The sequence below is a fragment of the Photobacterium angustum genome, from assembly GCF_003026365.1.
Lineage (GTDB): Bacteria > Pseudomonadota > Gammaproteobacteria > Enterobacterales > Vibrionaceae > Photobacterium > Photobacterium angustum.
In genome coordinates, this window is record NZ_PYOM01000001.1 from 115,343 (window position 1) to 346,028 (window position 230,686).

At 40.3% G+C, this 230,686-nt stretch carries 221 protein-coding genes, 2 tRNA genes, 1 other RNA gene and 1 pseudogene (2 of these 225 cut by a window edge); 145 read left to right on the plus strand and 80 right to left on the minus strand.

Features of this window, described 5'->3' with window-relative positions; translation table 11 throughout:
• The 3 genes from cadA to CTN01_RS00640 all read right to left on the minus strand — a co-directional run.
• A protein-coding gene (cadA, locus tag CTN01_RS00630) for a lysine decarboxylase (protein ID WP_045147986.1) crosses the window boundary here: on the minus strand, positions 1 to 138 show its beginning. It extends 1,995 nt beyond the left edge of the window; the window shows 138 of its 2,133 coding nt (coding positions 1–138); it begins with the start codon at positions 136 to 138; its stop codon lies beyond the left edge, outside the window.
• A gap of 99 nt (positions 139 to 237) precedes the next feature.
• On the minus strand, positions 238 to 1,569 hold the full coding sequence (cadB, locus tag CTN01_RS00635) for a cadaverine/lysine antiporter (RefSeq protein WP_045147987.1): 1,332 nt from the start codon (positions 1,567 to 1,569) through the stop codon (positions 238 to 240).
• Positions 1,570 to 2,072: 503 nt separating this feature from the next.
• Positions 2,073 to 3,518 (minus strand): winged helix-turn-helix domain-containing protein, encoded by a 1,446-nt coding sequence (locus CTN01_RS00640; RefSeq protein WP_045147989.1) that lies wholly within the window; start codon positions 3,516 to 3,518, stop codon positions 2,073 to 2,075.
• A 278-nt stretch (positions 3,519 to 3,796) separates the two neighbouring features.
• On the opposite strand from CTN01_RS00640, the gene lysS reads away from it, so the two are divergent.
• Positions 3,797 to 5,302, plus strand: coding sequence for a lysine--tRNA ligase (gene lysS, locus CTN01_RS00645; protein ID WP_045147990.1), 1,506 nt, complete (start codon positions 3,797 to 3,799; stop codon positions 5,300 to 5,302).
• Positions 5,303 to 5,523: 221 nt separating this feature from the next.
• Positions 5,524 to 7,617 (plus strand): hypothetical protein, encoded by a 2,094-nt coding sequence (locus CTN01_RS00650; RefSeq protein WP_045147991.1) that lies wholly within the window; start codon positions 5,524 to 5,526, stop codon positions 7,615 to 7,617.
• 87 nt (positions 7,618 to 7,704) lie between these two features.
• On the opposite strand, the gene dxs is transcribed toward CTN01_RS00650, so the two are convergent.
• The 3 genes from dxs to xseB are packed head-to-tail and all read right to left on the minus strand — an operon-like array spanning position 7,705 to position 10,732.
• Positions 7,705 to 9,570, minus strand: a complete 1,866-nt coding sequence (dxs, locus tag CTN01_RS00655; RefSeq protein WP_045147992.1) for a 1-deoxy-D-xylulose-5-phosphate synthase — start codon at positions 9,568 to 9,570, stop codon at positions 7,705 to 7,707.
• Between the two features lie 24 nt (positions 9,571 to 9,594).
• Positions 9,595 to 10,497 (minus strand): (2E,6E)-farnesyl diphosphate synthase, encoded by a 903-nt coding sequence (gene ispA / locus CTN01_RS00660; RefSeq protein WP_045147993.1) that lies wholly within the window; start codon positions 10,495 to 10,497, stop codon positions 9,595 to 9,597.
• Positions 10,487 to 10,732 (minus strand): exodeoxyribonuclease VII small subunit, encoded by a 246-nt coding sequence (gene xseB, locus CTN01_RS00665; RefSeq protein ID WP_005370105.1) that lies wholly within the window; start codon positions 10,730 to 10,732, stop codon positions 10,487 to 10,489. Before xseB ends, ispA begins: the two co-directional genes overlap by 11 nt.
• A gap of 347 nt (positions 10,733 to 11,079) precedes the next feature.
• Between xseB and pomA the strand changes: the two genes are divergently transcribed.
• From pomA to thiI, 3 genes are all read left to right on the plus strand, one after another.
• Positions 11,080 to 11,841: a flagellar motor protein PomA gene (gene pomA, locus CTN01_RS00670; RefSeq protein WP_005370107.1), complete on the plus strand. Its 762-nt coding sequence runs from the start codon at positions 11,080 to 11,082 to the stop codon at positions 11,839 to 11,841.
• Positions 11,842 to 11,852: 11 nt separating this feature from the next.
• Positions 11,853 to 12,776, plus strand: coding sequence for a flagellar motor protein MotB (locus CTN01_RS00675; RefSeq protein ID WP_045127335.1), 924 nt, complete (start codon positions 11,853 to 11,855; stop codon positions 12,774 to 12,776).
• A gap of 365 nt (positions 12,777 to 13,141) precedes the next feature.
• Entirely contained in the window at positions 13,142 to 14,593 is a 1,452-nt protein-coding gene (thiI, locus tag CTN01_RS00680) for a tRNA uracil 4-sulfurtransferase ThiI (protein WP_005370109.1), read from the plus strand.
• A gap of 88 nt (positions 14,594 to 14,681) precedes the next feature.
• Here the strand turns inward: thiI and CTN01_RS00685 are convergent, their stop codons facing one another.
• The 8 genes from CTN01_RS00685 to CTN01_RS00720 form a co-directional block, all read right to left on the minus strand.
• A complete protein-coding gene (locus tag CTN01_RS00685) occupies positions 14,682 to 15,299 on the minus strand; it encodes a DJ-1 family glyoxalase III (RefSeq protein ID WP_045147995.1) in 618 nt (205 codons plus the stop codon).
• Complete coding sequence (gene panE / locus CTN01_RS00690; protein ID WP_045148198.1) at positions 15,292 to 16,188, minus strand: 2-dehydropantoate 2-reductase; 897 nt, start codon at positions 16,186 to 16,188, stop codon at positions 15,292 to 15,294. Before panE ends, CTN01_RS00685 begins: the two co-directional genes overlap by 8 nt.
• Positions 16,189 to 16,296: 108 nt before the next feature.
• Entirely contained in the window at positions 16,297 to 17,103 is an 807-nt protein-coding gene (locus tag CTN01_RS00695) for a nucleoside-specific channel-forming Tsx family protein (protein ID WP_045147996.1), read from the minus strand.
• Between the two features lie 319 nt (positions 17,104 to 17,422).
• Positions 17,423 to 18,817, minus strand: a complete 1,395-nt coding sequence (locus CTN01_RS00700; RefSeq protein WP_045147997.1) for an AmpG family muropeptide MFS transporter — start codon at positions 18,815 to 18,817, stop codon at positions 17,423 to 17,425.
• A gap of 184 nt (positions 18,818 to 19,001) precedes the next feature.
• The gene (locus CTN01_RS00705) at positions 19,002 to 19,370 is read right to left on the minus strand and encodes a hypothetical protein (protein WP_045147999.1); all 369 of its coding nucleotides are present in this window, start codon (positions 19,368 to 19,370) and stop codon (positions 19,002 to 19,004) included.
• Between the two features lie 43 nt (positions 19,371 to 19,413).
• A complete protein-coding gene (locus CTN01_RS00710) occupies positions 19,414 to 19,965 on the minus strand; it encodes a peptidylprolyl isomerase (protein ID WP_005370115.1) in 552 nt (183 codons plus the stop codon).
• Positions 19,965 to 20,534, minus strand: a complete 570-nt coding sequence (locus tag CTN01_RS00715; RefSeq protein WP_045148000.1) for a YajG family lipoprotein — start codon at positions 20,532 to 20,534, stop codon at positions 19,965 to 19,967. Before CTN01_RS00715 ends, CTN01_RS00710 begins: the two co-directional genes overlap by 1 nt.
• Before the next feature lie 98 nt (positions 20,535 to 20,632).
• Positions 20,633 to 21,757: a methyltransferase gene (locus CTN01_RS00720; RefSeq protein ID WP_045148001.1), complete on the minus strand. Its 1,125-nt coding sequence runs from the start codon at positions 21,755 to 21,757 to the stop codon at positions 20,633 to 20,635.
• 143 nt (positions 21,758 to 21,900) lie between these two features.
• Between CTN01_RS00720 and bolA the strand changes: the two genes are divergently transcribed.
• The 9 genes from bolA (at position 21,901) to nqrM (ending at position 30,038) form a co-directional block, all read left to right on the plus strand.
• The gene (bolA, locus tag CTN01_RS00725; protein ID WP_045082803.1) at positions 21,901 to 22,212 is read left to right on the plus strand and encodes a transcriptional regulator BolA; all 312 of its coding nucleotides are present in this window, start codon (positions 21,901 to 21,903) and stop codon (positions 22,210 to 22,212) included.
• A gap of 573 nt (positions 22,213 to 22,785) precedes the next feature.
• The gene (locus CTN01_RS00730) at positions 22,786 to 24,126 is read left to right on the plus strand and encodes a Na(+)-translocating NADH-quinone reductase subunit A (RefSeq protein ID WP_045082851.1); all 1,341 of its coding nucleotides are present in this window, start codon (positions 22,786 to 22,788) and stop codon (positions 24,124 to 24,126) included.
• Between the two features lie 3 nt (positions 24,127 to 24,129).
• Complete coding sequence (locus CTN01_RS00735) at positions 24,130 to 25,374, plus strand: NADH:ubiquinone reductase (Na(+)-transporting) subunit B (protein ID WP_045082802.1); 1,245 nt, start codon at positions 24,130 to 24,132, stop codon at positions 25,372 to 25,374.
• Positions 25,364 to 26,155: a Na(+)-translocating NADH-quinone reductase subunit C gene (locus CTN01_RS00740; RefSeq protein WP_045082801.1), complete on the plus strand. Its 792-nt coding sequence runs from the start codon at positions 25,364 to 25,366 to the stop codon at positions 26,153 to 26,155. The genes CTN01_RS00735 and CTN01_RS00740 overlap by 11 nt, the downstream gene beginning before the upstream one ends.
• Positions 26,148 to 26,780, plus strand: coding sequence for an NADH:ubiquinone reductase (Na(+)-transporting) subunit D (locus CTN01_RS00745; protein WP_045082800.1), 633 nt, complete (start codon positions 26,148 to 26,150; stop codon positions 26,778 to 26,780). The genes CTN01_RS00740 and CTN01_RS00745 overlap by 8 nt, the downstream gene beginning before the upstream one ends.
• 7 nt (positions 26,781 to 26,787) lie before the next feature.
• Complete coding sequence (gene nqrE, locus CTN01_RS00750) at positions 26,788 to 27,384, plus strand: NADH:ubiquinone reductase (Na(+)-transporting) subunit E (protein ID WP_005370126.1); 597 nt, start codon at positions 26,788 to 26,790, stop codon at positions 27,382 to 27,384.
• Between the two features lie 22 nt (positions 27,385 to 27,406).
• The gene (nqrF, locus tag CTN01_RS00755) at positions 27,407 to 28,633 is read left to right on the plus strand and encodes an NADH:ubiquinone reductase (Na(+)-transporting) subunit F (protein ID WP_045148003.1); all 1,227 of its coding nucleotides are present in this window, start codon (positions 27,407 to 27,409) and stop codon (positions 28,631 to 28,633) included.
• Between the two features lie 146 nt (positions 28,634 to 28,779).
• Complete coding sequence (locus CTN01_RS00760; protein ID WP_181318095.1) at positions 28,780 to 29,805, plus strand: FAD:protein FMN transferase; 1,026 nt, start codon at positions 28,780 to 28,782, stop codon at positions 29,803 to 29,805.
• An 11-nt stretch (positions 29,806 to 29,816) separates the two neighbouring features.
• Positions 29,817 to 30,038, plus strand: a complete 222-nt coding sequence (gene nqrM / locus CTN01_RS00765) for a (Na+)-NQR maturation NqrM (protein ID WP_005370133.1) — start codon at positions 29,817 to 29,819, stop codon at positions 30,036 to 30,038.
• A gap of 56 nt (positions 30,039 to 30,094) precedes the next feature.
• On the opposite strand, the gene CTN01_RS00770 is transcribed toward nqrM, so the two are convergent.
• Positions 30,095 to 31,315 carry a response regulator gene (locus tag CTN01_RS00770; RefSeq protein WP_045148005.1) on the minus strand — a complete coding sequence of 407 codons (1,221 nt, stop codon included), beginning with the start codon at positions 31,313 to 31,315 and terminating at the stop codon, positions 30,095 to 30,097.
• 235 nt (positions 31,316 to 31,550) lie between these two features.
• On the opposite strand from CTN01_RS00770, the gene dinB reads away from it, so the two are divergent.
• Complete coding sequence (gene dinB, locus CTN01_RS00775) at positions 31,551 to 32,630, plus strand: DNA polymerase IV (protein ID WP_444860414.1); 1,080 nt, start codon at positions 31,551 to 31,553, stop codon at positions 32,628 to 32,630.
• A 104-nt stretch (positions 32,631 to 32,734) separates the two neighbouring features.
• On the opposite strand, the gene CTN01_RS00780 is transcribed toward dinB, so the two are convergent.
• Positions 32,735 to 34,195, minus strand: coding sequence for an aminoacyl-histidine dipeptidase (locus CTN01_RS00780; protein ID WP_045148008.1), 1,461 nt, complete (start codon positions 34,193 to 34,195; stop codon positions 32,735 to 32,737).
• A gap of 1,084 nt (positions 34,196 to 35,279) precedes the next feature.
• Between CTN01_RS00780 and CTN01_RS00785 the strand changes: the two genes are divergently transcribed.
• From CTN01_RS00785 to CTN01_RS00810, 6 genes are all read left to right on the plus strand, one after another.
• Positions 35,280 to 36,569, plus strand: a complete 1,290-nt coding sequence (locus tag CTN01_RS00785) for an NCS2 family permease (protein ID WP_045148009.1) — start codon at positions 35,280 to 35,282, stop codon at positions 36,567 to 36,569.
• 69 nt (positions 36,570 to 36,638) lie between these two features.
• Positions 36,639 to 37,097 (plus strand): xanthine phosphoribosyltransferase, encoded by a 459-nt coding sequence (gene gpt, locus CTN01_RS00790; RefSeq protein WP_045148010.1) that lies wholly within the window; start codon positions 36,639 to 36,641, stop codon positions 37,095 to 37,097.
• Between the two features lie 164 nt (positions 37,098 to 37,261).
• Positions 37,262 to 38,521 carry an esterase FrsA gene (frsA, locus tag CTN01_RS00795; protein WP_045148012.1) on the plus strand — a complete coding sequence of 420 codons (1,260 nt, stop codon included), beginning with the start codon at positions 37,262 to 37,264 and terminating at the stop codon, positions 38,519 to 38,521.
• Positions 38,522 to 38,793: 272 nt separating this feature from the next.
• A complete protein-coding gene (gene crl / locus CTN01_RS00800) occupies positions 38,794 to 39,198 on the plus strand; it encodes a sigma factor-binding protein Crl (RefSeq protein ID WP_045148013.1) in 405 nt (134 codons plus the stop codon).
• Between the two features lie 254 nt (positions 39,199 to 39,452).
• Positions 39,453 to 40,607, plus strand: a complete 1,155-nt coding sequence (gene proB, locus CTN01_RS00805; RefSeq protein WP_045148015.1) for a glutamate 5-kinase — start codon at positions 39,453 to 39,455, stop codon at positions 40,605 to 40,607.
• Positions 40,608 to 40,689: 82 nt separating this feature from the next.
• Complete coding sequence (locus CTN01_RS00810) at positions 40,690 to 41,931, plus strand: glutamate-5-semialdehyde dehydrogenase (RefSeq protein ID WP_045148016.1); 1,242 nt, start codon at positions 40,690 to 40,692, stop codon at positions 41,929 to 41,931.
• A gap of 62 nt (positions 41,932 to 41,993) precedes the next feature.
• Here CTN01_RS00810 and CTN01_RS00815 read toward each other — a convergent pair whose 3' ends face one another.
• The 3 genes from CTN01_RS00815 to CTN01_RS00825 form a co-directional block, all read right to left on the minus strand.
• The gene (locus CTN01_RS00815; RefSeq protein ID WP_005370160.1) at positions 41,994 to 42,188 is read right to left on the minus strand and encodes a DUF2897 family protein; all 195 of its coding nucleotides are present in this window, start codon (positions 42,186 to 42,188) and stop codon (positions 41,994 to 41,996) included.
• 159 nt (positions 42,189 to 42,347) lie between these two features.
• Entirely contained in the window at positions 42,348 to 43,478 is a 1,131-nt protein-coding gene (gene dapE / locus CTN01_RS00820) for a succinyl-diaminopimelate desuccinylase (protein WP_005370162.1), read from the minus strand.
• 13 nt (positions 43,479 to 43,491) lie between these two features.
• Positions 43,492 to 43,845, minus strand: a complete 354-nt coding sequence (locus tag CTN01_RS00825; RefSeq protein ID WP_045148018.1) for an ArsC family reductase — start codon at positions 43,843 to 43,845, stop codon at positions 43,492 to 43,494.
• A gap of 239 nt (positions 43,846 to 44,084) precedes the next feature.
• On the opposite strand from CTN01_RS00825, the gene CTN01_RS00830 reads away from it, so the two are divergent.
• Positions 44,085 to 44,363 carry a winged helix-turn-helix domain-containing protein gene (locus tag CTN01_RS00830; protein WP_005370166.1) on the plus strand — a complete coding sequence of 93 codons (279 nt, stop codon included), beginning with the start codon at positions 44,085 to 44,087 and terminating at the stop codon, positions 44,361 to 44,363.
• A 50-nt stretch (positions 44,364 to 44,413) separates the two neighbouring features.
• On the opposite strand, the pseudogene CTN01_RS00835 reads toward CTN01_RS00830, so the two are convergent.
• The 4 genes and pseudogenes from CTN01_RS00835 to CTN01_RS22900 all read right to left on the minus strand — a co-directional run.
• Positions 44,414 to 44,539: pseudogene (locus CTN01_RS00835) on the minus strand (LuxR C-terminal-related transcriptional regulator); the annotation flags it as partial.
• A 103-nt stretch (positions 44,540 to 44,642) separates the two neighbouring features.
• Positions 44,643 to 44,873 (minus strand): hypothetical protein, encoded by a 231-nt coding sequence (locus CTN01_RS00840; protein ID WP_045148019.1) that lies wholly within the window; start codon positions 44,871 to 44,873, stop codon positions 44,643 to 44,645.
• Between the two features lie 69 nt (positions 44,874 to 44,942).
• Entirely contained in the window at positions 44,943 to 45,380 is a 438-nt protein-coding gene (locus CTN01_RS22895) for a DUF1499 domain-containing protein (RefSeq protein WP_045148021.1), read from the minus strand.
• 15 nt (positions 45,381 to 45,395) lie between these two features.
• A complete protein-coding gene (locus CTN01_RS22900; RefSeq protein WP_045184057.1) occupies positions 45,396 to 45,743 on the minus strand; it encodes a DUF2956 domain-containing protein in 348 nt (115 codons plus the stop codon).
• Between the two features lie 425 nt (positions 45,744 to 46,168).
• On the opposite strand from CTN01_RS22900, the gene CTN01_RS00850 reads away from it, so the two are divergent.
• From CTN01_RS00850 to CTN01_RS00860, 3 genes are all read left to right on the plus strand, one after another.
• Positions 46,169 to 46,615 carry a DUF2919 domain-containing protein gene (locus CTN01_RS00850; protein ID WP_045148022.1) on the plus strand — a complete coding sequence of 149 codons (447 nt, stop codon included), beginning with the start codon at positions 46,169 to 46,171 and terminating at the stop codon, positions 46,613 to 46,615.
• Positions 46,616 to 46,634: 19 nt separating this feature from the next.
• Positions 46,635 to 47,048, plus strand: coding sequence for a hypothetical protein (locus tag CTN01_RS00855; protein ID WP_045148023.1), 414 nt, complete (start codon positions 46,635 to 46,637; stop codon positions 47,046 to 47,048).
• Between the two features lie 211 nt (positions 47,049 to 47,259).
• Positions 47,260 to 48,156, plus strand: coding sequence for a Dyp-type peroxidase (locus tag CTN01_RS00860; protein ID WP_045127321.1), 897 nt, complete (start codon positions 47,260 to 47,262; stop codon positions 48,154 to 48,156).
• A 119-nt stretch (positions 48,157 to 48,275) separates the two neighbouring features.
• Here the strand turns inward: CTN01_RS00860 and crr are convergent, their stop codons facing one another.
• The 5 genes from crr to cysZ form a co-directional block, all read right to left on the minus strand.
• Positions 48,276 to 48,785, minus strand: a complete 510-nt coding sequence (crr, locus tag CTN01_RS00865; protein WP_005370195.1) for a PTS glucose transporter subunit IIA — start codon at positions 48,783 to 48,785, stop codon at positions 48,276 to 48,278.
• A gap of 40 nt (positions 48,786 to 48,825) precedes the next feature.
• Complete coding sequence (gene ptsI / locus CTN01_RS00870) at positions 48,826 to 50,550, minus strand: phosphoenolpyruvate-protein phosphotransferase PtsI (protein WP_045148025.1); 1,725 nt, start codon at positions 50,548 to 50,550, stop codon at positions 48,826 to 48,828.
• Positions 50,551 to 50,605: 55 nt separating this feature from the next.
• The gene (locus tag CTN01_RS00875) at positions 50,606 to 50,893 is read right to left on the minus strand and encodes an HPr family phosphocarrier protein (protein WP_005370199.1); all 288 of its coding nucleotides are present in this window, start codon (positions 50,891 to 50,893) and stop codon (positions 50,606 to 50,608) included.
• Positions 50,894 to 51,201: 308 nt separating this feature from the next.
• Entirely contained in the window at positions 51,202 to 52,170 is a 969-nt protein-coding gene (cysK, locus tag CTN01_RS00880; RefSeq protein WP_045148026.1) for a cysteine synthase A, read from the minus strand.
• A gap of 270 nt (positions 52,171 to 52,440) precedes the next feature.
• Positions 52,441 to 53,202, minus strand: a complete 762-nt coding sequence (cysZ, locus tag CTN01_RS00885) for a sulfate transporter CysZ (RefSeq protein WP_045148028.1) — start codon at positions 53,200 to 53,202, stop codon at positions 52,441 to 52,443.
• Between the two features lie 355 nt (positions 53,203 to 53,557).
• Between cysZ and zipA the strand changes: the two genes are divergently transcribed.
• From zipA to gltX, 5 genes are all read left to right on the plus strand, one after another.
• Positions 53,558 to 54,904 (plus strand): cell division protein ZipA, encoded by a 1,347-nt coding sequence (zipA, locus tag CTN01_RS00890; protein ID WP_045148030.1) that lies wholly within the window; start codon positions 53,558 to 53,560, stop codon positions 54,902 to 54,904.
• A 144-nt stretch (positions 54,905 to 55,048) separates the two neighbouring features.
• Positions 55,049 to 57,061 carry an NAD-dependent DNA ligase LigA gene (gene ligA / locus CTN01_RS00895; RefSeq protein ID WP_045148031.1) on the plus strand — a complete coding sequence of 671 codons (2,013 nt, stop codon included), beginning with the start codon at positions 55,049 to 55,051 and terminating at the stop codon, positions 57,059 to 57,061.
• Between the two features lie 528 nt (positions 57,062 to 57,589).
• Positions 57,590 to 58,999: an OprD family porin gene (locus CTN01_RS00900; RefSeq protein WP_045148033.1), complete on the plus strand. Its 1,410-nt coding sequence runs from the start codon at positions 57,590 to 57,592 to the stop codon at positions 58,997 to 58,999.
• A gap of 131 nt (positions 59,000 to 59,130) precedes the next feature.
• Positions 59,131 to 59,337, plus strand: coding sequence for a hypothetical protein (locus CTN01_RS00905; RefSeq protein WP_045148034.1), 207 nt, complete (start codon positions 59,131 to 59,133; stop codon positions 59,335 to 59,337).
• Positions 59,338 to 59,502: 165 nt separating this feature from the next.
• The gene (gltX, locus tag CTN01_RS00910) at positions 59,503 to 60,927 is read left to right on the plus strand and encodes a glutamate--tRNA ligase (protein ID WP_107188420.1); all 1,425 of its coding nucleotides are present in this window, start codon (positions 59,503 to 59,505) and stop codon (positions 60,925 to 60,927) included.
• Between the two features lie 59 nt (positions 60,928 to 60,986).
• Here gltX and CTN01_RS00915 read toward each other — a convergent pair whose 3' ends face one another.
• Entirely contained in the window at positions 60,987 to 61,523 is a 537-nt protein-coding gene (locus CTN01_RS00915) for an LA_2272 family surface repeat-containing protein (protein ID WP_045082781.1), read from the minus strand.
• 201 nt (positions 61,524 to 61,724) lie between these two features.
• On the opposite strand from CTN01_RS00915, the gene CTN01_RS00920 reads away from it, so the two are divergent.
• Positions 61,725 to 61,800 (plus strand) — tRNA-Ala (locus CTN01_RS00920).
• 103 nt (positions 61,801 to 61,903) lie between these two features.
• On the opposite strand, the gene CTN01_RS00925 is transcribed toward CTN01_RS00920, so the two are convergent.
• The 3 genes from CTN01_RS00925 to CTN01_RS00935 all read right to left on the minus strand — a co-directional run bounded on the left by CTN01_RS00925 (position 61,904) and on the right by CTN01_RS00935 (position 64,070).
• A complete protein-coding gene (locus CTN01_RS00925; protein WP_045148035.1) occupies positions 61,904 to 62,443 on the minus strand; it encodes a hypothetical protein in 540 nt (179 codons plus the stop codon).
• 367 nt (positions 62,444 to 62,810) lie between these two features.
• Positions 62,811 to 62,887 (minus strand) — tRNA-Arg (locus CTN01_RS00930).
• Between the two features lie 46 nt (positions 62,888 to 62,933).
• Positions 62,934 to 64,070 (minus strand): flagellar assembly protein FlgT, encoded by a 1,137-nt coding sequence (locus tag CTN01_RS00935; protein WP_045148037.1) that lies wholly within the window; start codon positions 64,068 to 64,070, stop codon positions 62,934 to 62,936.
• 144 nt (positions 64,071 to 64,214) lie between these two features.
• Here CTN01_RS00935 and CTN01_RS00940 point away from each other — a divergent pair, with 144 nt between their 5' ends.
• Both CTN01_RS00940 and CTN01_RS00945 read left to right on the plus strand, forming a co-directional pair.
• On the plus strand, positions 64,215 to 64,850 hold the full coding sequence (locus tag CTN01_RS00940) for a FlgO family outer membrane protein (RefSeq protein ID WP_045148038.1): 636 nt from the start codon (positions 64,215 to 64,217) through the stop codon (positions 64,848 to 64,850).
• Positions 64,851 to 64,860: 10 nt separating this feature from the next.
• A complete protein-coding gene (locus tag CTN01_RS00945; protein ID WP_045148040.1) occupies positions 64,861 to 65,322 on the plus strand; it encodes an LPP20 family lipoprotein in 462 nt (153 codons plus the stop codon).
• A 3-nt stretch (positions 65,323 to 65,325) separates the two neighbouring features.
• Here CTN01_RS00945 and CTN01_RS00950 read toward each other — a convergent pair whose 3' ends face one another.
• The 3 genes from CTN01_RS00950 to flgA form a co-directional block, all read right to left on the minus strand.
• Positions 65,326 to 65,754, minus strand: coding sequence for a flagella synthesis protein FlgN (locus CTN01_RS00950; RefSeq protein WP_045127310.1), 429 nt, complete (start codon positions 65,752 to 65,754; stop codon positions 65,326 to 65,328).
• A gap of 35 nt (positions 65,755 to 65,789) precedes the next feature.
• Positions 65,790 to 66,101, minus strand: coding sequence for a flagellar biosynthesis anti-sigma factor FlgM (flgM, locus tag CTN01_RS00955; protein WP_005370231.1), 312 nt, complete (start codon positions 66,099 to 66,101; stop codon positions 65,790 to 65,792).
• 119 nt (positions 66,102 to 66,220) lie between these two features.
• A complete protein-coding gene (gene flgA, locus CTN01_RS00960; protein ID WP_045127309.1) occupies positions 66,221 to 66,928 on the minus strand; it encodes a flagellar basal body P-ring formation chaperone FlgA in 708 nt (235 codons plus the stop codon).
• Positions 66,929 to 67,078: 150 nt separating this feature from the next.
• Here flgA and CTN01_RS00965 point away from each other — a divergent pair, with 150 nt between their 5' ends.
• The 11 genes from CTN01_RS00965 (at position 67,079) to flgJ (ending at position 76,741) form a co-directional block, all read left to right on the plus strand.
• Positions 67,079 to 68,014 (plus strand): chemotaxis protein CheV, encoded by a 936-nt coding sequence (locus tag CTN01_RS00965; protein WP_045148041.1) that lies wholly within the window; start codon positions 67,079 to 67,081, stop codon positions 68,012 to 68,014.
• 56 nt (positions 68,015 to 68,070) lie between these two features.
• Positions 68,071 to 68,898, plus strand: coding sequence for a CheR family methyltransferase (locus CTN01_RS00970; RefSeq protein ID WP_045148043.1), 828 nt, complete (start codon positions 68,071 to 68,073; stop codon positions 68,896 to 68,898).
• Positions 68,899 to 69,050: 152 nt separating this feature from the next.
• Complete coding sequence (gene flgB / locus CTN01_RS00975; RefSeq protein ID WP_005370239.1) at positions 69,051 to 69,446, plus strand: flagellar basal body rod protein FlgB; 396 nt, start codon at positions 69,051 to 69,053, stop codon at positions 69,444 to 69,446.
• A gap of 2 nt (positions 69,447 to 69,448) precedes the next feature.
• Positions 69,449 to 69,865 carry a flagellar basal body rod protein FlgC gene (gene flgC, locus CTN01_RS00980; RefSeq protein WP_045082774.1) on the plus strand — a complete coding sequence of 139 codons (417 nt, stop codon included), beginning with the start codon at positions 69,449 to 69,451 and terminating at the stop codon, positions 69,863 to 69,865.
• Between the two features lie 17 nt (positions 69,866 to 69,882).
• Positions 69,883 to 70,608: a flagellar hook assembly protein FlgD gene (flgD, locus tag CTN01_RS00985; protein ID WP_006646758.1), complete on the plus strand. Its 726-nt coding sequence runs from the start codon at positions 69,883 to 69,885 to the stop codon at positions 70,606 to 70,608.
• 6 nt (positions 70,609 to 70,614) lie between these two features.
• Positions 70,615 to 72,018 carry a flagellar hook protein FlgE gene (flgE, locus tag CTN01_RS00990; RefSeq protein WP_045148044.1) on the plus strand — a complete coding sequence of 468 codons (1,404 nt, stop codon included), beginning with the start codon at positions 70,615 to 70,617 and terminating at the stop codon, positions 72,016 to 72,018.
• Between the two features lie 175 nt (positions 72,019 to 72,193).
• Complete coding sequence (gene flgF / locus CTN01_RS00995) at positions 72,194 to 72,943, plus strand: flagellar basal-body rod protein FlgF (protein ID WP_005370247.1); 750 nt, start codon at positions 72,194 to 72,196, stop codon at positions 72,941 to 72,943.
• 16 nt (positions 72,944 to 72,959) lie between these two features.
• Positions 72,960 to 73,748, plus strand: coding sequence for a flagellar basal-body rod protein FlgG (gene flgG, locus CTN01_RS01000; protein ID WP_006646761.1), 789 nt, complete (start codon positions 72,960 to 72,962; stop codon positions 73,746 to 73,748).
• A gap of 55 nt (positions 73,749 to 73,803) precedes the next feature.
• Positions 73,804 to 74,574: a flagellar basal body L-ring protein FlgH gene (gene flgH / locus CTN01_RS01005; RefSeq protein WP_045148199.1), complete on the plus strand. Its 771-nt coding sequence runs from the start codon at positions 73,804 to 73,806 to the stop codon at positions 74,572 to 74,574.
• A gap of 46 nt (positions 74,575 to 74,620) precedes the next feature.
• Positions 74,621 to 75,712, plus strand: coding sequence for a flagellar basal body P-ring protein FlgI (locus tag CTN01_RS01010; protein ID WP_045148046.1), 1,092 nt, complete (start codon positions 74,621 to 74,623; stop codon positions 75,710 to 75,712).
• A 42-nt stretch (positions 75,713 to 75,754) separates the two neighbouring features.
• Positions 75,755 to 76,741 (plus strand): flagellar assembly peptidoglycan hydrolase FlgJ, encoded by a 987-nt coding sequence (flgJ, locus tag CTN01_RS01015; RefSeq protein WP_045148047.1) that lies wholly within the window; start codon positions 75,755 to 75,757, stop codon positions 76,739 to 76,741.
• 97 nt (positions 76,742 to 76,838) lie between these two features.
• On the opposite strand, the gene CTN01_RS01020 is transcribed toward flgJ, so the two are convergent.
• Positions 76,839 to 77,027 carry a hypothetical protein gene (locus CTN01_RS01020; RefSeq protein ID WP_005370259.1) on the minus strand — a complete coding sequence of 63 codons (189 nt, stop codon included), beginning with the start codon at positions 77,025 to 77,027 and terminating at the stop codon, positions 76,839 to 76,841.
• A 234-nt stretch (positions 77,028 to 77,261) separates the two neighbouring features.
• On the opposite strand from CTN01_RS01020, the gene flgK reads away from it, so the two are divergent.
• The 37 genes from flgK (at position 77,262) to CTN01_RS01205 (ending at position 116,113) form a co-directional block, all read left to right on the plus strand.
• Positions 77,262 to 79,598, plus strand: a complete 2,337-nt coding sequence (gene flgK / locus CTN01_RS01025) for a flagellar hook-associated protein FlgK (RefSeq protein ID WP_045148049.1) — start codon at positions 77,262 to 77,264, stop codon at positions 79,596 to 79,598.
• Between the two features lie 13 nt (positions 79,599 to 79,611).
• A complete protein-coding gene (flgL, locus tag CTN01_RS01030) occupies positions 79,612 to 80,847 on the plus strand; it encodes a flagellar hook-associated protein FlgL (RefSeq protein WP_045148050.1) in 1,236 nt (411 codons plus the stop codon).
• Between the two features lie 277 nt (positions 80,848 to 81,124).
• The gene (locus CTN01_RS01035) at positions 81,125 to 82,684 is read left to right on the plus strand and encodes a flagellin (RefSeq protein ID WP_045148051.1); all 1,560 of its coding nucleotides are present in this window, start codon (positions 81,125 to 81,127) and stop codon (positions 82,682 to 82,684) included.
• 75 nt (positions 82,685 to 82,759) lie between these two features.
• Positions 82,760 to 83,191 carry a flagellar protein FlaG gene (locus tag CTN01_RS01040; RefSeq protein ID WP_045148053.1) on the plus strand — a complete coding sequence of 144 codons (432 nt, stop codon included), beginning with the start codon at positions 82,760 to 82,762 and terminating at the stop codon, positions 83,189 to 83,191.
• Positions 83,192 to 83,203: 12 nt separating this feature from the next.
• On the plus strand, positions 83,204 to 84,646 hold the full coding sequence (fliD, locus tag CTN01_RS01045; RefSeq protein ID WP_045148054.1) for a flagellar filament capping protein FliD: 1,443 nt from the start codon (positions 83,204 to 83,206) through the stop codon (positions 84,644 to 84,646).
• Positions 84,647 to 84,654: 8 nt separating this feature from the next.
• Positions 84,655 to 84,954 (plus strand): hypothetical protein, encoded by a 300-nt coding sequence (locus CTN01_RS01050; protein ID WP_045148056.1) that lies wholly within the window; start codon positions 84,655 to 84,657, stop codon positions 84,952 to 84,954.
• A gap of 52 nt (positions 84,955 to 85,006) precedes the next feature.
• Complete coding sequence (fliS, locus tag CTN01_RS01055; protein WP_045127301.1) at positions 85,007 to 85,408, plus strand: flagellar export chaperone FliS; 402 nt, start codon at positions 85,007 to 85,009, stop codon at positions 85,406 to 85,408.
• A gap of 272 nt (positions 85,409 to 85,680) precedes the next feature.
• On the plus strand, positions 85,681 to 87,126 hold the full coding sequence (locus CTN01_RS01060) for a sigma-54 dependent transcriptional regulator (protein ID WP_045148057.1): 1,446 nt from the start codon (positions 85,681 to 85,683) through the stop codon (positions 87,124 to 87,126).
• 342 nt (positions 87,127 to 87,468) lie between these two features.
• Positions 87,469 to 88,509 (plus strand): sensor histidine kinase, encoded by a 1,041-nt coding sequence (locus CTN01_RS01065; RefSeq protein ID WP_045148059.1) that lies wholly within the window; start codon positions 87,469 to 87,471, stop codon positions 88,507 to 88,509.
• A gap of 37 nt (positions 88,510 to 88,546) precedes the next feature.
• The gene (locus CTN01_RS01070) at positions 88,547 to 89,926 is read left to right on the plus strand and encodes a sigma-54-dependent transcriptional regulator (RefSeq protein ID WP_005370294.1); all 1,380 of its coding nucleotides are present in this window, start codon (positions 88,547 to 88,549) and stop codon (positions 89,924 to 89,926) included.
• Between the two features lie 41 nt (positions 89,927 to 89,967).
• Positions 89,968 to 90,279 carry a flagellar hook-basal body complex protein FliE gene (gene fliE / locus CTN01_RS01075; RefSeq protein ID WP_005370295.1) on the plus strand — a complete coding sequence of 104 codons (312 nt, stop codon included), beginning with the start codon at positions 89,968 to 89,970 and terminating at the stop codon, positions 90,277 to 90,279.
• Positions 90,280 to 90,340: 61 nt separating this feature from the next.
• Positions 90,341 to 92,089 (plus strand): flagellar basal-body MS-ring/collar protein FliF, encoded by a 1,749-nt coding sequence (gene fliF, locus CTN01_RS01080; protein WP_045148061.1) that lies wholly within the window; start codon positions 90,341 to 90,343, stop codon positions 92,087 to 92,089.
• Positions 92,082 to 93,125: a flagellar motor switch protein FliG gene (gene fliG, locus CTN01_RS01085; protein ID WP_005370297.1), complete on the plus strand. Its 1,044-nt coding sequence runs from the start codon at positions 92,082 to 92,084 to the stop codon at positions 93,123 to 93,125. The genes fliF and fliG overlap by 8 nt, the downstream gene beginning before the upstream one ends.
• 35 nt (positions 93,126 to 93,160) lie before the next feature.
• The gene (gene fliH, locus CTN01_RS01090; protein WP_045127296.1) at positions 93,161 to 93,964 is read left to right on the plus strand and encodes a flagellar assembly protein FliH; all 804 of its coding nucleotides are present in this window, start codon (positions 93,161 to 93,163) and stop codon (positions 93,962 to 93,964) included.
• A complete protein-coding gene (gene fliI / locus CTN01_RS01095; RefSeq protein ID WP_005370306.1) occupies positions 93,961 to 95,283 on the plus strand; it encodes a flagellar protein export ATPase FliI in 1,323 nt (440 codons plus the stop codon). Before fliH ends, fliI begins: the two co-directional genes overlap by 4 nt.
• 31 nt (positions 95,284 to 95,314) lie before the next feature.
• Entirely contained in the window at positions 95,315 to 95,755 is a 441-nt protein-coding gene (fliJ, locus tag CTN01_RS01100; RefSeq protein WP_045148062.1) for a flagellar export protein FliJ, read from the plus strand.
• Positions 95,756 to 95,875: 120 nt separating this feature from the next.
• Positions 95,876 to 97,351: a flagellar hook-length control protein FliK gene (locus tag CTN01_RS01105; RefSeq protein WP_045148064.1), complete on the plus strand. Its 1,476-nt coding sequence runs from the start codon at positions 95,876 to 95,878 to the stop codon at positions 97,349 to 97,351.
• Positions 97,352 to 97,404: 53 nt separating this feature from the next.
• Complete coding sequence (fliL, locus tag CTN01_RS01110) at positions 97,405 to 97,887, plus strand: flagellar basal body-associated protein FliL (RefSeq protein WP_045148065.1); 483 nt, start codon at positions 97,405 to 97,407, stop codon at positions 97,885 to 97,887.
• Positions 97,888 to 97,894: 7 nt separating this feature from the next.
• Positions 97,895 to 98,944: a flagellar motor switch protein FliM gene (gene fliM, locus CTN01_RS01115; protein WP_045148067.1), complete on the plus strand. Its 1,050-nt coding sequence runs from the start codon at positions 97,895 to 97,897 to the stop codon at positions 98,942 to 98,944.
• 15 nt (positions 98,945 to 98,959) lie between these two features.
• Complete coding sequence (gene fliN / locus CTN01_RS01120) at positions 98,960 to 99,349, plus strand: flagellar motor switch protein FliN (protein ID WP_045127293.1); 390 nt, start codon at positions 98,960 to 98,962, stop codon at positions 99,347 to 99,349.
• An 8-nt stretch (positions 99,350 to 99,357) separates the two neighbouring features.
• Positions 99,358 to 99,810 carry a flagellar biosynthetic protein FliO gene (gene fliO / locus CTN01_RS01125; protein ID WP_080896167.1) on the plus strand — a complete coding sequence of 151 codons (453 nt, stop codon included), beginning with the start codon at positions 99,358 to 99,360 and terminating at the stop codon, positions 99,808 to 99,810.
• On the plus strand, positions 99,797 to 100,645 hold the full coding sequence (gene fliP / locus CTN01_RS01130; RefSeq protein ID WP_045148068.1) for a flagellar type III secretion system pore protein FliP: 849 nt from the start codon (positions 99,797 to 99,799) through the stop codon (positions 100,643 to 100,645). Before fliO ends, fliP begins: the two co-directional genes overlap by 14 nt.
• A gap of 33 nt (positions 100,646 to 100,678) precedes the next feature.
• Positions 100,679 to 100,948: a flagellar biosynthesis protein FliQ gene (fliQ, locus tag CTN01_RS01135; protein ID WP_005370314.1), complete on the plus strand. Its 270-nt coding sequence runs from the start codon at positions 100,679 to 100,681 to the stop codon at positions 100,946 to 100,948.
• A gap of 20 nt (positions 100,949 to 100,968) precedes the next feature.
• Complete coding sequence (gene fliR, locus CTN01_RS01140) at positions 100,969 to 101,751, plus strand: flagellar biosynthetic protein FliR (protein ID WP_005370316.1); 783 nt, start codon at positions 100,969 to 100,971, stop codon at positions 101,749 to 101,751.
• A 23-nt stretch (positions 101,752 to 101,774) separates the two neighbouring features.
• Complete coding sequence (gene flhB / locus CTN01_RS01145) at positions 101,775 to 102,905, plus strand: flagellar biosynthesis protein FlhB (protein ID WP_045148070.1); 1,131 nt, start codon at positions 101,775 to 101,777, stop codon at positions 102,903 to 102,905.
• A 363-nt stretch (positions 102,906 to 103,268) separates the two neighbouring features.
• Entirely contained in the window at positions 103,269 to 105,365 is a 2,097-nt protein-coding gene (gene flhA, locus CTN01_RS01150) for a flagellar biosynthesis protein FlhA (protein WP_045148071.1), read from the plus strand.
• Between the two features lie 51 nt (positions 105,366 to 105,416).
• Positions 105,417 to 107,129 (plus strand): flagellar biosynthesis GTPase FlhF, encoded by a 1,713-nt coding sequence (gene flhF / locus CTN01_RS01155; RefSeq protein WP_045148072.1) that lies wholly within the window; start codon positions 105,417 to 105,419, stop codon positions 107,127 to 107,129.
• Positions 107,122 to 108,012, plus strand: a complete 891-nt coding sequence (locus CTN01_RS01160; RefSeq protein ID WP_045127289.1) for a MinD/ParA family protein — start codon at positions 107,122 to 107,124, stop codon at positions 108,010 to 108,012. Before flhF ends, CTN01_RS01160 begins: the two co-directional genes overlap by 8 nt.
• Entirely contained in the window at positions 108,005 to 108,727 is a 723-nt protein-coding gene (locus tag CTN01_RS01165; RefSeq protein ID WP_045082753.1) for an RNA polymerase sigma factor FliA, read from the plus strand. The genes CTN01_RS01160 and CTN01_RS01165 overlap by 8 nt, the downstream gene beginning before the upstream one ends.
• 64 nt (positions 108,728 to 108,791) lie before the next feature.
• Entirely contained in the window at positions 108,792 to 109,163 is a 372-nt protein-coding gene (gene cheY / locus CTN01_RS01170) for a chemotaxis response regulator CheY (RefSeq protein WP_005370326.1), read from the plus strand.
• A 48-nt stretch (positions 109,164 to 109,211) separates the two neighbouring features.
• A complete protein-coding gene (locus tag CTN01_RS01175) occupies positions 109,212 to 109,931 on the plus strand; it encodes a protein phosphatase CheZ (RefSeq protein ID WP_005370327.1) in 720 nt (239 codons plus the stop codon).
• A gap of 9 nt (positions 109,932 to 109,940) precedes the next feature.
• A complete protein-coding gene (locus CTN01_RS01180; RefSeq protein WP_045148074.1) occupies positions 109,941 to 112,187 on the plus strand; it encodes a chemotaxis protein CheA in 2,247 nt (748 codons plus the stop codon).
• Positions 112,188 to 112,263: 76 nt separating this feature from the next.
• Positions 112,264 to 113,430, plus strand: a complete 1,167-nt coding sequence (locus CTN01_RS01185; RefSeq protein ID WP_045148075.1) for a protein-glutamate methylesterase/protein-glutamine glutaminase — start codon at positions 112,264 to 112,266, stop codon at positions 113,428 to 113,430.
• Between the two features lie 10 nt (positions 113,431 to 113,440).
• A complete protein-coding gene (locus CTN01_RS01190; RefSeq protein WP_045082750.1) occupies positions 113,441 to 114,217 on the plus strand; it encodes a ParA family protein in 777 nt (258 codons plus the stop codon).
• Positions 114,210 to 115,160 carry a chemotaxis protein CheW gene (locus CTN01_RS01195; protein ID WP_045148077.1) on the plus strand — a complete coding sequence of 317 codons (951 nt, stop codon included), beginning with the start codon at positions 114,210 to 114,212 and terminating at the stop codon, positions 115,158 to 115,160. Before CTN01_RS01190 ends, CTN01_RS01195 begins: the two co-directional genes overlap by 8 nt.
• A 24-nt stretch (positions 115,161 to 115,184) precedes the next feature.
• A complete protein-coding gene (locus tag CTN01_RS01200) occupies positions 115,185 to 115,679 on the plus strand; it encodes a chemotaxis protein CheW (RefSeq protein WP_005370336.1) in 495 nt (164 codons plus the stop codon).
• On the plus strand, positions 115,679 to 116,113 hold the full coding sequence (locus CTN01_RS01205; RefSeq protein WP_005370338.1) for a DUF2802 domain-containing protein: 435 nt from the start codon (positions 115,679 to 115,681) through the stop codon (positions 116,111 to 116,113). Before CTN01_RS01200 ends, CTN01_RS01205 begins: the two co-directional genes overlap by 1 nt.
• Positions 116,114 to 116,116: 3 nt before the next feature.
• On the opposite strand, the gene CTN01_RS01210 is transcribed toward CTN01_RS01205, so the two are convergent.
• A complete protein-coding gene (locus CTN01_RS01210; RefSeq protein WP_045127285.1) occupies positions 116,117 to 116,425 on the minus strand; it encodes an EscU/YscU/HrcU family type III secretion system export apparatus switch protein in 309 nt (102 codons plus the stop codon).
• Between the two features lie 3 nt (positions 116,426 to 116,428).
• On the minus strand, positions 116,429 to 117,289 hold the full coding sequence (locus CTN01_RS01215) for a hypothetical protein (protein ID WP_045148078.1): 861 nt from the start codon (positions 117,287 to 117,289) through the stop codon (positions 116,429 to 116,431).
• A 115-nt stretch (positions 117,290 to 117,404) separates the two neighbouring features.
• On the opposite strand from CTN01_RS01215, the gene ccmA reads away from it, so the two are divergent.
• The 10 genes from ccmA (at position 117,405) to CTN01_RS01265 (ending at position 125,497) form a co-directional block, all read left to right on the plus strand.
• On the plus strand, positions 117,405 to 118,055 hold the full coding sequence (ccmA, locus tag CTN01_RS01220) for a cytochrome c biogenesis heme-transporting ATPase CcmA (protein ID WP_045148080.1): 651 nt from the start codon (positions 117,405 to 117,407) through the stop codon (positions 118,053 to 118,055).
• A 5-nt stretch (positions 118,056 to 118,060) separates the two neighbouring features.
• Positions 118,061 to 118,729, plus strand: coding sequence for a heme exporter protein CcmB (ccmB, locus tag CTN01_RS01225; protein WP_005370346.1), 669 nt, complete (start codon positions 118,061 to 118,063; stop codon positions 118,727 to 118,729).
• Between the two features lie 153 nt (positions 118,730 to 118,882).
• Positions 118,883 to 119,614, plus strand: coding sequence for a heme ABC transporter permease (locus tag CTN01_RS01230; RefSeq protein WP_005370349.1), 732 nt, complete (start codon positions 118,883 to 118,885; stop codon positions 119,612 to 119,614).
• A 7-nt stretch (positions 119,615 to 119,621) separates the two neighbouring features.
• Positions 119,622 to 119,828, plus strand: coding sequence for a heme exporter protein CcmD (gene ccmD / locus CTN01_RS01235; RefSeq protein WP_045082746.1), 207 nt, complete (start codon positions 119,622 to 119,624; stop codon positions 119,826 to 119,828).
• Positions 119,825 to 120,310 (plus strand): cytochrome c maturation protein CcmE, encoded by a 486-nt coding sequence (ccmE, locus tag CTN01_RS01240; RefSeq protein WP_005370352.1) that lies wholly within the window; start codon positions 119,825 to 119,827, stop codon positions 120,308 to 120,310. The genes ccmD and ccmE overlap by 4 nt, the downstream gene beginning before the upstream one ends.
• Positions 120,307 to 122,289 carry a heme lyase CcmF/NrfE family subunit gene (locus CTN01_RS01245; protein WP_045148081.1) on the plus strand — a complete coding sequence of 661 codons (1,983 nt, stop codon included), beginning with the start codon at positions 120,307 to 120,309 and terminating at the stop codon, positions 122,287 to 122,289. The genes ccmE and CTN01_RS01245 overlap by 4 nt, the downstream gene beginning before the upstream one ends.
• Entirely contained in the window at positions 122,282 to 122,836 is a 555-nt protein-coding gene (locus CTN01_RS01250) for a DsbE family thiol:disulfide interchange protein (protein WP_005370356.1), read from the plus strand. Before CTN01_RS01245 ends, CTN01_RS01250 begins: the two co-directional genes overlap by 8 nt.
• Positions 122,836 to 123,351 carry a cytochrome c-type biogenesis protein gene (locus CTN01_RS01255; RefSeq protein ID WP_005370358.1) on the plus strand — a complete coding sequence of 172 codons (516 nt, stop codon included), beginning with the start codon at positions 122,836 to 122,838 and terminating at the stop codon, positions 123,349 to 123,351. The genes CTN01_RS01250 and CTN01_RS01255 overlap by 1 nt, the downstream gene beginning before the upstream one ends.
• Positions 123,348 to 124,628, plus strand: coding sequence for a c-type cytochrome biogenesis protein CcmI (ccmI, locus tag CTN01_RS01260; protein ID WP_045148082.1), 1,281 nt, complete (start codon positions 123,348 to 123,350; stop codon positions 124,626 to 124,628). Before CTN01_RS01255 ends, ccmI begins: the two co-directional genes overlap by 4 nt.
• Positions 124,629 to 124,696: 68 nt before the next feature.
• Positions 124,697 to 125,497 carry an MlaA family lipoprotein gene (locus CTN01_RS01265; protein ID WP_045148084.1) on the plus strand — a complete coding sequence of 267 codons (801 nt, stop codon included), beginning with the start codon at positions 124,697 to 124,699 and terminating at the stop codon, positions 125,495 to 125,497.
• Positions 125,498 to 125,591: 94 nt separating this feature from the next.
• Here CTN01_RS01265 and CTN01_RS01270 read toward each other — a convergent pair whose 3' ends face one another.
• From CTN01_RS01270 to CTN01_RS01285, 4 genes are all read right to left on the minus strand, one after another.
• On the minus strand, positions 125,592 to 126,869 hold the full coding sequence (locus CTN01_RS01270) for an outer membrane protein transport protein (protein ID WP_045148086.1): 1,278 nt from the start codon (positions 126,867 to 126,869) through the stop codon (positions 125,592 to 125,594).
• 353 nt (positions 126,870 to 127,222) lie between these two features.
• Positions 127,223 to 128,437: an outer membrane protein transport protein gene (locus CTN01_RS01275; protein WP_045148087.1), complete on the minus strand. Its 1,215-nt coding sequence runs from the start codon at positions 128,435 to 128,437 to the stop codon at positions 127,223 to 127,225.
• Between the two features lie 264 nt (positions 128,438 to 128,701).
• Positions 128,702 to 129,418, minus strand: a complete 717-nt coding sequence (locus CTN01_RS01280; RefSeq protein WP_045148089.1) for a DUF3379 family protein — start codon at positions 129,416 to 129,418, stop codon at positions 128,702 to 128,704.
• Entirely contained in the window at positions 129,411 to 129,974 is a 564-nt protein-coding gene (locus CTN01_RS01285; RefSeq protein WP_045148090.1) for a sigma-70 family RNA polymerase sigma factor, read from the minus strand. The genes CTN01_RS01280 and CTN01_RS01285 overlap by 8 nt, the downstream gene beginning before the upstream one ends.
• A gap of 607 nt (positions 129,975 to 130,581) precedes the next feature.
• Here CTN01_RS01285 and fadI point away from each other — a divergent pair.
• On the plus strand, positions 130,582 to 131,892 hold the full coding sequence (fadI, locus tag CTN01_RS01295; RefSeq protein ID WP_045148093.1) for an acetyl-CoA C-acyltransferase FadI: 1,311 nt from the start codon (positions 130,582 to 130,584) through the stop codon (positions 131,890 to 131,892).
• The gene (gene fadJ, locus CTN01_RS01300; protein ID WP_045148095.1) at positions 131,892 to 134,012 is read left to right on the plus strand and encodes a fatty acid oxidation complex subunit alpha FadJ; all 2,121 of its coding nucleotides are present in this window, start codon (positions 131,892 to 131,894) and stop codon (positions 134,010 to 134,012) included. Before fadI ends, fadJ begins: the two co-directional genes overlap by 1 nt.
• Before the next feature lie 262 nt (positions 134,013 to 134,274).
• Here the strand turns inward: fadJ and CTN01_RS01305 are convergent, their stop codons facing one another.
• Positions 134,275 to 137,040: an insulinase family protein gene (locus tag CTN01_RS01305; RefSeq protein ID WP_045148096.1), complete on the minus strand. Its 2,766-nt coding sequence runs from the start codon at positions 137,038 to 137,040 to the stop codon at positions 134,275 to 134,277.
• Between the two features lie 339 nt (positions 137,041 to 137,379).
• Here CTN01_RS01305 and sixA point away from each other — a divergent pair, with 339 nt between their 5' ends.
• Together sixA and CTN01_RS01315 are read left to right on the plus strand one after the other, a co-directional pair.
• Positions 137,380 to 137,850, plus strand: coding sequence for a phosphohistidine phosphatase SixA (gene sixA, locus CTN01_RS01310; RefSeq protein WP_045148097.1), 471 nt, complete (start codon positions 137,380 to 137,382; stop codon positions 137,848 to 137,850).
• A 37-nt stretch (positions 137,851 to 137,887) separates the two neighbouring features.
• Positions 137,888 to 138,250 carry a hypothetical protein gene (locus CTN01_RS01315; RefSeq protein ID WP_230626854.1) on the plus strand — a complete coding sequence of 121 codons (363 nt, stop codon included), beginning with the start codon at positions 137,888 to 137,890 and terminating at the stop codon, positions 138,248 to 138,250.
• A 57-nt stretch (positions 138,251 to 138,307) separates the two neighbouring features.
• Here the strand turns inward: CTN01_RS01315 and smrB are convergent, their stop codons facing one another.
• Positions 138,308 to 138,838 (minus strand): endonuclease SmrB, encoded by a 531-nt coding sequence (smrB, locus tag CTN01_RS01320; RefSeq protein ID WP_045148099.1) that lies wholly within the window; start codon positions 138,836 to 138,838, stop codon positions 138,308 to 138,310.
• Positions 138,839 to 138,891: 53 nt separating this feature from the next.
• Here smrB and prmB point away from each other — a divergent pair, with 53 nt between their 5' ends.
• Positions 138,892 to 139,824: a 50S ribosomal protein L3 N(5)-glutamine methyltransferase gene (gene prmB / locus CTN01_RS01325; RefSeq protein WP_005370403.1), complete on the plus strand. Its 933-nt coding sequence runs from the start codon at positions 138,892 to 138,894 to the stop codon at positions 139,822 to 139,824.
• Positions 139,825 to 139,915: 91 nt separating this feature from the next.
• On the opposite strand, the gene queC is transcribed toward prmB, so the two are convergent.
• Together queC and CTN01_RS01335 are read right to left on the minus strand one after the other, a co-directional pair.
• Positions 139,916 to 140,611, minus strand: a complete 696-nt coding sequence (gene queC, locus CTN01_RS01330; protein WP_045148100.1) for a 7-cyano-7-deazaguanine synthase QueC — start codon at positions 140,609 to 140,611, stop codon at positions 139,916 to 139,918.
• Between the two features lie 290 nt (positions 140,612 to 140,901).
• Positions 140,902 to 141,972 carry a PLP-dependent cysteine synthase family protein gene (locus CTN01_RS01335; protein ID WP_045148102.1) on the minus strand — a complete coding sequence of 357 codons (1,071 nt, stop codon included), beginning with the start codon at positions 141,970 to 141,972 and terminating at the stop codon, positions 140,902 to 140,904.
• Positions 141,973 to 142,133: 161 nt separating this feature from the next.
• On the opposite strand from CTN01_RS01335, the gene CTN01_RS01340 reads away from it, so the two are divergent.
• Positions 142,134 to 142,595 carry an Lrp/AsnC family transcriptional regulator gene (locus CTN01_RS01340; RefSeq protein ID WP_045082735.1) on the plus strand — a complete coding sequence of 154 codons (462 nt, stop codon included), beginning with the start codon at positions 142,134 to 142,136 and terminating at the stop codon, positions 142,593 to 142,595.
• Positions 142,596 to 142,667: 72 nt separating this feature from the next.
• On the opposite strand, the gene tesB is transcribed toward CTN01_RS01340, so the two are convergent.
• Positions 142,668 to 143,525, minus strand: a complete 858-nt coding sequence (gene tesB, locus CTN01_RS01345) for an acyl-CoA thioesterase II (RefSeq protein ID WP_045082734.1) — start codon at positions 143,523 to 143,525, stop codon at positions 142,668 to 142,670.
• 125 nt (positions 143,526 to 143,650) lie between these two features.
• Here tesB and CTN01_RS01350 point away from each other — a divergent pair, with 125 nt between their 5' ends.
• The gene (locus tag CTN01_RS01350; protein WP_045148103.1) at positions 143,651 to 144,073 is read left to right on the plus strand and encodes a YbaY family lipoprotein; all 423 of its coding nucleotides are present in this window, start codon (positions 143,651 to 143,653) and stop codon (positions 144,071 to 144,073) included.
• Between the two features lie 79 nt (positions 144,074 to 144,152).
• Here the strand turns inward: CTN01_RS01350 and CTN01_RS01355 are convergent, their stop codons facing one another.
• Positions 144,153 to 144,464: an MGMT family protein gene (locus CTN01_RS01355; RefSeq protein WP_045148105.1), complete on the minus strand. Its 312-nt coding sequence runs from the start codon at positions 144,462 to 144,464 to the stop codon at positions 144,153 to 144,155.
• A 65-nt stretch (positions 144,465 to 144,529) separates the two neighbouring features.
• Between CTN01_RS01355 and CTN01_RS01360 the strand changes: the two genes are divergently transcribed.
• Together CTN01_RS01360 and ffs are read left to right on the plus strand one after the other, a co-directional pair.
• On the plus strand, positions 144,530 to 145,264 hold the full coding sequence (locus tag CTN01_RS01360) for a VP0952 family biofilm-associated protein (RefSeq protein WP_045148106.1): 735 nt from the start codon (positions 144,530 to 144,532) through the stop codon (positions 145,262 to 145,264).
• 161 nt (positions 145,265 to 145,425) lie between these two features.
• Positions 145,426 to 145,522: signal recognition particle sRNA small type (gene ffs, locus CTN01_RS01365), an RNA gene on the plus strand.
• A 340-nt stretch (positions 145,523 to 145,862) separates the two neighbouring features.
• Here ffs and CTN01_RS01370 read toward each other — a convergent pair.
• Together CTN01_RS01370 and CTN01_RS01375 are read right to left on the minus strand one after the other, a co-directional pair.
• Positions 145,863 to 146,219 (minus strand): hypothetical protein, encoded by a 357-nt coding sequence (locus CTN01_RS01370; protein ID WP_045148107.1) that lies wholly within the window; start codon positions 146,217 to 146,219, stop codon positions 145,863 to 145,865.
• A 105-nt stretch (positions 146,220 to 146,324) separates the two neighbouring features.
• Positions 146,325 to 147,707, minus strand: a complete 1,383-nt coding sequence (locus CTN01_RS01375; RefSeq protein ID WP_045148109.1) for a trypsin-like serine protease — start codon at positions 147,705 to 147,707, stop codon at positions 146,325 to 146,327.
• A gap of 191 nt (positions 147,708 to 147,898) precedes the next feature.
• Between CTN01_RS01375 and CTN01_RS01380 the strand changes: the two genes are divergently transcribed.
• From CTN01_RS01380 to CTN01_RS01390, 3 genes are all read left to right on the plus strand, one after another.
• Positions 147,899 to 149,215, plus strand: a complete 1,317-nt coding sequence (locus CTN01_RS01380; protein ID WP_107188418.1) for a sphingomyelin phosphodiesterase — start codon at positions 147,899 to 147,901, stop codon at positions 149,213 to 149,215.
• Entirely contained in the window at positions 149,212 to 150,177 is a 966-nt protein-coding gene (locus tag CTN01_RS01385) for a hypothetical protein (protein ID WP_045148110.1), read from the plus strand. The genes CTN01_RS01380 and CTN01_RS01385 overlap by 4 nt, the downstream gene beginning before the upstream one ends.
• Positions 150,178 to 150,538: 361 nt before the next feature.
• Positions 150,539 to 151,027, plus strand: a complete 489-nt coding sequence (locus tag CTN01_RS01390) for a hypothetical protein (protein WP_005370451.1) — start codon at positions 150,539 to 150,541, stop codon at positions 151,025 to 151,027.
• Positions 151,028 to 151,508: 481 nt separating this feature from the next.
• Here CTN01_RS01390 and CTN01_RS01395 read toward each other — a convergent pair whose 3' ends face one another.
• The 6 genes from CTN01_RS01395 to dinG all read right to left on the minus strand — a co-directional run bounded on the left by CTN01_RS01395 (position 151,509) and on the right by dinG (position 157,278).
• Entirely contained in the window at positions 151,509 to 152,549 is a 1,041-nt protein-coding gene (locus CTN01_RS01395) for an EAL domain-containing protein (RefSeq protein WP_244155993.1), read from the minus strand.
• 190 nt (positions 152,550 to 152,739) lie between these two features.
• Positions 152,740 to 152,901, minus strand: coding sequence for a pleiotropic regulatory protein RsmS (gene rsmS, locus CTN01_RS01400; RefSeq protein WP_080896169.1), 162 nt, complete (start codon positions 152,899 to 152,901; stop codon positions 152,740 to 152,742).
• Between the two features lie 15 nt (positions 152,902 to 152,916).
• Complete coding sequence (locus tag CTN01_RS01405) at positions 152,917 to 153,825, minus strand: histone deacetylase family protein (RefSeq protein WP_107188417.1); 909 nt, start codon at positions 153,823 to 153,825, stop codon at positions 152,917 to 152,919.
• Positions 153,826 to 153,827: 2 nt separating this feature from the next.
• Entirely contained in the window at positions 153,828 to 154,379 is a 552-nt protein-coding gene (gene priC, locus CTN01_RS01410; RefSeq protein ID WP_005370456.1) for a primosomal replication protein PriC, read from the minus strand.
• Positions 154,380 to 154,405: 26 nt separating this feature from the next.
• Positions 154,406 to 155,179: a sulfite exporter TauE/SafE family protein gene (locus tag CTN01_RS01415; RefSeq protein WP_045127275.1), complete on the minus strand. Its 774-nt coding sequence runs from the start codon at positions 155,177 to 155,179 to the stop codon at positions 154,406 to 154,408.
• Between the two features lie 20 nt (positions 155,180 to 155,199).
• Positions 155,200 to 157,278 carry an ATP-dependent DNA helicase DinG gene (dinG, locus tag CTN01_RS01420; RefSeq protein WP_045148113.1) on the minus strand — a complete coding sequence of 693 codons (2,079 nt, stop codon included), beginning with the start codon at positions 157,276 to 157,278 and terminating at the stop codon, positions 155,200 to 155,202.
• A 694-nt stretch (positions 157,279 to 157,972) separates the two neighbouring features.
• On the opposite strand from dinG, the gene CTN01_RS01425 reads away from it, so the two are divergent.
• Both CTN01_RS01425 and CTN01_RS01430 read left to right on the plus strand, forming a co-directional pair.
• A complete protein-coding gene (locus CTN01_RS01425; protein WP_045148115.1) occupies positions 157,973 to 158,929 on the plus strand; it encodes a porin in 957 nt (318 codons plus the stop codon).
• Positions 158,930 to 159,062: 133 nt separating this feature from the next.
• Positions 159,063 to 159,698: a YccT family protein gene (locus CTN01_RS01430; protein ID WP_045148116.1), complete on the plus strand. Its 636-nt coding sequence runs from the start codon at positions 159,063 to 159,065 to the stop codon at positions 159,696 to 159,698.
• Between the two features lie 78 nt (positions 159,699 to 159,776).
• Here CTN01_RS01430 and CTN01_RS01435 read toward each other — a convergent pair whose 3' ends face one another.
• A complete protein-coding gene (locus tag CTN01_RS01435) occupies positions 159,777 to 160,124 on the minus strand; it encodes a hypothetical protein (protein WP_005370461.1) in 348 nt (115 codons plus the stop codon).
• Positions 160,125 to 160,705: 581 nt separating this feature from the next.
• Here CTN01_RS01435 and CTN01_RS01440 point away from each other — a divergent pair.
• The 5 genes from CTN01_RS01440 (at position 160,706) to recR (ending at position 165,288) form a co-directional block, all read left to right on the plus strand.
• Positions 160,706 to 161,140, plus strand: a complete 435-nt coding sequence (locus tag CTN01_RS01440) for a YbaN family protein (RefSeq protein WP_107188416.1) — start codon at positions 160,706 to 160,708, stop codon at positions 161,138 to 161,140.
• Positions 161,141 to 161,270: 130 nt separating this feature from the next.
• A complete protein-coding gene (gene apt / locus CTN01_RS01445) occupies positions 161,271 to 161,816 on the plus strand; it encodes an adenine phosphoribosyltransferase (protein ID WP_045148118.1) in 546 nt (181 codons plus the stop codon).
• Between the two features lie 276 nt (positions 161,817 to 162,092).
• On the plus strand, positions 162,093 to 164,318 hold the full coding sequence (dnaX, locus tag CTN01_RS01450; RefSeq protein ID WP_045148119.1) for a DNA polymerase III subunit gamma/tau: 2,226 nt from the start codon (positions 162,093 to 162,095) through the stop codon (positions 164,316 to 164,318).
• A 37-nt stretch (positions 164,319 to 164,355) separates the two neighbouring features.
• Entirely contained in the window at positions 164,356 to 164,685 is a 330-nt protein-coding gene (locus CTN01_RS01455) for a YbaB/EbfC family nucleoid-associated protein (protein WP_005370465.1), read from the plus strand.
• A 3-nt stretch (positions 164,686 to 164,688) separates the two neighbouring features.
• Positions 164,689 to 165,288 carry a recombination mediator RecR gene (gene recR, locus CTN01_RS01460; RefSeq protein ID WP_045148121.1) on the plus strand — a complete coding sequence of 200 codons (600 nt, stop codon included), beginning with the start codon at positions 164,689 to 164,691 and terminating at the stop codon, positions 165,286 to 165,288.
• A gap of 70 nt (positions 165,289 to 165,358) precedes the next feature.
• Here the strand turns inward: recR and CTN01_RS01465 are convergent, their stop codons facing one another.
• Entirely contained in the window at positions 165,359 to 165,904 is a 546-nt protein-coding gene (locus tag CTN01_RS01465; protein WP_045148123.1) for a regulatory protein ToxS, read from the minus strand.
• The gene (locus CTN01_RS01470) at positions 165,895 to 166,764 is read right to left on the minus strand and encodes a winged helix-turn-helix domain-containing protein (RefSeq protein ID WP_005370469.1); all 870 of its coding nucleotides are present in this window, start codon (positions 166,762 to 166,764) and stop codon (positions 165,895 to 165,897) included. Before CTN01_RS01470 ends, CTN01_RS01465 begins: the two co-directional genes overlap by 10 nt.
• 194 nt (positions 166,765 to 166,958) lie before the next feature.
• Here CTN01_RS01470 and htpG point away from each other — a divergent pair, with 194 nt between their 5' ends.
• The 4 genes from htpG to CTN01_RS01490 all read left to right on the plus strand — a co-directional run bounded on the left by htpG (position 166,959) and on the right by CTN01_RS01490 (position 172,301).
• Positions 166,959 to 168,860 (plus strand): molecular chaperone HtpG, encoded by a 1,902-nt coding sequence (htpG, locus tag CTN01_RS01475; RefSeq protein WP_045148124.1) that lies wholly within the window; start codon positions 166,959 to 166,961, stop codon positions 168,858 to 168,860.
• Between the two features lie 141 nt (positions 168,861 to 169,001).
• Positions 169,002 to 169,646, plus strand: a complete 645-nt coding sequence (adk, locus tag CTN01_RS01480) for an adenylate kinase (protein ID WP_005370480.1) — start codon at positions 169,002 to 169,004, stop codon at positions 169,644 to 169,646.
• 225 nt (positions 169,647 to 169,871) lie between these two features.
• Positions 169,872 to 170,849, plus strand: coding sequence for a ferrochelatase (gene hemH, locus CTN01_RS01485; protein ID WP_045148125.1), 978 nt, complete (start codon positions 169,872 to 169,874; stop codon positions 170,847 to 170,849).
• Positions 170,850 to 170,996: 147 nt separating this feature from the next.
• Positions 170,997 to 172,301, plus strand: coding sequence for an inosine/guanosine kinase (locus CTN01_RS01490; protein ID WP_005370491.1), 1,305 nt, complete (start codon positions 170,997 to 170,999; stop codon positions 172,299 to 172,301).
• Positions 172,302 to 172,379: 78 nt separating this feature from the next.
• Here the strand turns inward: CTN01_RS01490 and asnB are convergent, their stop codons facing one another.
• The 5 genes from asnB to nagB form a co-directional block, all read right to left on the minus strand.
• Positions 172,380 to 174,050 (minus strand): asparagine synthase B, encoded by a 1,671-nt coding sequence (asnB, locus tag CTN01_RS01495; RefSeq protein WP_005370494.1) that lies wholly within the window; start codon positions 174,048 to 174,050, stop codon positions 172,380 to 172,382.
• Positions 174,051 to 174,370: 320 nt separating this feature from the next.
• Positions 174,371 to 175,963: a cation:proton antiporter family protein gene (locus CTN01_RS01500; RefSeq protein ID WP_045148127.1), complete on the minus strand. Its 1,593-nt coding sequence runs from the start codon at positions 175,961 to 175,963 to the stop codon at positions 174,371 to 174,373.
• A gap of 115 nt (positions 175,964 to 176,078) precedes the next feature.
• A complete protein-coding gene (gene nagC / locus CTN01_RS01505; protein WP_045148128.1) occupies positions 176,079 to 177,293 on the minus strand; it encodes a DNA-binding transcriptional regulator NagC in 1,215 nt (404 codons plus the stop codon).
• A 2-nt stretch (positions 177,294 to 177,295) separates the two neighbouring features.
• Complete coding sequence (gene nagA / locus CTN01_RS01510; RefSeq protein ID WP_045148129.1) at positions 177,296 to 178,432, minus strand: N-acetylglucosamine-6-phosphate deacetylase; 1,137 nt, start codon at positions 178,430 to 178,432, stop codon at positions 177,296 to 177,298.
• Between the two features lie 18 nt (positions 178,433 to 178,450).
• Positions 178,451 to 179,251 carry a glucosamine-6-phosphate deaminase gene (gene nagB / locus CTN01_RS01515; protein WP_045082717.1) on the minus strand — a complete coding sequence of 267 codons (801 nt, stop codon included), beginning with the start codon at positions 179,249 to 179,251 and terminating at the stop codon, positions 178,451 to 178,453.
• A 256-nt stretch (positions 179,252 to 179,507) separates the two neighbouring features.
• Here nagB and nagE point away from each other — a divergent pair, with 256 nt between their 5' ends.
• From nagE to glnS, 3 genes are all read left to right on the plus strand, one after another.
• Positions 179,508 to 180,998, plus strand: coding sequence for an N-acetylglucosamine-specific PTS transporter subunit IIBC (gene nagE / locus CTN01_RS01520; protein WP_005370505.1), 1,491 nt, complete (start codon positions 179,508 to 179,510; stop codon positions 180,996 to 180,998).
• A gap of 171 nt (positions 180,999 to 181,169) precedes the next feature.
• Positions 181,170 to 183,833, plus strand: a complete 2,664-nt coding sequence (locus CTN01_RS01525; RefSeq protein WP_045148130.1) for a beta-N-acetylhexosaminidase — start codon at positions 181,170 to 181,172, stop codon at positions 183,831 to 183,833.
• A gap of 284 nt (positions 183,834 to 184,117) precedes the next feature.
• On the plus strand, positions 184,118 to 185,782 hold the full coding sequence (gene glnS / locus CTN01_RS01530) for a glutamine--tRNA ligase (protein WP_045148132.1): 1,665 nt from the start codon (positions 184,118 to 184,120) through the stop codon (positions 185,780 to 185,782).
• 92 nt (positions 185,783 to 185,874) lie between these two features.
• On the opposite strand, the gene CTN01_RS01535 is transcribed toward glnS, so the two are convergent.
• A complete protein-coding gene (locus tag CTN01_RS01535; protein WP_045148133.1) occupies positions 185,875 to 186,915 on the minus strand; it encodes a linear amide C-N hydrolase in 1,041 nt (346 codons plus the stop codon).
• Positions 186,916 to 187,059: 144 nt separating this feature from the next.
• On the minus strand, positions 187,060 to 187,506 hold the full coding sequence (gene fur / locus CTN01_RS01540) for a ferric iron uptake transcriptional regulator (protein ID WP_045082713.1): 447 nt from the start codon (positions 187,504 to 187,506) through the stop codon (positions 187,060 to 187,062).
• A 190-nt stretch (positions 187,507 to 187,696) separates the two neighbouring features.
• On the opposite strand from fur, the gene CTN01_RS01545 reads away from it, so the two are divergent.
• Positions 187,697 to 188,182: a DUF4442 domain-containing protein gene (locus tag CTN01_RS01545; protein ID WP_045148135.1), complete on the plus strand. Its 486-nt coding sequence runs from the start codon at positions 187,697 to 187,699 to the stop codon at positions 188,180 to 188,182.
• A gap of 72 nt (positions 188,183 to 188,254) precedes the next feature.
• On the opposite strand, the gene fldA is transcribed toward CTN01_RS01545, so the two are convergent.
• The 3 genes from fldA to CTN01_RS01560 form a co-directional block, all read right to left on the minus strand.
• Positions 188,255 to 188,782, minus strand: coding sequence for a flavodoxin FldA (fldA, locus tag CTN01_RS01550; protein ID WP_005370519.1), 528 nt, complete (start codon positions 188,780 to 188,782; stop codon positions 188,255 to 188,257).
• Positions 188,783 to 188,975: 193 nt separating this feature from the next.
• Complete coding sequence (locus CTN01_RS23220) at positions 188,976 to 189,116, minus strand: DUF2788 domain-containing protein (RefSeq protein ID WP_373455572.1); 141 nt, start codon at positions 189,114 to 189,116, stop codon at positions 188,976 to 188,978.
• A 248-nt stretch (positions 189,117 to 189,364) separates the two neighbouring features.
• Complete coding sequence (locus CTN01_RS01560; RefSeq protein WP_005370522.1) at positions 189,365 to 190,129, minus strand: alpha/beta fold hydrolase; 765 nt, start codon at positions 190,127 to 190,129, stop codon at positions 189,365 to 189,367.
• Between the two features lie 104 nt (positions 190,130 to 190,233).
• Between CTN01_RS01560 and seqA the strand changes: the two genes are divergently transcribed.
• Positions 190,234 to 190,779, plus strand: coding sequence for a replication initiation negative regulator SeqA (gene seqA, locus CTN01_RS01565; protein WP_005370523.1), 546 nt, complete (start codon positions 190,234 to 190,236; stop codon positions 190,777 to 190,779).
• A gap of 37 nt (positions 190,780 to 190,816) precedes the next feature.
• On the plus strand, positions 190,817 to 192,463 hold the full coding sequence (gene pgm, locus CTN01_RS01570; protein WP_045148137.1) for a phosphoglucomutase (alpha-D-glucose-1,6-bisphosphate-dependent): 1,647 nt from the start codon (positions 190,817 to 190,819) through the stop codon (positions 192,461 to 192,463).
• 55 nt (positions 192,464 to 192,518) lie between these two features.
• On the opposite strand, the gene CTN01_RS01575 is transcribed toward pgm, so the two are convergent.
• Positions 192,519 to 193,307: a DUF1853 family protein gene (locus CTN01_RS01575; protein WP_045131879.1), complete on the minus strand. Its 789-nt coding sequence runs from the start codon at positions 193,305 to 193,307 to the stop codon at positions 192,519 to 192,521.
• Between the two features lie 127 nt (positions 193,308 to 193,434).
• Between CTN01_RS01575 and CTN01_RS01580 the strand changes: the two genes are divergently transcribed.
• Together CTN01_RS01580 and CTN01_RS01585 are read left to right on the plus strand one after the other, a co-directional pair.
• Positions 193,435 to 193,632 (plus strand): DUF2517 family protein, encoded by a 198-nt coding sequence (locus CTN01_RS01580; RefSeq protein ID WP_045127261.1) that lies wholly within the window; start codon positions 193,435 to 193,437, stop codon positions 193,630 to 193,632.
• Positions 193,633 to 193,787: 155 nt separating this feature from the next.
• Positions 193,788 to 194,546 (plus strand): Nif3-like dinuclear metal center hexameric protein, encoded by a 759-nt coding sequence (locus tag CTN01_RS01585; protein WP_045131878.1) that lies wholly within the window; start codon positions 193,788 to 193,790, stop codon positions 194,544 to 194,546.
• 83 nt (positions 194,547 to 194,629) lie between these two features.
• Here CTN01_RS01585 and CTN01_RS01590 read toward each other — a convergent pair whose 3' ends face one another.
• Complete coding sequence (locus CTN01_RS01590; protein ID WP_045082710.1) at positions 194,630 to 195,919, minus strand: citrate synthase; 1,290 nt, start codon at positions 195,917 to 195,919, stop codon at positions 194,630 to 194,632.
• Positions 195,920 to 196,309: 390 nt separating this feature from the next.
• Here CTN01_RS01590 and sdhC point away from each other — a divergent pair, with 390 nt between their 5' ends.
• From sdhC to sucD, 8 genes are all read left to right on the plus strand, one after another.
• Positions 196,310 to 196,711: a succinate dehydrogenase cytochrome b556 subunit gene (gene sdhC / locus CTN01_RS01595; RefSeq protein ID WP_045129482.1), complete on the plus strand. Its 402-nt coding sequence runs from the start codon at positions 196,310 to 196,312 to the stop codon at positions 196,709 to 196,711.
• Positions 196,705 to 197,052 (plus strand): succinate dehydrogenase, hydrophobic membrane anchor protein, encoded by a 348-nt coding sequence (gene sdhD, locus CTN01_RS01600; protein WP_045148138.1) that lies wholly within the window; start codon positions 196,705 to 196,707, stop codon positions 197,050 to 197,052. Before sdhC ends, sdhD begins: the two co-directional genes overlap by 7 nt.
• Positions 197,053 to 198,819: a succinate dehydrogenase flavoprotein subunit gene (gene sdhA, locus CTN01_RS01605; RefSeq protein WP_005370540.1), complete on the plus strand. Its 1,767-nt coding sequence runs from the start codon at positions 197,053 to 197,055 to the stop codon at positions 198,817 to 198,819.
• A gap of 15 nt (positions 198,820 to 198,834) precedes the next feature.
• Positions 198,835 to 199,548: a succinate dehydrogenase iron-sulfur subunit gene (locus tag CTN01_RS01610; RefSeq protein ID WP_005370542.1), complete on the plus strand. Its 714-nt coding sequence runs from the start codon at positions 198,835 to 198,837 to the stop codon at positions 199,546 to 199,548.
• Between the two features lie 117 nt (positions 199,549 to 199,665).
• Positions 199,666 to 202,497: a 2-oxoglutarate dehydrogenase E1 component gene (sucA, locus tag CTN01_RS01615; protein WP_045148139.1), complete on the plus strand. Its 2,832-nt coding sequence runs from the start codon at positions 199,666 to 199,668 to the stop codon at positions 202,495 to 202,497.
• A 27-nt stretch (positions 202,498 to 202,524) separates the two neighbouring features.
• Positions 202,525 to 203,730: a 2-oxoglutarate dehydrogenase complex dihydrolipoyllysine-residue succinyltransferase gene (gene odhB / locus CTN01_RS01620; protein WP_045148141.1), complete on the plus strand. Its 1,206-nt coding sequence runs from the start codon at positions 202,525 to 202,527 to the stop codon at positions 203,728 to 203,730.
• A gap of 147 nt (positions 203,731 to 203,877) precedes the next feature.
• Positions 203,878 to 205,044: an ADP-forming succinate--CoA ligase subunit beta gene (gene sucC / locus CTN01_RS01625; protein ID WP_005370549.1), complete on the plus strand. Its 1,167-nt coding sequence runs from the start codon at positions 203,878 to 203,880 to the stop codon at positions 205,042 to 205,044.
• On the plus strand, positions 205,044 to 205,916 hold the full coding sequence (gene sucD, locus CTN01_RS01630; protein ID WP_005370551.1) for a succinate--CoA ligase subunit alpha: 873 nt from the start codon (positions 205,044 to 205,046) through the stop codon (positions 205,914 to 205,916). The genes sucC and sucD overlap by 1 nt, the downstream gene beginning before the upstream one ends.
• Before the next feature lie 70 nt (positions 205,917 to 205,986).
• Here the strand turns inward: sucD and CTN01_RS01635 are convergent, their stop codons facing one another.
• The 3 genes from CTN01_RS01635 to znuC form a co-directional block, all read right to left on the minus strand.
• On the minus strand, positions 205,987 to 208,044 hold the full coding sequence (locus CTN01_RS01635; RefSeq protein WP_045129484.1) for a PhoX family protein: 2,058 nt from the start codon (positions 208,042 to 208,044) through the stop codon (positions 205,987 to 205,989).
• A gap of 141 nt (positions 208,045 to 208,185) precedes the next feature.
• The gene (gene znuB / locus CTN01_RS01640) at positions 208,186 to 208,971 is read right to left on the minus strand and encodes a zinc ABC transporter permease subunit ZnuB (protein WP_045148142.1); all 786 of its coding nucleotides are present in this window, start codon (positions 208,969 to 208,971) and stop codon (positions 208,186 to 208,188) included.
• Positions 208,968 to 209,732: a zinc ABC transporter ATP-binding protein ZnuC gene (znuC, locus tag CTN01_RS01645; protein WP_045082705.1), complete on the minus strand. Its 765-nt coding sequence runs from the start codon at positions 209,730 to 209,732 to the stop codon at positions 208,968 to 208,970. The genes znuB and znuC overlap by 4 nt, the downstream gene beginning before the upstream one ends.
• 169 nt (positions 209,733 to 209,901) lie before the next feature.
• Here znuC and znuA point away from each other — a divergent pair, with 169 nt between their 5' ends.
• The 5 genes from znuA (at position 209,902) to CTN01_RS01670 (ending at position 215,409) form a co-directional block, all read left to right on the plus strand.
• Positions 209,902 to 210,996: a zinc ABC transporter substrate-binding protein ZnuA gene (znuA, locus tag CTN01_RS01650; RefSeq protein WP_107188415.1), complete on the plus strand. Its 1,095-nt coding sequence runs from the start codon at positions 209,902 to 209,904 to the stop codon at positions 210,994 to 210,996.
• Between the two features lie 3 nt (positions 210,997 to 210,999).
• On the plus strand, positions 211,000 to 212,361 hold the full coding sequence (gene mepM, locus CTN01_RS01655) for a murein DD-endopeptidase MepM (RefSeq protein WP_045148143.1): 1,362 nt from the start codon (positions 211,000 to 211,002) through the stop codon (positions 212,359 to 212,361).
• Positions 212,362 to 212,651: 290 nt separating this feature from the next.
• Positions 212,652 to 212,879 carry a FeoA family protein gene (locus CTN01_RS01660; protein ID WP_045082703.1) on the plus strand — a complete coding sequence of 76 codons (228 nt, stop codon included), beginning with the start codon at positions 212,652 to 212,654 and terminating at the stop codon, positions 212,877 to 212,879.
• Entirely contained in the window at positions 212,879 to 215,170 is a 2,292-nt protein-coding gene (gene feoB / locus CTN01_RS01665; RefSeq protein WP_045127256.1) for a Fe(2+) transporter permease subunit FeoB, read from the plus strand. Before CTN01_RS01660 ends, feoB begins: the two co-directional genes overlap by 1 nt.
• Positions 215,167 to 215,409, plus strand: a complete 243-nt coding sequence (locus CTN01_RS01670; RefSeq protein ID WP_005370560.1) for a FeoC-like transcriptional regulator — start codon at positions 215,167 to 215,169, stop codon at positions 215,407 to 215,409. Before feoB ends, CTN01_RS01670 begins: the two co-directional genes overlap by 4 nt.
• Before the next feature lie 48 nt (positions 215,410 to 215,457).
• Here CTN01_RS01670 and CTN01_RS01675 read toward each other — a convergent pair whose 3' ends face one another.
• The gene (locus tag CTN01_RS01675; protein WP_045148144.1) at positions 215,458 to 215,892 is read right to left on the minus strand and encodes an HIT domain-containing protein; all 435 of its coding nucleotides are present in this window, start codon (positions 215,890 to 215,892) and stop codon (positions 215,458 to 215,460) included.
• A gap of 141 nt (positions 215,893 to 216,033) precedes the next feature.
• Here CTN01_RS01675 and CTN01_RS01680 point away from each other — a divergent pair, with 141 nt between their 5' ends.
• Positions 216,034 to 216,639, plus strand: a complete 606-nt coding sequence (locus CTN01_RS01680; RefSeq protein ID WP_045148145.1) for a DUF924 family protein — start codon at positions 216,034 to 216,036, stop codon at positions 216,637 to 216,639.
• Positions 216,640 to 216,775: 136 nt separating this feature from the next.
• Here the strand turns inward: CTN01_RS01680 and argS are convergent, their stop codons facing one another.
• Positions 216,776 to 218,506 (minus strand): arginine--tRNA ligase, encoded by a 1,731-nt coding sequence (argS, locus tag CTN01_RS01685; protein ID WP_045183997.1) that lies wholly within the window; start codon positions 218,504 to 218,506, stop codon positions 216,776 to 216,778.
• Between the two features lie 418 nt (positions 218,507 to 218,924).
• Between argS and CTN01_RS01690 the strand changes: the two genes are divergently transcribed.
• Complete coding sequence (locus tag CTN01_RS01690) at positions 218,925 to 219,509, plus strand: VOC family protein (protein ID WP_045148147.1); 585 nt, start codon at positions 218,925 to 218,927, stop codon at positions 219,507 to 219,509.
• A 78-nt stretch (positions 219,510 to 219,587) separates the two neighbouring features.
• Here CTN01_RS01690 and purU read toward each other — a convergent pair whose 3' ends face one another.
• A complete protein-coding gene (gene purU / locus CTN01_RS01695) occupies positions 219,588 to 220,421 on the minus strand; it encodes a formyltetrahydrofolate deformylase (RefSeq protein WP_045082698.1) in 834 nt (277 codons plus the stop codon).
• 227 nt (positions 220,422 to 220,648) lie between these two features.
• Between purU and yoaA the strand changes: the two genes are divergently transcribed.
• The 7 genes from yoaA (at position 220,649) to rnd (ending at position 228,390) form a co-directional block, all read left to right on the plus strand.
• On the plus strand, positions 220,649 to 222,604 hold the full coding sequence (gene yoaA, locus CTN01_RS01700; RefSeq protein ID WP_045148148.1) for a DNA repair helicase YoaA: 1,956 nt from the start codon (positions 220,649 to 220,651) through the stop codon (positions 222,602 to 222,604).
• Complete coding sequence (gene tsaB / locus CTN01_RS01705; protein ID WP_045148150.1) at positions 222,605 to 223,306, plus strand: tRNA (adenosine(37)-N6)-threonylcarbamoyltransferase complex dimerization subunit type 1 TsaB; 702 nt, start codon at positions 222,605 to 222,607, stop codon at positions 223,304 to 223,306.
• Positions 223,307 to 223,381: 75 nt separating this feature from the next.
• Complete coding sequence (locus tag CTN01_RS01710; protein WP_045148152.1) at positions 223,382 to 223,675, plus strand: hypothetical protein; 294 nt, start codon at positions 223,382 to 223,384, stop codon at positions 223,673 to 223,675.
• 118 nt (positions 223,676 to 223,793) lie between these two features.
• Positions 223,794 to 224,360 carry a Slp family lipoprotein gene (locus CTN01_RS01715; protein WP_045148153.1) on the plus strand — a complete coding sequence of 189 codons (567 nt, stop codon included), beginning with the start codon at positions 223,794 to 223,796 and terminating at the stop codon, positions 224,358 to 224,360.
• A gap of 3 nt (positions 224,361 to 224,363) precedes the next feature.
• A complete protein-coding gene (locus CTN01_RS01720; RefSeq protein ID WP_107188414.1) occupies positions 224,364 to 225,242 on the plus strand; it encodes an alpha/beta fold hydrolase in 879 nt (292 codons plus the stop codon).
• A gap of 174 nt (positions 225,243 to 225,416) precedes the next feature.
• Positions 225,417 to 227,099: a long-chain-fatty-acid--CoA ligase FadD gene (gene fadD / locus CTN01_RS01725; protein ID WP_045148155.1), complete on the plus strand. Its 1,683-nt coding sequence runs from the start codon at positions 225,417 to 225,419 to the stop codon at positions 227,097 to 227,099.
• Positions 227,100 to 227,262: 163 nt separating this feature from the next.
• Complete coding sequence (gene rnd, locus CTN01_RS01730; RefSeq protein ID WP_045148156.1) at positions 227,263 to 228,390, plus strand: ribonuclease D; 1,128 nt, start codon at positions 227,263 to 227,265, stop codon at positions 228,388 to 228,390.
• 57 nt (positions 228,391 to 228,447) lie between these two features.
• On the opposite strand, the gene minE is transcribed toward rnd, so the two are convergent.
• From minE to minC, 3 genes are read right to left on the minus strand one after another with little or no spacing between them, the layout of a single operon-like run.
• Positions 228,448 to 228,711, minus strand: coding sequence for a cell division topological specificity factor MinE (minE, locus tag CTN01_RS01735; protein ID WP_005370595.1), 264 nt, complete (start codon positions 228,709 to 228,711; stop codon positions 228,448 to 228,450).
• A gap of 6 nt (positions 228,712 to 228,717) precedes the next feature.
• Positions 228,718 to 229,530: a septum site-determining protein MinD gene (minD, locus tag CTN01_RS01740; protein ID WP_005370597.1), complete on the minus strand. Its 813-nt coding sequence runs from the start codon at positions 229,528 to 229,530 to the stop codon at positions 228,718 to 228,720.
• A gap of 24 nt (positions 229,531 to 229,554) precedes the next feature.
• Positions 229,555 to 230,259: a septum site-determining protein MinC gene (gene minC / locus CTN01_RS01745; RefSeq protein ID WP_173425462.1), complete on the minus strand. Its 705-nt coding sequence runs from the start codon at positions 230,257 to 230,259 to the stop codon at positions 229,555 to 229,557.
• 220 nt (positions 230,260 to 230,479) lie between these two features.
• Here minC and CTN01_RS01750 point away from each other — a divergent pair, with 220 nt between their 5' ends.
• Positions 230,480 to 230,686 carry the 5' portion of a YcgL domain-containing protein gene (locus tag CTN01_RS01750; protein ID WP_005370601.1) on the plus strand. It continues 72 nt past the right edge of the window, so 207 of the gene's 279 nt are visible here — the first part of the coding sequence; its start codon is at positions 230,480 to 230,482; its stop codon lies off the right edge, out of view.

Sequence of the window (230,686 nt, forward strand, 5' to 3'; positions counted from 1 at the left end):
CAGTAACTTCAGTAAATCCTTTTCATCAACAGGGTAGACTGTCTTGTAACCTAAAGCCGCCAGTGATTGTTCTAGTTCTTGTACAGGATATTTTTTAAAGAAAACGCCCAGGTTATTTAATATTGCAATCGTATTCATTTTTGAATTTCTCCAAAGTGAGAGAGGGCGCATCATGCCCATATGGGTGATGTATTGATGCGCCTTAAATTAATTTAAAAAGTGAGTAACAGAGCGAGATTACGCTTTTTGCTGTTGCTCTAGTTGTAAGTGCTGACGGAAGCCAAGCTTGCGAGCATAGAAAATAAAGATAGCGAGAGAGACCACGAAGGTTGCTGCTAATGCTGATGGGTCGGCACCAATCAGTGCGATGAAGCAGAAGATACAAGCTACACCAGAGAACAACATCACAAATACATTACGGGTTGTCATACCTTCGTAACGGATTAAGTTCACTGCAGAGTAGAAGTAAGGCAGCATTGTTAGCAATACAGCATCTGATGTTAAGATATCGAATAAATTAGAAGCGTGGCTGTCACTTGAGCTGAACACCGTAATAGCGATCATTAAGATAGTCATCATAACTGAAGCTAAAACAAGACCTTTCTTCGCCACACCATTTTTATCTGTTTCGCCAAATACTGCTGGGAAGTTACCATCATTAGCTGCACGTTTACCCGCCTCACCAACTAACATCATCCATGAACCTAATGATGTAAAGCATGCTAAAGCAGTAAAGGCTGCAACAAATGGAGCACTCCATTTACCAAAGATTGCTGTTGTTGCAAGTGCAAATGGTGCACCTGATGCTGCAACTTCAGAAGCTGGGAACATACCAGCGATAACTTGAGTAGAAAGGATGTAAATAACACCCGCAATGACAGTACCTAACAGTGTTGCAAGTGGAACTGTTTTCTTCGGATTTTTTACCATCCCCGATGATACTGCTGCTGATTCAACACCTACGAATGACCAAAGAGTGATCAGTACTGCACTTACAATTGCGTGTGAATTAGAGCCATGAGATGTGTTCCAGTTTTGCATGTACATCGCAGAGTCGAAATGACCCCAGCCAATGACAGCTGTACCAACAATTGGAATGAGGATTAGAACAAGACCTAATGTACATAAGCGGCTTACCCAAGAACCACCAAGTAAGTTAATTACAGTGAAAATCCAAACCGATGCAATCGTAGCAATCGCTGCTGGGATCGTATTGTTTAAAATGGGGAAGAAAACAGAAAGGTAAGATACCCCTGTAATCGCAATGGCGAGATTACCAATCCAGTTTGCGTGGTAGTAAAGAACACCTGTTTGGAAACCAAAAGCAGGAGACACCTCACCAGCATAGGCAATTGGGCCACCTTCTTGAGGGTTGCTAGTTGCTAGACGTGCATAAAAAAATGCCAATGACAGAGCACCAATTAAGCAGATAATCCAACTAAAGATAGAAATGGAACCTACCTTTGCTAGTGTTGAAGGAAGTAGTGCAATACCACTTCCCATCATGTTACCAGCTACAACACCAGTACAGGCTATTAAACCTATTTTTTTAGATGTATCAGACGACATGTAACAATCTCCAAAATGTCGTGATATTTGAGAATACTCAAATATGTTTTATTTCAAGATATAAACAAAAACACTTCTTCTTAATCTGAGTAAGAGGAATTGATTTTTAAATTACAGGAGTTTTTTTTAAGTTTTTAATCATTTTCTAGTCAAGAATTGAAACATGATATATTTATCTTTTTTTATATGTGAATAACCACAAGTTACTGAAAGATTGATGTTTTATTTAAGTGTGAAAAAATAATTTATTTATAATGTTGTTCATTACATTTAATAAACCTCTATTGTTATCGATATAAATTAAAATTTTCGTATCACTAGACTTAAAAACCAATACTCTTTTCTAGTATCAACAATAATATGATTGATACATTGAAAACATCGTTTACCATTTTTATTCTTATATTTTGATTAATTATGTTTTTAATGATTATTAGATAGAAAGAAAAAAGTTGCTGATATGAACCAGCAACTTTTAATGTTTATTTAAATTGAAATTAAGGTTAAATAGAATGGAACACTAAGTTTTTACAAAGGACTTCCGTTTCATAGGATGGTGCTAAATATTTAGCAATACTATAGTTTTCATTTGCTTGTTTATGTTGATTTTTAATATCCAAAATTTTGCCCTGGAGAATATAATAAAGGGCAGAGCTCTGTTTTGATTGTTGCCTTGATAGCGATAAGTAGTGTTGTGATAAATCTATATTACCTTGATAGAGCTGATTCAAAGCAAGTGCATTGAGTGTTTGACTCGGTAGTGATAACAAGGAATTTTGTAGAGAAATATTTTTCACTAAATCACGTGCATAATTCATCAAGTTTGGCATTGATGTTTCTTTGTTATCTAGTGTAAGAATAATTGCGTAGCCAATGTATCGTTTTGCGAGTAAATAACTGTTTTTTGGTGATTTTAATATAAGTTTATTTATATCAGTAAGGTAGCTTTTATTTACTTGCCCTTCATCATCAATGAGGTCTGGTAATGAGAGGTATTTATAAAGCAGGGTTGAGTCTGTAATTACAGGTGCATTAGTAACGGTTACTTGATGATCATGGGTCAAGGTTTGAATAAGTTCATTCAGTAATTGATTGAGGGATGTGTAGAGTTTATCACTTTGTAAAAGCAGGCTTTTTTTAAAATCAGAACGATGAGAGATATTGTTATAAAGGTCTATATGTAACTGATTATTATCGCTAATGTATAATGACAGGGTTTTTCCTGCTTCTGAATTTGGATGTAAGCTACTGGTGTAGTCAGTGTAACTAAATAGCGTACTTTCTATCATTTTTGCTATGGAATATAGCTGATTAGATGAAGAGGTTATTTCTATATTTATTTGCCGTGGGTTTTTTAAGTCTTTGATCGGTGCATTATTATTGTTTGCCCAACTGGCGAAGACAAGGGTAAGCACTAACATAGATAAGATTCCCACATCAAAAAGCCAATGGTTAAGCATTAAGTTGCTGATTTTATTGCTTACTGAGGCTGGTGGAATATCGTTATCTGGTTTGCTAAATGCACGTGTCATCGGCCCCGCTGGAAATGCGGTTCCGAGATTACTATTGTCATTAGTATGTTCGTTAGATGAATGAAACTCTTCTAATTTGAAGCCAGTATTAGGGTCAATGTAGATTTGTTGTACATCAGCGTCTAACTTATAGCCTCGTTTGGGAATAGTAATAATCCAATGATCTTCATCTAACTTTTTTAAAATTTTTCTTAATTCAAAAATGGATTGAGTGACAACTTGATCGCTAACAACAGCACCATCCCAAACCTCATCAATTAACTCATCTCGCGTAAATACAATCCCTTGATTTTGAGCCAAAAAAGATAAAAGCTTCGTAATTCTTGGTTCAAGAATATATGTTTTCCCTGATTTCTTCAGGCTATTTTCTGTTGTTATTAATAAACAGTCATTTATTTTGAAATTTCTCCAAGCCATAATTAAATTTCTTTGATTTAGATTTTAGATAAAATTATTCATATATTATTTACTTTAATCCAATTAGTGAATGAATAATCGGAGTTATTAAATGTAATTTCATTTTTCATTTTCAATGCAATTAAATAAACATTCACTTTCTTTATTTCTTGTCTTAGATCACGTTTTTTATTTTTGGAATATTTATTTTAGATTAAATGGTAAAGGCAAAAATAAAAGTAAAGTTGCATTTTATTGTTGAGTGTTTCTTATATGTAATTAAGTGATAAGGAAATGTTATGTTGGATAATAATGAAGTAGATGAAAATAGATTAATCGCTGAACGTAGAGCGAAGCTTGAGCATATAAGAAAAGAGAGTAAAGCGAATGGTCACCCTAATACCTTTCGTCGTCTAAAGTTAGCTAAAGAATTAATTAAAGATTTTGAAAATAAATCAAAAGACGATTTGATATGTAATACTTATACAACATCTGTAGCGGGGAGAGTTATGGCTAAGCGCGGCCCTTTTATGGTGCTGCAAGATGTTTCTGGTCGTATTCAAGTATATGCAAATAAACAAGTACAAGAAGAGTTAAAAGAAAAATATCATGGTTTAGATATTGGCGACATTATAGGTGTTAAAGGACAAGTACATCGTTCTGATCGTGGTGAACTTTACGTTAATATGGATGAATATGAATTACAAACAAAGGCGTTACGTCCGTTACCTGAAAAATTTCATGGTCTAACAGATCAAGAACAACGTTATCGCCAGCGTTATGTTGATTTGATCATTAATGAAGAATCTCGCAATACAATGATTATGCGTTCTAAAGTCGTTGCAGCGATTCGTCAATTCATGCTTAAACATCAATTCATGGAAGTAGAAACACCGATGATGCACCCGATAGCAGGTGGTGCGTCTGCGCGTCCTTTTATCACTCACCATAATGCGTTAGATATTGATATGTATCTTCGTATTGCGCCTGAGTTGTATCTAAAACGCCTTGTTGTCGGTGGTTTTGAGCGAGTATTTGAAATTAACCGAAACTTCCGAAATGAAGGTATTTCACCACGCCATAATCCTGAATTCACTATGATGGAATTCTATATGGCATATGCTGATTACAACGATTTAATCGATTTTACTGAGGATCTGTTAAGTTCTGTTGCGAAAGAGTTATGCGGCACAACGGCCTTGCCATATGGCGAGCATGTCATCGAGTTTTCTGGTCCATATACTCGGATGACGATGTTAGAAGCAATCCAGTATTACAACCCTGACAATCGTCGTATTCAAGATTTAAGCTACGAACAAATTAAAAATAAAGAGTTGATGGTTGATATTGCCACTGAAGTAGGCGTTGAGGTTGAGTCATTCTGGACATGCGGTCAATTGCTTGAAGAAATCTTTGGTGAGACAGCAGAGCCTAAGTTATTGCAACCTACATTCATAACTGGTTATCCCGCCGATATTTCACCTTTAGCGCGTCGAAGTGATGAAGATCCATTTATTACCGATCGCTTTGAGTTCTTTGTTGGTGGCAGAGAAGTGGCGAATGGTTTTTCTGAACTTAATGATGCTCAAGATCAAGACAGCCGTTTTAAAGCGCAGATGGCAGCGAAAGATGCGGGTGATGACGAAGCAATGCAATATGATGAAGATTATATTCGTGCTTTAGAATTTGGCTTACCGCCAACAGCAGGTCAAGGTATTGGTATTGATAGGTTAGTGATGTTATTTACTAATTCTCATACTATTCGTGATGTGATTCTGTTCCCATCCCTACGACCAAATAACTAATTTACAATTAGCGCAATAGAGGATTATTGTGCTGTGGCATTATAACGGTAGTTGGAACTCCAGCTACCGTTTTTTAATGCCATATATTTACTTAATACAAACATCTTCTTTGGCGACACGTATTCATGTGTCGCATTCCTAATAAAATCATTTATTTTTCATCATAAATCTGACGGTTTAACTAGTCTCAAATTATGTAGATAGAGAGAAGGGATTGCTCTATGAGTACCTATCTGAAAATAATCAGTGCTGGTTTATTAACCGTTGCTTCGATGGCTGATGGACAAGTTTATCCATCAACGGAAACGGCTTGGGTGTTAACGGGAAACTGGCAACAGCCAACTGCAATATCGGAATTAAATACGATTAAAGAAGTTAGGCGCTGGGAAGCGGATCATGCTGATGTTGTATTTGGTAGCTTACAAGATGTCGATTTAAATCAAAAGACCATTGCGATGGGTTATATCTACGTACACAAACTTGATTGTCGACCGGATGAGCAACAAGGCTGGCTTCACCGCCATGCTTACCTGAATGGGCACGATCCTGAAAAGGGTTACATGCATTATAAAAACGATACTCAACTTACCGTTCCTGACCAAAGCCAAGGGTTAGATTACCTATTAAATGGCGAATCGATGTTAAGTATTCTTATTCGAAACAATGACTTCTTGACTGCGCGTTTTCCTTTAACCGTTAATGATAATGAACAAATTATTTTTCATGCTGCTTACCCATTTGAAAATATCGTCATTGATAGTAATCAGCATCCTGAATTACGGATCACGAGAGTAAATGATGATGGTGATATTGGTGGTTTAGAAAAAGCAGATGTACATTGGATTCAACGAGAAGGTAAATGGTTTGGTCATATTAACCAGCGTTGGTTACCGACAAACGCCAAGTTCCAAGGACGTGAGCTGAATACTGGAAATAAGGCATTAAAGGCGGGGTATCGTAGTTGGGTCGTTGTTTTAAACTGGAAGAGCAAGGCGGAAGTGAAAGGCGTTAATATTGAGCCTTGGTTATCCGTTGTGAATACATCCGGTCAGCAATCCACAGCGACGATGTTGTTTCCTGGTTGGGATCCTAAAAATGATCCTAATAGTGATGGTTATGTTGATGATGATGAGTTTTTAGTAAGAGCTAATCAAGCGGCAAGTGCGAGATTTAAACATCAAGCTAGAGTGATCCCTACTGGAAAAATGTGGGCGGGCAGTTGCTGGTATCGGACTAATTTTAATGATGATTCTTTTAATCAAAATCATGCGAATTGGTATAAATATGATTGGAAGCGTCAAGGTTTAACCGGTGCTTACAATGATGATATGGCCAAATTGTTCAGTACCAACCAATTTAATGTTCAATTTGGCGGACAAATATTAGAAGCGCCGATTCGAGCAGGCACCTCAAAAGCGGCGGGATATTATGCAGCGAAAATGTCTGATTTTCTTGATTTAGTTAAATCGACTACGGGCAGTCAGTGGCTCTCTGCTAATATTTCTGAACTTAATTTGTGGGAATACCCTGATTGGCCAAAACAATTAAGGGGGGTGGTGGATGTTTGGTTACGAGAGCATTATTTAAGCCCTGCAATTGGTTTAGAGCGATTACAATCCTATTGGGACAGCTATGCGTTAGCTGCTCTGGGAGATAAAAGCTTAATAATGACCACAACTCGAGGTGGCAAAAGCCAACAAACGCCATTAATTCAGCAAGCATGGGAAGACGATATCTATACTGGATTAGCCCTGTACTATCTGTTTAATATTCCCAATAAGACCTACTACCACAGCTGGAATCAAACCTTTATCTATGGCAGTAATAACACCCATGCCGATCCGAAACAGCTAAATAAAACCATTTGGTATCGTACTGGAGAGCCTAAGAATTGGGCGTATCAGCCCCAAAAGTTATTATCGGTTGATATTGGTAAACCAACAACCATACCTAACGGCTTTGAAGCGGTAAAATGGTTATCTAAAACAGGAAAAGCAGCAACGGATGATACTAAGTTTGGAGATATTGCATTAGAACCTGCGAACTGGTTTTGGTTATATCGAACAGGGTTGTTTGACGATGTCCCTAAAGATGGGGTTATCGCGCGGCAATATACGCAAGGGTTAGTGCTATATCGCGGTTCTAAATACCGTAATCACGCTGAATTTTATCAAGTGGATTCAATACGTGTACCATTATCTGGCCTATATCAAAAAGTAAATTATGATGGTTCACTTGGAGAGCCGACACAGTATTTTGAAGTCAATGGCTATGAGGGTGTGATTTTAAAGAAGGTTGAGAAAGGGCAGAGATGAACAAAAACGTAAGGCTAATAAAGAAAAAGGTTTTCCTGCCTAATAGCAGTGAAAACCTTTTTCATAGCGCTTAATTAAACTGTGAGATTATTTAGCTAAATAAGTGCGAATTTGCTTTTCGATACCCGCACCATCAATTTCTAACATTTCATGCAGTTCAGCTTGTGTTCCTTGTTCAATGAATCGATCAGGCAAACCAATATTCAGTACTGGCTTAAGTGTCTTCTCTTTCATTAAAAATTCAATAACGCCGCTACCCGCACCGCCAGCAATCGCATTTTCTTCAACAGTAACAAGAACATCGTGAGTTTTTGCTAATTCAAGTACCAAGGCTTCATCAAGCGGTTTCACAAAGCGCATGTCAGCAACAGTCGCATTTAAGTTTTCTGCCGCTTCTAATGCATAGCCGAGCATGCTGCCAAAGTTTAAAATCGCGATCTTTTCACCTTGACGGCGAATGATACCTTTACCGATTTCAAGCTCTGTCATCTTAGGATCGACATCGACTTCCATACCACAACCGCGAGGGTAACGGACCGCACTTGGTCCTTGGTATTGGTGACCAGTATAGAGCATTTGACGACATTCATTTTCGTCACTCGGTGCCATAATCACCATATTGGGGATACAGCGCATAAAGCTAATATCAAATGCACCTTGGTGGGTTTGTCCATCAGCACCGACTAAGCCTGCACGATCAATGGCAAACATCACAGGTAAATCCATGATAGCAACATCATGAATTAATTGATCATATCCACGTTGAAGGAAAGTTGAGTAGATAGCGACAATAGGATGATAACCACCAATTGCCATGCCCGTTGCTAGTGTCACTGCATGTTGCTCAGCAATGGCAACATCGAAGTATTGATCTGGGAACTCTTTAGAAAAGCGCACCATACCAGAGCCTTCACGCATAGCGGGTGTGATAGCCATCAACTTGTCATCTACAGCTGCCATATCGCATAGCCAATCACCGAAAATCTTAGAAAACGTTGGACTTGCATCCTTCGCTTTTGGTAATGGCTTCTGGCTTAAATCAAATTTAGGAACGGCGTGGTAATTAATTGGATCCGCTTCAGCTGGCGCATAACCTTTGCCTTTTTTCGTCATAATATGAAGAAATTGTGGCCCTTTAAGATTACGCATGTTTTTCAGTGTCTTAACAAGCTCATGTACATCGTGGCCATCAACAGGGCCAATGTAATTAAAGCCTAACTCTTCAAACATAGTACTTGGCACAACCATGCCTTTGATATGCTCTTCTGCGCGTTTTACCATTTCTTTGATAGGAGGCGCATTGGATAGAACTTTCTTACCACCTTCACGAATAGAGGTATAGAAATTACCCGATAGTAAATGGGCTAAATGATTATTTAACGCGCCGACATTTTCAGAAATCGACATTTCATTGTCATTTAAGATAACTAGCATATCGCTGTGAACATCACCAGCATGGTTCATCGCTTCAAACGCCATGCCAGCGGTGATAGCGCCATCGCCAATAATGCTAACAACTTTGCGATTTAGGCCTTCTTTTTCTGCCGCAATTGCGAGACCTAGACCTGCACTAATTGAAGTTGATGAGTGACCAACAGAAAGTGTGTCGTACTCACTTTCACCGCGCCATGGGAATGGGTGCAAACCGCCTTTTTGGCGAATAGTTGCCATATCATCACGACGTCCCGTTAAAATTTTATGTGGGTAGGCTTGGTGACCAACATCCCAAATAACTTTATCAAAAGGCGTATTGTAGACGTAGTGAAGCGCAACGGTAAGCTCGACAGTACCGAGTCCGGAGGCAAAGTGGCCGCTGGTCTGACTCACAGACTTCAACAAATAGGTGCGAAGTTCATCGCATACTTGTGGAAGGCTTTCAGCTGGCAATAATCGTAATTCATCGGGCGTGTTTGCGAGGGCCAGATGAGGGTATTTTGAGATATCCAAAGTCATAACAGTGTCGGCGCTTATACAGATTTAGTTATTGCGTTCGATAATATATCGGGCAAAAACTTCTAATTGGGATGTATTGTAGGGTATAGCCGCTAATGCTTGTAGTGCTTCTTGATAAAGCAGTTGTGCTTTTTCTTGTGCACCATCTAAGCCAAGCAATGCAGGATAAGTACTTTTATCCAAGGCAAGATCAGAACCTTGTGGTTTACCTAAGGTTTCGGTATCACTGATCACATCTAAAATGTCATCTTGCACTTGGAATGCAAGGCCAATAGCTTCTGCATACTTATCAAGTTGCGGCAAAATTGCTACGCCTTTATCACCAGCAGCTAATGCTCCTAAGCGGACGGCACAGCGAATTAAAGCCCCAGTTTTGTGTCGGTGGATTAATTCTAGTTGTTCTAATCCAACATGTTTACCTTCAGCATCAAGATCTAAGGCTTGCCCTAGACACATTCCGGCAGCTCCTGATGCTTTTGCAAGCTCACTTACCATGACAATACGTTGGGTATTGCCATCTTGGCTCAATTGTCCATTCGCTAAAATATCAAAAGCCAGTGTTTGTAGCGCGTCACCCGCAAGAATGGCAATGGCTTCATCAAACGCAATATGACAGGTGGGTTGACCACGACGTAATGCGTCATCATCCATCGCAGGTAAATCATCATGGATTAATGAGTACGCATGAATACACTCAACCGCAGCGGCAGGAGTGTCAAGATCGTCCTGAGTTACCCCTAGTATCTCACCTGTTACATAGGTTAGAAAAGGACGCGCACGTTTGCCACCCAGCAGTGTTCCGTACTGCATGGCTTTAAGTAGGGCTTTATCTGCAAATGGTTGAGTTGATAACCAGTTTGCCAATACGTCATTACTACGTTGTTGATAGCACTTAAGGGATAGCGATAAAGAAGAACTATTGGTCATGGCTTGGTTCAAAATCAGTCAGTGGAGCTTCATCATCTGCCTGAAGCAAAATTTCTACACGTTGCTCTGCTTGTGTCAGTTTTTGTTGACTGCTGCGAGCAAGAGAAATGCCTCTTTCGAATTTTTTTAGCGCATCTTCCAGTGGGATATCGCCAGATTCTAGTTCATTGACAATGGCATCTAGCTCATCAAGGGCGGCTTCGAATGCCATATTTTCTGGTTTTTTTGCTGCCATATCATTTTCACTCTTATCTAAGTGCACGAAAAATAACGTAGAGAATCACTGGGGTCAAATTATGTCACAGTAATCTGTGTTGCTGACAGTAATTTTCATAAATAGTCTTAATTAATTGGTTAATAAAAAGCTAAATGAAAATATGAATTGGTCGATAAAGAGTTACTTTGCTGATGACATTCATCATTTGATGCTAAAAAATGCTTTAGCTAAATAGTGAATATGGCGGTGGCTTTAAAGTTTTGGCTGTCTTTAGAGCGTATTATCTCAGTGATAGATTCAGATGTGTTAATTGATGTTCAATCAACGCAAGCCATTATTTTTACCTAGCAAAAGAGGATCAGGCTTTGGATTTGGCGACGCTTATAGGATTGCTTGGTGCATTCGCATTCATTGTTATGGCTATGCTGCTCGGCGGCGATCTGGTGATGTTTTACGATACATCATCAATTTTGATTGTATTAGGCGGTAGTACTTTTGTTGTGTTAATGAAATACAACATAGGGCAATTTTTTGGTGCTGCAAAAATCGCCATTAAAGCCTTTATGTTTAAGACAGATAATCCAGAAGAGTTGATTGCGAAAATTGTAGAAATGGCTGATGCAGCGCGTAAAGGTGGATTTTTAGCATTAGAAGAGATGGAAATTACTAATCCTTTTATGCGTAAAGGCATTGATATGCTGGTGGATGGTCATGATGCTGATGTGGTACGTGGCACTTTACAAAAAGACATTTCATTAACCAATGAACGTCATGAACAAGGGGTAGGGATCTTCTCCTCCTTTGGCGATGTTGCGCCTGCAATGGGAATGATAGGTACGCTTATTGGCTTGGTTGCGATGCTTTCTAACATGGATGATCCGAAGGCCATAGGTCCCGCAATGGCCGTTGCCTTATTAACGACGCTATATGGCTCTATGTTGGCAAACATGGTAGCGATACCCATAGCGGATAAATTAACCTTGCGTAAAGAGCAAGAGCGTTTAAATAAGCGTTTAATCTTAGATGGCGTACTGGCAATTCAGGATGGGCAGAATCCACGAGTGATTGATGGTTATTTGAAAAACTACCTTCATGAGAAGAAACGTAGTGTGATCCTTGACGAGTAAGGGACAGTTTTATGGAAGAGCAATCTTGTAAATGTAAAAAAGGTGCGCCTCCATGGATGGCGACTTTTGCTGATCTTGCCACACTATTAATGTGTTTCTTTGTGTTACTACTTTCTTTTTCTGAAATGGATGTACTGAAATTTAAGCAAATTGCAGGGTCAATGAAATACGCTTTCGGGGTGCAAAATATGCTTGAAGTTAATGATATCCCTAAAGGTACGAGTGTTATTGCGCAAGAGTTTAGACCGGGACGCCCTGAGCCAACGCCAATAGAAGTGATTATGCAACAAACGATTGATATGACGCAGCGTTCATTAGATTTTCATGAAGGCGAGTCTGATCGAGCCGGTGGCACACAACGTGATGCGGGTAAACTAACGGGTGGGCAAAGTAAAAAAACGGCGACACAAAATAATGAAAATGACGAATCTGAAGCCGATCAAATGCAAGAGAAGCTTAAAGAAGTACTGACTAAAGCATTAGAGCGTGAGATCAGCGATAAAATTATAGAAATTGAAAATCTTGGGCAACAGTTGGTTATTCGAATTCGTGAAAAAGGTTCGTTTCCAGAAGGTTCTGCGTTTTTACAACCTAAATTTAAGCCGTTAGTGCGCCAAGTTGCGATGCTAGTTAAAGATGTGCCGGGCATTATTCGAGTTACGGGACATACCGCGAGTGATAAATTGGATTCAGAGTTATATCGTTCTAACTGGGATTTATCAGCGCAGCGGGCAGTATCTGTGGCGCAAGAAATGGAAAAAGTAGAAGGGTTTGATCATACAAAAATGCGTGTGGTTGGATTGGCAGATACTCAGCCAATCGCTGATAATAAAACTCAAGAAGGGAAAGCGAAAAATCGCCGAGTGGAAATCTCTATAATGCAAGGTAAACCACATTTCAGTGATGAGATCAGCAGTAACTTTAATGCTCAATAGATTGTAGCACTTAAGGTTATTCCCATAATGGCAGCGATAACGCTGCCATTTTTATTGGGACAAATAGAGTTGCTACTTATCAATAAGTTAAGATATTTACGCTGAATTTCGTCGATGAGAGTTGCTGGCTGAGATGATCATGACTAAGGTAAATATAATTGAAAGCCAATAACATGCGGTAAGTCTAATCGAAGATAACGTCGTGAGTTTTCATATCTTTGTTTCAGTGGTCGGTAGCTTGCTGTATAATTCGCGCCTTTAATTCCGTTTGGTACTCTCTGTCAATTTTCACGACATGATCTGTTAAAAAATCATCCGTTAATGAATTGATTCTGTACTGTAAGCCCAGTGAAGCGAAGCGTGTTATGAAATTTATTGTTAAGCCACATCCAGAGATTTTTGTTAAAAGTGATTCAGTGCGTAAGCGTTTTATCAAAATTCTTGAGTCTAATGTACGCATCATCTTAAAGCGTAAGTCTAACTCTGTTAGCGTTTTTAACCGCCGTTTTTCATTGGAAATTAATGAACCTGATGAGTCAAAGCGCGATATGATTTTAGCGACTCTGACGCAGACGCCTGGTATTCACCATACCCTTGAAGTACAGCAAACGGAATTTACTGATCTTCATGATGTTTATGAACAAACATTAGCACTTGTTGGCCCAGAGCTGGAAGGTAAAACGTTCTGTGTCCGTGCTAAGCGAGTTGGTAAGCACGATTTTACTTCAATTGAAGCTGAGCGCTATGTCGGTGGTGGTCTTAATCAAGCTATCGAGTCTGCAAAAGTAAGACTGAAAAAGCCTGAAGTGACAGTTAATATTGAAATTGAACATAATCTATTGAATCTTGTACTATTCCGCCATAAAGGTTTAGGCGGTTTCCCGCTAGGAACACAAGAAGATGTATTAAGTTTAATTTCTGGTGGTTTTGATTCTGGTGTATCAAGCTACTTGCATATTAAACGTGGTAGTAAAGTCCATTACTGTTTCTTTAATTTAGGTGGTCCTGCACACGAGATCGGTGTTAAGCAGGTTGCGCATTATATTTGGAACAAGTTTGGTTCTTCAGCAAAAGTTAAATTTATCGCGATTGATTTTGAACCTGTTGTTGGTGAGATTTTAGAGAAAGTCGACGATGGTCAGATGGGCGTTATCCTTAAGCGTATGTTTATGCGTGCTGCGGGTAAAGTTGCTGATAAATTCGGTATCGAAGCATTGGTAACGGGTGAAGCGCTAGGTCAGGTTTCAAGCCAAACATTAACTAACCTTCGTCATATTGACGGCGTAACAGATAGCCTAATTCTTCGTCCACTGATTAACTGGGATAAAGAAGACATCATCAATGTTGCACGTGAAATCGGTACTGAAGACTTTGCGAAAACTATGCCTGAGTTCTGTGGCGTGATTTCTAAGAGCCCAACAGTGAAAGCGGTCAAAGCAAAGCTTGAAATTGAAGAAGATAAATTTGATTTCTCTATTCTTGATCGTGTTGTTGATGAGGCGCGTGTGATGGATATTCGTGACATCGAAAAACAAAGCCAAGAACAAGCCCCTGAAGTTGAATTAGTTGAGCAGGTGGCAGGTGATGCCATTGTACTTGATATTCGTAGCCCAGATGAAGAAGATGAAAGTCCACTAGAGCTTGAAGGTATCGAAGTTAAGCACTTACCTTTCTATAAGCTAGCAACGCAGTTTGGTGACTTACCGCAGGATAAGACATACCTTCTGTACTGTGATCGTGGTGTGATGAGCCGCCTACAAGCGCTGTACCTAAAAGAGAATGGTTTCGAGAACGTAAAAGTTTACCGTCCTTTATAATCGCTATCGCTTTGTCTAAATAAAAGAAGCCTCGCAATTGCGAGGCTTTTTGTTATCTGGCGAGTTTACATTACGAAACCTTAACAGATTAAGTACGTGGTAGTACGTCGTAATGCATATTCGGCCATACAACCATAGGCTCTGCAACTTCCGCCGCTTTGGCTTTATTTTCCAGTTGCGTCACTATCTCTAGCGCAAATTCTTGTGCAGTTCCGGGGCCTTGACTGGTTAATAGACGTGTATTTTTATCATACACCACACGCTTTACGCGTAATTGGTGTGTGGGGATCTGATGTTGAAAAGCTGGATGACACGTCATGATTGAATGTGTGAACAATTGATGTGGAATAAACATTACCGCAGGTGTTGCACAAATCGCGGCGATCAGTTTACCGTCATAATGATGCTGCTTTACAAATTCAACGACCAATGGACTATCACGAAAATGTTCCGCGCCTTGTAAACCGCCGGGTAACACCACGCAATCAAATGGCTCATCGGCAACATTGATCAAAGGCACGTCTGCTACCAACTTGATCCCGCGAGATCCTTCTAAAATTAGTGCGCCATCTTCTGCGGTACTTGCAATCGTTACTTTAAATCCAGCCCGCTTTAAAATCGCAATTGTATTAATTGCTTCCATTTCTTCGCTGCCAGGAGCAAGACAAACAGCAACGCGAGGAGCAGTCTTTATTGGTTCAAGCATGATATGAGGACTCCATAGATGTAATGGTTTGCCATAACTGGGTATTCACAGGCACAGCAATATCGAATTTTTTCGCTCGGTGAATAAGATAGCCAGTAATATAGTCGATTTCTGTTTGGCGCTGATAAAAAACATCTCTATTCATGGAGGAATAATTATCAGCGGTTGCATTTATTACCGTCAGTGCTTGTTGATAAAGCTCACCATTCTTTACTTTGTAGCCTTCTGCTCGCATAACGAGCGTAACTTCATTACAAATTTGGATTAATTGGGCTTGATAGTCTTCATTAGCAAGCTCACCATTAGTACATTGATGAATGGCTGTTAATGGATTAATTGCACAATTAATGGCGAGTTTCTTCCATAATGGCTCCATTATGTCATCTTGCCAATAGCACGGTGATAACGCTTGATTAAACACTTCGCTAAGAACGTTATAGCCAGACTGAGTAGATGATAATGATCCAATAAATGTTTGCCCATTGCCTGTGTGTTGTAATTTTTCGTCAGCTTTTAAGGCCGCCTGTGATGTCGTAGCATAAAAAACACAGTGATTAGGAAAGAGGGTTTTAACTGCTTCATGACTACCTATGCCGTTGTGCATGATCACGATAAGGCAAGAGTCAGGGATCTGTTTAATGATTGGTGCTAATGCGACTTCCACCTGAAAGGATTTAACAGTAACAAGCAGTAAGTCACTTTGCGATAGATGATTAACGCTATTAGCAGTGAAGAGAAGAGGGTGGGTATTACCATTTAGATCTTGGTAATTAACCGAATATTCTGAGTCAGGAGAGCGAGTCCAAACTTGGACATTATGTTGTTGCTGTTTTAATGCAACAGCCCAAAGAGAACCTATGGCTCCTGCACCTAATACTGTGATTTTCAAGTTTAAATCCATTATTCGCTATCTTTTGATAGATAGTAACATTGTTGGCAAATCACAGGATCAAAAAAGGCGCTACGAAAGCGCCTTTTATACCTTTTACAAGTAAGATTAGAACTTGTATGAAAGACTAACGTATTGAGCAACACCTGATGATTTAAATCCATCTGAATCTTTGATGCCATACACATTATGGTAAGCTTTAAGGCCGTAACCAACAGCAAAGCGCTCTGAGTGCCAGTAAAGACCGTTAAACATAGCACCGCCATTACTTGCAGTTGCGCCATATTTTTCTTTCATACCAAATTGGTAATCAATGTAACCTTGGTAAGACAGGAAGCTACCATTTTCAAATGTGTAGAAAGGTTTAAACCAGTTAGTCGACACTTGGTAACCGTTCCAGTCTTTATTATTCATGTCGTATAGAGAGTATACGTTGAAGCCTACTTTACCAAACCATGGAACATTAACATCTGAACCAAGACCAACGAAGTAGTTATTTACACCACCATTGTCGCCGCCCCAGTTCATCAGAGTAGCAAGATAAACTTCCTGAACAGGACCAAATGAAAGATCTTTGCCTGTTAGAGCATCTAGAGAGATACGCGGAGCAAATTTCATGAACATTTTGTCTTTTGAACCAGACTTATCTTGGCTATCAGAGTTAGTTAAGTTGAATACATCAACATAGCCATACAAATCGAAAATTCCCGAGCGACCACCAAATTCCATCTCAAGATAGTCATGACCAGTATGTGCATCATTTGAGCGAGGTAACTCTTTGTACGCGTACATTAGATTAAATTGCATCCACTTGTAATCGTTTTTGTGGATGTCATCAGAGTAGTCAGCTGCATTTGCTAATGAAGGTAAAGCTGTTGCTGCTAAAACGCTTAATGCTACTAGTGATTTGCGCATGTTTTTATCTCGCTATGATGGTCAATAGATCGGGATTTTGGCCGCCCCGTTTTTCTGGCGCTGATTCTAGTGCTTTACTTCGCGTTTGGGAATGTAACGTTTGCGCAAACCTTTGCTTTTTGTGATCTAGATCGGGTGAAATCGATTACATTTGCATTGAAAACGTGATTAATCTGAATTTATTTTGCGATTTAAATGAACTTTTTTTGACTTTAATACTCTGGGGTGATTTTTTTGATGGCGAAAATTTGCATTTTACATAATAAAGGTAAGTTAAGGCTTCCGTTTTCAACAGAAACCTTACTTATTATCGGCGAAGTTATTTCTCTTCCAACGCATCCGTTGTTGCTGGGAGGGTTAAGGCATCATTTTTAGCTACGAGTTTGATTAAAAATAATACTGGAATACCTATCAATGCGGTGGTGAGGAAAAAGATGTTATAGCCGAAATGGTCGACATAAACGCCAGAGAACCCCGCAATAAATTTAGGGAAAAGTAGCATGATAGAGCTAAATAATGCGTACTGAGTTGCAGAGAAAGCCACATTGGTTAGGCTAGACATAAAGGTGATGAAAGCTGCGGTTGCAATACCTGCACCTAAATTATCAGCTGAAATAACTAAAGTTAACATCTCGAGATTATTACCAACATAGGTAAATACCATAAACAACAGATTGGTAATTGCGGATAATAAAGCGCCTAAGGCAAGAATACGTAAGGTGCCAAATTTACTGACAAGAATGCCGCCTACACCAGCTCCTACTAAGGTCATGATCACACCAAAGACTTTTGATATTGATGCTACTTCACTCTTGGTAAACCCCATATCAACGTAGAATGCATTCGACATAACCCCCATCACCACATCAGAAATGCGATAACAACTAATGAGTAATAAGATCAGTAGTGCGTTTTTACCATAGCGCTGAAAGAAGTCTTGGAAAGGCATAACGACAGCGGTATAAAACCACGCTGCGAGTCTTGCTTGTTTTTTACCTATCCCTTTTTGCTGTAATTTTTGTTGGTAGTCATGTTCGATCTTTTGAATCGATGAGCTGTCGATCTTTGGCTCTTTAACAAAGAGGGTGGTAATCACGCCAATTGACATCATACCAGCCATGATAAAGTAAGCCGCTCTCCAGCCTGCAGGATCATAACCACTATCAGAGCCAAACCACGCAGCAAAAGCCAGTGCTCCTGCACCTGCCATGATCATCGCTAATCGGTAGCCTGCCATATAGGTTGCTGATAATGCTGCCTGTAAACGCACAGTGGCAAGTTCAATACGAAATGCATCAATGACGATATCTTGTGTTGCAGAAGCAAAGGCGACAACAATTGCAAATAAAGCAAATTGAACAAGATCTGTTTGTGGGTTGCTGGTCGCCATGCCGCAGAGCGATAAAATAATGATCAGCTGAGAAAATAGCATCCAGCCACGACGTCGACCAAATAACCGAGAAAAAATGGGCAAAGGAAAACGGTCAACAAGCGGTGACCACGCCCATTTGAAGCCATAAGCAAGGGCTACCCAACTGAAAAAACCGATACTGGTTCGGCTAACATCAGCTTCTCGTAACCAAAATGAAAGGGTGCCAAAGACTAATAAAATAGGTAAGCCGGAAGAGAACCCTAACGCGAACATGATCAGTGCTTTGGGGTTTAAATACACACGCCAACCGGTGGTATTATTTTGTTGTATGGCTTTGTCCATATTTTCCTCGTAACACAAGTATCGACACTTGATACTTAGCAAAGTATAAAACTGTTATTTTTCTTTATAAATCAGATCTTAGCAGCAATAAGCTCAGTGTGCATTGCTTCATTATCAATTCGACAACAACTTGTGCTGTTAATTCATAAACCGTAAAAGTTGGTTGATATTTGAGGGTAATTATTTAAGGACGCTGTATCTGTGTTAGTTCAGGGCAAGGGGCAAGATTGAGCAAGTAATAAGCGTGATTGGTGATTTTTTGTTGAATATAAATGTTGCCTAGCAATTGGTAATCTTCGAGTTGTACAACGTATTGAAGTAATAACCAAAAAGCGGCTTCATAATCATCGATTGGATTTTTATCCGCGATATTCATGTCCCACCACTGAGCAAGACATTCATGTGCATCATTTTTTAGATGATAAAAAGGAACATCACCCTCAATAGTTGCAATAGTAGACACCGCAAAAGAAGGGGCTTGATCAAAAATAAACTGTTTAATTCGTTTATTTTGACGATGAGAAACAGACGGTTGATAGATAGGAGTGATCATGTACGTCACCTGTACTTGATTGCGTACAGGTGACGTAATCAATTTATTTAATAACTTTCATTGATTCAATGATTATAGGCTGCTGAGGTACATCTTGCATACCTGTTGCACGATTAGAACCCGTTGGGATTTTAGCCATATCTTGTACAACAGAAAAACCTTTAACCACTTTACCAAATACTGCATAACCAGGGTTATTACCTGCAGCATTTAAAAATGCATTGTCTTTATAGTTAATAAAGAATTGGTTAGTCGCAGAATTTGGATTTTGCGTACGTGCCATAGCAACAGTTGCGGTATCGTTTTTTAATCCATTACTTGCTTCGTTTTTAATCGGAGCATGCGTTGGACGTTTAACCATGTCCTTATCAAAACCGCCGCCTTGAGCCATAAAGCCTGGGATAACACGATGGAAAATAGTCCCGTTGTAGTTGCCTTCTTCAACATAGCGTAAGAAGTTTTTACTACTAATTGGGGCTTTTTCTTCATTTAGTTGGATCGTAAAATCCCCTAAATTTGTTGTCACTAAGACCTGTGTTGCAGCACTGACAGGTAAGGCGATAATTAAGCATAGCGCAAGTAAAAAACGCGACATTAAACATTCTCCGTTAAGTATTGATGCAATTTGCCATCTTTGGCGATCTCTTTAAGCACTGAATTCATCATTTTCTCTAAACTTTGTGCTATTTCTTCACGTGTCACTTTAAAAGGTTCTTGCTTGGTAGAGCGAGCAGAATATTTTTTGCTAAAAGTACCTTTTGGTGTCGTTACAACGAGTTCAATTTGAAGTTGGCTATCAATATCATGTTTAACTAAGCCTTGGGTTACCTTGACTAAGGCTTGCTGAATATTTATAGCAATATTTGACGTTGAAGCAGTGTTAACAGTAATCCCTTCGCTGGCAAATTGTTTTGTTAATGCTGCTTGAAAGGTTGATGCAATATTACCTTCGGGTTGAAACTCTTCAACATTGGTCGCACCACTATCAATGATGGCGATATAGTTATGATTACGCTCATCTTTACTCGATAGTTGTACTGCAAGCTGTGATGTGGCTTGCTGTGCTAAAACTGGTGTTAATGTTAAAGCGAGTGGTGGCTGCGCAGGACGGCTTGCACATGCGCTTAGTAATAATGCTGCAGCAATCACAATATATTTTTTCATGCTCTCCATTTCCTTGTATTCGTTGTTTAAATATAAACGAAAAATCAATGTCGTATTAAATATCACAAGCAATAAATTAACGTCATAAACACGTTAGATTATTTTGACGATTGTAAAACCACAAATTTATTACTTTGGCCGATAAGTTTTACATTTCCAAAGACACGTTTTAGTTTTTCATGGTAACCCAATTGCCTATTCCCGATCACGATCAGATCGCCACCTTGACGTAATACTCGCTGTGCATCGCAGAACATTTGCCAAGCAATATGATCAGTAACGGTATTTTGCTGGTGGAAAGGAGGGTTGCATAAGACTAAGTCAGCACTATCAAGTGGGAAATCATCTAAACAATTAGCTATTACTACTTGTAATTGTTGAGGGTTTTCTAAGTTTAAATCAGCATTTTCACGGCATGATGCTGTTGCCATGAAGCTTTCATCTACACAAACAATATTAGCTTGTGGATTTAATCGTGCAGCTTTAATACCTATCACGCCATTACCACAACCAAGATCGATAATATCTTTATACTTTTGGTCTTGTGGAATGAAATCTAGCAATAAACGTCCACCAATATCTAAGCTATCACTAGAAAATACGTTGGCATGGTTAGTGATTGTTAACTTATGCTCAGGCACATCCCATTGTGTAGGGAGGGGTAGGGGCTTTGCTAAGTTAGGATTGGTTTTACAAAATATTAATCGCGCTTTTTTAACGGCTAGTGATGTTTTGGTCTCACCTAAAAACTTTTCAAATAGCTTTAAGGTTGAAGAGTGAATCTCTTTTACTTTACCAGCCGCAATAATGGTGCTTTCAGCAGGAAGTAAGTGACACAATTGTTGTAATTGCCAGCTTAATAAACGGTTATTTTTAGGTTGCTTTAGCAAAACTAATTGAGGGTTCTTAGGCAATTTTGAAAGACAATCAACAATATTAATCATTGGTAATTGGTTGTTTTCCAAGTTAGCAATAAATGCCTGTTTAGAGACAAAAGAATCCGACACACTGGTAACAGGTGCTTGATTTGAAAACCAGCAACTCAATGCGCCAAAGCTATCGTTCATGATAAGGATTGGACGTTCAGGATCGAGTTCCAGATCGTTGCAATAATTGATCAGGTACTCATCGCCAGCATCCCATGCTTGCAGAGTTTCATTTTTCCTTACAGGAAAACGAGTTAGCGATAGAGTGCGTTGGTGTAAGGTTAGCTCTGGTTTCATTGCGGATAACTTTCAGGTATGTTTACAAAATAGTCGGCTATTTTCGCAGAACACTACGCGAGTGCAAAGGAAATACGACATTAAAATAACAATAAAGTGAGAAGGTTTTGCAATATGTCGCGATATTGCGAGCGGAGGTAAATATGATTCAACAACGTATCGAACATAAACTGCATGATGCGTTTGCACCTAAGCATTTAGAAGTGCTTAATGAAAGTCACATGCATAATGTGCCCCCAGGCTCTGAGAGTCACTTTAAAGTTGTCGTTGTGAGTGAGCAATTTAATGACCAACGTTTAATTGCAAGACACCGTGCTATCAATAGCGTATTGGCCGATGAATTGGCAAATCATATTCATGCTCTAGCGATTCACACTTATACTGAAGCGGAGTGGTCTGAGTTAATGGCTGCACCTGCATCACCATCTTGTCGTGGTGGCTCACAAATTGGATAAATAGTGAAATATATTAAATAAAAGGTCGTTGTTATAACGGCCTTTTTTATTATTTGTCGGTAATATAAAACGAAGTGCAAATCCATAAACAGCATATATATTTGTTAAAAATTAGCGTTACGGTCAGTGTTTAATCGTATTAATGGCTGATGATTTAAATAACACTCATTTGTTAACTTTATGTATTGATTTGATTATCTCAATAAAAGTGATAATGACATTTTTGTTAAAAACTGACCTTAAAAAAAATGCAAGGTTGAATGGTGTTATTTTTAATAAATGTGCGCTTTGTCAAACTTATTAAGTTGTTGAACTATTGCACTCCAATTTTTGCTTGGTTTTCAGTCGGAATCGCGTGTATTGGCATAGAAAAAACATCGCGGTTAATGGTAGAATCGCCGCCTTGAAAAACTACTCGCCGATAATGATTGTGGTGATGTGGTTAACCAGATGTTGCGGTATTGGTTTTTTGCGAGTGAAATTCACTTGTAGACCGATTTCGAACTATGAAAAGTCGTGTCTTAATTGCGCAATAGAAAATTCTTTTTTCCCTTTAATGTAGTGCAAGTGCGTATGATTACAATAAAAAAGGGTTTGGATATCCCAATTTCAGGGACTCCTACCCAGGCGATACATGATGGTAATGCCATCTCTAAAGTCGCCTTGCTTGGCGAAGAATATGTTGGTATGCGTCCTACAATGCATGCTCGCGTAGGGGATGTAGTGAAAAAAGGTCAGATTCTTTTTGAAGATAAAAAGAATCCTGGCGTTAAGTTCACTGCTCCAGCTAGTGGCAAGGTAGCGGAAATTAACCGTGGTGCTAAGCGCGTTCTTCAATCTGTAGTAATTGATGTCGAAGGCGATGAGCAAATCACATTTAACAAGTATGAGTCAGCTCAACTAGCTCAACTAGATCGTGCAGTTGTTGTCGATCAATTGGTTGAGTCAGGTATGTGGACTGCGCTTCGTACGCGTCCATTTAGCAAAGTTCCAGCTGTTGGTTCTGAGTCTCAAGCTATTTTTGTGACGGCTATGGATACCAATCCATTGGCTGCGAATCCAGAAGTTATCATCAATGAACAAAGTGATGCTTTCATTGCAGGTTTGACGGTTCTTTCTCGTCTTACTAGCGGTAAAGTTTTCGTTTGTAAATCTGGTGCTAGCCTTCCGCGTTCATCTGAAGCAAATGTTGAAGAGCACGTATTTAACGGTCCGCACCCTGCGGGTCTTGTTGGTACGCACATTCACATGCTTTATGGTGCAGATGCAAATCACATTGCTTGGGGTATTAATTACCAAGACGTTATTGCGTTCGGTAAGTTATTCCTAACAGGTGAGCTATACACAGATCGCGTTGTTTCTCTTGCTGGTCCTGTTGTTAATAAGCCGCGTTTAGTGCGTACTCGCATTGGTGCTTCTCTTGAGCAACTGACTGATTCAGAAATGATGCCGGGTCAACTACGTGTTCTTTCTGGTTCTGTGCTTAACGGCTTGAAAGCTGAAGGTCCACATGCATACCTAGGTCGCTATCACCTACAAGTGTCGGCGTTACGTGAAGGCTATGAAAAAGAATTCATGGGCTGGATTGTACCTGGTAAAAACAAATTTTCTGTAACTCGCACATTCTTAAGCCAGTTCTTCCCTGGTCAGTTGTTCAATATGACAACAACAACGAATGGTTCTGAGCGTTCAATGGTACCTATCGGTAATTACGAAAAAGTAATGCCATTAGATATCGAGCCGACATTACTTCTTCGTGATCTATGTGCTGGTGATTCAGACAGCGCGCAACAACTTGGTGCATTAGAACTAGATGAAGAAGATCTAGCACTATGTACATTTGTTTGCCCTGGTAAGTATGAGTTTGGTCCATTGCTACGCGAGTGCTTGGACAAAATTGAGAAGGAAGGGTAATTCATGGGTCTCAAGAATTTCCTCGAAGATATTGAACATCACTTTGAACCAGGTGGTAAGCATGAACGTTGGTTTGCGCTATATGAAGCGTTTGCAACTATCATGTACACACCAGGTCAAGTAACGCGTACTTCTGCGCACGTTCGTGACAGTATTGACCTTAAGCGCCTGATGATCATGGTTTGGCTTGCGGTCTTCCCAGCAATGTTCTGGGGTATGTACAACGTCGGTGATCAAGCTATTGCTGGTCTTAACCACCTATACACAGCAGACAAGCTAACAGCAATTATTGCTGCAGATTGGCATTACTGGTTCACTCAAATGCTAGGCGGAACATTATCCGTTGACGCAGGTTGGGGCAGTAAGATGCTGCTTGGTGCAACCTATTTCCTACCTATCTATGCAGTAGTATTTGCTGTTGGTGGTTTCTGGGAAGTGTTGTTCTGTATGGTGCGTAAGCACGAAGTTAACGAAGGTTTCTTTGTAACTTCTATTCTGTTCGCATTGATCGTTCCACCTACATTACCGCTTTGGCAAGCAGCACTAGGTATTACCTTTGGTGTTGTAGTCGCAAAAGAAATTTTTGGTGGCACTGGTCGTAACTTCCTTAACCCTGCACTTGCAGGTCGTGCGTTCCTATTCTTCGCATACCCAGCTCAGATCTCTGGTGATCTAGTTTGGACTGCGGCGGATGGTTTCTCTGGTGCGACTCCGCTAAGTCAGTGGGCTCAAGGTGGTGAAGCAGGTGTTGTTAACACTATCACTGGTCAAACAATTACTTGGATGGACGCGTTCATCGGTCACATCCCAGGTTCTATTGGTGAAGTATCAACATTAGCTATCCTGATCGGCGGTGCATTCATCGTTGTTATGGGTATTGCTTCATGGCGTATTATTGCCGGTACAATGATCGGTATGATTGCAGCAGCAACGCTATTTAATATCATTGGTTCTGATACGAACCCAATGTTCAGCATGCCTTGGCAGTGGCACCTAGTATTAGGTGGTTTTGCATTCGGTATGATGTTCATGGCAACTGATCCTGTTTCTGCAGCGTTTACCAACAAAGCAAAATGGTGGTATGGCGCATTGATCGGTGCAATGGCTGTAATGGTTCGTGTTGTTAACCCAGCGTACCCAGAAGGCATGATGCTAGCGATCCTATTCGCTAACTTATTTGCACCTCTATTTGACAACCTAGTTGTTCAAGGCAATATCAAACGGAGACTGGCTCGCCATGGCAAGTAATAAAGATAGCATGAAAAGAACGCTGCTTTTTGTTGTTGTATTGAGCCTAGTGTGTTCAATCATCGTATCAGTAGCAGCTGTTTCATTACGCCCTAAGCAAGAAGAAAATGCGGTACTTGACGTACAGCGTAATATTCTTTCTGTTGCAGGTTTGCTAACACCAACAACAAACGTTAAAGAAACATACGCTAAGTTTATCGAGCCTAAGCTTGTTAACATTAAAACTGGTACTTATGTTTCTGAAGTTGATGGTCAAACTGCGGCACAATACGACCAGCGTGCGGCTGCGAAAGATAAAACTGAATCTACTAAGCTACCAGCTAACGAAGATTTAGCGAAGATCATTCGTCGTGCTAACGTTGCGACTGTATATCTTGTAAAAGATGCTGCTGATCAAACAACTAAAGTAATCTTACCTATCCACGGTAACGGTCTATGGTCAATGATGTACGCATTTGTTGCTGTTGGTATGGACGGTAACACTGTTGACGGCATCACTTACTACGAGCAAGGTGAAACTCCTGGATTGGGTGGTGAAGTTGAAAACCCAACATGGCGTGAGCAATTTGTTGGTAAGAAGTTGTACGACATGAACTTCAAGCCTGCAATTAAGATTGTTAAAGGTGGCGCGCCAGCGGGTAGCGAACACAGTGTTGATGGTCTTTCTGGTGCAACATTAACAAGTAATGGTGTACAGCATACCTTCGACTTCTGGTTTGGTGCTCAAGGCTTCGGTCCTTACCTTGCTAAGCTACGTGCAGGAGATCTGAATAATGGCTGATGCTAAAGAAATGAAAAAGATCCTGTTTGGACCTTTTATTAGTAATAACCCAATCGCCCTTCAGATTCTTGGTGTATGTTCGGCGTTAGCGGTAACAACTAAGCTAGAAACAGCGTTTGTTATGACAATCGCAGTAACTGCGGTAACTGCTTTTTCTAACCTATTTGTTTCACTTGTTCGAAATCAAATCCCGAACAGCGTGCGTATCATTGCTCAGATGGCAATTATCGCATCACTAGTAATCGTGGTAGATCAGGTACTAAAAGCGTACCTATACGATATCTCTAAGCAGCTATCTGTATTCGTTGGTCTTATCATTACTAACTGTATCGTAATGGGTCGTGCAGAAGCATACGCAATGAAATCAGCACCACTTCCATCTTTCTTAGATGGTATTGGTAACGGTTTGGGTTATGGTTTCGTACTGATTACAGTTGCTTTCTTCCGTGAACTACTAGGTTCTGGCAAGCTATTCGGTATGCAGGTATTACCACTAACGTCTGACGGTGGTTGGTACCAGCCTAACGGTCTAATGCTGTTAGCGCCGTCTGCTTTCTTCCTAATTGGTTTCATGATCTGGATTATTCGTACTTTCCGTCCAGAACAAGTAGAAGCGAAGGAGTAAGGGGAACATGGAACATTATCTTAGCCTATTAGTTCGTTCGATTTTTATCGAGAACATGGCGTTATCTTTCTTCTTAGGTATGTGTACATTTCTTGCGGTATCTAAGAAAGTTAAGACCTCGTTTGGTCTGGGTGTTGCAGTAATCGTAGTACTTACGATTGCAGTACCTGTAAACAACCTTGTTTACACTTACTTATTGAAAGATGGCGCATTAGTTCAAGGTGTTGACCTTAGCTTCCTGAACTTTATTACTTTCATCGGTGTTATCGCAGCGTTAGTACAGATCCTAGAAATGATTCTAGATCGCTTCTTCCCGCCGCTATATAACGCACTAGGTATTTTCCTTCCGTTGATCACAGTTAACTGTGCAATCTTCGGTGGTGTATCGTTCATGGTACAGCGTGATTACAACTTTGTAGAATCTATCGTATACGGCTTCGGCTCTGGTACGGGGTGGATGCTAGCAATTGTTGCACTTGCAGGTATTCGTGAAAAGATGAAATATTCAGATGTACCGGCAGGTCTTCGTGGTTTAGGTATTACCTTTATCACCGTAGGTTTGATGGCGTTAGGCTTCATGTCTTTCTCTGGCGTACAGCTGTAATCAGGATAAGTAAGGAATATCAATGGATATTATTCTTCTTGGCGTAGTCATGTTCACCTTGATTATCCTGGCTCTAGTTTTAGTAATTCTATTTGCTAAATCTAAGCTAGTACCAACAGGTGACATCACTATTTCAGTAAACGGCGATCCAGAGAAAGCGATCACTACAGGTGCAGGTGGCAAGCTACTAAGTGCTCTAGCGGGTAACGGTATCTTCGTATCATCAGCATGTGGTGGCGGTGGCTCTTGTGGTCAGTGTCGTGTAAAAGTTAAATCTGGCGGCGGCGACATTCTGCCAACAGAATTAGATCACATCACCAAAGGTGAAGCACGTGAAGGCGAGCGTCTTGCGTGTCAGGTTAACGTTAAGTCTAATATGGACATCGAACTACCTGAAGAAATCTTTGGTGTGAAGAAGTGGGAATGTTCTGTTATCTCTAACGATAACAAAGCTACCTTCATCAAAGAGCTTAAGCTACAAATTCCAGATGGCGAATCAGTACCTTTCCGTGCTGGTGGTTACATCCAGATTGAAGCACCTGCTCACCACATTAAGTACTCTGACTTTGATGTTCCAGAAGAGTACCGTGAAGACTGGGATAAGTTTAACCTATTCCGTTTCGAGTCTAAGGTTGATGAAGATATCATCCGTGCTTACTCAATGGCGAACTACCCTGAAGAGTTCGGTATTATTATGCTAAACGTGCGTATCGCTACGCCGCCGCCTAATAATCCAGACGTACCACCAGGTCAAATGTCATCATTCATCTGGTCACTGAAAGAAGGTGACAAGTGTACTATCTCTGGTCCATTCGGTGAATTCTTCGCGAAAGACACTGATGCAGAAATGGTATTCGTAGGTGGTGGTGCAGGTATGGCGCCAATGCGTTCTCATATCTTCGACCAACTTAAGCGTCTACACTCTAAGCGTAAGATGTCTTACTGGTACGGTGCACGTTCTAAGCGTGAAATGTTCTACGTTGAAGATTTCGATATGCTTGCTGCTGAAAACGATAACTTCGTATGGCATTGTGCACTGTCTGATCCACAACCAGAAGATAACTGGGATGGTTACACTGGCTTCATTCATAACGTGCTTTACGAAAACTACTTACGTGATCACGAAGCACCTGAAGACTGTGAATACTACATGTGTGGTCCACCAATGATGAACGCGGCTGTTATCAGCATGCTTAAAGATCTTGGTGTAGAAGATGAAAACATCCTACTTGATGATTTCGGTGGCTAATCAATAGCCCTTCTATCACAATTAAATTGGCTGACCAGTTAATGGTCAGCCTTTTTTCTTATTAATCTTTTATAAACCTATTTTTTATTGTGGTTATTTATCAATAGTGATCAGACTAAAAAACAACATGAACGATGGAGTATGAAGTGAAGCGTTTCCTGCTGTGTAGTACGTTGGTGTTATCAACGTTAATGCTGCTGACTGGCTGTGGTGATAGTCGTCAACAGATTGATATTAATGGGCAAACAATGGGGACTTACTATTCAGTAAAACTCATTAAGCAAGAAGGATTACCAAGCGCAGAAGTTATCCAAAAAGAAATTGATAAGCGCTTAGAGATTGTGAATGATCAAATGTCGACTTATCGTCCTGACTCTGAGTTAAGCCAATTTAACCAGCAACAATCTACACAACCTTTTGAGGTTTCTGCGGCTACAGCAAAAGTGATCAGTGAAGCGCTACGAATTTCTAAGCTTAGCAATGGGGCTTATGATGTTACTGTTGGCCCATTAGTTAACTTATGGAGTTTTGGTCCTGAAGCCCGCCCAGAATCTACCCCTACAGATAAAGAGATTGCGACTCGAAAAGCCGAGATCGGTTATCAGCATCTCAGCGTTATTGATGGTAATAAGTTAGTGAAAGATCTGCCTGATTTGTATGTGGATCTTTCATCTATTGCAAAGGGCTATGGTGTTGATGTCGTTGCAGATTATTTAAAAGATGATCTTCATGTTAAAGATTTCATGGTCGATGTTGGGGGGGAAGTTCGCCTACAAGGTAAGAACCGTTCTGATGTACCATGGCGTATTGCAATTGAAAAACCTGTTGCAAGTGAGCGTGCGGTACAAGATATTATTCAAGCTGGCGATATGGCAATAGCAACATCGGGCGATTACCGTAATTACTTTGAAGAAAATGGGGTGCGTTATTCTCATCTAATAAATCCTCAAACCGGTAAACCAATTGCTAACCATGTTGTGTCGGTTACGGTTATTGCGCCGTCTTGCATGACGGCAGATGCATATGCGACCACTTTTTCTGTTATGGGAGAAGAAGAGTCAATTGCATTAGCCAATAAAGAAAAGTTACCTGTAATGTTGATTGTAAAAACCAAAGATGGCTTCGTTGAATATAAGTCAGATACGTTTGAGCAATACGTTGTTAAAAAATAAATGAGGTAGTCATGGTTATTTACTTAGTCACATTTTCTGTTTTCTTATTAGTGATTGTCGCAATGGCAGTTGGCTACATCTTCCAACGTAAAACCGTGAGTGGTAGTTGTGGTGGTTTAGACGGTATTGGTATTGTAAAAGAGTGTGATTGTCCTGAGCCGTGTGATGCACGTAAAAAGCGTGAAGCCCGTGCTGCTCGTCAAGCTGAATGGAAAAAGAATCAAATTATCTAACGGTATTTTGATTAATGAAAAAAGAAAAGCCTGAGTTATCTCAGGCTTTTTTAGTTTTAATCACTAACTAACTGATTTCGGCCATTTTCTTTTGCGGTGTAAAGATTATCATCCGCTTGTTTTATTAACTTCTCTAATGACTCTAAACCTGTTGTTGCGCCAATGCTAATGGTAATGCTTATTTGCTGATCTAGGTAGGGGATAGTAATTGATTCAATGCGCTGGCGAATAAGCTCTAAGGTTGATAAGAGGCTGTGGAAATGGCCGCAATGCTGAATACAGAATTCCTCTCCGCCAAAGCGAGCAACAATCGATTCTGGAAAATGAGCATCAATAATTTTACTGATGCTGATGAGCACGGCATCGCCACCATCATGACCATATGTATCATTTACTTTTTTGAAAAAATCGATATCAATCATCGCTATATTCAACGATTCATTTTCAGTTTGACAGCAGTTATGAGTGAAGAAGTAACGACGATTCCAAAGCCCTGTTAATGCATCTTGGTTTGCCATACGAAACAGCTTATCTGAGGTATCTTTCATATTTAAAATATGATGAATACGGCAGTTAAACTCTTCTTGGTTAAAGGGTTTATAGAGAAAATCGTTAGCACCTGCTTTTAGAAACTGTGCCGTCATCGTACTGTCGTCACTACCAGATAAACCCAATACTGCCATTTTATTTCGACTGTGATCACGTCTAATTTCACGGGTCATAGTAATGCCGTCTTTCTCAGGCATATCGTTATCGGTAATAACTAAGCTTATATCTGGATTATCTTCAATGATTTGTAGCGCTTCATTACCGTCAGAGGCTTTATATACAGTGAGATTCTGTTTTTCTAGTAAATGACTGACATGATTTCGTACCATGTCAGAGTCATCAACAACTAGCGCTTTATGCTTTAAGTTAGCTTCTAGACGAAGTAATAGTGGTACAAGATAGGCAACGGAAGCTGCACTGTCTTTGAGCAAATAATCTAATACTCCTTTTGCCAAGACTTTTTCACGGATTGTGTCACTAAATTGGGCGGTCAAAACGATTGATTTGATTTTGTGGTTCAATACCAGATCGATGATTTCACCATCTTGACCATCCGGAAGGCAATAATCGAGTACAGCGCAAAGATAACGTTGTGGTTCAGCTAATAATTTTTTAGCTTGTGATAAGTTTTCGGCAAAAATAGCCTTGAAGCCAGCCTGTGTCAGTTGGTCATCAAGATAGTGACGAAATGCGCGGCTATCTTCGACAACAAGTACCTGATGTTGCAAAGTAAACTCCTTTTAGCAGTACGCATAATACATTTGGTTTTATATTGATATATATAACATTAGATGTAATGGGTTTATTATCAATTATTTTATTAGGTTGTTTTTTTGTGATCTTGTAGGTGAAATATAAAACTTAATTTGTATTTCTTATTAGATGAAAATTTTTAATTTTCCAACTTTAGTAATTCATCGTTATAATGGCTGTATGTATAAACAGTAAATGTTGAGTGTGAATTTGGCAGAAGTAGCAGAGCAAAAAGCTGTACAGCGAAAGATCATCCACGTTGATATGGATTGCTTTTATGCTGCCGTCGAGATGAGAGACGATCCAGCTTTGCGCGCTGTCCCTATAGCGATCAGTGGGCGCTCGACGCGAGGCGTCGTCAGTACTTGTAATTACTTAGCTCGTAAATATGGTATTCATTCTGCAATGCCAACGGCTCATGCTTTAAAATTATGTCCACACTTAACCTTAGTGCCTAGCAGAATGCAGGTTTATCGTGAAATATCCCAACAAATACGGGCTATTTTCTTAAGGTACACCGATAAAATCGAGCCATTATCCTTAGATGAAGCATATTTAGATGTGTCTGATTGCGAAATGCTTCATGGCTCTGCGACTTTAATAGCTCAGGATATTCGCCGTGCAATTGAAGATGAGTTACAGCTTACCGCTTCTGCGGGTGTTGCTCCGGTGAAGTTTATTGCCAAAGTTGCTTCAGATCTGAATAAGCCTAATGGTCAATATGTGGTTACACCTGAAGATGTGGGTAGTTTTGTTGCTGAACTAAAACTAGAAAAAATACCTGGGGTAGGAAAGGTGACTATCCAAAAACTCCATGAGAAAGGCTTGTATGTTGGTCGTGATGTACAAAATTATGACCGTCATTTACTGCTACAGCAATTTGGCAAATTTGGGCAATCATTATGGTCTCGAGCACACGGTATTGACGAGCGTGAAGTGATTGTTGAACGACAACGAAAGTCGGTTGGGGTAGAGCGTACTTTTAGTCAAAATATTTCAAGTTTTGACCAGTGTTGGCAAGTGGTTGATCAGTTATATCCTGAGCTTGAGCAACGATTACGTAAAGTACGGCCTGAGTTAGATATTGCCAAGCAAGGTATAAAGTTAAAATTTGCAGATTTTCAACAAACTACGGTTGAGCATATTTATCCTAAATTAGATAAAGCGCAATTTATCGATTTATTAAAAGAAGCGATGACCCGACAAAATTCTCGTGAGATACGCTTAATAGGCTTGAGTGTTGGGTTAGAGATTGGTTTAAAAGCGCAACAGCTTTCTTTTGGTTTTTGATTAAATGAAAACTGAACCTACTATGTTAACACATTTATTACAGTACATATAAAAACGGGCTTAACATGAGATCACGTTAAGCCCGTTTTTGTTATTCCGTTAGTTTATTTTTTAACAGGAATATTTTTAAGTACTGCAATCATTTGATCCCAGAACATTTGAACTGTATCAATTTTCACTTTCTCATCAGGTGAGTGTGGGAATTTGATGGTAGGGCCAAATGATAACATGTCCATTTCAGGGTACGGTTCTTTAAATAAGCCGCACTCAAGACCTGCGTGGATCACCATGATGTTGGGTTTATTACCATACATCTCTTGGTACATGTCACGGAATACGTGCATGATTTCAGAATCAGCGTCTGGCTTCCAACCCGGATATGTACCAGAGAATTCACATTGTGCGCTTGCTAAGGTTGTTAATGATTGAAGCATGCTTTCTACATAGCTACGACCAGAGTCCGTTAAAGAACGGACTAAGCAAAGTACGATAACTTTATCGCTTTCAGTCTTAATAACACCCATATTGAGAGAGGTTTCAACAACACCCTCAATGTCATCACTCATTCGGATAACGCCGTTAGGGCAGACGTTTAGTACATTGATGAAACGTGTTTGATCTGCCATTACCATCACATCTGCTGGCAGTTCAGTTGTCTCTATAAATAAATTAATATTAGTTTCAACATGACCAAGCTCAGCACTTAGTAGCGCTTGGTATTGAGCAAATAATGAATTTAGTTGATCAACATGTTTAGCCGGTAGGGTAACAATCGCAGATGCTTCACGTGGAATTGCATTACGTAGGCTACCACCTGTGAAATTGTTAATACGTAAGCCAAGCTCGTCTGCGTGACCGACTAAAAAGCGAGCCAGTAATTTGTTTGCATTGCCACGGCCAGTATGAATATCACAACCAGAGTGACCGCCTTTTAAGCCTTTTAGGACTAGTTTAATTGCTTGGTGATCAGCAGGTGTTGCTTCACGCTTTATATCCAGTGTGATTGCGCCGTCTACACCGCCAGCACAACCCATGTAAACTTCGCCCTCTTGCTCAGAGTCAGTGTTTAGTAGGATGTCACCTTCTAACCATCCTTCTTTAAGACCAAAAGCACCTGTCATGCCTGCTTCTTCATCAATAGTAAGTAGTACTTCTAATGGGCCATGTTCGATATCTTTAGCAGCAAGTACCGCAAGACAGCTTGCCATACCCATACCGTTATCAGCACCTAATGTTGTACCTTTTGCCGTTACCCATTCACCGTCAATGAAAGGTTGAATAGGATCTGTTGTGAAGTCATGTACTGTTTCTTCATTTTTTTGTGGAACCATGTCGATGTGCGCTTGAAGCACTACCCCTTTACGGTTTTCCATGCCTGCTGTTGCTGGCTTTTTAATGATCACGTTACCGATTTCATCACGGCAAACGTCTAAGCCTTCATTTTGTGCAAATTCAATAATGAATTGTGCTAATTGTTCTTCATATTTAGAAGGGTGAGGGATCGAACAAATTTGATCGAAAAATTGCCATACAGCTTTAGGAGATAGTTGACTGATTTCAGACACGGAAGCCTACCTTTATAGAATATTGGTCCAGTGGCATTTGTCAGGCTATTAGCCGCCAAATGACATATATAAGTAGCGATTTACTCTATCGCATTTTTTTTAGCATATCATTCAGACTTCGGTGGAGGTAGAGAAAAAAGTAAAATCTTAAACCACGAATACGATAATGAATAAGTATTTAACGGTGCTTTACTTTTATATATTGAGTTTATTATTTCTTATATTTATTTTTTTAATCATAAATACACATTTAACTGTTCAAAACTGAAAGAAAATTACACAAAAAGTTGTTAAACAATATTTTTTTGTAGAAAGTGTGACGAGCTTAAAGAAAATGCTTGAAATTAAATTACAGGGTGGTTATGATTTAGACAGTCTCATAAAGGTATGAGATAACACTGTACACGTTCAGGATGAACCCGAGATATCGCCTCCATGGAACCGAGATAAGTGCGACCACGATGGTCTTTACCCTCCAAGGATTAAGCGCATAATATTTATGTGGTTAATTTGGATTACTTATTTATAAGGTGATTTAAAATGAAAATTTTTGATTCAATTACACACTTTTGGAATAACCGCTCTGTATATACAGGTAACTTTACTTACCCTAACTACTTTGGTTACTAAGAATTTTGTTATCTAGTTGCTGACTAGCTAATTGAACAGCTTGTTCACCCCCTAACTTGAGAATACTAAATAATCGTGATCGATTATTTGCAACATTCGCCGCCGCTTCGCTTTGAAGCGGCGTTTTTTTTACCTTTGAATTGTCATAACGAGTTACTCACACATCGTGATGTGATCTTTATAAATGTTTTATTGCTGTAGATCTCATAAATATAAAATAGATGAAATATCTTAATTTGGCATATTTTTGCTAATATATTGATTTTATATTACTAATTATCTGTTCTTAAAAGTCAAAAAAACAAAATTAAATTTATTAGTCTTAGTTTTGTGCATTTACTCGATATTTTCTGGAAATTGATAGATCTGATGTTTATAATCGCGCTCGAATTGAAGACGCAAACGTTTTCTTTTGCTTACTACTAACGTGTCAATCTCCAAGGAACTGAGAAACATGCTTGAGAAGTTATTTAAACTAAAGGAACACGGCACGAATGTGCGAACGGAGTTGCTTGCTGGCTTAACGACATTCCTGACCATGGCTTACATCATTTTTGTAAACCCTACTATGCTAGCCAATACGGGAATGGATAAAGGTGCAGTATTTGTTGCGACCTGTTTAGCAGCAATGATCGGTTGTTTTGTGATGGGATTTTTTGCTAACTATCCTGTCGCACAAGCCCCTGGCATGGGGTTGAATGCCTTCTTTACTTATACCGTTGTACTAGGCATGGGGTATACATGGCAAGTCGCTTTAGCCGCTGTTTTCTTATCAGGCTTGTGCTTTATTGTATTAAGTTTATTAAAAGTACGGGAATGGATCATTAACTCCATACCGTTGGCGCTTCGAACCGGGATTTCTGCAGGTATTGGTTTATTCCTTGCTTTCATTGCATTACAGAGCTCAGGCATTGTAGTGGATAATCCTGCAACGTTAGTACAAGTAGGAGATCTAACCAGTTTCCCTGTTGTAATGGCTGCACTCGGTTTCTTTCTAACAATAGCGCTTGTTCACCGTGGCTTTAAAGCCGCAGTATTAATTGCAATCTTAATTGTTACAGGGGTGAGTATTGCATTTGGTGAAGTGACTTATGGCGGCATTATGTCAATGCCACCAAGCATTGCACCAACTTTCATGCAATTAGATTTTTCGGGTGCAATGGAAGTTGGCCTGATTTCAATTGTGTTTGCTTTCTTATTTGTCGATTTATTTGATACCGCAGGTACGCTTGTCGGTGTTGCTACAAAAGCAAACTTAATTGGTGAGGATGGCAAGTTGCCCCGCCTAAATCGCGCGTTACTTGCAGATAGTACAGCAACCTCTGTTGGTGCCTTATTGGGTACATCGAATACTACTTCTTTTGTCGAGAGTGTGTCCGGTGTCGCAGTCGGAGGTCGTACAGGTCTTACTGCGGTAACTGTTGGTGTATTATTCCTACTCGCTCTATTTTTTGCTCCATTAGCTGGCATGGTACCTGCCTACGCAACAGCAGGTGCATTATTCTACGTCGCGATTTTAATGATGTCAGGGCTGGTGGCAATTGATTGGCGCGATCTAACAGAAGCTGCGCCTGTTGTTGTAGTTTGTTTGTTGATGCCTTTAACTTATTCTATAGCTGAAGGTATCGGCCTTGGTTTTATCACTTATGCTGCGGTTAAAGCTATGAGTGGTAAGGGACGTGATGTAAATATCAGTGTTTGGGTTATTTCAGCATTGTTCCTTGCAAAAATAATTTTCCTTTAAGTTTTAGATTTCATAAAGCTTTATTTATTTATGGCGATTTAACATCGTTGATCCAGAGGTTCTTTATCTATGAGTAATAAATTCATCATCACTTGGGATAACATGCAAACTTACACCCGTCAGCTAGCTGAAAAGTTGCTACCTGCTGAGCAGTGGACCGGTATTATTGCTGTTAGCCGTGGCGGTCTTGTTCCTGCTGCTATTTTGGCGCGTGAACTGGGTATTCGTCATGTAGATACCGTATGTATCTCAAGCTACGATCATGATCACCAGCGCGATATGCGTGTGATCAAGAAAGCAGAAGGTGATGGTGAAGGCTTTATTATTGTTGATGATTTAGTTGACACGGGCGGTACTGCTGAAAAAATTCGTGAAATGTACCCACGTGGTAAATTTGTAACAGTATGCGCAAAGCCTGCTGGTCAACATTTAGTTGATGATTATGTTGTTGATATTCCACAAGAAACGTGGATTGAGCAACCATGGGATATGGCGGTTACTTTTGTCGATCCTATCGCTAAAAAATAAGCAGCTTAATCTCTTACAGTATAGAGTAGTGCTACTCGCTACTGTAAACTAAGATTGTTTTTAAAGACGCCATAAAGGCGTCTTTTTTTTGCGTTAAATCGACATCTACAACCCGTTTTGGGTATATCATCTTAACAATTATCACGCCTACGTTGGAGAGTGCTGTGTCAGAGCCATCCCCTGAGAATTTATCAGAAAAGCTATTTGCCCCGAGACCGACGTCAAAAGAAACCTCGAATTTAGTTAAAATTGCCCATGTGCGAAGTGGAAAAGTAAATAATGCACTTGATGGCGAAAGTGAAACTGGTTGGTACCGCGTTTTACGCCGTCCACAATGGATTTGGCAGGGCGTCGATCCAATAGAGCTTGAAGCGATACTTGCTCGTATTGCGAGTGCGAAAGCTCCACGTACAAGTGAAAATTTACTTGATACGGTGATTGGCTATAAGCCAGGTAACTGGACATACGAATGGTCGCAGTTGGGTGCAAACTATCAGAAGCAAGCACGTCTTTTATTAAATGAAGGTGAGAAACTTAAAGCTTCTGAGTTGTTATTAAAAGCCAGCACTCATTACAGTATTGCCGCGTATCCATATATCAAAGGCGATCAATTAGCTGATCAAGCAGAATTGCAAGCCAATCAAAGTTATCGTGAAGCGATAGAATTACGCCCGCATGATATGCGAACGATTAATGTTAAGTATGAAGGTAAAACTTTTGAAGCTTTTATTCATTTGCCTCGTACCGATAAGCTATTACCCACAGTCATCGTTAGCGGTGGATTAGATACATTGCAATGCGATTTGTGGCGCTTATATGAAGATTATTTAGGACCGGCAGGTTATGCGATGGTAACACTGGATATGCCATCTGTGGGTCATTGTGATCGTTGGAATTTAACTGAAGATACCAGTCGACTTCATCAAGCGCTATTACAGCAGATCCGTGATGTACCTTGGGTCGATCACCATAAAGTTGCGATGCTAGGATTACGAATGGGCGGTAATGCTGCCATTCGTTTAGGCTTTATGGAGCCAACACGTTTAAAAACTTGTATTAGTTTGGGCGGCGCGATTCATAGCGTGTTGACTCAACCTAAGCTTATTGAGCAGATACCCCGGATGTATCTTGATGTTTTAGCATCTCGAATGGGAAAAAATGGTCAATCAGAAACCAGCATCATTTCTCATCTTCCTGCATGGTCGTTAAAGCACCAAGGGATTTTAGGTCGCCGTCGTATTGATATGCCAATGCTGGGGATAAGTTTAAAAAATGATCCTGTATGCCCTGAAAGTGATAATCAGTTAATAGCGTTATCCAGTTATGGTGGCAAAGCGATAACATTACCAGAAAAACCGATTCATGATGGCTACCACCGTTCATTAACGACTGTCGTTGAATGGTTAAATGAGCAGTTAGGGTAGTAAAGTAGACAATTATTTGGCTCTGGTGGTTAAATAGAGACAAAATCTTGACGGAATACCGTGAGGATATCGCATTTTATTTTATACCACTATGATATTGTTAATAAAATGACGTATCTTCATTGGCATTTTATCCATATTCAACCATAATATATAAAGACTGATAGCTATCTTGTTGCACATAAACAACATGATTAAAAAACGTTATTAGAAGTATATTATTTTGAGTATTAGCATACTCATCACTGCAGTTGACTATGGATGGATTTGCAATGACTTCGACAACTCTTTTTCCGCCTCATGGGCGTTTAATGACAAAATTAACTGCGCTTGGTCCTTACTTACGTGAGAAAAAATCAAAAGAAGGTCAGTTCTTTTTTGATTGTTTAGCCAGTTGTGTTAATGCTGATAAAGAGCCAGAACAACGTGAATTTTGGGGCTGGTGGTTAATTTTAACGGCAACCGGTAATGGTTATGAATATTGCTATGATTTTGGCCGTTTTGATTTAAATGGTGAGTGGAACAGTGGAAAGTTACCCGCGAAGCATAAAGATGCGGTAATGAAAACATTATCAGATTTTCACGTTAAGTTGACGCCATTTATTGTTGATGAATGCCAATTAACGTTATCTTCATCTTCAGAACTCACGCAAACACCGCTTACTGAGCTAGCATAAATAATTTGCTCAAAATTTATAAAACCCATCCAATGAAGTGATGGGTTTTTTTGTATCTTTTTTTATATATTGCTGTCTGAGACAACCGAATTTAGCGGCTTCATGATGATTTTGTGTGATTTGTAAGCGTTTCAGTTGTTTAACTAAATATTTGCGTACTTATATCTATTTAGTCACTGTTTTTCTCTTGTGCTTTATTAGCAGTATTGATAAAACAAAGTACATATTATTTCTTTATATTTTGTTTGATCCCCATGGCAGATACCAAAAATACTAATGCTCGAGAGCAAGACCTTGCAGCATCTGCTGCATCACAAACAATTGTTGTTAAGTTGGGTACCAGTGTTCTTACTGGCGGTACGCTGAAGTTAGATCGCGCCCATATGGTTGAGCTTGTCCGTCAATGTGCGATGCTTCGTCGTCAAGGACATAAAATTATTATTGTCACATCTGGTGCAATTGCAGCAGGACGTGAGCATTTAGGTTACCCCGAACTGCCCAAAACAATGGCGAGTAAGCAATTACTGGCTGCGGTTGGTCAAGGTCGCTTAATTCAAGAGTGGGAAACCTTATTTGGTATCTATGGGATCAATATTGGTCAAATGCTATTAACGCGTGCAGATTTAAACGATCGTGAACGTTATTTAAATGCGCGTGATATGTTAGTCGCCTTACTGGATAACGGCATTGTTCCTGTTGTAAATGAAAATGATGCGGTAGCGACAACAGAAATTAAAGTGGGTGATAACGATAATTTATCCGCACTTGTCGGTATTTTAGGCGGCGCAGATAAATTATTACTGATGACCGATCAGCCTGGTTTATTCACTGCCGATCCACGTAATAATCCTGACGCAGAGCTCATCCGCGAAGTACATACTATTGATGAAACATTGCGTAAATTAGCGGGGGGGACTGTTGGTGGTCTAGGTACTGGCGGTATGGCAACAAAACTACAGGCCGCAGATGTGGCTCGTCGAGCTGGTATAGAAGTGATCATTGCTGCTGGTCGTCGCCCTGATGTAATTATTGATTTAGCGAAAGGTAAATCTGTAGGTACGCGTTTCTTACCACTGGAATCACCATTAGAAAGCCGTAAGCGTTGGATTTTAGCTGGGCCACCTCCTGCGGGTGACATTGTTATTGATGATGGCGCTGTCATTGCTGTGCAACAACGTGGGAGTAGTTTACTTGCGAAAGGGATCACCACGGTAAAAGGTGATTTTGAACGCGGTGAAGTTGTGCGTATTTTTGATAAACAAAATAACCTATTAGCACGTGGTATTTGCCGCTACTCGAGTGTAGATATGGCAAAAATTGCAGGAAAGCATAGCCAAGAAATCCACCTTGTGTTGGGTTACGAACATGGTCACGTGGCTATCCATCGTGATGATATGGTAGTTATTTAAAAACGACATGTATGTATAAATACAGATAAGTATTGGCATCACGACAAGGATTAATAGAGGAATTATTGTGAATCTGGAATTAATGGGACAAGCGGCACAACAGGCTGCTTTCGAGTTAGCAACAACGGCAACTGCTATTAAAAATAATGCCTTAGCGATTATTGCTGATGAATTAGAAAGTAATAAAGACATTATCTTAGCAGCGAACAAACAAGATATTGATGCCGCACTTGAATCAGGTATGTCTGATGCATTAGTTGATCGCCTATTACTAAATGAATCACGTTTAGCGGGTATCGCAAATGATGTGCGTAATGTGATTAATCTTAATGATCCTGTTGGTGCAGAGCTTGATAGCCGCGTACTTGAAAATGGCATGCGTTTAAGCCGTCGTCGTGTTCCATTAGGTGTTGTTGGTGTAATTTATGAAGCGCGTCCGAATGTTACGATTGATATTGCTGCACTATGCCTAAAAACAGGTAACGCCAGCATTCTTCGTGGTGGTCGTGAGACATTCCATTCCAATATGGCACTGGTAAAAGTGATTCAAGTGGCATTGGAAAAAGCAGGACTACCAGCCGCTTCTGTACAGTACATAGAGCAACCCGAACGTGAACTTGTTTCACAATTGCTCAAGCTTGATCAATACGTGGATATGATCATTCCTCGTGGTGGTGCGGGTTTACATAAAATGTGTAAAGAAAACAGCACTATTCCTGTGATAATCGGCGGTTTTGGTATTAGCCATATTTATGTTGATGAAAGTGCTGATCTTACTCGTTCTTTAGATGTGGTTGAAAATGCCAAAGTACAGCGTCCATCAGCCTGTAATGCGTTAGATACCTTATTGGTAAATGAGAAAGTAGCAGAAGCTTTCTTATCACGTTTAGTTGAGCGTATGAATAAAGCCAAGGTCGAGTTGGTTGCTGATGAAGCAGCCTATAATTTACTTGAAGGTAAAGCGGCTTCACTGCGTAAGATAGTAGAAGGTGACTTTGATACTGAATGGTTAAGTTACACCTTAGGTATTAAGGTAGTAAACGATGTGGATGAAGCAATTTTCCATATGCGTAAGCACAATGCGAGCCATTCAGATTCAATCTTAACCAATAACCTGCAGTCGGCAGAACGTTTTGTTAATGCGGCAGGCTCTGCTGCTGTTTATGTGAATGCGTCTACGCGTTTTACTGACGGTGCACAATTTGGTTTAGGTGCTGAAGTTGCTGTATCTACTCAGAAACTGCATGCTCGTGGTCCAATGGGTTTAGAAGAGCTGACGAGTTATAAGTGGGTTGGTGTTGCTGATTACTTAAGTCGTGCTTAATCGTTAAATAAAATGTAAAAAGCTGCCAGCGAGTAATCACTAATTGGCAGCTTTTTTTTGTCTTATTCTTTGTTGTCTTCTTTATCTTGAGATACAGGATCTTCTTTCTTACTGAGAGGGTGTTTGTCGTCAAACAGTTTGTTCTTTTTCTGCATCCCAATCTTCATATAAGCTGTATATTTTAGCGCTGCAATGTTGCTAGCTATGACGGCAACAATAATAAAAGAGATCACCCAGGGGTTAAAAAGCCATTCCATATTAGCCTCACTTTAGTGATAAAGAGTATTTTCAGGATAACACTTTTATCTAACACTTAGCTCATATATTCGTCATTCATGGTAATAAAAAAGCAGCCACATATTTCACTTTTTAAGTAAAAATATGTTAGCTGCTTTGAGTATTGAATGTGTTTGTGATTACAGTGCTTTTTCTAATACTTTTTGGTACATGTCGGTTAGCTTTTCAAGATCAGCGACTTTTACACACTCATTCACTTTGTGAATGGTGGCATTTACAGGGCCTAACTCAACCACTTGCGCACCGGTACGAGCGATAAATCGACCATCCGATGTACCACCGGTAGTAAGAAGTTCAGGTTGCTGGTGGTTAACTTCTTCAATCGCGGCAACAACCGCTTCGACTAGCGTACCTTTATCGGTAAGGAATGGATGACCACTTAATGTCCATTTTAAGTCGTAATCTAAACCATGGGCATCTAATACTGAATGTACACGGCGCTTTATTTCTACATCCGTTAATTCGGTACTAAAGCGGAAGTTAAATTGTACTTCAAACTCTCCAGGGATCACATTTGATGCGCCCGTGCCTGCTGCAACATTCGGGATCTGGAAACTGGTTGGTGGAAAATATGCATTGCCGTTATCCCATGTGGTGGCTGCAAGCTCAGCGAGAGCTGGTAATGCTTTATGAATGGGATTATTGGCCAGGTGTGGATAGGCAACGTGTCCTTGAATACCTTTTACGGTTAAATCACCGGTAATTGAGCCACGACGTCCGTTTTTTACAACGTCTCCAACGTGGTGAGTACTTGAAGGTTCACCGACAATACACATATCGATTTTTTCGTTACGGGCTTCAAGGGTATCAACTACACGGGTTGTACCATTGATAAATGGCCCTTCTTCATCCGAGGTAATGAGCAGGGCAATAGAGCCTTTGTGATCAGGGTTTTCTGCGATGAAACGCTCAATGGCAACAACCATACATGCTAGAGAGCCTTTCATATCAGCGGCACCACGGCCGTGAAGGTAGCCATCGATAATCGTAGGTTCAAACGGTGGCGTGTGCCATTGCTCTACTGGACCAGAAGGCACCACATCGGTGTGACCGGCGAAAACAAACAATGGAGCTTGAGTACCACGACGAGCCCAAAGATTAGTGGTATCTTCAAATACCATGGTTTCGATAATAAAGCCTAATTGCTCAAGACGAGCGATCATTACATCTTGGCAGCCTGCATCTTCAGGGGTAACCGATGGGCGACTCATTAAATCTTTAGCAAGCGCAATAACTGGGCTATCAGACATCCTTGTATCCTTGTTATTGTTGATGGAAAATTTCTTGGTATTGAGCAGGTTTAAAACCTAAGTAGTACGCATCATTGTGTACTAATAGCGGACGCTTGATCATTGCTGGTTGCTCTAACATTAGGGCTAAGGCATTGTCGCGATTTAAGCTATTTTTTTGCTCATCAGTCAGTTGACGATAAGTCGTTCCACGTTTATTAAGCATGGCTTCCCAGCCTAGTGCTTTTTCAAACGTTTCGAGTTGAGCGCGATCTAAGCCATCAACACGGTAATCATGGAAAGTGTATTCAATATTTTCTGCTTCTAACCACTTTTTCATTTTCTTGATAGTGTCGCAGTTTTTGATGCCGTAGGCTGTAGTACTCATAAAAGATCTGACTTGATTATATTTTAATGGATAGTCTTTTATAACGAGATTACACAATGACCGCAAGTGTTGTTGTTTATGAGGTGTTGTAAGAGGTTGCAAACGGTATTGTTAACAAAAACAATAATACTTTTTTATTTTTTATATTTAATAGAAGTAAAGATAAAGCTGGCTTGATCAAACTCAACATAAATATTTTCCACTGCTTAATAATAGTGGAATACTTTATGGAGGCCTCAATGGAACTGAATCCGGTTTTTGCCCGTCGACTTTATTTAGCGTTGTTAGTAGAACATACAGAGAGACCTAATGTCCCTCGTTTGGTTGAGCAAACAGGCTGGCCGCGTCGAACTATTCAAGATGTATTAAAAGCGCTACCTAGCATTGGTATTGAGCTTGCTTTTATTCAAGATGGACGTCGTCATAATGATGGTTATTATACGCTGAGTGATTGGGGACCCTTTGATTTGGAATGGGTCAAAGAAAAAGAACCCTACTTATTAGCGGCGTTATCCTAAAAATTAAAACGCATAAGACGTCAGGTGTTATGCGTTTTTTAATCGGACATTTATTGGCCTTGGGCTTCAAGGTATAAAATAGTGGCGGCCGAACGGGATTTTACTTGTAGCTTTTTGAGTAAACTTTTCATATGTACTTTAACCGTCGCTTCTGAGATAAAGAGTTGTTCGGCTATTACGGTTGTAAGCATATGGTTGCTGTCATTAGGTAAAGATAAGAAAATTAGCGAATAGGCCAATATTCGGTATAAAGAAATAATAAGCCGTCCTTTTAGTACGCTAGTGCGTTATAGAAAGGCTTTTGTTGTTTTTTCGTGGGGTATTACGCTTCCATTGGCAGTATCCAATCGCAAACAACACCCCCCAAGCAAGGTAAAGCGGCAGCCATTCAAACATAAAATAAGCGATAGAGAAGGACTGACTTTCGTTTGTGGTGATTTCAAAAAAATGCAAACCAAGAATAACGCTCAGTCCTAATAGCGTGAAGAGCTTAAACGTTTTCTTATCCATGATAGTTAATCCTGTTTCGAATGATATTAGAAATATACATGCAAATGAGAATTATTATCAAATTATTTTTTATTGTTTAATCAGTTCTTGTTTTATTAGTTGGTTACGGAATGCTTCAACTCGCTTCCTATTCACACCAAAATCAGAATATCCAACCCGTGATGCAGAGCGTACTTGTAACTGCTCTGCTTTTTTTTCGACTTCAAAGTCATCAATAAACCGAAAAACTTTGCTGGTGGCTTCGATATGAAGATAGTGATCAGATTGATCTGCTATTTTTGCACCAGGTAACTGGAGTGCCACCTGTTTTATTTCTTCCCAACTATGCTCACCTTTCGCCGTTAAAAGAAAAGGCTTAACGCTAAATTGTTCACGCTTTTCAATTGTTGAGACACAATTGGGCTTATTTTCACAAAGCTGATTTATCGAACGCGTCCATGATGTTGTCTTTGTATCGCTACAGCCTGTGAGGAAGAGTAACAGCAATAGCGTAAAGCGAAGTAACACGATGTATATCCTTTTTTATAATCGCGGAAGGAGTAGATAAGTGATAAACCCTAACCATGAGGCAATTAAAAGCCCCCAAGCGAGCTTGCTCTGCTGGTAGATGACAGTTGTATCCGTTATGACTTCTGAAGCGTTGTTAGCATCGTTAGAGGCCTTATTACGTGAAACCTTTTTTTTCAGTTTGTCTTGCTCACGAGCCTTGGCTTTTTGCTGCTTTTTATATTGCTCTATACCTTTTTGGATTCCTTGTGCAATCAGTCGAGTTTGCTCTTTTGTTTGCCCTGCTTTTTGTGTGGCTTTTGCGACGCGTATAGCTTCAGCTTGTATTTCTGGTGAAGGGGCAGATTGTTTTCTACTCGCCATGGTGCAGCTCCCTGAAAATAACATTTAAGCGTAGATTATATCCCATAAATAAGAGAGTTGATGTCCTAGCAATAAAATAGAAAGAAAAGCTGATGAACTATCTTACTGATTGTGTAGGAAATTTTCAGAAATGGGTAAAAGGTTTGTTAATGGTGTTTTTAATGTGTAACTTTATGTTTTTTAAGTATTTAACTATACCTTTTTCTGTCTGTGATCTATGTTTAAAAAACAGTGTTTTTGTTTTTTTTAGATCAAAAAGTGTGACGATAGCGGCAATATAAAAAATGGAAAAGTGCGGTTCAGCACAAAACTTTATCCTTATTGTTCAAAATTTAAATGAATAGATTAGAGTCGTTTGTGAACCATAGAGATGTTTATTAAGCTCTGATCTGAATTTCATTGGATACCTATTTGAGGGAAACGGCTTGTTATATCCGATAGATGCTTATGATCAGCATGGACAATTAAAAATTAATACCATGTTGTGGTTCGTCTTGTTATTTAACGCCAAAGCTTGGCTAGTGTTTATTATGGCGGGGGTTAGCCGTACTCAAGGCGGTGAATTACTTGAGCTTATTTACCCAATAAGAGATGTTTTATACATAGGTATGGCAATAGGTAGTCCCGCAATATTATTGATGTGGCTATCAGGTCAGCGAAATAAGAATAATAAATTAATACATTTTCTGTGGCGGCAAGGGAAAAGAGTGTTACTTGCTGCGTATAGTTTTGATTTTCTAATGCAAATATATCATTTGGTTATCAGTCATGGTGAGTTTAGCTGGATACGGGCAACTACATTACTGTTAACTGCATGGCTTGGGTTGTACCTTCTAAGAAGCTCTCGAGTTAAAGATATATTTGCAGACTAGCCTGTAAAGGGGAACTGTAATGAATGATTTAAGTCGAGGACAATTGCTGTTAAGCATGTTACTGAGCCCATTAGCGATGGCTGATTGGTTGCTTGATGTTAGCTTTGAATTGAGTAGTTACTGTCATTCGAAGCATACAGTGAATACCTCATTATCATTACTGCCAGGTGAAGAAACGATATTTTTTAATGGCTTAAGTCAAAGCCAACATAACTTGTGCCGTGAAGTGGTGGGTCGTGCTCAACTACTTGACGTTTCGCCAGATGAAGTAAAAATTGCTTTTCAGATCCAAGAACGATTAGATGATGGTGGTTGGCGTACTATTTTAGCTAAAACCTTGTCTACTGGACTTAATATGCCAATATTATTTGAAAGTGAAAATACTGACTTAGAAGAGCGCGTTAAACTCCAAATTGAAATAATGACGGCATAATGTATTAATATCGCTAATTGATCTTTTTCTTCTTCAATAACGCCTTCTTTTTAGAAGGCGTTTTTGTATAAAGTAGGTATCAAAATGCCCAATTTCGTAGGGAAAAGAGTAAAACCTTCTACTAATGCATTAAGATCAAGTGATTTACGACTTTATATAGTTATAATTACTTTTCATTTTTGACTAAACATCCTGTTAGGAGAAGACACCTATGAGTATTGCCCAACCAGCAATCGTTCCAGATCGTGGCGCCTTTGCCCTTTATGTGGTGATGAATGTTGTTGGTAATAAGCAAAATGTTATTGCTCAATGCCAGTCAATTCATCAGTTACTTGCGGATCTTAATACTGATCAGCAAGACGCAAAGTTACATGCAAGTGTTGCCTTCGGTAAGGCATTTTGGGAGTCTTTAGGTCAACAAAGCCCTGCTGAATTAACAGAGTTCCGTCAGTTAGGTGAAGGTGAGACTATTGCACCAGCAACAGGTGGTGATGTCTTACTGCATATCCATTCTAATCGTCATGATCTTAACTTTTACGCATTTCGCGTTTTCTTAGAAAAACTGTCTCAAGACGTCGAAGTGTTAGATGAAACGTATGGTTTCCAATACCTTGATCACCGTGACATGACAGATTTCATTGACGGCACAGAGAATCCACAAACAGCGGAAGATCGTGCTAACGTGGGTGTAATTGCTGAAGGTGAGTTTGCTGGTGGTAGTTATGTAATGTTGCAGCGTTATATTCATAACCTACCAGCATGGCATCGTCTAAACGTAAAAGCACAAGAAAAAGTGATTGGTAGAACGAAACCAGATTCTATTGAACTAGAAGATGTGCCAGCTGCGTCACACGTTGGTCGCGTTGATATTAAGGAAGATGGTAAAGGCTTAAAGATTCTGCGTCACAGCTTACCATATGGCTCTGTAACATCAGATCATGGCTTACTATTCATTGCTTACTGTCATCGTCAGCATCACTTTGATGCACAGCTTGAAAGTATGTTTGGTGAAACAGATGGTAAAACAGACCAAATGTTACGTTTCTCAAAACCTGTTACTGGAGCTTATTTCTTTGCTCCATCGATGGCGATGTTAAACAGCCTTTAATCTCTAAAAAAAGTTGATATAAGCATGCGATGAACAATGTTTTAGCATGCTTTTTTAATGTTCAGATAAACAAAAAGCGCTACCGAAGTAGCGCTTTTTTATCAGCTATAGAACTTAGCTTATTTCTTAACGCGTAGTACTGGTGTTTCACCAACGTTTACAGCGCCAGAAAGCTTAGTTAGCTCTTTGATCTCGTCCATGTTAGAGATAACAACTGGAGTCAGAGTTGACTTCGCTTTCTCTTCTAGTAGTGCAAGATCGAATTCGATGATAGTGTCGCCAACTTTAACAGTTTGGCCTTCTTCAGCGATGCGAGTAAAACCTTCGCCTTTAAGTTCAACAGTATCAATACCGAAGTGAACGAAAAGTTCGATGCCATCGTCAGACTCAATAGAGAAAGCGTGGTTCGTTTCAAAGATCTTACCAATAGTACCGTTTACTGGTGCAACCATTTTGTTGCCAGCTGGTTTGATAGCAATACCGTCACCAACAATTTTCTCAGCAAATACTACATCTGGCACATCTTCGATGTTAACGATTTCGCCAGAAAGTGGTGCGATGATTTCAATTGCACCAGCTTCACTGCTGTCGTCAGAAACCAGTTTCTTCAATTTGTCAAACAGACCCATATCGATGCTCCTAAGCGTTGTTATATTATCTGCAGCTATATTAGCAGATGGTCTTTTCTGCGATGAATTTTTCTACGTGCTCTTCGATTTCAGCAGCCGTTGGTAGAGTTAATGCATACTCTGCCATTGCTTTTACATCAGCAAAGTTAGCGTTACGGATAACTTTCTTGATGCGAGGGATAGAAATCGCACTCATACTGAATTCGTCAAGACCCATACCTAAAAGAAGTAGGGTAGCACGTTCGTCGCCGGCAAGCTCACCACACATACCTGTCCACTTACCTTCAACGTGAGAAGCATCAATAACTTGCTTGATCACAGTAAGTACAGCAGGCGATAGTGGGTTGTAAAGGTGAGAGATTAGCTCATTACCACGGTCAACTGCTAGAGTATACTGGGTTAAGTCGTTGGTACCAATACTAAAGAAAGAAACTTCTTTCGCTAAGTGGTGTGCAATTGCTGCAGCAGCTGGTGTTTCAACCATCACACCGATCTCGATGTCAGCGTCAAAAGCTAAACCTTCAGCTGTTAATTCAACTTTAAACTCTTCAATTGCAGCTTTAAGTGTGCGTACTTCTTCAACCGAAATAATCATCGGGAACATGATACGGATCTTACCGTGTGCAGATGCACGAAGAATAGCACGGAACTGATCACGTAAAATTTCACGACGGTCAAGGCTGATACGGATTGCACGCCAACCCAAGAATGGGTTCATTTCTTTTGGTAGATCTAGGTATGGAAGATCTTTATCACCACCGATATCCATAGTACGGATAATCACTGGTTCACCGTGCATTGCTTCTGCAACTTCTTTGTACGCTTGGTATTGCTCTTCTTCTGTCGGTAGAGAATCGCGATCCATGAACAAGAATTCAGTACGGTATAAACCTACACCTTCACCACCATTACGGTTTACGCCGTCACAGTCTTTTACTGTACCTACGTTACCGCAAACTTCTACCTGTTTACCATCAAGCGTGATTGCAGGAAGATCTTTTAGCTTCGCTAGTTCTTCTTGCTCTGCTTTGTGCGCGTCGCTGATAGCTTTAAATTTGTTTAATTCATCATCCGTTGGATTGATTACAACCTGATTATTGATTGCATCAAGTACTAGCATATCGCCAGATTTAACTTTTGATGTGATATCGTTTGTACCAACAATCGCTGGAATCTCAAGAGAGCGTGCCATGATTGAAGTGTGTGATGTGCGACCACCGATATCAGTGATAAAACCACGAACATAATCAAGGTTAATCTGTGCTGTTTCAGACGGTGTAAGATCGTTAGCAACAAGGATAACTTCTTCGCTGATAGCACTTAGGTTGATTACGTTAATGCCTAATGCGTTCTTAACAAAACGGCTACCGATATCGCGGATATCACTTGCACGTTCTTTTAAGTACTCGTCATCTAAAGACTCAAGTGTTTGTGCTTGCTCTTCGATAACAGAGTGGATTGCAAAGTCAGCAGATATTTTGTCTTTAATAAGGGCTATGATTTCTTCTTCAAGCTCCTCATCTTCAAGCAACATGATGTGACCTTCAAAGATCGCTTCCTTTTCTTCACCAAAAGTGACACGTGCTTTTTCTTTGATTACTTCTAGCTGCTCAGACGATTTCTTTCGTGCGTCGAAGAAACGTTGAATTTCGTTATCGATTTGGTCTGCAGAGATTGGTGCTTTGTTTAGAACAATCTCTTCTTCTTGCAGGAGTAGTGCTTTAGCAAAAGCAATACCTGGAGATGCCAAGATACCTGAAATCATAGCCTTACCTTAAATTAACTAAAAAACTGAAAACCCGTTTGTATATAAACGTAGCTTAGATTTCGCGGAACATTGCAACTGGTGAACCGTCGTGATCTTCTTTCAGTTGAATTAGAGCATCAACAGCTTCTTGAGCTTGAGCGCCTTCACCAGCGATAGTGATTTGTGCACCTTTAATTAAGCCAAGAGTTTGAAGCTTGAATAGGCTTTTTGCACTAGCGCTTTTGCCATTAGCAGTTACAGTCACATCTGCATCAAATGATTTTGCTTCTTTAACGAACTGAGCCGCTGGACGAGTGTGTAGACCATTTGGTGCTGTGATTTCAACTTGCTTCTGATACATAATTCACCCCGATAGATATAGTATTTTATTTAATAATTACTTAATTTATGACAAGCATAATATAGATATCTTGCTCGTGCTGCTGCAGTATAAACTACCTAATAGCATAATGTCTTAGCTTTAATCCAAGTCAAAGTTTTATCAGAAACTTGCTTGCTAGCGATTAAAGTGCATTTTAGCTCCTTTATTTCGGAGCTAAAAATAAAGCGTGCGAGATTTATATTAAAGCTCAGTTCAAAATGCAACAAAAAAGCCCACAAAGGGGCTTTTTTCATAGCGATATACCTATTAAAAATTATAAAGTGTGATCACTGTTGTGTTTCTTTTTCTGTGAAAATGCCTGCAAATAGTGCAGTCGATAGGTAACGTTCACCTGAGCTAGGCAGTATTACTACAATGTTTTTATCTGAAAATTCTGGGCGAGCTGCAATGTTATTTGCAGCAACAACTGCAGCTCCTGATGAAATACCAGCAAGAATACCTTCTTCATCCATTAGGCGACGCGCCATTTCAATTGCGTCATCTGAGCTTACTTTTTGAACTTCATCAATTAATGATAAATCTAAGTTACCAGGAATAAAGCCAGCACCAATACCTTGAATTTTGTGTGGAGCGGGTTGAACCGTGTCACCATTTAATGTTTGGGTAATTACTGGTGATTCTAGTGGCTCAACTGCAATTGTAGTAATTGCTTTGCCTTTTTGCTGTTTAATAAAACGGCTAACACCTGTAAGTGTACCACCTGTACCAACGCCTGAGACAAATACATCAACTTCACCATCTGTTGCATCCCAAATTTCAGGACCTGTGGTTTTTTCATGGATCTCAGGGTTTGCTGGGTTATTAAACTGCTGTAGCAGTAGGTATTTACTTGGATCTGAATTTACAATTTCTTCTGCTTTATCAATTGCGCCCTTCATGCCTTTAGGCGCTTCAGTTAGTACAAGATTTGCACCTAACGCTTTTAATAGCTTACGACGTTCAAGGCTCATGCTCTCAGGCATAGTTAATGTTAGTTTATAACCACGTGCAGCAGCAACAAAAGCAAGTGCAACACCAGTATTACCACTTGTTGGCTCTACAAGTTCCACACCTTCTTTTAAAAGGCCTTTTTTCTCAGCATCCCAAATCATGTTAGCGCCAATACGACATTTAACACTAAAGCTTGGGTTACGAGCTTCTACTTTAGCTAACACTTTACCGTTACTTACACGGTTAAGACGTACTAGTGGAGTATTACCAATAGTTAGTGAGTTATCTTCATAAATCTTGCTCATGCTTCGTTCCTTCGTGACACGTTAAAAGTAATATAAATTAAGAATATACTGGATAAGTTATTTGAAAAGTAATTAATGGTTATATCTTATTGTTATCAACGTGTGAATTATATTGAACTAAAGATATATAGTGGGATGAAAAGCGTCAAGTGACTAATTTACAAATATGTTTTACTCAAATAGCTATAAACAATGGTGTTTGCAGCAAGTTTGGTGGAAAAGAAAAGAGCACTAGAATAAGTGCTCTTTGATGAATATTTATTGTTGATTCTAATAGCGTTTGAATTGTTCGCGGTAATGATCAACCCACATTGCTGTCGCGCCACAAACGGCTACAGGCATGACAAGTAAGTTAATAATTGGGGTCATAGTGAAAAACATGACAACAGCACCAAAGCTTAACGCTTGCCCACGATGTTCTTTAAGTGCATCTCGCATATCAATAAATGGCACTTTGTGGTTATCAAATGGGTAATCAACATATTGAATTGTCATCATCCAAGCACTAAATAAAAACCATAAAATAGGACCAAGCGTTTGCCCGATGGCAGGGATCCACATAAGGATCAATAAGCCGACCGCTTTGGGTAAGTAATACTTCAATTTGGTCCACTCTCTGCCCATGGTACGAGGTAGATCTTTAATTAGCGCTTTAAAACTATCATCAGGTGGATTTTTACCTGTGAGTTTAGCTTCTAAATATTCAGCTAGTAGTCCATTAAATGGTGCTGCAATCCAGTTAGCAATGGTACTGAAGAAATAAGAAAACGTGACTAATGCAGCAATAGCAAGTAACGGCCATAACACATAAGATAGCCATTCAAGCCAGCTAGGCAGGTAACTTAACCAACCATCAATCCAGCCATTCAACTGAGTAAGTAAGGTTGCAAATGCGCCACCTAATAATAGGATATTGATAAGTAATGGGATGATTACAAAACGACGCGTTCCTGGTTGAGTGACCAGTTGTAACCCTTTAAAAAAGTATCCAGCGCCGCTGGTTGTTGATTTTATGGCATGCAGTTGCGACATGTGGTTTCCTTAATCGGATCTCTCAAATTTATTTTGATGAGGGATGATAGAGAGACTATATAAGAGTATGTTAACGGGCTATATAGGATGGAATCAAATGAAAATATGGTTGTCACAGTTTTGACAAACCATTAAATCTCATCATTCATAATGAAAAATGATGTAAAAGTGTACAAAACTCACGTTGTAAAGACTATCTTGACTGAATAGCGATATTCAACTTCTCATTATCATTTGAGTTTTGGTACAGTAAGTCATCGGCAAGAAATTCTAGCTAGAGATTTTGTCTGCCTAGTTGATTTTTTACTATTATTAACCCCGTCTAGGGATAACGAGTTAATTTCAGAGTATTCGTATGCAGGAATTGCGTCTAGTTCTTATTATTGTTGGTGCGCTTGCGATCACAGCGCTTCTTTTTCATGGTCTATGGACAAGTCGAAAAGAAAAACCGGCCAAGTTTGGTGAAAAGCCAGTAAGTAAAATCGATGAAACGGCACTTGATGTTCAAGGTGACGTTGAAGAGAGTGTCAGTGAAGCGCGTGTTATAAGTAAGCCACAGGAAGTGGTTGAAAAGACAAAACCAACAAAGCGCAAAGAGCCAGGTTTTAGTTTTGGTGAACGCCCACAACAAGATCCATTATTAGGTAATGTCTCGGCTGATGATGGTGATGATGATCTCCCTAAAATGTCAGCAACAGATAATGATGATGTACTAGCTAAAGTAACAACTGTTCAACCACAAGCTACGACAGTTGAACAACCTCAGCAAGTATCACCACAAACATCTGCGCAGCCAGCACAACCTGTAAATGTTCAACAATCGGCTGTTCAACCTAATAGCGCTCCTGTTGAGCCTGCTATACAGCCTCAGGTTGCGGCAACTATTAATTCAGCAACTGTAGCACCTGTTGTGGAAACGCAAACGCTAGTGACTGAATCTATAGTAGAGCCTGAAATCATTCAGCAACCACAGCAGCCAGTATATACTCCAGTTCAAGAAACTGTTCAGCAAGCTGTAGCGGCCGAGCCTGTCGTTCAGCAAACACAGTCGGCTGTTGTCGAAACTCCTGTGATTGAGCCTGAAATTATTGAAAAACCGATTGAAAAATCTACTGTTGAGCCTCAAGCACAATTTGTTCCTGCTGAAGAGCTAGCACAAGTTGAAGTAGCAACGCCTGTTGTTGAAGAAGAGGTTGTACAAGCTACTGAGCCTTCTGTTCAAACCAAGCAAGAACCAAGTGTAACTTTCATGCCAGAGCCAGAGCCAGAGCCAGAGCCAGAGCCATTACCACCAACTTATATATCGCTATGTGTTCATGCGCGCAGCGGTAAGATTTTACGTGGACCGTCACTGTTTGCATGTTTAGAGCGTCATGGTTTAATTTTTGGTGAGAATTCAGTGTTCCATCGTCATGCTGATTTAGCTGGCACGGAACCCGTTATTTTCTCAGTAACTAACTTGCTCAATCCAGGATCTTTCCCTGAAACTAACTACCAACATTTTGAAACACCAGGTATCGGCTTTTTCTTAATGTTGCCTTGTTACGGTAAAGCAGCAAGTAACTTTAACTTAATGCTACAAACAGCACAGCAAATTGCTGATGAGTTAAATGCAGATGTTCTCGATCAAGATCGTGTAATGATCACGCCAAATCGTATTACGCAATATCGAGAAAAATCAGTGAAATATAATAATGCTTAATCTTTGAAAAGATGAAGTCATTAATGAGCAGGCTCCTATAAGGGGCCTGTTTTTTTATTTAAATTTAGGCAACCGTCTCAATCGTTGTATTATCGATAGGCGTTGTTTTGGCAGAAATTATCAAGATTTGTCAGGTAGAAAAAAATGAGTATTGACCTTCAGCAACAATTATTAACGCTACGACAGCAACTCGATTACCACGGTCATCGTTATTACGTTGAAGATAATCCAGAAATCCCTGATGCTGAATATGATCGTATGATGCAGCAACTACTAAAGATCGAAGCTGATCATCCTGAATGGGTAACGGTTGATTCTCCAAGCCAGCGTGTTGGTGGTGCTGCGTTAGAGGGGTTTACTCAAGTTAAACATGAGATCGCGATGCTTTCGTTAGACAATGCGTTTAATGATGATGATTTACGTGCATTTCAAAAACGTTTACAAGATCGCTTGCGTTCAGGAGCAACACTTAGTTACTGCTGTGAGCCTAAATTAGACGGTCTTGCTGTGAGCTTAATGTATGAAAATGGGGTGTTAGTGCAGGCTGCAACCCGTGGTGATGGCGCAACAGGTGAAAATATCATTCATAATGTGCGTACTATTCGCGCTATTCCCTTAAAGCTTCAAGGTGACGATTGGCCTGAACGATTAGAAGTTCGCGGTGAAGTCTTTATGCCTAAAAAAGGGTTTGAAGCATTAAATGCCAAAGCGCTTAAAAAAGGTGATAAGGCATTTGCAAACCCACGAAATGCAGCTGCTGGCAGCTTACGTCAGCTAGATCCTAAAATTACCGCAACGCGCCCATTAAGCTTTTATGCCTATGCTGTCGGTGTTGTCGATGGACGTGAACTTGCCAATACGCAATATGAACGCCTGTGTCAGTTAAAAGCATGGGGGCTTCCAATGTGCCCAGAAATTCGCAAAGTTGACAGTATTGAAGATGTGATTAGTTACCATCAAAGCATCGGTGAAAAACGCCAATCACTAGGCTATGAAATTGATGGTGTGGTGATTAAGGTTGATGATGTTGATACACAGCAGCAACTTGGCTTTGTTGCTCGAGCACCTCGTTGGGCAATTGCTTATAAATTCCCAGCCCAAGAAGAGATGACAATTCTAAACAATGTCGAGTTTCAGGTTGGGCGTACTGGTGCAATTACACCTGTTGCTAAGCTTGAGCCTGTTTTTGTAGGCGGTGTAACAGTCAGTAACGCGACACTACATAATGCCGATGAAGTGGCGCGTTTAGGCGTAATGATTGGCGATACCGTTATTATTCGTCGTGCTGGTGATGTCATTCCACAAATCGCTTCAGTGGTTGAGTCTCGTCGACCTGAAAATGCACAAGCGATTGTATTTCCAACAGAGTGCCCGGTTTGTCAGTCAAAGGTTGAACGTATTGAAGGCGAAGCCGTCGCACGTTGTACTGGCGGACTCTTCTGTCAAGCACAGCGAAAAGAAGCTTTAAAACACTTCGTATCACGTAAAGCATTAGATGTTGATGGTTGTGGCGAAAAGGTGATTGAGCAACTGGTTGATCGTGAAATGGTAACTACACCTGCTGATTTGTTTAAATTTAGTGCAGGAGAGGTGACGGTACTTGAGCGAATGGGACCTAAATCAGCTCAAAAATTGGTTGATGCGCTGAATGCTTCAAAACTGACAACATTACCTCGTTTTATTTATTCATTAGGTATTCGTGAAGTAGGTGAAGCTACTGCCGCTAATCTAGCGAATTATTTTGAGACATTAGAATCAATTGGCCAAGCAACGAAAGAGCAGTTAATTGAAGTGCCGGATGTGGGCGATATTGTTGCTGCGCATATCTTTAATTTCTTTCGTGAAGAGCACAACATGGTCGTTGTGAAAGAGTTACAAGAAGTTGGGATACATTGGCCTGAAATTGAAAAACGTGATGAGGATGTCGAATTACCGCTTGATGGAAAAGTGGTTGTACTAACAGGATCTTTATCTCAATTAACTCGCTCTGATGCGAAAGCTGCGTTACAAAAATTAGGTGCAAAAGTCACAGGCAGTGTTTCGAAGAAAACTGATTTATTAGTGGCAGGTGAAGCAGCGGGTTCTAAATTAACGAAAGCACAAGAGCTAGGTATTGAGATCTGGGATGAACAAAAGCTCGTTGATCTGATGGCTTAATACCTTTTTATCGGTTTGATAAATCTTGTTACAAAAAAAGTCGCTCCATTTTGGGCGGCTTTTTTTTATGAATTAAATGAAATAGTGTATATAACTGTGTGATCAATACAGGTAATCACTGTTATTTTATTAACAGTAAATAATAATGTTAATTATTTGTTTCTAAAAAAATACAGGTATATCAATAATAAAAAAAACTCGATCAGGGTCACAGATATCTGCTAGGTTAATCATAACTGTTTGTTTTTATTGTATTTTATTTTGTTGTCGGAAACATTTGAACTGGATCACTATAGGCCGGAAACTTTGCACTGAATCAAATTTTTAACACAAGAAAGTAAGTTCTTATTGATGTTTTGCGCTGCGAAAGTAGTCTTAATAGCGAAGTTACATAAAGTTCAATTTCGAACGAAAAAATATGAATTGGTCGAATTGATTCGGCTAACATATGGGAGATTTACTTGTAGCCTTCGGCGGCCAACCTTTCAGGTTACAGGTAAACAGCTTATATCTTTTAGGAGTTATTCCATGGAATCAAAGTTTTTTAAAGTTTCTGCTTTAACAGCAGCAATGTTAGGCGCAGTAGCAACGCCAGCAATGGCAACGGAAGACAGTGCAGCTGGCCCTGGGTATGTAGAACAAGTTAATGAGTTCCTTGAAGGTTCAACACTAGCTGGTGTTGCTGTTGTTGATACACGTTCACGTACTCGTTCAACTGGTGCTCCTGGCGGTAAAGATGGTGATGTGTGGAGCCGTCTAAACTACTCTTCTTACAACCTTATTTTAGATTTCACTTCTGGCTACCACAATGGTTGGTTAGGTGCTGATGTTGCTGGTTACCTCTCTGGTGATCTATACAACGATAGCCAAATGAACGGTGATACTGGTGAGTACCTTTGTAACGAAATTTCTGCTTGTAATAACTTAGACTGGGGTGCTGGTGAAGGCGGTCCTGTTAAAATTACCAAAGCAGCACTTAAATTTAAAGCTGGCGAAAACGTAGACGGTCGTTTCGGTTTTACTCAAGCGAATGGTAACGGTGTTTTAGGTAACGTTTGGTCTTTCGTACCAGGTACATATCGTGGTGCTGAACTTAACGCAAACATTGGTAACTTCAAAGCAACGTACTTCATTGCAGATCAGTTTACAGCTCCATGGCTATTAAGCGAGAACGATTACGCTCCTGCTCTTTGGGCTGATACTACTTGGGGAATTGCACACTCTCTAGGTTTACAAGGTAATGCAACTGATGATTTATTCCTTCAGTTTGGTATTGGTCAGGTAACTGATGTTCAATATGTTGATACTGTTGACTGGGGTGCAGGTAAAGTAACTGGTTATCAAAATAAAGTTGATACAACAGGTTATAAAGTTTACGCGAAATACAATATTAACGACACAATGTCTGTTGCATACGACTTCTACGGCGTAAATGATGATGCTCAGTATGATGGTCTTGGTTACACCACTGGTTTAGCATTTAACGCAAGCTTTGGTCAGTTCTCATGGATGACTAATCTTAACTACGCTAAGAGTGATAACGATCGTGATGTTAACCCACGTATGATTTACACATACGGTATGACTAACGGTACTTACTCACTATGGTGGGATGCACTATCTGATTGGAACAAATCTGGTGAAGTTTCTATCTACAACCGTCTATCATTTGACCAAGGTAATGGTTGGAACTACTACCTAGGCTTTGGTTACGGTTCTGGCGGTAAGTCAGCGGCTGAAGGTGCTAAAGGCGATTGGGATTACAAGAGCGAGTACGCTGTTAACGGTACAGTATCTTACTCTGTTCAAAGTGGCGCACTTAAAGGTTCAACAGTACGTCTACACGGTACAGTGCTAGAGCGTGACGAGTTTGAAGGTGCAGCATCTGCTGATGAAACAGATCTACGTTTCCAAGTTATCATTCCTTACACTTTCTAATGTAACTGAAAGTTAAAGAATAGTTTAAAGACCCACTTTTTAGTGGGTCTTTTGGTTTGTATTAAAAATAAGATAGATATAGTTTTTCATTTTCCTATATTTAATAAGTCGTAGGTAACTGAGAGGCTGTAATGAAAAAATTGTTAATTACATGTGGGCTGACTATTTTATTGGGACTTGCATCATCGACTGTTTATGCTGACGGGACAAATGGATATAACGGAATGGGTGGAGCGGGTGGTTATGGTCAAACCGCTTGTGTTTTACCAAATAGTGATCTCGTTTTTGTACCTTGGTTTGTTTGTAAGGCCAAAAATGGTAAAACAAATGATTTTTAATTAAAAAAGAGAATGGATTCTCTTAACTCTTATTAACAATTACTTATTCTAAATAATCATTGTCTACAGATTATTGTAGATTTACCCCACAGTGCTAAAATACTCCTCATTAGATAAGACACAGTAGTCCTTACTGTGTGGTCCTTCATTCATAAGGTAATTTCAATGACGGTTAAAACTCGTTTTGCACCAAGTCCAACTGGCTTTTTGCACGTAGGCGGTGCTCGTACTGCACTTTACTCATGGTTATACGCTAAACATATGGGCGGCGAGTTTGTACTTCGTATTGAAGATACGGATCTAGAGCGTTCAACTCAAGAAGCTATCGACGCGATTATGGAAGGTATGGAGTGGTTAGAGCTTAACTGGGATGAAGGTCCTTACTACCAAACTAAGCGTTTTGATCGTTACAACGAAGTGGTTGATCAACTGTTAGCAGAAGACAAAGCGTACAAGTGTTACTGCCCGAAAGAGCTTCTTGACGAAATTCGTGAAGAGCAAATGGCGGCTGGCATTAAACCTCGCTACGATGCAAACAACCCTAAAATTGTTGCAGCTAATGCCGCAGCAACAGAAGATTCACCATTCTGTATTCGCTTCCGTAACCCTAAAGAAGGAACGGTAGTTTTTGATGATAAAATCCGTGGTCACATCGAAATTGCGAACAGTGAGCTTGATGATCTTATCATTCGTCGTACAGATGGTAGCCCAACGTATAATTTCTGTGTGGTTATCGATGACTGGGATATGGGAATTACTCAAGTTGTTCGCGGTGAAGACCACATTAACAATACGCCTCGTCAAATTAATATCTATAAAGCACTAGGTGCACCAGTACCTGAGTTTGCACATTGTGCAATGATTCTAGGTGATGATGGCGCGAAATTATCTAAGCGTCATGGCGCTGTAGGTGTAATGCAATACCGTGATGATGGTTACCTGCCACAAGCACTACTGAACTACTTAGTTCGTCTAGGTTGGTCTCATGGTGATCAAGAGATTTTCTCACTACAAGAGATGATTGATCTATTTAGCCTAGAGTCAGTAAGTAAGTCAGCATCTGCATTTAATACTGACAAGCTATTATGGCTAAACAACCATTACATCAAAACAGCTGAGCCTGAATATGTTGCTAAGTACCTACAATGGCACTTAGATCAGAAAGAAATTTCTATTGAAAATGGTCCAGCTATTACAGATGTGATCACGCTAGTGGGTGAGCGTTGTAATACATTGATCGAACTTGCAGAACAATCTCGTTACTTCTACCAAGACTTTAGCGAATTTGAAGCTAGTGCGGCGAAAAAACACTTACGTCCTGTTGCTAAAGAAGCGTTAGCGCTTGCACTTGCTAAAGTTGAAGCACTTGATGAATGGACAACAGAAAATCTTCATGCCGTTATTGCACAAGTGTGTGAAGAACTTGAGCTAGGTATGGGTAAAGTGGGTATGCCTCTACGTGTAGCTGTTACAGGTCAAGGTCAGTCACCTTCTGTTGATGCTGTTATGCAGCTTATTGGTAAAGAGCGTGTTGTAGCTCGTATCAAAATGGCATTAGCATTTATTGCAGAGCGTGAAGCAAACGCATAAGCTTGTTAAACATTAAATAAAGAACGGAGCATTAATGCTCCGTTTTTTATATCTGATAATTAGAATCTTGCGTTCACAATTGGGAAAACAGGAAGATCTTTACTGACGAAAGTACCCGAACGGTCGAAGTTGATTAAACCTATTTGAATTCCTTTATTGATATGATTTGTTGCGTTCATAAAGCCTAATTGAAGTCCATTTAAACTACCTGCATAATTAAAGAGTCCCAATTGCGCTCCTGTAAAATTACTTGCTGTGTAGTTTACTAGGCCGACATCAGCCCCTTTTGCTGTTCCGCCATTAAAGTTTGCTAAACCTAATTCAAATCCTTTCATACTTGTACGGGTGCGGTTTGCACCATAGAACAAACCAAGGTTAATACCTGTAAAGTTGTCAATATCAGAAAGACCAAGAACGGAAAAATTTAACCCTTTCACATTGTGGCTTCGACCATAAAGTGCACTTACTCGAACACCTGATACATCACCAGCTGGCAAGTTAATTGTTGGAATAGAAAGTTGTACTGGAGTATCAGCGTAAACGGATGGAGCACAAATTGCTGTTGCGAGTAAAAGAGAGGTCAGTTTAAGCTTCATGAAAATAATCCTTAAGGTTAGTCGTTACCATTAAAGATATTTAAGCGCACTTTATTACAAGAGGTGTCAATGATAAGTAAATGATATAGGACGTGATTCTTTATGGTTGTTAGGTTATATTTGAGTTAATTCACAAATATAATTATATCTTTGTAGTTATGTTGACACTGATGTAGTGAGATTTTATTGTATTCTTGCCTTGGGGCTATAGCTCAGCTGGGAGAGCGCTTCGCTGGCAGCGAAGAGGTCAGCGGTTCGATCCCGCTTAGCTCCACCAAATTTTAAACCTCGCCTTGTGCGAGGTTTTTTTATAGCTAAATTTATTCATTTAAAAGAAAGCCTCGCACAATGGCGAGGCTCTTTATAGTTTTAGCGAAATCTTAGAATCGCGCATTTACAATAGGGAATACAGGTAGGCTCTTACTGACGAAAGTACCAGACTTATCATAGTTAATAAGGCCGATCTGAATACCTTTATTAATATGATCGGTTGCGTTAACTAAGCCAAACTGTAGACCATTTAGTGTTCCTGCGTAGTTAAACGTACCGAACTGTGCACCTGTAAAGTTGCCTGCAGTATAGTTTACAGCACCAAAATCAGCACCTTTAGCATTACCGTCATTCCAGTTCGCAAGACCAAATTCAAGACCCGTCATCATCGAACGAGTACGGTTCACACCAAATGCTAGGCCAAAGTTTAGACCTTTGAATGTATCAATATCTGAAAGACCTAATAATGAGAAGTTTACACCTGTTACGGAAGCGGTATGCCCATATAAAGCATTTAAGCGAACACCTGTAACGTTACCTGCTGGTAGGTTTACGGCAGGTACTGAAAGCTGAACCGGTGTATTAGCCATAGCTGCTGCAGGGGCAAGAAGAGCGGCAGATACAATAAGAGATGCTAATTTCATTTTCATAATAATGTCCTAAACAAACACATAACATGAGAGTTATGAAGTGCAGGCAGTATAAACACAAAGCAATAAAAAACAATGTTCAAATATTGTAACGTTATGTTTCAAATATTAAGTTAAATAAATCTATTTTATTGATTTAAAACAGTAAAATTACTTTTGTGTGATGATTTTTGTGGCTGCTTATTAGCTAGAGAAATAAGGTTAATAACAACTGATAAAGCACATTAATTAAAGAATAGCTGTTAATAATATTAAATTATGCGATATGAAGTTATCAATACAGAATCTATATTGTATTGTTACGACACTAAATTGTGTGGAAATGAAAAAGCTTAGCAATAAAAAACTGCTAAGCCTTTGAAAAATATGGCGCTCCCTACTGGAGTCGAACCAGTGGCCTTCCCCTTAGGAGGGGGACGCTCTATCCATCTGAGCTAAGGAAGCATTTGAGTATTATACGGTATATTTTTAAAAATATAAGGGAATACTCTTAACGTCGTGTCTGCTTGGTTAGTAAATCACCAGGTTGAATGCTTGCTGCTAATTCTGGTTGATTAACAATAAGTTCTGCTGACTTTTCATAAACGCGATCAACGGTTAAGCTAATTTTTGTATTAACCATTCGATTCCGCGGTATACCTTTTTGATCAATAAACCCTGCGCTATGCCAAAGTTTTAATTTATCACCTTGTTTCACACCATGAACACGACCAACGTTCATTTGCGCGACATTATTATGGATGTTGATGACTTCTGGGAGGCTTGCTCGGCAAGAGAGCGCACTTTCAATATCGAGCATCATATTTTGACTGATCCGTTGAATGCTCTGTCCATAAGGTGAAACCCAAAAACGTGCTGATTTGGTATCTACATGGCTTGAGCGAGAGAAAGGCCATAAACCAATTTCACGGTAGCTATTTTGGTAGATGATCTCGCCTGTTTTACCGTCCATTATTTCCAGTGAAACCGCAAACTGGCGATTGACTTGATCTTTTTTTCTCGATTTTTCATCAAGTGTGGCGGTCAGATCTGTTATTTCACCACCAATTAAATATTGCGCATCGTGATCCTCAGCCAGCATAGTCATTGCTGATGCTTGGGTTGCACTGAAAGGGACGGTTGTTTTACCAGTAACAATAAAGCTTTGTGAACGTTTTTGAATTTGCTTTCCGAGCATTGAAGCGAAATCAGTGCCTATTTTATAAACGCTACCCATGGCAGCTTGTTGTGGCTCAGCAATTGAAAAACTGCCTAATAGAATGCCTTTTTTATACTGGGTCTTGTGGCAACTTTTTGCCGATGGGTAAATATCGACACGGCTGGTGACATACATTTTGCCGCCTGCTTTTTTTTGTTCAAGAACCGTTACGTTACGGATTTCATTACCACTAAAACGGTATTGCTGTTTAGGCTCTGCAAAATAAGGTTTTAATGACGGCAGTGTTGCGATTTCACCGCCCGCATGCTTCATCGCTTGATATACCGCATCTTCTAGTGCATTAACACGTGCTGTTTCTTCACTTTCTAAAATGACCGCTTCACCTGTTACCTCAACCCATTGGGCTGAGCTATAACATGAAAAAAACAAACAAAGTGCACTTAAGCTGCGTAAAAAATTTTTATTCATAAAAGCCCATTTAGGTATGTTTTTTGCTTTTTAATTGTTCGATGAAAAAGTGAATGCAAAGAGTGTTCCCAATTAGGCTCTTGTATTAAAGAATTTAAATGTTCATACGATATAAAGAAAACAATATTTGAGGGCGGGTAAGTAATGAATAAGTGGATTGTAATTGTGTTGTCGTTAGCGATGACTGCTTGTGCCTCACCTCCTGTTTATAACGGTAAAGAGAAATACTCATCAGGCGCCTATTCTTTATCAGACACGCCAAGGCATACCGTTGATTATTTTATTGAAGGATTAGCGAATCAATTGGTAACGTCGAACCAATATTTAACGGCGAGTACGCCATTAGCAGTCACCTCGTTTGTTGATTTACAAGATATGACAGAAACCAACTGGCTAGGTAATGTGGTGAGTGAAAACTTCATGTACCAAATGCAGCAACGTGGTTTTACGGTGGTTGATTACAAGTCAACAGGGGTCATTAAAGTGACCCGTAGTGGCGATTTTAGTATTAGTCGCAACTGGAAAGAATTAGCGTCACAGCAGCCTGTTGATTACGTGCTAACAGGTACCATGTTGCGCCAAAGTGGTGGGGTTCTCATTAACGCACGAATTATTGGTATGCGTTCAAATGTCGTTATAGCTACCGCACAGGGTTTTCTTCCCGCTGAGCGTATTGGTCGAGATTTGGATTTTATGAATAAAATTCAGTTACGAAATGGGGTCATTATGCGTACAGATGTGCGTAACCGTCCCGATAATAATGTAATTTTAAAGCCTTAAGGAAGTAACAATGAAATATTATGTGGCTTTAGCTACTGCGATGTTATTACTGTCAGGTTGTACTAATACAACATCAAGCAGTTCAACGGTTCCGGGCCCAGACTTAACCAAAAGTAAAGATGTGATCCAAGCCGTAGGGTATGCTTCAATTAGTGAGCAAAAAGGGCAAACAAAAGAAGAAAAAAGTATTCGTGCAATGCGCGCTTCTAAGTTAGATGCTTACCGCGAATTATCAGAGCAAATTTATGGTTTGCGTATTAGTGCTACAACATCGCTTGATGATCAGCAATTAGGATATGAAAGTACGGATGGCGCAGTAGATGGTGTTATCCGTGGGGCAAAAGTTATTCGCAGTTATCCTGTCGGTGACAGTTATGTCACGGAAATGGAGCTAAATATTGGTTTGATGGAACGAATGAAGCAACACGGTGAAGTGTTTCATGTACCAAATAAACAAGAAGTTATGTTTTAACGGTTACGCTTTTAGGTTGGTGCCTAATGAACGAACATTTTGTGCGATACCATCACAATTGTAGGTCATTTGGTGCCGTCCACGACTTTGCTGGAATAAATTATTTAGCTTATGAAAGCTGAGGTGAGCGCGCTGTAATACTTCGCCATTGATATCATTATACTGTTGGCATTCTTTAACTAGTTCTTGAATCGAATTCACTTGTGTTTGGTATTCGTCGATCTGTGTTAACTGGTCGCGCTCTTCATGGGAAGACAATAAATAGTCGTGTTGCTGGACTTTGTAGATCAGATCTAACTTCTCTTTGGCAATCTGTTCAATTTCTAATGCCTTACGGCGAGTAATTGCCACTCTTTCTTGTTTGAGAAGATCGATTAAAGACAATAAGGTGGTTTGTTGAATTTCAAGCAGTTGACCAAGTGTCTGTTTCATTTCGCTGATCTCAATTCTAGTATGCAGATGTTATCTTAAAGCCCATTAAGCTCGTCTTCGAACTTTAACATATTTGATGCAAGTTTATCGGCATCAATAGTATATGAGCCATTTGCAATCGCTTGTTTGATCTCTGCCACTTTTCCAGCATCAAAGCTTGGCTCTGTTGCCAATTGTTGATGAATTTGGCCCACAGCTTTACCTTGAGAGCTTAAAGATACTTCGTCATGCTGATCTTTAGCAATGTTTGACGTGGTAGTTTGCTCTTCCGTTGTGGTTGTTTTTTGTTGGCCAACACGTGTGGTATTTACAGGTTGTCCACCACGTAGGTGATCAATACTTGCCATAATGTTTACCTTGATAATTAACTGTGATAACTAGTTATCGGCAAAGTGTGAACAGACTTTAGTAAATATTATGCAGATAAAATGATTTCTTTATCGTCATGCGAAATCGACTTTTCTGACTAATACTTTACGGTTACTTCACCAACTGCGGTAATAATAGCATCAATCATGCGTCTTGATGTTTTATTCTGAACTCGGATCTCTTCACCGATAGCCCCATCAGACAGTGCTTTACCTTCAGTTACTATATTTAGCCCGCCTGTTCCTGCACGGATAATAACTGTGTCGTTACGGCATACTAAACAAATATCACGGGCTTGGATCATTTCTCCTAATTTCACTGAACGCTTAACTTTTGATCCTATGATTTCATTAGGATCTTCAAAGCTATTGCCTCGTTGAAACCGACTTTCAACCATTTTAACGGAAAGTTTATCTCGAGTAATAACCATGCCTCGACCAAGAGCCACGCTAGCAACAACTTTAGGCAGTGTTAATTGTACATTTACAGGGACATAAAGCTGCCAGTTTTCGGTAGGACATTTAACAAGCACAGTAACATTACCACTTAAGTTTTGTTTGCCGGGTAGGCTGGCTTCTAGTGGTGCCGAACAAGTAGAAAAGCGAAGACGGTTATCAAGCTCTGCTGCTGTAACTTTTAATTCCCCTTTTTCTGGCAAGGTAACTTGCTGTTTTATTAGGTTTTCAGCGGCTATTTCCACGGAATCTAGCACGTTATAATCGGAAGCGAAGATATTTGTACTAAAGAAAAATAGCAAAAGGCCGATAAAAATTGGCAAGAGTTTTTGATCTCTGTGGCTTGTCACGGTAAATGCTCTTTGGTCATGATTAGAATTACTATAACATTCGCAGTTATAGCTAGATATTCTAATATCTTGATTATTTATCAGATGTGATCGTGAGTGGATAAAGTGTGTTCGCGAGCGCGATTTATAACACGACAGGGAGTTTATCCAATGACAGGTATTTTAGATTCAGTTAACCAGCGGACACAATTAGTTGGGCAAAACCGATTAGAGCTGCTGACATTTCGTCTTAATCGACGTCAACGTTATGGTATTAACGTTTTTAAAGTTAAAGAAGTTCTGCAATGTCCACAATTAACATCAATGCCGAATTTACATCCATTGATTAAAGGTGTTGCTCATATTCGAGGACAAACCATTTCTGTTATTGATATGAGCTTAGCGACCGGCGGACGTCCAATCACCGATTTAACCAATTGCTTTATTATCATTTCGGAATTTAATCGCTCTATTCAAGGCTTCCTTGTGTCTTCTGTTGAACGCATTATTAACATGAATTGGGAATCGATCCTTCCGCCTCCTCAAGGTGCTGGTCGAAGTAATTATTTGACTGCTGTGACAGAAATAGACGGTGAATTAGTTGAAATTTTAGATGTTGAAAAAATTCTCGATGAGATCTCACCAGTTAATACCAACATCACAGGAACCGTACTTGAAGAGTTAGTTGAAAATGGCCCTGCAGTGCGTCGCGTTCTTGTTGCTGATGATTCAACCGTTGCACGTAAGCAGGTACAACGAGCGATAGAATCGATTGGTTGTGAATGTGTACTCGTAAAAGATGGTAAAGAGGCCATTATTAAATTGCGTGAAATGGCCGCTCAAGGCTCTATTTATGAGCAACTGTCGTTGATTATTTCTGATATTGAAATGCCAGAGATGGACGGGTACACATTAACTGCTGAAATAAGAAATGATCCTAAATTAAAAGACTTACATGTTATTTTACATACATCATTAAGTGGTGTGTTTAACCAAGCCATGGTTGAACGTGTAGGAGCAAATGCTTTTATTCCTAAATTTAACCCAGACGAATTGGGTCGAGCTGTAAAAGGGGCAATGCCTGATAGCTCAATTGAATCGGCGTAACCGTTAAAAATTATTAAGCATTTAATGCCGAACGTACTGACAAAGAAGAGTTGTAAATGACAGCAGTAACTGTAAATGACCAAGAATATCGTGAATTTTGCCGATTTCTTGAGTCTCAATGTGGCATCGTATTGGGCGATAGCAAGCAATATTTAGTGCGCAGTCGTTTAAGCCCGTTAGTGAATCGTTTTTCTTTATCGTCGCTTTCAGACTTGTTGCAGAATGTATTATCAGGTCGTAATCGTGAATTACGTATTGCCGCCGTTGACGCGATGACTACCAATGAAACATTGTGGTTTCGTGATGGTTATCCTTTTACCGTTTTATCAGACAAAATTTTGCCTGAACTTGCAGCAAACAAAAAACCGATCAAAATTTGGTCTGCGGCGAGTTCATCAGGTCAAGAACCGTATTCGATGGCGATGACTGTTTTAGAAACCCAAGCTAAGCGCCCTGGTTTACTGCCATCTATTCAAATTACAGCCACTGATATCTCACAGACGATGTTGGAAACATGCCGAGCTGGTGTGTATGACAATCTTGCTTTAAGTCGAGGGCTATCGCCGGAGCGTCGCCGTATGTTTTTTGAAGACAATGGTGATGGCCGTATGCGGGTTAACAATAAAGTTAAACAAATGGTTAATTTTAGGCCGCAAAATCTTAAAGATAGTTATGCATTGCTGGGGAAGTTTGACATTATTTTCTGTCGTAATGTCTTGATTTATTTCTCACCAGAAATGAAATCGAAAGTATTAAATCAGTTAGCGGCAAGCTTAAACCCTGGCGGCTATTTGTTCTTAGGGGCATCAGAGTCGCTAACAGGGTTAACGGAAAAATTTGAAATGATCCGTTGTAACCCAGGCATCATTTATAAACTCCGTTAATTGAAGAAGCGCTACCGCTTGTTAATATTGCGTGTAGCGCTTTTTAGTTAATTATTATCCTCTCTAGTAACCAACCATCTTCTTAATTTCTCAATTCTTAAAATTGGCACTGTCTTTGCTTTATTACTGCTAAGTAATTGTGGAGGCAAGATATGTCCATTTCGTTCGATAAAGCATTAGGGGTTCATCAGTATACTGTTGGTGTACGTGAAAAACGTGCAGAAACCCTTGCGAGTAATATCTCCAATGCCAATACTCCGGGCTATAAAGCAAAAGATTTAGACTTCAGTCGAGCGCTTAAAGCGGCAACATCTGGGGCAGATATTGGCCTAAGCCGAACAAATGGGCGGCACATTAATGCCTCTACACAAGTCAGTGGCGAGCAAAAATATCGCGTGCCAACACAGCCGGATACAGGGGATGGCAACACGGTGGATGCACAACTAGAGCAAAACTTGTTTATGCAAAATAGTATTGAATATCAAGCATCGCTGGATTTTTTAGGTTCGAAATTTAAGAACCTGAGCAAGGCATTGAAAGGGGAATAATAATGAGTTTATTTAATGTTTTTAATGTAACGGGATCGGCAATGAGTGCTGAATCCGTACGTTTAAATACCACATCAAGTAACCTTGCTAACGCCAATAGTGTCAGTAGCTCAGCAGAAGAAACCTATAAAGCCCGCCATCCTATTTTTGCCGCTGCATTAAATTCTGCGTCTTATCACCAAAGTAGCAGCGTGCCTGTGCAAGTTAAAGGCATTGTTGAAAGTGATAAGCCGTTATCAGCTGAATACAATCCTGAGCATCCGATGGCAAATGCTGAAGGCTTTATTTATAAGCCCAACGTTAATGTGATGGAAGAAATGGCGAATATGATTTCGGCATCTCGCTCATATCAAAATAATGTTCAGGTAGCTGATGCGAGTAAGCAGATGCTAATGAAAACCTTGCAGATGGGTAAATAAGGTAAGGAGTTGTCATTATGAGCACAATTAATGGTGCAGGAAACAGCAATCTTTCTTACCTTGACCAGCTAAAAAGCATGCAAGATAAGAAAGTTGAACAAGAGCAAGAAGTCACAGGAAAAAATCAGCTGAAGCAAGATGATTTCTTATCATTGCTAACCAAACAATTAGCACAGCAAGATCCGTTTAAACCTGTGAGTAATGATCAAATGATCGCGCAAATGGCATCATTCGCCACCGTTGATGGCATTAACAAAATGAATGAGCAGTTTGGCTCATTAAATAGTGCAATGACATCAAATCAAGCACTACAAGCTTCTTCTCTTGTTGGACAAGATGTACTTATTCCTAATTCAACCGCAATGCGCAGTAGTGAAGGCGAAATGTCTGGCATGACGCGTTTAACGCAAAGCGTTGATAACGCTATGTTGCGCGTTGAAAATGAACAAGGTGAATTGGTCAAAACCATGAGTCTTGGTGCTAAATCAGCCGGTGAACATCCATTTACATGGGATGGCAAAGATGATGATGGCAACATTATGCCGCAAGGAATGTATAAGTTTTCTGTGTCAGGCAATGTAAAAGGCGAAAGCCAGAATTTTGAAGTGCTTACACACGCAAACGTGAATAGCGTTTTATTAGGGAATAACGACGGTCAGGTGATGTTAAATCTTGCTGGCTTCGATAAGCCAGTTCAGTTGGCTGATGTTCTACAAATTGGCAAAGCAACACAAAAAGGATAATCGAATATGAGTATGAACATTGCGTTGAGCGGTTTAGGTGCAGCTCAAAAAGATCTAAATACCACCAGTAATAACATAGCCAATGCCAACACCTTTGGTTTTAAAGAATCACGTGCTGAATTTGGTGATGTTTATTCTAATTCGATTTTCTCTAATGCAAAAACCACAACGGGTGGGGGCGTACAAACCTCAACCGTTGCTCAGCAGTTCCACGAAGGTTCCAGTATTTACACCAATAACCCGTTAGATTTACGTGTCTCTGGTTCGGGTTTTTTTGCTGTGGCAGATAATAAAAATGAACCTGCGAATAACAACCTTACCCGTAATGGTGCATTTCATTTAAATAATGAAAATGAGTTAGTTAACTCTGAAGGTAAGTTCTTATTAGGTTACCCTGTCAATAAAGATTCAAATACCGTGGCTTCTTATGAAGCAAAATCGATGAAAATTGATGATGTATTTGGTCAGCCAACAAAATCAGGCACGATCAAAGTGTCTTTGAATTTACCTAATAAAGAAACAACGCCTAAAAATAGTCCATTTGATTTTAAAGATCCTGACTCTTTTAATAAATCCACGTCATCAACGATTTATGATTCATTAGGTAAGCCGTATAAAATGACGACTTATTATGTTGCTAAATATAATCCTAATGCCGTTCCAACTAATGCTAATACATGGGAAGTGCACCAAACTGTTACTAATAATAGTGGTGAAGAGCGATTATTAAAACCAGATCCGACAAAAATACCTCCTGCTTATCAAGTGATTGATAATACAAATCCTACTGCTCCAGTGGTGACAGGTTATCGTATGCGATTTGATCAAAATGGTCAGCCTTATCCTGGGGATGCTGGTAATCCAACAGCAACACCTCCAATACCACCAACACCAGCAAGCCCATTAAATATTCAAATGGAGACATTTGCCTCTGCTGGTATTGATGTCGGTGGTGCTGATCCTACACAATCGTTAACCATGAACTATGATGATCCGACTCAATATGCTTCGGCGTTTGAAGTGCGTAAATTCCAAGATGTAGACGGCGCGACAACAGGCTATTTATCGAAAGTTGATATCGATCCTGAAGGCAATATTTTGGCGTCTTATTCAAATGGTAAAGATATCGTTGTAGGACGTGTTGCTTTAGCACGTGTTTCTAATGAGCAAGGGTTAGCACAGTTAGGTGGTACGCTTTGGAATACCACTCAAGAATCAGGTCAGGCGATTTGGGGTGATGCATCTCAAGGCTCATTTGGCTCTGTTAAAAGCGGAACGCTTGAACAATCAAATATTGATATGACCCAAGAGCTGGTGGATTTGATCACCGCGCAACGTAACTTCCAAGCTAGCTCTCGTGCACTAGATGTGAATAACCAGCTACAACAGAATATTCTACAAATTCGTTAAGGTTTATCCTTTACAGTCCTATTGCCGTTTTACCTTTTCGTTGAAGCGGCAATTTTTTTCCCTCCAGTATTATCTTCCTTCTCTTTTTCTCTCAATACACTGTTATTAAACAATAAATATAATTGGCTTAGTTTTTGCTTTATTGATGCTGTTAGATAATAGGAGTGTCAAAAAAATGGATCGTGCTCTGTATCTTGCCATGAGTGGCGCAAAACAAGATATGTATGGTATGCAAGTACATGCCAATAACTTGGCGAATGTCAGTACAACAGGCTTTCGTGCAGACTTACAACAGGCGCGTAGTATGCAAGCCTATGGTGAAGGTCTACCTAGCCGTGTGTTTTCAATGGCAGAACGCCCAGGTAATGATTTTGCACAAGGCTCAGTGATCAATACAGGGCGGGATTTAGACGTTGCAGTAGAAGGCGACGGTTGGCTTGCCGTAATGGATGTAAAAGGCCAAGAAGCTTACACCCGTGCTGGACATTTGAAAATTGATCAAACAGGCATGTTACAAAACAGTAATGGTCAATTGGTGTTAGGCCAAAACGACAGTCCTATTTTTATCCCACTTCCGATCAGTAAAATTGAAATTGGTAAAGACGGTACGGTGTCGGTTTTACCACAAGGTGCGCCGCCTGATGCAATGGCAGTTGTTGATCGTATTAAATTGGTTAAACCTGATAACCAAGCGTTGTTTAAAGATACTGATGGTTTATTTAAATCCATCGGCGAACGTATTCCGCTTGATGCAGATGCCAGTGTAACACTGGCGAAAGGTATGCTTGAAGGCAGTAACGTGAATGCGGTTTCTGAAATGACCAGCATGATTGATCTTCAGCGCCACTTTGAAATGCAAGTAAAACTGATGAAAACCGCAGAAGAAATGGATAAAGCCTCTTCTTCTCTTATGCGTATTGGCTAATTAAAAGGACAGAACAATGCATCCAGCACTATGGGTAAGTAAAACCGGTCTTGACGCGCAGCAGACAAATATCTCGACTATTTCTAACAACTTGGCTAACGCCTCAACCGTTGGCTTTAAAAAAGGTCGTGCGGTTTTTGAAGATCTCTTCTATCAAAATATTAATCAACCGGGCGGTCAGTCAACTCAAGATACCACGTTACCAACAGGTTTGATGTTGGGGGCGGGCTCAAAAGTGGTTGCGACACAAAAAGTCTTTACCCAAGGTAATACTCAAACCACCAATAACGCCATGGACATGATGATCGAAGGTGATGGCTTTTTCCAAGTGCTATTACCTGATGGCAATATAGGCTATACCCGTAATGGTCAGTTTACGATTAACTCTGAAGGTCAATTAGTTACCAGTGGTAGTGGCTATCCTGTACAGCCTGAGATTGTGGTACCTGAAGATGCGGTAGGCATTACCGTCGGTACTGATGGTGAAGTTTCTGCCCGTATTCGTGGTGAGCAAGAAAACCAAGTCTTGGGGCAAATTACCACCGTCGACTTTATTAACCCAGGTGGTATGGAGCCTATCGGTCAGAATTTATTCTTACCAACAGGTGCGAGCGGCGATCCTCAAGAAGGGACACCGGGCTTGGAAGGATATGGCTCTATCCGCCAATCTATGCTTGAAACGTCCAACGTAAACGTGACGGAAGAGCTTGTGAATATGATTGAAGCACAACGCGTTTATGAGATGAACTCGAAAGTGATTTCAACTGTTGATCAGATGTTGAGTTACGTTAACCAGCAATTGTAATGATTGGTGGTAATGAATGAATTGCGCTCAGGTAAATAAAATGAATCGTCAGTGGATGAAAAGATCATTACTTCTATTAAGTTTGGCATTAACAGGCTGTGTATCTACACCACCTGATGTTGCTGGTAGTGATATTGAAAAAGCCACCACCAATGTTGATGCGGTAGAAGGTAAAGAGAAAGAGTCGAAAGGGCTTATTGATCGGATCCGTAAACGCGTAGATCCAGAAGCGGGCGATCCTGCTTGGAATCCTGTTCGTCCACAAGATAAACCTGAGCATTACGCAACAGCAACAGGCTCTTTGTTTAATCAATCACAAGTGCAAGATCTGTATGACGACACCAAGCCCCGTGGTATTGGTGATATCGTCACAATTTTATTAGAAGAAAAAACCGCAGCGAAAAAGAGTGCAAGCTCAGATTTAGATAAATCTACCGATTTAAATATGAAGCCAATAGAGCTAGGGGGTAAACCCGTCACCATTCGTGATTACAGCTTGTCTTATGGCATGTCGAACAACAACACATTTGCAGGTTCTACTTCTGCCGATCAAAGTAACAGTATTAAAGGTTCTATTTCAGTTGAAGTGGTTGAGGTTTTAAATAACGGTAACTTGGCTGTGCGTGGTGAAAAATGGCTAATGCTTAACACTGGCGAAGAATATATTCGGGTAAGCGGACATATTCGACCTGACGATATTAGCCAAGATAACACCATTGCATCAACACGTATTTCTAATGCGCGGATCCAATACTCAGGTACCGGTGATCGCCAAGATATTCAAGAGCAAAATTGGTTATCACGTTTCTTTAACGTTGCTTTCTAATCAGCCAATTTTTGTCAAAACATAGCGTCAGGGAAAGGAGAATCCATTGAATTTTCGCGCAATTATTATTACTGGATTAATTTTATTATCTGGTACTGTGGATGCGGCACGTATCAAAGATGTCGCTTCCGTTGCAGGAGTTCGTAGTAACCAACTTGTCGGTTATGGTCTAGTTGTTGGTTTGCCCGGTACTGGCGAGACAACGCCTTTCACCGATCAAAGCTTTAATGCCATGCTGCAAAATTTCGGCATTCAATTGCCGGTAGGTACAAAGCCAAAAATCAAAAACGTTGCCGCTGTTGCTGTTAATGCCACTTTGCCCCCTTTTACAAAACAAGGTCAAAGCATTGATGTTACCGTTTCTTCTATCGGTTCAGCCAAGAGTTTACGAGGTGGTACGTTATTGCAAACTTTTTTAAAAGGTTTAGATGGCAAGGTTTATGCAATAGCTCAAGGTACATTGGTAGTTGGTGGCTTTAGTGCAGAAGGGGCTGATGGCTCTAAAGTTATCGGTAATACGCCAACGGTAGGTCGAATCTCTAACGGTGCAATGGTTGAACAAGAAGTACCGAACCCATTTGGACGCGGTGATTACTTAACCTTTAATTTGTATGATTCAGATTTTACCACGGCACAACGTATGGCAGATTCTATTAATCAGTTTTTAGGGCCTCAAATGGCATCAGCTGTCGATGCAACATCAATAAAAGTGCGAGCACCACGCGATGTGAGTCAGCGAGTTGCGTTTCTATCAACAGTTGAAAACCTAGAGTTTGATCCGGCAGAAGGTTCAGCCAAAATTATTGTTAACTCACGTACTGGTACCATTGTTATTGGACAGCATGTGAAGTTAAAACCTGCGGCAATCACCCATGGTGGTATGACAGTATCCATTAAAGAAAACCCACAGGTGAGTCAACCCAACGCCTTTGCTGGTGGTGAAACGACCGTGGTTGAGAACAGTAATATCAACGTACAACAATCTGATGCACGCATGTTTAAGTTTGAGCCGGGCGTGTCGTTAGATGAGCTTGTTCGAGCGGTGAACCAAGTGGGGGCCGCACCATCAGATCTAATGGCAATTTTACAAGCGCTAAAACAAGCGGGCGCCATTGAAGGGCAGTTGATCATCATTTAACCCTGATGATTTAAGTAAAAAGTAATTAACAAGGATTGTAATATGAAGCAATTTGATCCCGGTTTTGTCCATGATATTAGTAACCTAGACCGTCTACGTGCGGGTATTGGCGAAGATTCAAAGGGATCATTGCGTCAGGCGGCTAATCAGTTTGAGTCTATCTTTACTCAGATGTTATTTAAGTCAATGCGCGAAGCGAACGAAGCGTTTGAATCTGATTTAATGAGCAGCAATAACAGCAAGTTTTATCAGCAAATGCATGATGAGCAGATGTCATCTCAGCTAAGTACCACTGGAAGTTTGGGCTTGGCTGATATGATTGTTAAGCAATTAGGTGGCGAAGATAACGAGCAAAAGCCGCATACTCCAACGACAGATTTATTCCCGAAAAAAGACAATACGGATCCATTGCAGATTCGCCCAATCGATAATAAATCCCAGCCATTAAAACTACCGCAACGAGAAGATCACAACAGTGTTGCGGCACAACAGGTATTAGAAAAATATAAGCAGCGATTACAAACCGCTGATGCTCAGCCACCATTACGACAACCTGAACCTGATCGTTTTGAAACGCCACAAGCATTTGTTGATCATATGGCACCGTATGCGACTAAAGCGGCACGCGCTTTGGGAACCGATCCCGCAATGTTGATAGCGCAAGCGGCGTTAGAAACAGGCTGGGGTAAAAAAGTGATCAAAAATGCGGCAGGAACAAGTAACAACCTATTTAATATCAAAGCCGATCCACGTTGGAGTGGGCAAAAGGTTGCCACGCGAACATTGGAATATCATAACGGTGTTGCTGTACAAGAAAATGCGGCGTTTCGATCTTATGGTTCTTATCAAGATAGCTTTCAAGATTTTGTGAAGTTCTTACAACAGAACCCACGTTATTCAACGGCGTTAAAACACAGTGGTGAGCCGAATCAATTTATTCGTGAAATACATAAAGCAGGATATGCCACCGATCCTAATTACAGTAATAAAGTATTAGCAGTAATGAAAAAGGTGAAAACATTAATGTAAAAAGAAGGGATATATAAATAAAAGCGAATTAAAATAAAACATTTATATTCTATCAAATAATATTTGATGGAAGTTTTTTAGTATTTTAAATATAGAGTCATACAACAATATCAATAATGTTTGATACCATTTTAATTAGGTCGTTACTTTCAAATAAAGCATTTTCTACTTCTTTTTCAGGTACTTGCTTTTCTTCTGTTTTTTTATCGTCAAAATGATCACTCACTAGTGGTACAACAACTTCTTTTAATGCGTAACCAATTAATCCTGATACTAATAAGTTCATAATCACTATCCTTAATGTTTTATTTTAATTTGGGTTGAGCTTTTAAATTATAAACAAATAGCGATTTATTACCATCATTAAATACTCAAAAATAATCGTTTAATTAAAAATACCATTATTATTTTTAATTGGTTCGATTTTTGCAAAGAAGCTATCGTAATGTGCGCTTTATATGAATAAGCGTCATTAAGATTGATATAAAACATCACGTTGTTAATGAGTTAGGGAATCAATATGGCGTCGGATTTAATGCAGCTTGGTATCAGTGGTTTGCGTACATCGCAAAAGCAACTTGATGTAACCAGCCATAATATTAGTAACGTGCATACCGCAGGTTATAGCCGTCAGGTTGTCGATCAAAAAGCGGCCGATGCACAATGGAGCGGCGGTAACTATTACGGCAGCGGTGCCTATATTGATAGCGTTAATCGTGCTTACGATCAGTTTGCTGCCCGTGAATTAACACTCTCTACCACCCAGCTTGAAGCTTCAGATGTTCGTCAACAACATATGATGATGTTGGATGACTTCACCTCAAAAAGTGCTGTTAACACCGTTAATAGCATGAATGATTTTTATAACTCGGTACGTTCATTGTCAGATCACCCTAACGATCTTGGCTCTCGTCAAACCGTGTTAGACCATGCCGATCAAGCGGCAAAAAGTTTTAATAGCTCCCATGAAATGTTGACCAATATTCGCCGTGATGTGAATGAGCAATTGGGTGTGACACTTGATCGTGTAAATGCATTAGGGCAAGAAATTGCCGCTATCAATACCAGTTTGCAAGAAATGCCTGATGGCGATCAAAACCATGACTTGTTGGATAAACAGCGTGGCCTAATCAATGAATTAGCCAAATATACCAAAGTGACAGTACTGGCGGATAAAGGCAGCCTTGCAGATAAAGTCATTATTGGTAGTGGTGATACCTTGGTCTCTGGCGTCGAATCGTCACAATTAAAAATGGTCAATGGCGATCCTGATTTAGAAGATAAACAAATAGCCTTAATCAATGGTAACCAAGCTAAGCCAATTAAAAGTGATGATATTGGTGGTGGGTTAGGTGCCATGCTATCTATTCGTGATGATGTAATAGATAAAAGCCTAGATGAAATGGGGCGGATGGCGATTGGCTTCTCAAAGCAAATAAATGATTTACAGCAATCTGGTACAGATTTAACAGGTGCAATAGGCAGTGCTTTATTTAGTGATGTTAATAGCCCTACTTTCGTCAAAGAGCGAGTATTAAAGCCGTTAGGTAGTCAAACTGACATTGATGTAAAAATAGATGATGTAAATGCGCTGAAAACTGGTGATTATGAATTAACCACAGAATTTGATGGAACTGATTACAGCTTTACATTGTTTGATCCTGCAGGCAATGAAATGAAAAAGCCTGATGGTAGCGCACTTATTTCTTCAACAGATACATTACCCGTTGAAGTGAATGTCGATGGTTTAACGTTAACCATGAACACTGTTATGGGCAATCCTCCAGCTACAGGGCAAAGCGAAACCGTCATTATTCAACCTATGCGTCGCGGCGCGGCTAACATCAGTGTTGAAATGTCAGATCCTCGTGGCCTAGCAGGACACCGTCAAACCGCACTGATAGAGGCTAACCCAAATAATGCGGGTACAGCGGCATTAACTACCGTCACAGATAACACACCAGATGCTGTCGCGGGTAATTATCAAATAGATATTATCAATAGTGCAGATTTAACAGCAACAGATGGCACAGGCAATACTGGTGCTGCACAATTTGATGCGATCAAAAGTGCAGCGGCGGAAGCTGCCCAAGGCGTATATACCCTTAGTTTAAATGCCATTGGAGATAAAATCAGCATGGTTGATGCTGCAAGTAATCCGATCAATTTAATTGATGCAACGGGAACGCCTGTAACTGAGCTTGATTACCCATTAACAACAACAGGCAATACTTTAACTATGGTTGCCAGTGATGGTAGCCAAGTGAGTGTCGCAACGCTTGGAGCAGGAGCTGCGGTTGGTGATTCTTTTACGCTAAATATTACTACGTCGGATAAATTAACAGTTAAAAACACCCAAACGAACACCTTAGTTGATCTTGATGATGGCAGCGGCAATTCTGTACAAGCGTTAGCTTACCCACTAACGAATGCTAATAAAGAAATTACCTTTGCAGGTCAAGCAACCCCGACATTCTCACTCACCGATAATGGTCTGGCCGGTGATAACTTTACAGTGAGTTTAGGAAGAAGCAGTGCGGTAGGCGGCAACAGTAACTTTTTAGCGATGCAGCAAATTCAGCATGAAAAAACCATGAACGAGGGTAAATCAAGTGTGATTGATTTATTCGAAGGCTTGGCAACCGACATCGGTATGATGAAAAGTAATGCGGATAAAACAGCCGAAGTGAATCAATTAGATTTTGATGCCGCCTCTGAGCGTGTTTCTAATCTATCAGGGGTTAACCTTGACGAAGAAGCGGCAAACTTGATGAAGTTTCAACAGTCATACATGGCATCATCACGCATCATGTCGGTAGCAAAAGAAACCTTTGATACCTTAATGCGCGCAGTATAAGTAGGAGTAAATAATGATTAATCGTGTTTCTACTGCCAGTCAGTATCAAAGTTTGACCTCAAACCTAATGCGTAAGCAAGGTGAAGTAAACGAGAGCAATAACCAATTATCGACAGGTAAACGGGTTGAAACCGCAGGTGATGATCCAGTGTCTTCGGTGACGATTCAAAACTATCGCCAACAGTTAACTCAAATAGATCAATATAAAAGCGCGATCACCATGGCGAATAATCGCTTAGGGGTGATGGAAAGCTCTATTGCTGGCGTGGAAGATAACCTTGATGCTACAAAGCAAAAAGTACTTCGGATGATCAACGGTGCGATGGCATCAAATGATCGTACTGCTTTTAAAGATGAATTAACCAGTTTGCGTGATGGTTTGTTAGAGCTCGCCAATAGCCGTGACGAATCAGGAAACTATGTATTTGCGGGTAATCAAATGGATACCCAACCGTTTGTAAAAGGCACTGACGGTAAAATGAATTATCAAGGTGATAGCCAATCGCGCTATGCCCAAATAGATAAGTCAGTTGAAGTGAAAACCAGTTTACCGGGCGATCAACTCTTTACATCAATACCTAATCCGTATGGCGACTTTCGCCCCGGCTTTAGTGATTTAAGTAGTGGGTCAAAATTACATGTACTCAGTGCAACAACCTCTGATTTTACGAAAGCTCAACCGATTGACATTGCTTTTAGTGAGGCGGTAGTTACGCAGCCTGATGGCAGTGAAAAAACAGTCATGCAATACAATTTAAGTCTTGATGGAAAAGAAGTGGTTGCAGATCAGGATTACGATCCAGAAAAAGGGATCCAGTACACGGCAGCGGATGGTAGTAGCGTATCGATTACCCTTGATGATGTTGAAGTCGGCGATAAATTAACCCTTAACCCTGCGCAGAAAATCAATATTTTTGATTCATTACAAGATGCGATAGATAACGCTGAAAAACCAACCTCGTCAGCGGCGGCTGAAGCGACGTTACAGCGGGTAATTGATGATATTGATAGTAGTTTCTTGCATGTTAGTCAGCGCCGTTCAGAAGTGGGCACTATTATGCAGCAAGTGGAAAGACAGCAAGAACAGCATCTCGATTTTGAACTGACCTTAAATAGCGCACAAAGTGGTTTAGAAGATTTGGATTACAGTAAAGCGATAATGGAAATGAACCAACAAATGATGGCATTGCAAGCATCACAATCGGCGTTCAGCAAAACTAAGCAATTATCGTTATTTAACTACTTATAAATGATTGCTAATAACATGCGTGATATTGAAAACGGCAACTATTTGCCGTTTTTTTTGTGATCTAAATAACGTGGTTAAAGAGATGGGTTATTAATGTTGAATGTTTTTAATTTTTTGATAATTAATGATTTTGTGTTTTTTTTGCTTTTAATTGAAGTTTTTTTAAAAAAAATCTAAAGCTTCGAAAAAACGTGCCGTTAACCTTAGCACAAGTTAGAAAAACCTCTTTTAACCCGGCAACACGTCTGGGAAAGATCATACCAAGGAGTGTCACCTTATGGCTATTACAATTAATACCAACGTAACAGCAATGACTGCCCAGCGTAACCTAAACAGTGCTAGCAGTAGCGTTGCCGACAGCATGCAAAAACTTTCATCTGGTCTTCGTATTAACTCTGCGAAAGATGATGCAGCAGGTCTTCAAATCTCTAACCGTTTAACAAACCAAACTAACGGTTTGAACGTGGCAATGCGTAACGCCAACGACGGTGTTTCAATGGCACAGACTGCTGAAGGTGCAATGCAAGAGTCAACCACAATCATGGAGCGTATGCGTGAGCTTGCGCTACAGTCTGCGAACGGTTCAAACTCAGATAAAGACCGTGAAGCAATGCAGAAAGAAATGGGTCAGCTACAAAGCGAAATGAACCGTATTGCTGATACCACAAGCTTTGGTGGCCAGAACCTGCTTGATGGTTCATTTGGTGAGAAGTCATTCCAAATTGGTGCTAACTCAAATGAAACGCAAAGTTTAGAGTTGATGGACGTGTCTTCTCACTCTCTTGGTCGTTCATATTCAGGTGTTGCGGATGTAACAAAGGCGCTTGCAGATGAATTTGAAGCTGGTACATCAACAGGTGATAAAACCTTTAGCCTTAAGCTTGGTGATACTGAGCATAAGATTGAAGTCACTAAAGATATGACTGCAGAAGACTTTGAAAATAAGCTAAATAACATCGAAGGTATCAGTAATATTAAAGTCACCAATGGTGATGTTGAAGGTAAAGCTGCAATTGAAGCAAAACAAGCAACGCAAACATTATCAGGTATTAGCACTACTGGTAATGGTGACATGACACTAGCAATTAGTGGAATAGCTGATGTTACTGTCGCTCAAGGTGATACTAATGCGGATATTAGGGATGCTATTAATGCAGAAATTGCTACTAAAGAAGCTGCAACCCCTGGTTCTACGACAGGAATGAAAGCTGAACTGGATAAAGATGGAAATATCACAATTGCAGGTAAAGATGATGGTACTCAGCTAACTGTTACAGCAGCATATGCTACTGATGCTGCTGGTAGCACTATAAATATTGGTGGAACTGATGTAGTTGGTCTTTCTGGTAGTGCAGTAACAGCTGCTGGACCGGGCGCAACAACCAATGGTGTCACAGCTGCAGCTGAAGTGGCTGGTACTTTTGATATCGACTTATCAAAGGCTAAATTTGATGTAGGTATCGAAACTTATGATCTAAATGGTGCTGGTGATGAAGCGGTTAATACAGGCACAGTTACAACAGAATCAGTAGCAAGCCTAGATTTATCAACGGCAGAAGGCGCACAAAACGCGATTGACGTGCTTGATGCTGCAATGGAACAAGTAGATGATAAGCGTGCGGAAATTGGTGCATTCCAAAACCGTATGAACCACACCATGAGCAACCTTGCTAACATCAACGAAAACGTTAATGCGTCTAACAGCCGTATCAAAGATGTAGATTTCGCCTCTGAAACTGTCAACATGACGAAAGGTCAGATCCTACAGCAAGCAGGTACTTCAATTCTTGCTCAAGCTAAGCAAATCCCACAAGCAGCACTTAGCCTACTAGGTTAATCTGTCTTATTGATGCCCCGTTAGTTTTAGCGGGGCATTATTGTATTTTGGCTATATCGCTAGAGGAAAATGACTATGGCGATCAATCCTACTTCAATACCTCACAACACACTTTCTCACTCATTAGTAAAAGAGAACAGTGGAAAATCGACCACTCAAGCAACACCTTCAAACGCCGCTTCAGAGTCTCAAACATCGCTTGGCAATGATTTGCCGCCCACAGAACACGTAAATGCTGTTAACCGAACAGACGTTGACGATCCTCTTAATTCATCTTTGCAAGATAGCCGTTCCGATCAAGAGAGAATTAAGCAGATCGAGATGGTTTTACAACAATTTAACCGCAGCTTACGCTTCTACCAAGATGAAGAAACCGGTGAGCAAATTGCCACTATTGTAGATAAAGCCAGTGGTGAAATTATTCGTCAAGTTCCGGCACAGGAATTGCTAGAGTTAAACAAAAATTTAGCCAAGCATGCACTGAGCTCGCTGAGCAAAATAGTCTAAGAGGTATTTACGATGGGGTTAAGTGCTGCGGGTATGGCATCTGGTTTAGATGTCGCAGGCATGACGCAACAATTAGTAGCGGCGGAACGAAAGCCTAAAGCGGATCGTATTACTGACCAACAAAAAAAGGTTGATGTCTCGCTTAGTGCTTATGGGCAAGTCAAATCGTCTATGAGCGGCATTCAAACCATGCTAGAAAAGTTTGGTAAAGACGATGCTTTCTCTAGCCAAAAAGCAACCTCCGATAATAGTGATTACGTATCGGTTAAAGCGGATGCGAAAGCGAAAAACGGTACTTATACCATTAACGTAGAGCAAATGGCGCAGTCTCATAAGTTAATGGGGCAAGAGTTATTTAGCGGCGATCCTGAAGCCTCACTCGGTAGTGGTGAAATGGTGATTAAGGTTGGCGATAAGTCGATGACCTTAAATATTACTGAAGACAACGATGATTTATCGTCGATTGTGGATGCGATTAACAATGCAGAAGATAACCCAGGTTTAACGGCGACGGTGATCAACACTGGTGAAGAGGGCGGCTCTAAAATCGTTTTCTCATCTAAAGATACTGGTGTTGAAAATAAAATTGAAATTGATACGTCTGGTATGACGGGGCAATTATCATCACTGGCCTACAAAGAAGGGATGACAGACAGTAAAGTTGATCAAATGCAAGAAGCGCAAGATGCACGCATTAAGATTGATAACTTTACTACCGTGACCAGTAGTAATAATACCTTTGAAGATGTGATTGAAGGTGTGACGTTAGATCTGAAAAAGCTGACGGGAACGTCAGGTTCAGGTAACGCTGAAACCGATGATGTTGATGTTAAGTCTGTAAAAATCACCATCGAAAATAATGAAAAGAGTACCAAAGACTCACTAAAATCTTTTGTTGATGCCTACAACGGTTTAATTTCAACGACCGATCGTTTAACGGGATTTGATCCAGATAAAGAGCCAGATGATCCAAACCGAGCTGGCGCACTGAATGGCGATAGTTTAACCCGTTCAGTACTTAGCCAAATGCGCGGCTTGATGAACGAGCCGATTGAAGTGAATGGCAAATTGTATCAGTTATCTGATTTTGGTATTTCCGTACAACGTGATGGCACGTTAGAGCTGGAAGATGATAGCGATAAACTTGATGACATTATTAGCGAAAATTTTAATGTTATTGGGCAGTTTTTCGGCCAAGAAGACACGGGATTTTTAGCCAAAGCCGATAAGTTATTAGACACTTTTACCGATAAAACCGACGGTGCTTTATCGGTAAAAGAAGACACATTAAAAGAGCGTCAGAAGTCATTAGATGATGACATGATGCAACTTGATAAACGTATGAAAGCTTACGAAGATCGCACTTACAAACAGTTTTTAGCGATGGATGAAGCGATAGGCCAAATGAATAATCAGCTTAATAGTATGTTGAGTTTATTGGTGTCATTTGATTAAGGATAAATATGGAACAGTTAACGCAACTAGAGCAGCAAATAGAGCAACTATTAACTGCTGATGAATATAACGATGACTTTCCGCAACAGTTAGAAAACTTAGTGTCATTACGTCATCAAGAAGTCGAGCAGATCTTAGGCCAACCTAACTTAACTCGCCCCGTTTTTGATGATGTAGTAACACGAACTAAAGCATTAAAAAGCTTAATTCAGAAACACAAAGATATTATTGGTGAGCGATTAGTTCGTTCTAAAAAGAGCAAACAATCGTTATCACTGTACAGCAATATTCAACAAAACGGTTCGTAGTCTTCTTGGTTTTGTTGATTTTGATTTCACTTATTAAATAAGGGATTACATCATGCGTGGCTCTCTTCAGGCATATAAAAAAGTTTCAGTAAACGCACAATTAGCCAGTGCTTCTCCTCACCGTGTTATTCAAATGCTGTATGCAGGGGCGATTGAGCGTTTAATTCAAGGAAAAGCAGCAATGGAGCAAGGTAATGTTGCGGTGAAATGTGAGCGTTTAAGCAAAGCATTAGATATCGTATTAAGCCTGCGTGACTGCTTATCAATGGAAGAAGGTGGTGATATTGCTAAGAACCTTGATGCGCTATATGAATTTATGGCAACTGAGATCAGCCGAGCGAATGCCGAAAACCAAACTAAGCCAATTGATGATGTGATTGGTATGCTACGTGAAATTAAATCAGCATGGGATCAAATCCCAACTGAGTATCATCATTTAAGTGAAGCGAGTTAATTATAAAGTTAAGTGTTAAAATGCATATAAGCAGGACAACACTATAAAAATGGTAATAACTTTTCAAATATAGGATGAATAGCTGTAAATGAGCAATATTCGTCCTATTATTTTATATATCCTTGTATTGGTATCACACCTTTCCGTTATCAAATATTGCCTTATCCTATGGTTTAATTACAATAGATGCCAATAATATTGGTAGTGGTTCGCATTTCCATCAAATAAGCCAATAATTACATCATTTTATGAAGGCAGGCTATATCCATTCTATGCAAGGTTTAGCAAAGACACTCGTTATTGAAGACGATCAACAGCAACGTCATGATCTCAGTGTAATTCTGGGATTTGTTGGTGAACAGTGTGAAATTATCTCGTCACAAGATATTGATGCTTCATTATTGCAGCAGTCATGGGGTGCATGTTTACTGGGTAATATTGAAATAAATAAAAATTTATCTCATATCGTAGATACATTAAAAATTCATGCCCATATTCCTGTTGTATCGCTTGGAAATCACCGTGCTCATCTTTCTGGTTTAGCGAATTATGTTGGCGATCTAGAATTACCTTTGCATTATAATCAACTCGTTGATGCTTTCCGTCATTGCCAAGAATACATGGGTAAACGCGCTTACCAAGTTCCTCAGCTAGGGCGTAAAAATACGTTATTCCGTAGCATGGTTGGTAGTAGTTCTGCAATTAGTCAGATCCGTCACCTTATGGAGCAAGTGGCTGCCTGTGATGCAAGTGTGCTGATATTAGGTGAATCTGGTACAGGTAAAGAAGTTGTCGCGCGTAATGTTCATTATCACTCTTCGCGCGGTAAAGGCCCGTTTGTTCCTGTTAACTGTGGTGCTATCCCGCCAGATTTACTCGAAAGTGAATTGTTTGGTCATGAAAAAGGGGCATTTACAGGTGCGATTTCTGCACGTAAAGGCCGTTTTGAACTAGCTGAAGGTGGTACGTTATTTCTTGATGAAATCGGTGATATGCCGATGTCGATGCAAGTTAAGCTACTACGCGTTTTGCAAGAGCGCAGTTTTGAACGTGTTGGTGGTAGTCAAACCATTAAAACCAATGTACGTATCGTTGCAGCAACACACCGCGATTTAGACAAAATGATCCATGAGAATTTATTCCGTGAAGATTTGTACTATCGCCTTAATGTTTTTCCTATTGATATGCCCGCATTGCGTGAACGTATCGAAGATTTGCCTTTATTACTTCAAGAGTTGCTTACGCGTATGGAAGCTGAAGGTGCGAAACGCATTCACTTCACACCGCGTGCTATTAACTCATTAATGGAGCATAACTGGCCGGGTAACGTACGTGAGCTTGCAAACCTTGTTGAGCGTTTGTGTATCTTGTATCCAGGAGAAATGGTGGATACTAATCATCTGCCGATTAAGTATCGCTACAGCCAGCTTCCTGACTTTACGCCAGAAAGTTCTCAACCAAGTGTTGAGGAGTTAGAGCAAGAAGCGTTAGCAAGTATGTTTTCATCGTATGAAGATGAGCAAGCAGGTGTAAATAGTGAGCTTCCTCCTGAAGGATTGAACCTAAAAGAAATGCTGGCTGATCTTGAAGTTGATATGATTAAGCAAGCGTTAGATGCTCAGTCAGGTGTTGTTGCAAGGGCTGCTGATATGCTCGGTATGCGACGTACCACGTTAGTAGAAAAAATGCGTAAATATGGTCTGAATAAAGAAGGCTAATAGAGCGTCATTAATTTATATAAAGCCGATGCCATTAATTTGACGTCGGCTTTTTTATTCCTCATAGCAATCTTAATAGCAGGTTGTTAATTCATCACTTTCAATAGAACTGGCTAGTCATACCTTTCTTTTAATTTATTTTTAGCAACAACCTCTCAAAAAACTGCTGCCAATCTGTATCTTTTTAGTCAATTCCATAAAACTCTAATGCGATGTCATTTTTTTGACACTCTTTTTTTGTCATAATTAATTTGTAATTACATGATTTAAAAGAATAATATATGGCATGTAAATTGCTTTTTTATAAATTACATTGGATTTTTTTGTTATTAGGTTTCATGCATGGATGATAAAGCGGTTGTGATTGGGGCATTAGAACAACAAGTTGAACGTTATCAACAAGTGCTGGAAGTGATGCCTGTCGGTGTCATTTTACTCGATCCTAAAGGCATTATTTGTGAAACCAATAATGAAGCATTACGTTTACTAGGCGAGCCCCTTGAAGGCGAACGTTGGGTAGATGTTATCCAGCGTTGTTTTCAGCCTCAGGAAGATGATGGACACGAAATTTCACTGCGCTCTGGAGCTAAGGTGAAATTAGCTATTTCAGCCTCTTCTGCTGGGCAGTTAATTGTAGTTACAGACATGACAGAAACGCGCCAATTGCAATCACGATTAAGTGAAATGCAGCGACTGTCGTCCTTAGGGAAAATGGTTGCATCCTTAGCGCATCAAGTCAGAACGCCATTATCGAGTGCGATGCTATACGCTGCTAATTTATCGGCCCCTAACTTGCCAGTAACAACCCGTGAACGCTTCCAAGGTAAACTTGTTGATCGCCTTCAAGATCTTGAAAAACAAGTTAATGATATGCTGCTGTTTGCCAAAGGTGGTGATAATAAAGTAGTTAATTGTTTTTCATTAGAAAGTTTACTTAATAGCATGGAAAACATGGTTGAAGCGTTGGTGATGAGCCAAAATGTTGATTTTAGTATTGACTGCGATGATGAATCATTGGCTATTTTGGGCAATGAAAATGCATTGGCGAGCGCTATCAGTAACCTAATTACCAACGCTATCCAAATGTCAGGTAAAGGCTGTACAGTTGCAGTGTCTTGTTATGTCGTAGGTGACGAAATTTTGTTATCTGTAACTGATAATGGACCCGGTATTGCGACAGAGCTCCAAACTAAAGTCTTAGAGCCTTTCTTTACCACTCGAAAACAAGGTACAGGGTTGGGATTAGCCGTTGTTCAAATGGTGGCACTCGCACATCGAGGCAAGTTGTCTTTAACATCAGAGTTAGGTAAAGGGACATGCTTTACTTTAACCCTTCCTACTGCCTCACAGCAGAATATGCAATCACAGTTAGCTGCATCGTGAGCATTAAAGTGCCAGAGCTTACTCATGGAGAGAAGAGATGAATCAAACGAGAGTCCTAGTAGTCGAAGATGATGAAGGATTACGTGAAGCATTGGTTGATACGTTAGCGTTAGCTGGCTATCAATGGATTGAAGCGGAAAGCGCTGAGCATGCTTTAGTGATCATGAAGTCGGAAACGGTTGATATCGTTGTCTCTGATGTACAAATGGCAGGGATGGATGGATTAGCATTACTTCGCAGTATTAAATTAAATTGGCCTAAAATCCCAGTACTATTGATGACGGCTTACGCCAATATTGAAGATGCAGTCGCGGCGATGCGTGAAGGTGCGATTGATTATATGGCAAAACCCTTTGCGCCCGAAGTGCTGTTAAACATGGTCGGGCGTTATGCACCGATAAAAAAACAAAGCAGTAAAACCGTTGTTGCTGATCCGAAAAGTATCAAGTTGTTAGCACTTGCTGATAAGGTCGCAAAAACGGAGGCGAATGTGATGGTACTAGGGCCGAGTGGCTCAGGAAAAGAAGTACTGTCTCGTTATATCCACGATAACTCCGAACGTAAAGATGGCCCCTTTATTGCCATTAACTGCGCTGCCATTCCTGAAAACATGCTTGAAGCAACCTTATTTGGCTATGAAAAAGGCGCATTTACAGGGGCGATTCAAGCCTGTCCGGGTAAATTTGAGCAAGCGCAAGGTGGCACCTTATTGCTTGATGAAATCAGTGAAATGGATTTAGGCCTACAGGCAAAATTATTGCGTGTATTACAAGAACGTGAGGTTGAGCGCCTAGGTGGCCGCAAAAGTATTAAGTTAGATGTACGTATTCTTGCGACCAGTAACCGTGAACTTAAAACTTATGTGGCTGAAGGGCATTTTCGTGAGGATTTGTACTACCGACTTAATGTCTTCCCAATTGCTTGGCCTGCTTTAGCTGAACGTCAGGGAGATATTCTACCTTTAGCGACATTATTTGCAGAGCGACACAGTATCAAGCAAGGAAATGTGGTACCAAGTATAAGCCAAGCGGCACAAGATAAATTAGTACAATACCCGTGGCCTGGGAATGTGCGAGAATTGGATAACGTTATTCAACGCGCGTTAATTCTTTGCGATAACAACCACATTCAACAGCAAGATATTTTATTAGAACATTTTGATTGGCTAGATACGGAAATGCCTCAAAGTGTGCCAGAGCCTGAACCTTGCGTAGTGGCAGTTCGTCCTAAACCGACGGCAACGGGGGAAGGGCTGGGTAGCGAGTTACGTGAACAAGAATTTAGCATTATTTTAGATACTTTAATCGCCTGTGAAGGCAGCCGTAAAGATGTGGCAGAGCAGTTAGGGATCAGCCCTCGAACTTTACGTTATAAATTGGCGAAAATGCGTGATGCAGGTATTGAAATTCCTGCGTAGTGAGCGGTTAAAATAAATACATCGATAGAGAGAATCACGGAATGAAAGTAAACGGATTACAAGCAGAAATGCAAGCAATGAGACTGGATGCTCAAAACACCACTTCCCCTGCAACCGCCCAACAGGTGAGCTCTGATTTCGGCAACCTTTTGAGTGATGCATTGCAATCAGTGAACCAGCTTCAAGGGCAATCAAGTGAGTTAGCAACGCGTTTCGATCAAGGCGATCGTAGCGTTTCATTAGCAGATGTCATGATTGCAAGAAATAAGTCGAGTGTGGCGTTTGAAGCAACCGTACAAGTTCGCAATAAAATGGTACAAGCGTACAAAGAATTAATGAATATGCCGGTATAAGCCTGACTTTTTAAAGTATGGAAAGTAACACCGTTATTCTTGCAGTTTATGGGTAAAAGTCGTGGCAGAAGAAAACATTAATCAACCTTTAGCGGTATCGGGCAATGGCTCCGCACCTGTATTACATGATGATGTGGGGGCGGGTCAAGGTGCTGATATTTCAGAGAAGAAAGCCTCTTCGACTGATAGTCTTTTGGGTAACTTGGATTTATTACGTCAAGTTATTCTAGTACTATCGGTGGCAATTTGTGTCGCGCTAATCGTGTTGGTAACAATGTGGATCAAAGAGCCTGAGATGCGCCCATTAGGCACTTATGAAACCGAAGAATTAATTCCAATCCTCGATCACTTTGATCAAAAGAAAATTGAATATCAATTAGATGGCAATACGATCCGTGTTCCTGCTGATAAATACAGCGCAATCAAGTTAGATTTAACCCGTACTGGATTAAATGCCCAGACGGCAGAAGGCGACGATATTTTACTGCAAGACATGGGATTTGGTGTATCACAACGAATGGAAAGTGAGCGTTTAAAGCTCAGTCGTGAACGTCAATTAGCCCGTGCCATCGAACAAATTAGTCAAGTACGTAAAGCACAAGTCTTACTGGCGACACCAAAACAAAGTGTGTTTGTTCGTCACAACCAAGAAGCGACGGCAACAGTATTTTTAACCTTATCTTCTGGTGGTTCACTAGGACAACAAGAAGTGGATTCCATTGTTGATATGGTGGCAACAGCGGTACCTGGGCTTCGTCCAACGCGAGTGACGGTAACCGATCAACATGGTCGATTATTGAGCTCTGGTACTGAAGATCCTAGTACAACAGCAAAACGAAAAGAATACGAATTAGAGCGTAAACAGGAACAAGCCTTACGCGAAAAAATTGATGCTATCTTAATGCCTGTTTTAGGGCTGGGTAATTATACTTCGCAAGTTGATGTTGCAATGGACTTCTCGGCGTTAGAAGAAACCCGTAAGCGCTATGATCCATCAACGGCAGCAACGCGCAGTGAATTTACACTTGAAGATATTAATGGTGGTAACCAAGTTGCAGGTATTCCTGGTGCATTAAGTAATCAGCCGCCTGTTGAATCGGCAATCCCTCAAAATGTGAAAGACATGCAGTCGGGTACAAACGGTAGTGATGGCTCGGTACATAGAGAATCTACCCGTAACTATGAATTAGATACCACGATTAGTCATAAGCGTGCACAAACAGGGGTTATTGACCGTCAAACTGTATCTGTTGCAGTAGATTATAAGACCATCACGGATCCTAAAACGGGGGACGTGACTCGCGTACCTGTTTCAGAAGCGGAAATTGCTAAAATTCGTCGTTTGCTAATGGGCGGTATTGGTTTTTCAGAAGCGCGAGGGGATTTACTTGAAGTGCTTTCCGTTCCTTTTGCGTTACCAGAATCTCAATTAGCAGCCGATCTTCCTATCTGGGAAAATCCGAACTTTAGTAGCTGGGTACGTTGGATTGCAGCGGCGCTCGTTATTATTGTGGTGATCATGGTATTAGTACGCCCAGCAATGCGTAAGCTGTTGTATCCAAACCAAGCACCTGATGGTACGCCATTAGACGAAAATGGTATGCCAGTTATGGCAAACTCAGCGGATTCTGTTGGGCTTATTGGCGCAGAATTGGATGGCGGTGAAGGATTTGAATTGAGCTCTAGTAGCTTAGATTTACCAAATTTACATAAAGATGAAGACTTACTGAAAGCCGTCCGAGCATTGGTGGATAATGAACCTGATCTCGCAGCACAAGTGGTTAAAAGTTGGGTGAATGAAGATGGCTAATGATGTTGCTATAAGTGAAAATAAATTTGATCCAAGTACGCTAAGCGGGACAGAAAAAGCTGCAATTTTACTGCTTAGCCTTAGTGAGCAAGATGCCGCCAGTATTATTCGTCACCTTGAACCTAAACAGGTGCAGCGTGTAGGTGGTGCGATGGCGAGTATGACAGATCTTAGCCAAGAGAAAGTTTCTGGTGTACACCGATTGTTTCTCGAAGATATTCAGAAATACACCAGCATTGGCATGGGCAGCGAAGATTTCGTACGTAACACATTAGTTGCAGCGTTAGGTGAAGACAAAGCGAATAATCTTGTTGATCAAATCCTGATGGGCAGTGGTTCTCGTGGCTTAGATTCGCTGAAATGGATGGATCCTCGTCAAGTAGCGAGCATTATTCTCAATGAGCATCCGCAGATCCAAACCATTGTTTTATCGTACTTAGAGCCGGAACAATCTGCGGAAATATTAGCGCAATTTCCTGAGCGTGTACGTTTAGATCTGATGATGCGTATTGCTAACTTAGAAGAAGTACAACCAGCAGCATTGCATGAATTGAACGATATCATGGAGAAACAGTTTGCCGGTCAAGCAGGTGCGCAAGCGGCTAAAATTGGCGGCTTGAAAGCCGCAGCTGAGATCATGAACTACCTCGATAATAATGTTGAAGGCTTGTTGATGGATCAGATCCGTGAAACGGATGAAGATACGGCGACTCAGATCCAAGACTTAATGTTCGTATTTGATAACTTAACAGAAGTCGATGATCGCGGTATTCAAACCTTGCTCCGTGATGTACCACAAGATCTCTTACAAAAAGCACTAAAAGGTGCTGATGATATGCTACGTGATAAGTTCTTCGCCAATATGTCCAAGCGTGCTTCAGAAATGCTACGTGAAGAATTAGAAGCAATGGGGCCGATTCGTGTTGCTGATGTAGAAGCGGCGCAAAAAGAAATTCTAACCATTGCTCGTCGTCTGTCTGATACAGGTGAAATTATGCTTGGTGGCGGCGGTGGCGGTGCAGATGAGTACCTATAAAATTATCCCAATTGTTGAACTAGCAGGTGGTCGTCATGAGTGATGAACGTCGACGCGGCTTTTATCGAGTTTCAGATCATCAAGCACAAGAATTAGAACGTTGGGCATACCCTGATTATTCAGAAGAGCGTCCAGAGCAAAGTGACAACGCTTTTAATTACCAGCCTCGTCCTGTTATTGAAGAATTCGAGCCTGAAGAAGAAGCGGGGCCTCCGCCATTAACGGCTGCTGATTTAGAAGCGATGCAGCAATCTGCGTATGACGAAGGAATAGAACAAGGACGACAAGCTGGACACAGTGAAGGGTTTAAAACCGGTCACGCTGAAGGGCTTGAATCTGGTCTTGTTGAAGGCAAAGAGCAAGGTTTACAACAGGGGCTAGAGCAAGCCCAACAACAAATAACAGAACAAGTGAATCATTTGGCGTCAGTGGCAGAAAAGCTATTGGCGCCAATTACACAAGTTGATCGTGACGTTGAAGAACAGGTGATGCAACTTGCTTTAGGTTTAGCGAAAGAGTTGATCCGAGTGGAAGTGAAAACGAACCCACAAGTGATTTTAAATACGATTCGTGAAGTGGTGGCGACGTTACCGGTTGCCAATCGTGATATTACGATGAATCTGCATCCTGAAGATGTAGCCTTAGTAAAACAAAATTTTAGTGACGATGACTTGTTAGAGCGTAAATGGAAACTTATCGCTGAACCAAGTTTAAATCGAGGTGATCTTCAATTGAGTAGCCATGATACTTCGGTTGATTACTTTATCGAAGATCGTATTCGTCACTCTTTAACCAGCTTTGAAGCGGTTAATAGCAGCGTTCGAGATCAATCTAAATGACAGCCTCATTAGCTGAACGGTTAAGTCAATATAAAACGGAAGGGACGGGATGTAAGCCTGTTGCTTCTGGACGGTTAGTGCGAGTTGTTGGTTTAACACTTGAAGCAATAGGTTGCCGCGCTCCTGTTGGTAGCTTATGTAAAGTAGAAACATTAAATGGTGAACTTGAAGCTGAAGTGGTTGGCTTTTCAGGTGAAACCTTGTTTCTCATGCCAAGTGAGCAACTGCTTGGGGTGATGCCTGGCGCTAAAGTCACGCCTATTCTGCACAATAGTGGTCTACCTGTTGGCCCAGAATTATTAGGTCGGGTTATTGATGGGGTTGGTAATCCGCTCGATGGCTTAGGGCCTATTTTTACCGAGCATCGGGCTTCATTTAATGCGACTCCTATCAATCCTCTCGCCCGTAAACCAATCAAAGAGCCGCTTGATGTGGGTATAAAAGCGATCAATGGCTGTTTGACTGTAGGTAAAGGCCAGCGTATTGGTCTGTTTGCAGGTTCGGGTGTTGGTAAGTCTGTGACTTTAGGCATGATGACTCGTGGCACCAGTGCCCAGATCGTTGTGGTTGGCCTTATTGGTGAACGTGGTCGTGAAGTTAAAGAATTTATTGAAGAAAGCCTAGGGCCTGAAGGTCGTGCGCGATCTGTAGTGGTGGCGGCACCTGCAGATGCTTCACCATTAATGCGCTTAAAAGGTTGTCAAACATCACTGACGATTGCTGAGTATTTCCGCGATCAGGGCTTTGATGTATTACTTTTGATGGACTCGCTTACCCGTTTTGCACAAGCACAACGTGAAATAGCATTGTCTGTTGGTGAGCCGCCAGCAACTAAAGGTTATCCACCTTCGGTATTTGCAAAGTTACCTGCGCTGGTGGAACGTGCGGGTAATGGCAATGAAAATCAAGGCTCTATAACTGCTTTCTTTACCGTTCTGAGTGAAGGTGATGACTTGCAAGATCCTATTGCAGATGCCTCTCGTGCGATTTTAGATGGTCACATAGTGTTATCTCGTGAAATGGCAGACGCTGGGCATTATCCTGCGATCGATGTTGAACGCTCGGTGAGTCGTGTTATGCCTGCGATTGTGAGCGAAGAGCATATGTTGATGTCTAAAGCGGTACGTCAAATTCTTTCTATATGCCGTAAAAATCAAGATTTAGTCTCCATTGGTGCTTATAAACCTGGTACCGATAATACGATTGATCAAGCTTTTAGTTTTAAACCGAAATTAGACGCTTATCTGCAACAAGAAATGAAAGAGTCAGTGCCCTATGAGATGTGCGTCAATATGCTGCGCTCGACATTAGGTGGTTAATTGCAGGTGATCATGGATAAGGAAATTAAGTATGTCTAACGCGCTAGGATTAATCATCGAGCAAGCGAAAGAGCAAGAGCATCAAGCAAGTTTAGCGTTAAACCAAGCCCGTATTGAGCAACAAAACTACTTACAACAGTTAGCGCAGATTGAAAAATATCGATTGGATTATCTCAATCAGTTATCTGTCAGAGGTCAACAAGGTTTAACGGCAAGCCAATATAGTCATTTACAGAAATTTTTAACGCAACTGGATCAAACATTAGAAAAGCAAAAGCAAGCTGGAGGGTACTTTGAAGAACAAATTCAAAAGTGCTCTCAGCACTGGCAAGAAATGCAGCAAAAAAGACGCTCGGTTGAATGGCTAGTGGAAAAACGCGAACGCGAGCATAAACAGTGGCTTGATAAGCAAGAGCAAAAAATGATGGATGAATTTGTTACGTTGCAGTTTGCGCGAAGGTTACAACAATAACCTTATTGATGAGTAACTGGTTTAGTTTTTGCATTACTCCTACTTATCTCTTTTTGTCGTCGGAAGATCAAATGGTTACGTTTTGTTTTCTCCACGCTCAGTACTAGGTTTGAATTGGCTATGAATCTATTAAATCCCTTATCAACACCGCACGTAAAAGCCACACCTGCGGGAGCTTCAAATACTAAAACAGTAGAAAAAAACGAAGGTGATAAAGATGCTTCGTTTGATTCTCAGTTACAAGCCGCATCAACAGAGAAAACATCGGTAAGCGATTTAAAAATAGAACAAAAAACAAAAAAATCGACAGATGTTGAAACTAGAGATGAAGCGAGCATTGTTTCTGATGATTTAGTTATCGATGCTGAATCTAACGCTGAGTTAGTCTCTGATGACGCTGTTTCAGGTGACGCTGTTTCAGGTGACGCTGTTTCAGGTGACGCTGTTTCAGGTGAGGTTGTTTCAGATGAAGTTGTATCTGTTGCTGATAGTGAGGATATCGCCAGTGTTGATAATGTTGACGATGGTGAAAATATTGATGATGTCGAAAAAATGATGTTTGAAGGCGCGGACTTTCTTCAACGTTTGAATCAATCAAATCAGCAATTTAGTCAACAATCTCCAGAAGGGGGCAAAGCTTTGCCGCCACAGTCAGAGCAAATGACATCATCTGATGAATCTTTAGGTGTGAAATCGGAACTTTCAGGTGACAAATTTGTATTAGATAGCTCTGAAATCGCATCAATCAAGCAAAATGAGCTAACTGAAAAAGAGAAAGTACTACAAGCGGATGTGAAACCGAGTGAGCTAAAAATGGGCTGGCACGCTGCAACCGCTGGAGTGAAAGCGGAAACAAGCGATGAGGCGACGCTGCTTTCCCAGTCCACTACCGATCCAGAATTAAAATCAACGTTATCTGGTGTAAAAGCTGAAAATAGTGTGGTGAATGGGGTTCTTTCTGGTGAAAAAAATTCTGAATTGATCGCAACTAATGGAATGATGGAAGCGGTTAGAAAAACACTGGTTGATGGTCAGGAAAAAGAGCAAGACAGTATGTCTTCACAACCATTATCGGTACTCATGGGTAACCGGCAAGCCAATGCGATGAAAATGGACTTACAACATGCGAATACGCAGGTTCAGTCGCCTTTACTGCTGACAAAAGAGCAGGCGGGAGAACAAGTTTCTGAGCGTATTAATATGATGATGGCAAAAAATTTAAAGCAAATTGATATCCGATTAGATCCGCCAGAGCTCGGTAAAATTCAAATCAAATTAGCCTTGAATCAAGATCAAGCTTCTGTCCAATTTACCGTTAATAACAGCCAAACACGCGATATGGTTGAACAAGCAATGCCAAGGCTACGTGAGATGATGCAGCAACAAGGCTTGCAGTTAGCACAAGGCTCTGTCCAGCAAGACAGTTCAAGTCAATTTGCGCAGCAGTTCTCGCAGCAGCATTCTGGAGGGCAATCATCAGGCACTGCCCATGATGAATCTTTTGCAGGCACTAATGAGACAAATTCAGATAAACATCTTGATACGATTGAGATGTTTGTAACAAAAAATAAAGATCGGGTTGATTACTATGCGTAATTAACAATTTCTAATAATTTAATTAATGAAAATAAAGACAAAAAGGAATAAAAATGGCGATGGGCAAGAAAAAGCTGATGTTAATAAGTGCAGTAGCCGTCATTGTAATATTGGCGGCAGGCATTGGCTTTTGGTTGCTAAATGGTGATGACACTAAAGAGTCGCCGAAAGTGGCTGCAACGGTTCAAGAAAGTACAGCGTCACCAGCACCTGTAATGTCAGCTTACTATGTTGTATTACCTCAGCCTTTTACTTTCAATGTTACGGGTGATACACGAGACAGAGTGGTTCAAATTAAAGTGCAATTAATGGTACGTGGCGATAAAAATGAAGCCTTGGCGAAACAGCACATACCGTTAATTGAAAGTACTCTTCTTCAAGCATTCGGGGTCGCAACCGTCGAGCAATTACGTAGCCCTAATGGCCGTGATCAGTTACGCCAACAAGCGCTTGAAGCTGTGAAAGCAACAATGGTTAAAGTGGCTGGAACACCTGCAGTTGAGCGGGTTCTTTTTACTGGTTTTGTAATGCAGTAGGTTTACAGTGAGTGATTTATTAACCCAAGATGAAATTGATGCGCTACTTCATGGTGTCGATGAGCCAGAAGATGAACTTCATGATAACGATGTAGCAAATGATGTTGCTACCTTTGATTTTTCATCACAAGACCGCATTGTTCGTGGTCGGATGCCAACACTTGAGCTTATCAATGAGCGTTTTGCGCGCCATATGCGTATCAGCCTGTTTAATATGCTAAGTAAAACGGCGGAAGTGTCGATCAACGGCGTACAGATGATTAAATTTGGTGAGTACCAAAATACACTGTATGTACCAACAAGCTTAAATATGGTGCGCTTTCGCCCATTAAAAGGCACCGCGCTTATTACAATGGAAGCGCGCCTCGTCTTTATTCTGGTAGAAAACTTTTTTGGTGGCGATGGTCGCTTTCACGCCAAAATTGAAGGTCGTGAATTTACCCCAACTGAACGTCGCATTGTACAAATGCTGCTTAAGCTAGTGTTTGAAGATTACCGTGAAGCATGGTCTCCGGTGATGGGGGTTGAGTTTGAATATTTAGATTCAGAAGTAAACCCGACCATGGCTAATATTGTGAGCCCAACAGAAGTGATAGTTGTGAGCTCATTTCATATTGAAGTTGATGGTGGCGGCGGTGATTTTCATGTCGTCATGCCATATTCGATGGTTGAACCAATCCGTGAGTTACTCGATGCGGGTGTACAAAGTGACAAGATGGACACTGACGTGCGTTGGAGTAAAGCATTGCGTGATGAAATCATGGATGTGCCAGTTAATCTTCGCGCCAAATTACTGGATGTGGATTTATCGTTACGTGATTTGATGGAGCTTCAAGTTGGCGATGTGATACCTATTGATATGCCTGAGCAAGCGACAATTTTTGTTGAAGATTTACCGACTTACCACGCCAAAATGGGGCGCTCTGGTGACAATGTAGCATTGAAAATTAGTGAGAAACTCCAACGTCCCGATATGGTTAAAACTGATTTGGCGTTTCTCGACCGTGATGAGCTAGGCACGGCATTACTTAATATTAATAGCGATAGTAACGAATAAAAAAGGACGATGACAATGTCAAATAATAATGATCAACAAATGGCAGATGATTGGGCTGCAGCATTAGCAGAGCAAGCGGATGATGTGCAACCAGCACCACTAGAAGAGTTGACTGATGAAACGGTAGCGATCACCGATGATGAACGTCGTAAGCTTGATACTATTATGGATATTCCGGTTACCATTTCGATGGAAGTCGGACGTACGCAAATCAGTATTCGTAACCTACTGCAATTAAACCAAGGTTCAGTGGTTGAGCTTGATCGTATTGCGGGTGAATCATTAGATGTGATGGTTAATGGAACCCTTATCGCACATGGTGAAGTGGTTGTGGTCAATGACAAATTTGGTATTCGTTTGACTGATGTGATCAGCCAAACTGAGCGTATTAAAAAGTTACGTTAAGGCTGGTCATGAAAAGGATTGTAGGCCAGATAGTTACAGCATTATCGCTATTATTTTTCACGTTATCCTGTTTTGCACAAACAGCCGTTGTTGAGAAAACGATTGAAAAATCGCCGCCGCCATTAAGACAAGCACCTGACTTAAATATCGCGACCACTCTAGCTTCTTTACTGCTTGTAATTGCGATTATTGTTTTCTTAGCTTGGTTATTAAAACGAATGCGAGTGGCTGGGATCAGTGGTAATGACTCGGGTTTAAAAGTCATTACACAGCTGGCTGTCGGGCAACGAGAAAGAGTCGTGCTATTGCAAGTAGGTGAAGAGCAGATGTTGGTGGGTATTACTCAACATAATATTTCTTTACTAAGTAAATTGGATAAGCCTTTAAACATGGACGAATCGCCAAGCAGAGATTTTGCTTCTCAGCTTAGCAAGCTAATGAAAAATAATGTTAAAAAATAAATTCACCCTTGTCACTTGGATGGCTTTTCTTGCTATCTCTGTGTTGTTATCGTCAATCAATATAGCGCATGCGGTTGAAGCGAATGTGGCTAATAGTACGACGGCGACAGCAATGAGTGCAGAAACGACATCCGGTCATTTACAAGCAGCCCGTAATGGTGGGGGAATACCTGCATTATCGGTGACAGTAAACCCTGATGGTAGTGAAGATTATTCCGTCACCCTGCAAATTTTAGCGTTAATGACCGCGTTAGGCTTTTTGCCTGCGATGGTTATTTTAATGACCTCTTTCACCCGTATCGTGGTGGTAATGTCTATTCTGCGTCAAGCCATGGGTTTACAGCAAACACCTTCTAACCAAGTGATCATCGGCATAGCGCTGTTCTTAACGTTTTTTGTGATGTCTCCGGTGATTGATAAGATCAATACTGATGCTGTTCAGCCTTATATTAATGAGCAAATAACGGCGAAAGAAGCGTTGGCAAAAGCTGAAGATCCGATGCGCCAATTTATGCTTAAACAAACCCGTGTAAAAGATTTAGAAACCTTTGTGAATATGTCTGGCTCAACAGCTGATGATCCGCAGACGGTACCGTTAACGGTATTGATCCCTGCGTTTATTACTTCAGAGCTTAAAACGGCGTTTCAAATCGGCTTTATGCTGTTTTTACCATTTTTAATTATTGATTTGGTTGTTGCATCTATCTTAATGGCGATGGGTATGATGATGCTTTCACCTATGATTGTATCGTTACCGTTTAAGTTAATGTTGTTTGTTTTAGTTGATGGATGGAACCTGATCTTATCCACACTGGCAGGTAGTTTTGGCACCTAATGTGAATAAACATCGGATAAAAAGGATGCTTTTATGACGCCAGAAGCTTTTGTTGAGATATTTCAAGAAGCGTTATACATGGTACTTATCATGGTATGCGCAATTGTTATTCCAGGACTGTTAATTGGTTTAGTTGTGGCGGTATTTCAAGCGGCAACCTCAATCAATGAACAAACATTGAGTTTCTTACCCCGTTTAGTGGTGACGTTACTCGCGCTGATGTTTTTTGGTCACATGATGACACAAATGCTGATGGATTATTTCTATCGCATTATTGATCAAATCCCACAGTTGCTTTATTAGCAAACGAGCAGCCGTCGATTATGCATTACACCGCAAATCTTTTACTTGATTGGATAGCGAATTATTTTTGGCCTTTTACACGTATCTCATCAATGATGATGGCGATGACGTTTTTTGGGGCACGCTTTGTATCACCTAAAATTCGCTTATATTTAGCCTTAGCGATTACATTTGCGGTCTTGCCTGTTTTACCTAAAGTCCCACAAGATATTGAGTTACTTTCTTTAGCTGGATTTATTGTTACTACTCAGCAATTAATCATTGGTGTAGCAATGGGATTAGTAACACAGTTTATTACTCAAATATTTGTCTTACTTGGTCAAATATTAGGTATGCAATCGAGCTTAGGCTTTGCTTCAATGGTTGATCCTGCGAATGGTCAAAATACGCCCGTATTGGGACAGTTTTATATGTTTTTGGCCATTTTATTGTTCTTAGCAACAGATGGGCATTTAGAGATGTTAAATGCTGTTGTTTTGAGCTTTAAAACCTTGCCGATAGGTGAGGCTATGCTGCAGCCAAAAGATTATTATCAGCTTGCAGGTTGGTTTGGACATATGTTCAAAGCAGGCGTGAATATGGCGTTAGCGGGGGTGATTGCTCTGCTAACGGTGAACTTGTCTTTCGGCGTAATGACTCGAGCAGCACCACAGCTAAATATTTTCTCGTTAGGCTTCTCATTTGCGTTATTACTCGGTCTTGCTATTAGCTGGTTTATTGTACTCGGCATTGTGCCGCAATATGAAGCGATATGGCAAGTTGGCTTAGATCAAGTGTGTAGTTTGATCCGAATTGATTGTTAAGTTAAGGCTAGGAGTAAATCAGTATGTCTGATTCTGATGGTCAAGAACGTACCGAAGACGCCACGCCCAGACGGCTTGAGCAGGCGCGAGAGAAAGGTCAAGTTCCGCGCTCAAGAGAATTAGCGTCAGTTGCGGTATTAGTGTCTGGTGCTGTTGGGTTAATGTGGTTTGGAGAAGGGTTAAGTAAAGCACTGAGTCATATCATGACGGCAATGTTTAGCCTAACGCGCGATGATATATTCGATCTTGATCGTTTATTCGTCATTATTTTAGATGCGATTGTTTATATTCTAGCGCCTTTATTTTTAGTCCTCATTTTTTTGTTTGTTGCCGCTTTTATTGGGGCTGCTGGTGTAGGTGGCGTTCGCTTTTCCACTCAAGCCGCAATGCCGAAATTATCAAAAATGAATCCGCTCAGTGGAATAAAGCGGATGTTTGGTATGCAAAGTTGGGTTGAATTAATTAAGTCTATTTTGAAAGTTGGGCTGGTGGGGAGTATTGCTTGCTACTTAATATTTTCGAGTTTAGAAGATTTTTTCCAACTCAGTAATGAGGTTTTTCCTGCCAATTACTTTCATGCTATCGATATATTACTAAACTTTGTTCTTTTAATTTGTTGCTCACTGCTTATTGTTGTTGCCATTGATGTGCCATTTCAAATTTGGAATTTTAATCAGCAATTAAAAATGACCAAACAAGAAATTAAAGATGAATACAAAGATTCGGAAGGTAAGCCTGAAGTAAAAGGGCGTATTAGAATGCTACAACGTGAAATGGCTCAGCGACGTATGATGGCAGATGTACCGCAGGCTGACGTGGTAATTACCAACCCTGAGCACTTCTCTGTCGCACTTCGCTACGATCCTAAGTTGGACTCTGCGCCCGTTGTTATTGCAAAAGGAGGCGATCATTTAGCGCTTAAGATCAGGGAGATAGCCAATAAACATAATATTGATATTGTTCCAGCGGCGCCATTAGCTCGTGCTATTTATTATACGACTGAATTAGAACAGCAAATTCCAGATGGTTTATTTGTTGCCGTTGCTCAAATATTAGCCTATGTATTTCAGTTAAAAGAATATCGCAAAGGTAAAGGCAAAAAACCAACACTATCTAAAGCTGCAATGGATATACCTGAAGAATTACGCCATTAATTTTTAGGTGAATTATTATTGGAATGATAATTAAGTATATTATGGCTAAAACTGTGTTGTATGTATATTAATCGTTAATTCCTTAATGGAATTAATTGTATTAAGGCTCGTTATTTAATTAAATGTTTATATTAGACAGGAAGTCACAAATATAGCGTTTGCTTTTATCTTTCTGTTATAAATTTGGTAGTCTTTTGGTACTGTCAAAAAAATGACTTATATGTAAGGCATGATAATTGCTTTACCTTATTTTATGCATTCATGGTTCATCGTCTTTATTAAATAACGGACTATTTAATTATCTTCTTTTGTTTATAAAACGAACATTGATACCAATAATAAAAGAATAGATCACTAGACAGAATGAAGCTTTCAATTCCCTTTGCAGATAGATTGCCGTTAGCCAGTATCAAGTCTATGCCATCAATAGGTGCGCCTATAATGGTATTGGCAACGTTAGCGATGATCATTTTACCAATGCCACCGTTGCTATTGGATATGACGTTTACCTTTAATATCGCTCTTTCATTGGTGGTGCTGTTGGTAACGGTGTATACCCGTCGTCCGCTTGATTTTGCTGCTTTTCCTACCGTATTACTTATTGCCACGCTATTACGTTTAGCACTAAACGTTGCTTCTACACGTGTGGTTTTATTGCACGGCCATGAAGGTCCTGATGCCGCTGGACAAGTTATTGATGCATTTGGTTCGGTTGTTATTGGTGGCAACTATGCCGTGGGTTTAGTGGTCTTCCTTATTTTGATGATCATTAACTTTATGGTTGTAACCAAAGGTGCGGGTCGTATTTCAGAAGTTAGTGCTCGCTTTACCCTTGATGCCTTACCGGGTAAGCAAATGGCAATTGATGCCGACTTAAATGCTGGACTTATCGATCAAGAGCAAGCACGTACTCGTCGTTTTGAAGTGACAAAAGAAGCCGACTTCTATGGCTCTATGGATGGTGCCTCTAAGTTTGTTAAAGGTGATGCCATTGCTGGTATCTTGATCCTCTTTATCAATATCATTGGTGGTTTAATCATTGGTATGGGTCAGCATGGTCTGACATTTGGTCAAGCCCTAGAAATTTATAGCTTATTGACCATTGGTGATGGTCTTGTTGCTCAAATCCCATCGTTACTCTTATCCATCGGCGCAGCAATGATGGTAACTCGTCAAAATACTGACGAGGACATGGGGCAGCAAATGTATTTTCAGATGTTTAACAATCCTCAAGCGTTGACCATCACCGGTGTGATTTTATTTGTTATGGGTATTGTTCCTGGTATGCCTCATATTCCTTTCTTATTGCTTGCCGCCATTATTGGTGGTGCCGCTTATTGGCGAATAAAGAAAGAGAAAGCAGAAGCACTTGTAGAAAAACAAGCGCCGCCGACAGAGTTAGCGCCGACTCAACCACTAAAAGAACTATCATGGGATGATGTTCAGCCTGTTGATACTATTGGTTTAGAAGTGGGTTACCGTTTAATTTCAATGGTCGATAAAGATCAAGGCGGTGAGTTGTTAGAACGCGTGAAAGGTGTTCGTAAAAAGTTATCGCAAGACTTTGGTTTCCTCATCCCGCCGGTTCATATTCGCGACAACTTAGAGCTCCCACCTAACAGTTACCGCATTAGTTTAATGGGCGTTGCTTGTGGTGAAGCAAATATTCACCCAAAAATGGATTTGGCGATTAACCCTGGTCAAGTCTTCGGCTCTATTGATGGTGAAATGACAACCGATCCTGCGTTTGGTCTTGAAGCTGTATGGGTACAAGACTCACAACGTGAACATGCGCAAGCATTAGGTTATACCGTTGTTGATTCAGCAACAGTATTGGCTACCCATTTAAGCCAATTACTGACAAATCATGCATCACAGTTACTGGGTCATGAAGAGGTACAAAACCTATTAGAAATGTTAGGTCAAACGACACCTAAATTGGTTGATGGTTTTGTTCCTGATCAATTACCTCTTGGGGTTGTGGTGAAAGTGATGCAGAACTTATTAAATGAAGGTATTCCACTACGTGATATTCGAACCATTGTCCAAACTTTGTCGGAGTATTCAAGTAAGAGTCAAGATCCTGACATATTAACAGCTGCTGTTCGTATTGGTCTGAAACGATTAATTTGCCAAGAAATCAATGGAATAGAAGTTGAGCTACCAGTGATTACCTTAGTCCCTGAATTGGAACAAATATTGCATCAAACCATGCAATCTGCTGGTGGCGAATCTTCAGGTATTGAGCCTGGATTAGCGGAACGCTTACAACGTTCATTAACAGAAGCGACTCAGCAACAAGAATTGAAAGGTGAGCCTGCGGTATTGTTGACCTCAGGTGTGTTGCGTTCAACATTAGCTAAATTTGTTAAAAATACGATCCCAAGTTTACGGGTATTGTCATATCAGGAAGTGCCTGATGAAAAACAAATTCGAATTGTGAACGCGGTAGGTAATTAATGTTAGTGGTTGTAGATGCGGCCTAAGCCCTTTCTGAGATAGGACGATATTTTGAAAATTAAACGATTTTTTGCCAAGGATATGAGAACGGCACTTAGCGAAGTCAAAGAAGAGCTTGGGCCAGATGCCGTCATTATGTCGAATAAGAAAGTTTCAGGTGGTGTTGAGATTGTGGCAGCGGTGGATGTTGATACAAGGCCTCCAGCAGCGCAAAGCACTCAGCATCGTTCTCGTGACGAAGTTTCTCAAGGGTTAAGTCAAGCAAGACGTAAACTTGCTGATGACAAGGTACAGTTGAACCAATCAACGGCGCAGAAATTTGCTAGCGTTTTACAAAACTATGCCTCAACCCAAGAGCAGAATGAGCAACCTAATGAGGTTGATTCTCTTAGTGCATTACTTGATCGCCAATCTAAATTGCGCGAGCAAGGGGATATCCACAGCTTATATTCAGAAGCGAATGCATTTCGACATGAGCATAAGCCAGCATACAGCCCGCAAAATGAACGATCATCGCAACAAAAGGCAGGTGGCTACTCTCGTTATTCTGATCAACAGTATGCAGATGCTCCTTCATCACGTGATAATCGTTCACCATCAACGTCACCATTATTTCAGCGTAGTCAGCCTGAAGCGAATAAGCATGATTTAGATATCGGCGATTACCGTCGCCCATCATCAAAGCAATATGAACGCGATTTATCAGTTGGTCGCGGGTTATTTGATAGCCCTCAGCATGATCATGGTATGAATGGACGTGAACAGTCACCGCAAAAGCCACGATTAGATCCTTCTCGTTACGAGCCCAAAGCACAACCGAGTAAAGATGAACTGGATCAAGTGCGATCTGAAATGCTCTCGATACGTCGCTTATTAGAACATCAGCTATCAGGCTTAATGTGGCAGGAAGTTGAACGCCGCGAACCCATGCGCGCCATGATGATTAAGCGTCTTGAAAAAATGGGACTATCAGAGCAATTAGCCGATCAATTAGCGTGCTATATCCCTGAAGATATTCAACCTAATGAAGCATGGCCAGCATTACTTGATTTGTTATCAGATCAAATTATTACTACAGATGATTGTATTTTAGATACTGGCGGTGTGGTGGCTTTATTAGGCCCAACAGGAGTAGGTAAAACTACGACAATTGCCAAGTTGGCTGCACGTGCGGCAATGGAGTTTGGTCCAGATCAAATTGCTCTAGTGACGACAGATACATATCGTATTGGTGCTCATGAGCAATTAGCGACTTATGGTCGAATTATGGGCTGTCCGGTAAGAGTTGCTAAAGATGCTGAAGAGCTTGCCGATATCTTACATCAGTTGCGACATCGTCGATTGGTATTGCTTGATACCGCAGGGATGGGGCAGCGTGATATTCGGTTATCTGAACAGCTAGACACATTGATGAAAAACAGCGGAGCACATATTCGTAGCTACTTAGTGATGCCAGCGACATCACAGCGTCGAGTGTTGCAGGAAACGATTGAACATTTTCGTCGTATTCCGCTTTCTGGTTGCGTATTAACAAAGCTTGATGAGTCATTAAGTTTAGGAGAGATCATCTGCGTGGCGATTCAAAATGCATTACCAATCGCTTATTTAGCAGATGGTCAGCGTGTACCAGAAGATATCAAAATAGCATCGGGGAACTACCTAGTGTCACGTGCTAATGAATTATTGGAGATAGAGATAAGCCAGCAATCACATTTCTGGTCTAGTGATAGTTCAGATAATAAGGCGGCAGATTATTATGATTGAGAGCAGAATGTACGATCAAGCAAGCGGTTTACGTCGAATGACTCAGTTAACCTCAACCAAAGTGATTACTGTAACCGGTGGTAAAGGTGGTGTCGGTAAAACTAATGTTACGCTAAATATGGCGATGTCGATGGCACGTCAAGGTAAGCGCGTTATGGTATTAGATGCTGATCTTGGCCTTGCGAACGTTGATGTGATGCTAGGACTTCGTGCAGGGCGTAACTTATCTCACGTTTTGGCGGGTATCTGTGAGCTGGAAGATATCATTATTGAAGGCCCATACGGGTTAAAAATTATTCCTGCTGCCTCGGGTACTCAAAATATGGCAGAGTTAACACCAGCACAGCATGCTGGGTTAATTCGAGCTTTTGGTAATTTACAAGACGATCTTGATTTTCTACTGGTAGATACCGCTGCAGGTATTTCAGACATGGTACTTAGTTTTGCTCGCGCTGCGCAAGATGTGCTGGTTGTTGTCTGTGATGAACCCACATCAATTACGGATGCTTATGCATTGATTAAAATTTTAAGCCGTGAATATGATGTTCAACGCTTTAAAATTGTTGCCAATATGGTGCGTAGTTACCGTGAAGGACGCGATCTGTTTACCAAATTGACGCGTGTTACTGAACGATTCTTAGATGCTAATTTAGAGCTCGTGGCATGTATTCCGCTTGATGATAATGTTCGACAAGCCGTTAAACGTCAGAAGATAGTGGTAGAAGCTTTTCCTCGTAGCCCTGCTGCATTGGCGTTGAATTCACTATCAACCAAAGCGATGACGTGGCCTATCCCGCATAACCCAGGTGGACATCTGGAGTTTTTTGTTGAGCGTTTATTAATAAAACGTTCTCATGCCATGGAGGTGCCATACAGTGAATAAAGCGATGGCTTATGGTCAATATCAGCAGAGTCCACAAGCATTTATCGAACGTTACTCATCGTTAGTTAAACGCATTGCTCATCACTTAATGGTTCGTTTACCGCCGAGTGTTTTAGTGGAAGATTTAATTCAAGCAGGCATGATAGGTTTACTTGAAGCGCAACAAAATTATGATCCTACGAAAGGGGCAAGCTTTGAAACCTTTGCTGGAATTCGCATTCGTGGGGCAATGCTTGATGATATTCGTCGTGGTGATTGGGTTCCTCGCTCGGTATATAAAAATAGCCGAAAGATAAGTGAAGCGATATCTCACCTTGAAAATGAATTAGGACGCGATCCTAATGACCAAGAAATTGCGCAATATCTCGATATGCCGTTAGAACAGTACCATCAAGCACTAAATGATGTTAATTGTGGACGCTTAGTCGGTATTAGTGATCTTGGGGTGGCAGAAGATACCGTTGCTAATGAAGAAAGTATCGGTGAAAACACACCCTTTCAAGGTGTTGTTGATGATAACTTTCGTGCGTCATTGGCTGAAGCGATAAAAACCCTCCCTGAACGAGAGGCGTTAGTTTTATCACTTTATTACGACGAAGAGCTTAATTTAAAAGAAATTGGTGCGGTAATCGGTGTTAGTGAATCACGAATTTGTCAGATACACAGCCAAGCAATGCAGCGATTACGTGCAAAATTAACAGCATGGACTGCTTAATAATTATTTATTTTTAGAACTAGAAGAACACTGGCTCTCAGTGGAGGCAAACTTGAATAAAAACATGAAAATTCTCATTGTTGATGACTTCTCAACAATGCGCCGTATTGTTAAAAACCTGCTTCGTGATTTAGGTTTTAACAACACCTTAGAAGCTGATGATGGATTAACCGCTTTACCAATGCTTAAAAAGGGTGATTTCGACTTCGTTGTAACGGATTGGAATATGCCAGGGATGCAAGGTATTGATTTACTTCGTCATATTCGTTCTGATGATCAATTGAAGCACTTGCCGGTATTGATGATTACTGCTGAAGCAAAGCGTGAGCAGATCATTGAAGCCGCACAAGCAGGTGTTAATGGTTATATTGTTAAACCATTTACCGCAGCAACGTTGAAAGAAAAATTGGATAAAATTTTCGAACGTTTGCAGTAACGATTGCTAACAATAACCATCAGTAGTGCATAAGGACGATAAAGAAGCATGATTTCACTTGAACAGGCAAAACAGCTTGTCAGCTTGCTAGAAAATGGACAACAAGCTGAAGCCAATTCGCTTGTACAAACATTAGTTGCCGATAGCCATGAACCAATGTTTGCAGAGGTGGGTAAAATTACTCGCCAGTTGCATGATTCTTTACTTAATTTTCGCCTTGACCCTAGGGTTAACGATTTAGCGAAAACTGATATTCCTGATGCTCGTGAACGATTGCTTTATGTTATCGATAAAACGGAGCAAGCCGCCAATAAAACGATGGACGCAGTTGAAAGCACGCTACCTATTGCTGATAAACTTCATAATACGTTATTGCAAGTGCATCCTCAGTGGCAGCGTTTAATGGCAGGTAAGATTGGTCTTACTGAATTTAAAACATTGTGTCACGATATTGATTTATTGCTTGTTCAAATTGAAGGTGATAGCAGCACACTGCGTACCCACCTTACCGATATCCTTATGGCTCAGGACTACCAAGATCTCACTGGGCAAATCATTCGACGTGTCATTGAGTTAGTTCATGAAGTTGAAGATAGGTTAGTTGAAATTCTTAAAGCTTTTGGCATGGAACAAGACGCGAATACTGTGATTGATGATAAAAAAGACGCCTTAAAGCCTGAAGGGCCAATTATTAATCCAGAGCAACGTAATGATGTTGTTGAATCACAAGATGATGTTGATGATTTACTTTCGAGTCTTGGCTTTTAGGGGAAATTTATGAGCTTTGATTTAGACGAAGATATCCTGCAGGACTTTTTAATAGAAGCAGGCGAAATTCTTGAATTGCTTTCTGAACAATTGGTAGAGCTTGAACGAAGCCCCGATGATTCTGAGTTATTAAATGCTATTTTCCGTGGTTTTCATACGGTAAAAGGTGGCGCAGGATTTCTTTCTTTAACCGAACTGGTTGATGCTTGTCACGGCGCTGAAAACGTTTTTGACTTGCTGCGAACAGGCAAGCGTAGCGTAACATCTGAGTTAATGGATGTTATTTTAGAAGCGCTTGACTGTATCAATGTGATGTTTGAACAAGTGAAAGAGCATCAGCCTCTTGATCGTGCCGAGCAACGTTTATTAGATGCCTTACATTATTACAGCCAGCCCGCAACAGCAGATGAAATCGCTCCTATTTCTAAGCCAGTTGAAGCGCCACCAGTTGATGTTATTGCAGAGGTGACGTCAGAACCTGCGATCACGTCAAATAATGAGAATGTTACCACTGGTGACAGTGTTGATGACATGACTCAAGATGAGTTTGATCGCTTACTTGATGAACTTCATGGTGCTGGCCAAAGCCCATCCAAGCCAACGACACCAGAACTAACTGCGCAAAATAATGTAGAAACACAATTAAATTTTGATAGCGGTGATATTACTGATGATGAATTCGAACGTTTGTTAGACGAATTACACGGTTCTGGCAAAGGGCCGGGAAATAGTGATACGTCAGCGGCAGGTGTTACAACACCATCATCGCCAACAGCATCGCCAGTAACACCATCATCTACCGTGCCGGAAGATACAGGTGCCGGTGATAGTGATGATTTAATGACAGATGATGAATTTGAACGTCTGCTTGATGAATTACATGGCGCAGGTAAAAGCCCGTCTCTAGAAGAACAAGCGTCTGCTGCTCAATCTACAGCGAATGATTTAACCGAGGTTGAAGCTGCTGTTTCTTCGGCTCAATCAACGCCGATGGTCACTCCGCCGGCTCCAGTTTCTGCGACACATCAACCGCCAGCAGAGCGCTCAGCGAAACCTGTCGCGGTGAAAGAGAAGTCAAAACCACAAGCGGATGCGACAGTTCGTGTTGATACTTCAACGCTTGATACCATTATGAATATGGTCGGTGAGTTGGTTTTAGTTCGAAATCGTTTAGTCAGTCTTGGTTTAAACACCAATGATGAAGAAATGTCGAAAGCGGTATCAAACCTTGATGTTGTAACGGCAGATCTTCAAGGTGCTGTGATGAAAACTCGCATGCAGCCAATCAAGAAAGTATTTGGTCGTTTTCCTCGTGTTGTACGTGATTTAGCGCGTAGCTTAAAGAAAGAAATCGTACTGGAAATGCGCGGTGAGGAAACAGATTTAGATAAAAACTTGGTGGAGGCGCTTGCTGATCCTCTGGTTCACTTAGTACGAAATTCTGTAGATCATGGTATTGAAATGCCGGATGTTCGTGAGCAGGTAGGCAAGCCTCGTACCGGAACTGTATTATTATCAGCATCACAAGAAGGCGATCATATTCTACTTACCATCGAAGATGATGGTGGCGGTATGGATGCAGAAAAGCTCCGCAGTATTGCCGTTGAACGCGGTGTGATGGATGCAGATGCCGCTTCTCGTATTACTGACAATGAAGCGTATAATCTCATTTTTGCCCCTGGCTTCTCGACCAAAAAAGAAATCTCTGATATTTCTGGTCGTGGTGTGGGAATGGATGTTGTAAAAACAGGGATTAATCAGCTTAATGGTTCAATTCATATTGATTCAGTGCTAGGCAAAGGCACTCGAATTGACATTAAAGTACCGTTAACGTTAGCTATTTTACCGACATTAATGGTAGGTGTCGGTGAACAACCATTTGCATTGCCACTGGCAAGTGTGAATGAAATATTCCACCTTGATTTGAATAAAACCAATACTGTTGATGGTCAGTTAACAATAATTGTTCGTGATAAAGCGATCCCACTGTTTTATCTACAAGATTGGTTGTCAAATATGACAGGCCGTACGAATAAAGATCGTGGGCATGGTCATGTCGTTATTGTTCAAATTGGCCATCAGCGAATTGGTTTTGTGGTTGATACCTTAATTGGTCAAGAAGAAGTCGTGATAAAACCACTAGATAGCTTACTTCAAGGTACGCCTGGTATGGCTGGTGCAACAATTACCAGTGATGGTCATATTGCATTAATTCTTGATGTGCCAAGCTTACTAAAACATTACGCTGGTCATTAATTAGCACGACAAATAATAATAAAAGAGGGGGGCGATGACCCCCTTTGTTTAAGCGTTTCAACGGGATGAAAGTAACATGGCAGTTAAAGTATTAGTAGTTGATGACTCAAGTTTTTTCCGTCGAAGAGTAAGTGAAATAATCAATGCTGATAGTCGGTTGGAAGTTGTTGGCAATGCCATTAATGGTAAAGAAGCGGTAGAGTTAACTCAAAAACTGCAACCTGATGTGATCACAATGGACATCGAAATGCCCGTGATGGATGGTATTACAGCCGTTCGCGAGATCATGAAAGTTTCACCGACTCCAATTTTAATGTTCTCTTCGTTAACTCACGATGGTGCCAAAGCGACGCTTGATGCCCTTGATGCTGGTGCGTTAGATTTCTTGCCAAAGAAATTTGAAGATATTGCGCGTAATCGTGATGAAGCCGTGGAACTGCTTCAAAAACGTGTTGCAGAGCTTGCACGTAAACGTATTTTTATGCGTCGAAGTGCTACTACGCGCTCAATATCTATTCCATTATCGCCATTAACAAGCACTCATACATCGACGACGAAACCAACGCTAACGTCACGCTTGCAGGCTGAACCTTCATCTGTTTCATCTTCAAGAAGTGCCCGTGCATCTGTTGTCAAACCCGCATTACGTTTTAAAGCGTCAGGAAAAAAATACCAGATTGTTGCAATTGGTACATCTACGGGGGGCCCTGTAGCATTACAAAAAATATTGACTCAGCTACCTGCTAATTTTCCATATCCGATAGTGCTTATTCAGCACATGCCTGCGACATTTACCGCAGCTTTTGCAGCACGATTAGATCAGCTGTGCAAAATTGGAGTGAAAGAAGCGGAAAATGGGGATATGTTGAAACCTGGTATGGCGTATCTCGCTCCAGGCGGTAAACAAATGATGCTTGATGGTCGACCTGGCGCATCAAGGTTACGTATTATTGATAGCGGTGAGCGCATGAATTATAAACCATGCGTTGATGTTACATTTGGTTCTGCGTCTAAAGTCTATCAAGACAAAGTCCTATCAATGGTATTAACCGGTATGGGCGCTGATGGTCGAGATGGCGCAAGAATGCTAAAAAATAGTGGTTCAACTATTTGGGCGCAGGATGAAGACAGTTGTGTGGTATACGGTATGCCTCAAGCTGTTGCTAAAGCGGGTATATCAAGCCATGACTTACCTTTAGATCGTATTGCTGAATGTATTTTAATAGAACTAGGTTTACAGTGAGGATCAAGGGGTGATTGTTTGGAGTATTGCTAATCAAAAAGGTGGAGTAGGTAAAACCACAACCACAATTACATTAGCTGGATTGCTGAGTGAGCAAAATAAACGTGTTTTATTAGTCGATACCGACCCACACGCATCGTTAACAACGTATTTAAATTTTGATTCAGAGCAAGTACCCGCTAGTTTATTTGATTTGTTTCAATTACCCGTAGTGAATAAAGCCAGCGTAAAACCACTTATCCTTAAAACTGCATTTGATAATATTGATATTATTCCTGCCCATATGTCACTGGCAACACTTGATCGTGTGATGGGAAATCGCAGTGGTATGGGGTTAGTGTTAAAAAAAGCCCTACATAGTTTGGTTGATGACTATGATTACGTACTGATAGATTGCCCACCCATTTTGGGGGTGATGATGGTCAACGCATTGGCGGCGAGCGATCGTATTCTTATTCCAGTACAAACAGAGTTTTTAGCCATGAAAGGCTTAGAAAGAATGATGAGGACGTTACAAATTATGCAGCGTTCTAAGCCGTCTGGTTTTAATGTCACGATTGTTCCAACCATGTACGATAAACGAACACGAGCATCACTCCAAACGTTGCAAGAACTCAAGGTTCGTTTCCCTGAACAAGTTTGGGCGTCCGCGGTACCTATTGATACAAAGTTCCGTGATGCCAGCATTAAACATATGCCACCATCATTATATGCCCGAAACTGTCGTGGTGTGTTTGCTTACAAAACGTTATTAAAATATGTAGAACGGTTAGACAATCATGCATAGTAAGCCACTTTCAAGTGATCAAGCCCTAGATGATTATTTTTTTGATTTATTAGAAGAATCAAATGAAGTTGCTGTATCTGCGGAGATTCAAGATCCTGTTTTAGACGTCGATAAACCAAGTATTGAAAATGTTGAAGTAGCGCCTACGTTATTTCAACCCAAGTTAAATGAATTTAAGCCAGAGCCTAATGTTGCTGTTGATTATGCAGAGCCGTCAAATCGACAAGATATTGAACGACTATTGAGTAAAGTTGATGAAAATTATGTTGATGATATTCAAGAAAATGTCGTACAAACTGCAAATCCACAACAAATTGTTTCAGAAACAGAACAAGTAATACCAGAGCAACTAACTTCTATTAAAGAAGTAGAACCTACGTGTGCTAGTGCTGAAAATATAGCGGAAGATACCGTTGTAACAGAGGTTATTGAAACCGCTACAATTGCTGAAGATGCCGGGTTAATTCCACCAGAACAGTGGGCACATCATGGAATGGAGCAAGCGTTTCAAGCGCTATTTTTTGAAGTTAATGGTGTGACATTTGCTGTTGCACTCACGGAGTTGGGTGGTATTCATCAACTTGGCGATCTTAACCGTTTACTTGGGCGCCCTAATTGGTATTTGGGTCTACAGTCAACACGCGAGCAAAAGTTAGATGTGGTTGATACTGCACGTTGGGTGATGCCAGAGAAGCTAGTTGGTGATGAGTATCGTGATAATTATCGTTATATTGTGATGCTTGGCGATAGCCAATGGGGGCTGGCTAGCGATAAACTGCATGGCACCAAGGTGCTTAATGGAAATGATATTCGCTGGCGAGAGAAGGCAGGAAAACGCCCTTGGCTTGCGGGTATGGTAAAAGATAAAATGTGTGCACTTATCCATGTTAATGCGTTGATCGCAATGCTAAATAATGGATTGGATGTAAATAGTATTGAGTAATACAGGACCTTAAGAGGGAATAGCATGTCACAGGTAAATATCGCTGAGATCCAAAAAGACGGAGCGAATGATCAGGTTCTGCAATGGGTGACATTTCAGCTAGAAGATGAGACTTACGGTATTAATGTTATGCAAGTCCGTGAGGTTTTGCGTTATTCAGAAATCGCGCCAGTTCCAGGTGCACCTGATTATGTGCTCGGTATTATTAATCTTCGCGGCAATGTCGTTACAGTTATCGATACTCGCTCTCGTTTTGGATTAGCTCCGGGTGAGATCTCTGATAATACACGTATTGTTATTATTGAAGCAGAAAAACAAGTGATTGGTATTCTTGTCGATAGTGTCGCTGAAGTGGTTTATTTACGTAGTTCTGAAATTGATAGCACGCCAAGTGTGGGTACTGAAGAGAGTGCGAAGTTTATTCAAGGTGTAAGTAACCGCGAAGGACAATTACTTATCTTAGTTGATCTTAATAAGCTGCTATCTGATGAAGAATGGGATGAGATGGCGTACTTGTAATGAATACTGTTCTGCTACAGTGGATACCAACTGTTATTAGTGTATTGGCGGTTATAATCTTTACTGTGTTATTGCTTCGCGAGCGTAAAGCGCGACGGAGTTTAGAAACAAAATTTGCTGCCATTGAAACTGTATTGAAAAATGCCCGTTTACAAAATGAACGCTTGAATAAAGAGTTCAATGAATTGCGTGCAGGTACAATGGGTATGAGCCACAAACTGGCTGATATGTCACATCAGTTAGAAGTAGTTGAAGATCGTCAAACAGAGATCATGATGAACGATCCCGAAGGACGTTTATATAGTCGTGCCAGTAAAATGGTAGAGTTGGGCGCTGATGTACATGAATTGATGAACGAGTGTGATTTACCTAAAGCAGAAGCTGAACTTTTGCTTCGCTTACAACAGACGATGCAAAAACACCGTCGACGTTAATCGTTATACTGATATATCAATATCTTCAAGCCCCTCCCATCCTGGAGGGGTTTTACCGTTTAAGTACCATGAAAAAGCAATCAGTTCGGCAATAATCAAATATAACTCTTGTGGGATTTCATCACCGACATCAAAGCTATTTAGATATTGTGCCAGTACGGGATCTTGATGAATTAAGCCACCGTGCTGTTTTACTTGTTCGATAATATGTTCAGCCAAATGCTGGTGGCCTTTGGCTGTAATATAAGGTGATTTTTCACCATCATATTTAAGTGCAATTGCATGTGAGGTTGTTTTTTTATCTGTTGCCATCACTCAGACCTTAATCAATAAGCCATTAGAAGAGGCTAAGTGGTCATTAGACTCTTTATCTTGAGCTTGCATAAATTTAGGAGATTCGCAGTTAATACCTAACTGTGCCATACGAGAAAAAAGTAGCGGTGAGACCTGCTCTATTTTATGTAACAACAGTGGATTAACGGTTTCAAATACCGTTTTTAATATGTTGTTTTCCCATTGGGCTGTAACATTAAGTATATCTATTGCACCAATAGGTAATGCCAATTTGACCGTCCAACAGGAATTGATATTCTTGTCGGCATTTGATTTTGAATCCTCGTGCTCATTTTTTATTTTAATATCAATAGATTGGTTGTTATTTATCGGCCACTGTAAATAAATACTATTGGTATCTTGTGTACGATGTGTTTCAGGCCCTCGTTGTTCAGCGGCAAGCCTTAATAGAGCGGGAATATCTTGCTGTTGCTCAGGGCTTAACGTTTTTAACCATTGGTTTAACTGGCTTTGTGGTTGAGATAGTTGCTGTAATAACAGGGCTAAAGGTTTTCGTTCTCCACCTTGTTGTAACCAAGCGATTAAGCTGGCTTGATTTTGAGGGGCAAAGAGCTGCTGGAAAATAGTATTTAGGCTGTTAGAAGGTGATGTGGCTAATCTAGCTGAACCAGAGTTTAACGGGTTAGATAAAAGTGTAACTAAACGTTGCAAGCTGTTTATGGATAACAATAATTGCGGCAATTGGGAAACAAGATTCTGGTCTTTTCCTCCAGTGCTCGTAAATAGTGGCGCTTGGCTCTTTATATTAGCTGATGAAGGTTTCTCAATTTGGGCAGCTTTTGCTGCGCTAGGGGAGTGAGATGGCGTTGAATTGATGCGCATTTATTTCACATTTACTTACGTTAGTTAACGATGAATATGTCCGTAGCTTAGCTAAATTATTAGCCATTGTGGTATTATGCGGACTGATTTGTGACACCTAGGATACATCATTTATATGTTGTCTGTAGCAGACTTAAGCAGCGTTCGTGACGAACGTTTATTGTTTGACGAACTCAGTTTCACTATATCAAGTGGCGAGTTAGTTCAAATTGAAGGCCATAATGGCGCAGGTAAAACCACACTGTTACGAATTATTGCCGGGTTAGGCCGCGCTGATAGTGGACAGGTTTTTTGGAATCAAGAAGATATTCAGGTTGCACGAGAAGATTACCATCAAGAGTTGCTGTTTCTTGGTCACCAAACTGGTGTAAAGCGCGAACTCACCGCCTTTGAGAACTTGGCTTTTTTTCAAGCCATGCATAAATGCAATCAAGGCTCAGATCTCAAGGGTTCCCCACAAGTTATGGGTGAGGACGCATTATGGCAAGCATTGGCGCATGTCGGGTTAGCTGGGCGTGAAGATGTACCAGCAGGGCAACTATCTGCAGGCCAGCAACGCCGTGTTGCATTAGCGCGTCTATGGTTAAGTAATCATAAATTATGGGTGCTTGATGAGCCATTAACGGCGATTGATAAGCAAGGTGTTAAGGTAATTGAGAACTTGTTTTTATCTCATGTTGAACGTGGTGGCATGGTGTTATTAACCACGCACCAAGATATGTTTACGGATAGTAATCATTTACGAAAAATCAAGTTAGGGCAGTGATCACGGTGCTTAATTCTATTGTTCAAATTATTCGTCGTGAATTGTTAATTGCTTTTCGTCGACGTGCAGATGTGATGAACCCATTGTGGTTCTTTATTATTGTGATCACCTTATTTCCATTAAGTATTGGTCCTGAGCCTAAATTGCTTGCACGTATTGCTCCTGGGATCATTTGGGTAGCTGCATTGTTAGCAGCGTTATTATCAATGGAACGCCTCTTCCGTGATGATTATGCCGATGGCTCGCTTGAGCAAATGTTATTAATGCCGACACCATTAGCGGTATCAGCCTTTGCCAAAATGCTTGCGCATTGGTTGTTGACAGGTTTGCCGCTGATTTTAATTAGTCCCTTATTAGCGATTTTATTGTCCTTAAATTGGGATACATGGGTAGCTGTTGTACTCACATTGCTAGTAGGTACACCAACATTAAGCTTTTTAGGGGCAATTGGTGTCGCTTTAACGGTTGGATTACGAAAAGGTGGCGTTTTATTGAGCTTGCTCATATTACCGTTATATATACCTGTGCTTATATTCGCAACCTCTGCAATAGAAGCTGCAGGCCTAGGGATGGCATATAACGGGCAATTAGCATTAATGGCGGCCATGTTGGTGGCGTCTTTAACGTTAGCACCTTTTGCGGTTGCGGCATCGCTAAGGATCAGTGTGAACTAAATCAATAGTGGAGACGTTCATGTCTTCCATTTTGTTTTTTTATCCAACAGATAAAGATTTATAAGGCTAAGTTACATTACAAAATCCTATTATTTTGTGACGTAACTTGGCTTTAATGACGTATTTATAACTATATAACGAGTAGAAAGCATTATGTGGAAGTGGTTACATCCCTACGCTAAAGCCGAGAATACCTATCGCTTGTGCGGTAAGTTACTCCCTTGGTTTGCCATTATTAGCTTAATTGCCATTGTTGTCAGTTCTATTTGGGGCTTAATGTTTGCGCCAGCGGATTATCAACAGGGTGATAGTTTTAGAATTATTTACTTACATGTTCCCGCTGCAATCTGGTCTATGGGTGCTTATGTATCAATGGCTATTGCTGCGTTCATTGGTTTAGTGTGGCAGATCCGATTATCGGATATGGCTGCTGCTGCGATGGCGCCGATTGGTGCAGTGTTTACCTTTATTGCACTGATCACTGGTGCTATTTGGGGCAAGCCAATGTGGGGCACATGGTGGGTATGGGATGCGCGTTTAACATCTGAACTCATTCTTCTATTTTTATATCTTGGTGTTATTGCGTTGTATAACGCTTTTGATGATCAGAAAACAGCAGCCAAAGCGGCGGGTATTTTAGCGATTGTTGGTGTGATCAATATTCCTATCATTCACTTCTCTGTCGAGTGGTGGAATACCCTTCACCAAGGTGCAACCATTACTAAATTTGCTAAGCCTTCTATGTCAACAGATATGTTATGGCCGTTACTTATTGGTATTGTCGGTTTTGCTTGTTTCTTCGGTGCGGTGACTATGATCCGCCTACGTAATGAAATTCTTATCCGCGAAAGTCACCGCCCTTGGGTGCGTGAGCTAGTGAAGTGAGGTTAGTATGCATTTTGATTCTATGAGCGACTTTTTTGCAATGGGTGGCTACGCTGCTTATGTATGGAGTGCGTTTGGCATCTCATTTGTGGCGATGCTATGGATCCTCTTTTCTAGTATGGCCACCCATCGTCGCGTATTAGGTGATATTAAAAATAAAATCGCACGTGAACAACGTATTAAAGATGCGAAAAAGATGGAGAATACGCTATGACCCCAAGACGTAAGAAGCGTCTCGCCTTAGTGTTAGCGCTTATTTTAGGCCTTGGTGCTACCATTGGTTTAGTGCTTTATGCGTTAAATCAAAATATGGATTTATTCTACACCCCAACCGAACTTGTTAATGGTAAGCCTGATGGTACTAAACCAGAAGTCGGACAGCGTTTACGTATTGGTGGCATGGTGGTTAAAGGCTCTGTGAAGCGTGATCCTGAATCTTTAGAAGTTAGTTTTAAAGTTGCTGATGTAGGCCCTTCAGTTACCGTAACTTATGACGGTATCTTGCCTGATCTCTTCCGTGAAGGGCAGGGTATTGTCGCGCAAGGTGTACTCGTTGGTCCAACAACAATAAAAGCACACGAAGTACTGGCTAAGCATGATGAAAATTATATGCCGCCTGAAGTCGCTGATGCGATGAAGAAAAATCACTCAAAACTTCAATATACTGAAGAACAACTACAAGGTAGTGCTCAATGATCCCTGAAATAGGCCATTTTGCCCTTATTACTGCCCTTGCCTTATCGGTGCTGGCCAGTATTTATCCGCTATATGGTGCTGTAGTCGGTAACCAAGCAATGATGCGCATGGCACGACCATTGGCATACGGTGTTTTTGCTTTTTTATCCTTATCTTTTGTTATTTTATGTTGGTCATTCTATAACAATGATTTTACTGTTGCGTATGTAGCCAGTAACTCGACAAGTTTATTACCGTGGTATTACCGCATTACAGCGGTATGGGGCGCGCACGAAGGTTCATTACTGCTGTGGGTACTTATCCAAGCGGGTTGGGCTGCTGCTGTTGCGCGTTTTAGCCGTGATATGCCACTTGAATCTGTTTCTCGTGTCTTATCGGTAATGGGTATGATCGCAGTGGGTTTCTTACTGTTTATTATCATTACTTCTAACCCATTTTTACGTACGCTACCGGTATTCCCTGTCGAAGGTCGTGATCTAAACCCATTATTGCAAGATCCGGGTCTAATTATTCACCCGCCAATGCTTTACATGGGCTATGTAGGCTTCTCTGTTGCGTTCTCTTTTGCTATTGCATCGTTGATGACAGGCCGTTTAGATACAGCTTGGGCACGTTGGTCTCGTCCATGGACAATCGCTGCATGGTCATTCCTAACGGTAGGTATCGCACTAGGTTCATGGTGGGCTTACTACGAACTTGGCTGGGGTGGCTGGTGGTTCTGGGATCCAGTAGAAAACGCATCATTTATGCCATGGCTTGCAGGTACAGCGTTAATGCACTCGCTATCAGTAACAGAAAAGCGTGGCACATTTAAAGCGTGGACAGTACTGCTTGCGATCTCTGCATTCTCATTAAGCCTATTAGGTACGTTCTTAGTTCGTTCTGGCGTATTGGTTTCTGTACACGCATTTGCGTCAGATCCTGCTCGCGGTATGTTTATTCTTGGTTTCCTTGTGGTTGTTATCGGTGGTTCTTTACTGCTGTATGCATTACGTGGTGGCCAAATTCGTTCTCGTGGTAACTACAGCTTGTTCTCACGTGAAAACCTATTACTAGCTAACAACATTTTACTTGTTGCAGGCTTAATGGTTGTACTTATTGGTACATTGTTACCATTAGTACATAAGCAAATTGGTTTAGGCTCTGTTTCTATCGGTGTGCCTTTCTTCAACATGCTATTTACATGGTTGATGATCCCGTTTGCCTTTATTATGGGTATTGGTCCTCTTGTTCGTTGGAAGCGCGATAATTTCAAACATGTTCGCAAACCAATGATTATTTCTGCACTAATCACGATTCCATTTTCATACCTTGTTATTTACTTTACGGCAAGTGTGGTTGAACCGCTTGCGGTGTTAGGGATGATGATGGCTGTATGGATCATTGTGATGCATGGCTTTGAGTTATTTGAGCGTGCGACACACCGTCATACTTTTGTTGATGGCTTAGGTAAATTAGGTCGCAGCCATTGGGCGATGGTGCTAGGCCATATTGGTTTAGCGATATCTATCATTGGTATCACACTAGTATCTAATTACGATATCGAACGTGATTTACGTTTATCGCCGGGTCAATCTGTTAACGTGAAAGGTTATGATTTCCACTTTGCTGGATTACGTGATGCAGATGGTCCTAACTATGATGGATATATTGCTGATTTCAATATTAGCCGTCGTGGTATTAACGTAACAACACTGCATGCTGAAAAACGTTTCTACAGTGTTGCGGGCTCTATGATGACAGAAGCGGCAATTGATAGCGGTATTACTCGCGACTTGTATGTTGCTATGGGTGAGAAGCTTGGTGATGGCGCATGGGCCGTTCGTATTTACTACAAACCATTTGTGAACTGGATGTGGGCGGGTGCATTGTTAATGGCGTTAGGTGGCGCATTAGCGATCAGTGATAAACGTTACCGTTTCCGCAAACCTGCAACAGTGAGTAATAAATCGTCAGAGGCAAAGTTAACCCATGAATAAGAAGTTCCTCTTTATTCCGTTAGTCCTGTTCATTGCACTGGTTATTATGTTTATGGTGCAGTTAACCCGCAATGCTGATGGTGATGATCCAACAAAATTAGAATCGGTATTGGTTGGCAAACCAGTGCCAACGTTTAAGTTAGAAGATTTGTTTCAACCTGGAAAAGAGTATCAACAAACGATTTTCAAAGGTGAACCATTATTGCTTAACGTGTGGGCTACATGGTGTCCGACATGTTATGCAGAGCACCAATACTTAAATACGTTAGCTAAACAAGGCGTTAAAATCATTGGTCTGAACTACAAAGATCAGCGTGAGAAAGCAATTGGTTGGTTAACTGAATTGGGTAATCCTTATTTACATACACTTTATGACGGTAACGGTATGTTAGGTATGGATTTAGGTGTGTATGGCGCACCAGAAACATTCCTTATTGATGCTAACGGTATTATTCGTTACCGCCATGTGGGTGATGTTAACCCTGAAAATTGGAAGGAAACGCTTGAGCCGTTGTACAACAAGCTAAAAGCGGAGGCAAAAGGTTAATGAAACGTTTATTTGCCCTTGTTATAGCTGCAACGATTGCGTTAACCGCTGCGTTACCAGCATTTGCATCGATTGATGTTTATGACTTTAAAAATGCGGAACAAGAAAAGCAGTTCCAAGAGCTAACGGCAACATTACGTTGTCCTAAGTGTCAGAACAATAATATTGCTGATTCAAATGCAACCTTGGCGCAAGATATGCGCCAGAAAACATTTGAGCTTCTTCAAGAAGGCAAAACCAGTCAGCAAATTATTGATTACATGATTGCGCGTTACGGTAACTTTGTTACGTACAATCCGCCGATGACAGCTTCGACTGCAATTTTATGGGTTGGTCCTATTCTGTTTATCGTTATTGGTTTTACTGTTCTGGTTTATCGTACGCGTAAAAACGGTGAAAAAGTTGAGCAGGCTCAATTAGATGAGGAAGAAGCTAAACGATTAAAAGCACTGCTTGCAGAGATGGAACAGCAAGATGCTGAAAGTGTTGATACTCAATCAAAGGTAAACAAATGACGCTGTTTTGGATTATAACTGCTGTCTTAGTACTTATTGCGATAGCATTTTTTGCTGTGCCTATGTTGTACGGTAAAGAGTACGATGATGTAGCAAGCCGAGATGAATTGAACAAAGCATTCTTTAAAGATCGTATTCATGAACTTGAAAACGAATCACAAGAAGGTTTGGTTGAGAATCGCCAAGAATTAGTTTCTGAGCTTCAACAATCACTGCTCGATGATATACCTGAAAGTGAAGTGAAGAAATCTGTTCAAGTGAGTGCTGGGATGTTGTTACCTGGTATTATCTTAATAGTTGGTGTGAGTTATGGTATGTACGCCTCTGTGGGTGGTATTCAGAAAGTAGAAGCGTGGCATGATGCGGTAAATCGTCTTCCTCAACTTTCTCAACGCTTACTGGGTGATAACGCAGCTAATGAACCACTGTCTGATCAAGATATGTCGGATCTGACTTTAGCATTACGTACTAAATTGCACGATGATGGTGATGATCCTATGGGGTGGTTATTGTTAGGTCGTATCGCAATGGCAAATCGTGATGGTGAAACCGCTGAAATGGCAATGAAAAAAGCCTATGACTTAAACCCTGTTGATGGGGACATTCAGCTAGGTTACGCACAGTCATTAATGCTAAGTGGTAAGCCGGGTGCAAGTGATACGGCTCGTCAGTTACTACGTAATGTCGTTAAAAAAGATCATACTAACGTGCAAGCATTATCGCTATTAGCTTTCGATGCGTTTGAGCAAAACAAGTTTGAACAAGCGATTGCTTACTGGACGATGATGAAGAAACTTATCGGCCCTGATGATTCTCGTGCACCTATGCTTGATCGTAGTATCGAACGCGCACAAGAGCGTTTAAATGCTGATGATAAAGCGAAGGCTATCGTAAATGGTTCAGCTGCGATTGCTGCACCAAAAGTTAGTGCTGAACAAGCAAAACAGCAGGTAGTGGCGATAATTTCATTAGCGCCAAATGTAGTGATGCCAAAGCAGGGCGATATTATTATCTCTGTTCATAGCGCTGATGGTGCACCAATGCCAATTGCAGCTGTAAAGCTACCACTGACAACACCTTTCCCATTAACGATTACGTTAACGGATAAAGACAGCATGATGCCGCAGCGTAAGCTATCGTCATTATCTGAAATGATTGTCCGTGCTCGCATTGATAGTGATGGTAACGTCATGACCAAACAAGGTGACTGGTATGGCGAAAGCCAGAAAGTGATGCTTGGTGGTGATACAAAAGTATTAATTAATAAACAATATTAATTCAATACTGGAACAAATAGAGCAGGCTGGATATTATTGTCCAGCCTGCTTTTTATTGGATATATGTTTTGAATAGAATTTTATTACTTATAATTTGGCTTTCTCTGGGGTTAGTCGGTTGTGCGCAAACACCAGATGAACCGTCAAAACAAATTACCTCTAACAATATTATTGATCATATTGATGTTGACAGTGATAGTAATGGCGTTTATGACCCTTTGGAGGGGTTTAACCGTGCTATGTGGGATCTTAATTACAACTATTTAGATCCGTATATCGCTCGCCCTGTTTCATTGGCTTATGTCGATTATACGCCAACCCCTGTTCGTAAAGGCATCATGAATTTTTTATCAAATTTAGATGAGCCTGCAAGTATGGTTAATAGCTTGCTATCACTAAATGGTAAAGCTGCCGTCACCCATTTTAATCGTTTTTGGATCAACACAGTCTTTGGGTTGGGTGGTTTAATTGATATCGCATCAGCTGCCGACATTAATAAACCAGAATCACGCCGTTTTGATGATACGTTAGGTTATTACGGCGTCCCGAATGGACCATACATCATGATCCCTGGCTATGGTCCAGCAACAATGCGTGGATTTACAGATACTGTTGATACATATTATCCGATGCTGAGTTTTCTTAATATTTGGCAGGGGGTTGGTAAGTGGCTATTTGAAGGTATGGAAGATCGTGCAGCTTTGGTTAAACAAGAAGCTATGCTTGATAATTCACCAGATCCTTATGTTTTCACACGTGATGCTTATATTCAACATAAAGACTTTATCGCCAGTGATGGCAAAGTTGATCAAGAGCAACAAGCAGATAGTTTTGATGATAGTTATCTTGATGAAATTGATGATCAGTAACATTCGTTGATAAAAAAGACCTCCAATAAGGAGGTCTTTTTATATGTTGTATTGTTTATAGCTAGATTGTTTTTCTAAATAAATTTTACTTTACTTAGAAACGGTAGCTTGCTTGGACACCGGCTAACCACACATCACCAGATGTTGTTCCAGCAAATTGTCCAAACATTGGATGCTCTTTGTCTTTTTCAAGCATGTATGCTTTCTTTGCATAAACGTAGGTAAGGCCTGCATCTAATGTCAAATTCTTAGACCATTGGTAACCCGCACCAAGACTTAACCAAGTACGATCTGTTTCTGGAATGGTTTGAGTTCTGTGGGCTTCATCAACTGCAGCCATGTCATAGGCAATACCAGAGCGAAGTGCTAACTTTTCTGTTGCTTGATAAGTGGTACCAATAGCAAAGCGGTAGTTATCTTTCCAATTCTCATCTTTAATATGCTCTACATTTTCGGGCATATTTGGAATACTTGCTTGTAGCTTTTTAAAGCTGCTCCAATCTGTCCAGTTAATGCTAGCGTGAACTGACCACTGGTCATTTAACTGATGGAAACTTGCAATTTCAGCTGATGCTGGTAACTCAAGAGGTAAAGAACCTGCATATTGTGTTAATGGCATTTTGCCTTGAATTGCATAAGCTTTGTCATAAGCAATACCATTTGCATGTCCAGTTAGATTTAGTTTAACTGCTGAATGGTAGCTTACACCAATACGGTTACTAGGGGTGATTTGCCATGCTGCACCAGCTTGCCAACCCCAAGCGTTATCTTCACCTTCCATGTATTTTAGAGGCAGTCCACCTAAAGGTTTTGGTAATGCTGCGCCAAAGTGACCTTTCGCAATTATGTAGCGAACGCCTGCGCCAACGCTAAATTGATCATTGATTTTGTAACCAAGGTTAGGATTGATCTCAACGGTGTGGACTTCTGCTTGATTACCAAATTGTGAACCTAAAAAGTCAGTGCCCAAGTCTGTACGCATACCAAAGTTTGTACCAAATGCTAGGCCTAATGTTGCTTTATCGTTTAACTGACCTGAAACGTAGAAGTTTGGAATGACAGCACTATTTGCGATGTCATCAGCTTGAGTATTAAAGCTACCTCCAGGTGTAGTTGCAGTACCTTTAACATCAATGTTTGGGTCAACGTAAATTGCACCTACTGATATTTGCGTACCTTCAAGGTAGGTCAGCATTGCAGGGTTACGGAATTGGGTGCTGGCATTATCAGCCATTGCTGCTTCACCAGCAAATGCGCGGCCTAAACCTGTTGCTGAATATTCAGCCAATTGGAATCCTGCTGCTAGGGCGTTAGAGCTCATGCCTAATGCTAGTGCAGCAGTTAAAGATAATGTAATTTTATTTTTATTCATCATTTCTATATTAATCGCTAATTGTTCGCTGAAACTAAGTCGCGAATAATACCCTTAACAATTAATAACGTGACGATTTATCGCTATGAATTCTCATTATCGAATTAATATTCTATTAAATTTACCATTTTAGATTTATATCCGTTATTTTTTGTTCGTAGTGTTCTGGTCTGATCTGTTTTCAGCGTACACATGTACCAGTGATTGCACTTTGTTGGTTGCTATTTGTACAGATATTGGACATGTAGAGTGAATAAATGAAAGAAAAGCGGGGTTGAAATGATGGAGAAAAGATCAAAAAAGGAGCCAAATGGCTCCTTTTTATCATTTTAGCGATCAAGTGTACGCTGAAATTAGAATGAACGGCTGTATTGTAGACCGTACAACCATGCGTTAGCACGGGTTGTTGCTGTTAAAGCACCATCTGCTTCGTTAGCTTTCACATCTTCTCCAATTAAGTAAGTTAGGCCAAAGTCGATGGTTGATTTACTGTCTAGGTGATAGCTAAAGCCGCCAGATAGCCAGTTACGATCTGAGTCTGGTACAGAAATTGATGTTTTCTTATCTTGCGCACTTGTGTCATGCATGTAGCCCGCACGCAGTGTCCAATCGTTGTTTAGGTAGTAAGTACCACCGATAGAGTAGTGCCAACCATCTTGCCAGTTGTAATCGTTAATTAGTGTTCCACCAGATGTTTCTAGTTTGTCGAACTCACTCCAACGGATCCATTGAATGCTGTAGTGAACCGCAAATTTATCGTTTAGTTTATTGAAACCAGAAAACTCAGCCATATCAGGTAATGGCATTAGCAATTTTTCGTTGCTAAGATCTTCAACTCTAAATGTTTTAGCATTTAGTTTGTGCATATCACCTTTAGCTTTTAATGTTGGGCTGTAACGGTAAGATAAGCCAAAGCGGTTGTTCTGATCTAATTCGTAGATTGTACCTAGGTTAAAGCCTAGCGCTACACCATCGGCATCAATGTTAGCCGCATCTCGGTTTGGCCCTAACATATCACGACCGCGTTCAAGTTTACCGCTACCGTAAATTACATCTAAACCACCACCAATACTGAATTGTTGGTTTACGCGGTAAGCTGCACTTAGGCCCAAGTTCATACTTTTCACATCAGTGATGCCACCGAATAGGTCGGCAGTATAACCTTTGTTAAATTCAGTTTTAGTACCGAAGTTTGAGTAAAGTGAAGCACCTACAGCGAATTTATCGTTAATAGGCTGAATGTAATAAATGTTTGGCGCATAACTTGTACCACCAATTGATGCATCTTCAAGACGATTTCCTGCAAAAGCAGCATCTTTAACTTTTATGTCAGTATCAATGGCAATAACACCAAGAGACAGTGCAGGTGCATCAAATAGCGTCATTGAGGCAGCGTTTTTTGCCATTGTTGATGCGTTGTCTGCAATAACACCGTCACCTGAAAATGCACGGCCAAGACCGGTTGCAGATTGTGCGTTTAGTTGAAATCCTGCCGCCATAGATTGTGAAGAGGCTAAAGCGATCGCAGCAGTAATAACTGAACGAGTGAAAATTTGCTTCTTATTCATGCTTAGAATAATTCCTAATTATATATATTATTGTTTTTTATTAGCCTATGTTGGCTAATTTGCGACGATTGTAGGGGGTGTACTGACTTAATCAAATCTGACCAGTGTGATGTTTAAGTGAAAATACGTTTTAACGAAATTTATAGTGATTTTGGTATCAAATATAGTTGTTTTTGGTTGTTTTAACGACAAATTTCAGAGGTAAAAAAACGGCAACATAGCATGTGTTACCGTTATAAGAAGGGCTAAAAGTCAGTAGGAATATTAGATTTCCCAGCTAAGGTCATTCTTAATTTTACTCGCAACAGGCATTAAGTTTTGACCCTTATCGCCAACAATAATTAAACTTGCCTCTCTGATTGGTACGACTAGACTTTCGTTATTATTGTCTGTTGAGTTAGAAATAGTATGGCTAAGGGTTGGAACAACAAATACCGTGACTTTACCCTGTGGTGTATCCATCACCATATGTAATGAGCGTTTACCATCAAAGCCACAATAGTTCACATAATAAATGTGTCCTGGTAAATCTTTCATTTCCGTTCCAAAAGGTTGCAGTTTGGCATTTACTTGCTGCAATGTTGCTTTTTCATCAATGTTATCGACAAATTTTGCTTCATAAGAAACATGTTCAAGCGCGACATTGGCAAGATTATTGAACGGTACCTGTTGGCTTGGTAAAAAGTTCATTTGCCCCACAAATAGACCAAAAGCGAAAGCAACAGAGGCTGCTAGGCCATAAGACCAATAGCTATTAATTCCTTGCTTTTTTGTTTCTTCGCCGGCTTGATGAAATAAAATTTTATCAGCCAGATCATCGGGTACATCTACTTTTAGCACTTGTTCTAATTGCATATCAAGTTGTTGTAATTCATCAGCAAACTTTTTATTAGCCGCTGATTGATGTTTACATGCAGTCACGGTGGGATCATTATCATGTGGATCAGCTAATAATCTCCGTCTAAATTCTAGTTCATCCATTCTGATTCCCCCTTTTTGACTCTTTACTTTCAAGTTGCTCTTTTAATTGGTTACGGGCTCGAAACAAGCGAGTCATCACTGTATTTCGGTTTAGTTCAAGAATCTCTGCAATTTCATCACCATTAAAGCCAGCCATGACTTGTAAAATGAGTGGTTCTCTATACTCTGGCGCTAAATTCATGATTAAACGCTGAAGCATATGTTGCTCAGTATCCATTTCAACGCTTGGTGTAGAATCTGCAATGGTATGCTCATCAATATCAACCAGATCAAATTGCTTTCTCTCAAACCGACGTGCATTTTCACGCCTAAGTATGGTAATCAACCATGCCTTTGCGGCTTTATCATCTTGTAGGCTATCAAGGGAGCGCCATGCACGTAAGCATGTTTCTTGTACCAAATCTTCAGCAATATGCTGATCGTGGCACAACCAATATGCGTAACGGTAGAGATCCCGATGCCAAGCCCTAACAAGGGCCTCGTATCTTCGTTGTTTGTCCATATCTAAAGAGACCGAGGGATCGTGTTTTTTCTTACCAAAAAAATTTTTGAACATGGCAATATCCGTCGTTGTCCTTACGAAAAATCTTATGAATAGAGAAAGTAATAAGGTGTTTACCTTTCTTTTTTATAATTAAGCTGATAATTCACACTAAAATTGATCTGGTTCAAAATTTGATTCCGGCAGCGCGTTATAGTGACTGCGTCATCTGATAGCGAGATGGTGGGTTATTAAACCGGCTATTGTAATGCTATCTGTTGAGCAAGATGACAACTTCCTTTTGAAGGCTGACTTTACTTTCTCTTATCAGGTTTTCCTGATTTTGCAATTAGCTTAATGCTGATTGACTTATTCATTACGCAGATTGCTTTCCGCGTGAATTATAACCATACCTTATAAGGTATGGTTTTTTTTTGCCTATCTTTCTCTGTTTACCTTCTAGTTTTATATCTTTTTTAACTCTCTCTCTAATTATCTGCATTTTACCGCTTAATATCGTTTTAAAACTGAGAGGATAGATCACAATCTTTGACACTTCTCCCGTAAAATTTAAACACTTGATTGAATTTGGTAACATTTAGCTTACAATTGGGAGGTCTGACCTCTAGTGCACGGTGTGCCGAACGGCTTACTGTAAGCCAAATTATCAAAAGGAGTTGCGATGACACGTCTCCAAAATCTTACTACTCGTCAAGGGGAACGTATTGCCGTTGTTAGCGGTTTACGTACACCATTTGCTCGTCAAGCTACCGCTTTCGATGGTGTTCCTGCTTTGGATCTCGGAAAGCTGGTTGTCAATGATATGCTACAAACGCTTGATTTTGATCCGATGCTCATTGAGCAAGTGGTGTTTGGGCAAGTGGTTCAAATGCCAGAAGCGCCAAATATCGCGCGTGAAATCGTCCTCGGTACTGGTATGAACATTCATACAGATGCTTACAGTGTTACCCGTGCCTGTGCCACAAGTTTTCAAGCTGCTGCTAACGTTGCTGAGAGTATTATCTCAGGCACTATCGATATTGGTATTGCAGGTGGTGCTGATTCATCATCGGTATTACCTATTGGTGTGAGTAAAAAAATGGCAGCGACTTTGCTTGCACTTAGTAAAGCGAAAACCATGTCAAAACGGCTTAAGTTATTAAGTTTGCTTAGTATGAAAGATTTAATGCCTGTGCCGCCTGCCGTTGCTGAATATTCAACAGGATTAAGCATGGGACAGACCGCAGAGCAGATGGCAAAAACACATAGTATTAGTCGTGAAGATCAAGATGCACTAGCTCACCGTTCACATACATTAGCGGCACAAGCATGGCGAGATGGTTTGATCCGTGATGAAGTGATGACGGCATTCCCACAACCTTATCGCCAGTGGATAGATAAAGACAACAACATTCGTGAAGAATCGACTCTTGAATCTTATGCCAAATTACGACCAGCCTTTGATCGTAAATATGGATCAGTAACAGCAGCAAATGCGACGCCATTAACGGATGGCGCAGCCGCAATACTGATGATGCGAGAAGGGCGAGCTAAGGAATTAGGACTAACACCATTAGGGTATATTCGTTCCTACGCGTTTTCCGCAATAGGGGTTGAAAGCGATATGCTGATGGGACCTTCTTACGCGACGCCTGTTGCACTGGAACGTGCAGGTTTAAACTTATCCGATCTTACCTTGATTGATATGCATGAGGCTTTTGCTGCCCAAACATTAGCAAATTTAAAAATGTTTGCTTCTACTAAGTTTGCGCGTGAAAAGTTAGGCCGTATTGATGCGATTGGTGAAGTTGATATGGATAAATTCAATGTATTAGGTGGCTCATTAGCTTATGGACATCCATTTGCAGCAACAGGCGCACGTATGATCACCCAAACGCTACGTGAATTAAAACGCCGTGGTGGTGGTTTTGCATTAAATACAGCATGTGCAGCTGGTGGTTTAGGTGCGGCAATGATTTTGGAGGCTGAATAATGACACAATCTGCATTTAGTTTATCGTACAGTGATAATGGTGTTGCTTGGCTAAAAATTGATGTGCCAAATGAGAAAATGAACACCTTACAAGCTGAGTTTTCAGAGCAAATAACTTCAGTGCTCGCAGAGCTTAAAGCACGTTCAGATATTAAAGGGCTTGTTGTTCATTCTGGGAAGCCTGATAACTTTGTCGCTGGCGCTGATATTCGTATGTTATCAGCCTGTGAAACAGCACAAGAAGCGCAAGCCTTAGCGAAAAATGGACAGATTTTATTTTCACAGTTAGAGCAACTGCCTTTTCATGTGGTTGCAGCAATTCACGGCCCATGTTTAGGGGGCGGCTTAGAGCTTGCTCTTGCTTGTCATAGCCGAGTTTGTAGTGATGATGATAAAACCCGATTAGGATTACCAGAAGTACAATTGGGGTTACTCCCTGGCTCAGGAGGTACACAGCGTTTACCTCGTTTGATTGGCGTAGCTAACGCGCTTGATATGATTTTATCGGGTAAGCAATTACGCGCGAAAAAAGCGGTGAAATTGGGGGTGATTGATCAAGTTGTCCCTGAGAGCATTTTATTAAATGTTGCCGAGCAAATGGCTCTATCGCCCAAACCTAGCCGCAAATCATCCATGCAAAATTGGGCATTGGGCGGAAATCCATTAGGTCGCTCTGTTGTGTTTGATCAAGCGGCGAAAAAAGCACATGAGAAAACACGTGGTAATTATCCTGCCGTCGATGCCATTTTAGAAGTTGTGAAATATGGCTTACAACATGGGATGGAAAAAGGGTTAGAACAAGAGGCTAAAGTATTTGGTGAATTAGTGATGTCACCAGAATCCGCCGCGCTTCGTAGTATCTTTTTTGCCACAACAGCAATGAAAAAAGAAACGGGTTCAGAGGCTGAGCCATTAACTGTCGAACGAGTCGCTGTATTGGGTGGCGGTTTAATGGGCGGTGGTATTAGCCATGTTACAGCAACGAAAGCGGGTTATCCGGTACGGATCAAAGATATCAGTAATGATGGTATCCAAAATGCGCTAGCCTACAATTTCAAGCTACTTGAGAAAAAACGTAAGCGTAAAATTATCTCGAAAGCCACATTACAAAAACAAATGCTAACTATGACAGGTGGGACTGATTTTACTGGTTTTAATCAGGCCGATGTAGTGATTGAAGCAGTATTTGAAGATTTAGCACTCAAACATCAAATGGTAAAAGATGTTGAAGAGCATGCTAAGCCCAATACTATATTTGCCACTAATACATCCTCATTGCCGATCAATCAAATAGCACAAGCGGCAGAACATCCTGAGAATGTTGTCGGTCTTCACTATTTTAGCCCAGTAGAAAAAATGCCATTAGTTGAGGTGATTCCACATCAAGGCACGGAAACGGGAAGTGGAACATCAGAAGAGACGATTGCAACGGTTGTAGCCTTGGCGAAAAAACAAGGTAAAACCCCGATAGTGGTCGGCGATAAAGCAGGCTTTTACGTTAATCGTATACTAGCGCCTTACATGAATGAAGCGGCGCGCGTGCTTCTCAGTGGTGAGCCGATTGAGCACATAGATAGAGCCCTACTTAACTTTGGTTTCCCTGTTGGGCCAATCACATTATTAGATGAAGTTGGTGTTGATGTTGGCGCGAAGATAAGCCCTATTCTGTTAGCTGAACTAGGTGATCGATTTGAAGCGCCAGATGTGTTTGATTTATTGCTGAAGGATGATCGCAAGGGACGTAAAAGCGGTAAAGGTTTTTATCGTTATAATACCAAGAAAAAAGAAGTCGATAAGTCAGTTTATAAGCTGCTTGAGCTGGAACCAAAGATTAAGGAATCTGAAACTGAAATCGCGGTTCGTTGTAGTTTAATGATGCTGAATGAAGCTGCAAGATGTTTAGATGAAGGCGTGATCCGTTCGGCAAGAGATGGCGATATTGGTGCTATTTTCGGTATCGGTTTTCCACCGTTCTTAGGCGGGCCGTTCCGTTATATGGATCATATTGGAATAACGCGTGTTGTTGATATGCTAAACGAGTACACAGATAAGTATGGTGATCGTTTTAAACCGTGCGAGCGATTACTTGATATGGCTAAAGAAGAGAAAACTTTTTATTAGCCAATAGATTAATTAAAAAACCGATGAGCTTAGGCCATCGGTTTTTTTTGATATTCAATAAAGCCTTAATTCTCTTAATAAATATTATTAATCAAATAGATAGGTTTTAATTTGATGTTCTGACTTTAGTAATAGTATGGGTGATAAATGTTATATACAACGAATGATAATAGACAAAAAGCCATATTTAACATTTAGTTGTAAATATGGCTCGTTATTTAGACGGTTGTCTTAATTGTTATATGAGACAAGTCATGTCAGCTTAATAAGCATTATCTTGAAATTCTTTCACTGATTCAATTGGTTGACCTATCTCTAAAGGTGCGTAATCACTATGCGCTTTGCCTTTGTAATACATGACTAATCTATTCGCTGTTCTTGGTTTAATAGTATCAACAACAAATTTGATCATATCTACACGCTCTAACTGTTTTAGCGCATCAACAACACGCTGACGTTGTTGGAAAGTCTCATCTTTATTGCCGATACTTACCCAAAAACGTTGAGCGCGAGATCGTAAATTAGTATCTGGCTCTGAAATTTGAGCAATTAAACCTTGCTTACTGTCTTGCCATTGCGCTTCATTCAATTCGAGCAATACGAGTGCAAAAGCATTGGTAAAATCATCAATTGCCTCTGATAAGTAACTTGGATCGGCAACAGGTGATTGAATATATAAGATCAACCCTGGATGACGATTAAGCGGCAGATTGGCCGTGCCTACCATATAACCCAGTTGTTGTTTTGTACGTAACTCATGGAAGAACGTGGTAGACATTAAATGATTAGCTAACGTATAAATCGCAATTTGCTCAGGTGTAGTTTCCTGAGATTGGTAATACATTAAGATTGCTGAATCTTCATGATTACAATCTAACTCATACGTTAATGTGCCTGCATTGTCTAAATGTACTAGCGGACGTTGTGATTCACCATATAGTTGGTCAGTCACTCGGAATGCATCTTTTAATATTTCAGCTAATGCTAATGCATCTTTTTTTAGCCAATTGCCATAAACAAAGGCATCAATATGCAGCTCTGCAAACATTTCATCAACAAAGCCCGGTAACTCTTCTAACTCGATTGATTCTAACGCTTCAATCATGACAGGATAGGGCGGATTATTAGGTTGAAGTAATCCTGTTAGCTGATTAAACAATTGTGAAATAGGTTTATCTTCTGCAGCGTTACGCCAATTACGCAGCATTTGTGCTTTGATATTGGTAAAGCGATCTTTATCAAATGTTCGTCCGGCAAAGCGCTCAAGTATCAGCTTCATAAGCAAAGGTTGTTTTTCACTAAAGCCAGATAACTGAAGCGTCACTCCCCCTTGGTGAGCATAAAGATTATAAGACATACCTGCTATTTCAGCGGGATAAGCGGTCTCATTTATCGCTTCTAATAGCATTTCAACACAAAGGCGAGTTTTAACGATATTTCGTGGTGAGCTCACTGCGTGTGGGCTATCAATAGCAACATAAACAATACCTTTAGGAACACGGAAATCATATTCTTGTTTATGCCATAAACGAAACCCTGGTAAATCTTGAATTAACTGAGGAGGTAATTCTGAGCCAGACTCAAGTGGTAAAGGCTCAAAATTATCACAAAGATAAATGTTACGCTCGGGTAGTGTTAACTCAGGATCCAGTTCAATATCTTGCCATAACGCTTTTTGTTCCGCGGTAAATGGTGTTACTGAGTAAGGCGTGTCATACCATTGAGCGGTGCGATCATAATGACCACCTTGAGCAACTAAGGTTAATCGCATATTGGTTGGCTCAAGATAATCTAAGATCTGCTCGATTAAGGTATGATCGTATTGCTCCATCATATAATCACCGTAGATGATATCTTCCGGTTTATAATGCAACAGATTTAAAACCAAATAACTGACAGTATCTAATGGACGGCTTTTTTCTTGATAGCGGAAAGCCATTTCAAGTACAGCTTTCTTCTCTTGTTGTCGCCATTGAGCTAAGCCATGTAGCTTGATGAGTTTAAGGCACTGAAAAACGCTAGTGACTATCTCGTCAATGTGATCTTGACCTTTCGGTGTTAAATTCAAACCTACGGTAAACTCTCTGAAATTACTACCGCTAACGCCACCACCGGCGGTTAAGGTGTTAATAAAGCCTCGTTTTTTGAGAACTGACATCAAACTACCTTGACCTTCATTGCCTAATAAATGGGCAATATAAGATAAGGGTTTCGCAGTATAAAACTCATCTACACATGGCAGAGAAAATGAAAGCGTTAACTTTCGTAGCTCTTTTATCGGTTCAATTTGAATAAATTGTTGTTGTTCTTTTTCGGTAACAAACGGCGTAGTAAGCGGTGTTTTTACTACATCTGTTTTGGGAATATGGCTAAAAAAGTCATTCGTGAATTGTTCTAATTCATCTAATGACTGGGGGCCTAATAAGACTAAGCCCATTACATCCGCAGAATAATGTTCATGATAAAAAGCTAATAAATCATCCCGTACGGATTTGCCATCACGATCGTCTAGTGTCGTAAGATCACCGACTGAAAACTTAGCAAAAGGGTGCTCTGGATTAATGGTTTCTTTTTGTACTTGATAAAGGCGGCGGACATCATCTTTTATTTTTAATTTATATTCAGAATCAACGGCTTGTCTTTCCTTGTCAACAGCTTCTTCATTAAATAATGGTGCAGTAAAAAACTGCCCAAAACGATCTAATCCCTCTTCAAAAGCATGAGGGCTAACTTCGAAGAAAAACGTCGTGTTTTCTGTTCCCGTCCATGCATTGTTACTCCCGCCACTACGATTGATGAAGGTTTGAAATTCCCCAACACGCGGATATTTTTCTGTACCGAGAAACAGCATATGTTCGAGAAAGTGTGCCATACCTTGACGATCAATAGGATCATCAAAATGGCCAATTTCGACGGATAAGGCAGCAGCGGAGCGAGGCGCTTCAGCATCATGAACCAGCAATACGCGTAGTTCATTCGCTAAAGTAAGATAGCGATACTGCTTGTGATCATTTGGGCTTGTATGCACAGGAAGAGCCTATTTTTAAAGGAGAATTGGATCAATTATGACCTCCAATACACAGACTGGCAAACTGATAGTTAACTTTATTTACGTAGTTATGAACGCGATATGAAAACCTAACGTCAAGACTTAATCCTATTTTACGAAATGATTTGTTCAGGTTGGCTAACCTTGTCACGGATTCGTTATCAAATTTGCTTAAGGAGTATGCGATATGAAAAGGAGTTGCTAGCATGATAGAGAGATACGTTGAAAAAAATGCATTAGCATGTCAATTAGTAATAAAATAAGCCTCATTATCACAACTAATTGAACGACCTGTTTAACGAAGAGAAACGGAAACTTATGCGAATTTATATTATGCGTCACGGTGAAGCTGAAAATTTTGCGGCGAGTGATGCAGAGCGCCCGTTGACAGAGCGCGGTTCACGTCAATCAAAACAGATGGCTGAAATGCTAGCCCAGCAATTAAATCAACCATTAGATACTGTACTGGTGAGCACGTATTTACGCGCGCAGCAAACATGGCAATGTATGGAAAGTGTATTACCGGGTGTTGCAAATGTTCAAGTGAGTGATGAGATCACCCCTTATGGTGATGCTGCAACGGTAGTCGATTATTTAAAAGCAATGATTGGGGTTGAAAAGCCACAATCGGTACTATTAGTTTCACATTTACCTCTTGTGGGATATTTAACCTCAGAGCTGGTGGTAGGCATACAGCCCCTTATGTTTAGTACTTCGGCCATTGCTGCGATTGATTACGATCCTGACATGGATAGTGCAGAGTTGGTTTGGCAAAACGTACCACAATAATATGGCTTTGGTGACAGACAATAGGTAAGTGCTGGTTATGGTAAAAGTAGCGTTAATTTCTTTTCTCACTTCGATATTGCTAATGGGCTGCGCTTCTACTGCTGAGCCGATACGTATTTCAGCAAATGGTATGATCAAATGGTCTGATGGAAGAAAAGAAGGCATGCATGTATCGAGTACGGGAAGTACATTAACCTTTGCTAATTATTCCAATGCGATCGGTGAAGGGCCTATTCGTATTTTTGCGCGTATTGATAGTGCACGAAATGATGACTGTGAATACTTTTACGATGAAACAGTGATTAAACGACGTTTAAAAATATGCGCCACTGGAGAAGTGACGCTATTTAATCACGGTAAAGTAGTGAAGGTTGGGCATATAGTAAAACCGAGCTATTAAAATAGAACAACCGAGTAAGTGATATTGCGATGCGCATCTTGCTTACTCTATGTTCTTTTATCTTTCAGGTATTTCGATAAGCACGAGTAGTGCACCATTCCCACCAAATTCAAGGGGAGCTTGGTGAAAAGCGAGTACATCCGGATGTTGAGCTAACCACATCGGCGCTTTTTGTTTCAAAATATGCTTTCCGATACCGTGCATCACACACGCACAAGACACATTCTCTTTAATACAGGCCGCAATCATAGCGGCGAGTTCTCGCTTAGCTTCTTGTTGCGTCATGCCATGCATATCTAAATAAATGTCAGGTACGTAAACACCACGACGTAACTTTTTTACTTCATACTTAGAAACGCCGTCGCGCGCATATTGCACTGGGCCATTTTCATTAAGATGAGGCTCAAACTCATCTGAGAAATAAAATTCATGGTTTTGACTTTCTTTACCCATGACTTTTGCTTTATCAGCTTTTGTTTTCTGTTTGCGTGGCGCAATTATGGTATCATGCGAAAACTTTTTTACGCCTTTTATCGCATCTTTGAAGAGAGCCATCTCTTCATCAAGGTTTGGATCTTTTTTACTCATAATGAAATTCCAACAACTATATAGCGGTAATGTCGCGTTTTTCGGAGGCTATTTTGGATAAGATTTTTGTCGACGAAGCTGTCAACGAACTTCATACATTGCAAGACATGTTACGTTGGACGGTAAGTCGTTTCAATGCCGCAGGTCTATTTTATGGTCACGGTACCGATAATGCGTGGGATGAAGCGGTTCAGCTTGTTCTTCCTACATTGTATTTACCGTTAGATGTTCCACCTGAAGTTCGAGATTCTCGTTTAACTCGTAGTGAGCGTCAGAGTATTGTTGAGCGCGTTATTCGCCGTATCGACGATCGTACACCCGTATCATACCTAACAAATATTGCTTATTTCTGTGGTATGGAATTCTTCGTTGATGAGCGTGTTCTTATTCCACGTTCTCCGATTGGCGAATTGATTGAAAACCGTTTTGAGCCACTTTTAAACCAAGAGCCTACACGTATTATGGACTTATGTACGGGTAGTGGTTGTATTGGTATTGCGTGTGCACACATGTTCCCAGAAGCGGAAGTGGATATCGTTGATATTTCACCTGAAGCACTGGCTGTTGCTGAGCAGAATATCGCTGATCACGGCTTAGAGCAACAAGTGATCCCACTTCGTTCTGATTTGCTTCGTGATGTACCAAAAGATAAGTACGACTTTATCGTGTCTAATCCACCGTATGTGGATCAAGAAGATATGGATAGTCTACCTGATGAGTTCCGTCACGAGCCTGAACTCGGTCTTGCGGCAGGGTTTGATGGTTTAGATTTAGTGCGTCGTATTTTAGCGAATGCACCCGATTATCTAAAAGATGACGGCTTCCTGATCTGTGAAGTGGGTAACTCCATGATCCACATGGAAGATCAATATCCTCATATTCCATTCACATGGTTAGAGTTTGAAAATGGTGGTCATGGTGTGTTTTTGTTAACACGTGATCAGCTTGTTGATTGTGCAGATGATTTTGCGGCTTTTCGCGACTAATTAAAGCGCAGTTAAACACGATTAAGAAAAACGGCATGATGGTTACTTTCTCAGTACCATCATGCCGTTTTTATATGTCACTCAGTGGTTATTATGCTTGCTGCGCTTGTTTTTCTTTCAGAGCATTCATCACAGTGGTTTTATGATCTAAGTAATCATTAAGTCCTGCTCGGCGCAAATCACAAGATGGGCAATCACCACAACCGTCACCAATAATACCGTTATAGCAAGTCAGTGTTTTTTCACGAACATAGTCTAGTTTTTCGTATTGATCTGCTAGCGCCCATGTTTCTGCTTTATTTAGCCACATTAATGGTGTTGCAATCGTTAATGGGCGATCCATCCCTAGCACTAATGATTGGTTTAATGACTTTACAAATTCATCACGGCAATCAGGGTAGCCAGAAAAGTCAGTTTCACATACACCAGTGATAACGGTTTCAGCACCAATTTGGTAGGCGTAAATACCTGCCAAGGTTAAAAATAGAATATTACGACCAGGAACAAAGGAGTTCGGTAATCCGTTTTCTTGTAGTTCATGAGAGACGGCAATATTGTCACGTGTTAGTGAGCTAATGGCTAATTCATTTAATAAACCGACATCCATTACTTTATGTGCTTTTACGCCAAGATCTTTGGCAATAGCTTCTGCCACTTCAATCTCTAATTTATGGCGTTGGCCATAATCAAATGTTATACAGTGCACTTCATCGTAATGCGCTAGAGCTTGAATAAGGCACGTAGTCGAATCTTGACCGCCACTGAAAACAACAACTGCTTTTGACATTTAAGTGTTCCTTTTTTGAAAAATTACCGAGAAACAGTCGGTAGATAGACATTCTTTAGAACGTCTATCTATGCTAACTCAGCTGATGTCCGCTGCAAAGTTTTAGATGTAATAGACGAAAAAAAGCCGCACATAAAGTACGGCAAAATAACGTATCGCGTTTAAAGATTATCCAAGTTAAGGCAGTACTTGGTTTATCAACGTTCAACGTACACAGACACAAAGTTTAAAAGAGAGGGGGAGGCGCTGTGGCTAACCTCCCCAAGGGGTTGTTCATTTAAGCGTGATACTTACCATTGACCGAATTTTTCCAATTGTTCTAACTGTTCGGTATATGCTGATAAATCGCCAATATTTTCGCTGATCCATTCTGGATTGTAGTAGGTATCAAGGTAACGCTCGCCACTATCACATAACAGCGTAACGATAGAGCCTGTTTCGCCACGTTGTTTCATTTCGGCTGCGATTTGTAGAACACCAAATAGGTTTGTACCTGTTGATGCACCGGCTTTACGGCCAATAATTTTTTCTAACCAGTGAACAGTGGCAACACTTGCTGCATCTGGGATCTTACGCATTTCATTGATCACATCAGGAATAAAGCTTGGCTCAACTCGAGGACGACCAATACCTTCAATACGGCTGCCTGTGTTGCCAGTAATCGTATTATCACGCTGCATAAAGTAGTCGTGGAATACTGAGTTCTCTGGATCAACCACACACAGTTGTGTTGGTTGCATTTGGTAACGAATATAACGACCAATTGTTGCTGATGTACCACCAGTACCAGGGCTCATTACAATCCAACTTGGGATAGGGAAGCGCTCTAACTTCATTTGATCAAAAATACTGTTAGCGATGTTGTTATTACCACGCCAGTCGGTAGCACGTTCAGCATAGGTAAATTGATCCATGTAATGACCATTTAACTCTTTTGCTAAACGGCGAGATTCGTCATAAATTGCAGCAGGAGAGTCAACAAAATGGGCGCTACCACCATAAAATTTAATTTGTTCTATTTTTTTACACGCTGTTTTACGTGGTACGACAGCAATAAATGGTAATCCAAGTAAACGTGCAAAATACGCTTCAGAAACGGCGGTACTACCTGATGATGATTCAATGATCGGTGTACCTTCTTTAATCCAGCCGTTACATAATGCGTATAGGAATAATGAACGAGCAAGACGATGCTTTAAGCTTCCTGTTGGATGCGTGCTTTCATCTTTAAGATAAATATCAATACCGTCTAGGCTAGGTAACTCTAATTTAATTAAGTGGGTATCTGCTGAGCGTTGGTAATCAGCATCAATTTTACGAATGGCGTTATTAACCCATTGATTGTTTAGTTGTTGTGTCATAGCGTGACTCCACTGTATTGATTTTATTATTGTTGTTGTCTTTATGTTGACTGCTTAACAATTATATTACCAAGTTATAGGGAAAAGTCTTTGCTTTGTTTTGCAATAAAACGATAAAATTTAGAAAATTTTTCTATTTTATTGTTTACTGGTGGTATGGGATGTCAAGTTTGGATGCTGTAGATAGAACATTACTGCGTTTGTTGCAACAAGACGCAACGCTAGCGTTATCGGAATTAGCTGAAGCTGTTAATTTAACGACCACGCCATGCTGGAAAAGGTTAAAGCGTTTAGAAGAAGACGGCATATTGCGCCAACGTGTAGCACTATTAGATGCTGCAAAACTTGGATTGTCATTTATAGCATTTGTGCAGATTAAAACTAGTAATCATTCTAAGGATTGGTATAACGGTTTTGTTCATGCGGTTGAAGAGTTTCCTGAGGTGATGGAATTCTACCGTATGGCGGGCGATTACGATTACATGATGAAAGTACAAGTAGCAGATATGCAGGCTTTTGATCTGTTTTATAAGAAATTGGTGAACAGCATTGAGGGACTGACGAATGTAACATCGACATTTGCAATGGAACCCCTTAAGTACACCACTGCATTGCCTGTATAGGTTATATAATCAAGGCAGCTACTATTTATTACTAGTGGCTGCCTTGATTGCGTTAACCTTTAGACGATAGGTTTATCGTTGACGGATCAAGCCTTCTTGTACTGCCGATGCAACGAGTTCACCTTTTTGGTTATAAATCTCACCACGAACAATACCGCGAGAGCCACTCGCCGATGGGCTATCAATAGCGTAAAGCAGCCATTCATCCATCTTAAATGGACGATGGAACCACATTGAATGGTCAATGGTTGCTACTTGCATATTCGGGCTAAATAACGTCACACCATGTGGATGCATTGATGTGACAAGAAAGCCCCAATCAGATGCATACGCTAATAGGTAGTGATGGATATTAAGATCTTCTGGCATTGTGCCATTGGCTTTAATCCATAAATATTGTTTAGGTTCAGCAACGGTTGGCTTTAATGGATTAATGACAGTTACTGGACGAACTTCAACTGGGCGTTTCTTACCAAAGGTTTCCACTATTTTAGGTGGTAGATATTGCGCAATGGCATCAACAAGTTGAGTTTCAGATGCTAAACCTTCAGGTCCTGCTACATTGGGCATTGTTGATTGGTGGTTAAATCCTTCTTCATTTGCTTGGTAAGAAGCCGTTAAGAAAAAGATAGGCTCACCATTCTGAATTGCTTTTACACGACGAGTACTAAAGCTTTTACCATCACGTAATTTTTCTACATCATAAATAATTGGTTTTTCAGAATTACCAGGACGTAAAAAATAACTATGAAAGGAGTGTAAGTAACGTTCTTTTTCCACCGTCTGCTTAGCTGCGGATAAGGACTGCCCAATCACTTGTCCACCATAAACTTGCGGTAGACCAAGGTTTTCACTTTGACCTCTAAAAAGATCAAGTTCGAGTTGTTCTAACTGTAGAAGATTGAGAAGTTCATTCAGTTCTTTACTCATCTAAGCACCATTAATTATGTTACTATCAGTACGATTTAGGGAAATCAAGTTCAAATAGAGATTGGATTGGTTTTATTATATTTGAGCTTTATAGCAATATAGATTAGGGATTAATAGAGAAGAATATGAAAAATTCTTTTGCATGGTTTGGGATTTTGATTGCGGCATTAGTGATCACGGCTTGTACTAACTTCATGCCGACCGATAGTAATGTTGGAACATTAAGTGGAACAGTAAGTTATCGTGAGCGTGTAGTGTTACCGAATAATGCACGCATTATTGTGTCATTGGTTGAACAGTCTACTCTAGCTGATCATGGTGCAAGTAAAGTTATCAGCCAACATTCATTTTTAGCAGAAGGTGAGCAGCCACCTGTTTCTTTCACGTTGAATTATGTGAAAAGTAAATTAGAGCCAGATACCTTATATCGTGTGATTGCTAAGATTGAAATCAATGATGAAGTGTTGTTCAGTAATCAATCAACAGTAGATTTAAGTATTGAACCGTTAAAAACGACACACCTAGATATTCCATTAGTGAAAGTGTAATCCAACCGTTTTATACAATATTAGTAATGCCCGATTTATTCTATTTCTTTTCATTAAAATAAGATGGTCGGGCATTTTGTTATTCAGGGTAGCCATCCCAACGATATGCTTTAAGGCTTACTCGTCCTTGTTCCGTTACAATAATCCCTTCATTACGCAATGCTTCTATTTGACGAGCTCTACCGTCACCACATAATGAGATTGTTCCTTGGCTATTAATAACACGGTGCCACGGCAACGCAGAACCTTGGGGAAGGTTCGAGAGTAAGCGGCCTACCTGACGTGCATAGCCAGGAAATCCTGAAAATTTAGCAATATCACCATAGGTCGATATTTTACCAATAGGTATTTGATACACTTGGCTGTAGATTTGCCGAGAAAAATCGTCCATATTTATAATTAGAGATAAAACCCCATCTTTTCTTAAACAACAGGATAACGCAAGGAGGTGTTGCCATGTTGTATAAAACACTACTAATCATTGTCACTTTGTTATTGACCGTATTAGGGGTTAATGCCTTGGCGCATAGCCAGGGAGAGTTACCTATTCTTGCCCTTGCGATCCCTGCATTATGGCTGCTACCTCAGGGCGGTGTTGCTGCATGGCTATTATTGTTTGGACTAGGTGCATTTGGTTATGTATTGCCTGAACAACCTGTCGCGTTGTCTGTCAGCTTATTTATGATGTTACCGATTTTGATGATTTGCACATCGCCGAAGGGATGTTGGCAACTAGGTTCACTGATGATCTCTATTGTATTAGCTATGAATGCAGGTTTAATGGCATTACAAGCGGAGGGTAAACTGCCGGGCTCTATTGGTGCGACTGTTATTCAAATTATTGGTATTGCCATTATTTGGTTTGCCGCAAGAAGTTGGCGGCCTGTTGAAGGTAATACGTGGTGGGCACTTTTACTCGTGGTTCCCTTGTGGGTTGGTGGTATGGAGCATGCCGCATTATTGGCTTTAAGTATTACCGGTATTATTGCCGCACTTCAGTCTTTAAATAAATTACATCTTGATGAATGGATCCCTAAATTGGCATGTGTATTACCTGCTGTTGGTTTTGCCACGTTAGTCATCATGCCGCAATTTGATGTTGCGAATCCGATATTAGTTTCTTGGTTACTTGTATTGGGTGGTGGGCTACTTGGTGAATCGTTATTAGAAGATCCCGAGGAAGAAGAGTAAGTTAAATAAACCAAGGTGATGGTTTTATTTTCAACATCTTAGTGTTTGGATAAATAATGCACACTTAAACGATTGTTGTTATATAACAACTTGCAATATCGATGCGCTTAATAGATAATCCTCTTCGTTCTCGCAAGAGACAAAGAATCTATGGAGGCCCCCATTGGTCCTCCCGCAACACTAACTTGTGAACTCGGCCAGGCCCGGAAGGGAGCAACCGCAGCAGGCGATGTGTGTGCCGGGATGTGGCTGGTGGGGGCTTCCACCCATCTGCTATTCTTGTTGTTTGCACCATACCTCTGCATAATTCTACTTTCTCACTGCATAACTTGCACCATACCTCTGCATAACCTATTTTTGTTGTAGTTTAGCTACAAAAAAGAGCGTTGTTATGTACAGGCGAAATCTAAGACATTCCCGCGTTAAAAACATCTTCAAATTTGTTAGCTCTAAGATGAATAAGGTCTTAACTGTTGAATCAAGATTAGAGTTTGATACTTGTTTCCATCTTGAATATTCGCCAGATATTTCTTTTATAGAAGCATAGCCAGAGGCTCCACTATCTTTACGTTTAAAAATGATGAATGAATATCAATATTTATGATTCATAGGGCTCGATGTAGTACTGCAATAAAATTTCGTTATTAGCCTCTCCTCGTTTCTTGAACATAATGCAGTAAGAGTCGTCTTTAGGTATTGTAAAACTGTTCAGGTTCGTCTTAATTGAAGAAATTTTTTCTAAAAAGTAAATTTCGTCGTTTTTATGCCAGTGAATATTAAAATCAACATCTTCTAAGCTGTTAAATTCAAAATGTAGAATTTCATTAGTATGCGCTTCGAAGCATTCTTCTATAATATCACTTCTGTTTTCTTTAAAGTTAAAGGTCTTTTTTATCGTATCCTTTGAAAATGAAGCAGCAGAAAAGAGAAATAAATAAATATAAACCAATTTCATAAATATCCTTATAAAAATAGAGGTAATTTAAAGGCTAACCTACTCATTAATCTTATAAAGGTAGCTTTTATCAATATTCATATATTGAGAGACCCACATTACATATTAGTTATTATCGTACATATTCGCTAATTGCTCTAAAAAAACAATATTACTGAATAGTTCTTGAAGCTCAGATAAGGCAGTTAATGTTTCTTCTAACGTTGGTTCTATATATATAGTCTCTTTGTATGTAGAACAGTTAATTAAGTGGTTATAGTCTATATCAGCCTTTTTCATGTAGATCCACGAATTGTTATCACTACGATCTTTTGGGATGTTTTTTGTTATATTGTTAATATTAGGAGAAATGAGTTTAAATAGTTCTAGTTCACCACTTTCAGGGTTGTCGTAAAGGAAAATATCTCCCATAACTAAGTCTTGCTTATTATGTTCATAGAATGGGCCTCTGAATTGCCAATTTGAATTGTCATTATTGGAGTCAGGCAGATTACGATAGCTATCATTCGTTATTTTAGATAGTTCATAATAGTTATAACAATCATCTTGTTTTTTAGCCTGGTAATAATCTCCAACTTCTCCTGCATTATTGTCTTTTTTTATGGTTAAAAATGTTCTACTTAAAAGTTTTACATCGCTATAAACACTCTTAATCCAATTAATTTTCTTTGATAGACTTGATCCCAAGGCAAGATTATCTTTGCCTTTAGTTGTAATGGCTACCATAACATTTAAGCCTTTATGTTTATACCACCAAGCGGAGCCACTATCACCTGTGGTTGGCAGGGCCCATTTGTTACTATTGTTGTTTACTAGCCATATCAGAAAGGCATGCTGAGATATGATATGCGTTACAATATTTTCACCATACAAACGACGTTGATGCCCATATGCAGGTTTGTAATCGTTTGATATGTCATTCCCGACCCCCCATAACCCGTAACCGACAAAGCTCACTTTAGCATTCTTCTTCAGAAAATTATCGTTAAGTATTGGAGAGGGTACAGGAAAACCAAATTGATCTAATAAAATGTCAACAGTCGGTAGTTTTAATATTGCCATATCATAATAGATGTGATCATTTTTGTGAGATAATGGTTTTCTAATTAATTGCTTAGGTACAAAAATTTCACCTTTCCCTTTTGCAATTGTTTTTTTATTCCAAGATGTAAATGTTGCATTTATATCTGATTTTTGTTTGTTTTTATTATATTTCATACAATGTGCAGCAGTGAAAATATATGAAAATCCATTATTATCTTGTCCTAATAACGTTGCAGTACATCGACCTTTTTTAGAACTTATACTTCCTACAGTTAAATATTCAGGGTGTAAACTCATTTCTCTAAGTATCTCATTGTCTAATTTGATACTTTCTGGAATATTATGAATATTTCCACCAATTTCTTGAAACTTGCTTTCAGAGAGAATAATTGAATGAGATGTTGAAATAGTAAGAAGCATTGATAGGAACATTAAAAATTTCATTCTTTTAACCTTTTTAGGATATCTTAAATAAGACCGTGTTATTCAATTTATAATTTCAAAAAATATTTTTATTTTTTTATTCAATAAAATTAGATATTTATAACGCTTATTTTTTTAATATGATTAATTCTCATTTTTTGAAATGAACTATAATTAAATAACATTCCGTCTTCATCTACGAGATGTTAACAATGAACATTAAATCCTATTTATTTACCTTACTTGCAATGTTTTCAAGCTATTGCTATTCAGACACTTATATATATATCACTAATAACTCCTCTGAAACTCTTAGCATAAATGTCAGTCACAGTGGTCAAGGAGATACATTAAGAGAAGGAAGTGAATGGACTCAGGATGCACAAACATTGATGCCATGGGAAACGAAGAAAGTATTAAGCTTCAATCGAAACTGGGGCGTTAAGAACAAAAAGAGATATTATTTTACAACATCAGTAACTTCCGAAAGTGGTAAACAAGTTAATTTACAGCAATATATGCGAGGTAGCTGGTGGGGGTCTTCTCTCAAATACAAGTTAAGTGCTTCTGATGTAAATATTTCTTACAAATCTGATTATTCAATTTATAGATTCACATCTCATAATTATAGTGACTTATCTGCTGAATTAGCTTTTCGAGCTAAAAGAACATCGGGTTATGACGATATTTATTACACCATAACACCAGTTAAACAATCTGAATCTCTAATTACTGATGACTCTTCTCTCAAGTTGATGACATATAATATTTGGGCTTTACCATTTATTGCCTCTCATATTTCAGATAGATTAGACACGTTACCAGAATTCTTATCTAGTTACGATGTCATTGCTTTCCAAGAAGTTTTTTCTGGAGAAAGATATTCTTTCTTGCAAGAGCTATCATCTGAATATCCTTATCAAACTGAAGTATTAGATGCTCCAGGATTTAATGCGATGGATGGAGGTGTGATTATCGTTAGCCGATATCCAATTGTTGCAACAGATTACCATATATTCTCGCGCTGTAGCGGAACAGATTGCTTAGCAGATAAAGGGGCTGTTTATGCTGAAGTAGTTAAAGGTAGTAAGTCATATCATATATTTGCGACTCATGCGGCTTCAACTGATTCTATTGACGCTAGAATTGATCGTATTTATCAATTCTCCGAAATTAATAACTTTGCTAGAAAGCAAAATATTCCAAATAACGAAGTCGTTATCTATAGTGGTGACTTTAATGTAAACAAAAATAAATTTTTTACAAAAGACTACCAGTGGATGCATATGTTATTGAGATCACATGAGCCCACATATACGGGATATACATCTGCAACCTATGATCCGACAATAAATAGCTATGCGGGCTCAAGTTCTGAATATTTAGATTACGTAGTCGTAAGCACTGAATATGGTCAAGTTGAATCAAATACAAATAGGGTTGATATTCCACGTTCTACATCTTCTGGTTTGTGGTATCACTGGGATTTATCAGATCATTTCCCTGTTGTGGCGACAATTGAACAATGAGGTGGTTAGCTCTTGTTTTAGTTATTTTTCTTATCAGCGTCTTTTATATGACGCTGATCTCTCCTACAAAAGTCATGGAGTCAAAAAAAGTTAAAGCGGACAGGTTTATAAAAAGCCATGTAAATGAGTTGATAGAACCTGAAATAGCGTTCAATGATCAAAATAATTTTGAATTGGAGAAAGTTGAAGAGAGCACTGATGAAAAGATTATGCGTATACATGTACTTAGTGACGAATTTCAATCACTAAGGGGAACTAAATTATTAAATAAAATGGCAAATTTTTGGGGTGAGTGCAAGTCGACCCATACATGCGATGAGCAACTTATAAAATTAGAAAAACAATTACCTTACTCGTTATTTAAGCTGTTGAGTGATTTTGAATCACTTAGAGAAGAGTGGTTATTAACTTCTCTCAGTATTTCTATGGATCTTCCTTTTAATGAAAAAGTCTATCAAGTTAGACAACAATACGAGAGTGTCTGGGGGGCATATACTGATCTTTTATTTGAAGAGGAGTTTAAATACTACCGCTTTAGAGCCGAAAGCATGATGTTACAACAAGTCTCGCCTTCTGAATATATAGAACAACTAAACCAGTTATTTGAACAGCAGGCGGCGTCAAAGCTTGATATATTTGTTCAATCAAAAAGTGCTAAATTCGATTATGCTTTAGGGAATATACCTAATACATACAGTGAAGAAGAACGAGAATTGCTCGTAAAAGAGCTTTCTTTACTCTATTTAACTGAACAAGAAAGAACCGATTTTTACAAAAGGGATCTGCAAATAAAAAATCAAAGGCAAGAAGTTGAAACATACCAGAAACAGCTTTTTGAGTTAAAAAAGAGTTTGGAAAGTATGCGTAATAATGAATATAGAACGTTATCTGATGATGAGTGGCAAAGGATATACCAAGATCGGATCGGGGAATTTAGAAAGGTTTTTTTTGACTATCACTGATATATAATTTAGACGCTATATAAATTGTACGACATATCTCGACAGAGCGTTTTTGAAAGTAATGTTGATAAGATCACGATTTGTATTGGTAATTTATATTTCATGGTAATTATTCATAGTAAATAACAAATAGCATGAGATAATAGTGTGAACTTTTTGTGGTGAGACAACTAGTTAACAAGGTGTGGTTAAAAAGTATGCAATTAATGCTTTATTTTTGTCAGTGAAAACGGCAGAATGACCTCACATTTGAACTCGGTCACTCTATTTGAATTGAATTCTCATAAAACACATTGCTGTTTACCGAGTTGGTGATAATGTCTCGCCGCATTCCGAATTTTTAAAGTAAAAGGTTACAAATATGTCTGATGTACCAGAGTCTGTTGCAAATATTGCTGCTGTCGCTCAGCCAGTTGCTGAGTCTTCAGGTTCAGTGTGGGGTTATGTAGCAGGTGGCGTGGTTTTATTAATCATTGCCGGTATTTATGGTTATAAGAAAATTAACCAACCTGCATTTGTGATTAAGCAGGTACGTAAGAAAAACCTGAAAGAAATGAAAAAGCAGGGCATTGAAAATTCCGAGTTTATGGTAGATATGGATAAGCTACTAGAATCAATGCTTGCATACACGACAGAAAATAAAATGAAAGGTGCAGACGTTGTAACGTTGTTGAAGCCTTTAAATGATAAAGATCGTGTGAAAACGCCAAAAGATATGTACAACTCTATGATTTATATTGCGAATGAAATTAAAGATGTTTCACTGGCTAAAGAGTTTAAAAACAAATCTAAGCAAGTGAAATCAAGTTCAGCATTGATGGCTGGTTTGTTAAAGCGTGCTGGTATCTAATTGATACTTAAATATATTCGAAGGGCTGATTATTATCAGCCCTTTTTTTATCGTTATTTTTTACGATAAAAATTCAACCTGTCAAATATAAATAGTAGGGCCATAATATTTTTATGAAACGCAACGCTTTGCGTATTCATCTAGTGTCTTTAGAATCTGTTCCTTATGCTCTGTTTTAAACTCTATAAAACTACAACGGCTAGTTGGAGCTAAAAATCAATCAACAAAGATTTAGGGGATGTAACTGCGTCTCTGTCTCGACGACTCCCTCTGCGACTAACTACATTTTAACTCTTTGCCTAGTGAAGCAATATTATTCAAAATTGAGCTCTTTTAAGCTTGATAGACTGGAATAACCCGTTCCAAAATCATCAAGGGCTCAACGAACGCCTAAGGTACGAAAACGCTGCATGATCTTATCTAATTTGATAAATGCATTGGTTGTATTTTCTCTTTCTGTCATTTCAAAGACTAATCCTTGTTATAATGTCGGGTTCTGCTTAATTAACAAGATGACATCATCAACAAATCTGGGATCATTGAGCATAGATAGAGTAACGTTTATAGAAACGTAAAAATCTTTATTACAATGGGCTATTAAAAGTTTATCTATTGAGAGCTGCTTTAATAAATGTAAAGTTATCGGTTTTATTTTCCCATTTGATTCTACTTTTGTAATAAATTGATTTGGAGAGATCAATTGGGCATGACGATATAGCCAACGACAGAGTAATTCGGCTCCAATGATCTGGTGAGTTTGATTACAGACAATAGGTTGATAATAAAAAATAAACTCATTATTTTTTATTGCTCTGTCTATATCCTTTTTAAATGAGAAGTTATTAGTTTGAATGTAATTAATTATAAGGACAATGAGCATGCATAAAATAAAAATAAATGCAGCCAATGCGCCAATGCCTAATAACACCTGAGAAGATTTAGCGCCAACAATCACTTTAAAAGGAAATTGAGCAGAGTGATATGACTTATGGAATAAGTAGCTTTTCTTTTTATTAATTAAAATATTACCGTTATTGGTAACAACATAACCTCGTAAATACTCATCCGCATTAGTTAACCAGTCATCCATATAAGGTGCGTTTATAAATAGCTGATAAAAGCCCTTTGTTCCTTTAACGACAAGATGTAATTCATCGATCTGATTAAGAGAACTACGTTTGCGATAAAGTAGCGGTAATTTATCTTTTTTTAATCGTTCAATCAGACTAGGTGAAATTGGAGTATGCAAAGAGGCATTACGATCTGAATAGATGTAATGATTGTTTTGAAAGTATGCAACACTTCGTAGTGAGCGAGATGAAAGAACCAATGTAACCAAGTCATGCATACTTTTAGCGTCTGGTTGGTTCTCTGGTAGATGTAAAACGCTAGATATACGTTTATTTAAAGTTTTATTTAATGCAACAGCAATATCTTTACTTAAATTATCACACCTAATATTTAAGTATGTAAATGTAATAGGCGTAGCAATTAAAATAGCTAACAAAGCTAGTTGAAACATTTTTTTTACTGTAAATGACATAATAAAATTTGTTTCACACTTTGATATAACGGCCAATTAAAAATATGCCATTATGGTATATCATTGCCATTTAAAATATTTGGTTAAGTCGATAAAAGATACCAATGGTGACAAGTTGTATCTTTTATCTTTTGGTGAGAAGTGAGCTAATTCATTAAAAATATGACATCTATGCTTTATTTTCAAAGTCTTTGCGAACAATTTCTAAGGCGGAAAGTACGATCTCTGGGGCAATGTCATTACTCTCTAATAAATAAATCAAATCTACCGCGAGCTTTATTTCTTCCGGTGCATTTTCTAATGTTTTTGTTGTTATTTGGTTATCAGACATAATTTCTCTTTATCGCTATTTGTTGTGTACTAATAATGCTGCATGAATAAGTTGTAAGTGTAGCTCGACTAAATCTTGATGATTTGTTCTATATCCACCACCGATGACTGCGGCGACTGGAATATTCTGCGCTTTAGATTGGGCTAAAATATAATGATCTCGTTGGTATAAACCTTGTTTAGAAACATCAAAATATCCCAGTTCATCATGCTGGTGGATATCAACACCGGCATCGTATATCACCAAGTCAGGTTGGTGCTGAGCAAGTAGAAGAGGGAGAACACCTTGCAATGCCGTGAGGTAATCATCTGTTGATGTATTTCTTTCTAAAGCAAGATCAATATCTGAATCAGGCTTACGAGCAGGGAAGTTTTTATCACAGTGCACTGAGAAGGTAATGATGTTGGGATCATCGGCAAATAGTGTTGCAGTGCCATCACCATGATGTACATCACAATCAATAATCATGACCTTGTCGATATGAGAATAAGATAAAGCATGTTTAGCTGCGATGGCTAAGTCATTAAATAGACAAAAACCACTACCAAAGTCATGATGGGCGTGATGATAACCACCACTTAAATGAATCGCGATACCGTGCTCAAGTGCTAAATCAACAGTTAATTGAGTTCCACCTGTTGAAAGTAGGGTTCGATTGATTAATTCATCACTCCAAGGGAATCCGATACGGCGCATTTTTGCTGCTGGCAATCGATTAAAGAGTAAGTCATCAACATATTCACTATCATGAATCGCCTTAATTTTGGCAATATCAGCCCTATTGGGTTGGTGAATACTTACCTTGTTACTTAATTCTGAGTGAAAAATAGCCTCAAACAGCAGTCGGTATTTATTAATCGGGTAACGGTGCTTGTCTGGCAAGGTTAGAGCCGAGTATTGAGAATGATAAATAAGAGGAAGCATTGTTAGCCTTTTCTCTCTCTGTTACTAATGTCGGTTTCGATTTTGATCAAGGCTGCTTGGCAGCGACTTATCCTACCTTCAAGCGCAAGAATTTCTTTTTGGAGCTGTTGTTGCTCAAACTGTGAAGCACAACGGCTAATTAATAATTCTTTATCACGAAGCATAGCTTTTAAGCGACGTTCCCAATCTTTATGTTGATTAAGATCTTGATATATTTCATTAATTGGTCTGCGCCAGACAGCTTGGTTTTTCGGCTCTTTTTTACGAATGTTTAGTGTGGCTAATTCACGCTGGATAGCTTGAATTTGGCTCACAATTTTTTCACAGAGGTGCTGTGTTCTTGCCGGTAATAAGCGTCCGGCTTGTTGTTCTTTTTGTAATAATTGGAGCTCATTATGGACTTCATTGACACAGGGAGTAAGCAACTTGCTACGTGTTTTAAATAGCGTTTCGTCAAACAGGGGCTTAAAGGATTCGCCACGTTTACGGTCAACGTCAGCTGCTTGTTGCTTTAATTGTTCAATCAGTGAAATAAGACGAGATAAGTCAATCATAGAGAAACCTTGTATTACAAGCTAAATTAGAACCAAGCTTGCCAAGCTAATTTAATCGCTAAAATTAAAACAACAGTTACAAAAACAGGTCGAATAAACTTTGCGCCAAAGCGTATTGCAGAATGAGCACCAATGTAAGCACCTAGCATTAAACATATCCCCATCGTTAAACCAAGCGCAAAATTGACTTGCCCTAAAACAATGAAAGTAACTAATGAAGTAATGTTACTGGTGAAATTCATCGCTTTTGCTAGGCCACATGCACGTAGCATGTCTAACCGATATAAAATCATGCTAGAAACAGTCCAAAAAGCGCCTGTACCTGGGCCTGCTACACCATCATAAAAACCGATACTTGTTCCTTGAAGCCATTGTTTAAGTTTTAGTATAGGGGTGACTGATGGTAATACGTATTGCTCATCTTTTGGCTGGGGGTGCCAAATAGTATAAATAGCCACGGCAAAAATAAGCAGAGGTAAGCCTTTTTCTAGCCATTCGCTACTAATTAGATTAACAATTAAGGTACCTGTTATTGCACCAATAAATGTAGCGATAAAGGAAGCAAGCCAAAAACGTGGTGAGAATAGGTTCTTTTTGTAATAAGTCCAAGCCGCTGTTGCAGAGGCAAAGCTTGCAGCGAGTTTATTGGTACCTAAAGCAATATGTGGTGGCAATCCTAGTGATAGCAAGGCAGGGACGGTGAGCATTCCACCACCGCCTGCAACCGCATCAATAAAGCCAGCGGCAAGGGCAATAATACCGAGTATCAGTAAGGTACTCGGTTCTATCATCTCAATCATTAATTATTCTTTTTATTCATTTAGTTATATTCAATAACCCGTTTAAAAGGAGGCAGAGAGTCTAATAATGATTTTCCGTATCGACGGGTAATAATTCGACGGTCTAGAATGACTACTCTACCAGAGTCTTCTTCTTTTCGCAGTAAGCGGCCAACGGATTGAATCAGCTTTTTACTGGCTTCTGGTACTGAAATTTGTAAGAAGGGATTTCCGCCTCTACTTTCAATATATTCAGCGTGGGCTTCTTCTACTGGTGATGTAGGTACTGCAAATGGAATCTTGGTAATAATTAAATTTGTAAGCAAATCACCGGGTAAATCAAGACCTTCAGAAAAACTTCCGGTGCCAAATAAGATGCTAGCTTTACCGTTCTTACAGTTTTCTTTGTGTTTTTTTAGGGTTTCATTACGCGACTCTTCGCCTTGTACCAATAATTCCCATTTATTCTTTTTCGCTAGCGGACGTAATGCATCGGCGACTTTATTCATTTGCCAATAAGAAGAGAACAACACCAAACTTGCGGTTTCACCTTCAAGGTATTCGGGTAATATTTCAATCAATAAGTCAGTAAACGCTTCGGCTTGTGGCTCCATTTTTAAAGAGGGGATCACTAAGCGCGCATTATTTTGATAATCAAATGGAGATGCTAGTGCTAAAAAGCGTGTTCCATCCGATTCAGAAACGCCAGCCTGACGGCAGAAAAAGTTAAATTGATTTAAAGCACGTAGAGTTGCTGAAACTAAAATAGATCCTGCTGCGCGACTCCAAAGTAACTGATCTAGCCGATAGCCGACCTCAAGTGGTGAAACTTCAATAATGTAGTCATTTTCCCGTTCAGGGCTTTTTTCTATCCAACGAGCTAACGGAGCACCTTTTTTATTGTTTGGTTGCGCCATCAGTGTCCAGACTTTTTCAAGATTTTCCACGCGTTGTAGATAAAAACCGACTTCAGTAAGTGCTTGCTCACCTAATCGAGGAATAATTTCATTTTCTTTAGTACGCTCGGAGATTAAATCTTGGATCTTACCCAACGATTGCATGACCTTTTTACTGGCTTCTTTACAGCCTTTCGCTTCTTCTTCTAACCATTGTGGTAATTCACCATGCTCAAAACGATACACGCCATCTTTATTAAAAATAGCGGGATCAATATTGTTGGCTATCTGACTTAATGTTGGGATTAAGTGCTGGATGTTATCTTGTATTGCATTTTGAAAGCGATTGGCCTTTTGATAGTCAGCGAGCTCTGCGTATTTGCTAACATTTTGATTAAGTTTTTCAAGCCAACTTGCTGCGCCTTTCAAACTCGCTGCGGCAGATGAGAAGTCACGTGCGACTTGTGGCAGGTGGTGAGCCTCATCAATCACATAAATGGTTTGTTCTGGCTCTGGTAAGATAACACCACCACCTAGCTCGATATCTGCCATTAACAAAGCATGGTTAGCCACAATAACATCTGCTTTATCTAAGTGCTCACGTGCTTTGGCAAAAGGGCATGTACGATGCTTAGGCATACCAGCATGGCAGCTATGTTTATCCGCCATGATTTGCATCCAAACACGATCGGGAATCGTTGTCGGCCAACTGTCTCTGTCGCCATCCCATTTCTTTTGCTCGGTAGCCTTTAGCATTCGCTTTAGCAGATCGAGATCAGATTTTTTAGGTTTTTCTTCCCACATAGCGAGTTGAGGATCACCGTCAGGCGAACAGCACGCTTCTAACTTATGGTTACAGCAATAACGTTGACGCCCTTTGGCGAGAATAAAACTGAATTCCTTTGGGAAAATTTGGTTAAACAACGGGAGATCTTTGTTGATTAACTGTTCTTGCAGCGCAACGGTTGCAGTCGAGATCAATAGTTTTTTGTTATTGAATAACGCAAAAGGGATGCCACCGAGCAGGTAGGCTAAAGATTTACCGATCCCTGTACCAGCCTCAGCCACTAACATTCGGTTTTTCTTGTGATATTCCCCAGCCAGCGTTTTTGCTATTTCTGACACCAAATAGTTTTGTGCGCGACGTGGAATAAAGTTATCTAGCTGTTTTCCTAAATTCTCATAGCACTGCTTGATATCGGTTTTTACTTGGCTGTGTAACATGGCTGAAATTTCATAATGGCAGGGGACGGCATTGTAGCATGAAGTATTGGTGTTCAAAGTGAATAACGTGGAGTGAGGTGAAATTCAGGACATTGAACTGCGCTTAGGTTTTGTGTGTATTAGCGCTGGCGTTTCAGAAATAAAGAGAAACACCTCATAAAGTATTGAATGTGAAATTACAGGAAAGGTGATTGTAAGGGATTTTTTTGAGTGATTGGAGTGATAAACGGAAACAAAATAATAGTTGTATTGTGCTTTGGATCACGATTACGAATAGATATCTGCAATATTAAATACCAGAAATGACGGCTTAAAACGATCGCCCATCCATAATGCTTTTTAAAGCTTAAATGGTTTGAATGTCTGCGTTTGTATTTGTTTTTTAGCTTTTTATTCTATTTTTTTACACTTTTTAATAGTTAAAATAATAGGTAAAACGCCTTTTGATAGTATTTTTAATTTTTGCTTTACTGCCTTAACTAGCTGAAAATTAATGTTATTTATGTTTTTTTTGTTTTTTTTTATGAAATTTGACAAAAATATTGAACTTCTGTCAGGATGCGTACCACGAACACCAACTCCTTGTTATTTTAGTTTTTTATTTTTAGAACTGTTGTGTAACAAGGAGAAAATAAACAGGGGGAGCCGGGAATGGTTCTCCATAAATAAGATAAAGAAAGGCAGTGGACTTATCATGAAAAAAACTCTTTTAGCTCTTGCTGTACTAACAGCTGGTTCTGCAAATGCAGGCATCAACCTATATGATGCAAACGGTGTTAAAGTTGACCTATCTGGTGCTGCTGAAGTTCAGTACCACCACGGTTACGATAAAGACTCTAAAGGTGATATCCGTCTTGATGATGGTGATCTTTCATTCGACACTTCTGTAGCAATTTCTCAACAATTAAATGCACTAGCTAAAATTAGCTTTGAGTACGAGAACGAAGATAAAGATGAAGATGGTAGCCGTGTTAAGAACTACGAGCTATACACAGGGTTTAATGGCGATTTCGGTCAATTAACTTTCGGTCGTCAATACTTAGTATTTGATGATGTTGGTATCGGCATGGACTATGAAGCTGGTATTGGTCTATCTCAAGCAAATAAAGAAGTGTTAGATGCTGCAACTAACTTCGATAATATTGCTAAATACACATACGATAACGGTATGTTCTACGCTGGTGTTTCTCATAAGTTCGATGACTCAGATAAAGGTAAAAAAGATAATTCAGTTACTGATGGTCGTTTAGGTTTCCGTGTTGCAGGTCTTGATGCACGTGTTTACTACATTGACTACTCTAATGAGCAAATTTGGAACCTAGAAGCTGAATATGCACTAGATGCATTTGTTTTAGCTGCTTCTTACGGTCAGGGTGAAGTGGATCATGTTGAAGGTAAAGCAACTCAGTTAGCTCTTGCTGGTTCATACACACTAGACAAAACGACTTTTGCTCTAGGTTACAACCATATAACGGATGATATCCAAGCACATACAGCAAACAAAGTTGACTTCGACAACGTATACGCTAACGTTACTCAACAACTACACAGCAACGTTAAAGTTTACGCTGAGCTAGGTTGGTTAGAAGCTAACCACCACGATTACGATTACGACCTAAACTATACTGCAGGTCTAGAAGTTAAGTTCTAATTTCAGAATTAGCTGTTAAGAAGCCGCCGTTTTTGGCGGCTTTTTTATTATTAAGCGGTTTCTATAATTGTTATACCTCTTAGTAATTATAGTAATAGTTTGATCCTCAATCGTTGTTTATTAGGGATATATAATGAAGAAAATATTATTGTTAGCGGCATTATTTTCTGGTGCTGTGCATGCGGCAACACTCTCGGTAGGTAATAATCTTGAGTTGTTGGTTGTAGATGGAAAGGAAGTAAAATCAGGTCGATTTTCTCATGCTGAAAATGTTGAACTATCTGAAGGGAAACACCAAATAGTGGTACGTTTTGATAGTGAAGTAAAGCGTGGTTCTAAAAAAGTGATTTATACAACGCGTCCATATCTATTTGATATCAATATGACTTCACAAGATGCTGAAATCTCTTTGCCGCGTTTATCCACAGAATCACAAGCAAAAGCATACTTTGCACGAGACCCACAGTGGACGCTTGAAACAGCGACAGGTGTAACAACATTGTCTGCGGTTGAATTGATCGGGGATGGTTTAGGTGCTTACAGTGACATGCCTGCACTTGTGGCTGAATATAATAAACGCAACGGTATCATTATTGAAAACGGTAACCCTGTCGATTTACAAAAAACAGTGGTAGAAGTTGATGATAAAACAGGAAAAGTTCAGATCACGGGTGATGCGTTAACGCAATTAAAGTTATGGTATAGCAAAGCATCTAAAGACGATAAAAAAGCGTTTAAAATTTGGATGGCAGAGCACGATTTTAATTAAGACTTGTGCGTACATTGTAAAAAGCAAAAGGCAGCGACTATCGCTGCCTTTTCTATATATGTCATTTATTAATGAAGATCAGTCGTGGTGATAACGACTATGTTCTCGGCACGCTTTACAACGAGGCTGTGCTGGATCTTGTTCTAAATCACTGTATTCAATTTCTTCTTCACAATCAGTACATAAACCATACATACCTAGTTTAAATGAACAGACTGCGGCATCTACTTTTTCAAGACGAATTGCAGTATCAAAAAGAGCAGGAATGAATGATGCTTTCGCCATCGCAATCAGGTCGTTAAGTTCTGCATCATTTATTTTTGCAGGATCAGTAACTAGGCTATTGAGCTGTATTTTATTTTTTAATTCTTCCGCTAGGGTTAAAAATTCTGTATTTAGCGGGCTCTGAAATTGTTGATAATTCATGTCTACCATTGCCGTAATGATTGATTCAATAGAGGAAATTAAACATCACTGTCATTAATTATGGGGATTGATATGAAACAAGAGAGCAGCGATAAATTTCAAATATCAGCGAATACCCCAAGTTCGTTTTTAGTTTAGGCGATATTCATTATTGAGTTGTGATTTGAATCAAGTCTTTGTGTAAATTTATATCAACAACCCTATTTTATTTCGTTTTTTGCTAAAAAAATTAGCAGATAAAATGTTCTCTTAACAAACGCAAAGAAAAAATAACAAGATATGTATCTCCGTCATTGCACTGTCAATTATCTTATATAGGGAATTAGAGATAGGTCGTGAATTTAAAGCCTGTATAGTGCGAAATATTTCTTTTTTTATATGTCTTTTTTTTGTTGTTAATACTTGCTTTTCCTACTTTGCCAGCAATACTGACTTCACTAGGGATTTTATTAAATTAGTCAATTTTGTGACTTATTTTCCTTGTTAGTTATTATTGATTTATAAGTTTTAATCATCGCTATACTAACGTTATCTCTTGCTTCAATATGGAGGGAGTAATGGATACAAGGAATAGCGTAATAATGCGACAGAGTGCTAATTTAAAAACAAGAGTTGTCTCATCTTTATATGTGGTTACAGGAGCAACCTGTGTTGTCTTAGGCGTGATAGGGATTTTTTTACCACTGTTGCCTACCACCCCTTTTTTACTACTAGCCAGTGCGTGTTTTATGCGAGGTTCACCACGTTTAAATCATTGGCTACGAAATCATCCTACCTTTGGACCTATTTTAGATAATTGGTATCAGCATCGCGCGGTTTCTTCTACAGTAAAACGTCGTGGAAACATCATGATAGTGTGTAGTTTTGCACTGTCTATTTTTCTTGTACCGTTATGGTGGCATAAAGGGATGTTGTTGGTGATGGCGATGATATTGCTCTTTTTCTTTAATAGATTGACAGTAATTGATAAAACTATGGCTGGAGAGTTAGTTGCTGACAAACAGGAAAAACAATAAACTGCATCAATAATTCATGACAGATAACTTTGATATTTATCTGCCAGAGTTGATGATATTGCCTACGATTCAGTAGGCATTTTATTTCTCGCTTGATACTTATCAGCATTGTGAAAGCACGGAAACGATTATGAACCAAGAAACACTTAACTTGATTAAAAATAGTATTCAATCAATTCAAGATTACCCAAAACCGGGGATCTTATTCCGTGATGTGACGAGCTTAATGGAGCAGCCTGAAGCTTACCGTGCAACGATTGCTATTTTAGCTGAAAAGTATAAAGATCAAGGTATTACAAAAATCATCGGTACTGAAGCGCGCGGTTTTTTATTTGGTGCGCCACTTGCTTTGGAACTTGGCGTTGGTTTTGTGCCTGTTCGTAAGCCAGGTAAATTACCGCGTGAAGTGATTGCTGAAAGCTACGAGTTAGAATACGGCAAAGATACATTAGAAATTCATAAAGATGCAATTAAACCCGGTGATCGCGTATTGCTTGTTGATGATTTATTAGCTACCGGTGGCACCATTGAAGCGACAACGAATTTAGTGCGCCGTTTAGGTGGTACTGTCGATGATGCTGCATTTGTTATTAACTTACCTGATATCGGCGGTGAAGCGCGTCTACAAGGTTTAGGTTTAAATGTTTATGCTATTTGCGACTTCCCTGGTCACTAAGTATAAATAAAACAATGAGCAGTAAGTAAGCCAGATGTTTACTTACTGTTTATTTGCTTAATGATTGCGCTCTCAATTATCTCTTCTCTCGCTCCAAAATACGCAATATGCTAGCATTAGCGCAGGTTTCACCATCAATACATCATGTCTTAGTATTTCTCTTATTTTCTACGAACTATTTGTTTTATTGGTATCTAAAATAAGGTTTAGAGAATAATAGAAATAGAGGCGAGTGTATTCATAAGACGCTGTCTAGATAGAGTAAGGTAGTTATTAATGAGTTATCAGGTTCTGGCCCGTAAATGGCGTCCATCTCAGTTTTCTGATGTGGTTGGTCAGTCACATGTGTTGACAGCCTTAGGCAATGCGTTAACGCAAAATCGCCTTCATCATGCTTATTTGTTCAGTGGTACTCGTGGTGTGGGTAAAACAACCATCGCGCGCATTTTCGCCAAAGGACTTAACTGTGAAGAAGGGATCACGGCAACCCCCTGTGGTAAATGTGCAACGTGTCGTGAAATTGACGAAGGACGTTTTGTTGATCTTTTAGAGATCGATGCGGCGTCTCGCACCAAAGTAGAAGATACTCGTGAACTTCTCGATAACGTTCAGTATAAGCCTGCTCGTGGACGCTTTAAAGTGTACTTGATCGATGAAGTACATATGTTATCTCGTCACAGTTTTAATGCTTTACTTAAAACGTTAGAAGAGCCGCCGGAGTACGTTAAATTTATTTTAGCGACAACGGATCCTCAAAAGTTGCCAGTTACGATATTATCTCGTTGTTTACAGTTCCATTTAAAGCATCTTGATCATCAACAAATCCAAACGCAATTAGAAAAAGTACTCGCAGAAGAAAAAGTGGAGTATGAAGCTAAAGCATTAAGCTTATTAGCGCGCGCTGCTGAAGGTAGTATGCGTGATGCGTTAAGTTTAACGGATCAAGCCATTGCTTTAGGGAATGGTCAAGTTGGCATTAATAATGTTGCGACAATGCTTGGCACATTAGATACAGATCAAGCGTTATTCTTACTTGAAGCTGTCGCGCAAGCAAATGCAAATATTGCGATGAACAGTTTACAAGAACTGGCGAATATTGGCGTTGAATGGGACAGTCTACTACGTGAATTAGCCAGTCAATTACACCGTGTTGCTATGTATCAAGCTTTACCTGCGAGTTTAGGTGATGCGTTGCCTGATGCTGAGCGTATCAGTTTGTTAAGTCAACTGATGACGCCACAAGATGTGCAGCTATGCTATCAAATAGCGGTGCAAGGTCGACAAGATTTAGGCTATGCCCCTGATGGTCGAACTGGACTTGAAATGGTGCTATTGCGTATGTTGGCATTTAGGCCAGTTGTTTCATCAGGGATCCAGCCACAAGCGATCAATGTTCCTAGCACTCAACCGGTCGCGACAGTACCTGCTGTAAATCCTAATCCTACTGGGCAGCAAGGTGTTTCACGCGTACAAGCGTTAAAAGCGCAGGTGCAAGCCGCGCATACGGAGCCAGTATCTCAAGTCGCGCCGCATCAAATACAGCAACAATCTAATACCGCTGTTAATCCAGAGATGAATGTGGCTCCAATGCCGCCTCATTCTGTGATGTCAGAACAACAAGTAGCACCAGCTCAGCCAAGTGCTCAACCACAATCTATTGCACCACAACGTTCTCAAGAACCAGTGCCACAGATATCGCAATCGGTGAGTGCGCCTGAAGTGCCAGCAGTACCGAGTGAAACATCACGTACAGGTTCAGCGGCCAGTGGGTTATTGGCGGCACGTAATAGGTTACGTAGCCAGAAACAGCGTGGTAATGATGATAAACAGGTTTCATCGGTAAAAAAGACGCCAACGACGTCAGCTAAAAAAGTCGCTACATCCGTATTAGATCGCGTTGCGAGTAAGCAAAAAGCGATGCCTACGAGTGCCTCCCGTGCGATGCCGACGTCGAATCTCCCAGCAGAACAGCAACAAGAGAAAGAAGATCAAGAATATCGCTGGAAACCGACAGTAAAACCTGATGCTGAAGAGGCTAAAAAAGTCGATGTGGCTCCACGTGTTTTAAAGAAAGCACTAGAGCACGAAAAAACACCAGAAATGACAAAAATACTTGTCAATGAGGCGGCAAATCAGGATAGTTGGGCAAACTTAGTGACGCAGTTGGATGTGGGGAAATTAATCCAACAGCTAGCCTTGAACTCTTCTTTTGAGCAGCAAGGTGATCAAATCACATTGCATTTACGCGCATCGCAACAGCATTTAAATGGTGAGCGTGCTAAAGAACAATTATGTAGTGCATTAAGTACCGTATTAGGACACCCAGTCATGTTGAATATCGTACTGGGTGAAGAAGGAAAAACACCGTTAGAATTACGTGAAGAGCTGTATCAACAAAAGTTGTTACAAGCAAAACAGAGCTTAGATAACGATCAAAATGTGATGTTTATTTGTCAGCGTTTTGCAGCTCAACTGGATGAAGACAGTGTTCGACCAATTTAAAGGTTTTTAACCAGACCAAGATAGAGAGAGAAAAGATATGTTTGGTAAAGGTGGCATGGGTAACATGATGAAGCAGGCGCAACAGATGCAAGAGCGCATGCAGAAGATGCAAGAAGAAGTAGCAAACATGGAAGTAACTGGTGAATCAGGTGCTGGTCTTGTTAAAGTTACTATCACTGGTAGCCACAGTGTTCGTCGTGTTGAAATTGACGAAAGCCTAATGGAAGACGACAAAGACATGCTAGAAGATCTTATCGCAGCTGCATTTAACGATGCTGCTCGTCGTATCGAAGAAGCACAAAAAGAAAAAATGGCTTCAGTAACTGGCGGTATGAACCTACCTGCTGGCTTTAAACTGCCATTCTAATTAATGCGTACCAGTCACTTACTGGAGCATTTAATGGAAGCTTTACGCTGTCTACCGGGGGTTGGCCCTAAGTCAGCACAGCGTATGGCTTTTAGTTTGCTGCAGCGTAATCGTCAAGGTGGTTTACAGCTTGCAGATGCACTGAGTCAGGCAATGACTGAAATTGGACATTGCCGTGATTGTCGAACATTTACTGAAGATGATGTTTGTGCCATTTGTGATAATCCTCGCCGCCAAGAAAACGGATTAATTTGTGTTGTTGAAAGTCCTGCGGATATTGTCGCAGTAGAAGCAACAGGACAATTTTCTGGCCGTTATTTTGTTTTGATGGGGCACTTGTCTCCACTTGATGGTATTGGACCCTCTGATATTGGTCTTGACCGTCTTGAAAATCGATTACAGCATGAAAATATCAGTGAAATAATTCTTGCAACTAACCCGACGGTTGAAGGGGAAGCCACAGCGCATTACATTGCTGAGTTATGTCATGAATATGATGTACCAGCGAGTCGTATTGCTCATGGTGTTCCTGTCGGTGGTGAGTTAGAACTTGTTGATGGCACAACGCTATCGCATTCATTAGCTGGGCGTCAGCGTTTGTAGTTTGTCGAGAATAAATAAAAACCGCGCTAATATAGCGCGGTTTTTTTATGTGTTACTTAAAGCCTGTATTTTACAGCGAGTAAAGAATATTGGATCCATAGGTCAAACTGGTTAATAACAGTGAGTTTTTGTTTATTACATCAATCCGACGGCTTTCTTGCGCATTCATTCTAAAAATATCTTTTACAACATTAAGTTGCTTATCATCAAAATCAATATTTGTACCCGATGTTACGTCTTTAAATTCTGTTGGCTCAGTGAGCAGATAGCCACCACTGACATCCCATTGACCTGATTCAGAGATATGAATGGTTACGGGCGTTGGTTTCTCACTATAAAGCTCTAACGTCGTAATACGCGAATAGGTATGGTTAGGCAAATACACCATATTACTGCTTTGTTTTACTTTACGTAATGTGCCTAAATTATCGAGTTGTGTTGGCTCAATACGGCTAAATGTCGTACTTTGCCATTCTCGTGACATCAGTAGTTGCTCTTGCTTGTAATCCGTTGAAAAATAAACCCAACTACAAACAGTAATAGAAATAGCAAGGATTCCAAAAGGCCAATACTTACGAACAAAATGCGAGAAGGTAATAGGAGAATTTACTGGCATAATTTCACATTATCCTCATGGCTAGTCAGTAAACGTAAGGTGATGTTTTCCATTGGTACACTACTGCTATGTAAGTAATTCAAATACAGTTGATTATTTTGTCCACCAGTGACGATGACTTCGGTTGGTTTACCTTCATCCTGATGATTTTTCAAATAATCACTGACGCAACTACTGATCATATTGTTCCAATCTTTCATCACTGGATTACTAATTGGCGTATAAATTTTCACGCCCTCAACTTGAAGAAGTGGACGAAAAGCTGCCGATTTTGGTGGCATACTTAAATTAACGGCAATCGGCAATATTAAGGCGATTACCAGTGCTATCCAACCAAGCCATGTAACCTTCGGCTTGGTTTCTATCGAGGCTGGTATAGATGATTCAGGCTCTGTTATTGGTTCAACGATCTCGCTATCTGTAACATCAACACTTGGTGTATCAAGAGGGGGAATATGTTCTGGATGCGCTAAAGTTTCTTGAGCTGCAACATTATAATCAGTGTCTTCTTCATCGACATAGGCATCAACAGTAGCAATGATTTGGTAACCACGTTTGGGCACAGTTTTTACAAATGCAGGCGACTTGGTTGAGTCTTTTAACGCTTTACGCAGTGTTGAAATAGCTTGAGTTAGGCTTGAGTCATCGACTTCAAAGCCTTGTTCACGCCAAACATAATCGTGAATACGCTGGCGAGTAATAATGAGGCTTGGATCTTCGATTAGAAGACTCAAGGCACGGCTTTCATTACTGCCCAAACGAATTAACTCATTATTTTCCAGTTTATCAATCAAACTGTTATCGTTTGGATCAAAAATGAATCGTTGTCCGATTAAAAACTTTTTTGCGTGTGTAGGCATCTATTTAACCTTAGCAATGATCTTCTAATTATTCATTGTTCTATAAGTTTGCTGAATGGTTTCTTAATCTAAAAATATAAAACGTAATCTGAAAAAATATAAAAAATAAAAAACGTGCTATTTTAGGTTGAAATTATGCTGTTTGACCATATTTATCTTAAAAATAACACCTAACAATTTTCCATGGAGTAGAGATGAGCGAGCAAGTGGTTGATAAAAATAAGGAAACTCGTGGTTTTCAGTCGGAAGTAAAACAATTACTTCACCTAATGATCCATTCACTTTACTCGAATAAAGAGATTTTCTTACGTGAATTGATCTCAAATGCGTCTGATGCGGCAGATAAGCTACGATTTAAAGCCTTATCACAGTCTGATTTGTATGGTGACGATTCTAACCTATGCGTTAAGTTATCAATCAATGATCAAGCGGGTACATTAACTATTAGTGATAATGGTATTGGTATGACCCGTGAGCAGGCGATTGAGCATTTAGGCACTATTGCTAAATCAGGAACGAAAGAGTTCTTCTCTCAGCTAAAAGAAGATGAAAGTAAAGATTCGCAACTTATTGGTCAGTTTGGTGTGGGTTTTTACTCAGCATTCATTGTGGCAGATTCGGTAACGGTTAATACACGTGCAGCTGATGTTGCGGCTGATGAAGCGGTAAGTTGGCAGTCTGCTGGTGAAGGTGATTACAGCATTGAAACCATCACCAAAGCGAATCGTGGTACTGATATTATCTTGCACCTACGTGAAGATGATAAAGAGTTCCTAAATGAGTATCGCTTACGTGAGATCGTGGGTAAGTATTCCGACCATATTGGTATTCCTGTTCTGATTCAAACTGAAGAAAAAGACGATGAAGGTAAAGTAACAGGAACAAAGTGGGATCAGATCAACAAAGCCCAAGCATTGTGGACACGTAATAAGTCCGACATCAGTGATGAAGAATATAAAGAGTTCTACAATCACGTTGCGCATGATTATGCAGAGCCTTTGGTATGGTCACATAACCGCGTTGAAGGTAAGCAAGATTACACTAGTCTTCTTTACATCCCGTCGACGGCGCCTTGGGATCTAAACAATCGTGATGGTCAGCATGGCTTAAAGCTGTATGTGCAACGTGTATTTATTATGGATGATGCACAGCAGTTCATGCCGACATACCTTCGCTTCGTGCGCGGCTTAATTGATTCAAACGATCTGCCACTAAACGTATCGCGCGAAATTCTACAAGATAACAAGGTGACACAAGCGCTACGTAAAGCGTGTACTAAGCGTGTGCTTCAAATGCTTGAGCGTATGGCGAAAAATGATGCTGAGAAGTATCAGACGTTCTGGAAAGCGTTTGGTCAGGTGTTAAAAGAAGGGTTAGCTGAAGATTTTGCTAATCGTGAAAAAATTGCCAACTTGCTACGCTTTAGCTCAACAGAAAATGACTCACAAGAGCAAACAGTATCGCTTGCCGATTACGTGAGCCGCATGAAAGAAAACCAAGATAAGATCTATTATCTAACCGCAGATAATTTTAATGCAGCGAAACATAGCCCACACCTAGAGCAATTCCGTGCGAAAGGGTTGGAAGTGATTTTGATGTATGATCGTATTGATGAATATCTAATGGGCCACTTGCCTGAATTTGAAGGTAAGCAGTTCCAAGCTATTACCAAATCTGATCTTGATCTTTCAAGCTTTGATGATGAAGAAGTGAAAGAGAAGCAAAAAGAGACAGAAAAGGAATTTGCTTCAGTGACTGAGCGTACAAAAGGTTACCTAGGTACACGTGTAAAAGATGTACGTGCAACGTTTAAACTTCATGATACACCAGCTGTTGTTGTGACAGATGAAAACGAAATGGGTACCCAAATGGCGAAACTGCTAGCAGCAGCAGGCCATGATGCGCCAGAGGTTCAATACATTTTTGAATTAAATCCAGAGCACGCATTGGTTAAGAAAATGGCTGATGAAGCGGATGAAGAAGTGTTTGGCCGTTGGGTTGAATTCTTGCTAGGTGAAGCGATGTTAGCTGAACGCGGTACGATGGAAGATCCTTCACAGTTCCTTGCTGCTATTAACAAGTTGCTGATTAAATAACCAAATAACTTACTTATATCAAATACTATTCTGATAAAGCATGTAAACCAAGCCCAGTCATTGTACTGGGCTTGCGAGTCTTGCTTATTCAGTGTATTTTCACTTTTTTGCAAAAATTCCACTCTATTAAAGGGGATCACAATGCGCATCATTCTTCTGGGCGCTCCAGGTGCAGGTAAAGGTACTCAAGCTCAATTCATTATGGAAAAGTTTGGTATTCCTCAAATTTCAACTGGTGACATGCTACGTGCTGCAATCAAAGCAGGTACTGAGCTAGGCAAACAAGCGAAATCAGTGATCGATGCAGGTCAATTGGTATCTGACGATATCATCCTTGGTCTTGTAAAAGAGCGTATTGCGGCAGATGATTGTGCAAAAGGCTTCCTACTAGATGGTTTCCCACGCACAATTCCTCAAGCTGATGGTCTAAAAGAAAACGGCGTTAACGTTGATTACGTTATCGAGTTTGATGTGGCTGACGATGTGATCGTTGAGCGTATGGCGGGTCGTCGTGCTCACCTTCCTTCTGGTCGTACTTACCACGCTGTTTACAACCCACCAAAGGTTGAAGGTAAAGATGACGTAACAGGTGAAGATCTTGTTATCCGTGAAGACGACAAAGAAGAAACCGTTCGTGCACGTCTAAATGTTTACCACACACAAACTGCACCACTTATCGAGTACTACGGTAAAGAAGCAGAAGCAGGCAACACTAAGTACCTTAAGTTCGACGGTACACTCCCTGTTGCTGAAGTTAGCGCTGCGCTAGAAAAAGCATTAGCTTAATATTGATATAGGCTGTTTTAGATAGCTTGTAACAATGAAAAAAAACGGGCTTACCTATTGGTATAGTCCGTTTTTTTATGGTTTAAATAGGGGTTAATAAAGGCGGGATACGTCTTTTTCTGATCAAAGTGATCTAAAAGCTATTAGCTTTCGTTTAGCTTCGGTTGCATGATTAATATTTTTTGATCAGAAAGCTTGGTATAGGACAGATAAGAGCGAAAACCGATGAATAAAGACAATAAAAAATACGGTGTATTGTTAGTTAACCTAGGTACGCCTGATGCACCGACGGCTGCTGGGGTGAAACAATTTTTATCACAATTTTTACACGATCACCGTGTCGTTGATATGACTCGCTGGTTATGGTGCCCCATTTTACACGGCGTAATTTTACCTATTCGCTCACCGAAAGTTGCTAAATTATATCAATCGGTTTGGATGGAAGATGGTTCACCATTAATGGTGTATTCAAAACGTCAGCAAAAAGCATTAACAAAGATACTTCAATTCCCGGTTGAACTGGGTATGACTTATGGTAACCCGAGTACTCAGTCTGGTTTGGAGCGTCTTAAGCAGCAAGGTTGTGATAAGGTTTTAGTTTTACCGTTATATCCTCAGTACTCAGGTACCACGACTGCCGCCGTGTTTGATCGTATTGCTAAAGATTTAAAGTCTATATCGTATATCCCAGAGCTGCGTTTTATTAATCATTATTACGATCACCCTGATTATATTTCAGCGTTAGCCGAGACTGCTAAAACGGTGTGGGCAGAAAAAGGCGAGCCTGATTACTTATTATGTTCATATCACGGTATCCCTAAACGTTATGCTGATAATGGCGATCCGTATCCAGATCATTGTAATGGTACAACGGAGCTATTAGCGAAGATGCTTGAGATGCCGCGTGAAAAAATGAGCATGAGCTATCAGTCTATTTTTGGACGTGAAGAGTGGTTAAAACCGTATACTGAAGGCACGATAAAATCATTGGCTGAGAAGGGCGTAAAACGTCTTGATGTGATGTGTCCTGCATTCTCTGTTGACTGCTTAGAAACCCTCGAAGAAATTGCTGAACAGTGCAAAGAAGTGTTTATTGAAGCGGGTGGGGTAGAATTTAATTTGATCCCTTGCCTAAATGATAGCCAAGCACACATTACAATGATGGAAAACTTGGTGAAACAACATGTTCAAGGTTGGGAATAGTCAGTTTTTATTCTGTAACTTACATTGACGATAACGTTTACGCTCTCATTTGTGTTGATATATCTCAAAACCAATGAGAGCTTTTGCTTTTATGTTCTATATTCTGTGATAGAATTCGCAAAATTTACAACTTGATAGCGCATAGACATGAAATTTCCAGGCCAACGAAAATCTAAGCATTACTTTCCGGTACATGCTCGCGATCCACTTTTAAGTCAAACGAAACAAGAGAAGCGTCTAGCACGTACTCATGTTGTCGGTATTGACCAAACATTGGTAGATATTGAAGCTTATGTGGATGATGAATTCCTGGAACGCTATGAGTTAAGTAAAGGCCATTCTTTGGTTATTACTGATGAAAAAGCAGAAGCGCTATATCAAGAGCTAAAAGAGAACAATCTTGTTACTCACGAGTTTGCTGGTGGTACGATTGGTAATACGCTACACAATTATTCTGTGCTAGCTGATGATAAATCTGTTCTTTTAGGTGTGATGAGTAAAGACATAGAGATCGGTAGTTACGCGTACCGTTACCTTTGTAATACATCAAGCCGCATGGATATGAACTATCTTCAACCTGTTGATGGCCCTATTGGTCGTTGTTTTGCTCTTATTTCAAAAGACGGTGAGCGTACGTTCGCTATCAATGAAGGTAAGATGAACCAACTTGAACCAAATAGCATTCCAGAACATGTATTTGAAAATGCCTCTGCGCTTGTACTAACCGCTTATTTAGTGCGTTGTAAGCCTGGCGATCCTATGCCTGCAGCAACAATGCGTGCCATTGAATATGCGAAAAAGCACGATGTGCCAGTAGTATTAACACTAGGTACAAAGTTCGTTATTCAAGACGATCCACAATGGTGGCGTGACTTCCTTCGTGATCATGTAACAGTTGTTGCAATGAACGAAGATGAAGGTGAAGCGTTGACTGGTGAGTCTGATCCGCTTGTGGCGGCTGATAAAGCATTAGAATGGGTTGATCTTGTTCTTTGTACTGCAGGCCCTGTAGGTTTATATACCGCAGGTTACACTGATGATAACGCTAAGCGTGAAACAAGTTTACCGTTACTTCCAGGTGATATTGCTGAGTTTAACCGCTATGAATTCAGTCGACCAATGCTTAAAGCTGCGTGTGAGAACCCAATTAAGGCGTATTCACACATTGCTCCTTACATGGGGGGCCCTGAGCGTATTAAGAATACGAATGGCGCTGGTGATGGTGCACTTTCAGCATTACTGCATGATATGTCTGCAAACCGTTACCATAAAGAAAACGTGCCGAACTCTAGTAAGCACCAACATTCTTTCTTAACATATTCATCGTTCTCACAGGTTTGTTTATATTCAAACCGTGTAAGCTATGAAGTATTGGCGCAGTACTCTCCACGTTTATCTCGTGGTCTACCAGAGCGTGAAGATAGCTTGGAAGAAGCATACTGGGAACGTTAAGTTTCGTATAGATATAAAAAAACCGCCAACGCATTTTCGTGCTTGGCGGTTTTTTATTATCTGCAGTTTAGAGCAAACTTATTTTTTATAAGCTTCGTTATGTACTGCAGCAATAGCACGACCTGATGGATCAGCAGCATTCTTAAAGCTTTCATCCCATTCAATCGCTTTTGCGCTTGAACAAGCAATAGATGGACCACCTGGAACACATTTCGCTGCGCTCTCTAGTGGGAATAGCTCTTCAAAGATCTCACGGTATGCGTAAGCTTCTTTGGTTGTTGGCGTGTTGTAAGGGAAGCGGTAAGCCGCCGTTTCAAGTTGTTGATCCGTTACTTTCTCTTCAGCTACTTCTTTTAGCGTATCAATCCAGCTGTAACCTACACCATCAGAGAACTGCTCTTTTTGACGCCATGCAATAGATTCTGGTAGGTAGTGTTCAAAACACTCACGTAAGATGTGTTTTTCCATCTTACCGTTACCACACATTTTATCTTCAGGGTTTAAACGCATTGCCACATCGATAAATTCTTTATCTAGGAATGGTACTCGGCCTTCCACACCCCATGCTGCTAACGATTTGTTTGCACGGGCACAGTCAAACATGTTCAGAGCAAGCAATTTACGTACAGTTTCTTCATGGAATTCTTTCGCGTTTGGCGCTTTGTGGAAGTATAAGTAACCACCAAAGATCTCATCAGCCCCTTCACCTGACAGTACCATCTTGATACCCATCGCTTTGATTTTACGACCCATTAGGAACATTGGGGTAGAAGCACGAATGGTTGTCACATCGTAAGTTTCAATGTGATAAATCACATCACGAATCGCATCAAGACCTTCTTGAATCGTGTAGGTCATTTCATGGTGAACGGTACCAATTTTATCAGCAACTTCACGCGCCGCTTTTAAATCAGGTGCGCCTTCAAGACCCACGGCAAAAGAGTGGAGTTGTGGCCACCATGCTTCAGATTGATCATTATCTTCAATACGCATTGCAGCAAAGCGTTTTGCCACTGCTGATGTAATTGATGAATCTAAACCACCTGATAGTAGTACACCATAAGGTACATCTGTCATTAACTGACGCTTAATAGCGGCTTCTAGTGCTTCAGTTAATTCTTCTTTGCTGGTTGAGTTACCTTGTACGGCTGCGTACTCATTCCAATCACGGGTGTAATAACGCTGTGGTTCGGCATCAGCACTACCGTAGTAACAACCAGGAGGGAATTCGCTTACTGTTTTACATACAGGTACCAACGCTTTCATTTCTGATGCGACATAGTAGTTACCGTTTTCATCAAAACCTTGGTACAACGGAATAATACCAATGTGATCACGACCTACAAGGTAAGTATCTTTTTCTTCGTCATAAAGAACAAAGGCGAAAATACCGTTGAGTTCTTCAAGTAACTCTTCGCCCATGTCCTGGTATAGGGCTAGGATTACTTCACAGTCTGAATCTGTTTGGAAGTCGTATTTGCCTTCATAGCGAGCACGGATTTCTTTGTGGTTGTAGATTTCACCGTTAACTGCAAGAATTAGTTTTTTATCTGGGCTATATAGCGGTTGAGCGCCACTGTTTAGACCAACAATAGCAAGACGTTCATGCGCAAGAATGGCATGTTCTGATGCATAAATACCTGACCAGTCTGGGCCGCGGTGACGAAGCTTTTTCGACATTTCTAATGCGATAGGACGCAATGCTGCTGCGTCGCTCTTAATGTCTAGAATCCCAAATACAGAACACATATTAATACCACTCCAACGTTATCTTTTTATATCCATAAATCTTAGAAACACAGATGTAACCGAAAGGTTTTTATAATGAAAACAAAACTTTTTATTTCTGTGTGTTTCTCTTTGATTGTTAAAATTGCGTATTCTGAAGTAAATTGCAATAAAAAATCTTCAATCCATTAAAATAAAACGTCTTAGGTGAATAATATTCAGTTAAAGCATCTTTAACTGAATTAAATCTAATGTGTATGGCTTTTTATTTGAAAAAAATAAACAGTAGTTGTTACCACTGTTTATTTTTTGCTGCAAAATAAGGGGCCGTTATTATAGGGTTATGATTTGATTGCTGTTATGTCAGGCTTTAAGTGGTCACATACATTACGGGCAAAACCACTGCCTGCCTCATTGAAGATGTTGAAGACGGCATCAATACCTTGTTCATAAAGTAACTCTTCGTCATCATTGTACTGAGCAATTGCTGCTATTTTACCTTGGAAATGACGAGCTTTAATTTGCTCTAAAGCATAGACATTCGCCTGACTATGGGGCATTGCTAATAAAATAAGTGTTATGCGTTCTTTGCTGATCACCCGCGCCCAAAAATCAGGATCAGTCGCATCGCCTTGAATTACATTTCGTCCTTCTTTGCGTTGCTGCTCGGCGGATTCCTCTCGGGTTTCAACACCTATGATTTGCTTGCCGTAACGCGCTTGTAACTCATCATATGCACCAGTACCTATTCGGCCCATACCAAGAATTAACACTTTTGATTGTCCGAGATCGATCAGTTTGTCATCGGCGTTGAGTTTTTCTGGCTCAAATTCTTTTAGCCATTTTGATGCTTCAGTATAAAGTTTATGGCTCATGCTGTTGAGAGGGGCTGCGAGCAAAAAAGAGAAAGAGACGGCAATGGCGATAGCCACTAAAAAAGTACCCGGTAATAGTCCGAGTTTATAAGCTACGCCACCGACAATTAGACCAAACTCGCTGTAATTAAATAGCGTTAACGTCGCAAGCATTGAGGTACGGACACGGTAACGACACAAATGGAATATGCCATAGTACAACATACCTTTAAGCGGCAATAAGAGTAGTAAAACAAATGCCATCAGCAACCCATTAAGCGTCGGGGTTTCTGACAAGCCAATATTCAAGAAAAAGCAAACAAGTAGTAGCTCTTTAAAGTTAAAGAGTGATTTTGCCATTTCAGAAGATTTACTGTGTCCAGCCATTAGCATCCCGATCAATAGCGCACCTAAATCAGGCTTCATACCAACCAATTCAAATAACCCTGCACCGAGCACTAGCGCAAGAGTAATGGCATAGAGTACCAGTACTTCACCGTGACCTGCTTTGTCTAAGATCTTGTATAGGATAGGGCGTAATAACGGTAGGGCGAAAAGCCCAAGCGCATACACTTCTGGCATTTTTCCACTGGAGATAGTCAAGAATATAACAGCGAAGATATCTTGCATGACCAGAATACCGATAGAGACGGTACCGTACTTTGCATTTAACTCGCCTTTTTCTTGTAACAGCTTAATAGCAAATACTGTACTTGAAAAAGATAGCGCAAACCCGATGAGAATTAATTGGCTTAATGCCATGTCGCTGAACATGGTTAAGCCAAGCTGCTTTAATACCAATAAACAGAGGGTAAATAAGGCTGTAGACAAGAGATTATGTAAGGTAGCACCACCCCAAACTTCTTTTTTAAGTAAGGACTTCACATCTAGCTTTAAACCAATAGTAAAAAGAAGCAGTGTCACCCCTAAGTTAGCTAAGGTTTCTAATGTAGGCGTAGAAGTAAAGCCAAAACTGTTAAGACTAAAGCCTGCAACAAGAAAACCCACAAGAGGGGGGAGTTTGCAACGTAGAGCAATAAAACCAATGACAAAAGCGGTAAGTATGTAGATAAATTCCATATCTTGTACAACATCCTTGCAAGATAACAATCTGGAGAAATAGCATGAAGCTGATGAGATTAGGGGCGTATTAATTTAATACGCCCCTTTGCTCTGAATTTATGTGGTGCTGTGATTAGTCTTCTAATAGGAGCTGTAATAATACACCGTTTAACATAGCGCGTTTGATCATTGAAAATGCACCTATGGTCGGCTGATTATAAAGCTCAGATGCAACAATCGGTAAGTTATGATGAAATCTTGAGAGTGATTGTGTTTCAACACAACGTCGAATTGCTGGAAAAACAATCTCTTGGGCATGAGTAATGTTACCCGCAAGAATGATTTTTTGAGGGTTGAACAAATTGATGGTCATCGCAAGGGCTTTGCCCAACTGATTTCCCACTTTTATCAACGCTTGGGTTGCTAACTCATCACCTTCATTTGCTGCATCACAAATCGCAAGCATTGTTATATCTTCAAGCTCTTGTAGTGAGCTTGGATAGCCTTGGTCGAGCAACTGTTGAACATGTTTCACTATAGCGGGATCGGATGCTACTGTTTCTAAGCAACCAAAATTACCGCACTGGCACTTATCGCCTAATGGATCGATTTGAATATGGCCGATCTCGCCTACGTTACGGTTAACGCCCAAGAATACTTGACCATTAACAATAATACCGGCACCTGTACCGTTGTGAACACTGACTAGAATTGAGTCTTTACAATCGCGGCTTGCACCGAAGTAATGCTCTGCTAACGCTAGGCCTCGAATATCATTACCGACAAAACAAATAACACCGAATTGTTTTTTAATAATGTCAGCTAATGGAAAGTCATCAACATCAATATGTGGCATATATTCCACAATACCATGCTCAGGATTCACTAAGCCGGGGAGCGTAATACCAAATGCAACCAATTCTTTCATTACATTTTGGTTATTACTGATGAAGTTTTGGATATGCTCAAGTAAACCGTCAATTAAGGCTTGTTGGCTGGTATAAGAAAATGGGTGAGCGGTACCTGTTATATGGTTACCACTTAAATCATAAAGGGTTATTTCAATGTAATTTCGACCAATACGCACCGCAATAGAATGAAATGCTGCTGATTCAGTTGTCAGCGATATTGCCCGTCTACCGCCGGTTGATGCTTGTTGCGCGACCTCTTTTATTAGGCCGCGCTCAAGTAGTTGGCGGGTTATTTTAGTAACACTGGCAGGAGCAAGCTGACTAACATCAGCCACCTGAATACGTGAAATAGGGCCCTGCAAGTCAATCAAGCGATAAACAGCTGCACTGTTTAGCTGTTTTACGAGATCAACATTACCAATTTGTCCGCCTGTCATAATTAGCTCTGTTTGTATTCACCATTAACAATTGTCGCCTGAACATTATAATCGCGATCAAACACAGTAAGATTTGCTACCATGCCTTTTCTAATAGCCCCAAGTTTCTTGTCTACACCAATAGCGCGAGCAGGATAAAGTGTGGCCATACGAATCGCTTCGTCCAAGGCGATACCTACATGTTCAACACTATTTTGAATTGCTTCAATCATCGTTAGTGCTGAACCACCAAGTGTGCCTTCTTCAGTTACACACATGCCGTTTCGGTAATATACCTTTGTCCCAGTAAAAAGAAAGCTATCGATGTTTGCACCTGCTGGAGCTGTGGCATCGGTCACTAAAACTAAACGCGTATTCTTCATTTTATGAGCCATACGGATATTGGCGTAGTCAACATGGTGGCCGTCAGCAATAACGCCTGTATAGATTTCACTGCTATCGTAAATAGCGCCAACTAGACCTGGCGAACGACCTTCAACAGGGCTCATTGCATTGAATAAATGCGTAGTAAAACTAATACCAAGATCGAAGCCTTGTCTTGCTTCTTTGTATGTCGCATTACTATGTCCCGCTGAGACAACAATACCTGAATCAATCAGTTTCTGAATATGCCCAGGTGAATTCAGTTCAGGTGCGAGAGTGACTTTAGTTATAACATCAGCATTTTCACACAAGAAATCAATCATATCGTCACTAGCTGGGCGAATGAAATCTGGGCGGTGAACCCCTTTCTTTACAACATTAATGTAAGGGCCTTCTAGGTGTAGGCCTAATGCTTGATTGTGGTATTTTGCTTGATAGTCACGAATAGCTGAAACTGCACGTTTCATGTCTTCGTCGGGGGAGGTGATAAGCGTAGGAAGAAAGCTAGTACAACCTGATTTTAGGTTGGCTTGGTGCATAATATCAATGGCTTCGGCGGTGGTTTCATTGTTGAACATCACCCCTCCACAACCATTTAATTGTAAATCAATAAAGCCAGGAGAAAGGTTTGCACCATGAAGATCGATAGTATCGATGCCATCGAGTAAATGATTAATCGGGCAGATTGCATGAATGTTCACGCCGTCAATAATGACGGCGTGGTTATTCAGCACTTCGCTACCGGTAAAAATATTACAGTTGGTAAGCGCGTACATGAATATTCCTTAATTGGATTAAAGGTGGTTAATATTTTCCGCTTCTAGCTCTTGGAAGTACTTAACGGTCTTCACTTTTAGCTCTTGAGTTGATGGCTCATCACAAACAATCATTGATTTAGGGTGTAGCTGTAGTGCAGATACTGTCCATAGGTGATTGACACTGCCTTCAACAGCGGCTTGTAGTGCCTGTGCTTTGTTGTGGCCAGTGATAAGGATCATTACTTCTTCAGAATCAAGTAGAGTGCCAACACCGATAGTTAGTGAGTATTTAGGTACTTGATTGATGTCGCCATCAAAGAAACGAGAGTTAGCAATACGTGTTTCTTGAGTTAGCGTCTTGATACGTGTACGAGATGCTAGTGATGATGCTGGTTCATTGAAAGCAATGTGGCCGTCGTTGCCTACACCACCCATGAATAGGTTGATTTTACCGTAAGATTTGATCTTATCTTCGTAACGCTGGCACTCAGCTGCGTGATCTTCTGCGTTACCGTCAAGAAGGTTGATGTTTTCTTCTTGAATATCAACGTGGTTAAAGAAGTTGTTGTACATGAAGTTGCGGTATGACTCTGGGTGATCAGAAGCCATGCCTACATACTCATCCATGTTGAAAGTAACAACATTTTTGAAGCTCACTTCACCTGCTTGGTATAGCTCGATAAGGCGCTTGTATGTCGCTAGAGGTGTACCGCCCGTAGGCAGACCCAATACAAATGGACGTTCTGCTGTTGGTTCGAATTTATTGATGCGATCTGCAATGTAGCGAGCAGACCATAGACCAACATCTTTAGCGTTATTAAGCGGGATTAGTCTCACGTTGATACCTCGTTGAAGAAAGTTAAAACAGGAAAAATCTTAGCGACATAGCGCCTTTGTTTTGAATGATAAAATAAGTTTTATGATCGAGCTAGCAAAATCACTCACTTCTAACCTCCGTCGGTGATTGAGATCACAAATGATGAGCTTTTAATTTGCGGGGCGAAATTAATTTCTTAAACTGCGGATAACCAAATACGAATAGCTTAAATCAGCTACTCAATCGCATCTAAGAAAACCATAGGGGGAACTAAGGGTGAATATTCTTGGATATTTTCAAAAAGTAGGTAAGGCATTAATGGTGCCAGTTGCAGTACTTCCTGCAGCGGCAATCTTAATGGGTATCGGTTACTGGATTGATCCGAACGGCTGGGGTGCAAACTCTGCATTAGCTGCTTTCTTGATCAAGGCAGGCGCTGCAATTATTGATAACATGTCTGTACTGTTTGCAGTTGGTGTTGCATACGGTATGTCTAAAGATAAAGATGGTGCAGCAGCACTATCAGGTTTTGTTGGTTTCCTTGTGGTTACAACGCTTCTTGCACCAGGTGCAGTAGCGCAAATTCAAGGTATTGACCCAAGCGCAGTTCCAGCTGCATTTGGTAAAATCAATAACCAATTCGTAGGTATCTTAGTAGGTATCGTGTCAGCTGAGTTGTACAACCGTTTCTCAAGCGTAGAACTACATAAAGCACTAGCGTTCTTTAGTGGTAAGCGTTTAGTACCAATTCTAACATCTGTTGCTGGTATCGTTATTGCTGGTATTTTAATGTTCGTTTGGCCATCAATTTACGGCGGTCTAGTACATTTTGGTGAAAGCATTCAAGGTATGGGTTCTGTAGGTGCGGGTATCTACGCATTCTTCAACCGTCTATTGATTCCTGTTGGTCTTCACCACGCACTAAACTCAGTATTCTGGTTTGACGTTGCAGGTATTAACGATATTCCTAACTTCCTAGGCGGCGCGAAATCTATCGCTGAAGGTACAGCTACTCCAGGTATTACTGGTATGTACCAAGCTGGTTTCTTCCCAATCATGATGTTTGGTCTACCAGGTGCAGCACTTGCTATGTACCACACTGCGAAAGCGAAGAACAAAGAGCGTGTAGCATCTCTACTTCTAGCTGCTGGTTTTGCATCATTCTTCACAGGTGTTACAGAGCCTCTAGAATTTGCATTCATGTTCCTAGCACCAGTACTGTACGTAATTCACGCAGCACTAGCGGGTCTATCTGTATACATCGCAGCATCAATGCAGTGGATTGCAGGTTTCGGTTTCTCTGCAGGTCTAGTTGATATGTTCTTGTCATCACGCAACCCACTAGCTGTTCAGTGGTACATGCTGATTGTTCAAGGTATTGCATTCTTCTTCATCTACTACTTTGTATTCCGATTCGCGATTGTTAAGTTCAACCTTAAAACGCCTGGCCGTGAAGACGACGAAGAAGAGACTTCATCTGTTGCAGGTTCTGCAGAAACAGGCGAGCTAGCTAAGCAGTACTTAAAAGCACTTGGTGGTCACGGTAACCTAGAGAACATCGATGCTTGTATTACACGTCTACGTCTAACGCTAAAAGACAGCAGTCTTGCTAACGAGAAAACGTTAAAAGCACTAGGTGCAATGGGTGTAGTTAAACTAGGTTCAAATAACCTTCAGGTTATCCTTGGCCCTCTAGCTGAAATCGTTGCTGGCGAAATGAAGAAAATCCCAGCGTCAGAAGATCTATCTTCTGTAAAACTTCCATAATTACCTGAATTCTTCAGTAATTAAGTAATACCGCAAGACCTTTAATAAAACCGGCCTTATTATTTTCAAACATGGAATGATAGGGCCGGCATTTTGAGTACCCAACGTTTGGGCTCGCATTGATTTTCTCTTCACTTTTTAGAAGAGATATCGGGAGAAAAGGAATATATCATGACTATTAAACTTACGGCGTTAGCATCTTTTATTACACTAGCGGTGACTGGTTGTGCAACTCAGGGAAACAATGATCAAACTGTAGTTAATAACCTAGCGTCAAACCTAGATCTTAACTACGAAGTCGCTATTCAGCATGGTGCAGAAGAAGGCTTGCCATGTAAAACACTGGGTGCGGAATGGGCATCTTGTGATTTGATTAATTTAACGCTGGAAAATAAAGGCCCAGCGGTAACAAATAAAGACTGGAAAATATACTTCAGTAGCATTCGTCAAATCTTAGAAGTTCAGAATGATCAATTCAAAGTTACACATGTAACTGGTGATCTACACACACTAGAGCCAACAGATAAGTTCGATGGTTTCGCTGAAGGTGAAAAGGTTGTTATCCCTTACATCGGTGAATATTGGACTTTATTTGAAAACGATTACATGCCTCGTGCATACGTAACAGCAGGTAATGCAGAACCAAAAACAATCGTTAGCACTGATACAGCTAACCCTGCAGATTACTTAACGCCATTAAAAGGCGATCAATTTAAGCGTGTTAAAGCGGATAACAATGTCTTAGCGACACCAGAAACACGTTTTGAGAAAAACAGCGATGTAAACTTAGTGGCTTCTGAAGAAGTAGCTGGCACTATTTTACCTACACCGCTAAGTACTAAATTAACTGGCGATACTGTTTCTCTAGCTAACGGTATTAAGATCGACAACCTAACACTACCTGCAGACATGATGGCTGCTGTAGATGCTCGTTTAGCACAGCTTGGTGTGAACGCGCAGGGTGAATATCCAGTAAAAGTAACTATTTTACCGGGTTCGTTTAAAAAGGATCAGCAAATTGTTGGTGCTTATAAGTTAGACGTCACTAAGAAAGGCGCAACAGTTACTGGTTTTGATAACCAAGGTGCGTTCTACGGTATGCAGTCTCTGATCTCATTGATGTCTACCGGCGCAGAGAACAGCATTCCAACATTAAATGTATTGGATGCACCACGTTTTGATTACCGTGGTGTGATGGTTGATGTGGGTCGTAACTTCCACTCAAAAGAAGCGATCCTTCGTACGCTAGATCAAATGGCAGCGTACAAGATGAACAAATTCCACTTCCACCTATCAGATGATGAAGGTTGGCGTATCGAAATTCCGGGTCTTCCAGAATTGACAGAAATCGGTGGTAAGCGTTGTCATGATTTATCAGAAACAAGCTGTCTTCTTCCTCAACTAGGCTCAGGCCCAACATCTGAGAACGATGGTTCAGGTTTCTACAGCAAGCAAGATTACTTAGATATTCTAAAATATGCGAAAGCACGTGGTATCGAAGTGATCCCTGAAATTGATATGCCAGCTCACGCACGTGCAGCGGTAGTAGCAATGGAAGCGCGTTACAAGCGTCTAGCTGCTGAAGGCAAGATGGATGAAGCGAATGAATATCGCTTGATGGATCCACAAGATACGTCAAACGTAACGACAGTACAGTTCTACGATAAGCGTAGTTTCATTAATCCATGTATGGATTCGTCTGCAAAGTTTGTTGATAAAGTCATCACTGAAATTCAAGCAATGCACAAAGATGCGGGTATGCCGCTAAATACATGGCACTTCGGTGGTGATGAAGCGAAGAATATTAAGTTGAATGCGGGCTTCCAAGATATTAACGCTGCAGAGCCAACAGCTTGGACAGGTTCTATTGATCAATCTAAGCAAGATAAGCCATACCAAAAATCACCAATGTGTCAGAAATTGATCGCAGATGGTGTGGTAAGTGATTACGATCGCCTACCAAGCTACTTTGCTGAGCGTGTAAGTGCTGTGGTGAATGGCAAGGGTATTGAGAACTTCCAAGCATGGCAAGATGGCTTGAAGTACTCGAAAGATGCTAAAGCGTTTGATACTGATAACGTACGTGTGAACTTCTGGGACGTTCTATACTGGGGCGGTGGTGCATCTGCATACGAGTGGGCTAACAAAGGCTATGATGTTGTAGTATCAAACCCAGATTACGTATATATGGATATGCCATATGAAGTAGATCCATCAGAGCGTGGTTACTACTGGGCAACACGTGCAACTGACACTCGTAAGATGTTTGGTTTTGCGCCAGAGAACTTACCTCAGAACGCAGAAACATCACTCGATCGTGATGGCAATGGTTTTGCAAGTAAAGGTACAGTTGAATCGAAAGGCTTCCACGGTCTGTCTGCGCAGCTTTGGAGTGAAACTGTAGGCAACGATGAACAATACGAATACATGGTATTCCCTCGCGTACTAGCAGCTGCTGAGCGTGCATGGCACAAAGGTGAGTGGGAAAATGAGTACCAAGCAGGTGTTGAGTACTCACAAGACTCAAATCTTGTGAATAAGAAAGCCCTTCACAACGAGTGGGAGCGTTTTGCTAACGTTCTTGGTCAACGTGAACTAGCTAAACTTGATGCAGCAGGTATTCAGTACCGTGTACCAGTACCAGGTGCAAAAATTGAAAATGGTAAACTTGCAATGAACGTAAGTATGCCTGGCTTAGCGCTACAATACTCAACGGACGAAGGCAAAACGTGGAACACTTACAATGCGAAAGCACAACCAAGTGTGACGGGTAAAATTGAAATCCGAGCAGTAAGTGCAGACGGTAAACGTTTCAGCCGTGTAACATCACTATAAGTTACGATGCAAACACGCTTTAACTGTTAAAATATCAGCCGATGGAGGGTAACCTTCATCGGCTTTTTTCATTAAGTTAGGTAAAAATCATGGCTATCATATTTATGGTCATGTTTTTAATGCGCCTAATTAGGGCATTAATGTATAGTGTCAGTATACAAACTCCGTTATTACGGGGCTTTTTTATCCATATCGACAAACAATGCATACTATTTGTTGAGTCATGAGCCATATTTATGGATCATATACAGTTCTCAATCCTGTAAGCACACGAGGTGTAATTGATGAGTGAATCTGAAGCTCGTCCAACTAACTTTATCCGCCAAATTATTGATGCGGATTTAGCAAGTGGCAAACATAAAAGCGTACATACCCGATTCCCGCCGGAGCCGAATGGTTACCTGCATATCGGCCATGCTAAATCTATTTGTTTGAACTTCGGTATTGCTCAGGACTATCAGGGTCAATGTAATCTTCGTTTTGATGATACTAACCCTGAGAAAGAAGACATCGAATACGTTGAGTCTATTAAGAACGATGTTAACTGGTTGGGCTTTGAGTGGAGCGGTGAGATTTGTTATTCATCAAACTACTTCGATAAGCTATACGGGTTCGCAATTGAATTAATTAATAAAGGCTTAGCGTACGTTGATGAGCTAAGTCCAGAGCAGATGCGTGAGTACCGTGGCACATTAACTGAGCCAGGTAAGCATAGCCCATACCGCGATCGTAGCGTTGAAGAAAACTTAGCTCTATTCGACAAAATGAAGAACGGTGAAGTTGAAGAAGGCAAAATGTGTCTTCGTGCGAAGATCGACATGGCATCACCATTTATGGTTATGCGCGATCCAGTGATCTACCGTGTACGTTTTGCGACTCACCACCAAACGGGTGATAAGTGGTGCATTTATCCAATGTACGACTTCACACACTGTATTTCTGATGCGCTAGAGGGCATTACGCACTCTATTTGTACGCTTGAGTTCATGGACAACCGTCGTCTATACGATTGGGTTCTTGAAAACATCACTATCGATTGTACACCGCATCAGTATGAGTTTAGCCGTCTAAACCTTGAATACACTGTGATGTCTAAGCGTAAGCTGAACCAACTTGTGACTGATAAATTGGTTAATGGTTGGGATGATCCACGTATGCCAACTATCTCTGGTTTACGTCGTCGTGGTTTTACACCAGCATCTATGCGTGAGTTCTGTAAGCGTATCGGTGTGACTAAGCAAGACAACACCATCGAGATCAGCTCACTAGAATCTTGTATTCGTGACGATCTAAACGAAAACGCACCACGTGCAATGGCGGTTCTTGATCCTGTTAAAGTTGTGATTGAAAACTTTGATGGTGAGACAGAAATGCTTACTGTAGCTAATCACCCGAATAAACCTGAAATGGGTTCGCGTGAAGTGCCATTTAGCCGCGAGCTATACATTGAGCGTGAAGATTTCCGCGAAGAAGCGAATAAGAAATACAAGCGTTTGGTGTTGGGTAAAGAAGTTCGCTTACGTGGCGCTTATGTGATTCAAGCGGATCGTATCGAAAAGGATGCGGAAGGTAATATCACAACAATCTTCTGTTCTTACGATAAAGATACATTAGGTAAGAACCCAGCAGATGGTCGTAAAGTAAAAGGTGTTATTCACTGGGTATCAGCAGAAGCGGGTATTCCAGCAGAAATTCGTTTATACGATCGTCTATTTACAGTACCAAACCCTGGTGCGGCAGATGATTTTGTATCAGTAATCAATCCTGACTCTCTAACAGTAGTTAATGGTTTCGTTGAACCATCATTGGTTGCTGCTGAAGCTGAAAAAGCTTACCAATTTGAGCGTATGGGTTACTTCTGTACAGATAACAAAGACTCAAGCCCTGAGCATTTAGTCTTCAACCGCACAGTCGGCCTTCGTGATACTTGGGCGAAAATTGGCGACTAATTTAGTCTCTGATTTTTGCTAATAAAAACCGCATCACTTTTGTGATGCGGTTTTTTATTAATAACTATCTAATCGATGATATTACATGGCTATTAATGTCCCGAATTAATGATTTGCTCTGTAATATTCCCCGCAAGTTCAACATTGCTTAATTTGAAGAAAATCATTTTGCCTGATTTTTGAATATCTTGAGTGTTGTATTTAAATTGACTAAATATATCTCCCCATTGATAGCGAACGTAAGTCTCACCTGATTGTAAATGCCTATTTACTGAATACTCTGTTGCGTAACCTGCCATTTTTCCGTTAATGGGGCGGTTTGGCGCATCATGAGGAATACGAAACATCGTTGACTCGAGCTTTAAAATGCCATTGATGATACTCGTTGGTTCTTTTAAGTGTTCTGAAAAATAGGTGGCATGAACGAAACGATCTTCAGGATTAGTGTTACCGCCAGTACCTAAATTTGTTTGGCTCCATTGTTGAGCTTGTTCGCCCCAACCACGCGCTGAACGCTTAATATTAGCAAGGTGTTGGGCATAACCCGGTTGATTGGTCATTACTGTGTATTGCTTACCGTGCCAAATTTGAGGTTTGCCCTCACGCCATTCAATAATAGCGCTATCGCCCGTTGGATCTTGGAAAGATAAATGCAGAGCAATGCGAACAGGAATTCCTTCAATAAACTCTTCGTTAGGTGCGAGTGCGGTGGCTGATTTTACAACATCATTCACTGTTTGATGTTGCGACAACATATGGCGAAGGTAGGTAATTGCGCCGTCGGTTTGCTTATTATTCCCTTTGCCAAGATCCATTCCACCATCATAAAGAATGTTACCACTAAGCCCTTGTGAGTTAATGCCATCCATTAAAACACCGTAAGCAGTGATCCCTGTGACAGCAAATTTAGATGTAACAAGGTTCTTATTACTCAGGTGTGTTGTGTATTCTGAACCTTGAGGAAAGTTAGCTAAGTAAGGGTTTGTGGACTCAGACCAATCCATAGTACGAGAAACAAAGACACCATGATCTTCAGTTTGCCAAAGGATACGTGTACAAGCATTCGCGCTAGATATTAGGCTTGAAAGAGATAGGGTGGTGATTAATGCTAGTACTAATGGTTTTACTTTCATCTATAACATCCATATAAAATAGTTGGCATAGATATATAGTGAAAAACCACCTTTTTGTAATCTGGTTATTTGTAACAATGTTTGAAAGGAGAACTAAATATCAAATAAAAAAGCCAGTGGAGATACACTGGCTTTTTTAAAATATTACTTTGGGTCGTGAAGTGTTTCATCTTCGGCGCAGTTGCCGTTCATGCAATGACCGTATAGGTAAAGGCTATGATTTGTTAGGCGAACATTGAAGCTTTCTGCAATTTGTTTTTGACGATCTTCGATGATGTCATCTGAAAACTCGATAACTTTACCACAATCAAGACAAACAAGATGATCATGGTGGTGTTGAGTTGATAGTTCGAAAACAGACTTACCACCTTCAAAATGATGTCGGGTGACAATGCCTGCATCATCAAACTGGTTGAGTACGCGATAGACTGTCGCTAGGCCAATTTCTTCGCCAATATCGATAAGTTTTTTGTACAAGTCTTCAGCACTGATATGTTGGCAATCAGGTTCTTGCAGTACTTCCAAAATTTTAAGGCGCGGAAGAGTAACTTTTAAGCCTGCTTGTTTTAGCGCATGATTATTATCTGACATCAAAATTTCCTATTGGCTATCCGCAAAGATGTTGCAGTAGTCTTTTCATTTCTTACTATTATAAGTGACGCAACGATAACAATAAACCTTAAAAGCAGAGGAAACTAGGAGATATGTATAATTTCTAGTGTTTGAATGTATGTAAAATTTATGTAAATATAAACTCATCGTACCAGATGAGGCACTCACATTGTACAAAGTTTATAAACCCAGCATTGTAAAGTTTGCACTTAATCTATGGCCACCTTTCTGGGGAGCTGGTATCAAGATTGTTAAGATCAGTGATGATTTTCGATTTGTTAGAATAAAGTTGAAATTACGCTGGTGGAATAAGAATGCAAATCGTACACAGTATGGTGGGAGTATTTTTTCACTTACAGATCCTGTTTATTCTTTGATGTTAATGGGCATACTTGGACGTGAGTATTTTGTATGGGATAAGCAAGCAAATATCAACTTTATTAAACCGGGCGATAGTGATTTAACCGCTGATTTTGTGATTTCGGAACAGTGTATCGAAGAGATAAAGCGCGTTACAAAATCTGGAGATAAGTATTTTCCCTCTTTTACGGTGAATGTATTGAATTGCCGAGGGGAGTTAGTTTCTCAAGTTGAGCGAACCTTATATGTAAGAAAAAAACCAGAATATCGAATGGAATCGAATGCGATATCTTGAGTGAAAATATCGCTAAAAATACGTATAAAAAAACGCGCTCGATAAGCGCGTTTTTTGATGATCTCAATGTGATTAATCAGCAAGTTCTGCTAAGCACATTTCATCATAAATTTGCTCAACCCATTGCTTAACACGCTGTGCTGTAAGCTCTGGTTGGCGATCTTCATCAATACATAAACCTACGAAGTGGTTGTCATCAACGAGTGCTTTTGAAGCTTCAAACTCAAAACCTTCTGTTGAGAAGTTACCCACAATAGTTGCACCACGACTTTCAACGATGTCACGTACTGTACCCATTGAATCACAGAAATATTCTGCGTAATCTTCTTGGTCACCACAACCAAAGATAGCCACAAGCTTAGTTGAAAAATCAATTTGCTCAAGCTCTGGGAAAAAGTCATCCCAATCACACTGTGGTTCACCATAGTACCAAGTAGGAATACCAAGTAGTAGTAGATCAAAGTTGTCGATATCTTCTTTGCTGCTTTTTGCGATATCTTTTACTTCAACTAGCTTGTCACCAAGTTGCTTTTGAATCATTTTAGCGACAGCTTCGGTATTACCTGTGTCGCTACCAAAGAAGAGTCCAACGCTTGCCATAGTAGAGATTACCCGTATATAAATAGTTAACTGCTGCATCGCAGTTTACAGAAATCAGTAGAAACGGTGCAATGATAATTACTGTTTACTGACGTTTTGTTTGTTTTTTCGTCTAAACGGTAGCATTACCCGCAAGAACTAAGTGTTTAGGTGTTGATATAATCATCATAAGTTACACAATTAACGCTAATAATTAAATCCCAGTACCTTCCCAATTTAGTTGAATAATACCTTTGGATATAAATCCAGCAAAGCCAAGGAACAAAGCTAGCCAAACAATTTTTTGTCCAAAGGGAAGGACATTACCTTGTTTTAAGACATCTTTTACTGCCATACCGATAAAGAAAAATAACGGTAAAAACAAGATAAATTCCAATGGATTTAATTAAGCCTATGTATTCATGAAGCAAAACAAATCGTTTTGATATATACCCAAGTAACCTCAAGGTACTTGGTTTTTAAAGTCACTCAGGTATATCAATCTAGTGAGACTATAGCATAGTTAAAAAAGGTATTTAACACTGTGGTTATGCAATACCTCATTGTTAGTAAGCACGCTAACAACGAGGTACGTCATGTTATTTATTTATCAAGGAAGTTTGTGATGATACGGGTCACCGTTTCTGGTTTTTCTGCATGGAGCCAATGCCCAGTATTTGCCACCATATGTGCTTTGGCCTGAGGGAATTGCCGCATAATTTCATCCCGATATTCTGGCATGATATAGTCAGATTCTTGGCCTTTAATAAATAATGTTTTGCCTTTGAACGGCTCTACAGCTGGTTGCCAACCCATAATGGTGCTGTAGTTGGCAATAATCCCATCAACATTAAATCGCCATTGATAATGTTCACCTTGCTTGGCGAGAGATTTAAGTAAAAATTGTCTAACACCGGCGTCTTCAACATGTTGAGCAAGAAACTGTTCGGCTTCACTACGTTTGGTAATGGTATGTTTATTCACTTCTTGTAAGCCGTTAAACACATTTTGATGTCGATGTGCTTGATAGCTAACCGGAGCCATATCCAGTACAACCAAATGTTCTAACTGATTTGGTGCTAATGCAGCCAATGCCATGGCTACTTTTCCACCCATTGAATGACCAATCACCGAAAATTGATCAATACCTAAGTGCTTGATCACATTAAGTACATCTTGCGCCATTTCCTGATAGGTAAAATGATCACTGTGTGGGGATAATCCATGATTGCGAAGATCAACGCTAATTACTTTATAGTTATTTTTCAAAGATCTGGCTAAGAGCCCTAGATTAGCGGCACTGCCGAATAAACCATGGATCAAAATGATCGTTTTTCCATCGCCTTCAACTTGATAATGAAGATTCACTGACTATTTTCTCTAATTAGTTGTGGTATTTACCGTAGAGTATAACCTCGGATCAAGCTATAATCGTAGCCAGATTTTTTAACGGAACGATAATGAATAATACGATGAAGACTATTGAAGTAGACGAAGAACTATATCGTTATATTGCTAGCCAAACTCAACATATTGGTGAAAGTGCTTCTGATATTTTGCGTCGCTTGCTTATGGTGCCTGAAGAGCAACTACAGCAGCAGCCTGCTGTGGTAATGCCTGTTCGTCCGAAAGGGATCGTTGTTAGTAAAGATGCTGGCAATGTACCAACGATGGATCGTGTAAAAGAAATGCGAACAGTATTGATCTCTGATGAATTTGCAGCACAAGAAAAAGCAATTGGTCGTTTTATGATGATCTTGTCTTCTTTATATAGCATTGATGCAGAAGGTTTTGCTGAAGCTGCTGCAATTAAAGGTCGTACCCGCGTTTACTTTGCTCATGATGAAGAAACGTTACTAGCAAGTGGTAAAACGACGAAACCTAAGTCGATTCCATCAACACCATTCTGGGTGATTACAAATACAAATACTGAGCGTAAGCGTCAAATGATTGACCAGCTGATGACTAAGATGGGATTTGGTTCAGATATTATTGATAAGGTATGTGGCGAAATCTAATCGCCAGATATTGAGGTTAAATAACAAGGATAAAACTATGGCTATTCATCCTCGTGCTGGGCAACGAGCTCAGCAAGAAGATATGTATAACATTCCAGCACTTATCGCTAATTATTTTCTTATAGAGCCAAGTGCTCAAGATGCATCGCAGCAAGTAGAGTTTGGTACTTCAGGTCATCGAGGAACAGCAGATAAAGGCACATTTAATCAGCATCATATTTGGGCCATTGCGCAAGCTATTGCTGAAGTTCGTGCTGAAAATGGAGTGATGGGGCCACTTTTTTTAGGAAAAGATACCCATGCATTATCAGAGCCTGCTTTTACTTCAACATTAGAAGTACTTGTTGCTAATAATGTTCAAGTTGTTATTCAAGAAGGTAAGGGATATACCCCTACACCTGGCATTTCTCATTCTATCCTTTGTTACAACAAAGCTCATGATGATAAAGCTGATGGTATTGTTATCACGCCATCGCATAACCCACCTCAAGATGGCGGTATTAAATATAACCCTGTCCATGGTGGTCCAGCTGAAAGTGAATTAACAACAGCGATTGAACGCCGTGCTAATGAAATCATTGCAAACGGTTTGGCTGATGTTAAGCGTGTATATATTGTTGACGCTTTAGCTTCTCAACTTGTTGTTGAGCAAGATTTAGTCGCACCTTATGTTGCAGATCTTGTAAATGTTATAAATATGGAAGCGATTCAAAAATCAGAGCTTAAGTTGGGTGTAGATCCTCTTGGTGGCTCAGGTATTGAATACTGGCGTCAAATTGCCGCATATTATGCGCTAGATCTAACACTTGTTAATGAATCTATTGATCCATCATTTCGTTTTATGTCATTAGATAAAGATGGCGTAGTACGTATGGACTGTTCATCGCCATATGCAATGGCAGGGTTACTGGCGTACAAAGATAACTACGATCTAGCGTTTGGTAACGACCCTGATTACGACCGTCATGGTATCGTAACACCAGCAGGTCTAATGAATCCTAACCATTATCTTGCTGTATGTATTGATTACTTATTCCGTCATCGTAACGATTGGGCTAAGCAAGTTGCAGTGGGCAAAACATTAGTCTCTAGTGCTTTGATTGATCGTGTTGTTGCTGCACTAGGTCGTGAACTGGTTGAAGTACCAGTTGGTTTTAAATGGTTTGTTGATGGCTTATTTAGCGGCAAGTTAGGTTTTGGCGGTGAAGAAAGTGCGGGCGCATCTTTCTTACGTAAAGACGGTACGCCTTGGTCAACAGATAAAGATGGTATTTTATTGTGTTTGTTAGCAGCAGAGATCACTGCTGTAACAGGTAAAACACCGCAAGAATATTACGAAGAATTAGCCGATAAGTTTGGGCATTCAGAATACTCTCGTTTGCAAGCTGTCGCGAATAAAGAGCAGAAAGCGGTATTAAGTAAGCTTTCTCCTGAAATGGTTTCAGCTGAAACATTAGCCGGTGAGCCAATCACAGCACGTCTAACTCATGCACCAGGTAATGGTGCTGCGATTGGCGGTTTAAAAGTGACGACTGAAAATGGTTGGTTTGCTGCTCGTCCATCGGGTACAGAAGATATTTACAAGATCTATTGCGAAAGTTTTAAGGGCAAAGAACATCTAGCGCTTATTGAGCAAGAAGCACAGGCAATTGTCAGTAAAGTCTTTGCCGATGCTGGTTTATAAACTGTTAAATGTATAAAGAAAACGCCCATAATGGGCGTTTTTTTATATATGCAGGTTAAGCTCTCAATTCACTATTATGCTTTGGCCAGTGATTCGGAACGATAAACCATACTCTATCTTTTTTATCAACAGCTTGCGTTGGTACAGTAATTTTTTTTGGGTCGAGGTACTCATCAAGTTCAGCAAATGCTGGTGGCGATATCCACTGTTTTTTCGTCAATGCTTTCAAAACCAGATGTGTAGCATCAGACTGATAACACCATAACCCTGTGTTAGCCTTTGGGTTGATATTAATCGTTGATCCTTGCTGTGGTTCAGGCCAAGCGTGAAATAGTCGCCCCTGCATGATGAGTCGACGTTTGGTTGGCTGTTCATCAAATGTAGTTTTAAATGCATCATGCTCACTAAGTCTGAGTTGATGTTCAATCATTCGGTTTGTTTTCTTATCGAGATTGTCTTTAGCATTTGGTCCTGGCCAGCTATTGTTATAGGCGAGATAAAATTTGATGGCTACTTCCCAATGCTCAATTTCATCAGTACGTAAGTTTTTAACCAGAAAATCAATAGAGCCAACAGTTTGTTTATGCCAATTAAGCTGGACTTCTTCTTCCATTAGTTCGTAATGAGGGTGAGAAATAATTAATTGCTGCCATAGCCATTGATAATAAAACCCTAAGCGGCGATTTCCAGTATAGGGCGCTATGCAGGGAAGTTGTGCGTGGCGATTAAATAGCTCAAACCAAGTGCCGTCACAGACATAGTCGTATGATGAGATCAAATTTGGCATATTGAGTACAGCGAGATAATCCTTCGTTAATTGTTTATCCATTTCTTTTTGTAACATTCTTACATAACTCGCTTGTATATAGGCGTATAACACAATATTGACGAAAAATTACACGAATATCTGTAGTAATATTTCATAAACTCTATTAAAGTGGTGACAGATTTGATCATAAAGAGATTCTGTTATGTACACTCAGTATTCAAAGTTCAATATTACTTTTCGTCGCGTTTTTGTTGTACTAGCAGGATTGCTTTCATTACCTGTTTTACTTTTATTACCTGTCAATAAACGTACGCGGATGGGTAGTTTCTTACACCGCTATTGGGTGCAAACTAGCGCTCAGCCTTTATGGCTTAAAAAAATTGAGCAAGGCTTAAAATAATTTCCATGTAATATGAAAAGCTGCCATTGGCAGCTTTTTTTATACCATTTATTTACTGTTAATGCAGAGAAAACTCTTAATATAAAGATAGCTTTAGTAAACTAATATCGTAGTATTAAAAAAGATTTTAGTTATAAGATTAAGGACAACATTAGATGAATAATTTTGCTTTAGAAACCGTACTTAATGAGTTTCTTTCTCCTCACTTGATAAAAGATTATTGTCCTAATGGGTTACAAGTTGAAGGCAAACCCAACGTTAAAAAAATTATTACTGGCGTAACGGCTTGTCAGGCTTTGATTGATAGAGCCATTGAAGAGAAAGCTGATGCAATTGTTGTCCACCATGGTTTTTTTTGGAAAGGTGAGTCTGCTGAAATTCGTGGTATGAAATATCGCCGTATTAAAGCCTTGATTGAAAATGGGATTAATTTATATGCTTATCATTTGCCATTAGATGTGCATACGCAAGTTGGTAATAATGTACAGTTAGCACAACGTTTAGATTTAGACATCACTGGTGGTCTAGAGTTAGGTAATCCTCGTTCTATTGCTATTTATGGTGAGTTAGATCAAGCGATCTCAGGTGAGGATTTTGCAGCAAGAATTGCAATGGCGTTACAACGCGAACCATTACATATCGCGCCAAGTTCATCTAATTTAATAAAAAAAGTGGGGTGGTGTACTGGCGGCGGGCAAGATTATATTGAATTAGCCGTTCAGCAAGGATGTGACGCCTTTATTTCGGGTGAAGTATCTGAAAGAACCACTCATATTGCACGCGAATTAGGTATTCATTATTTTGCTGCAGGTCATCACGCAACAGAGCGTTATGGTGTGAAAGCATTAGGTGAATGGTTAGCACAAGAATACAACTTTGATGTGACGTTTATCGACATTGATAATCCAGTGTAGACTAGCAAGTCTTTCGGTAAACGAAACAAAAAAGGTTGAGTATTTAACTCAACCTTTTTATTTATCGTAAATTGCTACAAAATTTATTCGCGCTCATGAAGAGGTTTAAACTCTCTATATGACTCACCAGTATAAAGCTGACGAGGTCGACCAATACGATTTGTTGGGTCACTGTGCATTTCGTTCCAGTGAGCAATCCAACCAATGGTACGAGACATCGCAAAGATCACTGTAAACATTGATACTGGAATACCAATCGCTTTTAAGATAATACCAGAGTAGAAATCTACGTTAGGGTATAATTTCTTACTGACAAAGTACTCATCAGAAAGCGCAATACGCTCTAATTCCATTGCAACATCTAGTAATGGATCTTCAATCTTCAGCTCTTCAAGCACTTCGTGACAAGCTTCACGCATCACGGTTGCACGAGGGTCGTAGTTTTTGTAAACACGGTGACCAAAGCCCATTAAGCGGAATGGGTCGTCTTTATCTTTTGCACGATCAATGAACTCAGGAATGTTATCTACACTTCCGATTTCTTCAAGCATTTTAAGACAAGCTTCATTAGCGCCACCATGCGCAGGCCCCCAAAGAGATGCAATACCCGCAGCAATACAAGCAAATGGGTTAGCACCAGAAGAGCCTGCAAGACGAACCGTTGACGTTGAAGCATTCTGCTCGTGATCTGCGTGAAGGGTAAATATCTTATCCATCGCACGCGCAACAACAGGGCTTACTTCATATTCTTCACAAGGTGTTGCAAACATCATGTGAAGGAAATTTTCCGCGTAATCAAGATCATTACGAGGATAAATAAATGGTTGTCCTATGGTGTACTTATGACACATTGCCGCTAGTGTCGGCATTTTAGATAACAATCTAAATGCTGCAATCTCACGGTGTGTATCGTTGTTAATATCAAGAGAGTCATGATAAAACGCAGATAAAGCACCTACAACGCCACACATTACTGCCATTGGGTGTGCATCACGACGGAAGCCATGGAAAAAGCTCGCGATTTGTTCATGCACCATCGTATGGCGTGTAACTGTTGTTCTAAACTGCTCGTATTCAGCTCGGGTAGGGACCTCACCGTATAACAAGACAAAACAAACTTCTAAATAGTCTGCGTTATTGGCTAATTGATCAATCGGGAAACCTCGATGAAGCAAGATTCCTTCTTCGCCATCAATGTATGTAATTTGAGATTCACACGAGGCTGTTGCTAGAAAACCTGGGTCAAATGTAAAAAAGCCGTTTGCACCAAGTTTACGCACATCAATTACATCTTGGCCCTCAGAGCCCCCGATAATCGGCAGTTCGATAGGTGCTTTCCCTTCAATATGAAGAGTAGCTTTCTTATCTGCCATAACAATCTCCTTTGCTATTTTTATAATCCTAATCCGATGCGGATGTGCATTTGTTGTACCGTCAGGCGCAACCTTTGTCAATTATTGTGCTTCTTTGTGTGCGCTTGTTAATAACTTTAAATCAAAAAGTATGAATTTATGAGAATCGTGTTTGACATCATGTAACTGGAATTGTTTTTGAATGTTACGGGGCGTATGATGAGGCAAGGTCTCTGGTTATACTACCCGCCAGGATTTTACAAACATATGTCATTTATTTTTAAGAGTTAGGTAATGACGTTTACAACGTCTGCTCAACATAATAATAACCTAATATTGAATTTTTGTTGCACTTGTTTGTTGGCTTGTACGTATACCTCAGAGAATTTAATAAAAAAATAAATTGCTTCAATGGAGCTGAGTGGGCAAACCGTGAAAGTAAAAAAGCCAAGACCTGTCAATCTCGACCTACAAACGATTCGCTTTCCGCTTACTGCGATAGCGTCAATCCTACACCGCGTTTCTGGTGTGATTACATTCGTATCCCTTGCCATCTTGCTGTGGCTGCTAAACCTATCTCTATCTTCACCTGAAGGTTTTACATCCGCTGCCAGTGTGACTGATAGCTTTTTTGTGAAATTTATTCTGTGGGGAGTACTTACCGCATTGTTTTATCACATTGTTTTAGGTGTCCGTCATTTGTTGATGGATTTAGGTTATTTTGAAGAAATGGACACAGGCATTGCAAGTACCAAAGTTAGTTTTGCAATTGTCGCTGTACTAGCAGTATTTGCAGGAGGCTTAGTATGGTAAATAACGTATCTTCCGTCGGCCGTAATGGTATACACGATTTTATTTTGATCCGCGCTACAGCGATCATTTTGACTCTTTACACCGTATACATGGTTGGTTTCTTTGCGTTTGGCCCAGAGCTAACGTTTGAAACTTGGAGTGCATTCTTCAATCAAATCAGTACCAAAGTTTTTACTATGTTGGCTTTGGTTTCCATTCTTGTACATGCTTGGATTGGTTTGTGGCAAGTGTTAACAGACTACATTAAACCTGCCGTTTTAAGAGTGGGATTGCAGTTTGTTGTTGTAGCAATTCTTTTTGTTTACCTATTTGCGGGTTTCTTCATTGTGTGGGGTGTGTAAGTGAGCATTGCAGTTCGTGAGTTTGATGCCGTTGTTATCGGTGCAGGTGGTGCGGGTATGCGCGCCGCATTACAAATTTCAGAGCAAGGACTAAAATGTGCCTTGCTATCAAAAGTGTTCCCTACGCGCTCTCATACTGTATCTGCGCAGGGCGGTATTACTGTTGCGCTGGGTAATTCACACCCAGATAATTGGCAATGGCATATGTATGACACAGTAAAAGGTTCTGATTACATTGGTGATCAGAACGCTATTGAATACATGTGTCAGAATGGCCCTAAGTCCGTTATTGAGTTAGAAAAAATGGGACTACCGTTTTCGCGTTTTGATAACGGTACTATCTATCAACGCCCATTCGGTGGTCAATCTAAAGAATTCGGTGGTGAACAAGCCGCGCGTACAGCCGCTGCTGCTGACCGTACTGGTCACGCCTTACTTCATACTCTTTATCAGCAAAATATTAAGCATCAAACGACGATTTTTTCGGAGTGGTATGCGTTAGATTTAGTGAAAAACCAAGATGGTGCAATTCTAGGTTGTACTGCTTTGTGCATGGAAACAGGCGAGATTTGTTACTTCAAATCTAAAGCTACTATCCTTGCAACGGGTGGTGCTGGCCGTATTTACGCTTCTACGACAAATGCGCACATTAACACTGGTGACGGTGTTGGTATGGCGCTTCGTGCAGGCGTTCCAATGCAAGATATGGAAATGTGGCAATTCCACCCAACGGGCATTGCTGGCGCGGGTGTACTGGTAACGGAAGGTTGTCGTGGTGAAGGTGGTTATCTTTTAAATAAAGATGGTGAACGCTTCATGGAGCGTTATGCACCGAATGCTAAAGATTTAGCTGGTCGTGACGTAGTTGCGCGTTCGATGATGGTTGAGATCCGTGAAGGTCGTGGTTGCGATGGCCCATGGGGACCACACATTAAATTGAAACTTGATCATTTAGGCAAAGATGTTCTTGAATCTCGCCTACCGGGTATTTGTGAATTATCGCGAACCTTTGCCCATATTGATCCTGTTAAAGAGCCGATTCCAGTTATTCCAACTTGTCATTACATGATGGGTGGGGTGCCGACTCAGGTTTCAGGCCAAGCCCTTAAACAAACGGCATCTGGTGTTGATCAAGAAGTACAAGGTCTGTTTGCTTGTGGTGAGATCGCATCTGTATCTGTACATGGTGCTAACCGTTTAGGTGGTAACTCATTACTTGATCTAGTGGTCTTTGGTCGTGCAACTGGTTTACATCTAGGTGAAACGTTGGCTGCACAAGCAGAAGCTCGTCCTGCCACTGATTCAGATATTGAAGCCTCTTTAGCGCGTGTTAATCGTTGGAACACTACGCAAAAAGGTGAAGATCCTGTTCAAATTCGTAAAGATCTTCAAAGCTGTATGCAAAACAACTTCTCGGTATTCCGTGAAGGTGATGCGATGGCAACCGGTCTTACAGAGCTAAAAGAAATTCGTGAACGTTTAAAGCATGCGCGTTTAGATGACACTTCTTCTGAGTTTAATACACAGCGTATTGAATGCTTAGAGCTTGAAAACTTAATGGAAACAGCAATGGCAACGGCAGTAGCGGCTAATTACCGTACTGAAAGTCGTGGTGCTCATGCTCGTTTCGACTTCCCTGAACGTGATGATGCTAATTGGTTATGCCACTCTATTTACAACCCTGAGACAGAAGCTATGTCTAAGCGTGATGTAAATATGTCGCCAGTTCATCGTGAAGCTTTCCCGCCGAAAGCACGTACTTACTAAGGGAGGATAGATAAGATGAAACTCAACTTCTCAATATATCGCTATAACCCTGATGTGGATAATGCGCCACATATGAAAGGGTATACCTTAGAAGTGCCTGAAGGCTCAGACATGATGGTGCTTGATGCACTTATTCTGTTAAAAGAGCAAGATTCTACGCTGTCTTTCCGTCGCTCATGTCGTGAAGGTGTGTGTGGTTCTGATGGTATTAACATGAACGGTAAAAATGGTTTAGCGTGTATCACACCATTATCGGCTTTAATGGATAAGAGCACGATTGTTATCCGCCCTTTACCGGGGTTACCAGTTGTTCGTGATCTTATTATCGACATGGAACAGTTCTACACCAATTATGCAAAAGTAAAACCTTTCTTAATTGATGATGGAGCAGTTCCACCGGCACGTGAAAACCTCCAAGCGCCTGAAGATCGTGCGCAGTTAGATGGTTTGTACGAATGTATTATGTGTGCATGTTGCTCAACATCATGCCCATCATTTTGGTGGAACCCTGATAAATTTATTGGACCAGCAGGCTTATTGGCAGCATATCGATGGTTAATTGATAGCCGTGATACAGCAACAGATGAACGATTATCAAATCTTGATGATGCATTTAGTGTTTTTCGTTGCCATGGCATAATGAACTGTGTAAATGTTTGTCCTAAAGGACTAAATCCAACAAAAGCGATTGGTCACATTAAATCAATGCTGCTTAAACGAGCAGTATAAAAAAATAATATCGATATGCCGGTGACGTTAATTCAATGAATGAGTAATTGATCCGGCCTTAATGCTCTGATTAAACAATCGGTGTAAACGGCGATAACTAGTGGTTAAGGGAAAATAATGCAGAACGGCGTTATGAAGGCATGGCTTGAGTCTTCACATTTAGCTGGCGCCAATGCGACTTACGTAGAAGATCTCTACGAGTTGTATCTTAGCGACCCAGAATTAGTTGACGAGCAATGGCGTGATATTTTCGTTGAATTACCGGTAGTCAATGAGACTGCTGTAGAACAACCTCATTCACGCGTTCGTGATTATTTCCGACGTTTAGCGAAAGAAACCAACTTTTTAAGTGCTACCGTCAGTGATCCAGATGTTGATGCGAAACAAGTAAAGGTATTGCAACTTATTAATGCATACCGCTTCCGCGGGCATCAAAATGCAAAACTTGATCCATTAGGATTATGGCAGCGTGATTTAGTTCCAGATCTTGATCCAGCATTCCATAATCTTACTGATGAAGATTTTAATGAAACATTTAACGTAGGCTCGTTTGCTGTTGGTCAAGAGACCATGAAGCTTTCTGAAATTTATGCTGCGTTAAAGAAAACATACTGTGGCTCTATTGGTGCAGAATACATGCACATCACAGATACTGAGGAAAAGCGTTGGATCCAACAACGTCTTGAATCAGTAATGGGGCACGGTTCCTTCTCACAAGAAGAGCAACTTTCATTTCTTGATGAATTGACTGCAGCTGAAGGTCTTGAGCGTTATTTAGGCGCGAAATTCCCTGGTGCTAAGCGATTCTCATTAGAAGGCGGTGATGCGCTTATTCCAATGATGAAAGAGCTGATCCGTCATGCTGGCTCTCAAGGTGTACGCGAAGTTGTTATTGGCATGGCCCACCGTGGTCGCCTAAACATGTTAGTTAATGTATTAGGTAAAAAGCCACAAGACTTATTTGATGAGTTTGCAGGTAAGCACGGCGAAAGCTGGGGTACGGGTGATGTAAAATATCACCAAGGCTTTTCTGCAGATTTTGCTACACCAGGTGGCGATGTTCACCTTGCTCTTGCCTTTAACCCATCTCACCTTGAAATTGTAAACCCAGTTGTTGTGGGTTCTGTACGCGCTCGTCAAGATCGCTTAGGTGATGATACGGGTTCTAAAGTATTACCTATTACACTCCATGGTGATTCAGCGATTGCTGGACAGGGTGTCGTTGCTGAGACGTTCAATATGTCCCAAGCGCGTGGTTATGGTGTTGGCGGTACTATTCGTATTGTCGTCAATAACCAAGTTGGTTTTACGACTTCTAATCCAAATGATACACGTTCGACAGAATACTGTACTGATATCGCTAAGATGGTGCAGTCACCTATTTTCCACGTTAATGCTGATGATCCTGAAGCGGTTGCTTTTGTAACTCGACTTGCGTTTGACTTCCGTAATGAATTTAAGCGTGACGTTGTTATAGATTTGGTTTGTTACCGTCGTCATGGTCACAATGAAGCGGATGAGCCGAATGCAACTCAGCCTCTTATGTACCAGAAGATCAAAAAGCATCCTACACCACGTAAGATTTATGCCGATTATCTAACCGACACTGGCGTGTTTGGTTTAGATACGGCAACAAGCTTAGTCAATGAATATCGTGATGCGTTAGATCGTGGCGAGTGTGTGGTAAAAGAATGGCGTCCAATGCATCTTCATACGGTTGATTGGTCACCGTACTTAGGCCATGACTGGACAGTTGATTGGAATAACAAAGTGCCTGTTGAGCGTTTAAAAGAGTTAGGTGCTCGCCTTTGCCAATATCCAGATAGCCATGTTTTACAGAGTCGTGTTCAAAAGCTATACAACGATCGCGTCGCTATGATTGCGGGTGAAAAAGCGTTTGATTGGGGGATGGCTGAAACATTGGCTTATGCCACACTAGTTGACGAAGGTAATCGCATTCGTATTACAGGCCAAGATTCTGGTCGTGGTACATTCTTCCATCGTCATGCTGTACTGCATAACCAAGAAGATGCCAGTACTTACGTACCGTTAGCTAATCTTCACAATGGGCAAGGTCCGTTTGAAGTTATCGATTCAGTGTTATCTGAAGAAGCGGTATTAGCCTTTGAATACGGTTATGCAACTGCGGAACCTAGTGGTTTAACGGTATGGGAAGCGCAATTCGGTGATTTTGCCAATGGTGCTCAAGTCGTGATTGACCAATTCATCAGTTCTGGTGAGCAAAAATGGGGACGTATGTGTGGTTTAACCATGCTGCTACCACATGGTTATGAAGGCCAAGGCCCAGAACACTCATCAGCACGTTTAGAGCGTTATTTACAATTGTGTGCAGAGCAAAATATGCAAGTCGTTGTTCCATCAACACCTGCACAGGTTTACCACATGATCCGTCGTCAAGTTGTTCGTCCAATGCGTCGACCATTAATTGTAATGTCGCCAAAATCATTGCTGCGCCATCCGCTGTGTACATCGACGTTAGATGATTTAGCTAACGGTACTTTCTTACCAGCTATTGCTGAAGTTGATGGTTTATCACCAAATAAAGTGAAACGTGTGGTTTTCTGTTCAGGTAAAGTTTATTACGATTTACTGGAACAACGCCGCAAGAATGAACAAGAGGATGTGGCGATTGTTCGTATCGAGCAACTCTACCCATTCCCGAAAGAAGACGTTGAAGCTGCAATTGCTGAATATAAGCACGTAACTGATTTTGTTTGGTGTCAAGAAGAGCCGCAGAACCAAGGTGCGTGGTATTCAAGTCAACATAACTTCTATTCTGCGTTACCAGTCGGTGCACGTTTAAGTTATGCCGGACGTCCAGCATCAGCCTCACCGGCGGTAGGTTACATGTCGGTGCATTTGAAACAACAAAAAGCACTTATAGAAGACGCTTTAACAATTGCTCTTCAAGAGCAAAATAATAATTAGAACTGGAACAAAAAGGACAAAACCGATATGACAATCGAAATTCTGGTTCCCGACCTCCCGGAATCTGTGGCTGACGCAACCGTTGCCACTTGGCACAAACAACCTGGCGATGCCGTATCTCGTGATGAGGTACTGGTTGATATTGAAACAGATAAAGTAGTACTTGAAGTTCCAGCTCCTGAAGATGGCGTATTAGAAGCTATTTTCGAAGATGAAGGTACGACTGTTCTTACTAAACAGTTGATTGGTAAAATCAAAGTTGGCGCAGTTGCTGGTGAACCAACAAAAGATGTACCAACAGAAGCTGAAGCGTCACCGAATAAGCGTAACACCGCTTCTTTAACAGAAGAAACAAGTGAAGCATTAAGCCCAGCAGTTCGTCGTTTGTTAAGTGAGCATGGTATTGATGCTGGTGCAGTTAAAGGCTCTGGTGTTGGTGGTCGCATTACTCGTGAAGATGTAGAAGCATACTTAAAGACTCAATCAGCACCAGCTGTGTCGAAAGCACCTGTTGTCGATGCGCCATTAGCTCACCGCAGCGAAAAACGTGTGCCTATGACACGTTTACGTAAACGTGTAGCTGAGCGCCTACTTGAAGCTAAAAATAGTACGGCGATGTTAACAACGTTTAACGAAGTGAACATGAAACCAATCATGGATCTTCGAAAGCAATACAAAGATATCTTCGAAGAGCGTCATGGTATTCGCCTTGGCTTTATGTCTTTCTACGTAAAAGCTGTGGTTGAAGCACTAAAGCGTTACCCAGAAGTAAATGCATCTATTGATGGTGACGATATTGTTTACCACAACTTCTTTGATGTAAGCATTGCAGTATCAACACCTCGTGGTCTGGTAACACCTGTTCTACGTGATTGCGATAAGCTAAGCCTTGCTGAAATTGAGAAGGGTATTCGTGAACTTGCAATTAAAGGTCGTGATGGCAAGTTAACCGTTGAAGATTTAACGGGTGGTAACTTTACCATCACGAATGGCGGTGTGTTTGGTTCATTAATGTCGACGCCGATCATTAATCCACCACAAGCTGCGATTTTAGGTATGCATAAAATCCAAGATCGCCCAATGGCGGTGAATGGACAAGTTGAAATCTTGCCTATGATGTACCTTGCGTTATCTTACGATCACCGTTTAGTTGATGGTCGTGAATCAGTGGGTTACTTAGTAACGATCAAAGAGTTACTTGAAGATCCAACACGTCTACTACTAGACGTATAATTTGGTAAACAGGCTGGATAAATGCTCATTATTCAGTCTGTTACTGACATTTAGTCAAATTGCCAAATATAATCACGAAGAGGTCCCCAAGAGTACCTCGTATGGATATAACAAGTCCCAAAGGGATAAGAAAACGGATAGAACATCATGAATTTGCACGAATATCAGGCAAAACAGCTATTCGCTGAATATGGTTTACCAGTACCAGAAGGTTACGCTTGCGATACGCCACAACAGGCGGCTGAAGCGGCAGGTAAAATTGGTGGTAGTAAGTGGGTAGTTAAATGTCAGGTTCACGCTGGTGGTCGCGGTAAAGCGGGCGGTGTGGAATTACATGAAACCAAAGATGGTATTAAACAGTTTGCTCAAAACTGGCTAGGTAAAAACCTAGTAACTTACCAAACAGATGCTAATGGTCAGCCAGTAACAAAAATATTAGTTGAAGAAGCATCTAATATTGCCAATGAGTTGTACTTAGGTGCAGTTGTTGATCGTGGCTCTCGCCGTATCGTTTTCATGGCATCAACTGAAGGTGGTGTGGAAATTGAAAAAGTAGCAGAAGAGACACCTGAACTTATTCATAAAGCAGCGATTGATCCATTGGTTGGGCCTCAGCCATATCAAGGACGTGAGCTTGCATTCAAACTAGGTCTTAAAGGCGATCAGATTAAACAATTTACTAAGATCTTTATGGGCTTAGCAAATATGTTCGCTGAATATGATCTTGCACTGCTTGAAATTAACCCACTTGTTATCACTGGCGATAATAACTTATTGTGTCTAGACGGTAAGATTAATATCGATTCTAACGCAATGTACCGCCAGCCTAAACTACGTGAAATGCATGATCCATCGCAAGAAGATGAGCGTGAAGCGCATGCTGCTCAGTGGGAATTAAATTACGTTGCACTAGACGGAAATATTGGCTGTATGGTTAATGGTGCTGGCCTTGCAATGGGTACGATGGATATCGTTAACCTGCATGGTGGACAGCCGGCTAACTTCCTTGATGTAGGTGGCGGTGCAACGAAAGAGCGTGTTACTGAAGCATTTAAAATTATCCTTTCTGATAGCAACGTAAAAGCCGTATTGGTTAATATTTTCGGTGGTATTGTACGTTGTGATTTGATTGCTGATGGCATCATCGGCGCTATTGCAGAAGTTGGCGTTAAAGTACCAGTTGTTGTTCGCCTTGAAGGTAACAACGCAGAAGTAGGTGCGGCGAAACTTGCAGATAGTGGTCTTAATATTATTGCTGCGACTTCGTTAACAGAAGCGGCGGAAAAAGTTGTTGCTGCAGCGGAGGGTAAATAATGTCAGTTTTAATTAATAAAGATACCAAAGTAATTTGTCAGGGCTTTACTGGCGGACAAGGTACATTCCACTCAGAGCAAGCGATTGAATACGGAACACAAATGGTTGGTGGTGTTTCTCCTGGTAAAGGCGGAACAACACACCTAGGTCTACCTGTATTTAATACGGTACGTGAAGCGGTTGAAGTGACTGGTGCAACAGCGACAGTTATCTATGTACCCGCACCGTTTTGTAAAGATGCAATCTTAGAAGCAATTGATGCTGGTATCGAGCTTATCGTAACGATTACAGAAGGCATTCCAACATTGGATATGCTAGATGTTAAAGTTCGCCTTGATGAAGCTGGTGTTCGTATGATTGGTCCTAACTGTCCGGGTGTTATTACACCAGATGAGTGTAAGATTGGTATCATGCCAGGTCATATCCATAAGGCAGGTAAAGTAGGTATCGTATCGCGCTCAGGTACATTGACTTACGAAGCGGTTAAGCAAACAACAGATGAAGGCTTTGGTCAATCGACATGTGTAGGTATCGGTGGTGATCCAATCCCAGGTTCAAATTTCATTGATATCCTTGAGATGTTTGAAAAAGATCCAGCGACAGAAGCGATTGTAATGATTGGTGAAATCGGTGGTACTGCTGAAGAAGAAGCGGCAGCTTACATCAAAGAGAACGTGACAAAACCTGTTGTTTCTTACATTGCGGGTGTTACAGCACCTCCTGGTAAGCGTATGGGTCACGCAGGTGCTATTATCTCTGGCGGTAAAGGTACGGCTGAAGATAAATTTGCTGCACTTGAAGAAGCTGGCGTTAAGACAGTAAAAAGTTTAGCAGATATCGGTAAAGCGTTACGTGAAGTAACTAACTGGTAATCTCCACCTACCGATTGAAAATGAAAGCCCTGCATTTGCAGGGCTTTTTATTTATTAGTATTGCAGAGCGTTAAACACCAATCTCACCACCATCTTCACGGCGAATAACTACCGTTGATGAACGCGGTCGAACTTCTGTACCGCTAGGTGCTGCTTCGGCGGCATTATCACTGTATGGCCAATTGCCCGGATGTTGAATATTAACAAATAGAGATTTGTAGTCAGGGCTAATGGTAAAACCTGTGACCTCACAACCATTTGGACCAACAAAGAAACGCTTTAGGTCTGCTTGATTCGAACTAGAAACGACAGTTTGGTTATCATCGCTATCTAGTAGTTGAGATGGCACTACTGCAAGCATCTGATCATTGGTGTACTCTTCAACTTCATCAGCACCATTATCAGTTTGGATCCACATAATACCACGCTGATCGAATGCTAAACCATCAGGACTAGCAAACTGATTTAGATCTGTTAAACCTGAGCGGTTTGTCTCTTCATCACCATTACTTGGTGAGCCGAAAACGAAAATATCCCAGTTAAACTCTGTTGGATTTTCACCTTCATCCCAGCGAATGATATGACCAAATTTATTATTTAAGCGAGGGTTTGCAGGGTTAGTGGTGTCTTTGCGTTTAGTGTTATTAGTTAGAGTGAGGTAGACAGAGCCGGTAAATGGATCAACCGCTGCCCACTCAGGACGATCCATCGGCGTTGCTCCAACCAAATCAGCTGCACCTGCAGTATTAATGATAATTTCAGCCAAAGAATTAAAGTGTGAAGCCAGTGTGTCACCTGAAGTTGTGATGCTATCAAGGGTTAATGGTAACCACGTTCCAGTACTGTCTTCATTAAATCGAGCAACATATAGTGTGCCTTCATCCATATACTTATCACCGGTTAATAAGCGGTTTGAAGGTGATGCATCAGCGGGATCCCATAGTGCTGCTGACTCAAATTTGTACAGGTATTCAAAGCGTGAATCATGACCTGAATAAAAGACCACAGGCTTGCCTTCTTCTAGCTTGCCAAAGGTACAGCCTTCGTGGCGGAAACGCCCTAACGCGGTACGTTTTTTAGCTCGAGAGTTTTTTGTATATGGATCAATTTCAACAATGTAGCCATGACCATTGGCTTCATTTCGATAATCGTCAAGTGATGAAGTTCCTGTCGGTGCTAAATTAAAACGAGCAAATTCATCAAGACGTTCTTCATTGTGGCCTGCTAACGTTTCCCACTTATAGCGACCTTGTAAATACTTACCTGTACCCGAAATACCAATACGATCTTGCTCTTTGGTACGTGTGCCAGTGTTAGTAAAATAGCCCGGCCAGTTTTCTTCACAGGTGAGGTAAGTTCCCCACGGTGTATAACCGTTACCACAGTTGTTAAGTGTTCCACGTGCTTGACTACCGTCAGGTGAGAAGCGAGTGACGGTTAACTCTGAATGTGCGAGAGGGCCTGATAAATCCATTACAGTCGCACCAGTGTAACGACGATTAAGTGGATCGTTGTCGATTAACTTCCATTGGTTATTTTCAAGTTGGATACGAACAACAGAAATACCATGAGCGTTGATCTCTTTACGGATTTCATCTATATCAGTACGTACTGCTTTGGCTCTTTCGGCATCGTTGTCCCAGTTTGAGTGCAGTGCTTGCTGATCAATGTACTCGTGGTTAATACAAAGTAATCCATCAGTAGATTGTTCGTTTAATGGAAAAAAGTGCATGCCGTCATGGTGCATACCTAATGCATTTAATTGATCAGTACTGTTATTTGTACCATCATTTTTCCATGCATTTGCAGCCGCATTTAATGGTGTACCCCAAGGGACTAATACTTGTGCGGTGTAGCCTGAAGGAATTGATACGGCATCAGTTAACGAACCAGGGATAGAATCGAAATTTAAAACAGCTTGAGAACGATCTGCTACCTTTGCCGTTGCTTCAGTTGAACTTGAAGAGTTACAACCAGCAAGACCTAATGCACCAAGAGCTGACATTGCACCCATACCTAAGCCACCCTTTAGGATGCTTCGGCGTTGCAAGTTAGCTTGAAGGACATCTTCAAATGCTTTGTTATTACTGGTGTTATAGCGGGTAGGATCGAACGTTTCCTTACTCATTGCTTTGCTTTCCTGTGTTTATTAATTATTTAATAAGTTGAACAGGGAAGATATTAAGAATGGGTAGTGACAGAATTTGTCTATTATTGTGACATTTATATTTAAATAATATTGTCAGCTACCCAATTAATGAAGATAAGGTTAACGCGCTGTTCGTTTTAGCTGGCTAAGCATAAACATCGCAGCAGCTGATACAACAACAGAAGGGCCTGCCGGTGTGTCGTAATGCCATGACATTGCAAGACCAAGAACCACTGCTATTGCGCCAATAATTGACGCCAATACGGCCATTGATTCTGGACTGTGTGAAAAACGTCGTGAGGTCGCAGCAGGAATGATAAGTAATGATGTAATGATCAATGCGCCAACAAATTTCATCGCAACAGCGATTACCATACCTACCATTAACATCAGTAACAGGCGCATTAAATCGACATTTACACCTTCTACTTGAGCCATTTCTTCACTAATAGTCATCGAAAGTAATGGTCGCCATAGATAAATTAATAAAGCTAAAACGACAGCACCACCACAATATATCCATAATAGATCATTAGTGGTCACAGCCAGTAAATCACCAAATAAGTAAGACATTAAGTCGATACGAACATTGTCGAGGAAGCTCACAGCAACTAAACCTAGCGATAAAGCGCTATGGGCTAAGATACCCAGTAAAGTATCTGTGGCCACATAACGTTGTTTTTGTAGCGTAACAAGTACAACGGCAAGAACTAAACAACAGATAACCAATGCTAGGTTTAAGTTGATATTAAAGAGAAAACCTAGCGCAATACCAAGTAGAGAGGCATGAGATAATGTATCGCCAAAATAGGCCATTTTTCGCCAAACAACAAATGAGCCCAATGGACCGGCGAGAATTGCAATACCAATACCAGCGATCAGTGCAGGTAGAAGAAACTCAATCATGCTCTTGATTCCTTATGGTTATTACAGCATTTATGAGTTTTATTTGAATCGTCATGCTGGTGGTTATGCTTATGTTCATAGACAGCAAGCTGTTCTGTCGATGTTTGACCGAATAATGCAATATATTTAGGGTGGCTCGTCACAGTCAGTGGGCTACCAGAGCAGCAGATGTGATGTTGCAAACAAATCACATTATCCGTTTTTGCCATGACAAGGTGTAAGTCGTGAGAAACCATCAAGATGGCACAGTTAAGTAAATCACGTAACTGTTGGATCAGGCGATATAGCTCTAATTGACCATTTACATCAACCCCCTGTACTGGCTCATCAAGTACCAGTAAATCCGGTTTTTGCAATAAGGCGCGCGCAAGTAAGACACGTTGCATCTCACCGCCAGATAGGCCATGCATATCGCTATTAAGTAAATGACGACCATTAACCATGTTTAATGCTTCGATACGTTGTTCTTGATTATAACGCCCAGCAAGACGCATAAAACGATCGACAGAAAGAGGTAGAGTGTTATTCAGGCGTAGCTTTTGAGGTACATAACCAATACGAATTCCTTTTTTACGAACCACTTTTCCTTTTGTGGCTTTACTCAATCCTGTTATGACTTTTACTAAGGTTGATTTACCTGCACCATTAGGACCAATTAAGGTGGTAATTTCACCGCGTTCAAGCTTGAGCGTAATATTATCCAAAACATCACGTTCACCAAATGAGACAGTGACTGATTGTAGTTCGATTAGGGTTGACATAAAGGAAGTTGTCTTAATAGGCTTTAGAAATAAAAGGTAATGTTATAATATAACATTACTGATGTGTTATATTATAACATTATCATATTCGTTAGGGAATATACTGTTATATCATATAAATAATTAGCAGTATAAAAATGCAATACTTATTTTTTAGGATAATAAAATAATGCAGCGTATATCATCATTGTTTTGTGCAGCAGCTCTGGCTTTATCAGGTTCTGCAATGGCAGACGACTTTAAAGTTGTTACAACCATTAAACCATTAAACCTTATTGTTAGTGAGTTAGTTCAAGGTGCAGCAAAGTCAGATGCAATCTTACCGCCAGGAGCTTCTCCACACGATTATGCATTACGTCCATCAGATGTAAAAAAATTGAATGATGCTGATCTTGTTATTTGGGTAGGGCCTCAATTAGAAACATTTTTAACAAAACTTATGGCTACAAACCCAAATAGTTTCGCTTTGACAAAACAAGCTGGTATTCATTTTCTAAATTATGGCGAGAAAGGCAGTGATGACCATAGTGATCATGCTGGCCACGGTCATGCTGACCATGGCGATCATGCTAGCCACGACGGTCATGATGACCATGGCGATCATGCTAGCCACGACGGTCATGATGACCATGGCGATCATGCTGACCACGACGGTCATCATGCAGGCCACGAGGGTCACGATGACCATGGCGATCATGCAGACCATGATGGTCACGATGAACATGCAGGACACCATCATCATCACCATTCTGGACTCGATCCGCATTTCTGGATGGGGCCAAAACAGACAATTGAAGCTGCAAATGTGATCACGGAAGCACTGATTAAACATGACCCATTGCATAAAACTGTTTATCTCGCTAATCTTTCAACGTTTACCTCTGAAGTTAACCAAGCAGTCAGTGAGCTTAATGCGGAAATAAAGCCTCTTTCAAATAAAGGCTACTTTGTTTTTCATGACGGTTATGGTTATTTCGAACACCAATTTGGTCTGAATAACTTAGGGCACTTTACTGTTGAACCTGACCGTAAGCCTGGTGCTAAAACTCTGATAGCTATTCGTGAATCATTAAAAGATAAGCAAGCTTATTGTGTATTCAGTGAGCCGCAGTTTTCTCCAGCAGTTGTTGATAGCGTAACTAAAGGCACAGAGGTAAACATAGGAACCCTTGATCCAATGGCGACCAATGTCCAAGTGGGTAAGGGAGGATACGTCCGTTTTATTAAGGAACTCGGACAGAGCTTTACCAAGTGTTTAAAATAGAAAATGAAATTATATCAAGCGGTAGCAACTTCTATTAAAGAGCTGCCGCGTCAGCACAAAATTGCGTTAGTTTCCACCTCTGTGCTTATGATGGCTGCCATAATGTGGCAGCCATCAAAATCACAAGTAACTTTCCCATCAGCAAGCGTCAATAAGCGTGTTGATGTCACATTGCCATCTAAACTAGATTTATTATCTGAACAAGATAGTGAGCCCTTAGGTGTGTCTCTTGATCAAAATGATCCTGAATTCCAAGCGCCAAAAGATGAAATAGAGCAACAACTTGATGATGCAAAAGTTGAAGTTGAGCATAAACATCGAGTGGCATCGGGTGAAACGTTAGGGATTATCTTTTCACAGTATGGTTTGCCTATTTCAGATATGTACCGCTTAATTGATGCAAATAAGTCGGTACAGAATTTGCGCGTTGGACAAACACTTGAGTGGGAAGTCAATGATGATGGAAAATTAACAGAACTTAAAATTATCCGCAGTAAAAAAATAACGGATGCTTTTACACTATCGAAAAAAGGTTATACCTATAAAGAGATAGTTCAAAAAGGTGAAATGAAACCCGTTACTCTTATCGGTCGTGTAAATGGTAGTTTTTATAATTCAGCTCGAGCCGCTGGCCTAACACCGACTCAGATCCAAACATTAGTTAAAGCCTTACAGTGGAAATTTAACCTTGGACGTGAAGCACGTAAAGGGGATCGTTTTGCTGTAGGTATTGATCGAGAATTTATTGATGGCAAGGCGGTAGGTAAAGGTGATGTAAATGCTTTTTACTACAAATCAGCGAATGGTAAAAATTCAACCTTTATTGTTAGAGGTGATGATGATCAGTTCTATGACAGTAGTGGACACAGTTTAAACCGAGCATTTAGACGTATTCCAACTGCGAAACGTTACCGTATTAGCTCTCCTTTTAACCCTAACCGTTTGCACCCAGTTACTGGGCGTCGTTCGCCACATAATGGTACCGATTTTGCGGTTCCGATTGGCACATCTGTTTTGGCTGCAGGTGATGGTGTCGTTGTAAAATCACGTTACCACCCATTAGCAGGTAATTATATTGTCGTTAAGCATGGTCGAGAATATATGACACGTTATTTACACCTAAGTAAACGTGAAGTGAAGGTGGGTGATAAAGTGAAAATGGGTCAACGCATTGCTAAAAGTGGTAATACCGGGCGTTCAACTGGCCCACACTTACATTTTGAATTGATAAAAAATGGTCGTCCTGTTAACGCAATGAAAGTATCCTTGCCACAAGCCGATCCACTCTATGGTAAAGAACGTAAAAATTTCATGAAACAAGTTAGCTTTTATAAGAATAAATTTAACGATGTAATATCGAGCTAAGTTGTTTAATCGTAAAAAAAGCGCACATATCGTGCGCTTTTTTTATGGTTTTTCTCACTGAATTTAACTAATCAAAAACTTTTTTTAAATTAACCAAAAAATGACAACTTATCCCTTTAAAGAATTAAGTGGCTGTATTTACGTTCCTTTTTGACAATTCCATGTCGGTTTTTAGCGATGTAATGGCAAAAAACAAATGTTTTTTTGATTTATGACAAGACATGAAATGTATCAATATGTAAAATTCAAATTAGAAATGCTAATAATTCTTATTAAGGTAACGATTTACTATGAAGCTGTCAGAGATGTCGTGCGGAAACCGTGGGACCGTCATTAATATGTCTGCATTACCCTCAGCGACAAGAAAAAAGTTAATGGTTATGGGGTTACTACCTCGTACTGAAATTACCGTTGTTCGCCTAGCACCGTTGGGTGATCCGCTTCAAGTGCGTGTACGTGGTGTTGATATCGCTTTACGCAAGCAAATTGCTGAAAATATCGAGGTTGAGGCACTGTAATGCAATATAATATTCTTACTGTTGGTAATCCGAATAGTGGTAAAACAACGTTGTTTAATGGCTTAACTGGCGCTAAACAACAAGTTGGTAACTGGGCCGGTGTGACGGTTGAGAAAAAAACCGGTCGCTACCAACATAACGGTGATGACTTCGCTCTGACTGATCTTCCTGGTATCTATAATCTTGATAGTGCGAACGATGCAAATAGCCTTGATGAGGCAATTGCTTCTCGGGCTATTTTAACAACGCCTGCTGACGTTATTATTAACGTAGTTGATGCTTCTAGCTTAGAACGTAGTTTGTACATGACGCTTCAACTTCGTGAGTTAGGTCGACCTATGGTTGTTGTGCTTAATAAGATGGATGTACTTAAGCGACAACGTCAGGTATTGGATATTAAAGCACTAGAAAAAGCACTGGGTTGTCCTGTATTAGCGTTATCTGCTAACAATATGGAGCGTATTGCTGAGTTTAAATCTAAGCTACACAAGATGCTCACGCAAGGTGTTGTAGTTAAAGACTTTAAACTCGACTACGGTCAAGATTTTGAGCAGGCAGTAAGCCAATTAGAGTCTTTATTTCAAAGTAATGACAAGTTAGAACCTCGCGCACAGGGTATTCGTGTCTTAGAAAATGATACCCTTGTCATAAATACGATGTCTGATGAAGATAAAATTAAAGCGTGTGGTTTACGTGCAAACCTAATTAATACAGTTGATCCTGATATTCAAGTTGCGGATGTCCGTTATACTTTCTTACATCAGTTATGCCAAAAGGTTCGTCGTCAAGAAGGACGTTTAAGCAATAGCTTTAGCAACAAAATTGATAGCATATTACTAAACCGCTTTGTTGGTATCCCATTCTTTTTCTTAGTAATGTACACGATGTTTATGTTTGCTATTAACATTGGTAGTGCATTCATTGATTTCTTTGATATTAGTTTCGGTGCGCTACTTGTTGATGGTGGTCATTATTTATTAGATGACCATTTACCTGTTTGGTTAGTAACGGTGATTGCTGACGGTATAGGTGGCGGTATTCAAACCGTGGCGACTTTCATTCCTGTTATTGCTTGTTTGTACCTATTCCTTGCTATGCTAGAAAGCTCTGGCTATATGGCGCGTGCTGCTTTCGTACTAGATAAAGTTATGCAAAAGGTAGGTCTACCGGGTAAAGCGTTCGTTCCTCTTGTACTTGGCTTTGGTTGTAATGTGCCTGCTATTATGGCAACACGTACTCTTGAACAAGAACGTGAGCGTAAGTTAGCTGCAGCAATGGCACCGTTTATGTCATGTGGTGCACGCCTACCGGTATATGCATTATTTGCGGCGGCATTCTTCCCAGAAAATGGTCAAAATGTTGTATTCGCATTGTATTTATTAGGTATTGCAGCCGCTGTTCTTACTGGAATCATCTTGCGTGCAACAGTGTATCCTGGTTCAAGTGATAGCTTTATTATGGAAATGCCTAATTACGAATTTCCAACGATTCGTAATGTTGTAATAAAGACTTGGCAAAAACTTAAGCGCTTTGTATTTGGTGCGGGTAAAACAATCGTTGTTGTTGTTGCTATTTTGAGCTTCTTTAATTCATTAGGTACTGATGGCTCATTTGGTAACGAAGATACGTCTAAATCTGTACTTTCAAAAGCTGCGCAAGTTGTAACACCAGTATTAGAGCCTATTGGTGTGAAAGCTGATAATTGGCCGGCAACAGTTGGTATCATTACTGGTATCTTTGCTAAAGAAGCTGTTGTTGGAACACTAAATAGCTTATATGCACCAGCGACAGATGATAGCGGTGAAGAGTACAATTTGGTTGCAAGTTTACAAGAAGCGGTTCAATCAATTGGCGATAACTTGGCAGATTTAAGCTTTAGTGACCCGTTAGGTATTGAAGTTGGTGATTTAGGTGATAAACAAGCAGCAGCAGAAGAGCAGGGTGTAGATGAGTCTGTATTTGGTAACATTCAGGCGAACTTTGTGAGTGGTGCTGCAGCAATGTCTTACTTGATTTTCATCTTGCTATACACGCCATGTGCTGCTGCAATGGGAGCATACGTTCGTGAGTTTGGTCAGAAGTTTGCGTGGTTTATTGCTGGGTGGACTATGTTAATGGCTTACTCGTTTGCTACTTGGTTCTATCAAATTGCTCACTTTGTTGATCACCCTGCAGCGAGTGCATTCTGGATAGCATTCTTTATCTTGATTAATGTTGGTCTCTTCTTGTTATTGAAACGAGAAGGTAAAAAGCAGAAAAACATTGAAATTGAAGGGTTATTAGTCGAATGATCTTACAACAGCTAAAACAATATATTGAACAATATGGACGTGTGAGTCGTAAGCAACTTTCTGATCACTTTGGTATGTCTGAAGATGGTGTAGAAGCAATGCTTGATGTATGGATTCGTAAAGGTTCAGTTGGAAAAGAATTGGTTGGCTGTGAAAGTTCAGACTGTTGTCAACCTGCGAAAGAGATTTGGTATCGTTGTTTATCTGCTAACGAATTATCAATAACGGTAATGCGATAGAAGGCAGTAAAGTCAAAAGGCAGCTTAATTAAGCTGCCTTTTTTAATGCTAACTAGAGATAGCTGTAAAGCCTTCAATTTGATTTAACTCTTCGCGAAGTTCATCAGCCAGTGCTGCTTGTAGCGCTTCACTGCGTTGAGTTCCATTAGTATTCCCCCAAATTGGCCCTGGCCATGCTATATCATGACTAAAGCGTGCAATGTGGTGTAAATGAAGTTGTGGTACAAGGTTACCTAATGCACCAACGTTAATCTTTTCTGCTTGATAGTCGTTTTCTAATAATGTGGCTACAGCACTTGATTCACGTATTAGTTGGCACTGGTCTTGTTCAGGTAGGTGGTGGATTTCACGTAACTCGTCAACACGAGGGACTAAGATAATCCATGGCCCTAGCGCTTCTTTAGATAATAAAACACGAGAAAGCGGAAAATCACCTAATACAGTAGTATCAGATTGTAGGCGAGGATGAAGAGTGAAACGCATGTAATTATTCCTTCACAGTACATTATGGCTCACAAGCCAGAGCATTATTTATCATAGTATGCCTAATTTAAAACGATTGGTATTATCCTTAATGTATTCTCTAACATTTGGTTAAGAGTTCTAATTATTGTGAGGCAACTTATGACAAGCGAATATCAGTTTATACTCGATTATTGGTTTGGCGAGTTAGAGGGTGAAGTAACCAAAGAAAATAAACATGCGCTTTGGTTTCTAGGTGGTGAAGAGATTGATGCTTACATTAAAACTCACTTTCAATCTTGGGTGAGTAAAGCTGGCAAAGGGGAGTTAAATCATTGGTGTGAAACGGCCCAAGGTCGCTTGGCTCTGATTATTTTACTGGATCAATTTAGCCGCAATATCTACCGTGGCTTAAGTGCGGCATTTCGATATGACTCATTAGCCTTAGCATTGTGTAAACGTGGTTTAGCATTGAATCAAGATGTAGATTTATCGCCAATTGAACGTGTATTTTTCTATTTACCGTTAGAACACGCAGAAGATCTGGAAGATCAAGAAGAGAGTGTGTTTCGCTTTCAACACTTACGAGAATCTACTTCTTTGAATAATCGTGAACTATTTGATGGCTTTTATAATTATGCGAGAAGCCATTTTGACGTGATTAAGCAATTTGGACGCTTTCCATATCGCAATGCTGTGCTGGGGCGGCTTTCAACGCAAGGTGAATTGATGTGGTTGAACCAAGGCGGTCAGCGGTTTGGTCAATAAAGATACCTGACGGTTGAATCTTTTATAATGTTTTTATTTACAGTGCTAGATTTATAAACACATTTCAGGGTGCGATAGACAGAAAATAAAAAGCCTTCCATTTGGAAGGCTTTTTTAATACTAAGAGGGATGTTGATTACATACGCTCTAGTGTTTCGATACCAAGTAGGTCTAGACCTTGCTTGATAGTTTTTGATGTTAGCAATGCAAGCTTCAAGCGGCTTTGCTTAACAGCTTCTTCAGCATTAAGAATTGGACATGCTTCATAGAAGCTAGAGAACATACCTGCAAGTTCGAATAGGTAAGTACACATTAAGTGTGGTTGGCCTTCACGTGCTACAGATTGTACCGCTTCTTCAAATTGAAGAAGTTTAGATAGCAATGCTTGCTCTTTTTCGTCAGTGATAACGATTGGGTGAGTAAGATCTGCAAGCTCAACATTCGCGCGCTTGAAGATAGATGCTACACGTGTGTATGCGTATTGCATGTACGGTGCAGTGTTACCTTCAAATGCCAACATGTTGTCCCAGTCGAAGATGTAATCTGTCGTACGGTGCTTAGAAAGATCAGAGTATTTAACCGCAGCCATTGCAACAGTTTGTGCAATGTTTGCTTTTTCTTCTGCACTTAGTTCTGGGTTCTTTTCTTCAATTAGCTTGTTAGCACGCTCAACAGCTTCATCCAGAAGATCAGCAAGACGAACAGTACCGCCAGCACGCGTCTTAAATGGACGACCATCTTTACCTAACATCATACCAAATGCGTGGTGCTCAAGAGATACACTTTCTGGTACATAACCCGCTTTACGTACGATTTCCCAAGCCATCATTAGGTGTTGGTGCTGACGTGAATCGATGAAGTAAAGTACGCGATCAGCATGAAGTTGCTCGTAACGGTATTTAGCACAAGCGATATCAGTGGTTGTGTATAGGTAACCGCCATCACGCTTCTGGATGATCACACCCATAGGCTCGCCGTCTTTGTTTTTGTATTCGTCTAGGTAAACAACAATTGCGCCATCACTTTCTACAGCTAGACCTTTTTCTTTAAGATCTGCAACAACGCCAGGTAGCATGTCGTTGTACATAGATTCGCCCATTACGTTGTCATCAGTCAGTGACACGCTTAGACGATCGTAGTTGCGTTGGTTTTGCTTAAGTGTAATAGCAACAAGTTGCTTCCATTTCTCAAGGCAGTACTCATCACCGCTTTGTAGACGAACAACAAAGTTACGTGCTGTTTTACCGAATTCTTCGTCTTCATCATAAAGTACTTTAGATTCACGGTAGAAACCTTCAAGATCGCTGATGTCCATAGAAACATCAGTACCTTCTTGCTCTTTACGCTGCATGTTAGCGATAAGCATACCGAATTGTGTACCCCAGTCACCAAGGTGGTTAGCTCGGATAACATTGTGGCCTAAAAATTCAAGAGTACGTACAACTGCATCACCGATGATAGTTGAACGTAAGTGGCCTACGTGCATTTCTTTTGCAACGTTTGGTGCAGAGTAGTCAACAACAATGTTTTGTGCTGTTTCAGTATTAACGGCTAGACGCTCATCTTTTAGTGCTTCTTCGCCACGCTCAGCTAACCATGCTTTGTTTAAGAAAATGTTGATAAAGCCTGGGCCTGCAATTTCAACTTTCTCAGCAATACCATCTAGCTCTAGGCAGTCGATAACTTTTTGTGCGAATTCGCGTGGATTAGTACCTAGCTTCTTTGCTACGCCCATAACACCGTTCGCTTGGTAATCACCAAACTGCGCTTTAGCTGATTGGCGAACTGCGGCTGGGCTGCCTGCAGGTGCGCCAGCGGCTTCTAAAGCCTGAGATACTTTATCGTTAATAAGTGCTTGAATGTTCACACGCTGATCCTTAAATCATTTGTAACGCCAATTATTAATAAGAGGCAAAAATGTCTACGTATTACAAGATCACCGTCAAAAATAATCACGAAATAAAACAAATTGACAACATAAGTAAATCAAGTGTTTAACGTGAGTATTTTTGACGGGGTCGCGAATATCTAAATATGCACCGAAGTCTTGAATACGCAGTAGGTATTGTCCTAATAATACCCACAGATGGAGGTACTTTGGCAACTGGAAAAACCCATTGTTTACGTTTTTTTTTAAACTTTTTTTGTTATGGGTAAATAATGTGTAACACGCTATTGTATTGAAAAGAGAGTGCGTTAAATTCATGTTTCATTAAATCACGAAAAATGGATAATTATTCACTTCGTCTAATTATAGTTATAGCTGTCAATAATGGGATAAATGTATGCACAAGCTTGAACAATATAATCTTCATCCAACGCAGATGCTTGCGCAGTTACCTGAGTTTATGAAAGCGATTAATACATTGATTGATGATTTAGGGATTTCACTGGCTGATTACCAAGCCGATCACATTGCATTACGTGTCAATGATCAAGATGTGGCGCAACAGTTACATCAAGCTTGGCTGAGTTATGGTGAAGAATGGTCTAACAATATGATCAACGGTCGCCCTATTGTGATTATTGGATTTGAACAGCCATTAGCCGTCGATGGCTGGACAATCGAAGCGTTAGAGTTGCCTTATCCGAGCGATAAAGTATATCCGCAACAGGGGTGGGAGCATATTGAGTTTGTGGTACCATCCAGTGCAAAAACGATTGAAGAATTAAAAGCAGATTTACTAGAAAAATTACCACAATTAGATTGGGATGAGTTAGATGCGAAGGGGATTAAAGTCAAAGCCAGTTCACCATCAGGTGAAGATGAGCGTTTAGCTAATCCTACTTTTGCGTTTAAACGTGATGGGGTATGTATTAAATTACACGGACACTCGTTAAAAGCAGTATTAGAAAGTGAACAAGCATAGTTGCTGTAAATACAAATAGTAAAAAGTGTAGTAATCCCCAAAGATTACTACGCTCGCTTGGTTATTGTCTTTTCCTGATTATAAAATAACCGTCCGGTTACCATAGACGAAAATACGATCATCTACCGCAAGGCCTAATGCTTTACTGAGCACCGATTTTTCTACATCACGACCAGACTTTGCCATTTCAACTGCACTGAAACTATGATCAACAGGGATGACGTTTTGGGTAATGATTGGCCCTTCATCAAGATCGTTAGTTACAAAGTGTGCGGTTGCCCCAATGATTTTTACACCACGCTCAAATGCTTGTTGGTAAGGCTTGGCACCAATAAATGCAGGTAAGAAACTATGATGAATATTGATGATTTTATTAGGGAATTGTGCGACAAAATTAGGCGTTAAAATACGCATATATTTCGCCAGTACTACGTAGTTTGGTTGATACTGTTGTACCGCTTCTAATAGTTTTTGTTCGTGTTCTTCACGGCTTAATCCTTCATGGCAAACATGATGGAATGGAATATCAAATTTTTCCGTTAGCCCTTGTAGGCTGTCGTAATTACCGACAACAGCAGCAATGTCGATATCTAATGAGCCATCGAAGGCTTTAACTAGAATATCACCTAAACAGTGCGCTTCTTTTGTCACCATGATGACGATTTTTTTGCGATCAGAGCTGATTAAACGGCGTTTGCTACCTTTGGGTAAAGCATGATCAATATCTGCGAGGAAGGTTGTATCATTAAAATAGCCTTCAAGCTCGGTGCGCATGAAAAATTGATTATGGGTGTTATCAACATATTCCTTATTGTTGATAATATTTAGTTGGTGCTTATGACAAATGTTGGTAATTTTGGCGATTAGTCCCATTTCATCTGGGCATTCCGTGAGAAGTGTTTTCTTTTCCATGTCGTTTCCTGACTGCGATTCACGCATATAATACATTGCGTGTTACAAAGATCTTAATTAACTATTACCTAGATTTAACCTTATGGTCAAAGTATTTATTTGTTAGGTGATGTTATTAATAAGAAAGTGATGTCGTTAATTTTTGCAATCAATGGATAGAAGACTAGTCGAGTACTAGGATAATTGGCATAATGAATACTGTATATATAACCAATAGTGCGAAGTAAATGATAACGAAGTTTTTTGCCTCTGGTGGCGCATTAGATAAAGCCATCCCTGGTTTTCAGGCTCGCCAACCCCAAATTGATATGGCGAATGCTGTGGCAGACGCAATCAAACATGAGTCTCAGCTGGTGGTTGAAGCTGGAACGGGTACTGGCAAAACCTTTGCTTATGTGATCCCCGCTTTGCTTAGTGGTAAGAAAACTATTATCAGTACAGGCTCTAAAAACCTTCAAGAGCAATTATTTCACCGTGATTTGCCATTAATGGCTGATGCTATTGGATTTACGGGCCGCGTCGCGTTATTAAAAGGGCGAGCTAACTATTTATGTGTGGATCGTTTGAATCGGCAAGTGATAGAAAGCCATGATGTGGAATCTGATCCTACGTTATTAACACAGCTGGTCAAAATTAGACAATGGTCCTCATCATCAAAAAGTGGCGATTTTGGTGAATGTGAAGATGTTGCAGAAGATAGCCCAGTTATTCCATTGATTACTTCGACCAATGATAACTGTTTAGGCCGTGAGTGCCCCTCGTATGATGATTGCTTTGTCGTTAAAGCTCGTCGCAAAGCAATGGAAGCTGATGTAGTTGTTGTTAATCACCATTTATTCTTGGCAGATTTAGCCATTAAAGAAACCGGCTTTGGTGAATTAATTCCAGAAGCTGAAGTGTTTATCTTTGATGAAGCCCACCAAATGCCAGATATTGCCAGTCAGTACTTTGGTCAGAGTCTAACCAGTCGGCAATTAATTGAGCTTGCGAAAGATATTGATATTGGTTATCGCACAGAAGCACGTGATATGCGACAACTGCAAAAAACAGCAGATCGTTTGCAACAAGCCGCATTTGAAATGCGGATTATTTTAGGTGATCCTGGATTCCGGGGGAACTGGCGAGAAGCATCGCAAACACCGGCAGTTCAACGCGAATTGACTCGATTGTCAGATGCATTAGATCTTACCTACGATGTACTTAAGCTGGCGTTAGGTCGAAGCCAGTTATTAGATACTGCCTTTGAACGTGCAGCAACACTAAAAGCCAAATTAAAACGAGTATCAGATACTGCAATTACCGGTTATTCCTATTGGTATGAATGTACACCGCGCCAGTTTAGTTTAAATATCACGCCGCTCTCTGTTGCGGATAAATTTAAAGAGCAAATGGCTGAGCAAAAAGGGGCATGGATTTTCACTTCAGCAACCTTAGCGGTTGATGAGAATTTCACCCACTTTAGTCATCGTTTAGGGTTAGAGCCAAAGCAGCAATTTTCGCTTGAAAGCCCATTTGATTACAACGAGCAAGCGTTATTGTGTGTACCTCGCCATTTACCTGAACCTAATAGTTATGGTCTCGCTAATAAATTGGTTGAGATGTTGGCGCCTGTGATTGAAGCGAATAATGGTCGTTGTTTTTTCTTGTGTACTTCACATCAAATGGTACGCGATCTTGCTGAAGGATTTCGTGAAAAGCTGAGTTTACCCGTGTTAGCGCAAGGTGAAACAACGAAACAAAAGCTACTTAATGAGTATTTGGCTCATGGTAATGCATTATTAGTCGCAACGGGGGCGTTTTGGGAAGGGATTGATGTTAGAGGGCAAGCCCTTAGCTGTGTTATCATTGACAAATTACCGTTTACAGCACCAGATGACCCATTATTAAAAGCACGTATTGAAGATTGTCGCATGCGTGGTGGTGATCCTTTTGCCGATGTCCAAGTACCTGATGCGGTGATCACTTTAAAGCAGGGTGTTGGGCGTTTGATCCGTGATACTAAAGACAAAGGTGCATTGATCATTTGTGATAACCGATTAGTAACAAGGCATTATGGCGCTGTATTTTTACGAAGTTTACCACCGATCCCTCGTACACGCAGTGTGGAAGGGGTCAGTGACTTTTTGTCTACTATTAATAACAATAACGTTATTGAAGATGACAACCAACATTCAGAGGCTTGAATGAGCACCAAAATTTTGGCAGTTGATACTGCAACTGAAAATTGTTCTGTTGCCCTATTAATGGGTGACGAAGTTATCTCTCGTTGTGAATATGCGCCACGTGAGCACACAACAAAAATTTTGCCTATGGTAGATACTGTTCTGGCTGAAGCTGGCATCAAGCTAAACCAACTTGATGCATTGGCTTATGGTCAAGGTCCTGGTAGCTTTACAGGTGTACGTATCGGCATTGGTATTGCGCAAGGTTTAGCGTTTGGTGCAGATTTACCTATGGTGGGCGTGTCAACATTAGCTGCAATGGCGCAAGGTACATACCGTGTCCATCAAGCTGACAATGTATTATCTGCTATTGATGCTCGTATGGGCGAAATCTATTGGGGTCAGTACCAGCGTAAAACGGATGGTGATTGGCAAATTATCGGTGTAGAGCAGGTTATTGTACCTGATGCTTTAGTTGAATCTGCTCAGACCGAATCTGGTATTTGGTTAACAGCGGGTACAGCTTGGGAAGTGTATGTTGATACTCTAGCTAAGCTACCTTTTGAAATGCAGCAGGGCTCGGTGTTATATCCTGATTCACAAGACATGGTACACCTAGCGAAATTTGCTTTTGCTCGTGGTGAAAGTGTTAGCGCAGAAGTAGCAAGCCCTGTGTATTTACGTGATACCGTGACATGGAAAAAACTGCCAGGTCGCGAATAATTAAGTAAAAGAGTAGTGGCTGACGCCGCTACTTTTTCTTTAGCCTAATTTTTAAATGAATGATGAGAGGGGATTATGGTTACTATCAATCATGGTGTTATATCATTACCATCAAAACCATTCAGTTTAGCTTCACAAACCTCCAGTACGAAAGCTAGCACTTCAAGTGATGCGGTTTCATCAACGTCTGCTTTATCATCGTTATCGGCAACGCAACACTCAGAGTGGACGAGTCAAGAATATCGTCAATTACAGTATGATCGCCCTGATGGAAAACATCAGAAAGCATTATCTATGTATATGGATGTCATGCAGCACAGTAGAAAAGAACAACTTTCCGATCTTATCGGTATCAATATGGTTGTTTAAACCGACTAATACTTTCCTTATTATTCTCATCATTAACGCGTTAATTTAACGTGTCAGTTGACTACGCCATAAATAATTACTTTTGCTGTTATATTGAACAGTTATGTAGAGGTTTTATATGTTTCGCACGCTATTTCTTGGGCTGATATTAATCTTTATGGTAGGCTGCGCCAGTGTTCCAGCCAGCTTGCAGACCAAAACGAAAAATCCTATCACGGATTTACGCGTTATCACCGAGCATCCTACTGTAATGCAACATCAGGAAGTAAGGTTAGGTGGTATTATTGCTTCAATTAAAAATGAAGCAAAGCAAACACGCGTTGAAATTGTCGCATTGCCGTTAACCTCTGACGGTCGACCAATATTGAACAGTAAACCCCAAGGTAGATTTATTGCGAATGTACCTGGTTTTCTTGATCCTATAGAGTATGCCAAAGGACGTTTACTGACAGTTGTCGGGCAATATACTGGAATGCAAAAAGGTAAAGTTGGACAGTACGATTATACTTTTCCTGTGGTAAATGTTTCAGGTGAGCAAATTTGGCAAGTACAGCAACAAATTCAAATGGAAACACCAATGCGATTTAATCGTTGTATTGGCATTAACTGTGGATTTTGGGGCGATGATTACTTTATGCCGCCGTTTGGCATTCAAGGGCGCGTGGTTGATAGAGTGATAATGTAAGTCATGGAAGCAATAACATTTAAGCTTGCTGAATTAGAATTAGCGGGACTGACTAATTTCTCTTTATCGTCGCCGTTAGAGAATAACAAACCCGTGTTGTTATTTATTCATGGTTGGCAAGATAATGCTGCGACGTTTTCATCACTTTGGCAACGGCTAGAGAAAGATTTTAATCTTGTTGCCATTGATTTGCCTGGACATGGTTTATCACAATCTCGAAGTGGGGATAACTATTATCACTTTTTCGATTATATTGATGATTTACACCAAGTCATTATGCAGCTTCCTGCTACGCGCGTGTGTCTTGTTGGCCACTCATTAGGCGCGATTATTGCCAGTTGTTATAGCGCTGCTTATCCTCAATTAATAGATAAGTTGGTATTAATTGAAGGCTTGTCGCCATTAGTGGAAGAGGCTGAACAAACGGTTGAGCGATTAAAGCGTGGGATTAAAAGTCGACAACAATACCGTAAAAGTTCTGAACGTCGAAAAGCAAGAGCAATGAGCTCTTTTACTGAAGCATTACAATTACGTGCCAATGTTAATGACTTACCCATGACAAGCTTAGAGCCTGTTGTGAAGCGGGCAACGATTAAACGTAACGGGCTGTGGTACTGGCGACATGACCATCGCTTGCGTTGTGAATCACTTTATCGGATGACACAACAACAGGCGCAAGCAATTATGTCGTCGATAGAAGCACCCATTTATTCGATTGTAGGAAGTCATGGATTTCCTCAACTGCGCGATGATCCGCAGGATAAGTACAAGCTTCAACAGTTTTCACAGGTGGTGATTGTCGGGGGACATCATTGCCATTTAGAACAGCCAGATACAGTATCTAATTGTATTAGGGCTTTTATTTCCCTCGAGAGAGATTAATCTTCGCTTTTCAATGAGTAGGTTCAAAGTTTCTACTCAGCTAATTTGGCAAGATGTTAATTATAAGTTAAGTATACTGTATTGAGATATAAACGCTTGTTTGATTTATACGTACAGTATTTACCTGTATCGCTGTATAGCTATTAAAGCAGTCTAATAATAAGGAGAATGCGAGTGGATAAGGTTTGGCTTAGCCGCTATCCGAATGATGTACCGGCAGAAATTAATCCGGATGCATATTCATCATTAGTTGATATGTTTGAACAATCAGTACGTAAATATGCTGATCAAACCGCTTTCATTAACATGGGACAAGTTATGACCTTCCGTAAACTGGAAGAGCGTAGCCGTGCCTTTGCAGCTTACCTTCAAAATGAATTGAAGCTACAAAAAGGTGACCGTGTTGCTGTAATGATGCCAAACTTACTGCAATATCCTATCGCGCTATTCGGTATTTTACGTGCAGGTTGTGTTGTGGTTAACGTTAACCCGTTATATACCCCGCGTGAGTTAGAGCACCAATTAAATGACTCTGGTGCAAAAGCCATTGTTATCGTTTCAAACTTCGCTCATACCCTTGAAGCCGTTGTTAAAAATACAGGTGTTAAAAATGTAATTTTAACTAGCCTTGGCGATCAATTATCTCGTCCAAAAGGTACCTTGGTTAACTTCGTTGTTAAGTACATTAAAAAGATGGTGCCTAAGTACCATTTGCCGCATGCGACTTCAATGCGTATCGCACTGCGTAAAGGCCGTCGTATGCAATATGTTAAGCCGTTTATTACTGGCGATGACATGGCATTTCTTCAATATACTGGTGGCACAACAGGTGTCGCTAAAGGCGCGATATTAACGCATCATAATATGGTGTCTAATGTCATGCAGGCGAAAGGTGCATATGGTCCTGTGTTAACAGAGGGACGTGAGCTCATTGTTACCGCTTTACCGCTTTATCATGTATTTGCATTGACAGTAAACTGCTTATTATTAATGGAAATGGGCGGTCAGAATTTACTGATCACTAATCCACGTGATATTCCCACTTTTGTCAAAGAGCTTCAACGTTACCAATTTACAGCAATTACTGGTGTGAACACCTTATTTAATGCCCTGATCAACAATGAAGATTTCCAAGAACTAGATTTTAGTAATCTACGCCTTTCTGTTGGTGGTGGTATGGCGGTTCAACGCGCTGTTGCTGAAAAGTGGCAGAAAATCACTGGTAATTACTTATTAGAAGGGTACGGTTTAACTGAATGTTCACCACTGGTTGCAGCATATCCTTATGATTTAACACAATATAACGGTTCAATTGGTCTACCTGTCCCTTCAACTGAAGTGCGTATGGTTGATGATGAAGGTAATGTTGTGGGAATTGACGAAGTTGGTGAGTTACAAGTTCGTGGTCCTCAGGTAATGAAAGGTTACTGGCAGCGCCCTGAAGCCACTAAAGAAGTGTTAACAGAAGATAATTGGCTATCGACGGGTGATATCGTTAAATTTGATGACGAAGGCTTTTTGCACATTGTTGATCGTAAGAAAGATATGATCTTAGTATCAGGCTTTAACGTTTATCCTAATGAAATCGAAGATGTTGTTGCGCTACATGACAAAGTGCTTGAAGTAGCAGCGATCGGCCAGGCCCATGAAGTGTCTGGTGAAGTCGTTAAGATATGTGTGGTGAAACGCGATCAGAGCCTAACAAAAGATGAATTGATAGCGCATTGTCGTCAACATTTAACAGGTTATAAAATACCTAAAATTGTTGAATTTATGGATGACTTGCCAAAAACCAATGTAGGTAAGATTTTACGTCGCGTATTACGTGAAGAGTCTGATAAAAAAGCACAACAATAAGTGTTTGCGATAATAAATATGTAAAAAAGCCCATCAGTTTTTGCTGAAAAGTGTTATTACATACTATTGCGCGATATTATAGATGCCGACATTACGTCGGCATTTTTCTTAATATAATTTACTAAAAGGTTAATGATTTAGCCCTGCACCAAAAAGGTATCATGTGAACTTCGACATAATTACAACAACCGAGCAATTACAACAGCGTTGTGACTCAGCCAGAACGCACACTGCCGTTATGCTTGATACGGAATTTGTCCGTACTCGTACGCTATACCCGCGTTTAGGTTTGATTCAATTATTCGATGGTGAGCAGTTATCGTTAATTGATCCATTAGAAGTGGAAGACATGGAGCCATTATGGGCACTGTTACGTGATCAATCGGTGATTAAAGTGCTTCACGCCTGTGGTGAAGATCTAGAAGTATTCCAGCATCATGCAGGTTGCTTACCAACACCAATGTTTGATACTCAGTTAATGGCAGCTTTCCTTGGGCATGGCATTTCAACGGGCTTTGGTGCATTAGTGAAAGAATACGTTGGTGTTGAGCTTGATAAAGGCGAAGCGCGAACCAATTGGCTTGCGCGTCCATTAACGGAAAAACAACTCGATTATGCCGCTGCCGATGTTTATTACTTAAAGCCGTTGTTTGAAAGTTTATTATCTAAGGTTGAAGAACGGGGTTACATGGAAGCATTACAGCAAGAATGCGAATCTGTAATGCACCGCCGTATTAAGCCCGTTGATCCAGAAAAAGCGTATCTTGATATTAAAAACGCATGGCAGTTAAACCCACAGCAACTTGCAGTTTTGCAAAAAGTTGCTGCTTGGCGAGTACGTGAAGCGCAGAAACGGGATATCGCATTAAACTTCATTGTCAAAGAATTACATTTATGGAAATTAGCGCGTTTTAATATCAAATCACGAGCAGGGCTTGAGAAAGAAGATTTTGAGCCAATGGAAATCCAACGTCACGGTAACCGTTTATTGAAAATGGTGCACGATTGCGATCGTATTGCAGCGCAAGATTATCCCGCCAAAATAGAGCGTTTGGTTGATTTTCCACATTATAAGCAGATGGTAAAATACATCAAAGATGTTGTAACAGATGTTGAAAAAGAGACCGGTTTAGCGCCTGAGTTTTTAGCTTCTAAAAAGCAGATCCACCAAGTATTATCTTGGGCATGGAAATATCAGCGTCAAGATGAAAAACGTCCTGAGATGTTGAAAAACTGGCGTCGTGATTTATTTGAGCAACGTGTATTAAAGTTATTAGATGAAAAAGCCTAATTGATTTATTGCCACGTACTAGAAAAGAAAAAACCCGCTGTTGCGGGTTTTTCTTTATTAACGTTCTTCGTCTGGTAACGTTACGTTAAGTTCGAGTACTGATAAATCTTCCTCTTTATGATCAAGGTTTACAGACACTTGATTTGGGTCGATTTGAACGTACTTACTGATCACATCTAAAATGTCTTGCTTTAATTGAGGCAAGTAGGCTGGAGCCGGTTGTCCAGCACTACGACGTTCAGCGACGATAATCTGTAACCTTTCCTTTGCTACATTCGCTGTTTTCGTCTTTTTCGGGCGGAAAAACTCGAGCAGTGCCATATAAAGTTAGCCTCCAAATAATCGTTTTAGGAAGCCTTTCTTCTCTTCCTCTAAGAATTTAAACGGGCGTTCCTCACCCAATAAACGAGCAACAGTATCTTCATAAGCAATACCTGCGTCAGATTCTTTATCGAAAATAACGGGTTCACCTTTGTTCGATGCATTAAGTACTGCTTGGCTTTCAGGAATAACACCTAAAAGAGGGATGTGTAAAATTTCTTCAACATCTTGAACACTTAGCATCTCACCTTGAGTTACACGTGTTGGGTTATAACGTGTGAGAAGAAGGTGTTGTTTAACTGCGTCTTTACCTTGTTCAGCTCGACGAGATTTAGAATCTAGAATACCTAAAATACGATCAGAGTCGCGAACAGAAGAGACTTCAGGGTTAGTTGTTACAATAGCTTCATCAGCAAAGTAAAGTGCCATTAAAGCACCGGTTTCAATACCTGCAGGAGAGTCGCAGATAATGAAATCAAAATTCATTTTATCCAAGTCATTTAAAACACGCTCAACGCCTTCACGAGAGAGTGCGTCTTTATCACGAGTCTGAGATGCAGGTAAAACAAAAAGGTTGTCAACACGCTTATCTTTAATTAATGCTTGGTTCAGATTAGCTTCACCGTTGATAACGTTTACGAAGTCATAAACGACACGTCGCTCACAACCCATAATGAGATCAAGGTTACGTAGACCAATATCAAAATCAATAACCGCCGTTTTTTTACCGCATAATGCTAGGCCAGATGCAATGGCTGCGCTTGAAGTTGTTTTACCAACGCCGCCTTTACCTGAAGTAACAACGATAATTCGTGCCATTTAGTAAATTCCTTATTAAAACTTTTATAAAGCAAGGTGCTCGATGCTAAGCGTGTTATCAGTAATTGAAATTACAACACCCTTGCCCCAGAACTCATCCTGAATGTTATCACTTAGCCAGTAGTTTCCTGCAACTGAAATTAATTCAGATTGCAAGTTCTGACAGAAAATTGTCGCTTCTAGGTCTCCGTTCGCTCCAGCTAATGCTCGACCGCGTAACGTACCGTAAATATGAATACAACCATCTGCAATAATTTCAGCTCCCGCACTCACATGGTTGAGAATGATAAGGTCACGATTTTTAGCATAAATCTGTTGACCAGAACGAACAGGAGTGCGAATGATAAGTGCGGACTCTCGGCCTTGAACTGGCTGAGAAGATGGCTCTGCTTCAGTAGATTCTGCTGCTGTTTTTTCTTTCACCGTGCGTGCGGCATTCATAATAGCAAATCCAGCAGATTTTGCTTGATTTTGTAACGCTTGTTCTTTACAACCGCTGATACCTACAGGAATCATGCCCGCGTCGACAATTGCTACTTTTAATTGCTCAAAATTAATATCTTTGCCTGCATTAGAGATATCGATAACAACGGGAGCTGATGCAAAGAAATTAGGTGCGAGTTCAATTTTTTCTTTTAGGTGATCGCTCGCTTTTTTGATATCACCATCAATTAAATGAAGTGCAGAGAGCGTAAATGAGCTCCCTTTAAGTTCAGTCGTCTTGGTCATGGCATTATTAAGGTTAATACTTAAATTAACCATTCTTGTTGATTATCACAAAGGTACTAGCATGGTATATTCCCTAGCAGTTAGGGGCAAGTTATCCTTGCTTTGACATTAGAAATTCAGACAAAAGTCTCATCCTGTATGGTGAAAAATAAACCAACGGGGAATGATAGGTTAAAATAGTTGTCTGAAAGAATAAGCTTTAACAAATAGGTGAATTGAAATGTTGTGTGCAATCTATAAAAGCTTAAAAAAAGATAACACATATTTATATGTAAATAAGAAAGACGATTTCTCCGATGTGCCTGAAGTATTAATGAATACATTTGGTAAACCGCAATTTGTTATGGTGATAAAGTTAGAAGGTAGAAAGTTAGCCTTGGCCGATGTTGAAAAAGTAAAAGAAGCATTAAAGACAGTTGGCTTCTAT

Coding starts and splice junctions, on each gene's coding strand:
- CTN01_RS22900 (WP_045184057.1), bottom strand. CDS start 45,743: ATGGCGAGTAGAAAACAATCTGCCCCTTCACCAGAAATACAAGCTGAA.
- flgF (WP_005370247.1), top strand. CDS start 72,194: ATGGATCGTGCTCTGTATCTTGCCATGAGTGGCGCAAAACAAGATATG.
- CTN01_RS01020 (WP_005370259.1), bottom strand. CDS start 77,027: ATGAACTTATTAGTATCAGGATTAATTGGTTACGCATTAAAAGAAGTT.
- smrB (WP_045148099.1), bottom strand. CDS start 138,838: ATGAGTAAAAAAGATCCAAACCTTGATGAAGAGATGGCTCTCTTCAAA.
- ccmD (WP_045082746.1), top strand. CDS start 119,622: ATGCATTTTGATTCTATGAGCGACTTTTTTGCAATGGGTGGCTACGCT.
- CTN01_RS01490 (WP_005370491.1), top strand. CDS start 170,997: ATGAAATTTCCAGGCCAACGAAAATCTAAGCATTACTTTCCGGTACAT.
- CTN01_RS00950 (WP_045127310.1), bottom strand. CDS start 65,754: ATGAAACAGACACTTGGTCAACTGCTTGAAATTCAACAAACCACCTTA.
- CTN01_RS00730 (WP_045082851.1), top strand. CDS start 22,786: ATGATTACAATAAAAAAGGGTTTGGATATCCCAATTTCAGGGACTCCT.
- CTN01_RS01270 (WP_045148086.1), bottom strand. CDS start 126,869: ATGAATAAAAATAAAATTACATTATCTTTAACTGCTGCACTAGCATTA.
- CTN01_RS01035 (WP_045148051.1), top strand. CDS start 81,125: ATGGCTATTACAATTAATACCAACGTAACAGCAATGACTGCCCAGCGT.
- cysZ (WP_045148028.1), bottom strand. CDS start 53,202: ATGTCGCAACTGCATGCCATAAAATCAACAACCAGCGGCGCTGGATAC.
- ligA (WP_045148031.1), top strand. CDS start 55,049: ATGAGTATTGACCTTCAGCAACAATTATTAACGCTACGACAGCAACTC.
- fliI (WP_005370306.1), top strand. CDS start 93,961: ATGACAGCCTCATTAGCTGAACGGTTAAGTCAATATAAAACGGAAGGG.
- fliP (WP_045148068.1), top strand. CDS start 99,797: ATGTTAAAAAATAAATTCACCCTTGTCACTTGGATGGCTTTTCTTGCT.
- CTN01_RS01210 (WP_045127285.1), bottom strand. CDS start 116,425: ATGGCAACAGATAAAAAAACAACCTCACATGCAATTGCACTTAAATAT.
- fliE (WP_005370295.1), top strand. CDS start 89,968: ATGAAAGTAAACGGATTACAAGCAGAAATGCAAGCAATGAGACTGGAT.
- CTN01_RS01535 (WP_045148133.1), bottom strand. CDS start 186,915: ATGAAAGTAAAACCATTAGTACTAGCATTAATCACCACCCTATCTCTT.
- sucC (WP_005370549.1), top strand. CDS start 203,878: ATGAATTTGCACGAATATCAGGCAAAACAGCTATTCGCTGAATATGGT.
- CTN01_RS00860 (WP_045127321.1), top strand. CDS start 47,260: ATGAGTATTGCCCAACCAGCAATCGTTCCAGATCGTGGCGCCTTTGCC.
- CTN01_RS01675 (WP_045148144.1), bottom strand. CDS start 215,892: ATGCGTTTCACTCTTCATCCTCGCCTACAATCTGATACTACTGTATTA.
- dinG (WP_045148113.1), bottom strand. CDS start 157,278: ATGTTACACAGCCAAGTAAAAACCGATATCAAGCAGTGCTATGAGAAT.
- ccmA (WP_045148080.1), top strand. CDS start 117,405: ATGTTGTCTGTAGCAGACTTAAGCAGCGTTCGTGACGAACGTTTATTG.
- bolA (WP_045082803.1), top strand. CDS start 21,901: ATGATTCAACAACGTATCGAACATAAACTGCATGATGCGTTTGCACCT.
- CTN01_RS00695 (WP_045147996.1), bottom strand. CDS start 17,103: ATGCGCAAATCACTAGTAGCATTAAGCGTTTTAGCAGCAACAGCTTTA.
- CTN01_RS00925 (WP_045148035.1), bottom strand. CDS start 62,443: ATGAAAATGAAATTAGCATCTCTTATTGTATCTGCCGCTCTTCTTGCC.
- flgK (WP_045148049.1), top strand. CDS start 77,262: ATGGCGTCGGATTTAATGCAGCTTGGTATCAGTGGTTTGCGTACATCG.
- nagC (WP_045148128.1), bottom strand. CDS start 177,293: ATGACAGGCGGACAAATTGGTAATGTTGATCTCGTAAAACAGCTAAAC.
- CTN01_RS00720 (WP_045148001.1), bottom strand. CDS start 21,757: ATGAAACCAGAGCTAACCTTACACCAACGCACTCTATCGCTAACTCGT.
- flgL (WP_045148050.1), top strand. CDS start 79,612: ATGATTAATCGTGTTTCTACTGCCAGTCAGTATCAAAGTTTGACCTCA.
- cheY (WP_005370326.1), top strand. CDS start 108,792: ATGAAAATTCTCATTGTTGATGACTTCTCAACAATGCGCCGTATTGTT.
- CTN01_RS01195 (WP_045148077.1), top strand. CDS start 114,210: ATGCATAGTAAGCCACTTTCAAGTGATCAAGCCCTAGATGATTATTTT.
- feoB (WP_045127256.1), top strand. CDS start 212,879: ATGCAATATAATATTCTTACTGTTGGTAATCCGAATAGTGGTAAAACA.
- CTN01_RS01380 (WP_107188418.1), top strand. CDS start 147,899: ATGAACATTAAATCCTATTTATTTACCTTACTTGCAATGTTTTCAAGC.
- CTN01_RS01455 (WP_005370465.1), top strand. CDS start 164,356: ATGTTTGGTAAAGGTGGCATGGGTAACATGATGAAGCAGGCGCAACAG.
- dnaX (WP_045148119.1), top strand. CDS start 162,093: ATGAGTTATCAGGTTCTGGCCCGTAAATGGCGTCCATCTCAGTTTTCT.
- CTN01_RS00830 (WP_005370166.1), top strand. CDS start 44,085: ATGGAACTGAATCCGGTTTTTGCCCGTCGACTTTATTTAGCGTTGTTA.
- CTN01_RS01255 (WP_005370358.1), top strand. CDS start 122,836: ATGAAACGTTTATTTGCCCTTGTTATAGCTGCAACGATTGCGTTAACC.
- CTN01_RS01580 (WP_045127261.1), top strand. CDS start 193,435: ATGTACACTCAGTATTCAAAGTTCAATATTACTTTTCGTCGCGTTTTT.
- CTN01_RS00905 (WP_045148034.1), top strand. CDS start 59,131: ATGAAAAAATTGTTAATTACATGTGGGCTGACTATTTTATTGGGACTT.
- CTN01_RS00785 (WP_045148009.1), top strand. CDS start 35,280: ATGCTTGAGAAGTTATTTAAACTAAAGGAACACGGCACGAATGTGCGA.
- CTN01_RS00840 (WP_045148019.1), bottom strand. CDS start 44,873: ATGGATAAGAAAACGTTTAAGCTCTTCACGCTATTAGGACTGAGCGTT.
- tesB (WP_045082734.1), bottom strand. CDS start 143,525: ATGAGTAAAGAACTGAATGAACTTCTCAATCTTCTACAGTTAGAACAA.
- odhB (WP_045148141.1), top strand. CDS start 202,525: ATGACAATCGAAATTCTGGTTCCCGACCTCCCGGAATCTGTGGCTGAC.
- ptsI (WP_045148025.1), bottom strand. CDS start 50,550: ATGATTTCAGGTATCTTGGCATCTCCAGGTATTGCTTTTGCTAAAGCA.
- CTN01_RS01715 (WP_045148153.1), top strand. CDS start 223,794: ATGTTTCGCACGCTATTTCTTGGGCTGATATTAATCTTTATGGTAGGC.
- znuC (WP_045082705.1), bottom strand. CDS start 209,732: ATGTCAACCCTAATCGAACTACAATCAGTCACTGTCTCATTTGGTGAA.
- CTN01_RS01335 (WP_045148102.1), bottom strand. CDS start 141,972: ATGACACAACAACTAAACAATCAATGGGTTAATAACGCCATTCGTAAA.
- CTN01_RS01585 (WP_045131878.1), top strand. CDS start 193,788: ATGAATAATTTTGCTTTAGAAACCGTACTTAATGAGTTTCTTTCTCCT.
- CTN01_RS01720 (WP_107188414.1), top strand. CDS start 224,364: ATGGAAGCAATAACATTTAAGCTTGCTGAATTAGAATTAGCGGGACTG.
- CTN01_RS01590 (WP_045082710.1), bottom strand. CDS start 195,919: ATGGCAGATAAGAAAGCTACTCTTCATATTGAAGGGAAAGCACCTATC.
- fadI (WP_045148093.1), top strand. CDS start 130,582: ATGACACGTCTCCAAAATCTTACTACTCGTCAAGGGGAACGTATTGCC.
- CTN01_RS00825 (WP_045148018.1), bottom strand. CDS start 43,845: ATGAGTACTACAGCCTACGGCATCAAAAACTGCGACACTATCAAGAAA.
- CTN01_RS01185 (WP_045148075.1), top strand. CDS start 112,264: ATGGCAGTTAAAGTATTAGTAGTTGATGACTCAAGTTTTTTCCGTCGA.
- CTN01_RS01610 (WP_005370542.1), top strand. CDS start 198,835: ATGAAACTCAACTTCTCAATATATCGCTATAACCCTGATGTGGATAAT.
- CTN01_RS00970 (WP_045148043.1), top strand. CDS start 68,071: ATGACAGCAGTAACTGTAAATGACCAAGAATATCGTGAATTTTGCCGA.
- CTN01_RS01350 (WP_045148103.1), top strand. CDS start 143,651: ATGAAAAATTCTTTTGCATGGTTTGGGATTTTGATTGCGGCATTAGTG.
- CTN01_RS00965 (WP_045148041.1), top strand. CDS start 67,079: ATGACAGGTATTTTAGATTCAGTTAACCAGCGGACACAATTAGTTGGG.
- CTN01_RS00740 (WP_045082801.1), top strand. CDS start 25,364: ATGGCAAGTAATAAAGATAGCATGAAAAGAACGCTGCTTTTTGTTGTT.
- CTN01_RS00945 (WP_045148040.1), top strand. CDS start 64,861: ATGAAATATTATGTGGCTTTAGCTACTGCGATGTTATTACTGTCAGGT.
- fliL (WP_045148065.1), top strand. CDS start 97,405: ATGGCGATGGGCAAGAAAAAGCTGATGTTAATAAGTGCAGTAGCCGTC.
- fliG (WP_005370297.1), top strand. CDS start 92,082: ATGGCTAATGATGTTGCTATAAGTGAAAATAAATTTGATCCAAGTACG.
- pgm (WP_045148137.1), top strand. CDS start 190,817: ATGGCTATTCATCCTCGTGCTGGGCAACGAGCTCAGCAAGAAGATATG.
- sucD (WP_005370551.1), top strand. CDS start 205,044: ATGTCAGTTTTAATTAATAAAGATACCAAAGTAATTTGTCAGGGCTTT.
- CTN01_RS01430 (WP_045148116.1), top strand. CDS start 159,063: ATGAAGAAAATATTATTGTTAGCGGCATTATTTTCTGGTGCTGTGCAT.
- minD (WP_005370597.1), bottom strand. CDS start 229,530: ATGGCACGAATTATCGTTGTTACTTCAGGTAAAGGCGGCGTTGGTAAA.
- CTN01_RS01245 (WP_045148081.1), top strand. CDS start 120,307: ATGATCCCTGAAATAGGCCATTTTGCCCTTATTACTGCCCTTGCCTTA.
- CTN01_RS00650 (WP_045147991.1), top strand. CDS start 5,524: ATGAGTACCTATCTGAAAATAATCAGTGCTGGTTTATTAACCGTTGCT.
- CTN01_RS01180 (WP_045148074.1), top strand. CDS start 109,941: ATGAGCTTTGATTTAGACGAAGATATCCTGCAGGACTTTTTAATAGAA.
- CTN01_RS01160 (WP_045127289.1), top strand. CDS start 107,122: ATGATTGAGAGCAGAATGTACGATCAAGCAAGCGGTTTACGTCGAATG.
- rsmS (WP_080896169.1), bottom strand. CDS start 152,901: ATGTCTGATAACCAAATAACAACAAAAACATTAGAAAATGCACCGGAA.
- tsaB (WP_045148150.1), top strand. CDS start 222,605: ATGAGCACCAAAATTTTGGCAGTTGATACTGCAACTGAAAATTGTTCT.
- flgE (WP_045148044.1), top strand. CDS start 70,615: ATGAGTATGAACATTGCGTTGAGCGGTTTAGGTGCAGCTCAAAAAGAT.
- flgM (WP_005370231.1), bottom strand. CDS start 66,101: ATGGCAAGTATTGATCACCTACGTGGTGGACAACCTGTAAATACCACA.
- flgJ (WP_045148047.1), top strand. CDS start 75,755: ATGAAGCAATTTGATCCCGGTTTTGTCCATGATATTAGTAACCTAGAC.
- sucA (WP_045148139.1), top strand. CDS start 199,666: ATGCAGAACGGCGTTATGAAGGCATGGCTTGAGTCTTCACATTTAGCT.
- ccmE (WP_005370352.1), top strand. CDS start 119,825: ATGACCCCAAGACGTAAGAAGCGTCTCGCCTTAGTGTTAGCGCTTATT.
- CTN01_RS01660 (WP_045082703.1), top strand. CDS start 212,652: ATGAAGCTGTCAGAGATGTCGTGCGGAAACCGTGGGACCGTCATTAAT.
- znuB (WP_045148142.1), bottom strand. CDS start 208,971: ATGATTGAGTTTCTTCTACCTGCACTGATCGCTGGTATTGGTATTGCA.
- nqrE (WP_005370126.1), top strand. CDS start 26,788: ATGGAACATTATCTTAGCCTATTAGTTCGTTCGATTTTTATCGAGAAC.
- zipA (WP_045148030.1), top strand. CDS start 53,558: ATGCAGGAATTGCGTCTAGTTCTTATTATTGTTGGTGCGCTTGCGATC.
- CTN01_RS01275 (WP_045148087.1), bottom strand. CDS start 128,437: ATGAATAAGAAGCAAATTTTCACTCGTTCAGTTATTACTGCTGCGATC.
- CTN01_RS01500 (WP_045148127.1), bottom strand. CDS start 175,963: ATGGAATTTATCTACATACTTACCGCTTTTGTCATTGGTTTTATTGCT.
- flhA (WP_045148071.1), top strand. CDS start 103,269: ATGAAGCTTTCAATTCCCTTTGCAGATAGATTGCCGTTAGCCAGTATC.
- fliO (WP_080896167.1), top strand. CDS start 99,358: ATGAAAAGGATTGTAGGCCAGATAGTTACAGCATTATCGCTATTATTT.
- nqrF (WP_045148003.1), top strand. CDS start 27,407: ATGGATATTATTCTTCTTGGCGTAGTCATGTTCACCTTGATTATCCTG.
- flgB (WP_005370239.1), top strand. CDS start 69,051: ATGTCCATTTCGTTCGATAAAGCATTAGGGGTTCATCAGTATACTGTT.
- cysK (WP_045148026.1), bottom strand. CDS start 52,170: ATGAGCAAGATTTATGAAGATAACTCACTAACTATTGGTAATACTCCA.
- CTN01_RS00640 (WP_045147989.1), bottom strand. CDS start 3,518: ATGGCTTGGAGAAATTTCAAAATAAATGACTGTTTATTAATAACAACA.
- CTN01_RS01355 (WP_045148105.1), bottom strand. CDS start 144,464: ATGGACGATTTTTCTCGGCAAATCTACAGCCAAGTGTATCAAATACCT.
- CTN01_RS01200 (WP_005370336.1), top strand. CDS start 115,185: ATGTCACAGGTAAATATCGCTGAGATCCAAAAAGACGGAGCGAATGAT.
- fliQ (WP_005370314.1), top strand. CDS start 100,679: ATGACGCCAGAAGCTTTTGTTGAGATATTTCAAGAAGCGTTATACATG.
- znuA (WP_107188415.1), top strand. CDS start 209,902: ATGCAGCGTATATCATCATTGTTTTGTGCAGCAGCTCTGGCTTTATCA.
- flgC (WP_045082774.1), top strand. CDS start 69,449: ATGAGTTTATTTAATGTTTTTAATGTAACGGGATCGGCAATGAGTGCT.
- CTN01_RS01340 (WP_045082735.1), top strand. CDS start 142,134: ATGTCAAGTTTGGATGCTGTAGATAGAACATTACTGCGTTTGTTGCAA.
- CTN01_RS01635 (WP_045129484.1), bottom strand. CDS start 208,044: ATGAGTAAGGAAACGTTCGATCCTACCCGCTATAACACCAGTAATAAC.
- CTN01_RS00855 (WP_045148023.1), top strand. CDS start 46,635: ATGAATGATTTAAGTCGAGGACAATTGCTGTTAAGCATGTTACTGAGC.
- fliR (WP_005370316.1), top strand. CDS start 100,969: ATGCATTACACCGCAAATCTTTTACTTGATTGGATAGCGAATTATTTT.
- nagA (WP_045148129.1), bottom strand. CDS start 178,432: ATGTACGCGCTTACCAACTGTAATATTTTTACCGGTAGCGAAGTGCTG.
- dapE (WP_005370162.1), bottom strand. CDS start 43,478: ATGTCTGATAGCCCAGTTATTGCGCTTGCTAAAGATTTAATGAGTCGC.
- yoaA (WP_045148148.1), top strand. CDS start 220,649: ATGATAACGAAGTTTTTTGCCTCTGGTGGCGCATTAGATAAAGCCATC.
- glnS (WP_045148132.1), top strand. CDS start 184,118: ATGAGTGAATCTGAAGCTCGTCCAACTAACTTTATCCGCCAAATTATT.
- CTN01_RS01395 (WP_244155993.1), bottom strand. CDS start 152,549: ATGTTTCAACTAGCTTTGTTAGCTATTTTAATTGCTACGCCTATTACA.
- flhB (WP_045148070.1), top strand. CDS start 101,775: ATGTCTGATTCTGATGGTCAAGAACGTACCGAAGACGCCACGCCCAGA.
- nqrM (WP_005370133.1), top strand. CDS start 29,817: ATGGTTATTTACTTAGTCACATTTTCTGTTTTCTTATTAGTGATTGTC.
- CTN01_RS00935 (WP_045148037.1), bottom strand. CDS start 64,070: ATGAATAAAAATTTTTTACGCAGCTTAAGTGCACTTTGTTTGTTTTTT.
- fliD (WP_045148054.1), top strand. CDS start 83,204: ATGGGGTTAAGTGCTGCGGGTATGGCATCTGGTTTAGATGTCGCAGGC.
- CTN01_RS00745 (WP_045082800.1), top strand. CDS start 26,148: ATGGCTGATGCTAAAGAAATGAAAAAGATCCTGTTTGGACCTTTTATT.
- CTN01_RS01435 (WP_005370461.1), bottom strand. CDS start 160,124: ATGAATTATCAACAATTTCAGAGCCCGCTAAATACAGAATTTTTAACC.
- sdhC (WP_045129482.1), top strand. CDS start 196,310: ATGGAGCTGAGTGGGCAAACCGTGAAAGTAAAAAAGCCAAGACCTGTC.
- CTN01_RS01315 (WP_230626854.1), top strand. CDS start 137,888: ATGGTAAAAGTAGCGTTAATTTCTTTTCTCACTTCGATATTGCTAATG.
- CTN01_RS01360 (WP_045148106.1), top strand. CDS start 144,530: ATGTTGTATAAAACACTACTAATCATTGTCACTTTGTTATTGACCGTA.
- CTN01_RS00915 (WP_045082781.1), bottom strand. CDS start 61,523: ATGAAGCTTAAACTGACCTCTCTTTTACTCGCAACAGCAATTTGTGCT.
- CTN01_RS01105 (WP_045148064.1), top strand. CDS start 95,876: ATGAATCTATTAAATCCCTTATCAACACCGCACGTAAAAGCCACACCT.
- hemH (WP_045148125.1), top strand. CDS start 169,872: ATGAATAAAGACAATAAAAAATACGGTGTATTGTTAGTTAACCTAGGT.
- flgH (WP_045148199.1), top strand. CDS start 73,804: ATGAAAAGATCATTACTTCTATTAAGTTTGGCATTAACAGGCTGTGTA.
- htpG (WP_045148124.1), top strand. CDS start 166,959: ATGAGCGAGCAAGTGGTTGATAAAAATAAGGAAACTCGTGGTTTTCAG.
- CTN01_RS01175 (WP_005370327.1), top strand. CDS start 109,212: ATGATTTCACTTGAACAGGCAAAACAGCTTGTCAGCTTGCTAGAAAAT.
- minE (WP_005370595.1), bottom strand. CDS start 228,711: ATGGCACTGCTCGAGTTTTTCCGCCCGAAAAAGACGAAAACAGCGAAT.
- CTN01_RS01250 (WP_005370356.1), top strand. CDS start 122,282: ATGAATAAGAAGTTCCTCTTTATTCCGTTAGTCCTGTTCATTGCACTG.
- asnB (WP_005370494.1), bottom strand. CDS start 174,050: ATGTGTTCTGTATTTGGGATTCTAGACATTAAGAGCGACGCAGCAGCA.
- CTN01_RS01465 (WP_045148123.1), bottom strand. CDS start 165,904: ATGCCAGTAAATTCTCCTATTACCTTCTCGCATTTTGTTCGTAAGTAT.
- CTN01_RS00815 (WP_005370160.1), bottom strand. CDS start 42,188: ATGGAATGGCTTTTTAACCCCTGGGTGATCTCTTTTATTATTGTTGCC.
- flgG (WP_006646761.1), top strand. CDS start 72,960: ATGCATCCAGCACTATGGGTAAGTAAAACCGGTCTTGACGCGCAGCAG.
- queC (WP_045148100.1), bottom strand. CDS start 140,611: ATGTCAAAAGCAGTTGTTGTTTTCAGTGGCGGTCAAGATTCGACTACG.
- thiI (WP_005370109.1), top strand. CDS start 13,142: ATGAAATTTATTGTTAAGCCACATCCAGAGATTTTTGTTAAAAGTGAT.
- CTN01_RS01285 (WP_045148090.1), bottom strand. CDS start 129,974: ATGTTCAAAAATTTTTTTGGTAAGAAAAAACACGATCCCTCGGTCTCT.
- CTN01_RS23220 (WP_373455572.1), bottom strand. CDS start 189,116: ATGGCAGTAAAAGATGTCTTAAAACAAGGTAATGTCCTTCCCTTTGGA.
- gltX (WP_107188420.1), top strand. CDS start 59,503: ATGACGGTTAAAACTCGTTTTGCACCAAGTCCAACTGGCTTTTTGCAC.
- ccmI (WP_045148082.1), top strand. CDS start 123,348: ATGACGCTGTTTTGGATTATAACTGCTGTCTTAGTACTTATTGCGATA.
- CTN01_RS01205 (WP_005370338.1), top strand. CDS start 115,679: ATGAATACTGTTCTGCTACAGTGGATACCAACTGTTATTAGTGTATTG.
- CTN01_RS01370 (WP_045148107.1), bottom strand. CDS start 146,219: ATGAAATTGGTTTATATTTATTTATTTCTCTTTTCTGCTGCTTCATTT.
- CTN01_RS01060 (WP_045148057.1), top strand. CDS start 85,681: ATGCAAGGTTTAGCAAAGACACTCGTTATTGAAGACGATCAACAGCAA.
- purU (WP_045082698.1), bottom strand. CDS start 220,421: ATGGAAAAGAAAACACTTCTCACGGAATGCCCAGATGAAATGGGACTA.
- CTN01_RS01405 (WP_107188417.1), bottom strand. CDS start 153,825: ATGCTTCCTCTTATTTATCATTCTCAATACTCGGCTCTAACCTTGCCA.
- sdhD (WP_045148138.1), top strand. CDS start 196,705: ATGGTAAATAACGTATCTTCCGTCGGCCGTAATGGTATACACGATTTT.
- fldA (WP_005370519.1), bottom strand. CDS start 188,782: ATGGCAAGCGTTGGACTCTTCTTTGGTAGCGACACAGGTAATACCGAA.
- CTN01_RS00685 (WP_045147995.1), bottom strand. CDS start 15,299: ATGCTTGAACCAATAAAGACTGCTCCTCGCGTTGCTGTTTGTCTTGCT.
- CTN01_RS01680 (WP_045148145.1), top strand. CDS start 216,034: ATGACAAGCGAATATCAGTTTATACTCGATTATTGGTTTGGCGAGTTA.
- fliJ (WP_045148062.1), top strand. CDS start 95,315: ATGTCTAACGCGCTAGGATTAATCATCGAGCAAGCGAAAGAGCAAGAG.
- crr (WP_005370195.1), bottom strand. CDS start 48,785: ATGGGTCTGTTTGACAAATTGAAGAAACTGGTTTCTGACGACAGCAGT.
- fliH (WP_045127296.1), top strand. CDS start 93,161: ATGAGTGATGAACGTCGACGCGGCTTTTATCGAGTTTCAGATCATCAA.
- minC (WP_173425462.1), bottom strand. CDS start 230,259: ATGACCAAGACGACTGAACTTAAAGGGAGCTCATTTACGCTCTCTGCA.
- fliS (WP_045127301.1), top strand. CDS start 85,007: ATGCGTGGCTCTCTTCAGGCATATAAAAAAGTTTCAGTAAACGCACAA.
- CTN01_RS01710 (WP_045148152.1), top strand. CDS start 223,382: ATGGTTACTATCAATCATGGTGTTATATCATTACCATCAAAACCATTC.
- CTN01_RS00705 (WP_045147999.1), bottom strand. CDS start 19,370: ATGATCACTCCTATCTATCAACCGTCTGTTTCTCATCGTCAAAATAAA.
- ispA (WP_045147993.1), bottom strand. CDS start 10,497: ATGACCAATAGTTCTTCTTTATCGCTATCCCTTAAGTGCTATCAACAA.
- CTN01_RS00875 (WP_005370199.1), bottom strand. CDS start 50,893: ATGTATCAGAAGCAAGTTGAAATCACAGCACCAAATGGTCTACACACT.
- apt (WP_045148118.1), top strand. CDS start 161,271: ATGAACCAAGAAACACTTAACTTGATTAAAAATAGTATTCAATCAATT.
- flgD (WP_006646758.1), top strand. CDS start 69,883: ATGAGCACAATTAATGGTGCAGGAAACAGCAATCTTTCTTACCTTGAC.
- adk (WP_005370480.1), top strand. CDS start 169,002: ATGCGCATCATTCTTCTGGGCGCTCCAGGTGCAGGTAAAGGTACTCAA.
- CTN01_RS01375 (WP_045148109.1), bottom strand. CDS start 147,707: ATGAAATTTTTAATGTTCCTATCAATGCTTCTTACTATTTCAACATCT.
- CTN01_RS01525 (WP_045148130.1), top strand. CDS start 181,170: ATGACTATTAAACTTACGGCGTTAGCATCTTTTATTACACTAGCGGTG.
- CTN01_RS00735 (WP_045082802.1), top strand. CDS start 24,130: ATGGGTCTCAAGAATTTCCTCGAAGATATTGAACATCACTTTGAACCA.
- CTN01_RS01040 (WP_045148053.1), top strand. CDS start 82,760: ATGGCGATCAATCCTACTTCAATACCTCACAACACACTTTCTCACTCA.
- CTN01_RS01065 (WP_045148059.1), top strand. CDS start 87,469: ATGGATGATAAAGCGGTTGTGATTGGGGCATTAGAACAACAAGTTGAA.
- dxs (WP_045147992.1), bottom strand. CDS start 9,570: ATGACTTTGGATATCTCAAAATACCCTCATCTGGCCCTCGCAAACACG.
- mepM (WP_045148143.1), top strand. CDS start 211,000: ATGAAATTATATCAAGCGGTAGCAACTTCTATTAAAGAGCTGCCGCGT.
- lysS (WP_045147990.1), top strand. CDS start 3,797: ATGTTGGATAATAATGAAGTAGATGAAAATAGATTAATCGCTGAACGT.
- CTN01_RS01070 (WP_005370294.1), top strand. CDS start 88,547: ATGAATCAAACGAGAGTCCTAGTAGTCGAAGATGATGAAGGATTACGT.
- fadJ (WP_045148095.1), top strand. CDS start 131,892: ATGACACAATCTGCATTTAGTTTATCGTACAGTGATAATGGTGTTGCT.
- CTN01_RS01670 (WP_005370560.1), top strand. CDS start 215,167: ATGATCTTACAACAGCTAAAACAATATATTGAACAATATGGACGTGTG.
- CTN01_RS01215 (WP_045148078.1), bottom strand. CDS start 117,289: ATGCGCATCAATTCAACGCCATCTCACTCCCCTAGCGCAGCAAAAGCT.
- CTN01_RS01575 (WP_045131879.1), bottom strand. CDS start 193,307: ATGTTACAAAAAGAAATGGATAAACAATTAACGAAGGATTATCTCGCT.
- CTN01_RS00940 (WP_045148038.1), top strand. CDS start 64,215: ATGAATAAGTGGATTGTAATTGTGTTGTCGTTAGCGATGACTGCTTGT.
- CTN01_RS00675 (WP_045127335.1), top strand. CDS start 11,853: ATGGAAGAGCAATCTTGTAAATGTAAAAAAGGTGCGCCTCCATGGATG.
- CTN01_RS00900 (WP_045148033.1), top strand. CDS start 57,590: ATGGAATCAAAGTTTTTTAAAGTTTCTGCTTTAACAGCAGCAATGTTA.
- CTN01_RS01385 (WP_045148110.1), top strand. CDS start 149,212: ATGAGGTGGTTAGCTCTTGTTTTAGTTATTTTTCTTATCAGCGTCTTT.
- sixA (WP_045148097.1), top strand. CDS start 137,380: ATGCGAATTTATATTATGCGTCACGGTGAAGCTGAAAATTTTGCGGCG.
- CTN01_RS01050 (WP_045148056.1), top strand. CDS start 84,655: ATGGAACAGTTAACGCAACTAGAGCAGCAAATAGAGCAACTATTAACT.
- CTN01_RS01425 (WP_045148115.1), top strand. CDS start 157,973: ATGAAAAAAACTCTTTTAGCTCTTGCTGTACTAACAGCTGGTTCTGCA.
- seqA (WP_005370523.1), top strand. CDS start 190,234: ATGAAGACTATTGAAGTAGACGAAGAACTATATCGTTATATTGCTAGC.
- proB (WP_045148015.1), top strand. CDS start 39,453: ATGGCAGATACCAAAAATACTAATGCTCGAGAGCAAGACCTTGCAGCA.
- CTN01_RS01230 (WP_005370349.1), top strand. CDS start 118,883: ATGTGGAAGTGGTTACATCCCTACGCTAAAGCCGAGAATACCTATCGC.
- CTN01_RS00715 (WP_045148000.1), bottom strand. CDS start 20,534: ATGAAAAAATATATTGTGATTGCTGCAGCATTATTACTAAGCGCATGT.
- fliN (WP_045127293.1), top strand. CDS start 98,960: ATGTCAAATAATAATGATCAACAAATGGCAGATGATTGGGCTGCAGCA.
- cadB (WP_045147987.1), bottom strand. CDS start 1,569: ATGTCGTCTGATACATCTAAAAAAATAGGTTTAATAGCCTGTACTGGT.
- CTN01_RS01440 (WP_107188416.1), top strand. CDS start 160,706: ATGCGACAGAGTGCTAATTTAAAAACAAGAGTTGTCTCATCTTTATAT.
- CTN01_RS01415 (WP_045127275.1), bottom strand. CDS start 155,179: ATGATTGAGATGATAGAACCGAGTACCTTACTGATACTCGGTATTATT.
- CTN01_RS01390 (WP_005370451.1), top strand. CDS start 150,539: ATGTCTGATGTACCAGAGTCTGTTGCAAATATTGCTGCTGTCGCTCAG.
- CTN01_RS00710 (WP_005370115.1), bottom strand. CDS start 19,965: ATGTCGCGTTTTTTACTTGCGCTATGCTTAATTATCGCCTTACCTGTC.
- CTN01_RS01470 (WP_005370469.1), bottom strand. CDS start 166,764: ATGCCTACACACGCAAAAAAGTTTTTAATCGGACAACGATTCATTTTT.
- CTN01_RS00700 (WP_045147997.1), bottom strand. CDS start 18,817: ATGGACAAAGCCATACAACAAAATAATACCACCGGTTGGCGTGTGTAT.
- recR (WP_045148121.1), top strand. CDS start 164,689: ATGCGTACCAGTCACTTACTGGAGCATTTAATGGAAGCTTTACGCTGT.
- crl (WP_045148013.1), top strand. CDS start 38,794: ATGACTTCGACAACTCTTTTTCCGCCTCATGGGCGTTTAATGACAAAA.
- CTN01_RS01280 (WP_045148089.1), bottom strand. CDS start 129,418: ATGGATGAACTAGAATTTAGACGGAGATTATTAGCTGATCCACATGAT.
- xseB (WP_005370105.1), bottom strand. CDS start 10,732: ATGGCAGCAAAAAAACCAGAAAATATGGCATTCGAAGCCGCCCTTGAT.
- CTN01_RS01690 (WP_045148147.1), top strand. CDS start 218,925: ATGCACAAGCTTGAACAATATAATCTTCATCCAACGCAGATGCTTGCG.
- priC (WP_005370456.1), bottom strand. CDS start 154,379: ATGATTGACTTATCTCGTCTTATTTCACTGATTGAACAATTAAAGCAA.
- gpt (WP_045148010.1), top strand. CDS start 36,639: ATGAGTAATAAATTCATCATCACTTGGGATAACATGCAAACTTACACC.
- fur (WP_045082713.1), bottom strand. CDS start 187,506: ATGTCAGATAATAATCATGCGCTAAAACAAGCAGGCTTAAAAGTTACT.
- CTN01_RS00810 (WP_045148016.1), top strand. CDS start 40,690: ATGGGACAAGCGGCACAACAGGCTGCTTTCGAGTTAGCAACAACGGCA.